The following is a 230,686-nucleotide window of genomic DNA, read 5'->3' as shown; positions in this document are numbered from 1 at the left end:
GACCGCGGGGATGACCGGCGGGGTCGCTGTGTTCTTCGATCCCGCCGATCCCGGCGGGCAGCTCGGCGCCAACGGGTTGAGCCCGGTCGTCTACTGGATCGTCGCCGCCCTCATGCTCACGATCCTCGTCACGGCGGGATTCTGGGCGTGGGGGCTGATCCGGCGCATGAGCCGGCAGGCCGCGCACGACCCGCACCGGCAGGAGGGCACCGCCACCCGCCACGAGGTCGCCCGCGCCGCCTCCGCGAAAGCGCTGCTGCATCGCGCGGGCACGCTGCGTCCGACACTGGAAGATCCCCGGCCCGGTGATGTCGGCTACCGGCTCGGCACCGCGCACCGGCACGAGGTCTGGGCCTCGGTCGAGGACTCCATCCTGCTCGTGGGAGCCCCGCGAAGCGGCAAGGGCCTGTTCCTCGTGATCCCGGCAATCCTCGACGCCCCTGGCGCGGTGGTCACCACCTCGACGCGCCCCGACAACGTGACCGCGTGCCTGCGCGCACGCAGGCGGATCGGGCCGGTCGCGGTGTTCGACCCGCAGCATCTGGCCGAAGGCCTGCCGGCCGGGATGCGATGGTCGCCGATCCGGGGATGCGAGTCGCCGCAGACCGCGATGATCCGCGCCGCCGGCCTCGCCTCGGCCACCGGCCTGTCCGCGGGCGGGGTCGAGGGCGGCGACTTCTGGGAAGGCAAGACCAAAGCCGCCCTGCAAGCCCTCCTGCACGCCGCCGCCCTCGATGGGCGGAGTCCGGCCGAGCTGTTCCGGTGGACGCTCGATCCCACGAGCGCGGCCGATGCGGTCGCGATCCTCACCAACCATCCCGGCGCGGCGACCGGGTGGGCGGACTCGCTCGCCTCGATGATCGACGCCGACCCTCGCACCAGAGACTCGATCTGGCAAGGCGTCAGCCTCTCGCTCGCAGCGCTGGCCGACCCTCGGGTGCTCGATGCGGTCTCCCCAGGCGAGGGTGAGGAGTTCGACCCCGAGCAATTCATCCAACGGCGCGGCACTCTGTTCCTCCTCGCGACCGGGGCCGGGGCGGGCAACAGCGCCGCGCTCGTCGCCGCACTGGTCGAGGACCTGGTTGAGACGGCCCGCCGGCTCGCCGCCCGATCGACGGGAGCGCGGTTGGACCCACCGATGCTGCTCGCCCTCGATGAGATCGGCAATCTCTCGCCCCTGCCGAGCCTGCCGACATTGATGTCCGAAGGCGGGGGCACGGGCATCACGACCTTCGCGGTCTTGCAATCCCTCGCGCAGGCCCGCGACCGGTGGAACGAGCACCAGGCCGGAGCGATCTGGGATTCCTCGATCGTGAAGATCCTCCTCGGCGGCGCCTCCAACAGCCGCGACCTGCAAGACCTCTCCACGCTGATCGGGGAACGCGACGAGCTGACCGACTCGACCACCGTCGGCGACTACGGCTCCCGCTCCAACCAGCGCTCCGTGCGCCGGGTCGCGATCCTCCCGCCGGACCGGATCAGGACGCTCCCGTTCGGCACCGCCGTCACCCTCCTGCGCTCAGCGCCACCGATCATCACCGATCTGCGCTCCTGGCCCGACCGACCCGACGGGGCACGACTCAAGGCCGACCGGGTCGAGGTCGAGCGCCTCCTGCACAACGCCCAGCAACAGCAGTAGCCGGCCGGGTAGAGCGCTGGGCAGCAGACGCGCACCTGCCTGCCGCAGCGGACCCACCGCCGCCTGAGCAGAGTCAGAGGAGTACGCCATGAGCGAGCAGCAGCACAGCAACCCGGACCCGGAGATCGGCGAGGCCTTCTACGGATTCATCGCCTCCGACCCGAAGCCCACCACGCATGACGGCACGAAGCGCCTGTACTTCCGGGCCGGGCAGGAGCACTACGACTTCGCAGCCGACGGATCGCGCATCAAGCTGCCCACGACCTTCCACGATGTCGTGGCGTTCCGGGGCGCGGCCGAGAGCGGAGAGCGGAAGCTCGAAAAGGGCGACTGGTTCCTCGCGGCAGGACGCACCCAGTCGAGCACCAATCCCAACACCGGAGCCGAGCGCACAGAGTTCATCGCGAGCCGGTTCGGGCACGACCTCGCCCGCATGAACACCGAGGTCGGCACCCCACGACGCCGCGCGCAGATGCAGTCCGCGAACCGTGAGCAGCCCGAGCGCTCCGTCACCTTCGAGCCCGTCGAGCAGGACCAGCCCGAGCACGAGCAGCCCGCACGGGCCATGTGAGCGAAGAGGGCCGAGACATGATGAACGGGAACACCACGCCCCCGCCCGACGACACGGACACCAACGGCAAGGAGTGGGAGGACGACGGCTTCGGGCGGCTCGACCCGGACGACGACGTGCCCGGCCCGCCCAGGCCGGTGAACTGGAACCTGCTGCTCTCCCACGACCTGGAGCAGGAGTGGGTGGCGCTGAACCGATGGGTCGAATGGCTCCGCCGCACCTACGCACTCCCCGCATCGGTGATCCCTCCCTACTGGCACCGACACCCCGAGCTGCACTGGGAACTCAGTGCGCTGCATCTGCACTGGCTCGGTGCCTACGACCCCGAGCAGAACGCCTCAGCCGCGATCGGGTGGCACCGCGACTTCGCCGCCGCCCGGCAGCGACTGCGCGACTGGGTCGCCGCATCCGGCACGAGGCTGGATCGCGACCGCCCATCCCGGCAGACCTCCTGGCCCGGCGAACCACCCGCCCCGCCGGTCGAGGACGTCCCGATCACCGACCGACGCTCGGACTTCATCGCGTTCGTGATCGAGCAAGTCGCCCGCCGCAAGGCCGCCGAGGACGCCGTCTTCGCCCGCCTCGACGACCTCGATGCCGACGCCGAGGACGGGTGAGCGGTGATGGTGCGTAACTATGAGCGCAAGACCACCCGGCCGCCGGCGGATCGGAACCTGCGGGTCACGTTCACGAGGCGGGAGCAGATCGACGTGGAGAAGGTCGCCGAAGTCCTCATCCGCGTCGCCCTGCGCGAGGCCGGCACCGCCAGCGCGGTCGGTCACGCCGGAGACCGGCTCCGGGCGCTGCTGGGCAGCCAGCGGTAGAATCCCTGTAGTACGTCCATCAGGGCGCTACCGGCTTACCAAGTTGTTGCCCGAACCCGTCGCGGTTCGGCAGGCCCTTCCTATCTGTGTCGTGACAGTCTGACGGCGCCCGCACCCATCCCCATTGCTGGGGGTGGGTGAGAGCCCCGAAAGGCAGTCACGACCATGACGCTCATCGACCTCCCCCAAGGCCTCGACCTCGCCGCTCTACGCAACCTCGCGAGCGGTCCGAAGCTCTCCTGCGAGCAGATCCTTCCCGATGGGAAGGTCCCCGCGATCTCCTACCTGCGGGTCTCCACCAAGGACCAGGCCACCCGCAACGGACTCGAAGAGGGCCTGTCCATCCCTGCGCAGCGTGAGGCCGCGCAGCGCAAGGCCGACCAGCTCGGCGCGGTGATCGTCGCGGAGTTCATCGAGCCCGGCGAGTCCGGCAAGACCGCCCGCCGCAAAGCCCTCCAAGAGATGCTGGACTACCTCGCCGAGCACCCCGTCAGGTACTGCATCATCAACAAGGTCGACCGGATCGCGAGGAACCGGCTCGATGACGCGATCATCCACGCCACCCTCCGCCAGGCCGGGGTCACGCTCGTGTCCGTCATGGAAAACATCGACGAGACCCCGTCGGGGATGCTCATGCACGGCATCATGGCCTCCATCGCCGAGTTCTACTCCCTGAACCTCGCGCAGGAGGTCACCAAGGGGCTCGTGCAGAAAGCCTCCATCGGCGGCACCCCACACAAGGCGCCCATCGGCTACCTCAACGTCCGCACCACCGACCCGAAGGGCCACGAGGTCCGCGACGTGCAGCTCGACCCCGACCGGGCCGAGCTCGTCCGGTTCGCGTTCATCGCCTACGCCACCGGGGACTGGTCGCTGTCCAAGCTCACCCGCGAGTTAGAGACCCGCGGGCTCACCACGAGGCCCACGCCGACGTTCCCCGCGAAGCCGGTCACGACGACCGGGCTGCACAAGATCCTGACGAACCCCTACTACCAGGGCATCGTCACCTTCCGCGATGTCACCTACCCCGGCACCCACGACCCCCTCGTGACCCCGGAGACGTTCGATCAGGTACAGACGATCCTCGGGCAGAACCACGTCGTCGGCGACAAACCGCAGAAGTACGACCACTACCTCAAAGGCTCGATCTACTGCGGGTGCGGGAAGCGGCTCATGTTCGAGCGACCCCGCAACCACCAGGGCGTCACCTACGACTACTTCACCTGCACCGGCCGACGGTTCAAGCGCAACAACTGCCAGCGCACCGCCGTCCTCACCCACCGCGTCGAGCAGTCCATCGAGACCCGCTACCAACACGTCTCGATCACCGCTGACGAGGCGACGCAGATCAAGGGCGTTCTCGGGCAGGTGTTCGACACCCTCGCCGAGTCCACCAGCGACGAACAGAAAGTGCTCGCCGGGCAGAAGGCCAAGCTCGAAGCCGAACAGGTCAAGCTCCTCCAAGCCCACTACGCCGACGCGATCCCGATCGACCTGCTCAAGACCGAGCAAGATCGCATCCGCGCGAGCCTCCAAGCGATCACGGGCCGGCTCGACACCTTGGAGACGACCTACGACAAAGCCAAGGTCGGGCTCGACGCGATCCTCGGTCTCCTCACCGACATCGACGACGTCTACGCGAAGGCGGAACCAGCCGAGCGGCGGATGCTCAATCGGGCACTGTTCGACCGCATCAGCATCGATGACGAGGACCAGGCCACCCTCGAACCTGTCGAGGCGATCGCCACAATCCTCGCCTCCGATCCCAGGTCACACAACGAAAGAACCTTGCCCCGCGATCACGCGGGGCAAGGTTCGAACATTCAACTTTACGTGGAGGTAACGGGACTCGAACCCGTGACCTTCTGCATGCCATGCAGACGCGCTACCAGCTGCGCCATACCCCCGTATGTTTTTCTCTCCGCCGCCGTGGCGACTCCTATACTTTACTCATCCGCCCAGTGCCGATGCAAATCGGGATGACGTGGCGCTCGCCACATCGCCATCGGCTCCTGACCTGGGGCGATCACTCGCCCGCTGCGGCTGGTCCGGCCTCTGGCAGGTGCAGATCCACCCGGTCCACATCCGCGTAGAGACGATCCAGCCCGTACAGGACGCGCTCCTCTTCGTGCTGCACATGGACCACGAGATGCCCATAGTCGAGAAGCACCCACGTGCCGGACCCCCGTCCCTCCCGGCGCAGCGGCGCGGAGTCGTGCTGCTCACGCAGCTGACGCTCGATCTCATCCACGATCGACCCGATCTGACGCTCTGACGGCGCCGAGCAGAGGAGGAAGGCGTCGGTGATGCCCAGCCTCTCCCCCACGTCGAGGCCCACGATGTCTGTGGCAAGCTTGTCCGCAGCCGCGGCGGCGGCTGTGCGCAGTTCGGTCAGGACCGCATCAGAGATGGTCACGTCGAGTCGAAGCTCCTCAGTTGTCGGCAGATCCCCGCCGAAGTGTGGTGTGGTCGTGTCAGAGAACGGTGAACAGGACAACGCCGACGGCGATCAGCAGCAATGCTGCCAGGATGATCACCAGCCAGAGAAGCAGGGCCTGCCGGGAGGCCTGCCGGGTGGTCTGTTCCACCATGTCGTCAAGTTCGAGGCCGTGGGCGCCACTGGCCTCGATCGGGTCGATCTCCCCGGTGGGGACGTCCACGTACTCCTGGTCGTCCGAGGTGGCGTAGGCGCGGAGCGCCTTGCGGGTGATGACCTCAGACTCAGGCCGCTCCCGACGACGACGTCGGCGGTCACGCTCCTCCTCCTCGATCTCCCGACGACGGCGCTCCTGGTTGGCCTGCATGGCCTTGGCAGCGAGTGCCTGCTGCTTCTTCAGCAGCTCAGGATCCACCCGATGCGGGTCCTGGGCCGACTGCGTCGCGATCGCTGCCGTCAGCTGGTCGATCTCCTGCAGCTTGTCATCGGTCAGCGCCTGGAGGCTGCCGGTCTCTCTCAGCAGGCGCCGTGCCTTGCGTGACGCGGGCACGGGTGCCGTCTCCTCCGGCGAATCCTCGGAGTCCTCCCCGCCGTCCGCCTCGTCGTCGTCCGCGTCATCTGCGTCGTCGTCCACGTCTTCGGCATCATCTGCCTCGTCCTCAGGCAGACCCGCGTCGGCCGTCTCACCGCCGGGGTCGCCGGCTCCGAGGCCGACGTCGTCGGCGTCCTCGAGATCGTCGCCGTCGAAGTCATCGCCGTCGTCATCCCCGTCGTCGTCATCGCCGTCGTCATCGTCGAGATCGTCGGCGTCCGATGCCTCAGCCTGGTCGCCGTCCTCGGAAGGGGGGACGGGGACCACCTCAAGAGTTCCGGTCTCCGCGGCATCCACATCCACCAGGCCCTCGCTGTCCACCAGGTCCTCGCTGTCGGCCAGGTCCTGGGCTGCGTCTTCCTCCCGAACCGCCGGCAACGTCACGTCGGTGACCTCTGCCGCAACGTCCTCGACGCCCTGACTGTCGTCAGCCGCGCCGTCCTCACCGGCGGCATCCTCGCTGCCGGCAACCGCTTCGTCATCGTCAGCATCGAGCACCGCGGCGTCTGCCTGGTCGTGGGGACTCACCACGGGCGTGCTCGCCGTCTGGGTCTGTTCGTCGAGCACGACGGCGGCAGAGACCGGCCCAGCCGGGGGCGTCGGCTGAGAATCTTCGTCAGAAGGCGTGTCGACGGAGCCGCCGTCCTGGGTCCCCGAGGGACGCCCGTCGGCCTGCTGGGCGGCCAGCTCAGCCTCACGACGACGGCGCAGCTCCTTCCGGGACACGGGCAGATAGCGGGCGCGGAGATCGCCGCCGTCGCCCTGCTCGGGGTTCTCTGCACTCATGTCGTAGCCTCCTGCGGACTGTGTGTCGTCCGGGGTTGCGGGATTTCGTCCATGCTATGCCGGGAGTCGTCCTCGCCCGTGGCCGCCTCGCCGGACGTGACAGACGACTCGTCTGCACTGGAGAGATCCTGGTACAGCCTGTGCTTCGCGATGTACTGCACCACCCCGTCCGGCACCAGATACCAGACCGGTTTGCCGTCCCGGACCCGTTCTCGGCAGTCGGTGGAGGAGATCGCCATCGCCGGGATCTCCATGAGCGAGATGTGATCGGTACGCCCGAAGTCCTCGGAGACGTAGCCAGGCCGAGTGACGGACACGAAGTGTGCCAGCTCCCACAGCTCGTCGACGTCCTTCCAGGACATGATCTGTGCCATCGCATCCGCCCCGGTGATGAAGAACAGATCCGCCTCGGGATAGAGGTGGCGGAAATCCCGGAGCGTGTCGATCGTGAAGGTCGGTCCTCCGCGATCGATGTCCACCCGCGACACGGTGAACCGGGGGTTGGCCGCCGTGGCGATCACAGTGAGCAGGTACCGGTGCTCCGGTGCGGTGACATCACGTTCCGCCTTCTGCCAAGGCTGGCCGGTCGGGACGAAGATGACCTCGTCGAGCTCGAACTCGCTGGCGACCTCGCTGGCAGCCACCAGGTGACCGTGGTGGATGGGGTCGAAGGTCCCACCCATGAGCCCGAGCCGCATCCTGCGGCGTCCGGGGTCGGAGGTGGCGGCGGACTGTGGAGGCACTGCGTTCAGTGGTCCTCGTGCTCCCGGGCGGCGGGGCTCTTGCTCTTGCTGGAGAATCCGACGGTGATCAGCAGGAGCAGCATCAGCACGATGAACATGATGATGCCGAACCACTCGGCGGGCATGAAGAGGGCGATCTCCTCTTCAGCCTCGGCGGCCAGCATCTCGGCGGCGAACGGCAGGTTGAGCATGCCTCTCCCTCTACGGACGATTCAGAACACCGCAAGTCTACGCGAAGACGGGGCCGACTCGCCTGTCGGCGCACCGGAGCGATCCGATGCGCCGACAGGTCGAACCGACCCCTTGTCAGGCTCGCGTCAGCGGCAGCCTCATGGAGCCTGCGGCGGCGCGGACGGTGGAGTCCCCGGAGGCGACTGCGGCGGCGTCCTCGGGGGCGACTGCGGCGGCGTCGCAGGGCGTCCGGTCGACCCTGTTCCGCCCGTCGACCCTGTTCCGCCGCCGGCCTGGGCTGCGCCGCCCGTCCGTCGGGTGGCGTCGGCACTCGCGGCTGCCGGCGTCGACGTGCTCGCCCTGTTGTCCTCGAGCCTCTTCAGGGTGCGGGCCGCCGTGTCCCGGCCTCCCAGGCCGAAGGCCAGGGCCGCGGCCAGAGCCCCTCCGACGACGACGGCGCCGAAGGCCAGATTGATGATCGAGTCCGCGATCCCCATGTACTGCAGACCCATCGCCACGAACAGCGCGAGCGTGCCGTAGCGGATGATCGTGCTCGCGGTCCCGCCTCCCACGGTGCGGGCCAGGAGGTTGGCGATGAAGAAGCCGACTCCGATGATGATCGCGCCGAAGAGGACCCGGCCGCCGAGCGCCAGGACTTCGTTGAGGATCAGCGTGATCTCCGGGAAGTTCAGAGCCCTGGCCGCCATGATGGCGAAGAAGAGAACGATCGCGACCTGCCCGATCTTCGCGAGGATCGACGAGACACTGGACTGCTGCGGCTCGACGCCCAAGGTGGCGGCGAACCGGTCGGTGCCGATGCTGCCCAAGGTCGACTCGAGCAGGCCTCCGATGAACTTCGCGATCAGGACGCCGACGCCGAGGATCAGCGCTGCGGCGATGATCGCCGGGATGGCGTTGAGGATCATGTCGAGCATCGCGGTGGCAGGCTCCGAGATCGCCGAGATGCCCAGTACCTGCAGAGCGGCGATGCCGACCACGATGACGATGATCGCGAACACGATGTTGGCGATCGTCGAGGTGATCCTGCGATTGACGTCGACGGCCTCGGCTGAGGCGCCACCCGGCGCCTGGCCAGGCGGTGGACCGCTCTGCCCCGCGGGTGCCGCCGTACCCGGAGCCCCTGCCGCCTCACTGGTGCGGTCAGCGGCAGACCTGGCCCGGTTCGCCAGCCCGTGGAAGTTCACCCTGCCGACCGTCGCCTCGATGAGCTGCTTGACGAGGCGGGCGATCACCACACCGATGAAGAAGATCACACCGGCGGCGATGATGTTGGGCAGGAAGCCCAGAGAGACCTGCAGCAGCTCCTGCACCGGGGTGAGGACCTGTTCCAGGGCGAACACCTGCAGGACCGCCACCAGGCCGAACAGCCAGATCAGCAATGAGGCGATCTGGCCGAGCCCCTCGCCCAAGGACTGGCCGCCATCACCTCCACGCTGCAGGAGAGGAACGCTTCTGACCAGTTTCGCCACAGCCCATCGGACTACCTTGGCCACGATCCATGTGACCAGAAGGATGACCAGAGCTATGACGACCTTCTCGACCAGCCCCAGCCAGTCGTAGTCGCCCAGGTTCATGATGACTCCTTCGTCGTCTGCGGTGGTCAGCCGCTCGCGAAGGAGTGGCCGACATCACATACGCTACCGAAGGCCCTGGCAGGCGTCTACCGTCAGCGCGTCAGTCCCCCGGGCAGGATCCCGGGAACGCGGAGCTCTCGGCACGGGCCCCACGCACCTGCCCTTCACCGCGAACGATCCATTTGGTGGTGGTCAGCTCGCCCATGCCCATGGGGCCGCGGGCATGCATCTTCTGCGTCGAGATCCCCACCTCGGCCCCCAGGCCGAACTCTCCGCCGTCGGTGAACCGGGTCGACGCGTTGACCACGACCGCCGCCGCGTCGATCTCCGCCACGAACCGGTCCGCATGGGCCACCGAATCCGTGATGATCGCCTCGGTGTGTCCGGTGCTCCACCGGCCGATGTGTTCGATCGCCTCCTCCAGGGAGTCGACGACGCCCACGGCCATCTGCAGATCCAGGTACTCCGTGGCGAAGTCCTCGTCCGTCAGCTCCAGGACCTGGCCTTCGACGCCGCTGCGCGCCGGATCTTCCGGCTCCTGGACCGGCAGCCACTCCTGGGCTCGGGGGTCCAGATGCAGATCCACGCCGGCACGGAGCAGACCGCGCAGCACCTCACGGCCGGCGGCCTCCGCATCCCGATGCAGCAGCAGGGTCTCCGCGGCATTGCACACGCTGGGCCGATGCGCCTTGGCGTTGACCACGATGTCTCGAGCCATCGACGGGTCGGCGCTGGCATCGACGAACACGTGGACGTTGCCCTCACCGGTCTCGATGACCGGCACACGGGAGGTGCGCACCACATGCTGGATCAGTTCCCGGCCTCCGCGCGGAATCAGCACGTCCACCGAGCCGACCTGCGTCATCAGCTCGGTCGCGCCGTCTCGTCCGTGCGCATCGATGCTCAGCACAGCGTCCACCGGCGCCGCCGTGGCCCGCAGGGCGTCCCGGATCACGGCCAGCAGCGTCTCATTGGTGCTCTGCGCCGCCGAGCCGCCGCGCAGGAGCGCCGCATTACCGGACTTCAGCGCCAATGCGGCGATGTCGACCGTCACATTGGGGCGGGCCTCGTAGATGACCCCGATGACGCCCAGCGGAACCGTCACCTGACTCAGTCGCAGGCCGTTGGGCAACGTGCGACCCTGCACGACGCGACCCACAGGGTCGTCGAGGGCGATGATCTCCTCCACGGCGGCGGCCAGCTGTTCGATGCGTGCCTCGTCGAGGGCCAGCCGGTCCAGCAGGGCACGGCTCAGCCCCGACTCCCGACCGCGATCCAGGTCCTTCTGGTTCGCCTCGATGAGGGCGGCCCGCGACTCACGCAGCCCCTGGGCCACAGCAGCCAGCGTCCGGTCCTTCCGCTCCCGATCCAGCTGAGCGAGGCGTCTCGACGCCGCACGGGCACGCGCGGACAGCTCCCGGATCGCTCCTGGCAGGTCCTGGTCCTCGGTCCGGGTCGTCTCGCCCTCGAACTCCCGGCCCGCGTCCTGCTCGGTGGTCAGCTTCTCGGTGGTCTGCTGCTCCGTGCTCTGCTGCTCCGTGCTCTGCTTCTCGCTCATGCTCTCCAGCCTAGTCCTCGTCGTCCCGGGGACCACCCCCGGGCGTCACATGCGGCGGTCGGTCCTGCCGTCGCCGTCGGGGATCGTCCTCTCAGCAGTGTCATCCACCCAGCACCGGCACGCGCACCATGTCATCGGTGTGGACCACCGGTCGCTCGTAGTCGGTTCCCATGTCCCGGCCCAGGTCCGCCGTGGAGCGTCCCAGCATGCCGGGCAGCTCCGTGGAGGCATATCCCACCAGTCCGCGGGCACGCACCACGCCTCGCGGGTCGGCGATCTCCACTGGGTCTGAGGCTTCGAACTCGCCGCTGACCCGCAGGATCCCCGCCGGCAGCAGTGAGCGTCGCCCGTCCACGACGGCGGCGACAGCACCGTCGTCGATGGTCAGGCGTCCCTTGACGTGGGCCAGATGCGCCAGCCAGGCCGAACGCGCACCGCGGCGGCGGCCCTGGGCCACGAAATAGGTGCCCACATCCTCGCCGGCGAAGAGCCGCGGAGCCTGCGCCGCAGAGGTCAGCATCGCCGGGATGCCGTTGCCGGCTGTGATCTGCGCAGCCTCGACCTTGGTGACCATGCCTCCGGTGCCGACGCCGGCCTTGCCGCGTCGGCCCAGCGTCACCCCCTCCAGATCCTCGGGGCCCCGCACGGTGGGCACAGGGCGTCCGCCCTGCTCCGGAGGCCCGTCGTAGAGGGCGTCGACGTCGGAGAGGAGCACAAGGCCGTCGGCGCGGATCAGGTTCGCCGTCAGCGCCGCGAGGCGATCGTTGTCTCCGAAACGGATCTCATGGGTGGCCACCGCGTCGTTCTCATTGACGATCGGCACCGATCCGAGGCTCAGCAGCTTCTCGATCGCCCGCAGGGCATTGGTGTAGTGGGTGCGCCTGATCAGGTCCTCCACCGTCAGCAGCACCTGCGAGACCGTGGTCCGGTATGTGGCGAACGCCCGGTTGTAGTGGGCCAGCAGCAGCCCCTGTCCCACGGCGGCCGCGGCCTGCTGGGTGGCCAGGTCATGGGGCCGACGCTCCAGTCCCAACGGGGCCAGTCCGGCCGCGATCGCGCCGGAGGAGACCAGCACGATCTGCGTCCCTCGGGAACGCAGCAGCTGCAGCGCGTCCACCAGGCGGTTCAGCGCGTCCACGGAGATCCCGCCGTCGAGGGTCGTCAGCGAGGAGGAACCCACCTTGACCACGAGCCGTCGGGCGCGGGTGATCTCGGAACGCTCGGTGATGACCGACTGGGTCAGGCGAGGAGTGCTCATCGACGGCCATCCCCCGTCTCCTCCGCCTCCTCCGCAGAGCGTCCACCGTGCTCGATGCGCAGGTCCTCCTCAGGATCGCCGTGGGTGTAGACGACCTCCACCTCGTCCTCGTCCCCACCGGCGCCTTCGTCCTCCTCAGCATCCCAGTGGGCGTACTGGGCCTCCATCTCGGCCCGCACCGCGGCCTTGGCGTCACGGCGGGCCTGCTGCTCGGCACGCTTCTGCTCCCGGGTGGGACGGTTCGTATCCTCGAAGCGGAGGTCACTCCCCCGGGGTCCAGCCAGATGCTCGGCTCCACCGACCATCGTCGGCTCCCAGTCGAAGACCACGCCGTCCTCTCCCCCGACGACCACGGCGTCTCCGGGAGTCGCTCCCTGGCGGAAGAGCTCGTCCTCGATGCCGAGCTTCGCCAGGCGGTCGGCCAGGTAGCCCACCGCCTCGTCATTGTTGAAGTCGGTCTGCTGGATCCAGCGCTCGGGCTTGGCCCCACGCACCCGGAAGAGCGGCTCTCCGCCCTTCTCCTCGCGGGTGATGGTGAACGGCTTCGAGTCCACCGCCTTCGGTCGGACCGTGACCTGCACGGGAGCGGAGGGCGCCTCCCGCTGGCGGCGGGCCTCCTCCACGATCTCGGCCATGGCGAAGCCCATCGCCCGCAGCCCGGATCGGTTCAGCGCGGAGACGTCGAAGACCCGGAGACCGCGGGATTCCAGCTCCTCGCGGACCATGTCCGCCATCGCCTCCCCATCCGGCAGGTCGGTCTTGTTCAGCGCCACCAGACGCGGACGCTCATTCAGCGGGATCGCGGCCTCGCCCGTGTGCCCGGAGGCATCGACGACGGCGTCGGGCGCGTAGGCCGCGAGCTCCGCCTCGATCGCCTCGAAGTCGCTCAGCGGGTCACGGTCGGTCTCCAGGGAGGCGCAGTCCAACACGTGCACCAGTGCCGCGCAGCGCTCGACGTGCCGCAGGAACTCGTGTCCCAGACCCCGGCCCTGCGCCGCGCCGGGGATGAGGCCGGGCACGTCGGCGACGGTGAACCTCGTCTCACCCGCCTGCACCACACCGAGGTTCGGCACCAGGGTCGTGAAGGGGTAGTCCGCGATCTTCGGGCGGGCCGCGCTCATCGCAGCGATCAGACTCGACTTGCCCGCCGAGGGGAACCCGACCAGGGCGACATCGGCGACGGTCTTCAGCTCGAGGACGACCTCGCGCTCCTCGCCGGGGGTTCCGAGCAGCGCGAAGCCGGGGGCCTTGCGCTTCTTGGAGGCCAGCGCGGCGTTCCCGAGGCCCCCCTGTCCGCCGTCGGCGATCGTGTGCCGAGCCCCGGCGCCGACGAGGTCCGCCAGCACAGTGCCGTCGCGATCCTTCACCACTGTGCCGTCGGGCACCGGCAGCTCCAGAGTCGCTCCGCGGCGCCCGTGACGCAGTCCGCCCTGGCCGACGCCGCCGTTCTCCGCCCGACGATGCGGCCGGTGGTGGTAGTCCAGGAGCGTCGTGGTCTGCGGGTCGACGACGAGCACGACGTCGCCGCCGTCGCCGCCGTCGGCCCCGTCCGGGCCGCCCAACGGCTTGAACTTCTCCCGGTGGACGGACACGCAGCCGTGCCCGCCGTCACCGCCTGCGGCGTGCAGCACGACGCGATCGACGAAGTGTGCCATGGTGATGCTCCTTCTCAGGGGCCGATGGGCCGGTCTCATCTCCGGCTGTTAAGACAGATCGAGGACGGACCGTGATGGCCCGTCCTCGATCTGCTGTCAGTCAGTCGTCCGGGCCCGCAGGGCGCAAGGCGCCCAGCTCAGCCCGGCGCCGCACTCACTGTGCGGCTGGGACGATGTTGACGACCTTGCGGCCGCGGCGGCTGCCGAACTCCACGGCGCCGTCGGCCAGGGCGAACAGGGTGTCGTCCCCGCCGCGCCCGACGTTGGTGCCGGGGTGGAACTTGGTGCCGCGCTGGCGCACCAGGATCTCACCGGCGTTGACGGTCTGGCCGCCGAAACGCTTCACGCCGAGGCGCTGTGCGTTCGAGTCACGGCCGTTGCGAGTCGAGCTCGCACCCTTCTTGTGTGCCATAGGTCTGCCTGCCTCTCAGCTGGATGGTTGTGTGGAACGGGATGAGCGTGCGTCGTCTCGCCGCTCAGGCGATGGAGGTGACCTTCACGCGGGTCAGCTCAGAACGGTGACCCTGGCGCTTGTGATAGCCGGTCTTGTTCTTGAACTTGTGAATGACCACCTTCTTGCCGCGGACGTTCTCCAGAACCTCGGCAGTGACCGTGACCTTGGCGAGGTCGTCGGCTGCGGTGGTGACCTTGTCCCCGTCCACCAGCATCACTGCCGGCAGCTCAATGGTGCTGCCTGCCTCGGCGGGGACGCGGTCAAGGGTCACGAGGTCTCCGACGGAAACCTTCTCCTGGCGGCCGCCAGCGCGGACAATCGCGTACACCACTTGGGACTCACTTCTCTCGATGACAAATATGGACAAATTCCTGATCTGGTCGGACACGAGGACTCGACCACGGTCAGGCGGGATTCGCATCACGCCTGAGCATCTCAGGAATGCGGATCGTCTGACTGGCGGTCTACTCGTTCATCTCCGAGCACAGAAGACGTGCTGGTGCCGATGACACCAGGGATCTACTTTACGGGAAGAACCGCCCAGCAGCAACTGAGCGGCCCCTCCGACACGCCGATCATGTCGAGGGCGCGTCACCGTTCTCGGTCTCCGACTCCGAGCCGCCGTCGGAGGAGGTCTGGCTGATCTCCTCCGCGCTGACACCCACGCCGAGCATCACCGGCTCACCGGCTCCTGAACCGGCCGGCCCGCCCCGGGATCCCGAGCCGGCCTGCGCATCCGCGGAGTCAGCGGACCCCGCTTCGGTGCTGCTGAACGTCCGACTCGGCCCGGTGACCTCGGCCGAGACCTCCTGCACCTCACCGGCGGCACCCTGAGCGGAGCCTGCGGCTCGGCGACGCCGGCGCCCCCGAGGGCGGCCGGAGGCCTCTGAGTCGGCAGTGCGCCGCGAGGGACCCTCGTCTGCCGAGGACGCCTCGGACCGGGAGGCCAGGGCCTCGTCCAGCGAATCCAGCGAGACCGTGGCGGCACGCTCGTCGGACGACGGGGCCGCGATCTCCTCGCCCCCTCGAGGCACCGGGACCGGCTCGCCGCCGATCGTCAGCACCGGGGTTTCTCCGCCGCCGGCGACCTCCTGCGGCTTCTGGTCGTCCTGCCCGCCGTGGCCGTGTGCGGCCTGATCCTGCCCGGCGGCCGCGAGGCTGCCGCCGCCGGTGGCGCGGCGGGGCTTGCGCCCGCGACGTCGCCGGCCCGAGCCCTGCTGCTCGCCGGAGTCCTCCCGCGTCTGCCCGGACGTGTCCTGGCCCCCGCCGGAACCGGAGCCGCCGGACGTCTCGTCCGAGGAGTCCTCGGTATGTCCTGTCGTCGCCGCGGCGACCTGGGCCAGCGCCTGACGAGCCTTCTCCTGCTTCTCGCGCTCCTGGGCGCTCGGCTCGCCGGAGGTCTGCTGGTCGGCCCCGGAGGAGGCCTTCCCGCCCTTCTTGCGACGCTTCTTCGGGCCCTTGCCGGAGCGTGCCTCCCCCTGGGAGGTGTAGGAGGGCACATGGCCGACCGGCTCCCCATGGGTGATCAGCCCGCGACCCGCGCAGTGCTCACAGGGCTCCGAGAAGACCTCCAGCAGGCCGGTCCCCATGCGCTTGCGCGTCATCTGGACCAGACCCAGGGACGTCACCTCGGCCACCTGGTGCTTCGTCCGGTCCCGCCCCAGACACTCCACCAGCCGCCGCAGCACCAGGTCCCGATTGGACTCCAGGACCATGTCGATGAAGTCGACGACGATGATGCCCCCGATGTCCCGAAGACGCAGCTGCCGCACCAGCTCCTCGGCGGCCTCCAGATTGTTCCGGGTGACCGTCTCTTCGAGGTTCCCGCCGGAGCCGGTGAACTTGCCGGTGTTGACGTCGACCACAGTCATCGCCTCGGTCCGGTCGAAGACCAGGGAGCCGCCGGAGGGAAGGTTGACCTTGCGGTCCAGCGCCTTGGCCAGCTGCTCGTCGATGCGGTGGTGGGCGAAGATGTCGTCGGCCTTCTGCTCCTCAGGGTCCCAGCGGTGCAGCCGGTCCAGCAGGTGGGGCGCCACGTATGTCACGTAGGCCTCGACGCTGTCCCAGGTCTCCTCACCCTGGATCTCCATGGAGGAGAAGTCCTCGTTGAAGACGTCGCGGACGACCTTGATGGTCAGGTCCGGCTCGCTGTAGAGCAGCTCCGGGGCGAGGACCTTCCGGTCCGCCTTCTGAGCCTGGATGGTCTCCCACAGGGCACGGAGCCGGTTGATGTCATGGGTGAGCTCCTCCTCGGAGGCGCCCTCGGCGGCGGTCCGCACGATGACGCCGGCGTTGTCCGGCATCTGCTCCTTGAGGATCTTCTTCAGACGGGACCGCTCGGTGTCCGGCAGCTTGCGTGAGATGCCCGTCATCGAGCCGCCCGGCACGAACACCAGGTACCGTCCGGGCAGCGAGACCTGGCTGGTCAGCCGTGCCCCCTTGTGGCCGACGGGATCCTTGGTCACCTGGACCAGGACCGAGTCGCCCGACTTCAGCGCGTTCTCGATCTTCCGGGGGGCGCCGTCCAAGTTGGCGGCGTCCCAGTCGACCTCACCGGCGTACAGCACCGCATTGCGGCCCCTGCCGATGTCCACGAAGGCCGCCTCCATGGAGGGCAGCACGTTCTGGACCTTGCCCAGGTACACGTTCCCGATGAGGGAGTCCTGCTGGGTGTTCGACACGTAGTGTTCGGCGAGCACTCCGTCCTCGAGGACGCCGATCTGGATCCGGTCGCCCTTCTGCCGGACGATCATCTTCCGGTCCACCGACTCGCGGCGAGCCAGGAACTCCGCTTCGGTGATGACCTGACGCCGACGTCCGGTCTCCCGGGAAGCACGACGACGCTGACGCTTGGCCTCCAGGCGCGTCGAGCCCTTGAGGCTGGCGACCTTCGTCGGGGCTGAGGACTCCGAGACCTCGCGGGGCGCGCGGACGCGCGTCACCGTGTGCTCCGGGTCGTCACCCTCGCCGCCGGCGACCTCCATGTCCACCGAACCACGGCGACGGCGCCGACGCTTGCGGACCACCTCGCCCTCGGCGTCGCGGGGCTCCTCACCGTTCTCACCATCTCCGGCCCCGCTCTGAGCGGAGGATCCGGAGTCACCGGACGGCGACGCCTCGGAGCTGGCCGATGATTCGGGCGTCTCGGAGTTCTCCGAGGACTGTCGGCTGCGACCCCGACCACCGCGGCGGCGCTTGCGCCGTGACCGCCGCTGTCCGCCGGAGCCGTCGTCATCGGCGCCAGATCCGCCCGAGGACTCGCCGACTGAGTCATCGCGGGAGTCTGCCCCGTCGTCCCCTCGGTCGTCCTGGTCCTCCCAAGCGTCCCGGTCCCGAGCGTCGTCATCGGACTCCGCGTCGGCGGCTGCCGCGTCCTCCCGAGAAGGACGGGAACGCCGCGCCTTCTCCACCACGGAGAGGTCGGGGGCCTGGAACAGGACCATGACGGGGTCGGCCGCCGGGGCCTCCTCGGCAGCCTGCGCGTCCTGGTCCGACCCCTCGTCCTCCTCGGTCGCGGCATCGGACGCCAGGCCGGCGGCCTCCTGAGCGGGAGCGTCCTCGGCACTCCCGCGGGCCGGCGTGTCGCCGCCGGTGCCGGAGTCCGTGCCGCTGTCCGTGGCGGGCTCGGGCGTGTCGGTGTCCGGCTGGGCTGCGCTCGTGGCCTCTGCCGACGCGTCCGCCGGAGGGGGGCTGAACGGGTTGAAGATGTCCGCGCCGACGGTGTCCTGTGTCGACGCCGCGTCGTTCGGCGTGTCTGTGTGCGACATTGTTCTGTTGCTCCATGCCGACGCCGAGGCTGCCACACCCACCCTCGCGCCGGCTGCTTGTACGGTCATTCCTCCGGTCACGCCCTCCCGCTCTCTCACAGCGGGTGCGACCGGGGCACATCCTTGATGTCTGCAAAAACCTGTCTCGCAGCCTCGCGGACCATGCCGGGCGCTGACAGCGTCCTTCGCTGTGCGCTCTTCACGGCCTGTCCGCGAACACTCACTCCGTGCTGCTTCCGCCCGCGTGCAGTATTGGGGCCCGCGAGGGCTCCTGGGGCGTCGGCGGCGGCATCTTGCGCTGTGTCGTCCATCGTCTCGTCGGATCCGTGCAGACTCGGGGGCGTCCCTCGTCCACGACGGGTGCCGGCGTCGCCTGGCCCATGCATGTGGTGCGGATATGCAGCTGTCGGAGCAGTCAAGCTCGTCCGACCCCCGGGTGTGGTCCGGGCGTCGGTGATTCTCAGTATCGCACACCCGCACTCGGTCCCCCGGCAGGCTGATGCCCTGGGCCGGAGGACTCACGGTTCAGCCTCGGCCCGTACAATGCTGGACATGGCAGTGGAGAAGACCGCGACCGTGGAGGCCCCCGACGGCGGCCGCACCCTTCAGGCGCGCGGCCCGTTCAGCCGTCCTGCGGTGGGCCTGTGGCTGGTGATCACCGGACTCGTCGGGGCGGTGGCGAGCTTCCTGCTCCTCTACGAGCGGATCCAGCTGTGGCAGGACGCCGAGCACTCCACCGCCTGCGACATCAATCCATGGGTCTCCTGCGGGGAGGTCATGAACTCCTGGCAGGCCGCGACCTTCGGCTTCCCGAACATCTTCATCGGCGTGGTGGGCTTCCCCGTGGTGATCGCGATCGGCATCACGCTGTGGGCCGGGCTCCGGCCCCCGCACTGGTACTGGTCCGGTCTCCAGGCCGGTGTCCTCTTCGCCTTCGGCTTCTGCGTCTGGCTGTGGTCGCAGGCCGTCTACGCCATCGGTGCGCTGTGCCCGTACTGCATGATCGTCTGGGTGGCGGTGATCCCTCTGACGGTGGCGGTGACCGCCCGCAACATCCTCGCCGGCGTCATCCCGGCCTCTGAGGCCCTGCGCCGCCTGACCGCCGACTGGTGGTGGGTGGTCATGGTGCTGCTCTATCTGCTGGTGGCCGTGAGCATCGTGCTCGAGCTGCCCCAGGCGCTCAGCCTCTGAGGCCGGACTCCCGCGCTCACCGGACTCCCCGGGCTCACCGGACTCCCCGGGCGAGTGCGCCGCGGACTCAGCCGAGGTCCGGCGTCGTCTTCTCCTCCTCGAGGAGCGTCCAATGTCTCCGATAGGCGTCCAGCACCGCCTCTTCCACGGCGTCCACCGTCAGGCCGGGCAGGAGTTCGTCTGCGGATCCCGCCGTCAGAGGATCCCAGGGGATGCCCAGATGCGCGTAGACCTCCCCCAGCACGCGGCGGACCTCCGCACCTCCTTCGACCACGATCACTGAGGAGAACAGCCAGCCGGTGGCGATGACGCGCTGGGCGGTGCCGATGACCTTGACGCGCCGATCCGCCGCCCACGGACCGGAGTCTCCCCGGCCCACCGCGTGCACGGACTCCCGTCCGGCGCAGTACTCCCCCGGGATCTCCCCCAGGCGCGCCTCCAGCCCGCAGGCGGTCAGCGCGGCGGTGAGGAGCTCGCCGAAGGCGGCGAAGCGGTCCTGGGACTCCACGATCGGATCGTCGTCGGGTTCGATGTGGTCCACCACGAGGCAGCCCGGATGATAGGCGGCGGCCCGCCCGCCGGCCCGCCGCACGAGAGGCTCGAATCCGAGTCGCCGACACGCCTCGGAGGCGGCGTCGAAGCCCGGCAGCCGCTGGTCCCGCTGGCCGAAGGCCACCGTCGGGCGAGGGCGATAGATCCGCAGCATCGGGGCGGTGCCGCCGGATCGCGTGCGCTGGAGCAGCGAGATCGCCCCGGCCAGGTCGGCCCCAGCACCCTGGGACTCCGCCAGTCGATGCAGCTGCAGCTCTTGGGACGGACGCGTCCGGCGTCGGGAGCTCCTCACAGCGGTCGGACGGTGAGGATCTGTTCGGCACGGCCGAACGGGCCCGCAACGTCGTGCAGCACCGACGAGGTCAGGCCGACACCGTCGGCACCGAAGGTCTGCCGGGTCTGCACGCCCAGCCACTGTCCCACCGGAGTCCGATGCAGGTGGATCTGCAGGTCGACGTTGGGGAACATCCAGGACTCGGGCCCCGGAGGCACCCGCGGCGCCACGCCGTTGGCGGTGTCCACCATCCCGAGCAGGCGCACCAGCGACGACGTCTCCGCGCCGGAGACCATCTCATAGGGGTTGCGCAGCCAGGTGAGGCCGCGACCGGGGCGATGTTCCTCCCCCACACGGATCTCGAGGGAGCGGATGTAGCCGCCGGGCCAGACCTGCATGCCCTCCCAGGGCTCCATCAGATCGGGCCCCGGCACGGCCTCGTCTTCGCTCGCCGCGACCTCGGCGGTGTCCGAGGTCTTCAGTCGCCAGCCTCGCGCCACCACCGCGGTGCGCCCCTGAGCGATCATCTCCGCCTCGACGAGCTCGATGGTGCGCCCCGGACGGATCATCCGGGTGACCACCTCGATCTCGCCCGCGTGGATGATGCCGTGGATGTCCAGGCTCAGGCGCGCCAGCCGCAGATCGTCACGGGGATGGAAGCTCTCCAGCGCATGCGTGAGGAGCCCCGTGGCGGGAGCCATGTGCTGCTCATGCGGGTTCCACGCCCCCTGGGCATGGATCGTGGAGCGGAACCGGCCCTCGCCGAGAGACTCATAGAAGAAGTCTCCGTCAGCGAGCTCTATCGTCTCATCCTTCGTCTGCTGCGAGCCCCCGGACTGCACGGTCACGTCAGAAGTCCCAGTCCTCGTCCTCGGTCTCCACGGCCTTGCCGATGACGTAGGAGGAACCGGAGCCGGAGAAGAAGTCGTGATTCTCATCGGCGTTGGGGCTCAGCGCGGAGAGGATCGCCGGGTTCACGTCGGTGACGTCCTTGGGGAACATCGCCTCGTAGCCGAGGTTCATCAGCGCCTTGTTGGCGTTGTAGTGCAGGAACTTCTTCACGTCCTCGCTCAGCCCGACGCCGTCGTAGAGATCGTGGGTGTACTGCACCTCGTTCTCGTAGAGCTCGAACAGCAGATCGAAGGTGTAGTCCTTCAGCTCCTGACGCCGCTCCGGAGTCTCGGCCTCCAGCGCGCGCTGGTACTTGTAGCCGATGTAATAGCCGTGCACCGCCTCATCACGGATGATCAGACGGATGACATCGGCGGTGTTGGTCAGCTTCGCGTGGGCGGACCAGTGCATGGGCAGGTAGAAGCCGGAGTAGAAGAGGAAGGACTCCAGGATCGTGGAGGCCACCCGCTTCTTCAGCCCGTCGTTCCCGTGGTAGTAGTCCATGACGATCTGAGCCTTGCGCTGCAGGTTCGGGTTCTCCCGGGACCAGCGGAAGGCGTCGTCGATCTCCTTGGTGGAGCACAGGGTGGAGAAGATCGAGGAGTAGGACTTCGCGTGCACCGACTCCATGAAGGCGATGTTCGTGTACACCGCCTCCTCATGCTGGGTCAGCGCATGCGGGATGAGCGCGACCGCGCCCACCGTGCCCTGGATGGTGTCCAGCAGGGTCAGGCCGGTGAAGACCCGCATGGTCAGGGTCTGCTCCTCCGGGGTGAGCGTCGCCCAGGACTGGACGTCGTTGGACAGGGGCACCTTCTCCGGCAGCCAGAAGTTGTTGACCAGACGGTTCCAGACCTCGCCGTCCTTCTCGTCCGGCATGCGGTTCCAGTTGATGGCCTCGACGTGGTCGAGCAGCGTCGAGGAGGTCGTCGCAGATGCTGATGTGGTCATCTCGGGTGAGGTCTCTCTTCTCGTCCGGGCGGGTCCGTTCGGCCCAGCCCTCGTCTCTCCGTCAGTGTCGATCGGCGCGGTGTCGGGCGTCCGGGGCGGGCTCCGCGGTGGGCCCGCCGCCGAACCTCACAGCATGCAGGACACGCAGCCCTCGACCTCGGTGCCCTCGAGCGCGAGCTGACGCAGACGGATGTAGTACAGCGTCTTGATGCCCTTCTTCCACGCGTAGATCTGGGCCTTGTTGATGTCGCGGGTGGTGGCGGTGTCCTTGAAGAACAGCGTCAGCGACAGGCCCTGGTCCACGTGCTGCGTGGCGGCCGCATACGTGTCGATGATCTTCTCATATCCGATCTCGTAGGCGTCCTGGTAGTACTCCAGATTGTCGTTGGTCAGGAAGGGCGCCGGGTAGTAGACGCGCCCGATCTTGCCCTCCTTGCGGATCTCGATCTTCGAGGCCACCGGGTGGATCGATGAGGTCGAGTTGTTGATGTAGGAGATCGAGCCCGTCGGCGGCACGGCCTGCAGGTTCTGGTTGTAGATGCCGTGCTCCATCACGGAGGCCTTCAGCTCGCGCCAGTCGGCCTGCGTGGGGATGTGCACGTGGCTGAACAGCTCGCGGACCTTCTCGGTCTGCGGCTCCCAGACCTGCTCGGTGTACTTGTCGAAGAACTCGCCGGAGGCGTACGTCGAGTCCTCGAAGCCGTCGAACACCTCACCCTTCTCCATGGCCAGCCGGTTGGAGGCACGCAGTGCGTGGAACAGCACCGTGTAGAAGTAGATGTTCGTGAAGTCGAGGCCCTCGTCGGATCCGTAGAAGACCCGCTCCCGGGCGAGATAGCCGTGCAGGTTCATCTGGCCCAGGCCGATGGCGTGCGAGCGGCGGTTGCCGTCCGCGATCGAGGGGACCGAGTCGATGTAGGACATGTCCGAGACCGCGGTCAGCGAACGGATCGCCGTCTCGATGGTCTGCCCGAAGTCCGGGGAGTCCATCGTCTTGGCGATGTTCAGCGAGCCGAGGTTGCAGGAGATGTCCTTGCCCACCGTGGCGTAGCCGAGGTCCGGGTTGTACTCGCTGGGCTCGGAGACCTGCAGGATCTCGGAGCACAGGTTGGACATGGTGATCCGGCCCTTGATCGGGTTGGCCCGGTTCACCGTGTCCTCGAACATGACGTACGGGTACCCGGACTCGAACTGGATCTCCGCCAGGGTGGTGAAGAACTCCCGAGCGTTGATCTTCGTCTTGCGGATCCGCGCGTCGTCGACCATCTCGTAGTACTTCTCGGTCACCGAGATCTCACTGAAGGGCTTGCCGTAGACCCGCTCGACGTCGTACGGGGAGAACAGGTACATGTCCTCGTTGCGCTTGGCGAGCTCGAAGGTGATGTCCGGGACGACGACGCCGAGCGAAAGAGTCTTGATGCGGATCTTCTCGTCCGCATTCTCCCGCTTGGTGTCCAGGAATCGGTGGATGTCAGGATGGTGCGCGTTGAGGTACACGGCACCGGCTCCCTGGCGGGCGCCCAGCTGATTCGCGTAGGAGAAGGAGTCTTCGAGCAGCTTCATCACCGGGATGACGCCGGAGGACTGGTTCTCGATCTGCTTGATCGGAGCGCCGTGCTCGCGGATGTTGGTCAGCGACAGGGCGACCCCGCCGCCGCGCTTGGACAGCTGCAGCGCCGAATTGATGCCGCGGGCGATCGACTCCATGTTGTCCTCGATGCGCAGCAGGAAGCAGGAGACGAGCTCGCCGCGCTGCTTCTTGCCCGCGTTGAGGAAGGTCGGCGTCGCCGGCTGGAAACGCCCGGAGACGATCTCCTCCATGATGTCCATCGCCAGCTGCTCGTCGCCGCGTGCCAGATGCAGGGCCACCATGCAGACCCGGTCCTCGAAGCGCTCGAGGTACCGCTTGCCGTCGAAGGTCTTCAGGGCATAGGAGGTGTAGAACTTGAAGGCGCCCAGGAACGTCGGGAAGCGGAACTTTCGGGCATAGGCGGTCTCCCAGAGCCGGTTGATGAACTCCCGGCTGTACTGTTCGAGGGTCTCGACCTCGTAGTAGTCCTTCTCGACGAGGTACTTCAGCTTCTCGTCCAGGTCGTGGAAGAACACGGTGTTGGTGTTCACGTGGTCGAGGAAGTACTGCCGCGCGGCGAACTGATCGGCCTCGAACTGGATCTTCCCGTCCGAGCCGTAGAGGTTGAGCATGGCATTGAGCTCGTGGTAGCTCAGCCCCTGCCACTGCGGCGGCAGCTCCTTGGCGAGCTGCTCTCCGGCGGCACCGGCGTGCGATTCACGGTCCTTCAGCGGCGTGACTGCTGTTTCCAAAACTCTTCCAATCCCTGGTGGACGGTGGACACGTCGTCCTCAGTGCCCATCAGTTCGAACCTGTACAGATGAGGGACACCGCATTTGGCGGCGACGATGTCCCCGGCGATGCAGTAGCTCTCGTGGAAATTCGTGTTGCCTGCGCCGATGACTCCACGCAGGAGTCTCCGGTTGGACTCCACGTTGAGGAACTTGATGACCTGCTTGGGCACCGAGCCCCGTCCGCCGTCCGCCCCATAGGTGGGGAGGACCAGGACGAAGGGCTCCGTGGCCTGCAGAGTCTCCTCTCGGGTGTGGAGCGGGAGTCTGGCGACCTGCTCGGCCGGCAGACCCAGCTTCTCCACGAAACGATGGGTGTTGTTCGAGACCGAGGAGAAATAGATCAGGGATGCCGCCGTCGTCCTGCCGGGGCCGCCGTCCGCAGGGGCGCCCGCGGCGCCGGCGGGGCCGGCGGGGCCGGCCGCCTCCACGGCTGCTGCGGTCATGGCTGCTGCTCCTCGATGGTTCTCAGGTGCTGCTCCGCACTGATTCCTGCCGGGTGTCCATGCGCGGGGAGACTCTCTCCACCCCGCTCGCGGTGTCAGAGATCAGGCGACCGAGGTGGCCTCGGCGCGCGCGGCGAGACCGGAGATCTTGTCCGGCCGGAAGCCCGACCAGTGGTCGTCCTCGGTGATGACGACAGGGGCCTGCATGTAGCCCATGGCGCGGACGCGCTCCAGCGCCTCCGGGTCCTGCGAGATGTCGACGGAGGTGTAGGCGACACCGTTCTTGTCCAGGGCGCGGTAGGTGGCGTTGCACTGGACGCATGCGGGCTTGGTGTAGACGGTGACGGACATGGTCCTCCCCTTCTCTCCCGCCCTCTGCGAGGGGCGGGCGTCGTCGTCGGGTGTTCCTGTGGAAGCAATGCCTCAATACTACATCTTGGGTCGGGGCACGGTAGTCACCACTAGATGCTGTACTCACACCAGTGTAGTTCGTCCACCGGCGAGTGCACAGCCCCTGTGGACCGACGGATCCGCGGATTCATGCGGATCCCTGCGTGACGCACCCCGGTGGTCCACAGCTGTGGAGATCGGCCCCTCCACGGGAAGGATGATTTTTCTCACCGCGTGTCGCGGCGTGTCGACCCGCTGGGACGGAAGATATGCCCCGCAGACGCAGAACCGGCCGCAACATCTTGTGCTGCGGCCGGTCCGAGGCAGGGTCGGGCGGGCGGAATCAGTGGCACATGCCTCCGCTCAGCACCACCGGGCGGTGATCACCTTCCCAGACGCCTGGGCGTCCCCGGCGGCGGCGAACAGCACCGCCGGATCCCCTGGGTCGAGCTCATGGGTGATGACCGACTCGATCTCCGGGCGTCTGGCCAGCATCTCCACGGCGGCGTCGATCTCCTCATGGAACCGAAAGGTGCCCACGTAGCGGACCTCCTTGGCGATGAACGGCGCCAGATCCACCGGTCGCGGTTCAGCCGGCACCATTCCCACCTGCACCACGACGCCCGCAGGACGCACTGCTTTCAGCACCGCCGAGATCGACGCCGCGGCACCGGAGCACTCCAGCACCAGGTCGTACGCGCTGGCAGGGAGTTCCTCCCGCGAGACGTCCACCGCGCCGTCGGCGCCCTGGCCGCGCGCCCTTTCCAACGGCTCCGCCAGAACATCGGCCACCGTGACCTCAGCGGCCCCGGCGTCGCGGAGCGCTGCGACCGCCAGCAGACCAATGGGCCCGGCGCCGGCGACCAGCACCCGTGCCCCCTGCACCGCGGCACCCACCGTCCGCGCCTGGGCGAGGGCATGCAGGGCCACTCCGAGCGGCTCCGCGAGCACGGCCCGGCGCACCGGGAGCTCCCGCGGGAGCGGTCGCACCATCTCCCGGTCCACCAGGAGCAGCTCGGTGAGCGCCCCCTGAGTATGAGGCCAGGTCGACGCGCTGCCCAGATACGATCCGTCCGGCCACAGATGGGGCGCCTCGGCGATCCGGGGGTCCCGCGTCCCGAACCGCGCAGGATGCACCGTCACCGGCGTTCCTGGCGCCCAGCCCCCGGACGGGTCGTGCTCCACCTCTCCGGAGAGCTCATGCCCCGGGATCAACGGTTCCCGCAGCTCGAAGGCGCCGTTGGCCCCCTGCTGGAAGTAGTGCAGGTCGGATCCGCAGACCCCCACGTGGTGGACGGCGATGCGCACCTGGCCCGGGGACGGCGGCGGCACCACGGTCCGACGCACCTGCGCCTGCTCGGCGCCGTCGATGAACAGCGCACGCACCTCACGCGACCCCGCCTCCCCCGTCGTCCAGGGATCCCGTTCGCTGGGCCTGTCCATCAGACCACCGCCGTCATGCCGCCGTCGACGAACAGGTTCTGCCCGGACACGAAGCTCGAGGCCTCAGAGGTCAGGAAGAGCAGCGCACCGGAGAGCTCCTCGAAGGAGCCCCAGCGTCGGGCCGGCGTGCGGGCCACCAGCCAGGAGCTGAACGCCTCGTCCTCCACCAGCGCCCGATTCATCTCCGTGGCGAAGTAGCCCGGCGAGATCGCATTCACCTGGATCCCATGGCGCGCCAGGTCGGCGGCCATGCCCTTGGACAGCTGTGCCACGGCTCCTTTGGTGGCGGAGTACGGAGCGATCGTCTCCCGCGCCAGCATCGACTGGACCGAGGCGATGTTGACGATCTTGCCCGACCCGCGGGCGACCATCCCGGGCACCACGTGCCGCGAGACGTAGAAGACGCTGTCCAGATTCGAGGCGACCAGCGCGTCCCAGTCCTCCGGATCGAAGGTCTCGAACGGCGCGCGGCGCTGCAGGCCGGCGTTGTTGACCAGGATGTCGGGGACGCCGTGGACCGCGATGAGCTCCTCCAGCCCGGCCCGCACGGCCGCGACGTCGGTCACGTCGAAGCGGACCGACACCGCCTCGCGACCGGATCGACTCGAGGCCTCAGCCCGCACGGCTTCGAGGGCCTCAGCGTCCCGGCCGTGCACCACCACGCGGGCCCCGGCGTCGGCGAGAGTCAGCGCCAAGGCCCGACCCAGCCCTCGGGAGGACCCGGTCACCAGCGCCAGCCGGTCCGCGACGTCGAATAGGGCCGAAGGGCCGGTGGGCACGGTCGACCCCGGGTCATCGCCTGCGGACTCCGCAGGTCGCTGCATGTGCTGATCAGTCATGATCCCCCTTCTCAGACGGCACTGGCGGCCAGGTAGACGATGCCCACGAGCAGGAAGCCGAGGACGGACTGCAGCGCCTGCTGCACGGTCCAGGTCTTCAGGGTGGTCTTCACGTCCATGCCCATCAGGCGACCGACCAGCCAGAAGCCCGAGTCGTTGACGTGTCCTGCGAAGACGGAGCCTGCAGCCGTGGCGAGCACGATGCAGGCGACCTGAAGCGCATTGAAGTCGCCGGTGAGCACGGCCGGGGCAGCGAGGCCGGCCGCCGTCACCAGGGCGACGGTGGCCGATCCCTGGGCGAGACGCAGCGCCACCGCGATGAGGTAGGCGGCGACGATGACGGGCAGCCCGATGCCGCTGAGCGAGTCCGCCAGAGCATCCCCGATGCCCGAGGCTCGGAGCACCCCGCCGAACATGCCGCCGGCACCGGTGATCAGGATGACGGAGCAGACCGGGCCGAGGGCCGAGTCCAGCAGCTTCTCCAGTGCCGAGCCCTGTTCACCGCGGCGATGGCCCAGCACGACGGTGGCGACGATCACGGTGATCAGCAGGGCCATGGCCGAGGTGCCGAGGAACGTCAGCGTCTGGACCCACAGGTCCTCGTCGCTGACCACGCCGACCGAGGCCAGGCTGCTCAGGCCGGTGTTGAGGAAGATCAGGAACATCGGCAGCAGCAGCAGGCCGATGACGGTCGCGACCCGCGGCGGGTTGTGCGGCTGGTCGTCGTCGACGTCGCCGAAGAGGCTCGGCACGGGCACCATGATGCGCTCCCCCACCAGACGGCCCCACACGGCTCCTGCCAGGTACCACAGCGGATACGCGATGATGAGCCCCACCAGCAGGACGAGTCCGAGGTTGGCCTCATAGAACTCGGTGGCCGAGACGGGGCCGGGATGCGGCGGCAGGAAGACGTGCATCACGGAGAAAGCGGCGGCGGTGGGGATGCCGAAGAGCAGGACCGACCTGTTGCCGGAGACCCGTCGGGCGACGGCGAAGACGATCGGCAGCATCATCACCAGGCCGGCGTCGAAGAACATCGGGAATCCCAGGATCAGGGAGGCGATTCCCAGCGCGAGCGGCGCCCTGCTCTCCCCGAATGTGGTCACCATCCGATCCGCCAGGGCCTTCGCCCCTCCGGAGTGCTCCACCAGCCGACCCAGCATGGCTCCCAGCGCCACGAGGATCGCCACCGACGCGAGGGTCGAGCCGAAGCCGTCCATGAGCGTCTCCGAGATGGCGGCCATCGGCACGCCGGCGACGATCGCGGTCAGCGCCGAGACGACCACCAGGGTGATGAAGGCGTGGACCTTGAAGCGGATGATGAGCAGCAGGATGAGCGCGACGGCGCCGACGGCGATGGCCAGCAGCGGACCGGTGCCCAGGGTCTGCGTCCAGTTGTCCATGTGTATCTCCATTGATCTGCGGGACGACGCGGCGGGGAGGACCGTGTCCTGCCTCACACGCCGTGAACAGAGCCGAGACTGCCATATAGATCACACTTTTCGCAACCACTAGTCATACCTATGCGTGTCAGCCGTCACGGCCCCATCGTGGTGTCCTAGTGTGGTGGTGATCCGCCCCTCCTACCAGCATCCCCCACCAGCATCCGCAGCAGGACCTCACCCCCAGAAGGCAGGCCCCGTGGCATCACACGACTCCGTCCTCGACCACCTCGGACGCCGCATCGCCGGCGGCGAGCTCGCCCCGGGCACCGTGCTGACTCTCGCAGGGCTCGAGTCCGAGTACGGGGTGTCGCGGACGGTGATCCGCGAGGCGGTCCGGGTGCTGGAGGCCAAGGGCATGGTGGCCTCCAAACGCCGCATCGGGGTCACCGTCGCGCCGATGAGCAGCTGGAGCGTCCTGGACCCCGATCTCATCCGCTGGAGGCTGCGCAGCGCGGCGCGGGCGCAGCAGATCGTCGCGCTGACCGAGCTGCGCCTGGCCGTGGAGCCGGCCGCGGCACGGTTGGCCGCCCTGCGCGCCACGGAGGACCAGCGCGCCGAGATCGGCAGGCTCGCCGCCGAGCTCGACCGGCTCGGAGCCGCCGGCCGGGGCGACAGCCCCGAATACCTCGCCGCCGACATCGCCTTCCACGACTGCCTGCTGGACGCCTGCGGCAATCTCATGCTCACCGCCATCAAGGAGCCCATCGCCGAGGTCCTGACCGGCCGTCAGGACGCCGGCCTGACCCCTGCCCATCCCGTCCACGAGGCGCTGCACAACCACGTCGAGGCCGCCGGAGCCATCGTGCGCGGCGATCCGGACGCTGCGGAACATCACGTGCGCGCCTACGTCGAGACCATCCTCGCCGAGGTGCGGGTCCTGCCCTGAGCCTCTGCCGCCGGTCGGTCACCTGTGAGACCTGCCGCTCAGACCACGCGGTGGCGGCAGTCCCGGCCCTGCAGGACGTCCAGCAGATTGCCCACGGCGGCCTGCGCCATCCGGTGCACGGCCTCAGCAGTGTGGGCCCCGGTGTGCGGAGTGGCCACGACCCGGGGATGACCGATCAGCGGAGAGCTCCGCGGCGGCTCGGTCTCATAGGCATCGACTGCCACCCCATGGAGCCGCCCCTCCTCCAGCGCCGCATGCGCGGCCTGCTCGTCCAGGAGTCCTCCGCGGGCCGTGTTGACCACGATGGCGCCGTCCGGCAGCAGGTCCAGGCGGCGTGCGTCGACCAGATGGCGGGTCCTCGGTGTCAGTGGCACATGCAGGCTGAGCACATCGGCCCGCCGGCACACCTCGTCGACGGAGCCGGGGACGATCCCAAGCTCACGGATGCGGTCATCGTCCAGGGCGGGGTCGCAGCCATGGACCTCCATGCCCAGTCCGGCGCCGGCACGAGCCACCTGCCGCCCGATCTCACCGAGTCCGATGACGCCCAGCCGACGCCCGCCGAGCTCCACACCGTCGGCCCGGGGCCAGTCCCCCGCGGCGACGGCGGCGTCGAGACGCGGGATGCGGCGTGCCACCGCGAACATCAGGCCGACCGTCAGCTCGGCCACCGACTGGGAGTTGGCCCCTGGGGCGTTCGTCACGACGACGCCGGCCGCCCGCGCCGCCTCCAGGTCCACCCGGTCGGTGCCCACGCCGTAGCGGGAGATCACCGTCAGACGGGGGGCCGCTGCGATGACACGAGCTGTGTAGTCGTCCAGCCCGGCCACGACCCCATCGACATCGGCGATCAGGGCGATGAGCTCAGCTTCGCTCAGCGGCCGCCCGTGGGGGTTGAGCACGACGTCGGCCCCTGCCTCTCGGATCCGGCGCAGCGCCGGGTCCTCCGGCGTGCGGCTCAAGGACGTCGGGGTGACCAGGACCTTCATGCGGCACCTCCCGAGACGTCTTCAGCCGGGCTGGTGCGGGCGTAGCCCTCCAGGTACCTGGCGAACTCAGCGGCGTATCGACGCGTCCGGGCCAGATCAGGGGTGATCGTGCTCCTGCGGGCCTCTGTGAGTGCAGGCTGCGCGCTCTCCACGCCGGCCGCGCGCAGTCCCATCTTCACCGCGCCCACCGTGGAGCTGTGCTGCAGCGCCGAGATCTCCATCTCCACGCCGAAGACATCGGCGGTCAGCTGGGTCCAGAACGGCGAGGAGAGCACGCCGCCGGAGAGGATGATCCGCTCCGGCTCGCCGTTGAGCGCCGTCAGCTCCCGGTAGCAGTGGAGCAGAGAGAACGTCACGCCGTGCAGGACGGACTGATACATGTCTGCGCGACTGTGCCGGGGATGCAGCTCGAGGAAGCCCCCGCGCCGTTGGTCCTGCCAGCCGGGGCAGCGTTCACCGAACAGGAACGGCATGAACAGCGGCAGATCCCTCTCCCGGGCGCTGAGCATCGGCTCCAGCTGGTCGAAGGTCATCGCGCCGCCGAAGAGCTGGCCTTTGGCCCAGTCCACGCAGTTGGTGCATCCGGAGGCGGCTGCGCCGGAGAGCCAGCCGGTGGGCGAGCGATAGGCCCAGGTGCTCATCCGCGGTGACAGCGAGGGGCCGCCGACGGCGAACCGCAGGGCTCCCGAGGTCCCCATGGAGAAGGTCATCCGCCCAGGCTCGGTGGCATCCTCCCCCACCTGGTTGAGGCCCCCGTCCGGGGCAGGCACGACCACCGGGGTCCCGGCCGCCACACCGAGCATGCTCGCCGCCTGAGCGGTCAGCGGCGCGGTGTCGACACCGTCATGGAGCTCCGGAAGTTCGATGCCGTCGAGGCCGAGTCGACGGATCACCTCGTGGTCCCAGTCATCGGAGGAGGTGCTCAGCAGTCCCGTGCCGGAGGCCTGGGAGTAGGAGGTCCAGCGGCGACCGGTCAGTCGGGCGAAGGTGTAGCTGTTCTGGTCCATGACCACACCGCCGGTCAGGTCCATGCCCTGGCGGGCCAGGAGCATGAGCTTGAAGGCCGGGTAGATCGCATTGACCATGCAGCCGGTCCGCTCATAGAACCATCGCGTGAACTCCTGGTCCGCACGGAGGTCGGCACAGAGATCCTGGGCTCCCGTGTAGGGCCATTCCTGCACGCCGGTGATGGGGCTCAGGTCCGGCTCGCGGACGGTCAGGCCGTGCCAGGTTCCGGACAGCGCCACCATGTCCACCGAGCGCCCGGCGGCCGCTTCGGCACCGAGCTGGATCAGCTGGACGAAGATCCCTTCCGCCTCCCGGACGGCCGCATCCTCTCCCCCGATGACGAATCGGCGAGTCCGGACCGTCACCTCCTGGGTCTCGGTGTCGAAGAGCATGGTCTTCGCCGAGGTCGTGCTCGCTTCGAGGGCAAGGATGAGCATCCCGTCTCGCCTCCTGGGTCGACGCTGAAGGTGGAGGCGAGCCGCCCGAGGCGGCACCGCCTGCCGCCAATGATATGATCATTTCACTCGAAAAGTGAACCGGGCCACTCTGACGCCCGATGGAAAGGTCGACGATGACCGACGCGCTCGCCACCATCGCCCACCACGGCGTGGTCCCCGTGGTCACGCTCCACGACGCCGACCACGCGCCATCTCTGGGCCGCGCGCTGATCGCCGGCGGGCTTCCCGTCGCCGAGGTGACCTTTCGCTCGGCGGCCGCTGAGTCCTCGGTGGCCGCGCTCACCCGAACGCCTGATCTGCTGGTCGGAGCCGGCACGATCGTCACTGCGGAGCAGGTGGACCGGGCCGCGACGGTCGGAGCGCAGTTCATCGTCTCCCCGGGACTGTCCCGTGCCGTGGTGGACCGCGCCGCCGCCCACGGACTGCCCGTCATCCCCGGAGCCGTCACCGCCACGGAGGTGCAGTCTGCCCTCGAGATGGGCCTGACCACGGTCAAGTTCTTCCCCGCCGCCACCTCCGGCGGCCCTGAGGCCATCAGCGCACTCAGCGCCCCGTTCCCGCAGGTGCGATTCATGCCCACCGGAGGGGTGACGACCCGGAGCCTCCCTGACTACCTGGGACTGCCGTCCGTCCTCGCCGTCGGCGGCTCCTGGATGGTTCCGAGCGACCTGCTGACCCGGCAGGACGAGGCAGCTCTGACCGGGACGATCCGGCACAGCGTGGAGCACGTCGCGCACGTACGTCGGGACACACGACGGCGGGGCTGACCTCCTCGAAGAGATCAGCCCCGCCGTCGTGATGGTCAGGCCGCGCCCGGGTGCGCCTCAGGCCGTGTCCTCATCCACCCAGTCGAAGGACCGCTCGACGGCCTTCTTCCACAGCCTCAGGGACCGCTCGCGCTCGGCGGCGTCCATGGTCGGGCTCCAGCGCTTGTCCTCCGCCCAGTTCGCGGTGACCTCCTCGGTGCCCTTCCAGAAGCCGACCGCGAGCCCCGCCGCATAGGCGGCGCCGAGCGCCGTGGTCTCGATGACCTGCGGGCGCACCACGTCCACGCCGAGGATGTCTGCCTGGAACTGCATCAGCGTCTCGTTGACGACCATGCCGCCGTCGACCTTCAGCTCGGTGAGAGGGCGACCGGCGTCCTCGTCCATGGACTCCACCACCTCCGCGCTCTGGTAGGCGACCGACTCCAGGGCGGCCCGGCACAGGTGGTTCTGGTTGACGTACCGCGTCAGACCCACGATCACTCCGCGGGCATCCGACTTCCAGTAGGGGGCGAACAGCCCGGAGAAGGCCGGGACGATATAGGCCCCGCCGTTGTCCTCGACCTTCTTGGCCTTCTCCTCCGACTCCGGAGCGCTGCGGATGATGCCCAGGTTGTCGCGCAGCCACTGGACCAGGGATCCGGTCACGGCCACGGCGCCCTCGAGGGCATAGATGGTGTTCTGCTCTCCGATCTTGTACGCCACCGTGGTCAGCAGGCCGTTCTCGGAGCGGACGACCTCCTCCCCGGTGTTCATCAGCATGAAGTTTCCGGTGCCGTAGGTGTTCTTGCCCATGCCCGGCTCGAAGCATGCCTGACCGAAAGTGGCAGCCTGCTGGTCACCCAGGATGCCGGAGATCGGGGTGTCGATGAGCAGACCCTGCTTGTGGCCATGGCCGTAGACCTCGGAGGAGGAGCGGATCTCCGGAAGCATGGAGGTCGGAACCCCCATGTCCGCGCAGATCTCCTCGTTCCAGTCCAAGGTGTCGATGTTCATCAGCATCGTGCGCGAGGCGTTGGTGACGTCAGTGATGTGCACTCCGCCGTTGGGGCCGCCGGTCATGTTCCACACCAGCCAGGAGTCCATGGTGCCGAACATCAGGTCGCCGGCCTCGGCACGCTCCCGAGCCCCCTCGACATTGTCGAGGATCCAGCGGATCTTGGGGCCGGCGAAGTAGGTGGCCAGCGGAAGGCCCACTCGCTCCTTGTAGCGCTCTGGACCGACGTCGCCTGCGAGCTCGTCGCAGATCGCCTGGGTGCGGGTGTCCTGCCAGACGATGGCATTGTGGACCGGCTCGCCGGTGTGGCGGTCCCAGACGGCGGTGGTCTCCCGCTGATTCGTGATGCCGACGGCGGCGAGGCTGTGCCGGTTGATGTTGGCGTCGGCCAGAGCCAGGCCGACGACCTCGCGGGTGTTGCGCCAGATCTCCTGCGGGTCGTGCTCGACCCAGCCGGCGCGGGGCAGGATCTGCTCGTGCTCCTTCTGCCCGCTGCCGACGATCTGTCCGCCGTGGTCGAAGACGACGGCTCGCGTGGAGGTGGTGCCTTGGTCGATCGAGAGGACGTAGTCGTTCATGGGTCTGGTTCCTTCCCAGGGGAATGTGCCGCGCTGTGCGGCTGCTGGTCGGACTGCTGGTCGTGATGTCTTCAGTCTGCCTGGAGACTGGGCGGCGCGTCAGCCCCCTCGTGCGGAGCTCAGCTGAGCAGCGGCAGGACCTGGACGGTGGTTCCGGCGAGGATCGCGCCCAGGATCGGGCCGACGATGGGCACCCAGGAGTAGGCCCAGTCGCTCGACCCCTTGTTGCCGATGGGCAGCAGTGCGTGGGCGATGCGGGGACCGAGGTCACGGGCGGGGTTGATCGCATAGCCGGTGGGACCACCGATCGAGGCACCGATGCCGACGACGACCAGCGCCACGGCCAGCGGGCCGAGCTCCGAGGGGGTCTCGCCGAACATCAGCACCAGCAGGACCAGCACATAGGTCCCGATGGCCTCGGTGACCACGTTCCAGCCGTAGGCCCGCTTCTCCGGTCCGGTCGAGAAGACGCCGAGGATTTTGCCTGCGTCGGTCTCGGCGTCGAAGTGCTTCTTGTAGGCCAGCCAGGCCAGGACCGCGCCGATGAAGGCACCGATCAGCTGGGCCGCGAAGTAGGCGAACATGTGCGGCACGGTGGCCGCGATGCCCGGGGCGAACTCCTCAGCCCCGGAGGTCATCAGGCCGACGGTCACCGCCGGATTGATGTGGGCTCCGGACCCGTAGGCCACATAGACACCGGCGAAGACGCCGAGGCCCCAGCCGAAGTTGATGAGCAGCCAGCCGCCGCCCAGCCCCTTGGTCCCGGCCAGGATCGCGTTGGCGACCACGCCGGCACCCATGAGGATGAGCATCGCGGTGCCCATGATCTCAAACAGGAAGATCGTTTCCATTGGTCCCTCTCCTATTGCCATTCATCATTGAACGAGGTGCGGATGATGATACCTGTGAGCGGACGAACATTTCGCCGTTTGGCTGTGCTGCATCTCACAGTTCATTCAGGGTGGACCTCTGCCCGTCCGATCAGGGACAGGCGAGACACCCGGACGTCGCCGCCGACTCCTGCCGGGCGGCGACGTCAGATCAGGGTCACCGAGCGAGGTAGTCCGGCGTGGCCTCCGCCACCAGCGCGGCCGCCTCGGCGTCGCTGGCGGTGCGTTCAGCGGCCCGGTGCGCCTCGACCACCCGTGTGAAGGCCTGCTTCTCACGCGCGACAGCGGCCTCGTCCCAGCCCAGGGCCGGTGCGACGATCTCGATCACGGCGTCCATGGCGCCCAGCCCGCGGTCCGGGACCTCGTGGAAGACCCGGGTGCGCCGCTCGAGGAGGTCCTCCAGGTGGAGGGCGCCCTCGGCACGGGCGGCATAGAGGAACTCCACCCGGAGATGCCCCCCGGTGCCGGGCGCCTCCTCGCCGAGAGCAGGGTCTTCCTCGACCAGGGCCAGCAGCTCCGGTAGCAGCGAGCCGTATCGGTTGAGCAGCCGATCCACTGTCTCGTCCGACCAGCCGTGGGCCTGACCGATCTCCGGCGCCCGGGCCTCCCACTCGCTGTATCCCTGCCCGCCGAGCAGCGGCATGGCATGGGTCAGACTCTCGCGGTGGACCTGCCGATCCCCGAGGGCGAAGGTGATGACGTCCTCCGCCATGACCCGGTAGGTCGTCAGCTTGCCTCCCGCCACGGCGGAGAGCCCGGGGGCCAGACGCATGACGGTGTGCTCGCGGGAGACCTTGGAGCTCTTCGACTCGTCGGTCTCCACCGGCTGCAGCAGCGGACGCAGGCCGGCCCACGTGCCGATGACGTCGTCACGGCTGAGGTCGGACTCCAGCACTGCATTGGCGTGCTCGAGCACGTAGTCGATGTCCTCCGCGGTGGGCGCAGGGGTGTCGATGTCTTCATGCCACGCGGTGTCGGTGGTGCCGATGGACCAGTAGCGCCCCATGGGGATGATGAACAGGACGGACTTCTCGGTCTGGGTGATGACGCCGACATGGTCGTCGGCGGAGATCCGGTCCTTCGGCACAGTGATGTGGATGCCCTTGGAGGCCAGCACCTTCAGCCCCGACGGGACCTCGGCGGCCTCCTGCTGCCGACCCGTCCAGACGCCGGCGGCCAGCACCGTCTCCCGCGCATGGATCTCGAGGCGCTCACCGGTCTCGCGGTCTCGCACGGCCACTCCCTGGACGGGAGCATCCTCGGCGGCGGCGGCCTCGGCGTCTGCGGTGTCGGCCGCACCCGCACGCAGGTACTCGGTGACCTCCGTACGGGTCGCCACCAGGGCGCCGAGACTGTGGGCGCTGCGAGCCAGCGTCATGACCAGTCGCGCGTCGTCGACCTGGGCGTCGTAGTACTCCAGGGCGCCGATGAACTTGTCATGGTCCAGGCCCGGGAAGCGCTGCCGCAGCCGCGCGCGGGAGAGATGCCGATGGAACGGCACCGGGCGCTTCTCCCCGGGACGCATGGACATCGCGTCATAGAGGGAGACCCCGGAGCCGATGAACGCTCGGTCCAGCACGCGCTTCTCGAACGGGAAGACGAACGGCAGGGCCCGCACCAGATGCGGCGCGGTGTGCTTCAGCAGCAGGTCGCGCTCCCGGAGAGCCTCAGAGACCAGCTTGAAGTCGAGCATCTGCAGATAGCGCAGCCCGCCATGGACGAGCTTCGAGGAGCGGGACGAGGTGCCCTGGGCGAGGTCCTGCGACTCCACCAGGCCGACGCGGAGTCCGCGCGTGGCGGCGTCGAAGGCTGCGGCGGCGCCGACGACTCCACCGCCGACGACGAGGACGTCCAAGGGGTCCTCGGGACTGGTCCCCGCCATCGCCTCGAGGGCCTCGCGGCGGGTCTCTGTGCTGAGCGGCTCTGCTCTCACCGGCGATCTCCTTGTCACGTGGACGGTGATGTGTGGTCCATCTCATCGGGTCCAGCGCATCTTCTCAAGCCTTCTGCACAAACGTGCACCATTGGGGCATACTGCACACCATGAAGGCCTCATACCGCGAGAAGGCGGAGTACCACGCTGCACGGATGTACTACGGCGAGCATCGGACCATGCAGTCCGTCGCGGCGGAGCTCGGCGTCTCCCGCTCCACCGTGTCCCGGCTCCTGCAGCAGGCGCGTCGTCAGGGCATCGTCAGGATCTCGCTGCATCCCCCGGTGGACCGCACCAGCGCCCTGGAGCATCGGATCGGTGAGCTCTACGGGGTGCGCGCCCATGTGGCCGTCTCCGAACGCGGGGACGACCCCGCACGCCGCAGCGACAGCGTCTCGGTGCTGGCCGCCGGGCTCATCGACCGGCTCGTCACCCCGGGGGCTGTGGTGGGCGTGGCCTGGGGCCAGACGATGACCTCGGTGGTGGCGCGGCTGAACCGGCGCGAGGTCCCTGACCTGCATGTGGTGCAGCTCAACGGCGCGGTGAACTCGGAGCCGGAAGGCATCGGTGCTCCGCTCGGGACCGGAATCGGCGTGGTGGAGCGGTTCGCCGCGGCCTACGGCGCCCGGGCCCACGTGTTCGCCGTGCCGGCGTTCTTCGACTACGAGGAGACGAAGAAGGCGCTGTGGCGGGAACGCTCGACCCGCCGCATCCTGGACATGCACCGCCGCGCCTCCCTCGCGGTCTTCGGAGTCGGGACCTTCGCGGAGGGGCAGGCCTCCCAGGTCTACTCCGGCGGATACCTCAGCCGCGACGACCTGAACGCGCTCAGCGCCGAGCAGGTGGTGGGTGACGTGTGCACCGTGTTCCTCCGGGCCGACGGCAGCTGGGAGGACATCGCACTGAACAGCAGGGGCTCCGGACCGGTGCCCACGGAGCTCGTGGAGGTGCCGCGGCGCGTGTGCGTGGTCAACGGTCCCCACAAGGTGCCCGCGCTGCGCGGGGCCCTGGCCGCGGGTCTGGTCACCGATCTGGTGCTGGACCAGATCTCCGCGGACCGCCTGGCGTACGGCCAGCACCGGGACCAGGCGGTGGCAGAGGGCTGAGGCGTCCCGCGACGTAGGCCGGCGGCCTGAGCATCGGCATGAGCAGCACCACGCGCGGTCCGCGGAGAACAGCTCCCAGGTCTCGATTCGGCCACATGCGTCGAGGAACTTCACAGGTTCCGCTCCTAGGGTCGACAATCGAAGGGGTCGAGCTGCACCGACTCGACACCCCGGCTCGTATCGACGCGCCGGGACGGAATACGAAGGAGTGACCATGTCCACTGGCCAGTCCACTGAGGCCGACAGCCGTCTCCTGTCTGCCGATGGGCCCAGCCCTTCCCCCCGTGAGCAGCACTCTCCCTCCGCCGGCCGCTCTCGCCCGGACGGCCCGACGCGCGCCGACGACGCGGAGGACCAGCCCCCGCGCCAGGCAGGCCGCACCCGTGGCGCCGCGATCGCCCGCACCGACGCCGTCGCCGACGACGACACCTACCAGCAGCTGCTGCGGCAGCTGCACACCAACGCCGGCAAGAACGGCACCACCGGGGCAGTGCCACGCATGGTCGACATCCGCCGCCAGCTCACCGAGTTCCAGCTGCACTACAAGTTCGGCATGGACGAGGTGCTGACCAAGATCAACGTGCTGCGCGAGGAGTTCGAGCACACCCGGGACTATTCCCCCATCGAGCACGTCAACTTCCGGCTGAAGTCACTGGACCGGATCCTGGACAAGGTCCAGCGCTACGGCTGTGAGCCCACCCTGGAGGGCATCCGCGGCTCCATCCGCGACATCGCCGGGATCCGGATCACCACCTCCTTCGTCTCCGACGCCTATTGGGTCGCCGAGATGCTGTGCAGCCAGCCGGACCTGCGCGTGGTGGAGGTCAAGGACTACATCCGCAGCCCCAAGCCGAACGGGTATCAGAGCCTGCACGTGATCGTGCAGGTTCCGGTGTTCCTCTCCAACCGGACCGAGTTCGTCTACGTGGAGGTGCAGATCCGCACGGTGGCGATGGACTTCTGGGCCTCCCTGGAGCACAAGATCTACTACACCTACTCCGGTGAGGTCCCTGACGACATCCACGACCAGCTGCGCGACGCTGCCGAGAAGGCCGCCGCGCTGGACCGCCAGATGGCGGACATCCGGGATCGCGTCACCGCCCTGAAGGAACAGGCGCCGAGCTCCGGGCAGGGCGCGACCGGTCCGACGCCGGCCGCCGCCGACCGCCCTCGCACCGGACCGTGGTTCCCCGACGAGGACGTGCCCGAGAGCGAGTTCCCCGGAGAACAGGCCTCCAGCGCCGCGTGGAAGTGGGAGGACATCGCACAGCAGGCCTCCTCGCAGCAGAACTGAGCCGCGCACAGAGCGGCAACCGGCCGGCGTCCAGGCACCCAGGGGGTCCGTCGTCTGCGAGCCGGTCCGGCGTCCGGATCAGCCCTGCGTCCCCCACAGCTGGGCGAAGTGCTGGATGGGCCCGTGCCCGTGCCCGACGTTGAGGCGCTGCGTGTCGCGCAGCGCCTCAGTCATCCACACCTTAACCTGGGGCACGGCCTCATCCCAGCTGAGACCTCGCGCCCGCAGCGCCGCCAGTGCGGAGGACACCGAGCAGCCGGTGCCGTGGGTGCTGGTGGTGCGCACCCGTTCGGAGACGTGCCGGCCCTCGTCCGGGCGAGCGCCGTCGTCGTCGGCCGGATGCACCAGGATGTCCTCGACCTCGTCGTCGTCGAAGTGTCCACCCTTGGCCAGGACCACCACGCCGTGGGCGTCGGCGACGCTCCGCGCCTGCCGGACCAGCGTCGCTGCATCGGCGGCCGGCTCCTGCCCGGCCAGCAGAGCCAGCTCGGGGATGTTCGGGGTGATGAGGTCCGCACGGTGCAGGAACTCGATGAGCGCCTGCTCGGCATCCGCCTGGAGGAGCCGATCCCCCGAGGTGGCGACCATCACCGGGTCCACCACCAGCCACGGCCGGTCCGGCAGGCCGTCCCACCACTGGGCGACGGTCTCGATGACCTCCACGGTGCCGAGCATGCCGACCTTGACCGCATCGAGAGCGACATCGTCACTGACAGCGTCCAGCTGCGCACGAAGGAACGTCACCGGCGGCAGGTGGATGTCACGGACACCTTCGGTGTTCTGCGCCACCAGTGCGGTGACCACCGCCATGCCGTAGGCTCCGTGGGCGGCGAAGCTCTTCAGGTCCGCCTGGATGCCGGCCCCGCCGGTGGGGTCCGTCCCGGCGATGGACAGCACGTTGGGGATCTCCCGGACGCCTGACGGGGAGCGGCGCGGTGCAGAGGCAGGTGAGGTCATCGGGCATCCCTTCGCGAGCATGATCAGGTGCAGGTTCAACGGGTGTGGTCTCAGCCAGGTCCCCTGCGGGGACGCGGCACCCCGTGCCGATGATCGAGTCTAGTCCAGCGCGGTGGGCGCCCTCACACCCACGTTCCCGGCTGATCGCCTCTCGACGGCGCGTGGGCCCGTCACAGCACAAGCCACCCCAGCACGCCGGCGACGAGGACGACCGCCCACGCCGGCACCCTCCAGCTGTTCAGCGCGATGAATGCCCCGACGACCAGCCCGAGGGCCCCCGGACCGACGTCGAGGACTCCGGCGGTGAAGACCGGGTCATACAGGGCGGCCGCGAGGATTCCGACCACCCCGGCGTTGACACCGGTCAGTGCGCGTCGGGCCAGCGGGGCGCCGCGCAGCGCTTCCCAGAAGGGCAGGGCGCCCACCACCAGCAGTGCCGCGGGAAGGAAGATGGCCGCCACCGCGATCAGCGCCCCCACCACGCCGCTGGGACCGGAGGTGGTGGAGGCCCCCAGGTATCCGGCGAAGGTGAACAGGGGCCCCGGCACCGCCTGGGCCGCGCCGTAGCCGGCGAGGAAGACCTCAGGGTCCACGAGGCCCGAACCGACCGTCTCGGCTTCCAGCAGCGGCAGGACCACGTGTCCACCGCCGAACACGAGGGCGCCGGCCCGGTAGAACAGGTCCACCAGCTGGGCCGCTGCGTGCCAGGCCGCTGACCCGGCCGCGGCCACCAGCAGCGGCAGGCCCACCAGCAGGATCCCGAAGAGCACCAGCGCGGCGGCGGCGACACGGCGGGAGACGGCCACGGTGAAGGCATCCTCCTCCCGCGCCTGCGGGGTCTCGGGCCGCAGCCACACCAGACCGATCACTCCTGACGCGGCGATCGCAGCGACCTGGATGAACGGGTGCGGGACCAGCACCACGGTGATCATCGCCAGCGCCGCGATGGTGGCGCGGGCCGCGTCCGGGGTCAGCGTCCGGGCCATCCCCAGCACCGCGTGGGCCACGACCGCCACAGCCGCGGCCTTCAGCCCATGGATCCACCCGGCGTCGGAGAGGTCACCGACGGCGGAGACCCCGTAGGCGACGACGACCAGCAGGACGACCGACGGCATCGTGAAGGCGAACCAGGCCGCGGCCATGCCGCCCCAGCCGGCCCGCTGGAGCCCCAGCGCCATGCCCACCTGGCTGGAGGCCGGGCCGGGCAGGAACTGGCACAGGGCGACGAGGTCCGCATACGCCTTCTCGCTGAGCCATCGACGGCGTTCCACGAAGGCCTCGCGGAAGTAGGCGAGGTGAGCCACCGGGCCGCCGAAGGACGTCAGCCCGAGACGGAGGAAGACGAGGAAGACCTCGAGGACACTGCCGTCATGAGCGCGGGCGGGGCCGTGGGACGGTGAAGAAGGGGTCACAGGACTCCAGACTGACGTGAGCAGGTGAACGGCGGGGAAACGCAGCAGGTAAGGGCTCAGGCACGGGCTCGGGCACGGGCACGGAGATCAGGCACGGGATCAGGTTCAGCCCCGGGGCTCGGGAGGCCCCAGTCCCGCCCGATGGGCGAGGATGGCCAGCTCGGTGCGGTCTCGGGCATGGAGCTTGTGCAGGATCCGACTCACGTAGGTGCGCGCCGTGGCCGGGCTCAGATGCAGGGTGGCACCGATCTCGGCATTGGTCAGGCCCTGCGCCACCGCGCGCAGCACCTCATGCTCGCGGTCGGTCAGCTCGCTGAGATCGAGTCCGGCGCCGTCGTCGGGGCCGCTCGCAGGGCTCGGCAGCGCTGCCACGTGCTCCATGAGTCGGCGTGCGATCTGCGGAGAGAGCAGGTTCCCGCCCTCGGCAGCGGTCCTCACCGCGCCCCTCAGCTGCTCGGCGGGCGTGTCCTTGAGCAGGTATCCGGCCGCTCCGGCGCGGACGGCGTCGAGGACGTCGGCGTCGTCGTCGAAGGTGGTCAGGATGAGCACGCGCACACCGTCCAGCTGCGGGTCGGCGCGGATCGCTCGCGTGGCGGCGACTCCGTCGGTGCCGGGCATGCGCAGGTCCATCAGGACCACATCAGGGCGGGTCCGGCGGACCACGCGCAGCGCGTCGTCGCCGTCGACGGCCTCCCCTACGACCTCCAGGGGCTCGTCGCCCAGAGTCCCGGAGGCGCCGCCCTCCTGCGCTCCGCGGGCCAGCAGCGCCCGGATCCCCGCCCGGACGAGGTCCTGATCATCGGCGAGCACGACATGGATGGTCACGGTGTCCTCCCTGGGGCAGCAGGCGGGCGGCGACGCTCCTCGGGGTCCGAAGGCAGCGGCAGCAGGGCCCGCACCAAGAAGCCGTCGGCCTGTGGCCTCGCTTCGAGCGATCCGCCGCAGGCCTCCGCGCGCTCCCGCATGCCTTGCAGCCCATGACCGGCCGCCGGGCGGCTTCCGTGGTGCGCGGCGGCAGGTTCCCGCCGCGGCCCGGGATCCTCGACTTCGACCCCCAGGCCGCCGTCCGTCAGCCCGATCCACAGCCGAGCCTCCTCGGCCCGGGAATGCCGGACGATGTTGGTCAGGGCCTCCTGGGCGATCCGATGGGCCGCCGCCTCCCGGGCCGGCGGCAGCGCCACCGGGACCTCGATGTGACAGCTGATGCGCAGCGGGAGCGCCGGGATGACGGATCGCCGAAGGCCGTGGAGCGTAGGCGGCACTCTGGACGGGGCGCTCACGGCGTCAGCGGCGTGGTCAGGGTCCTCCGCATCGTCCCCATCGGCCTCCTTCCGGAGCTGGCGGACCGTGCTGCGCAGCTCATCGAGCATGGTGCGGCCGGTGCGAGCCACGACGTCCATGGCCTCCTGTGCGGCGCCGGGATCGTCCTCGGCGGCCTCTCGGGCCAGATCGGCATGCAGGGTGATCACGGAGATCTGATGTCCGAGCGAATCATGCAGCTCCCGAGCCAGCGCCGTGCGGTCGTCACTGCGCTGACGGGCGGCTCGGCTGCGTTCCAGGCGCACGCTGGTCTCCACCAGCTCGTCGGTGCGGCGCTGGAGACGGCGGCGTGTCCTCAGGGCATCGCCCAGAGCGATCGCTGCGGCCATCAGCGCCACATGTCCCGCCGCCTCGTAGCCGAGGATCTGGACCGGATCCTGGCCCTGCAGGAGCCGCGCCGTGTAGCTGACCAGCAGCAGCACGACGGCGGCGAGCGCCGGCCAGCGGGGACCACGCTGCTCGGCGGCGGAGAACAGGGCCGCAGCGGTGGGCACGCTGAGTCCCACCACCGGATAGCCGATGCTGTAGTAGGCGAACAGGCCGAGCACGGTGAGCCAGAGCACCAGCAGCGGGTGGCTGCGGCGCACGAGCATCAGCGCACCGAGCCCGGCGGCCCAGAGGTAGGCGAGAACGTCCGGGGCACGGTCCCCCGCCTGGTCCGCTGAGATCATGATCGACAGGGTGGCGGTGACCGCGAGCGCCATCGCGATGTCCAGGCCCTGCGGCCTGGTCATGCCGACGCCCCGTCGCTCGTCCTCGGGGTCCGCCTGTGCCATGGGCCCAGTGTAGGCCGGGCCTGGGCCAGAGGTGATCGCCCCAGGAGGTCTGGGGTGTCGCCTGGAGGCGACCGGGTCCCTCGCCTGGAGACGGATTTGGCCGCCCTCTCCCCGAGGCGATGCTGGAGGGCATGGACATCCCTGCGCATCAGCCTCAGCGCGGCCGGCCCCAGCACAGCCGGACCGAGACGCCCGTCGCCCGGGGCACCCACGCGGCCACATCGACGACCCGACCAGTCCGCCCTCCCCGACCTGTCCGCCCTCGCCGACCGCCGCAGGTTCTTCCCGATGGAGCGGCGCTCGGCCGTTCCCTGCCCTGGTACGGCGCCGTCGCCCTGGCCCTCCTGGCCGTGCCCCGTGTGGTGCTGCATGACCTGCACCTGATCGCGCCGGGCTCGGTCCTCAATGCTGTTCTGGCCGTGGTTCCGCCGCTGGTGTGGGTGGTGGTCGCCGTCGTGATGCGTCTGCGCCGTCCGTTCCTGGCTCTGCTCGCGGTGGGCGCGGTGTACGGCGTGCTGCTCGCCGTCCTGCACCTGGTCCTCTGGGACCTCAACGTGGCGGGTGCCGATGTGCGGCTGGGCGGGAACTTCGAGGATCTGACGCCGGCGGCGCATGTCCTCATCACCCGCGGGGCCGCCACGGTGTCCAGCCTGTTCACCGGTGTGGCAGTCGGCGCGGTGACCGGACTGGCCGCCGGCTGCCTGCGGTCGCTGCTGACGCGCTCTGACCGTGAGCCGGTGCGAGGCCGCTCCCGCTGATCCGTCCGTCGAGCGGAGCCGGACCCGTCCACGCCGCAGGGCTCAGTAGACTGTCGATCCATGACCGACGTGTCCTGTGATTCTGCGCTGACGTGTCCGATCGAAGCCCTTCACGTCCACGGCGCGGTGGAGCTCGCGCCGGGTCTCCGCGGAGTGGTCCCGCACCGGCTTCCGGCGCCGGCCCGGCGGCAGATCCATGACCCGGGCACAGCGGCTGTGGCCGCCGCGCCGGCAGGAGTGCGGCTGCGGCTGCGCACGGCGGCCCGGCGGCTGATGGTCACCGTGCTGCCCACCGACATGGGGGCCCGGGATGATCCCACTCGCCCGGCTCCGCTGCATGACGTACTGGTCGACGGCTCCCTGCTGAGCTGTCCTGTCGCTCAGCCGCTCGAGCAGCGTGGGTCGGAGCCAGTCCGGACGGCAGAGGATCCCGGGCTGTGGCAGGTGGATGTCTCCGGATCGGCCCCGGACGGACTGCTCCCCGCGGGCGACAAGCTGGTGGAGATCTGGCTGCCGTATGAGGAGCCGGCGGAGCTGGTGGACATCCATGCGGATGCTCCAGTGGCGCCGGCCCCGTCCGACGGTCCGCGGTGGGTGCACCACGGCAGCTCCATCAGTCACGGATCCGACGCCGAGGGACCGTCACGGGCTTGGCCGGCGGTGGCGGCGCAGGCCGCAGGCCTCGACCTGGTGAACCTGGGGCTGGCCGGCAACGCGATGCTCGACCAGTTCACCGCGCGGACCATCCGGGACCTGCCGGCGGATGTGATCACGCTGAAGCTGGGCATCAACGTGGTCAACGGCGATGTGTTCCGGCTGCGCAGCTTCTCCCCTGCGGTCCATGGCTTCCTGGACACGATCCGTGACGGCCATCCGACCACCCCGCTGCATGTGGTGACCCCGTTGTGGTGCGGCATCCAGGAGCACACTCCCGGGCCCGTGGTCGCCACTGATCACGCGGGGCATGACGGCGTCGTGCGCCGCGTCTTCCACGCCGCCGGAGACCCTGCCGAGGTCGAGCAGGGTCGCCTGACGTTGACGGTCGTCCGTGCGGAGCTGGCCCGGATCGTGGGCGAACGCGCCCAGGACGATCCCCATCTGCATCTGGTCGACGGGCTGTCCCTCTATGGGCCCCGAGACGCGGAACGGCTTCCCCTGCCGGACGCTCTCCACCCGGACACTGCCACACACGCGCTCATCGGCGAACGGTTCGCGCGGATCCTGCGGAGCTCGTGGCCCGCATGCCGGCGATAGGCTTCCCCCATGGAGCAGCAGGTCATCCTCGGGGCGCTGGCCATCGGCGTCGGCTTCGCCGCCGCGGTCGCGCTGTTCGTGCCGTTCGTCGTAGTCAGCTATCGGGTGCGGGGGCGGCTGAGCGCGACGCGTCTGTTCGTCTGGTTCGCCGCACTGGTCTATTTCTGGGCCATCTGGTCCTATACGTTGCTGCCCCTGCCCTCGCCCGAGACGATCACCTGCGCAGGGACCAATCTGGATCCGCTGCGCTTCGTCGATGACGTCCGAGGCGCGCTGGGCCCGCCGCGCGCCACGCTCACCGACCCCGCCGTGCTTCAGCTGGCGCTGAACGTGCTGCTGTTCGTGCCGCTGGGCTTCTTCATCCGGCTCCTGGGGAACCGGGGGATCCCCACGGCGGCAGTGGTGGGTCTGTGTGTGTCCGCAGTCATCGAGACCACTCAGCTGACCGGCGTCTGGGGCCTCTACCCATGTGCCTACCGGGTCTTCGACGTCGATGATCTGCTGATGAACACTCTGGGCGCCGTCTGCGGATCCGTCATCGCGGTGCTCATCCCCCGCGAACGCCGCGGCATCCGGACCCACGTGGAGGCCGTGATGCCCCGCGAGGTCACACGGGGCCGGCGCCTGCTGGCGATGCTCTGCGACGGCCTCGGACTCCTCCTCTTCGCGGCCGCCGTGACGATTGCTCTGCGGGCTGGCCTCCTGTACGTCCTGGACGACCGCGAGGCGGCCCTCGGCGAGACCCCGACGACGCTTGGCATGCTGTCCGCCTGCGCCGTCTGGCTGCTGCTCATCCTGGGCACCGGCAGGTCGGTGGGCGACGTCGCCGTGCAGCTGCGCTACACCGGCTCCGTCTTCCCCACACCGGTGACCAGGACCCTGCGGGCCGTGACCGGCGTCGTGGGCTTCGGCGTGCTGATGCTCGCACCCGGCCCCGGGACCGCCGCGGCCTGGGCGTTCGTCCTGCTGAGCGTCATCGCCACCCTCACCACCGATCGCGGACGAGGCCTTCCCGGAGTCCTCTCGCGACAGCGCGTCACCGATGCCCGCCGCGAAGCGTGGCGCGGCGCGGCTCCGTCGTCGGACCTCCGACGGTGAGCGGGGCGATCACCCGCGACCCGCCGTGGGTCGGCTCAGGGCCTGCGCTCGGCTGGCTCGATGCGGTCCAGCAGCTCCGCAAGGAAGTCGGCCGCCTTCGCCACGCGTCCGACGGTCAGTTCGGCCCGGGAGTGGGTCAGCAGGCCGTCGCCCTCGACGCGGACCGGGCACCGGTCGGCCCGCTCCTCCTGGAGGAGCCACGTGCGCACATCCCGGGTCAGGATCTCCTGAGCCTGGTCGGCCAGGACGCCGCCGACGACGAACCTCTCGTCGAACTCCGGGTCCCCGATGGCCTCCGGGCCGACCCCGACCGCCTGGGCGGCCTTGCCGAACAGGCCGCGACGTTCGAGGAAGAACGGCGGCATCGGCTGGTGCAGCCCCAGCACCACGATCTGGTGCTTCTCGGTGACCTGGACGCGCTCCCGTCGGCGTGATCCCGAGGACGTGCGCCGAGCAGTCCCCGACGGCCTCTCGGTGCGGTACCGATACTCGAAGGCCAGCAGAGGCCGGCCCCGATGCTCGCCCTCCAGCACGTGCACCGCGGTGGTCCGGTGATCCACGCGAGCCTGACCGGACAACGGCGTCCTGCCGCGTCGTCCGTACCGGAACGGCCTGCCCTCGAAGCGGCGCGTCAGGGATCGATCGGAGGGACGATACGACCATCCTCGCGCCTCCGCCGCGCTGCGGATCCTGTCCCGCTCCTGCTTCTTCGTCCACCACGCCCAGGCCAGGATCCCGATGAGCACCACTGCTCCGAGGATCGGCCACACATCGCCCAGAAGCTCCTGCATGCGTCCCACCTCCGTGGGGACATCCTATCTGTGAGCTGTCTCACATGACCGGCGGGTCGTGGTCACACTGTCAGGAACCCGGCCACCAGCGGGATGGTCACGATGGAGGCGAGCGTGCCAGCGACCAGGATCGCCGCGGCAAGCCGACCGTCGCCGTCGTACTCCTCGGAGACGATGAACACCTGGTGCGCTCGATCGCCGAGTTCATGGGCCCTTCACCCGAGTTTCCGGCTCACAACCGACATTAGCGTGTTCCTGCCTGTACCTCTGTAGGGACACGTGTGACTCCGTAAGTCGGTCGTAAATCGGTCGCGGAAGAAACGCGCGTTCCCAGGAGTTCCGTTGCGTGCCGATCCGGACACTGCTTGGCGGGTTCTATCGGTGGTTGCACCGGCTTGATCTTCAGGAGCCGCTTTGGAACCCGCTGAACCCAACTTCCGTGTCGTTCGCTATGGGGATGATGTCTTCGAAGCTGTGATCAGCATGGTCAGTGAGGGGATGAGTATTCGGAAGGCTGCTGCGGCCTGCGGGGTTTCGCCCTCGACGGTGGATCGCTGGGTGGCTCAGTCTCGGGCTGGGAAAGGGTCTGCTGAAGGTTCGGTTGACTTCAAGACTGCTAAGAAAGCAGGAAGGATGGAAGTCATGCCGAAAGTCGTCTACACCGAGGAGTTCCGCCGCACCGCTGTGGAGCTGGTTGCTGGAGGGATGAGTCAGAAGCAGGTCTGCGCGGATATGGGCTGCTCGAAGTCCGCGCTGCAGTCCTGGATCCGGGCTGCGAAGCTCGAGGCTCGAGGAGCATGGGAGCGCGCCGGCCAAGGACGCTGAGGAGTCCCGGGAGCAGGCGAAGATGCTGCGCCGGATCCGTGAGCTTGAGCAGGAGAACAAGGTCCTGCGCGAAGCAGCGGCGTATCCCTCCCAGGCGAACCTGAAGCTCGGTGGGGCCTCCCCAAAATGATGTTCCCGCTGGTCCGTGACCTTGCCGCTGCCGGGGTGCCGGTGGCGGTGACCTGCCGGGTTCTGGGCTTTTCTAAGCAGGCCTTCTATAAATGGGCAACAGCGCCGATCTCTCAGCGGGATTGGGATGAGGCCCACCTGCTCAACGCCGCGATAGATGTTCATGCTGATGATCCTGAGTTCGGACACCGGTTCATCGCCGATAAGCTCACCGCCGCCGGGTATCAGGCCTCTGAACGGCGGGTGTGGCGTCTGTGTTCACAACAGCAGCTCTTCTCAGCCACTCAGCGCAAGGGCAGGAAGAAGTATAAAAAGCCGAGCCCGCCCGTCTGTGATGACCTCATCGACCGGGACTTCACCGCCACCGGAGCTAACCAGAAGTGGCTGGTGGACATCACCGAACACCGCACCGGTGAGGGCAAGCTCTACCTGTGCGCGATCAAGGATGTCTTCAGCAATCGGATCGTGGGCTATGCCATCGATTCCAGGATGAAATCCCGCCTGGCAGTGACGGCTCTGCACGATGCTGTGGCTCATCGCGGAGGCCCCTCAGAAGTAGCCGGGTGCATCGTTCACAGCGACCGTGGGTCGCAATTTCGTTCACGGAGATTCCAGCGGGCCCTGAAGGGGCACAAGCTGGCCGGGTCCATGGGCCGGGTGGGAGCTGCTGGGGACAATGCTGCGATGGAGAGCTTCTTCTCCACGTTGCAGAAGAACGTGCTCAATAGGAGCTCCTGGGCCACTCGCGCCCAGCTGCGGGCCCGGATCATCCATTGGATCGAAGCGACCTATCACCGCCGCCGCAGACAGCGGAGGCTGGGTAAGCTGACCCCGGTCGAATACGAGACCGTTCACAAAGAAGCCGTCGCCCTGGCGGCATAAACCCCACGGTCAACCAGACCTTCAGCAGACCCGTTGCTTGCCGCGGAGGTCCTCAGTGCTGGGCAGAAGGACCAGCTGGCCCAGTACCGGGCGTCATTGAACGTGGTGACTATGGCAGCTCAGATCGACACGGTCCAGCAGCGTCTGATCGGCCTGGCCGCGGCCCCGACTCGCCGGCTGCAGTGCGAGATCGAAGAAGCCAGGGCTGCAGCGATGCCCGAGGCCGAATGGATCAAGCTCGACCAGAAGCGCCAGGCCAGTTGAACGCTACGCGGGGATATCTGTATGAGGCACGAGGGACCATTTCCCGGGGACTTGACAATGAGGCACCATGGTGGTTCTTCACCACGTAGCGGTCGTCGTTGATCGATCGAAGGCGCGGATGCCCGGTCCGCCGGGACTTCTTCTCCAGGTGTTCGAACCAACTGTCGAACACCTGGGCGAGCGTCACCCCTTCACCGCCGAGACGACCGTTGAAGATGTCCCGCGACTTGCGATGCCATTTCGCTTTCAGCGCCGTGTTCGCCTTCCCCTTGGTGGACTCACGCACCGTGAGCTCGCGTCGGAGGCCGCGGCTGTCTCGGTAGTAGCACCGGGCCCTCCACGATCCGTCGTCGAGTTGGAAGTAGGTGATCTTGCCACGCTCGCCGATCCGCAGTCCTGGTCGTCCCATGACACTCCATTCCGATTCTCCGGTACGTACCAAAAAGTGTCCGGAAATGCTCGTAAACGGTGAGGGGGCAGGAACGAGTCGCGCCGCAGGGCCTTCTGAAAGTCGGTCGTAGATCGGTCACGGGGTGTTATGCCCCGACCAACCGCCCCGTCCAGCAGTGCCCTCTCAACCTCGACTCCCCGGGTCTTCGACCCGCCTATATCCGCATGAACTCGGCGATCAGTGGCAATGTCACTACGCTGAGAACAGTCGTAGCCACCAGCACTGAGGCCGCGAGCCGACCGTCGCCGTCGTACTCCTCGGAGAAGATGAACACCGTGGTGGAGGACGGCATGGCCGCCATGAGGATCAGGGTCATGGCCCACACCGGTCCGAGGTGATCCAGGAACGGCAGCACCGCCAGCCATGTCAGCAGGGGCAGGGCCAGGATCTTCACCACGGTGCCCAGCAGGATGGAGCGCTTCGGCACCCCGCCGCTGCGGATGCCCTCCACCGCCGGATGCATCGCCAGCCCCACGGCGAACAGGGCCAGCGGCACCGCCGTCTGCCCCACCATGTCCACGCTCTCGGTGACCACGCCGGGGAGCCCCAACGGAGTGAGCACCAGCAGCAGCGCCGCCGCCATGGACAGCGCCACCGGGTTGATCAGCACAGCCCGCTTCACGATCGGCCACAGCCGGCGCCGCCACACGGACGGGAAGTCCCGGGACGCACCGCCGGCCCCAGCGTCCGCCGCCGTGCCGACGACGGTGCGCACCACCGGATAGCCGGTCATGTAGACCATGTTGTGCACCAGGTGGATGATGCCGGCGGCCAGTGCGGCCTCCGGACCCACGGCGCTCAAGGTGATCGGAATTCCGAAGTAGCCCACATTGCCGAAGGTCGCCGCCAGGGACGTCGGGGCCGCCCCCTCGCGGGCCCGCGGCCCCAGCAACAGCGCAATCCCGTAGGTCGCGGCAGACAGCGCCAGCGTCACCACGGCGGCGATGATCACCGCTCCGACCGGGAACCCGTGCCCCAGCGGGGCGTCCACCACGGCAGAGAAGACGAACGCCGGCAGACCGAAGTAGAACACGAAGGCGTTCAGGGCGCCCTGGGCCTGCCGGAAGCGGGCGGCGAATCCGGCCAGGAAGCCGACGACGAGCACGACGAACATCGGGGCGATCGTCATCAGCATGGAGAGCACCCTCAGATCCTAGGTCATCAGGACCTCGACGACGGCCATGCCCGCACCTCAGCTCGGCGGCTGGGTCAGAACATCGTGCCGACCGGCCGGATGAGCTCCGGGGAGTCATGGCGGACGTTGCCGACCGCCCGATCCACCTCGTGGATCCTCCAGCCGCGGGCCACCTGGACCGCATCAGTGCGCAGCGCCCCGACGGCAACCTCCATCTCCTGCTTCGACCGCTCGCCGGGGGTGATCCACTCGGCGGCGGACTGCGGGGACATCGCCAGCGGGAGGCGGTCATGGAGTCCCGCCAGCTCGGTGAGCACCGCCTCACCCTGGGCCGCCCCCTCGTCGTCAGCGGCGACCGCCGCGCCGTCGTCCTCTACGGCGCCCGTCGCGCCGTCATCGTCTGCCTCCGCCGGCTGCGGCGACGGGCCGGTGAGGATCGTCACCGAGAGCACCCAAGCGTCCTGTCCCTCGGCCTCCCGCTGCGGATCCTTCCACCATTCGTAGAGGCCGGCGAAGAGAATCAGCGGCGCCTGGGCGTCCTGGATGAAGAAGGGCGTGCGCACCGGCTTCGAGGCGCCCTCATCCTGGGTCACCTGCCATTCGTAGTACCCCTGGACAGGCACCGCGCAGCGTCTCCTGCGCACCGCAGAGCGGAAGCTGGGTTTGGAGACCACCGTCTCCGAGCGGGCGTTGAAGGTCTTCGAGCTGAACGCCGCACTCTCGGCCCAGCGGGGCAGCAGCCCCCATCGGGCGGCGTGGACCTCACGGCGCCGACCTTCGCCCTCCTCGTAGCGCTCCACCAGGATCGGCACCGTCGAGGTCGGGGCGACGTTCCAGGACAGCCGCCACGGCTGCGCGTCGTCGCCGGGAAGTTCCCCACCCAGCGACACCTCGTCCATGCCGCAGCTCTCCAGCGCGTCGACGAGCTCTCCGGCCCGCAACGCCATCACATACCGTCCACACATAGGTCCCCCTCAGCGTCGGCCTGTCGGCAGGAGCCTACGCGTTCCACCGCAGCGACAGAACCCCACCGGAGCTGCGCGCCCCGAGGTCACCAGCGCACGCGCAGCGCCGTCCGGAGACCCAGCCCGGGCAGGGCGACGACGTCGGGACGATCGGCGAGCACCCCGGCCAACGGGTCATAGGCCGTGCCGGGAGAGGCGGGTGTGCTGGTCGCGTCAGAGCGCACCACGTCGAGCTCGGGATGAAGAATCTCGCGGACCACCTGCACCATCAGGTAGATGGCCGCGGCCATATGCAGCACGATCCCCAGGCCATAGGCGCCCTCGATGAGGTGATGTCCCGCGCCGATCTCCCCACCCGAAGTGATCTTCGCGCTCATCAGCCAGACGGCGGCCCAATGGAAGACCTCGGCGGCCTGCCAGACCACGAACGCACGCACCCGCGGTCGGGCCAGCACCACCAGCGGGATCAGCCACATCACGAACTGCGGGGAGTAGACCTTGCCGAGCAGGATGAAGCTGGCCACGATCAGGAAGCACAGCTGCGCCATCCGAGGGCGCGTCGGCGCCGCCCAGGCCAGGTAGGCCACTCCGAGGCAGCACAGCAGGAACAATCCGTTGGAGAGCAGCGAGAAACCTTCTCCGTCGAGACCGAGCCAGCCGAAGGCCAGCCACATCGAGGAGAAGCTGACCTCCCGCTCGGAGGAGAACCGGTAGAACGTGGCCCACTGGTCGAAGGAGGTCACCATGAACGGGAGGTTCACCGCTGCCCAGGTCACCACGGCCGCCACCAGGGTGGCCGCCGCCGAGCGCAGCCGGCCCGCCCGCAGGCACAGCACCAGGACGGCGCCGAAGAAGAACAGCGGGTACAGCTTCATGGCCGCTCCCAGCCCGATCAGCACCCCTGCCCAGACGGGGCGGCCGCGGCCCCACAGCAGCAGCGCCAGCGCCCCCAGGAACACCGCCCACATGTCCCAGTTGACCGACAGTGTGAGGATGATCCCCGGTGCCAGGGCCACCAGCAGCGCATCGGACCGGCGGCGCCCCGCGGAGAACGCCGTGGCCAGGACCGTGCCCAGCCAGTAGAGCACCACCAGGGCATGGTTGAGGTCGTAGAAGGCCAGCACCCGTTCGTGGCCCTCTCCGGTGCCGGGCACGAGCATCGAGACCAGCCCGGCCACCACACCGATGAGCACCGGATACTCCATCACCTGGTCGGTCGGCACATCGTCCACGAAGGGGAAGCGCCCCTCGGCCAGGCCTCGTTCGGTGAACAGCAGGGAGAAGTCCGAATAGCACATGTGCACGTGCTGCCCCGGGTCGATCCACCCGTTGACCCGACACCACTGCACCGCCAGCACCGAGAGGGCCGCGCCCAGGACGGTGGCACCGAGCAGCAGCCACAGGATCCGGGAGGAGCGTGGCGTGGAACGGGTCTCGGCAGCAGGGGTCACCGTGGTCCTTCGTGTCGGTCGGGAGTCTGGGGGTCGGCGGGCCCCTGCACAGCATCGGCCGCGGGGGCCAGGGCCGCAGATCGGCTCAATTCTTGCAGGCCCACCCATCCGGCGGCGGCATTCCAGGCCTGTGAGGGGCGCCGCATGTCGAACAGTTCAGCGGTGTTCGGGTCGAAGACCAGCAGGTAGATCAGATACACGACGGCAACGCCGGCGGCGATCCCCTGGACCACCGCGGTGTCGATCCACTGGGCGACCGAGAGCTGCCCGACCAGAGAGAGCAGCACCATCACGGTCAGCAGCAGGCTCACCAGCACCAGGGACCGCCCGCGATGGACGTGCACCACGGCGAACAGCGGCAGGATCCACAGCACGTACCACGGCTGGATGACAGTGGAGCTGAGCACCACCACGGTCAGCCCGACGCCGGCCCACAGCACCGGATTGCCCACCCGCGGCCGCAGCAGCATCCACGCCAGCAGCGCCGCGGAGATCAGCCGCGCCCCGGCGAAGATCCACGTCGCCGTCTGGTCCGCGTCCTGGCCCCAGACGACGGCGGCCGCCAGACCGAGCCCGGTGCCGAGCAGCCCCACCGGCGCCACCGGAGCGATCGCGGACCCGGCTCCCAGGGCTGCGGTGATCCAGCCCAGCCCCACGCCGAGCATGAGCCCCGCTCCGACGAGCAGCCCGGCGGCGAGGACTCCCGCGAAGACCCATTCGCGGACTCGGGCGCCGTACTGTCCGCTGATCCGAGTGGGGCCACGTAGGCTCAGCAGGACCGCGAAGGGCAGCACCGTCATGGCGATGGGCTTCACGGCCACCGCCGCGGTGAGCAGCAGCACGGCATAGAGGCGCCGGCGGCGCAGCGCGCAGCACATGCCCAGCAGCATCAGACCGATCATCAGCGCATCGTTGTGTGCGGCGGGGAGGAACACCACCAGGCTCAATGGGTTCAGCACGCACAGCCACAGCGCCCAGGCAGGCTGCGAACCGAAGGCGCGGGCCAGCCGCGGGATCGCCACCAGCATCAGCACGATGCCCAGCACGCTGAGCAGGCGGAACAGCGCCACCGAGATCTCTGGGATGCCGCCGGAGAGGAACCAGATGAACTGGGCCAGCAGCAGGAAGAGCGGCCCATAGGGCGAGGGCGACTGGGCCCACAGGCCGTCAGCGCCCTCCATGAACCACCCCGGCAGCTCAGAGACCCCCGACTCGTACGGATTCAGTCCGGCGTGCAGCACCCGACCCTGGGCCAGATAGGAATAGACGTCCCGGGAGAAGATGGGCACGGTGAACAGCAGCGGCGCCCCCCAGAGCAGCACCGCCCGGCGGATGGTCGGCGTCGCGCCGTCATGCCAGCCGCCCACGCGCTGGGACAGACGCAGCCAGGACCGCACCAGCAGCATGGCCCCCAGACTCAGCAGCACCGCACAGATGATGACACCGGCGGTGGTGGTGCGCAGCGGCAGCAGCACAGGATGGACCGCCAGGACCGACGACGGAGTCATGGCCAGCCAGCCCACGCCCCAGGAGCCCACCATGATCATCAGCGAGGCGAGCAGCCCCTGACGCAGCGTGTGCGAGGCGGCGGCCTCCTCGCCGCCGATCAGCCAGGCTGTGCCGGGGAACTCGCCGAGCACCTCACGGGCGCGCCAGGCGGCCCGCGAGATCAGGGTGTCACGCACGATCCGCCCTCCGGCCGGTCCCCCACCGTGGACGCTGGAGTCTCAGCGGCGGCAGGTTCCAGCCTTCGTAGACCACCCAGCGCGTCCCCCGGTCGAGGATCCCCATCCACAGCATGCACGCCCAGGACACGGCCAGGGACAGGGCCACCATCTGCTGGTCCATCTCCAGGAACTGCCAGATGGACAGCTGGTCCGAGGCACCGAACGCCAGGAAGAACGCGACCGTGAACACGACCCATTTGAACTGCCAGTCCTTGCGGATGCCGGTGACCGCGAACAGCGGAAGCAGCCAGAGAAGGTACCAGGGCTGGATGATGGGCGAGAGCACCACCAGCGCGGTGAAGGCCCAGGTCATCCGCTGGACGACGTGTCGCGGGTCGCCTCGGAACATGAGGAGAAGCACGATCACCACGGACAGCAGCCGCCCGATGAGCTTCAAGGTGTCCAGTGTCCAGTAGGTGGGGATGCCCAGCGATCCCAGCACGGTGGAGAGCATCCCGTCAGCGATCCCCAGCGGCGACCAGAAGACGCTGCCTGTTCCGGTGCCGGCCATCACGGCGAGCCAGCCGAAGCCGTATCCCTGGACGACGCCCACGGCGAGCAGCACTGTGGCCGCGATGCCGGCGGTCCAGGCCCAGTACAGGAATCGCCGTCCCCACCCGGCGGCGGGCCCGGCCCAGAGCAGCCCGATGAACGGCAGCAGCACCATGGAGATGGGCTTCATGCCGATGGAGACGACCACCAGCACCGTGGCCAGCACCCCCTGTCCACGCGCGGCGGCGTAGACCCCGGCCAGTGCGAAGCCGACCATGAGCGCGTCGTTGTGGGCCGAGGAGACGAAGCTGATGATCAGCAGCGGGTTGGCCACGGTGATCCACTGGGCGCGGGCCCCGTCGACCCCGTGCAGCGCCGCCAGCTTCGGCACGTAGACCATGATCAGCACGACGCCGGCCACACAGGCCAGCCGGAACAGCAGGATCGCGAGGTCCGGACTCTCGCCGGCCACCCGCATGACCGCCGCCTCGATCCAGAGGAACAGGGGCCCGTACGGCGTCTCGGACTCGGCCCAGAGGATGTCTGTGCCCAGGTGGAACCAGTTGTCCAGGGAGGAGACCCCGGTCGTATAGGGATCCTCGCCTGCCAGGACCAGGCGCCCTTGGCCCAGATACGCGAAGACGTCCCGGGAGAAGATCGGCAGGGTGATGATCTGCGGCAGCGTCCACAGCAGGACCGCCAGGTTGACGGTGCGCAGGCTGGAGGGTCCGAAGTCTCCCAGTGCCCGTCCCAGGCGCAGCCAGGCGCGGAACATCACCCAGCATCCCAGGGTCAGGGCAAGGGTGCAGACGATGACCCCGGCGGGCTCGGTGCGCAGCGGAATGATCCAGGGATGACGGGCGATCGGCGAGATGCTGACCAGCCAGCCGACGCCGAGGGAGCCGGCGAGGACCAGCAGCGAGCCGAGGAACCCTTCGATGAGCGGTCCGCGAGGGCCTGCCGGGCGGTGGCCGGTGCGTCCCATCTCCGCGAGACGGCGTCCGACGCGGACTGCGGTGTCGCCGAGGGCTCCACCAGGTCTGCGCTGGGCAGAGGCGGAGTCGTCGGCGTCGGCCACGTCGGTCATCCTCACGAAGATATCACCGCCGCTGCGGCCGCTGAGGCGCCGTCCGACGGGGGCGGCGGGGATAGGGTTGAGCTGTGACTGACAACAGGACTGACACCAGGACCGAGACTGCTGCTGAGAAGAAGGCCTCGCCCGCGGGCGGGAGCGCTGCCGGAGACTGGTCCGGACGCATGGTGTGGATCGACTGCGAGATGACGGGCCTTGACCCCGACACGCATGTGTTGGTGGAGGTGGCCGCGCTGGTCACCGACAGCGAGCTGAACATCCTCGGCGACGGCGTCGACGTCGTCATCCGTCCCCCGGAGGGCTCGCTGGATCACATGGCCCCGGTGGTGCGTCGCATGCACACCGATTCCGGCCTCCTGGAGGAGCTGGAGGGCGGGGTCAGCCTCGCTGAGGCGGAACGACGTGTGCTCGACTACGTCACGGCCTGGGTCCCCGAGGCCGGAGCCGCCCCCCTGGCCGGCAACTCCGTCCACGCGGACAAGGCTTTCCTGCGCCTGGGGATGCCGAAGCTCACCGAGCACCTGCACTACCGGATCATCGACGTCTCCACGATCAAGGAGCTGGCCGCCCGCTGGTATCCGGAAGCTCGCGCCGGGGCCCCGGCGAAGACCGGCAACCACCGGGCCCTGGGTGACATCCGGGACTCCATCGAGGAGCTGAAGCACTACCGGCGCACCGTCTTCCGGGCGCTCTGAGAGTCCTCGCAGCCGATGAGGCGAACATCACACCGGCCTGCGACCGGGGTCGATGTCTCATTCACTCCGAAATGTGTGTAGACTGGTTCGCGCTGCTCGAGCGCTCCGGAGGCCCGGATCGGTCGAGCAGAGATCCGAGAAGGGCCGCCAGGCCGGGACCGGAACATGGTGGGCGTAGCTCAGCTGGTAGAGCATCGCGTTGTGGTCGCGAGGGTCGCGGGTTCAAGCCCCGTCGCTCACCCCATGTCACACGAGGTGTGAACTGCGAAGGAAGAACGCATTCCTCCGCAGTTCACACCTCGTCGTCGTTTCGGGACCTTCTCTCCTGAAGGACCGCCCGCGTTCACCGGACTCCAGTCGCCGGTCGCCGGTCGCCGGTCGCCGGTCGCTCCAGGGCATCCTCACCGGACATCCTGTAGATTTCATCGTTGTACATGTCGCGCCTGCGCCGTGCCGACTCCCACGCCACACGTGGACCATGGACCCGGGCCCCGTGGGGTCTGCCTCGCCTGTCGAGGCAGTGCGGGACCACGCCGCCGACGGCAGGACGACCACGCCAGAGAGTACAGCGGGAGGGCACAGCACATGAGCGCAGGGCAAGAGGCCGCAGCGGGCCACGACCAGGACGGTCCCAGCACTTCACAGAAAGCATCGGCGGAGCACAACTGGGCCGGAAACCTGACGTACCAAGCCTCTGAGGTGGCGCATCCGCGATCTGTCGACGAGCTCCATGAGGCGATGACCCGGCCTGGACGCAAGCGCCTGCTGGGCTCGCGCCACAGCTTCAACACCATCGCCGACACCACTGGGACCCTCATCTGCCTCGACCAGATGCCCGCCATGCTCGAGGTCCACGAGGACTCCGTCACCGTCGCCGGTGGGATGCGCTACGGGGACCTCGCCCCCGCCCTCCATCAGCAGGGCTTCGGGCTGAATAACCTGGCATCTCTGCCACACATCTCCGTGGCCGGTGCCGTGGCCACCGGCACCCACGGGTCCGGCGACCGGGTGGGCACTCTGTCCTCCGCCGTGCGATCCCTGGAGATCATGGCCCCGGACGGGTCCGTGCATACACTGCGGCGCGGCGAGCCGGACTTCGACGGCGCCGTGGTGAATCTGGGCGCACTCGGTGCGGTCATCACCGTGGAGCTGGATGTCGAGCCGACCTACGAGGTGGCCCAGACCGTATTCGAAGCACCCCGGTGGGACGCAGTGATGGAGAACCTGGACGCCGTCACCGGCCTCGGGCGCAGCGTGAGCATCTTCACCACGTGGAGCCGCACCGACGTCGCGGACCAGATGTGGGTCAAGGCTCCCGTCCCTGCCCAGGTGGACCAGGCAGAGACCGATGCGCTCGTCGAGCTGCTCGACGCCCGCGTCGCCGACGGGAAGCGCCATCCGCTGCCGGGAGTCTCGGCGGCGTCCTGCTCGGAACAGGGCGGACTGCCCGGGCCGTGGTACGACCGCCTCCCCCACTTCCAGCTGGAGTTCACACCGTCAGCAGGTGCCGAGCTGCAGAGCGAGTACCTGGTGCCCCGCCAGGACGCCGTCGAGGCATTCGAGGCGGTCCGCGGACTCGCCGACCGTATCCGACCGCTTCTGCAGGCCAATGAGATACGCACGATGCGCGGCGACGACCTGTGGTTGAGCCCCGCTTTCGCCGGGGACACCGTGGGGTTCCATTTCACCTGGCACCCCGACCAGGAAGGTGTGACAGCTCTGCTGCCAGCCCTGGAGGAAGCGTTGCCGGCCTCTGCCCGGCCGCACTGGGGCAAGCTGTTCGCTCTGGACGCCACCGCCCTGCGAGCCCGTTTCCCCCGGTGGGAGGACTTCGCGCGGCTACGCCGACACTTCGACCCGGACGGGCGGCTCAGAAACGACTTTCTCGCTTCGGTAGGCCTCTGACCTGGGCCGATGAATGCCTGGCTGCACCGGAGGACAGCCGCCGACACCACTCACATGTTTTTCACAGCAAGTCAGATCACGAGACGATAACGAGCCCGGATCCGTGTCATGGCGCGGATCGTCCTCGTTTCACTGCGTGTCGGCCGGGTTGACGCAATCGTTCTGAGACCTTTTACTGGGTGGCGGACATCTTCCGTGATGTTGACGTGATCTGGACGTACCGGATCGGCGACGTCGGCGTCACGGAAGCGCAGGGGCCGACAGACTCCCCGTCACCGTCCGTTCAGTCGGCCCTGTGTACGTGATCGCGATTCGACGTGAAAGAAGCTGGACGGTGACATGACGACGGCCCGGGAGGGTCCGAGTGTCGGGGACTTCGGAGCTACTGCCTTATGCAGACCACCAAGACTTTCAAGAAGATCGTGGGCGGCGGCCTGGCTGCTGCCACCCTCGCCGGCGTCGGCGTCGCTACGGCGGCCCCCGCCGCCAACGCCTCGGGCGTCTGGGACCAGCTGGCCCAGTGCGAGTCCGGCGGCAACTGGTCCATCAACACCGGTAACGGCTACTACGGCGGCCTGCAGTTCTCCCTGCAGTCCTGGCAGGCAGTGGGCGGCTCCGGCTACCCGCACCAGGCCTCCAAGCAGGAGCAGATCCACCGGGCCGAGAAGCTCCAGGCCATCCAGGGCTGGGGCGCGTGGCCCGCCTGCACCGCCAGCCTCGGCATCTCCGGCAACCCGGGCACCTCCACCTCCTCCGACGCGGGCAGCGACGAGGCCCCGGCCGAGGAGACCCAGCAGGAGGCCCCGCAGCAGGAGGAGGCCCCGGCTGAGGAGACTCAGCAGGAGGCCCCGCAGCAGGAGGAGGCTCCGGCTCAGGAGACTCAGCAGGAGGCCCCGCAGCAGGAAGAGGCTCCGGCTCAGGAGACCCAGCAGGAGGCCCCGCAGCAGGAAGAGGCTCCGGCTCAGGAGGAGGCTCCGGTGCAGGAGGAGGCTCCGGCCCCGTCCTCCCCGTCTGCCCAGCCGAACACCGAGGTTGAGGTCTCCGACGAGACCTACACGATCGAGGCGGGCGACTCGCTGTCCTCCATCGCCGACGCCCTGGGCATCGACGACTGGCAGGACCTGTGGGGCGCCAACGTCGACGGCATCGACGACCCGAACCTGATCTTCGTCGGCCAGGAGCTCAAGCTCCCGGTCTTCTGATCAGCTCTCTGATCCCCCAGGACAGCGGTTCATCCCGCTGATCCGCCGCTGCCGCAGCTGAAGGCGGCTCCCCGTAGGCTCCTGGCCTGTGGGGAGCCGCCTTCAGTGTGTGTCGGGGACGAATGGCTCAGTCGAGGGCGGTCAGGGCAGCACAGCTCAGGGCAGGGCTCCATGGCTCGGTACGAGCATCACCAGCGCGCCGCCAACGCGTCAGCATGCAGGGCTCCCCCACGCAGGGTCAGCACCACACCGCCGTGCAGATCCGTCCGATACACGGCGGCACCCTCAGTCCGGAGAGCCTGCAGGATCGACGGAGCCGGATGCCCGTAGGTGTTGTCCTGTCCCACGCCGATCAGGGCGACACGGGGACTGGTGTGCTCGATGGTCTCGGTGCCGCCGTTGGCGGCTCCATGATGCGCAACCTTGATGACGTCCACATGCTCCGGCATCGCTCCGGTGAGCACCGCCAGCCGTGCGGCGTCCTCCTCGAGGTCCCCGGTCGCCAGCAGGCGCAGCGGATCCTGCGAGCCGCCCGGCGCCTGAGGCTCCGCGTGGGGGTCCTGCAGCTCGAACAGCACGACGAGCGAGTTGTCGTTCGGCTCCGGATGGTGCTGATGGGCCAACCACACCTGCCACTGCACCTCTGCGACATCGTCCGCTCCCCCGCTGTGTCCGACGACGCCCTGCTCGGCCCGCCGCACGGGCACCTCACCGAGCGCCTCGGCAAGCTCAGACTCGTGATGAGGGGCCCAGTCGGCCGTGCCTCCGTGGAGTACCTCGCCGACGTCCCGTCCTCGCACCACTCCGGGGACCCCTCCGTAGTGATCTCGATGCTCATGGGTGACGAACAGCATGTCCACGGTGCCCACACCGAGACTCCTCAGGCATCTGTCGGCGGCCTCCGGGTCCTCCCCCGCATCCACGACGGCGGCGGCAGTCGGCCCGGTGCGCACCACGAGCATGTCGCCCTGCCCGACATCGCACATCGCCGCCGTCCAGTCCTCAGGAGGGGCGGTGAGGCCTTCCAGGGGCGCCGGGAGCACCATGGCGGCCAAGGACCCCAGCAGGGCGCCAGACAGCCACACAAGGGCTCCTGTGTGTCGCAATGCTGCCACCCCTCCCCGGGAGGCATCTCTGACGCGCCCTCCGTCCTGCGCACTGCCGGCACCACCGGCACCACCGGCACCACCGGCACCACCGGCACCGCCCGCCTCGCGCCCTCCTGCCATGAGCCGCCGGGCCAGCAGGAGCACCGTCACCACGTACAGACACACCAGGACCGTCCCGGTGAGTCCCTCCGGCCACGTAGCCAGGGCACGCGGCAGGCCCGCCGCCGTCCGGCCGATCCACCCGATGGCGGCCGCCGGAAGGGCGCACAGGCCCAGCAGGCCGCCGGCGACCGGCGGCAGCGCCGGGGCCAGCAGCGCGCCCAGCAGCCCGGGCACGGTCGCCAGCGGCAGCAGCGGGGCCGCGAGCACGTTGGCGAGGACTGTATAGGTGGTCACCCCGCCGGCCAGCGGCAGCAGCAGCGGCGTGACGAACAGCTGAGCGGACACAGCCAGCGCCAGCGGACCGGCGACCACCCCGGGCAACACCCGGGCGAAGGCCTCCTGGATGCGAGCCCCGGTCAGCACGATCCCGGCGGTCGCCGCCGCTGACAGCTGCATGGCAGCATCCACTGCGTACCAGGGATCCCAGATGAGCATGCCCAGCACGCAGACGCAGAGCAGCGAGAACGAGACCCTCCGACGTCCCGCGAACAGGGACAGTGCCCCGAGCGCGCCCATCACGGCGGCCCGCACCACGCTCGGAGCCTGATCGACCAGGCCGACGTAGAGCATCAGACCCGCCAGGGCGAGCACGAGCCCGGGACCCCGCGGCACCCGCAACAGACGCAGCAGCGCCAGCAGTGCCCCCATGACCAGTGCGCAGTGGGTCCCGCTCACGACTGTCAGATGCGTCATCCCTGCCACCTGCATGGCTTCCGACAGTTCGCGAGACTGAACACTCCTGTCACCGAGGATGAGTCCGGGCAGCAGCTCAGGACCGTCGCCCACCGTCTGCGAGGACAGCTCGATGGTCCCGCGGCGAACGTCGCTCCGCCATCCCTCCCAGGTCTCGGCCGCCCGGGCCGCGATCCCTCCGACCTGTGCTGGCGCATCCGCAACCGGCACCAGAGCACCCTCCCCGAATGGGGTCAGCAATGCTGTGCTCCTGTCTCCCGAGTCCGCAGGGGTCGACCGCACCATTCCTTCGAACCGGACGGCACGATCGGCATGATCCCGGTTGAGCCCAGCGGCCTCCGCTTCAGTGAGCAGCACGACGGCCGCGGCGTCCACCTGGCGCCACGTCGGCTCCTCGTCGCCCGAGCGAGCCGCGCCAGAGCCTGATGGAGAGGATGAGTCGGGTGGGGAGGCTGAGCTCGGACCACGGGGCCGCTGCGCGTAGGCCCGCACGGTCACCGGCACGATGACTCGAACCGTGCCGTCAGGACCGGGGCGGACCGTCTCCCGCGCGGGCCCTGTCGGCTCGAGCTGCACCTGGACAGGAATGTCCTCGCTGACGGTCGTGGGCCATCCGCTCAGGTCGATCTGCCGCTGAGCGCCGGAACAGCTCAGTGCGACGGCGGCTCCTGCGACGCAGCACACCGCCACCTGCACCGCCGGGGCTGATGACCGTCGTCCCCGTGGCATGAGGTGGCGCAGCAGCACCAGGACCCCGAGCAGCGCCAGACCGGAGATCCCCAGCAGAGCTCCCAGGGCTGCCGAGATCGCAGTGCTGCTGTGCACTGCGGCCCAGGCCACCGCCCAGGCCGTCGCGGCAGCGGGCAGCAGCCGAAGGTCCACCGGGCGCACAGGGCCGGCGGCGTTCCCCGGAGGGTCGGTCGCCCGGCCCGCGGGGTCGTCGTCCCCTCGATGAGCCGCGATCACCAGGTCACCTGATCGGCCACATCCTCCAGGATCGCCGGTCCGATCCCGCGGACCGCGGCCAGCTCCTCGAGCGAGCCGAAGGGACCGTGCCGGGCCCGGTGCTCCAAAATCCTTTCGGCAAGCGCCGGTCCGATCCCCGGCAACTGTTCGAGATCTGCGGCCTCGGCCGTGTTGAGGTCCACCACCGGTGTCCCGGGCTCACCACCATCGTGGTGACCGGAGTCGTGCGGCCCCAGGGACTCAGACTCTTTCCCCTCGTCGCCGCCGTGGCCGTCCTGGACCCACGACGCCCCCGGCTCGGCGGCGTCGACGTCAGCGTGGGTCGGGACATGGATCAGCGAGCCGTCCACGAGGGGCGCGGCCAGGTTCACGACCTCCAGCGCCGCGTCCTCCTCGGCCCCGCCGGCCTGCTCCACCGCGTCATGGACCCGCGCCCCCGGGTCAAGCTCGACGACGCCCGGCTCCTGGACTGCGCCGACGACGTGGACCACCAGCTGCCCCCCGTCGTGGTCAGCCCCGTCGTGGTCAGCACCGTCGTGGTCAGCACCGTCGTGGTCAGCTCCGTCGTCACCCGTCTCATCCGAGCGCTGCTCGGGCACCTCATCCGGCCGCGTGCCCTGACCAGGGGCGGGGCCGCCCTCCGCACCGGGCGGCGTCTCCCGCGGACGCGCCTCCCCCCGCCCCGCCTCCTGGGCACCCTCCTGGGCACCCTCCTGGGCACCCTCCTGTGCGCTGTCGAGCGCCGGCGCCTCCGGCAGCGGCTCAGACGAGGACGGGCTGCTGATCAGCCACGAGACGAGCAGCCAGGCGAGCAGCGCCACCACCAGCGCGACCGCCGCTGTGATCCGCAACCGGGTGCGTGCAGGACGTCGCAGAGCGGCCTCTCGTTCCTGCCTGAGGCGCTCCCGGCGAGAGAGCACCGGCGCCTCGTCCCAGAGCCCATGATCCTCCATGCCGTCAGGCTAGGACCACGGCGATGCACCGTTCAGCCGCGCCCCGAAGGATGTGGAGACGTCGGCGTGTCAGTCCCGCAGAGAACCCCGCTGTGGAGGACACCACAGGGCAGGACACCACAGGGAAGGACACTGTGACTCAGGCGCCTTCCGCCGACGCCGGCCTCCTCAGGACCGGGCCGCGCTCGGCCCCTCACCGCGGCGACGGCGTCAGACACACCGCCAGCGCCCCCAGGCCGAGATGCGCTGCGAGCGAGGGAGGCAGGTCGACCACCGGCACCGGCCGGGCCGAGAGCCCCGAGACCCGGTCCGCCAGCTCGAGCGCCTCCGGAAGATTGCCGAAGCCGTGGACCACCAGGCGTGGGTCGTCCATCGCGGAGGCCGCCTCCTCCACGCGGGCCATGAGCCGCTCCATCGCTCGCGGCATCGTGCGGGGCCGCTCCACCAGCTGCACCTCGCCGTCTTCAAGCCCCAGAAGAGGCTTCACCCAGAGCAGGCCGCCCACCAGGGAAGCCAGGGCATTGATCCGGCCGCCTCGCCGCAGCTGCTCCAGATTCGGCACCACGAAGAAAGCGCTCGCCCCACGCGCGCACCGCTCGGCCGCGTCAGCGACGGCGTCGATCGACCCACCGCGACCAGCCACAGCGGCGGCGTCCAGCACGGCGTCCCCCAGTGCGGCGCCGGTGAGCTGCGAGTCGACGACACGCACCGGGACGCCCGCGGCCTCGGCAGCCAGACGCGCGGCGTCCACGGTGCCGGAGAGCTTGGAGGACAGGTGCACCGCCACGATGCCCTCACAGCCGGCCGCCTCGGCAGCGCGGAACGCCTGAAGGAGGCGGCCCGGAGAGGGACGGGAGGTGCGCACCGGTGCACCCTGGGCGACCGCAAGGGCCAGATCGCGCTCCAGTTCGGCACCTTCGCCGCCGCCTGCCGACGCCCCGGTCTCCCCCGCGTAGAACTGATCACCGATCATCACGGGGATCGGCACCGAGGTCACCGGGGGCCGGGCGGCGTTCAGCAGGGCCGGGGGCAGCGAGCAGGAGGAATCCGTCACCACTGCGACGCCGCCCTGCCGTCGCCGCGGCCCCCAGAGCCCGGATCGACGGGGTCCGCCAACCGTGAGGGCGTCTTCACAAGACCGGATCCAGGCTGCCAGGCCCTGGTCCCTGCGCTCCCGCGAGACCTGGTCCATCGGGTCAGCCCGTGACGACGTTGACGAGCTTCGGAGCCCGGACGATCACCTTGCGAACCCCGCCGTCGGCCTCGATGTACTTCTGGATCTTCGGCAGCGCCAGTGCTCGGGCCTCGAGATCGTCCGCCGTGATGTCCGTGGACACCTCCAGCTTGTCCCGCAGCTTGCCCTTGACCTGCACCACGGCGGTGACCGTGTCCTCGACCAGCAGAGCCTCATCGACGGTGGGCCAGGTCGAGTTCGCCACGGAGGCCTCATGCCCGAGCATCGCCCACATGTCCTCAGCGGTGTAGGGGGCCACGAGGCTCAGGATCTGTGCGGTGACCTCCGCCCCTTCCCGCACCGCGGCGTCGGCGGCGCCGGCCCCGGAGTCGATCTCCTTGCGGATGGCGTTGACCAGCTCCATGAGCCGCGCCACGACCACGTTGAACTTCTGGTCCTCGAGCAGCTGCTCCACCTCGTGGACGGTGCGGTGGGTGACCGCACGCAGTGCTGCGGTCCCGCTGGTCGGATCCGTGCCGGGGGCGCTGGCCACATCCTGGGCCACACGCCACGCGCGGGCCAGGAACTTCGCCGACCCGGCCGGCGAGACGTCGGCCCAGTCGACATCGTCCTCGGGCGGTGAGGCGAAGACCATGGTCAGCCGGACGGCGTCGACGCCGTAGGCGTCCAGCTGCTCACCGAGGTCGACACCGTTGCCCAGCGACTTCGACATCGCCTTGCCGCCGTTGAGCACCTGGCCCTGGTTCATCAGCGCCTTGAAGGGCTCGTCGAAGCGGATCAGGCCCATGTCATGGATGACCTTGGTGAAGAAGCGAGCATAGAGCAGATGGAGGATGGCGTGCTCCACGCCGCCCACATACTGGTCCACCGGCATCCATCGGTCGGCCTCGGACGAATCGAAGATGCGCTCGTCGTTCTGCGGGTCCAGGAATCGCAGGAAGTACCAGGAGGAGTCCACGAAGGTGTCCATGGTGTCAGTGTCCCGGGTGGCAGGCTCACCGCACGAGGGGCAGTCCGCCGTGACCCAGTCGCTCGCCGCGGCCAACGGGGACTGGCCCTTCGGAGCCAGCTGCTCGCCTCGCAGGTCGGCCGGCAGCCGCACCGGCAGCTCGTCCTCGGGCACCGGCACCTCGCCGCAGCTGGGGCAGTGCACGATCGGGATCGGGGCGCCCCAGAAACGCTGACGGGACAGCAGCCAGTCGCGCAGCCGGTAGTTCACCGTGGCCTGTCCGAGCTGGCGCTCCGCCAGGACGTCCACCGCGCGAGCGATGGCCTCCTGCTTGCCCAGCCCCTCCCAGGCGGGCGAGTTCACCAACGTCCCTTCGCCGGCCGTGGCCGTGCCGGACACCGCGGGATCCTCTTCTCCGGTGTCCACCACGACGCGGACATCCAGCCCCATCGTCCGGGCGAACTCGAGATCCCGCTGATCATGGGCCGGCACAGCCATGACCGCGCCGGTGCCGTAGTCGGCGAGCACATAGTCCGAGGCCCAGATGGGCAGGCGCTCTCCCGTCAGCGGGTGGGCCGCGTACCGGCCCAGGAACACGCCGGTGCGCTCCCGGTCGGCCGACTGACGCTCGATGTCGGAGACCGAGCCCAGCGCCGCGCGGTAGCGCGCCAGCTCCTCCCGGTGCTCCTCGGTGACCAGCTGCTCGGCCAGCGCCGCATCGGCGGCGACCACCATGAACGTCACCCCGTACAGGGTGTCGGGGCGGGTGGTGAAGACCTCGATCGGCTCGACGTCGGCGCCGTCCTCGGCAGGCTCGACCTCGTACCGGACCGTCGCACCGGTGGAGCGGCCGATCCAGTTGCGCTGCATGCTCAGCACGCGCTCCGGCCATCGTCCGGCCAGCTGCTCCATGTCGTCGAGGAGCCGGTCCGCGTACTCGGTGATCTTGAAGTACCACTGGTTCAGGGCCTTCTTGGTGACCTGAGTGCCGCAGCGCTCACAGGCGCCGTCGACGACCTGCTCATTGGCCAGCACCGTCTGGTCCTTCGGGCACCAGTTCACCGGGGAGTCCTTGCGGTAGGCCAGGCCCCGGCGGTGGAACTGCAGGAACAGCCACTGGGTCCACCGGTAGTAGGACTCGTCCGAGGTGTGCAGGCGCCGCGACCAGTCCGCACTGATGGCATAGCGTTTGAAGGACGCCGCCTGGGTGTCGATGTTGGTGTAGGTCCAGTCCGCCGGGTGCGCGTCGTTCTTGATCGCCGCGTTCTCCGCCGGAAGTCCGAAGGAGTCCCAGCCGATGGGGTGCAGCACGTTGTATCCACGCAGCCGCGCATAGCGGGCCGGGATGTCGCCGATGGCGAAGGCCTCGGCATGCCCCATGTGCAGGTCGCCCGACGGGTACGGGAACATGTCCAGCACATAGCGCCGCTCGCGAGTGTCGTCGGGGTCCACCTCGAACGTGCCGTCCTCCTCCCAGAAGGGCAGCCAGCGCGCCTCGATCTCGGCGACGTCATACTGCTGGGGCTTCTCGGAGGCCTGCGCGGCCTGGGCCGCGGCGGAACCGCTCGCGTTGCTCACCTGGGGGCACCTCGTGGTCGTTCGATGGGATCGGGCAAAGGGCATCTCGGGACGTCATGGACGGGGCTCGCCGCGGTCGGCTCACCCAGCACGGTCGCAGGCAGGACCTCGTCCCGCCCCACGATCCCGTCGGGTTCGACCGCCGGCCTCAGAGACGACGTCCGGCCCACCCAGTCTAAGTGACGATGCCGACCTGAGTGACGACGCCGCCGATGCCGCCGACGCCGCCGACGCCCGCACCGCTACCCTGGTGAGGTGCCGCCGTCGACGCCTTCCTCCTCTGACCTGCCCGCCGCTCCCTGGGTGCCGCATCCACGTCGCGAAGGGGAACGCCGCACCGTCCCCGTGCGGGTCCGCCTGTCCGACGGGCGCGCGGCGACCGCTGACATCACCCTGTGGCACTACCGTGCCCGGCATCAGGTCCCCGGGCCGGCGCGCCGGCTGCTGGTCATCCATGGCTTCCGAGGCGACCACCACGGGATGCAGCTGATCGTCGACGCCCTGCCCGACCAGGAGCTGCTGGTCCCCGACCTGCCGGGCTTCGGCGCCACCGCCCCGCTGTCCCACGGCGTCCACGACGCCGAGACCTACGCGCGCGTCGTGGAGGCCCTGGCCCAGGCCCTGGCACTCGACGACCAGGACGTCCTGGTCGGCCACTCCTTCGGATCCATCGTCGCCGCGGCGCACACCGCCTGGCAGCAGGGCATCCCGGAGGGCCGACGCTGGGCGGGGCTGGGACTGCTCAACCCGATCAGCGACGACGTCTTCACCGGGTCGCTGCTGCCCGGCGCCGTCGCCGTGGAAGCCTACTATCGGGTCTGCGGCCGACTGCCTGAGCCCTGGGCGCTCTCCCTGCTGCGCTCACCCCTGATCCTGGCCGTGACGAATCTCACCATGATCGTGTCGCGGGACCGGGACGTAGTCGAGCATGTGCGCCGTGAACACCGGGAGCACTTCGGCGGCTTCGCCGACCGGGACACCGTCCTGCAGGCCTACCGGTCCTCCAGCCGCACCACCGTGACCCAGTTCGCCCGCGAGCTGGACCTGCCGACCCTGCTGGTGGTCGGGGCGCAGGATCAGCTCTCCACCCTGCGCGGACGACAGCGCCTCGCCCGACTGCTCCCCCAGGCCCGACTGGAGGTCCTCCGCGGGGTGGGCCATCTGCTGCACTATGAGAAGCCTGCCCCGACCGCCCGGGCCATCCGCCGCTTCCTCAGCGAGCTCTGAAGGTCTCAAGCGTCCGAGTGTCAGCGTCCCGCCAGACACCCCCAGTCCTCGAGCCCTGAGGAGTGGCTCAGACCTGCAGGGCCGACACGTCGTCCACGGCGATCCGCACGGCCCGATCCCCACGCTGGGCGCTCTGGGTGCGACGCAGCCGCCGCATCTCCTCGACGACCTCGGCGGCCTGCGCGTAGCCGAAGAACAGCAAGTACCGGTGACGACCGTCCTCGAGAGGGCTCGGCCCGATCCAGCTGACGCCCTCGGGCAGGTTCGCCGCCCGGATGAAGGCCTCGGCCTCCTCCGGTTCCGCCGTCAGGCTCAGCATGCGCTTCGCCGGGGGAAGACCGAGCTCCAGCCGACGGTAGAGCTCCCGACGGGCATAGGTGACCGGGTCCCAGCGCACCAGCGCCGCGGTGAGCTCCTCGGCCTCCGCGGTGACCACCACCGCCCCCGAGCGTGCCGGGTCAGCTCCGTGCGGCCGGACCAGAGACGCCGCACGGAACCAGCGAGCCAGGACCCTGCGCGGCACGTCCAGTCCCTCACGGCTGAGCTGGGCGTCCCCGTCGAGGAGCAGTGCGGCGGCATATCCTTCAGCGGCCACGGGCTCCACCCCGGGAGTGCTCACCACCACGGCCGGAGCCGCCGAGACCTCACGCACCGGGTGGTCCCCGGTGGAGGAGATCACCGTAGTGTTCGGGAAGGCCCGGCCAAGCTCATGCGCGGTGCGGTCCGCTCCCCTGACACCTGCCCGGAAGCGATCGTGCCCGCACTCCGCGCAGCGGTGGCCCCGGTGATGCAGCCCGCACCAGCGACACCTCAGGGTCCGGGACTGCTCATGGTGGGGCGGCAGGCTCAGCGGCCCATGACAGCTGGGACACTGCTGCCGGACGCGGCAGCGCTCGCACAGCACCGCCGGGACGAAGCCGGCCCGTGCCACCTGCACCAGCACCGGCCCGTGCTGCAGAGCCTGCTGGGCCGTGCGGTACGCCGCGGCCGGAAGCCGCGCCCCGCGTGCCATCGGGTCCCGTTCCGTGTGGTGAGAATCGGCGGTGGCCATCATCAGCGGGGAGGCCTCCCTGCGAGACTCGCGGGACGGGGCGACGTCCTGGAGCCATCCGCGCTCCACGAGGCGCTGCACCTCCAGGCTGCGGGAGGTGGACAGGAACAGCAGGCCGCATCCGGTCAGCACCGTGCGCAGCAGCGCCACCTCACGCACGTGATGGTAGGGCGCGCGCGGCTCGGCATGCGAAGGGTCGTCGTCGTCGACCACGATCAGCTGCCGCAGGCGCGGCACCGGGGCGAAGACGGCAGACCGGGTCCCCACCGCGATGCGAGCCTGCCCGTGGCGCAGGCGCAGGAACGCCCGGTATCGGGGTGTGGGGCCGACGTCGGCGGTCAGCCGGGCCACCTGCTCCGCGCCCCACACGTGCTCGAGCGCCTCCGCCACCTGCCCGACGTCGCGCGCATCGGGCAGGACCACCACGGCATCGCCGTCCTGCTCCAGGCAGCGACGCACCGTGTCCAGGATCTGGGCGACCCAGCTCTGCTCCCCATAGCCGGTCAGCGCCAGGGCCGCCTGGCGGGGTCTCGGGGTCTCGGGGTCGCACACCGGATCCGGGGCGGTCAGCCCGGCGAACTCCTTCTCCACCCGGGCCACGCGCGGGGGGATCGCCGCCCGCAGCACATCCGACGTGACCCCGGCACCGCGCTCAGCCACCTGCCGGGCCAGCTGGAGCACCTCCGGGGACAGCACCGGGACCGCCGAGACCACCTTGTGGATCAGAGAGAGCCGGGACGCCGTCTCCGCCGCCTCACAGCGCTCGACGACGAAGCCCAGCATCTCGCGACCGGAGAAACGGACCTTCACCCTCCCCCCGGGCACGACGGCGGCGTCGTGGTCCCGCGGCACCACATAGTCGAAGGTTCGGTCCAGATGCGGGACTCCGGAGTCCAGCAGCACCCGCGCCACCGGCAGCTCCGGGGCCGCCCCCGCCGGCAGACGCGCAGGCGGCGGCGGAGCCAGGGCGTCGAGGAGCGCCGGCTGGCTGTCCTCCCGCTCCGTCATCGCCTGTCTCCCTCCACGGCACTGGGACCTGTTCACCGGATGATGCTACGCGCCCGGGCTGACAGGCACGAAGTCCCCGGTGGCCGTCTGGTGCCGGTGCAGGCACGGCAGAGGCCGCACTGGACACAGAGGCCGCACCGGACACAGAGGCGGGGAGGACAGCACGCGGCCCCCGCCCTGGGGTGGGCGGGGGCCGCGTGCTGCAGGGTCGCCGGGCCTCAGGCGCCGAAGTACGACTTCAGAGCCTCGACACGGTCGAGACGCTCCCAGGGGAAGTTCTCGCCCTCACGGCCGAAGTGGCCGTTGCGGGCGGTCTCGCGATAGATGGGCCTCTTGAGGTCCAGATCCTCGATGATCCCCAGCGGGCGGAGGTCGAAGATCTCATCGATGGCCGCGGAGATGCGCGCCGGATCCACCGTCTCCGTGCCGAAGGTCTCCACATAGATGCCCACCGGACGCGCCCGGCCGATGGCGTAGGCGATCTGGATCTCGGCGCGCTCGGCCAGCCCGGCGGCGACCACGTTCTTCGCCACCCAGCGCATCGCGTAGGCGGCCGAGCGGTCCACCTTGGAGGGGTCCTTGCCGGAGAACGCGCCGCCTCCGTGCCGAGCGAAGCCGCCGTAGGTGTCGACGATGATCTTGCGGCCGGTGAGTCCGGCATCGCCCACCGGACCACCGACCACGAAGGGCCCAGAGGGGTTGATGATCTCGGAGACCGCGGAGATGTCCAGCCCGGAGGCCTCGATCACCGGCGCCACCACGTGCTCCGACATGTCAGCGTGCAGCTGCTCCTGGACGGTCTCCTGCGTGTGCTGGGTGGAGACCACCACAGTGTCCAGGCTCACGGGTCGCGCTCCGTCGTAGCCGACCGTCACCTGGGTCTTGCCGTCGGGGCGCAGATAGTCCAGCTCACCCGTCTGCCGGACCTCTGTGAGCCGGGCCGAGAGACGGTGGGCCAGCGCGATGGGCGTCGGCATATAGGTGTCGGTCTCGTTGGTGGCGTAGCCGAACATGATGCCCTGGTCGCCGGCTCCCTGGGCGTCCCGGCGATCTTCGGCTCCGCCGCGGGCCTCCATCGAGTTGAACACGCCGGCGAAGATCTCCGGGGACTGCTGGCCGATGCTGACGGAGACGCCGCAGCGGGCGCCGTCGAAGCCGTTGGCCGAGGAGTCGTAGCCGATGTCCAGCAACGTGGAGCGCACGATCTGCGGGATCTCCACATACCCCGAGGTGGTGACCTCCCCGGCGACATGCACCAGGCCGGTGGTGGTGAGGGTCTCCACCGCGACCCGAGAGTCGGGGTCTACGGCGAGCATCGCATCGAGCACCGCATCGGAGATCTGGTCGCAGATCTTGTCCGGATGACCGATGGTCACGGACTCGGAGCTGAACAGCCGCAGTCCCTGCGGCAGGGGCATGTCAGAAGAGGCAGCGCTGGTGTTGGTCACCGGCTCATCCTACGCGAGCGGCCAGCGTCGAGGCTGGCCGGTCAGCCAGCGGCTTCACAGAGCGTAAGGCGAGCGGACCTGGCGGGAGAGCAGCTGGGCGGCACGGTCCACGACGGCGCCGGCGGCCTCCTGCTTGGTGCCCACCACGTGGACGGGTTCAGACTCTCCGAGCAGCCCCTGGACGCCGAAGGACGCCAGGATATGGATCTCTGTGTCGTCCTGACCGAACACCAGGTTCCGGCCCACGCGATTCAGCACGAGCAGCTCGCATCCCTTGCGCAGCAGTTTGGCCTGTGCGAGGTCCAGCGGATCGTTCTCCGCGTCGCCGGTCTCGGCGGCGAAGCCGACGATGACGGTGGGACCGGTCCCTCGCTCGGCGCGCCTCCGCACCGTCGTGGCCAGGATGTCCGGATTGCGCTGCAGGTGGATGACCGGGTCCGTGCCGTCGTCGGTCTTCTTGATCTTGGCCTCGGCATAGTTGGCCGGACGGAAGTCGGCGACTGCCGCCGCCATGAGCAGCATGTCTGCTGCGGCGGCCGCGGACTCGACGGCGGCATGCAGCTCCTCGGCCGTCTCGACGGTCTCCACCGTCAGCCTGTCCTGAGCCGCCGGTGCCGGGACGTCCATCACCCCGGCGATGAGGTGCACCTGCGCACCCGCGGCCAGCGCGGCCTCGGCCAGTGCCAGTCCCTGTTTCCCGGAGGAGCGGTTGCCCAGGTATCGCACAGGGTCCAGCGGCTCGCGGGTGCCCCCCGCGGTGACGACGACGCGCCGCCCGGACAGCGGGCCCTCCGACGGGGTCACGGCGCCCGACGGCGGCCCCGGGTCTGCGTCACCAGGGCCCTCGGCGAGGACCCTGCGGAGGTGCGCGTGGATGTCGTGGGGCTCGGGCATCCGGCCCGGACCCGAGTCGGCGCCTGTCAGCCGCCCGACAGCGGGCTCCATGACGTCGACCCCGCGCCGACGCAAGATCTCGACGTTGTCGGCGGTGGCGGCGTTGCGCCACATCTCGGTGTGCATGGCCGGCACGAGCACCACCGGCGCCTCGGTGGCCAACAGCGTGGACGTGAGAAGATCATCGGCCATGCCGGCCCGCACCCGGGCCATCAGGTCGGCGGTGGCCGGTGCCACCACGACCAGGTCCGCCTCCTGGCCGAGGCGGACATGCCGCACCTCGTCCACATGAGAGAAGACGGAGGTGCTCACCTTCCGCCCGCTGATGGCCTCCCACGTGGGACGGCCCACGAACTCTTCCGCGGCGGCGGTCGGAACGACGTCGACCTGATGGCCGTCCTCACGGAGCAGTCGCACCAGGTGCACGGCCTTGTAGGCCGCGATGCCTCCGCTGACTCCCAGGACGATGCGCATCAGGTCGATCGGTGCTCTCCGGACCGTAGGGTCAGGATGCCGGGTTCTCGGCGGGGTGGTTGACCAGCAGGTCCTGGTCGATCTCCCGCAGAGCGATGGACAGAGGCTTCTCGTTGAGCTTCGTGTCCACCAGCGGGCCGACGTACTCGAAGAGCCCCTCGTGGAGCTGCGCGTAGTAGGCGTTGATCTGGCGGGCGCGCTTGGCGGCGAAGAGCACCAGGGCGTACTTCGAGTCGCTCTTGCCCATCAGGGAGTCGATCGGCGGGTCGATGATGCCTTCGAGCTGCTCAGTCACGGAAGAAAGGTCCTTGTCGGTCGCGTGTGGTGGGCCGTCGATCAGACGGCGTCCTTCTGGAAGCCCATGAGGGCGACGAGTTCGGCGGCGGCGCGGTCGAGGTCGTCGTTGATCACGGTGACGTCGAACTCCGATTCTGCCGCAAGCTCCATCTTAGCGGTTTCCAGGCGCCTCTGCTGTTCCTCGGGCCCCTCCGTACCCCGCCCTGTGAGGCGAGACACCATCTCGTCCCACGACGGCGGCGAGAGGAACACGAACTGCGCCTCGGGCATGGTCCGCCGCACCTGCCGGGCCCCCTGGAGGTCGATCTCCAGCAGGACGCTGCGTCCCTGGCCCAGGGCCTCCTCCACGGTGGATCGCAGGGTCCCGTAGCGGTGCCGCCCATGGACGGTGGCCCATTCGAGGAAGGCGCCCTCCTCCACCAGGCGGTCGAACTGCTCGGGCGCGACGAAATGATAGTCGACGCCGTCAGCCTCCCCCGGTCGCGGATCGCGGGTCGTCGCAGAGACCGAGAAGCAGACCTGCGGATAGTTCTCTCGGATGTAGCGGCTCATCGTCGACTTCCCCACAGACGTGGGGCCTGCGAGCACGGTGACCTTGGGCTCGTTCACTGCGGTGGACTCCTCGGCGCGGTCCGAGCCGCTCGACGGCGGCCGCGGAACCTCGGTGTGGTCGGTGGGCCGAGGCGGAACAGTCCCGGCCGGAGCAGGACCGACGCACCTCAAGCCTGGGCATCAGGATGTCGTCCATCCTAACGTCCGGACGAGGCCCCGCCGACCGAGACGCGGGGCAGCACGCGGGCCGCTTCAGGCCAGCTGAGCCAGATGTCGGGCCAGAGCGGTCCGCTGCTTGACGCCGAGTCCACCGATGCGCCGGTTCTCGGAGATCCCGAGATCCTCCAGCGTCCGGGCGGCCGTGACCTTCCCCACGCCGGGCAGCGCCTCCAGCAGCTCCACAGTCTTCAGCCGGGCCACCGCCTCGGAGGTCTCGGCCTTGGCCAGCACGTCGTCGAAGCTGATCTTCCCCGCTCCGAAGGCCTCCTTCAGCTCGGCCCGCTCGATCCGGGCCGCGAGGGCCTTCTGCCGGGCGATGTCGCGCTCTTCCTTGCTCAGTTCTCGCAGGGCCACGGTGTTCTCCTCTGCTGCGCCGCCTATGACATGTGGCAGAATCTAGCCTCATTTGTGCCCAGGGGCAATAGCCAGTTCCCCCAGATCAGGCGGCGACAGCCCCGGGCGCGGCGCGGTCGAGCGTCCAGACGGACCTGGACGGTCAGTCGCCCAGATCGGCCACGGTGCGGTCGATCGCAGCGGTCAGCGAGGCGACGTCGGGTCCGTGCGCGAGGATCCCCCGGGAGGAGTTGACGACCACCTGCCGGTGAGCCGGGCCGAAGCCTCGCCGCAGGTCCTGCGCCGTCGCCCCCTGCGCCCCGTATCCCGGAGCGAGCAGCGGCATCGCCCCTGCGGTCAGGTCGACACCTGCTTCTTCCGCCAGGCCCGCCGTCGTCGCGCCGACCACCAGGCCGATGTCTCCCAGGGCGCCGTCGTCGACCACGTCGTTCTCCGCGGCGGCCCGAGCGGCGATGCCTGCGGCCACCGTCCCGTGGGCGTCCCGTGCCAGCTGGACCTCCCGCCCTTCGGGGTTCGAGGTCAGCGCCAGCACGAACAGCCCGGCGCCATGGCGGCAGGCCGCCTCGACGGCGGGGCTCAGCGAACCGAAGCCCAGGTACGGGGAGACGGTGAGCGCATCGGCGGCGAGGGCGGCGTCGGGGTCCAGCCACGCCTCGGCGTAGCCGGCCATCGTCGAACCGATGTCGCCCCGTTTCGCATCGGCGATCACCAGCAGCCCCTCCCGGCGGGCGGCCTGCTGCAGCTCGGCCAGCACGCTCAGGCCCGCAGGCCCGAACCGCTCGAAGAAGGCGACCTGCGGCTTGATGATGCCGACCCGACCCACCGCGGCATCCAGCACGCGGCGGCCGAACTCCCGGAGCCCGGCGACGTCGTCGGCCAGGCCCCACTGAGTCAGCAAAGCGGCGTGCGGATCGACGCCGACGCACAGCCGACCGTGGCGACGGATCGCCTCGGCCAGCCGTGCGCCGAACTGCGGAGGGCGCTCGCTCATGAGGAGAGCTCCGCGAGCCGTGCCGCGTGGTCCTGCAGGGAGGTGACCGACCAGCTGAACTGGCGCAGCGCCTCGATCGCCAGGACCGCGGCGCCGAACTCCGCCACCGTGGTGATCACCGGAGTGCCCACCGACGTCGCCGCCGCACGGATCTCGTAGCCGTCGCTGCGGGCGTCCCCACCCGAGGGCGTGTTCACGATCAGGTCGATCTGCCCGGACTCCACGAGGTCGAGGATGGTCTCCCCCTCCCCCGGGGCGTCGGCGATCTTGCGCACCACCGAGGGGTTCAGGCCGTTGCGCCGCAGCACGTCCGCGGTGCCCCCGGTGGAGACGACCTCGAAGCCGAGGTCCACCAGGCGCTTGACGGTCATGATGACGGCGCGCTTGTCCCGGTTGGCCACCGAGACGAAGACCTTGCCGGAGGTCGGCAGCGGGTTGCTCGCCGCCTGCTGAGACTTCGCGAAGGCCGTGTCGAAGTGCTTGTCGATGCCCATGACCTCACCGGTGGAGCGCATCTCCGGACCCAGCAGCGAGTCCACCACACGCCCCTCAGGGGTGCGGAACCGGTTGAACGGCAGTACGGCCTCCTTGACGGACACCGGGGCGCCCGGGGGCAGCAGGGATCCGTCACCGAAGGTCGGCAGCAGCCCGCCTGCCGGGTGGCCGGAGCCCGCCCGCAGCTCGCTGATCGAGACGCCCGTGCCGATCAGCGCGGCGGCCTTGGCCAGCTGCACGCCGGTGGCCTTGGAGACGAACGGCACCGTGCGTGAGGCCCGCGGATTGGCTTCGATGACGTAGAGGACGTCGGAGGCGACGGCGAACTGGATGTTGATCAGGCCACGGACCCCGACGCCGGCGGCGATCGCGGCGGTCGCCTCCCGGACCCGCTCCAGCACGTCCGGTCCCAGGGTGATCGGAGGCAGGGCGCAGGCCGAGTCGCCCGAGTGGATCCCGGCCTCTTCGATGTGCTCCATGACACCGCCCAGGTAGAGGTCCCGGCCGTCGAAGAGGGCGTCGACGTCGACCTCGATCGCGTCCTCCAGGAACCGGTCCACCAGCACCGGATGCTCGGGAGTGACCTCGGTCGCATTGGCGATGTACCGGGCGAGTCCAGGCTCGTCGTAGACGATCTCCATGCCGCGTCCGCCCAACACATAGGAGGGCCGCACCAGCACGGGATAGCCGATGCCGTCGGCCACCCGCTTGGCGTCCTCGAAGCTCACGGCCGTGCCGTTCTTCGGCGCGATGAGCCCGGCCTGCCGCAGCACCTGGTCGAACTCGCCACGGTCCTCCGCCAGATCGATGGCCTCCGGCGACGTGCCCAGGATCGGCACCCCGGCGTCGGCCAGCTGCTGGGCGAGCTTCAGCGGCGTCTGACCGCCGAGCTGGACGAACACCCCGTGGACGCCGCCGGTCCGCTCCTCGGCGGCGATGACCTCCAGGACGTCCTCCAGGGTCAGCGGCTCGAAGTAGAGCCGTGTGGAGACGTCGTAGTCGGTGGAGACGGTCTCCGGGTTGCAGTTGACCATGACGGTCTCGTAGCCCGCATCCCGCAGCGCCATGGTGGCATGCACGCAGGAGTAGTCGAACTCGATGCCCTGGCCGATCCGGTTCGGCCCCGAGCCCAGAATGATGACCGAGGGCTTCTCGTGGTCGCTGATCTCATCCTCACGGTCGTAGGACGAATAGTGGTACGGCGTGTAGGCCTCGAACTCGGCCGCACAGGTGTCCACCGTCTTGAAGACCGGCCGGATGCCCAGTGCGTGGCGCACACCCCGCACCACGGCGGGGTCCATGTGGCGCAGGGCGCCGATCTGCTCGTCCGAGAAGCCGTGCCGCTTGGCGGTGCGCAGCACCTCCGGGCTGAGCTCACGTGCCTCAGCGATCGTCTGGGCGGTCTCGTTGATCAGCTCCAGCTGGTCCAGGAACCACGGGTCGATGGCGGTGATCTCGTGCACCTGCTCCAGGCTGGCCCCGGAGAGCAGCGCACGCTGCACCTGGTGGATACGCTCGGTGGTCGGCGTGGCCATCTTCTCCAGCAGCTCGGCGAGCTCCTCCTGGCCGGCGGGGGTGAAGTCGAACTCCGAGCCCCGCTGCTCCAGGGACCGCTGGGCCTTCTGCAGCGCCTCGCTGAAGTTCCGCCCGATGGCCATCGCCTCACCGACAGACTTCATGGTGGTCGTCAGCGTGGTGTCGGCGGCCGGGAACTTCTCGAAGGCGAAACGTGGGACCTTCACCACCACGTAGTCCAGCGTGGGCTCGAAGCTCGCCGGGGTCTTGCGGGTGATGTCGTTGGGGATCTCGTCGAGGGTGTAGCCCACCGCGAGCTTCGTGGCGATCTTGGCGATGGCGAACCCGGTCGCCTTCGAGGCCAGCGCTGAGGAGCGCGAGACCCGGGGGTTCATCTCGATGACGACCACCCGCCCGGTCGCCGGGTCCACTGCGAACTGGATGTTGCAGCCGCCCGTGTCGACGCCGACCTCGCGGATCACGTTGATCGCGATGTCGCGCAGCTTCTGGTATTCCCGGTCGGTCAGCGTCAGCGCCGGGGCCACGGTGATGGAGTCGCCGGTGTGCACACCCACCGGGTCGAGGTTCTCGATCGAGCAGACGACCACGACGTTGTCGTTGGCGTCGCGCATCATCTCGAGCTCGTACTCCTTCCACCCGAGGATCGACTCCTCCAGGAGCACCTCCGTGGTCGGGCTGTACTGCAGTCCCGTCCCGGCGATGCGCCGCAGGTCCTCGGCGTCGTAGGCGAGCCCGGACCCCAGCCCTCCCATGGTGAACGACGGCCGCACCACCATCGGGTAGCCGAGGTCCTCGGCCGCCTCGAACGCCTCCTCCATGGAATGGACGATCCGCGAACGGGCGGACTCGCCGCCCGAGCGCTCCACGACGCCCTTGAACTTCTCGCGGTCCTCACCGAGCTCGATAGCGGCGATGTTCGCCCCGATCAGCTCCACGCCGTACTTCTCCAGGACGCCGTCCTTGTCCAGCGCGATGGCGGTGTTCAGCGCCGTCTGCCCGCCCAGAGTGGGCAGGATCGCGTCGGGACGCTCCTTCTCGATGATCTTGGCGACGACGTCGGGGCTGATCGGCTCCACATACGTGGCGTCGGCGAACTCCGGATCGGTCATGATGGTTGCCGGGTTGGAGTTGACCAGGATGACGCGGATGCCCTCTTCCTTGAGCACGCGCAGGGCCTGGGTCCCCGAGTAGTCGAACTCTGCCGCCTGGCCGATGACGATCGGGCCGGAGCCGATGACCAGCACGGAGTTGAGGTCTTGACGCTTAGGCATTGTCCTTCACTTTCATCAGCTCGACGAAGCGGTCGAAGAGGTAGGCGGAGTCGTGAGGTCCGGCGGCGGCCTCCGGGTGGTACTGCACCGAGAAGGCCGGGATGTCCAGGCAGCGCAGCCCCTCCACGACGCCGTCGTTGAGGCTGGAGTGGCTGACCTGCACGCGGCCGTATCGCGACTCCGGGGCGGTGGTGGTCTCCCCGACGGGTGCGTCCACCGCGAAGCCATGGTTCTGCGAGGTGATCTCCACCTTGCCGGTCAGATGGTCCATGACCGGCTGGTTGATCCCGCGATGCCCGAAGGGCAGCTTGTAGGTGCCGAAGCCCAGCGCGCGGCCGAGGATCTGGTTGCCGAAGCAGATCCCGAAGAACGGCACTCCGGCGTCGAGGACCTCCCGCAGCAGGCCCACCTGGGTGGCTGCCGTGGCAGGGTCCCCGGGGCCGTTGGAGAGGAACACGCCGTCGGGCGAGACGGCCTCGATGTCCGCGAAGGACGCCGTCGCCGGCAGGACGTGGACGCGCAGTCCGCGCTCCGCCATGCGGACCGGCGTCATCGTCTTGATGCCGAGGTCGAGCGCGGCCACGACGGCGAGGGGCTCCCCCTGCCAGCCGTGGCCGGACGGCTCCACGACGTAGGCCTGCTCCGTGGTGACCTCCTCGGCCAGGCGTGCGCCCTTCATCGACGGCTGGGACCGGACCTCGTCGACGAGCTCCGCCACGGGACGCGAAGCGGCCTCCCCGGAGAAGATGCCGGCCTTCATGGCGCCGGCGGTGCGCAGATGACGGGTCACCGCACGGGTGTCCACTCCCTGAATCCCGACGACGTCCTGCGCGACGAGCTCCTCGTCCAGGCTGCGTCGGCTGCGCCAGTTCGAGGGACGCCGCGCGGCGTCACGGACCACATAGCCGGCCACCCAGATCCGGCGGGACTCCGGGTCCTCGTCGTTGACTCCGGTGTTTCCGATGTGCGGGGCCGTCTGCACGACGATCTGACGTGCGTACGACGGGTCGGTGAGGGTCTCCTGGTAGCCGGTCATGCCGGTGGCGAAGACCGCCTCCCCCAGACGGGAGCCTCGGGCCCCGTAGGCGGTCCCCTCGTGGACGGTGCCGTCCTCGAGGACGAGGAGGGCAGGATCGATGGTGCTCATAGGTGGGTTCACTCCTCGGTCAGTCTCTTCAAGTGGCTCAGCAGCTGCTCATGGGCCTCGGCGTGCCGCGCACGGAAGGCCGTCTCCACGGACTCCTCCCCCAGCTTCCAGCCGATGATGAGGGCGCCGTCGCGCTCGACGAACTTACCCACCACCCCGCGGTCGGTGCGCGTATGGGTCAGCTGGTCTCGGGTGATGAGATAGTTCCGCGCTCCGGCACGGAACACGGCCACACCCTGGTCATGGACCTCGATCCGACCGTCGGTGCGGATCCCCAGGCCGTGCACGGCCACGCGGTCCAGGTAGTCCGAGGCCTTCACCGTGCCGATGACCATGCCCTCGCCGGCGGCCAGCGGCTCGGCGTCGATGATCTCCGGCACGATCGTGGCCGGCTCCGGCAGCCCGGCCTGTCGTCTCTTGCGTCCTCGCCAGCCCCACCAGAGCATCAGGGCCGCGACCACGATGATCGCGAAGGACACATAGAAGTAGTTCAGATAGACCTGCGTCATGCGGGGTCAGTCCGCCTCTCTGCCGGTGAGCGAGGTCTGCAGCGCACCGTCGGCGACGACGCGGTGTCCCGCCAGGAAGGTGGAGTGGACCCGGCCCGGCAGCTCCATGCCGGAGAACGGGGAGTTCCGGCCCTTGGTGGCATGCTCCTCAGGACGCACGGTGCGGCGCGCCTGCGGGTCCACCAGGATCAGATTCGCAGGCTCGCCGACGGCCAGCGGGCGGCCCTGGTGCCCGTGGCGTGCGATCTCCGCCGGACGCACCGAGGTGACCTCCGCGAAGCGCCGCCAGTCCATCATGCCGGTCTCGACCATCGTGTGCTGCACCACCGAGAGCGCCGTCTCCAGCCCGGTCATCCCCATCGCGGCCTGGTGCCACTCGCACTCCTTGAGCTGCGTGGGGTGCGGGGCGTGGTCGGTGCCGACGACGTCGATCGTGCCGTCGGCCAGCGCCTCGCGCAGCGCCTGGACGTCCTCAGCCGTGCGCAGCGGCGGATTGACCTTGTACACCGGGTTGAAGCTGCGGACCATCTCCTCGGTGAGGATCAGGTGGTGCGGAGTGACCTCGGCGGTCACGTCGATTCCCCGCTCCTTGGCCCAGCGGATGATCTCCACCGACCCCTTCGTGGACACGTGGCAGACATGGAGACGCGACTCCACGTGCTGAGCCAGCAGCACGTCACGGGCGATGATCGCCTCTTCGGCCACTGCCGGCCAGCCGGGAAGCCCCAGCACCGAGGACACACAGCCCTCATTCATCTGAGCACCCTCGGTGAGCAGCGGCTCCTGGGCGTGCTGGGCCACGAATCCGTCGAAGGACTTCACGTACTCCAGTGCCCGACGCATCAGCATCGGGTTGTGCACGCAGATGCCGTCGTCGGAGAACATCCGGACCTGGGCGGAGGACTCGGCCATCGCGCCCAGCTCAGCCAGGTTCTCACCGGCCAGCCCGACCGTGACGGCCCCCACGGGATGCACCTCGGTCCAACCGGACTCCAGCCCCAGACGGTGGACCTGTTCGACGACGCCGGCGGTGTCCGCCACCGGTGAGGAGTTCGCCATGGCGTGCACGGCGGTGAAGCCGCCCAGGGCAGCCGCGCGGCTGCCGGTCTCCACGGTCTCGGCGTCCTCGCGCCCGGGCTCGCGAAGGTGCGTGTGCAGGTCCACCATGCCGGGGAGCGCGATGAGGCCGGTGGCGTCGATGGTCTCCAGCGGCACGCCCTCCCGCGGCGCGGCCGTGTCGGCCCCGAGAGTGGCGATCTTCCCGTCCCGCAGCACCAGGTCGGCAGTCGTCTCCCCGAGGATCTTGGCACCGAGGATCAGGTGGTCGGTCATGCGGAACTCCCGTCGTCGTGACTCTGTGAAAGCAGCAGGTGCAGCACCGCCATGCGCACCGAGACTCCGTGCGAGACCTGGTCGAGCACACGGTTCAGCGGAGAGTCGGCGGCGGCTGCGGAGATCTCCACGCCTCGGTTCATCGGCCCAGGGTGCAGGATCATGGCTCCGTCCCCTCCGGGGCCGTCGAGACGTTCCACCCGTGCGAGGCGCTCGTCGGTCAGGCCCCACCGGCGCGTGTACTCCGCCGGTGTGGGGAAGAAGGCTCCGCCCATGCGTTCGGCCTGCACGCGCAGCATCATCACGGCGTGCGGTCCCGAGGTCAGCGCCTCGTCGAAGCTGTAGTGCACGCTGACGGGCCACTGCTCCACACCCACAGGCAGCAGGGTCGGCGGGGCGACGAGGCCGACCTCGGCGCCGAGAGTGTTCAGCAGCCACACGCCGGAGCGGGCGACCCGAGAGTGCAGGATGTCCCCGACGATCAGCACCCGCATACCGGTCAGGTCCGTGCCACGAGGCCCGTGGCCCCGCCCAGCGGCCCAGCCTCGGCGCAGCGTGAGCGCATCCAGCAGCGCCTGTGTGGGATGCTCATGGGTGCCGTCTCCGGCGTTGACCACCGCGCAGTCCGTCCAACCCGAGGCCGCCAGCTGTGCCGCGGCGCCGGAGGCCCAATGGCGCATCACGATCGCGTCCGCTCCGATGGCCTCCAGGGTCTGGACGGTGTCCTTCAGCGACTCGCCCTTGGAGACGGAGGAGCCCTTCGCCGAGAAGTTCATGACGTCCGCGGAGAGTCGTTTCGCGGCGGCTTCGAAGGAGATCCGCGTCCGCGTGGAGTCCTCGAAGAAGAGGTTCACCACGGTGCGACCCCGCAGCGTGGGGAGCTTCTTCACCTCGCGGGTGGCCACCGCGCTCATCTCCTCGGCGGTGTCGAGGATGCTCAGCGCGTCGCTGTGGGACAGGTCCGCGGTGGAGAGCAGGTGCCTCATGGGCGTGGCCCCCTCTCGATGAGCACGGCCTCGTCCTCGGCGGCGACGCCGTCGACGTCGGCCAGGCGCACCGAGACCCGTTCGTCCCGGGAGGTCGGCAGGTTCTTGCCCACGTGATCGGCACGGATCGGGAGCTCGCGGTGGCCGCGGTCCACCAGGACGGCCAGGCGCACCGCACGGGGGCGCCCGAGGGCGGAGAGGGCGTCCAGCGCGGCGCGGACGGTGCGGCCGGAGTAGAGCACGTCGTCGACCAGGACGACGGTGGCGTCGTCGACGCCGGCCTCGGGCACCCGGGTGGGCTCCGGGGTGCGTGCGCTGCCGGTGCGCAGATCATCCCGATACATGGTGATGTCGAGGGAGCCGACCCCACGCACGGGGTCGAAGGCCCCGTCGATGCGGGCGAGCCGTTCACCCAGGCGACGGGCCAACGGGACACCCCTGCGGGGGATGCCGAGCAGCAGGAGACCGTCGACGCCGCGATGGGCCTCGACGATCTCGTGCGCGATGCGCGTCAGTGCCCGCTCCACATCAGGGGCGGACATGACCTGTGAGGTCTCTGGTGTGGTCACCAGGCGACTCCTTCCTCGCCTCACGGGACGATCATTAAAGGAGACAGCAGGATATTCAGCTGTTCGGACCCACTCTACCGGATCCCGGGAACCTCTCCCCGGTGACGCTCCGCGGAGCCGGGAGCAGAGTCAGTCCAGAAGGGTCGGCTTGAGCTTCTGCAGGCGCCCCAAGACTCCGTTGACGAAGGGCGGGGACTCATCCGTGGAGAGTTCCCGCACCATGGCCACGGCCTCGGCGACGGCGACGCCGTCGGGGATGTCGTCGTTGTAGAGCAGCTCCCAGGCGCCGATGCGCAGCGCCATCAGGTCCACGCGCGGCATGCGCTCCAGGCTCCAGCCCCGGGAGTAGGTGGTCAGCAGCTCGTCGATCCGCTCGCGGTGGGAGACGACGCCGTCGAGGACGGTGACGACGTAGTCATCGACCACGAGATCGGCCTTCTCCCGGCGGACCCGGAGGACTTCGAGCGGCTCGGCTCCACGCTGCTCCGCCTCGAAGAGGACCTCCAACGCACGGCGGCGCGCCTTGCTTCGACGGGCCACGGGTCAGTCCGTCACACGGCCGAGGTACTCGGAGGACCGTGTGTCCACCTTGACCTTCGTGCCCTGGTCGACGAAGAGCGGCACCTGGATCTCGTGGCCGGTCTCCAGGGTGGCGGACTTGGTCCCGGCCGAGGAGCGGTCGCCCTGCAGGCCCGGCTCCGTGTAGGTGATCTCCAGGACCACCGACGGCGGCATCTCCAGGTACAGCGGCGTGCCTTCGTGCAGCGCGATGCTGACCTCCTGGGACTCCAGCAGGAAGTTCGCGGCATCCCCGACGACGGAGCCCGGAACGGTGATCTGGTCGTAGTCCCGCAGGTCCATGAACACGTAGTCGTCGCCGTCGGCGTAGAGGTACTGGTAGTTGGTGCGGTCCACCGTGGCGAACTCCACCTTGGCGCCGGCGTTGAAGGTCTTGTCCACGACCTTGCCGGAGGTGATGTTCTTCAGCTTGGTCCGGATGAACGCTCCGCCCTTGCCAGGCTTGACGTGCTGGAACTCCAGGGTGTTCCAGAGCTGGCCCTCGAGCTTGAGGACGGAACCGTTCTTGATGTCGTTGGAGGTGGCCACTGATTGCCCTTCTTCACATCGGATGCGGGTGTCCGCGCGCCGGTCGGCACACGGCACGGCTGTGCGCGGTTGTCGATTCTACAGGGAGACCGTGGTGCCCTCGTCCGACTCCGCGATCTCCTGGTACGTGGCGAAGAGGATCGAGGCGTCAGGGATCTCCACGGTGGCGGGCTGACCCTGCCCTGCCAGGAGCACGAACCGCAGCTGATCGCCGCGGTTCTTCTTGTCCCGGCGAATGCCTTCGAGCAGCTGGTTCCAGCGGTCGTCCCGGTAGGTCACCGGCAGGCCCAGAGACGTCAGCACCGACCGGTGGCGGTCGGCCGTGGCGTCGTCCAGGCGCCCCAGGCTGCGAGCCAGCTCCGCGGCGAAGACCATGCCCACCGAGACCGCCGCCCCGTGGCGCCACTGGTAGCGCTCGGCCAGCTCGATGGCGTGGGCCAGGGTGTGCCCGTAGTTCAGCGACTCGCGCAGCCCGGACTCCTTCGGGTCCTGGCCGACCACCGAAGCCTTGACCCGGATGGCCCGCTCGATGAGCTCACGCAGCTGATGCGAATGCGGATTCTGTGCCTGTTCGGGCGACGATTCGATGATCTCCAGGATCTTCTCGTCAGCGATGAAGCCGCATTTGACCACCTCGGCGAGACCGGCGACGAGCTCGTTGCGCGGCAGCGTGAGCAGGGTGTCCAGGTCAGCCAGCACTGCGGCGGGCTGGTGGAACGCGCCCACCAGGTTCTTGCCTTCGGACGTGTTGATGCCGGTCTTGCCCCCGACGGCGGCATCGACCATGGCCAGCAGCGTGGTGGGCATGTGGACCACTCGCACCCCGCGCAGCCAGGTGGCGGCCACGAAGCCCGCGACATCGGTCACCGCTCCCCCACCGACGGCGACCACGGCGTCGGAGCGCGTGAAGTCGTTCTGGCCCAGGACCTGCCAGCAGAAGGCGGCCACCTGGATGTGCTTGCCCTCCTCCGCGTCCGGGATCTCTGCGACCACCGCCTTGTAGCCGGCGTTCTCCAGGTCCTCGCGGACGACGTCGCCGGTGGCGCGCAGCGCGCGGGGGTGGATGACGAGCACACGCTCGGCCTGGGATCCGATCATCTGCGGCAGGCGCCCGAGCAGGCCGTTGCCGATGACGACGTCGTAGCCGAGCTCCTGGCCACCTGTGCCGCGGCCCTCGCCGACGGTGATGACCGTGGGCTCAGCGCCCGTCGCGGGGCCGCCGTCGGGCGTGGTGCTCTCGAGGGAGGCACCCTCAGAGGAGGCGCTCTCGGGGGCGGGGTTCTCGGGCGCAGTGTTCTCGGGTGCAGTGTTCTCGGGCGCTGGGTCTGCCTGCGGACTCATGGAGTGAGGTCTTCTCCTCGGGGTGTGTCAGTGGACGGCACGGAGTGCCGAGACGATGGTATCGACTCGTTCGTCGATCGTCCCCTCGGCAGGCGGAACGACGACGTCCGCGCATTCACGATACAGGGCCTCACGCTCTGCGTAGATCCGACGCCAGGAGGACACCGGGTCGTCCCCGAGGACCGGGCGTGTGGAGCCGTCGCCGAGACGCTGCCGCGCCTGCTGCTCGGTGAGGTCCAGCATCACGACCAGCTGACTGCTCAGCGTCTCACGGGTCCGCGGGCTGAGGATCGAGCCGCCGCCGAGGCTGATGACGGACGGGCGTGGCGAGTCCAGCAGTTCGGCGACCACCTTCTCCTCCTCCGCGCGGAAGGCCTCCTCGCCGTGCGTGGTGAAGTACTCGGCGATGCTGCCATGACGTGCGACGAAGAAGTGGTCAGTGTCGACGTGCGGCCGGCCCAGCCGACGGGCCAGCGCCGATCCCACCGTGGACTTGCCGGAGCCCATCGGCCCGATGAGCACGATGTTGCGCGCCAGATCCTGGGTGCGTCCAGTTCCCACCATCAGTCTCGCTCCGCTGTCAGTCCTGCATCGCGGCAGGCGCCTGCAGCGGATCGCCGTCGGTGCCGGCACGCTGCGGGTCGGAGCCGAGCTCCGGGAGCCCGGAGAGGTAGGACTCCAGGTTCCGCCGCACCTCTGGGAGGCTGTCGCCGCCGAACTTCTCCAGCACGGCCTGGGCGATCACCAGGGAGACCATCGCCTCGGCCACGACGCCGGCGGCCGGGACGGCGCAGACGTCCGAGCGCTGGTGGTGGGCGGTGGTCGGCTCGCCGGTCGCCGTGTCCACGGTGCGCAGGGCCCGCGGCACCGTGGCGATGGGCTTCATGGCGGCCCGCACCCGCAGCGGGGTGCCGATGCTCATACCCCCTTCGATGCCTCCCGCCCGGTTGGTGGCGCGGCGCACCGCGGAGCCGGCGGGCTCGATCTCGTCATGCGCCTGGGAGCCGCGCCGCCGCGCCGTGCGGAAGCCATCACCGACCTCCACCCCCTTGATCGCTTGGATGCCCATCAGCGCACCGGCGAGCCGGGCGTCGAGGCGCCGGTCCCAGTGGACGTAGGACCCGAGCCCGGGAGGCAGGCCGTCGACGACGACCTCGACCACGCCGCCGAGGGTCTCGCCCGCCTTGTGAGCGTCGTCCACCTCCGCGACCATCCGCTCACTGGTGGCCGGATCGGTGCAGCGCAGCGGATCGGCGTCGAGACGCTCGACGTCGCTCGCCGACGGGGTCTCCACCTGCTCAGGGACCTCCACGGACCCGATCGCGGTGGTGTGGGAGACCGTGGTGATACCCAGGTCCTGGAGGAACGACTGCGCGACGGAGCCCAGCGCCACCCGCGTGGCGGTCTCGCGCGCCGAAGCACGCTCCAGGACCGGGCGGGCCTCCTCGAATCCGTACTTCTGCATGCCCGTGTAGTCGGCGTGGCCGGGACGCGGCCGTGTCAGCGGGGCGTTGCGGGCGAGTCCCTCGAGCTCGGCGGGGTCGACCGGGTCCGCCGACATGACCTTCTCCCACTTCGGCCACTCCGTGTTCCCCACCTCGATGGTCACCGGAGCGCCGATGGTCAGACCGTGCCGGACTCCGGCCAGCAGCCTGACCTGGTCCTTCTCGAACTTCATGCGGGCTCCGCGCCCGTAGCCGAGACGACGACGCGCCAGGGCGTCCTGGACCGCCTCGGTGCTCAGCCGCACCCCGGCGGGAAGGCCCTCGATGATGCCGACGAGGGAACGGCCGTGTGATTCTCCGGAGGTCAACCAGCGCAACATGGCCTCCATGATGCCACGTCCCGGGGGCGCACGACGGCGTCATCGGACGTGATTCCGCCTGGTGGACGCCTCGTGGACGCCTGGGGGGCGACCCGGCGCGCCGGCTCAGAAGGGCAGCGTCGCCCGCATGCGGGAGACCATCCGCTCGTGCTCCACTGCGGGCAGATCCGCGGCCGGATGCGGGGTGCCCGCGCTGAACCGGTGCACCTGCTCGACCGCCTGGTGGAGCAGCATGGCCAGCCCGGAGACCACCTGTCCGCCGGCACGCTCCCAGGACTCCGCCAGCGCAGAGGGCCAGGGGTCATAGGCCACATCCAGCAGCGGCAGGCGGCGCCCCAGACGAGGCAGGTGCGCGGAGAGGTCGTCCGCGGCACGAGGCGGAAGCGTCGAGACCACCGCGCCGAGCTCCTGGCCGGCGACGTCTCGCGGCAGAGCCTCGAGGGGCTCCCGCCGAAGGCGGAGTCCCAAGGCCTCGGCCACCGGCTCGAGCGAGGCCGCCCGCGCCGCCGAGCGGGCATAGGAGGAGACCTCGGTGAAGCCCAGCTCAGCCGCCGCCGCCAAGGCGGCCGCCGCCGTCGAGCCCGCACCGATCACGCCGAACCGGCCCGAGGCCGCCAGGAGGCCGGCCTCCTGGAGCGCGACGACGATCCCGTCCACGTCAGTGTTGTCGCCGACGAGCCCGTCAGGCCCGTGGACCACAGTGTTCAGCACCCCCAGAGTCTCGACCCGGGGCGAGACGACGTCCATATGCGGGACCATGGCGGACTTCAGCGGCATGGTCACGGACCAGCCGACCCAGCCGGGCTGCGCCCCCTCCCCCGTCAGGAAGTCCGGCAGACCCGCGACGTCGACGTCGCGGCGCGAGTAGGCGATGTCCACCCCCAGCACCGCGTAGGCGGCCCCGTGCAGGGCCGGCGACAGGGAGTGACCGATGGGGTGCCCCAGCACCGCGGCTCGGGAGGGGGTCACTCGCCCTCCTCCACCTCAGCCTCGGCGGCCTCCTCCTCGGCCGGGCTGCAGACGCCGGGGTTGTCGTCGCAGTATTGGTTGAACACCGCGACGTCGTCCAGATGCTCCGCGTAGGTCTCGTTGAAGCGGGTCTCGCCGGTCTCGACGTTCACGGTCACCCAGTAGTAGTAGTCCGTGTCGGCGGGGTCGACGGCGGCCTCCAGCGTGCCGGGCGTCGGCGCGGCGATGGGGCCGGGCGGCAGGCCCTGATGCTCATAGGTGTTGTACTCGTTGTCCGGGTCCCTCCGCTCCTCCTCGGTGAAGTGCAGGTCTCCGGAACGTCCCAGGCCATAGTTGACCGAGGCGTCGATCTGCAGCAGGCCTCCGGTCTCCGTGTTGTCCGGGTCCAGGCGGTTCTCGATCGCACTGGCGATCACCCGGTAGTCCTCCGGCTCGGAGTGGTTGGCCTCTCCGGTGATGAGCGACGCGATGATGACTGCTCGCCACTGCTCGTCCTCGTCGGTGATGCCGACGTCCTCCAGCGTGTCGAACGTCCTGTCCACCATCGACTGCAGGACCTCGGCAGGCTCCGGGTCCTCCTCCAGGCTGAAGCGGTACTCGCCGGCCGCCAGATAGCCCTCCAGGGTCTCCGCCTCCTCGGGCAGACCGAAGTCGGCGGGATCCTCGGCGGCCTCACGGAAGTCGGCCTCAGGGATCCCGGTGGCCTCGGCGACCGCAGAGAAGACGTCGTCGATCCGCCAACCGGCGTTGATCCAGACGACCCCTTGGGCCTCACGATCCGGCGTCAACGCGCTGACCGCATCGGCGGCCGGCATCTCCTCCCGGACCTCGAACTCCCCGGCCTGGAGGACTCCGAGATCGTCCGCATTGCGCAGCGCGTCGCGCAGCGCCTCCTGGCTGGCGATGATCCCCTCCTCAGCGAGCCGTCGGCCGACGACCTCCCAGCCCTCGCCCGGGTTCACCTCGAACGTGACCGTGTCACCGGCTTGGGTCTCGTAGTCCTCGGGGCCGGAGAGCAGCCCGCCGAACACCGCGTTGAAGACCACGGCGAAGATGACCACCAGTGCGGCGAAGCCTCCGAACACGAGTCCGAGCGTGAGGTTGCGGCGACGCCGACGTTCGCGACGCCGCGTGAGGATCTCTCGGCTGGTGCCCGTGTCGAGCGGCGTCACCGTCTGATATCCCCGCCCGTAGCTGGAGGACGTGATCAGCAGCGGTGCGCCGTCCGCATCGTGCTCCACGTGCTCCTCCAGCACGTGCTCCTCCGGGCCGAGGATGTCCTCGGCCGGAGACACTGGGGCGACGGGCGCGTCCTGGACAGACTCGGCCTCCCCGGAGGTCGCCGCGCGAGGTGCCTCCGATACGCCCTCCCCCGCGGTGGCGCCGGCCGCTCCGATGGCCTGCTCGAAGGGAACCCGCCCCGAAGGCGTCGCCTCCGCGGCCTGCCTCTCCTCCTCAGCCCTGGCACGCTCCCGGGCCTCGCGGATCTCACGGCGGCGCCGGCGGGAGCCCGCCTGATGCGGCATGTCATCGCTCACGCGGGGGTCCTCACTGGTGTCGGCGGCACATGTCGATGCGATTGTAATCTATTCGTGATCCGAGTTCCGGGAGGCCGGCGGACCGGAGGATCAGGCCGATTCCTCGATCATCCGACGCCAGCTGCGGCGGGCCTCCAGAGCCTCCTCCGCCTCGGCGATGGTCCGGGCGTCGCCGTGGGCACGCGCCCGCTCGAGCTCCTGCTCCAGGCCGGCGATGGTCTCGTCGAGCTGGTGCAGCATCGAGTTCTGGCGCGCCACCGTCTCGGGATCCGTGCGCCGCCAATGGGCCTCCTCGGCCTCCCGGAAGGCGTCCTGGACCCGCTTCAGAGCCCCTTCCATCCGCTTGACGTCGCCCCGGGGCACTCGCCCAGCCGCATCCCAGCGCTCGAGCAGCGCGTGGTAGCGGTCGCGGATCGTCTCGGGGGCGGTGAACGGCATCAGCGCCTCCAGCTCCTTCAGGAGCTGCTCCTTGACCTCCAGGTTCGCCTGGTACTCAGCGTCGATCTCGGCGTTGGCCGCGTCCCGCGCAGCGAAGAAGACGTCCTGCGCCTTCCGGAAACGCGCCCACTGGGCGTCGTCGCTGCGGCGTGCACCTCGGCCTGCCGCTTTCCACTCGTCCATGAGGCGGTGGTAGGCCTTCGTGGTGGGTCCGAAGTCCGTGCTGTGCTGGAGCTCCTCGGCGCGGACGATCAGCTCCTCCTTGATGCGCTTGACCTCAGAGTGCTCCTTGTCCCGGCGGCTGAAGAACGCCCGACGCTCCTTGTCGAATGCGCTCCGGGCGGCCCGGAACCGCTTCCAATAGGGGTCCTCCTGAGCCTTGGTCAGGCGCGGCGGCTTCTTCTGCTCCGCCTTCCACGCCTCGAAGAGCTCGCTCATGCGTTGCTGGGCCGATTTCCAATGCTGGGCGGCGGGATCGGTGGCGGCGATCGCCTCCGCCTCCGCCACGATCCCCTCCCGGACCTGAAGGTGCTCGGCCACAGCCTGCTCGGCCTGTTCCTTCTCCCGTGTCGCCAGGGCCTCGATGCCGTGGGCCAGCTCGTCCAGCATGCCGCGCAGAGCGGCCACGTCGCCCACCCAGGCTCCGCCGTCGAGCTCCTCGAGGAGCGCCTCCCGGCTCTCTCGGAGGGCCTTGGCCCCGTCGGCGGACGCCTCGACCCGGGCCTTGAGCAGCAGCGCGCGGTCAAAGAGGTCGTCGAACTTCCGGGTGAAGTACTGCAGAGCCTCCTCCGGCGTCGCGCCGGGGTACTGGCCGACGTAGACCTCATCGGCGGCCGGCTGCGCGGTGCTCCGGATCTCCTCCGGCTGCTCCGACTGCTCCCGGGGGGCGACTGCCCCTGCCTGATCTGCCGGCCCTGCCTGCTCAGTGGCAGGAACCTGCTCGGCCTCAGGCGTCGGCGCGGGCGTCTGGGCCGAGGACGCATCCTGCGCGGCGGAAGGTTCGGGCGCGCCCGACGCCGTCGGCGCCTTCGCGTAGACGTGGCCGTCGTCGTCGACGCGGGCCATCTGCCGCGCCTCGTCGAGAGTGGTCTCGTGGTGTCCGGGTCTGACTGCGGGACTCATGGCCACCACCCTACCGGCACCGCACACGACCTGCGACGCGGCCGCTATGATGGACCGGTCTGTCGACCCCGTCACCTCCAGTGAGGAGCGCCCACCCCGCATGGCACGCACAACGTCCCTCTCCGGCTTCACCGAGTGGCTCCCCGACGAGCGTCTGGTGGAGCTCCATGTGCTCGACACCCTGCGGGAGGTCTTCGAGCGGCACGGGTTCGTCTCCATCGAGTCCCGAGCCGTGGAGACGGTGGACACCTTGCTGCAGAAGGGAGAGATCGACAAGGAGATCTACGGCGTCTCGCGGCTGCAGGCCGACGAGGACGCCGAGGCTCGCCTCGCACTGCACTTCGACCTCACGGTGCCCTTCGCCCGGTATGTGGTGGAGAATGCCGGCCATCTCTCCTTTCCCTTCCGTCGCTACCAGATCCAGAAGGTCTGGCGCGGAGAACGCCCTCAGGAGGGCCGGTCCCGCGAGTTCACCCAGGCAGACATCGACATCGTCGGTGACGGCTCGCTGCCCTTCCGCTGCGACGTCGAGCTGGCTGTGGTGATGGCGCGCGCGCTGGAGTCGCTGCCGATCGGCGACTTCCGGATGCGGATCAACAACCGCAAGCTCTCCGAGGGGTTCTACCTCGCGATCGGCCTGGAGGACACGGCCGCGGTGCTGCGGGCCATCGACAAGCTCGAGAAGATCGGCCCGGAGAAGGTCGCCGCCGAGCTGGCTGAGACGGCCGGCGCGACGGAGGAGCAGGCGCAGAAGGCGCTGGCGCTGGCACAGATCCGGACCGAGGACCTCAGCTTCGTGGACCAGGTCCGGGCTCTCGGCGGGGAGCACGAGCTGCTTGAGGCCGGCCTGACCGAGCTCGCCGAGGTCATGGGCGAGCTTCAGCGCCGCGTCCCCGGGCGGGCCGTGGCCGACCTGTCCATCGCCCGCGGGCTGGACTACTACACAGGGACTGTCTACGAGACCGTCCTGGTCGGTCATGAGTCTCTCGGGTCGGTCTGCTCCGGCGGACGCTACGAGTCCCTGGCCTCCAAGGGGAAGCGCACCTTCCCGGGGGTCGGGCTGTCCATCGGCGTGACCCGCCTGCTTTCTCGCCTGCTGGCTCAGGGACACCTGACCGCCAGTCGCTCGGTCCCCAGCGTGGTCTACATCGCCTTGCGCACAGACGAGGACTGGGGATCCGCCCAAGACGTCGCCGACACGCTCCGGGGACGCGGGATCAACGTGGAGGTGGCGCTGCGGGCCGAGAAGTTCGGCAAGCAGATCCGTCACGCGGATCGACGCGGCATCCCCTTCGTCTGGTTCACCGACGAGGACGGTCGCCACGAGGTCAAGGACATCCGGTCCGGGGACCAGGTCTCGGCCGATCCGCAGACCTGGACGCCGCCGCAGGAGGATCTGTCCCCGCGGGTGGTTCCCGCGGGCTGACCCCGGTCGCCGACGCTCCGTGTCGGCGCAGCAGAGCACACGACGACATCAGCACACATCCAGACAGCTACAGACATCGGCCCATCAGGCCCCAGGACAGAGGCAGCACCGAGGTCGGCCGGCAGAACCCGGACCGACAGCGGGCCCTCCAGGGAGGACATCGTGCTTCGCACACACCACAACGGCGCACTCCGCGCCGAGCACATCGGACAGACTGTCACGCTGACGGGCTGGGTCGCCCGCCGTCGCGACCACGGGGGCGTGGCGTTCCTCGACCTGCGGGACGCCTCCGGCGTCGCCCAGGTCGTCGTGCGGGACGAGGAGGACTTCGCCCCGCTGCGCAATGAATTCGTCCTGCAGATCCGCGGGACGGTCGAGCGCCGCCCGGAGGGCAACGAGAACCCGAACCTGGCTTCCGGCGAGGTGGAGGTCATCGCGGACGAGGTCACGGTGCTGAACACCGCCGACCCGCTGCCGTTCCAGGTGGACGAGCACGTGGAGGTCGGTGAGGAGGCGCGCCTGCGGCATCGCTATCTCGATCTGCGCCGCGAGGCACCGCAGCGTGCCCTGCGGCTGCGCTCGGAGGCCAACCGTGTGGCCCGGGAGTTCCTGCACACGCAGGACTTCACCGAGATCGAGACGCCGACGCTGACCCGGTCGACGCCGGAGGGTGCGCGCGACTTCCTGGTCCCCGCCCGCCTGGCCCCCGGCTCCTGGTACGCACTGCCGCAGTCCCCGCAGCTGTTCAAGCAGCTGCTGCAGGTCGGCGGTTTCGAGAAGTACTACCAGATCGCCCGCTGCTACCGGGACGAGGACTTCCGCGCCGACCGTCAGCCGGAGTTCACCCAGCTGGACATCGAGGCCAGTTTCGTGGACCAGGAGGACATCATCGCGCTGACGGAGGACCTGATGCGGCGGCTGTGGCGCCTCATCGACGTCGAGCTTCAGGTTCCCCTGCCGCGGATCACCTATCGGGAGGCGATGGCGCGCTACGGCACCGACAAGCCGGACCTGCGCTTCGGCCTGGAGCTCGTGGAGCTGACCGACTACTTCGCAGAGACGCCGTTCCGGGTGTTCCGTGCCCCCTATGTGGGCGCGGTCGTGATGCCCGGCGGTGCCGACCAGCCGCGCCGCACCCTCGATGCCTGGCAGGAATGGGCCAAGCAGCGAGGGGCCAAGGGTCTGGCCTACGTGCTCGTCTCGGAGGACGGAGAACTGGGTGGCCCGGTGGCGAAGAACCTCTCCGACCAGGAGCGCGCCGGCCTCGTCGAGGCGGTGGGCGCGAAGCCCGGCGACTGCATCTTCTTCGCCGCCGGAGAGGTCAAGACCTCCCGCGCCCTGTTGGGAGCGGCTCGCGTAGAGATCGCCGAGCGCACCGGCCTGATCGACCACGACGCCTGGTCTTTCGTGTGGGTCGTCGACGCCCCCATGTTCGAACCCGCCGCCGAGGCCACCGCGGCAGGCGACGTGGCCGTCGGCTCCGGCGCCTGGACCGCAGTCCACCACGCCTTCACCGCCCCGAAGCCGGAGTTCGCCGAGACCTTCGACCAGGACCCCGGTGAGGCGCTGGCCTACGCCTACGACCTGGTCTGCAACGGCAACGAGATCGGCGGCGGCTCCATCCGTGTGCACCGTCGCGAGATGCAGGAGCGGATCTTCGCCGTGATGGGCATCGCCGAGGAGGAGGCCCGGGAGAAGTTCGGATTCCTGCTGGACGCCTTCAAGTTCGGTGCGCCTCCGCACGGGGGGATCGCCTTCGGCTGGGACCGCGTCGTTGCCCTGCTGACCGGTGAGGACTCGATCCGCGAGGTCATCGCCTTCCCGAAGTCCGGTGGCGGCTTCGACCCGCTGACCGCCGCACCGGCGCCGATCACTGCCCAGCAGCGCAAGGAGGCCGGAGTCGACGCCCGTCCCGAGCCGAAGGACGGGGCATCGGACGGCACCCCGAAGCAGACGGTGGAGGCGGCGTCCTGACCCAGGACATGACCCTTCCTGCGTCCGCCTGTCCTCTGGCGACAGCATGACATCAGGCCCGGCCGGAGTCTTCTCCGGCCGGGCCTGATGCTGTGCAGGTCCCCGTGTGAAGGATCCGTGTGCAGGTCCCCGTGTGAAGGATCCGCGCGAGTGCGCGGGCTGAACTGCGGTCAGCTGCGTCGGGGTCGCTCCAGCTCCTCGGTGTCGAGCAGCAGTGTGACGGGGCCGTCGTTGACGAGTTCCAGCTCCATGTGGGCTCCGAAGATCCCGGTGTGCACGACGGCGCCCAGAGCCCGCAGATGGTGGACATAGCGCTCATAGAGGGGCTCGCCCACCGCCGCCGGGGCGGCGCTGCTCCATGAGGGCCGTCGCCCCTTCCTGGCGTCCCCGTAGAGGGTGAACTGACTGACCGCAAGCACGGGGGCCTGTGCCTGTTCGGCGGAGAGCTCCTGGTCCAGGACGCGCAGCCGCCAGGTCTTCTCCGCGAGCAGGCGAGCCTGGTGATCGGTGTCGTCATGGGTGACGCCGAGGAGGACCACCAGACCCTCTCCGTCGAACCCGTCGACATGCTCACCGCCCTCGGCATCTCGGGCGCGGACCTGGGCACGGGAGACTCGCTGGATCACGGCACGCATGGACACCATTCTGGCACCTGCGCCGAGGTTGTACGGGGTATATCAGGGCGCATCGGGGCGGGCGCGCCGCGGCAGTGCCTGCCCGGGCCGTCACGACGGTAGAGTGGATCCGACCGATTCGAACATGTCTACGAGGAGCTCCGGTGACCGACCCTCTGACCGGCGATCTGTTCTCGGCCGCATCCCACCAGGAGGAGGGCGGTCGACGACGGCACGTGCCGTTGGCCGTCCGCATGCGTCCACGCCACCTCGACGAGATCGTCGGGCAGCAGCACCTGCTGGAGCAGGGCTCCCCGCTCCGCGTGCTCGCGGAGGGCTCGCGGGGTCCCGCCGGTGCCTCGTCGGTGATCCTCTACGGCCCGCCGGGCACCGGCAAGACGACGCTGGCCCATGTGATCGCCCGTGGCGAGTCCCGCACCTTCGTGGAGCTCTCGGCCATCCGGGCCGGAGTCAAGGACGTCCGCCGCGTCATGGACCAGGCCCTCGAGGACCGAGACCTGCGGGGCAGGACGACCGTGCTGTTCCTGGACGAGATCCACCGCTTCAACAAGGCCCAGCAGGACGCCCTGCTTCCCGGAGTCGAGAACGGCTGGGTGATCCTGGTCGCCGCCACCACCGAGAATCCGTCCTTCTCCGTGGTCTCCCCCCTGCTCTCGCGGTCCCTGCTGCTGACCCTGCGTCCGCTGACCGACGAGGACCTCTCGGGACTGATCGACCGGGCATTGGCCGAGGAGCGCGGCCTCGACGGCGCCTTCACGCTGGATCCTGAGGCGCGCGGGCACATCCTGCGCATGGCCGGCGGCGACGCGCGCCGCGTGCTGACCACTCTGGAGGCCGCCGCCGCGGTGGCTGCCGGGCGGGCGGAGCAGCATGCACCCGCCCGGACCGACGACGCAGGTTCGGACGAGGACTCCCCCGAGGCGGACCCAGGCGACTCCGACTCCCCCGAGGCGGACTCGCCCGAGGAAGACTCCCCCAAAGCGGGCGGGGCCACGCCAGGACATCTCGGGACCATCACGATCACCTCCGAGGACGCCGAGCAGGCGATGGACCATGCCGTGCAGCGGTACGACCGCGACGGGGACCAGCACTATGACATCGTCTCCGCGTTCATCAAGTCCCTGCGCGGCTCGGACCCCGACGCCGCACTGCACTACCTGGCCCGTATGGTCGTCGCCGGAGAGGATCCCCGGTTCATCGCCCGTCGTCTGGTGATCGCGGCCGGTGAGGAGGTCGGCATGGCCGACCCCAGCGCGCTGCAGACGGCCGTGGCGGCGGCCCAGGCCGTCCAGCTGATCGGGATGCCCGAGGCGCGCATCCTCCTCGCGGAGGCGACGGTGCACATCGCCACCGCCCCGAAGTCCAACGCCTCCTACCGTGCCCTCGACGCCGCCATCGCCGACGTCCGCGCCGGCAAGGGCGGGCCGGTCCCGCTCCATCTGCGGGACGCGCACTACGCCGGGGCTCACCGTCTAGGGCACGGACGCAGCTACGTCTACGCCCACGACGAGCCCCATCATGTGGCGGCCCAGCAGTATCCCCCCGATGACCTCGTCGGAGTGGACTACTACCGACCCACCGGGAACGGGCAGGAACGCGCCGTCGCCGAACGACTCGACCGCCTGCGCGCCATCACCCGCCGCAGCTGAGGCGCCCCAGCATACGACGGCGGGGCCGCACCTCCCCAAGGAAGTGCGGCCCCGCCGTCGTCAGCTCCGGCACAAGGCGCTGAGCGCCGTGGGTCCTCTCGGACCCACGTGCGACTCAGTGGCTGGCCTCGATGGACCGACGATCCGTCGCCTCAAGACCGCCCTCGTGGCCGTCGCCGTGGTGGTCGTGCTCCAGTGCCTCGAGGTACTCCTCGCGGCTGACCGGCTCTACACGGTCCTGGAAGAACCAGTGGTTGAGCTTGGCGCGGAGCTTCTCCGTCCGCGTGATCCGCCCCTTCGCGTTCGGCTGCGGACCGGACGGCGCCGGGGACTCGAAGGCCACCAGCGTGTACAGCTCGTAGTCGGACGGGCGGGTGTGCTTCTCACGGAACTCACCGTGCGGGAGCATCTCGATGACGCCGGCCTCGTGTCCGTGCAGCGCGGTCTCCCGGTCCTTGCGCTGCAGGGACAGGCAGATGCGCTTGGTGAGGATGAAGGCGATGATCGGGCCGACGAAGATCAGCACACGCGACCAGTAGGTGATGTCATTCAGCGACAGGTGGAAGTGCGTGGCGATGAGGTCGTTGGAGCCCATGCCCCACATGATGCAGTAGAAGGTCACGCTCGCCGCGCCGATCCCCGTCCGGGTGGGAGCGTTGCGCGGACGGTCTAGGATGTGGTGCTCCTTCCTGTCCCCGGTGATCCACGCCTCCAGCCAGGGCCAGATGAACATGACCAGGAACATCACGGCCACCGGGAGGAGCGGGATGAGGACAGGCGTCGCCACCGAGTTCCCGCCCCACGGGGTCGGGATGACGAACTCCAGCGGAATGTTTCCGATCCACCCGGGCATCAGGCGCAGGACGCCTTCGAACGGACCGATGTACCAGTCGGGCTGGGCTCCAGCCTGGACGGGCGACGGGTCATAGGGCCCGTAGTTCCACAGCGCGTTGATCTGGAAGGTCCCGGCGATCACCGCAAGGATGCCGAAGACGATGAAGAAGAAGCCGCCCGCTTTGGCCGCGTAGACCGGGCCGATCGGGTAGCCGACGACATTGCGCTCCGTGCGCCCCGGGCCGGGGTACTGCGTGTGCTTATGGGTGACCACCATGAACAGGTGCACGGCGATCAGCACGAGGATCAGCGCCGGGATCACCATGATGTGCAGCACGTACAGCCGCGGGATCACCTCTCCGCCTGGGAACTCTCCACCGAAGAGGAAGAAGGAGATGTAGGTTCCGACGACCGGCAGCGCCTTCAGGATGCCGTCGATGATGCGCAGACCGTTGCCGGAGAGCACCTCATCGGGCAGCGAGTAGCCGGTGAAGCCGGCGCCGAGGCCCAGGATCAGCAGCGCGCAGCCGACGACCCAGTTGAGCTCACGCGGCTTGCGGAAGGCCCCCGTGAAGAAGACGCGCAGCATGTGGATGGACATGGCCATCACGAACAGCAGCGCCGCCCAGTGGTGCAGCTGGCGCATGAACAGTCCGCCGCGGACGTCGAAGGAGAGCTCCAGCGCGGTGGCATAGGCGGTGGACATCTCCAGACCCTGCAGCGGCGCATACGAGCCGTCGTATCGCGTGCTGGCCATGGAGGGATCGAACCAGAACGTCAGGAACGTCCCGGAGAGGATCAGGATGACGAAGCTGTAGAGCGCCACCTCGCCGAACATGAACGTCCAGTGATCCGGGAAGATCTTCCGACCGAACTCGCGGACCATGCCGGTGCCGCCGACCCGCTGGTCGACGTAATTGGCGATGCGTCCGGTGCGCGTCTCAGGCTCGTACTGCTCTGCCTCGAGGTACTGGGCCTCGGTGTACTTCTCTGTGCTGGCGCTCATGCGTTGTAATCACCCTCGGGGTCGGTGGAGCCACGCTCCCAGTAGGTCGGGCCGACAGGCTCGGTGAAGTCGCTGCGGGCGATGAGGTAGCCCTCCTCGTCCACGGTGATGGGCAGCTGAGGCAGGGGGCGGCCCGCCGGGCCGAAGACCACCTTGAACTCCTGAGCCGCGTCGAAGGTCGACTGGTGGCAGGGGCACAGCAGGTGGTGCGTGTGCCGCTCGTAGAGAGCCACCGGGCAGCCGACGTGCGTGCAGACCTTCGAGCAGGCGATGATGCCGTCATAGGTCCAGTCCTCACGGCCCGGAGTCACCTGCTGGATGTCGTCGGGGTTCATCCGGACGACGAGCACCACGGACTTGGCCTTCTCGGACAGACGGTCCGCGTGGCCGGAGACCTCACGCAGGGTCTCGGGGATCACGTGCATCGCCGAGCCGATGGTGATGTCAGCCGCACGGATCGGGGTGCCGGTGGGGTCGCGGACCAGTCGGACGCCCTCTTCCCAGAGCGAGTGGCGCATGCGTTCCACGCCGAAGTCCTCGGAGCGGTCCAAGTCCCGGAACGTGAGGATGAACGGCAGCGGCGCCAAGACCGCCGCGCCGATGAGGGTGTTGCGGATCAGGGGACGGCGCTTGATGCCGGACTCTTCGAGCACGTCCGTGATGATCTGCTCGGCCTCCTGACGGTCCGCCTCCTTCCGCAGCGGCTTGCGGTCCTCGACCAGCTCGTGGTCGGGCATCAGCGTCTTGGCCCAGTGGACCACACCCAGACCGATGCCGAGCATCGCGAAGCCGACACCGACGCCCAACAGGGTGTTCTGCAGGCGCAGGGCGTGGAGGTCCTCGCTGAGCTCCACGGCGAAGTACCCGATGAAGAAGATCACGGTGCCGATGATCGAGATGAGGAACAGCGTGGCCACCTGGCGCTCGGAGCGCTTCTCGGCCTTGGGGTCCTCATCTGCCACCCGCGGGCGGTGCGGCGGCAGACCGGGGTTGTCGATGGCGTACCTGCCCGACTCCCCGTCACCGGCTGTGATGACGGCGCCCGACTCCTTCGGGTCGCCGTGACCGTGCTCGCCCATATGGTTCTCGTCCTTTGCTTGAGTGATTGCGTAGTGGGTGCGTGTGCGGCGTCTGCGGCTCACCGCGGCCGGCAGCTCAGGAGGAGCGCGAGGTCAGCCAGACCATGGACGCGATCAGGATCGCCAGTCCCCCCGTCCAGATGAAGAGACCTTCGGACACCGGACCGAGGAAGCCGAGCGCGAAGCCGCCCGGAGTTCCCTGGGAGTCATAGGTCTTCAGGAAGGCGATGATGTCGCGCTTGTCCTCCGGGGGGATGTTCGCGTCGTTGAAGACCGGCATGTTCTGCGGACCGGTCTGCATGGCCTCATAGATGTGCCGCTCGTCCACCCCGTGCAACGACGGGGCGTACTTGCCTTCGGTCAGTGCGCCGCCGGCGGCCGCCGCGTTGTGGCACATGGCGCAGTTGATGCGGAAGAGCTCACCGCCGCGCGACGCGTCGCCCTCGTCGGCATCGGTGTACTCCTCGGCGGGCACCGCCGGACCTGCGCCGAGGGAGGCGACATAGGCGGCCAGCTGCATGGTCTGCTCGTCGTTGAACTGCTGAGGCTTGACCTGGGCCTGGGGGCCCTGCATCTGCATCGGCATGCGTCCGGTGCCGACCTGGAAGTCGACGGATGCGGCGCCGACGCCGATCAGCGACGGCCCGGCATCGGTCCCCTCGGCGTTGATGCCGTGGCAGGTGGCGCAGTTCGCCACGAAGAGGCGCTCGCCCTCATCGACGTCCGCGGCGGAGTACCCGTCCGCCTCCTGGCTGGCCTGAGCCTGGTTGATGGTCGTGGCCGCGGCATACAGGCCTCCTGTGATCAGGAGGCCCAGGAGGAGCAGTGCCACGCCTGCGAAGGGGTGGCGGCGCTTCTGTGAGAGTGCCTTCACGTGCCGGTTCCTAACTTCTCGGTGCGGGCCCGCCTGCGGTGGCTGCGGGCGAAGGTGCGGATGATGGATGGTCGTCGTCCGTCGAGCGTGGAGCGGCACGCCTGTCAGACGAACATCGGCAGGATGTAGACGATGCCGAACAGGGCGATCCAGACGACGTCGACGAAGTGCCAGTAGTAGGAGATGACGACGGCCGCGCTGGCCTCCTTGTGGGTGAACTTCACGCTGAAGTACGCCCGGGCGATCACGTACAGGAAGGCGATGAGCCCGCCGATCACGTGGAGGCCGTGGAAGCCGGTGGTGATGTAGAAGGCGGAGCCGAAGGAGTTGGTCTGGACGGCCACGCCGTGGCTGACCAGCTCGGCGAACTCGAAGCTCTGACCAGCGATGAAGATCGCGCCCATGATGAACGAGAGGATGTACCACTCGACCATGCCCCAGTTCTTGATGTTCATCAGGGAACCGGTGCGGCGGGGCTGGTGACGCTCGGCGGCGAACACTCCGAACTGCGCCGTCACGGAGCTCGCCACCAGGATCACCGTGATGATCGTGGCCAGGGTGATGTCGAGTCGCGAGCTGTACTCCGCCCACATCTCGGGCTGCGTCGAGCGCAGAGTGAAGAACATCGCGAACAGGCCGGCGAAGAACATGAGCTCGCTGGTCAGCCAGACCATGGTGCCCACGGACACCATGTTCGGGCGGTTCGGCAGCGTGCGCGCCGGAGCATTGGGGGCTTGGGTTGCAGACGTCACGAAGACATTATTGCCTGAATCGTCGCCCGTTCGCCATCGACGAAGCGGGTGTGGCGCCTCCCCCAGTTCCTTGTCAGACCGGCGATCCCCGTCATTCCCAGGAAGTACCAAGGTCAAGGCCCGCGAGAATGTGTCAGAAATTTCTACGAAATGTAGAGAAACGGCGTGTCGGGGCCCGGGATATCCTGGTCCGGTGACTGAGACCTCCCCCGCCTCACAGCCCACCTGGCCGCATCTGCTGGACGCCCTGCTCCGCGGCGAGGATCTCACCGCGGAGACCTCCGGCTGGGCCATGGAGCGCCTCATGGGAGGCGATCTGACCGATGCGGAGATCGCCGGGTTCCTGATCGCACTGCGGGCCAAGGGAGAGACGGCCGAGGAGCTCGTCGGGCTCTCGTCCACGATGATGGCCAAGGCTGTGGAGATCTCCATCCCCGGTCCCACCCTCGACATCGTGGGAACCGGCGGCGACCGTCTGGGCACGGTCAACATCTCGACGATGTCCTCCCTGGTGGCCGTCGGGGCCGGCGCCCGGGTGGTGAAGCACGGCAACCGCGGCGCCTCGACGACCGCCGGCGCGGCCGACGTCATCGAGGCGCTCGGCGTGGACCTCGCCATGAGCCCCGAGCGTGTGGCCCAGGCGGCCACCGAGGTCGGCATCACGTTCCTCTTCGCCCAGAGCTTCCACCCCTCGATGCGTTTCGTGGCCCCGACGCGTCGACAGCTCGGCGTCCGCACGATCTTCAACTTCCTGGGCCCGCTGTCGAACCCCGCTCACGTGGACGCCCAGGCGCTGGGCTGTGCCCACCGCGGCCTGGCCCCGAAGATGGCCCAGGTGCTGGCCGCGCGGGGGACCCGGGGTCTGGTGTTCCGTGGCCAGGACGGCCGGGACAAGATCACGACGTCGTCCCCGACCGACATCTGGGAGGTGCGGGAGGGCATCGTGGAGCACCATGAGATCCGCCCTGCCGACTTCGGAGTCGCCCAGGTGGAGGTGGACGCGCTCCGCGGAGGCGACGGAGACGACAACGCCGAGATCGTCCGGCGGGTGCTCCGTGGGGATCGGGGGCCTGTGCGGGACGCCGTGCTGATCAATGCCGCAGCCGGGCTCACTGCCGCCGACGAGAGCGCCGAAGGCCCCGTGCTGGACCGTCTGCGCGCGAACAGGGACCGCGCCGCCGAAGCCCTGGACTCAGGAGCCGCCCACAGCGTGCTCGAGAGCTGGGTGGAGTTCAGCCGCGGCTGAGCCGGGCTGCCGGCTCCCACGTCTGCTCCCGACGGCTGCTCGCGGCAGCTGGTCTCGCTGACTGACCGTCGGTCAGTCCTCGTCCTCATGCTCACCGTGGCCGAACGGGTCCGGATCGACGCCGGGCATCCAGGTGTTCCCCTCCTGGGTCCACCCCTCCTTCTTCATCGCCTTCTTCCAGCGGCGTGCCCACTTCTGATCGAGACGATTCACGTAGAGATACCCGTCCAGGTGGTCGTACTCATGCTGCATGATGCGGGCGAACCAGCCGGTGGCCTCGAGCCGTCTGAGCTGACCGTCCTCATCGAGCCCGGAGATCTCCACGTGGTCGCTGCGTTTGAGCGGGAAGCCGTATCCGGGCACCGAGAGGCAACCCTCGGTCTCCTCATCGGGGTCGGGCGCGGTCTTCGAGACCTTGCCGATGAGCCGCAGCGTGGGGTTGATGAACGCTCCCCGTGAGGGTGCGTCGCCGGAGTCGGCGTAGGCATAGGTGAAGATCCGCAGCCCGACGCCGATCTGCGGGGCGGCCAGGCCCACCCCGTGGGCGGCATCCATGGTCTCGTACATGTCCTGGACCAGTTGACGCACCGTGTCGTCGATGGCCTCGACCTCTGCGGCTCGGCGATGCAGCACCGGCTCGCCGTGGATGGTGATGGGACGGATGGTCATGGAGAGATCCTAACGGTGGAGGCACGCACGCCGACGCCCGCCGGGCCTTGAAGGCGCCGACGGGCGTCGCGCGGCATGCGGGGCGACATTCGCCCTGGAGGGGCGCTCAGCCCCGCCTGATCGGGTCAGTGGGCGTAACGCTTCCGGTTGTATTCCAGCACCCAGCCGGTCACGAAGAAGATGGCCGGGATGGCGCCGATGAACACCACCCACCAGTCGAAGGCCATGCCGAAGAACACGAAGGCGCAGGAGAAGCCCAGGCCGAGAGGCCACCAGCTCCACGGCGCGAAGTCCCCGTAGTTGCCGGCCTGCTGATGGATCTCACCCTCGGCGTTGTCGGCGTCCATGACCTCCGAGTGCTTCGCCGTCAGGCTCAGGTAGAACCAGAGCATGAAGCCCAGTCCCGCGGTGAGGAGCAGCAGGGGGAAGCCCGCGAGCTCCTCGAAGCCCGTGATGAATCCGTAGATGAAGGCCACCACCAGGACGAACACACCCAGGAGGCCGAAGAGTCCAGCGTTCGTCTTCATCAGATACCTGCCTTGTCCTTCTGATCAGCGGGACCGAACACCTTGCCAGCCGGCGTGTGCAGGCTGTGGCGGTCGGAGAGCTCCGGGTGGTGCAGGTCCAGCGCCGGACGCTCGGACCGGATCCGCGGCAGCGAGTAGAAGTTGTGCCGCGGAGGCGGGCAGGAGGTCGCCCACTCCAGGGAGCCTCCGAAGCCCCACGGGTCGTCCACGTGGACCTTGCGGCCCTTGCGGTGCGTGATCCAGACGTTCCAGAAGAACGGAATCAGGGAGGCGCCCAGGATCATCGAGAAGACCGTGGAGAACTGGTTCATGGCGGTGAAGCCGTCCTCGACCATGTAGTCGGCGTACCGGCGAGGCATGCCCATGACGCCGAGCCAGTGCTGGATCATGAACGTCCCGTGGAAGCCGATGAAGAGCATCCAGAAGTTGATCTTGCCCAGACGCTCGTTGAGCATCTTCCCGGTCCACTTCGGCCACCAGAAGTAGAATCCGGCGAACATCGCGAAGACCACGGTGCCGAAGACCACGTAGTGGAAGTGCGCCACCACGAAGTACGTGTCGGAGAGGTGGAAGTCCAGGGGCGGCGAGGCCAGGATGATGCCGGTCAGACCACCGAACAGGAAGGTCACCAGGAATCCGAGGCTCCACAGCATGGGCGTCTCGAAGGTGATCGATCCGCGCCACATGGTGCCGATCCAGTTGAAGAACTTCACCCCGGTGGGGACCGCGATGAGCATGGTCATCAGCGCGAAGAACGGCAGCATGACCGCACCGGTGACGTACATGTGGTGCGCCCAGACGGTCACCGACAGCGCCGCGATGGCGATCGTGGCGTAGACCAGACCCTTGTAGCCGAAGATCGGCTTGCGGCTGAACACCGGCAGGATCTCCGAGATGATCCCGAAGAACGGCAGGGCGATGATGTAGACCTCAGGGTGCCCGAAGAACCAGAACAGGTGCTGCCACAGGATGGCGCCGCCCGACTCCGGGTCGAAGATGTGCCCGCCGAAACGTCGGTCCAGCCCCAGGCCGAACAGCGCTGCGGCCAGCGGCGGGAAGGCCATGAGGATCAGGATCGCGGTGATCAGGGTGTTCCAGGTGAAGATCGGCATGCGCCACATGGTCATGCCGGGAGCACGCATGCAGATGATCGTAGTGATGAAGTTGACACCACCCATGATGGTGCCGAACCCGGACAGCGCCAGGCCGAAGACCCAGAGATCCCCACCCACACCGGGCGAGTAGGTGGTGTCCGACAGCGGCGCGTAAGCGAACCAGCCGAAGGACGCCGCCCCCTGCGGGGTCAGGAAGCCGGAGACGGCGATCAGCGACCCGAAGAGGAAGAACCAGAACGCCAGGGCGTTGAGCCGGGGGAACGCGACGTCGGGAGCGCCGATCTGCAGCGGCATGATGACGTTGGCGAAACCGGCGAACAGCGGCGTGGCGAACATCAGCAGCATCACCGTGCCATGCATGGTGAACAGCTGGTTGTACTGCTCCTTGGTCTGCAGCAGCTGCATGCCGGGCTCGAAGAGCTCGGCGCGGATGATCAGCGCCATCACGCCGCCGATGCAGAAGAACAGGAAGGAGGCGATCAGGTACATGTACCCGATCGTCTTGTGGTCGGTCGTCGTCAGCCAGTTGACGACGATGCGCCCCTTCGACCGGGGTACGACGCGCGACTCGACCGCGCGTTCGTCAGCGGTGTATTCATAGGTCGCCACGATCAGTCCCCTTCGGTCGCGGTCACGTCGTCGTGAAGGTTGATGTTGCGGTCGTACTCGTCACCCAGGTGGCCCTCGGGCAGAGTCTGCAGGTAGTCGCGGAACTCCTGCTCGGAGACGACCTCCACGTTGAACAGCATCTCGGAGTGGTACTCACCGCAGAGCTCGGCGCACTTGCCGTCGAAGCTGCCCTCCTCCTGAGGAGTCAGGTGGATCTCGGTGGTGCGTCCGGGGACCATGTCGCGCTTCTGCAGGAAGGCGGGGATCCAGAACGAGTGGATGACATCGCGGGAGTTCAGCTCGAACGTGACCGACTGGTCGACCGGGAGGTACAGGGTCGGCAGCGTGTCGCGCACGCCATCCTCACCGGTCAGGTGAGCCTGGGTGCCGGCGAAGTAGCGCTCGTCGCCGTCGTAGCTGTAGTTGAAGTCCCAGGCCCACTGCTTGCCCCGGACGTCGACGACGAGGTCCGGGTCCTCGTTCGGCTCATCCACGGAGCGCTGCACCTGGTCGGTGTAGAAGAACAGGACGCCCACCATGACCAGCGGCACGATGGTGTACATGATCTCGAGCGGGATGTTGTACGCCAGCTGGCGCGGGTAGCCCGTCTCACCCTTACGACGCCGGTAGGCCACCATGCACCACAGCATGAGGCCCCACGTCAGCAGACCGACAGCCAGCGCTGCGATCCAGGAGTTGACCCACAGGTCGGTCAATTCAGCAGTGTTGCTGGTGGTCTCACGGCTGCCGGGGAGCCAGCCACGCTGGACCTGCTCCGAACAGCCGGTCAGCACCAGTGCCGCCGCGGTGGCCAGCACCATCCCTTTGACGGCGCGCTGGCCTCGGCTGCCGGTTCGTTTCTGCGAACTCACAGACGGCCCTTCCTCTTCCTCGGTGTGCGAATGCGATCGGCACGTTATGGGGCCGTCCTGTGGACTGCTGGTCGCACGGGGACGAGCTGCGCTGGACGGCCTTGGACGCTTCGACGACAAGATTACTACCAACTGTAGTAGTTCGCCCCCCACCCGCCTCGGCTATGACACGGCGGAGACCGCTGTGACCGCCGCCAGCATCCTCCGGAGACCTCCGTGGTGACCAGGGCAGATGCACGAGAACTCCGCTTCTACGCCGCGTAGAAACGCGGGAGAGGCGGAGTTCTCGGGAGCTCGGAGACGACGGCCGGCTCAGCCGTCCCCTGCGTCGGCCCGTGTCACAAATATGACGCCGACGTCGGCGTCGACCACCAGCATGCTGATCGGTCAGCCGAGTCGACGTGGCTCAGGCGCGTCGCTCAGTGGAAGGAGTCGCCGCAGGCGCAGGAGCCCGTTCGGCCGACGCCCGCACCGCGCTGGCGCGCGGCCCGGGTCCCTGCGGCCTCTCTTACACGGAGTCTCCTGCGCAGTCTCAGTGGAAGGAGTCGCCGCAGGCGCAGGAGCCTCCGGCGTTCGGGTTGTCGATCGTGAAGCCCTGCTTGGAGATGGAGTCCTCGAAGTCGATCGTGGCGCCCTCCAGGTACGGCACGCTCATCTTGTCGACCACGACCTGTACGCCGCCGAACTCACGCAGCGCGTCACCGTCGAGGAGGCGCTCGTCGAAGTACAGCTGGTAGATCAGGCCCGAGCAGCCGCCGGGCTGCACGGCCACACGCAGGCGCAGGTCCTGACGGCCCTCCTGCTCGAGCAGCGAAGCGACCTTCTGGGCGGCCGTCTCGGTCAGCTCGACCTGGTGAGGCTTGTGCCCCTCCACGGTTCCTGCGATCTCCTGGGCCTCCGGAGCGGCCTCCGCGGTGGTGTCCTGGGTGGGAGTGGTCATCCGTGCACCTCTTCCGATCTCGACGGGTGTCGGTCTGGGTCGGTCTCTGGGTCTCACCGTATCAACGCCGGAGGAGTCCGCGATCATTCCCGGTAGACTGGCACGGTGCTAGGACGAAAGAAGAAGCAGCAGGAAGAGGCCGAGGCCGCCCACCGCGACGCCGAACAGGCCGAGCAGGAGGCGCACAAGCGCCTCCCCCAGCCCAAGGGGCAGCCCACGCCCCGGCGGAAGGACCAGGTGGCCGCAAGGAAGCGCCCACTGGTGCCGGACGACCGACGCGCCGCCAAGCAGGCCCAGCGCGAGCACATGCGCCAGCTGCGGGAGAAGCAGCGCGTGGCCATGGAGACTGGCGACGAGCGCTACTTGCCTGTGCGGGACCGGGGCCCCCAGCGCCGATTCGTGCGGGACTGGATCGACGCCCGCACCGGGGTCGGCGAGTGGATGCTGATCGTGGTGCTGCTGTTCCTCTTCGTCTCCCTCGCCGTGCCTGAGCAGATGCGCATCATCATGAGCCAGTTCCTGTGGCTGCTGGTGCTCGTGGTGCTCATCGAGTGCTGGTGGGTGGCCCGCAGCGTGCGCCGGAAGATCGAAGAGCGCTTCGGGGAGAAGGAGAAGGGGGTCCGCTTCTACGCCATCATGCGCGCACTGCAGATCCGCCGTCTGCGCCTCCCCAAGCCGCTGGTCAGCCGCGGCGAGTTTCCCGCCTGAGGCGTTCCGGCGCCATCGCGGCCAGTCCACGGTTGATGCGCCGGACCCACAGCGGTCCCTGATAGATGAAGGCGCTGTAGCCCTGCACCAGGTCCGCGCCGTGCCGGAGCCGCTGGGCGACGTCCTCGGCGCCGACCACTCCACCGACGGAGATCACCGTGGTCTCCTCCGGCAGACGCTCACGCAGCCGACGCAGCACCTCGACGGAGCGTGCGGCGAGCACCGGCCCGCTCAGTCCGCCCGCCCCGGCCTTCTCGACCGCCTGGCGCGACGAGCGGAGCCCTTCCCGGGAGATCGTCGTGTTGGTGGCGATGACGCCGTCGAGCCCCAGATCCGCCACGAGGTCGGCGACGGCGTCGACGTCCTCGTCAGCCAGGTCCGGCGCGATCTTCACCAGCAGCGGCACGTGACGCCGGGCTACGGAGTCAGCTTCCCGTCCGACGGCCTCAAGGAGCGGGCGCAGCGCTTCGATGTCCTGCAGCTGGCGCAGACCCGGGGTGTTCGGCGAGGACACATTGACCACCAGATAGTCGGCCACCGGCGCCAGCCGGCGAGCAGACAGCAGGTAGTCCTCCACTGCATCCTCGAGTGGGACGACTTTCGTCTTGCCGATGTTCACCCCCACCACGGGAGCGTGCCTCCCAGCGGACTTCAGGTTCTCGATCCGATGACGCACATCGTCGAGTCTCCCCCGGACCACCTCGGCGCCGTCGTTGTTGAAGCCCATGCGATTGATCAGGGCACGGTCCTGCAGGAGCCGGAACAGCCGGGGCCGAGCGTTCCCTGACTGCGCCTGGGCCGTCACGGTGCCGATCTCCACATGTCCGAAGCCCAGGGCCGCCAGCGGCAGCACCGCCACGGCTCCCTTGTCGAAGCCTGCGGCCAGGCCGAAGGGCGACGGCCAGCGGCGTCCCAGGACGTGGCGCTCCAGCTCGGGCGCTGGCCGAGTGGCCTTCTCCAGCAGGCGGGTGGCCCCCAGCGACTCCGCGAGGCGCAGCCCACGGACCACCAGGTGATGCGCATCTTCGGGGTCCATGCGGGAGAACACCCGGCGGAACAGGAACGAGTACAGCGGATCCGGGGCCTCGGCCGCGGTGGCCGCGCGTCGCGCGGCCCGAGTGGGTTCCGAGGGCGTGGCGGCGGAGGGGGCGGATGCTGCGGGATTCTCAGCGGCGATGTTCTCTCCAGGCATGGTCCTATCCTATGTCGGCCACCGCGCAGGACGGGCCGCCCCTCAAGCCCGGCGGCGCATGTCAGCGGCGGCTCCCTAAGATGGTGGAATGGCGCACACGCACGACACAGCACCACACGACTCAGCACCGCACGACTCTTCGCCCGACCCCTCCCTCGGGTCCGAGGGCCTGATGGAGGACGCTCCGGCCGGAGACTGGGTTCCCGACATCCTGCCGGGATGTGTCAGGCGTACCCTGCCGCTGGGCGAGGACGAGGAGGGACCGCTCAGCGCCACGCTGGTCCGTTACGACGGAGCCCCCAAGCACGGCACCGCCCATGACACCGCCCACGACGGCGGTCCGCTCGCGCCGGTGCTGCACCTGCACGGCTGGTCCGACTACTTCTACAACACTCCGCTGGCCCGCTGCTTCGCCGCCGCGGGTCGGCCCTTCTACGCACTGGACCTCCGACGCTACGGACGCAGCCTGCGCAGCTGGCAGACTCCGGGGTACATCGATGACCTCGTCGAATACGACGCCGACCTCGAATCCGCCCTGGAGGTCATCCGGTCCGAGCATCCTCAGGCCCCGGCACCCCTGATCCACGGCCACTCGACCGGCGGACTCGTCGCCGCACTGTGGGCGCACCGGCACCCCGGCCGCGCCTCGGGCCTGATCCTCAACAGTCCGTGGCTGGAGCTGCCCGGCGATGCGGCCGCACGGGCCGCCGTCGAAGGTCTGCTCGCGCCGCTGAGCCATCTGAATCCCCGGCGCCCGCTGCGGCTGCCGCGGGTGGACAACTACTGGCAGTCCCTCTCGGACCAGGCCCACGGAGAGTGGAGCCTGCACCCGCTCTGGCGGCCCCGTCAGTCCTTTCCCATGCCGGCCGGATGGCTGCGTGCAGTCCTGGCGGGGCACCGTCAGGTCCACGACGGGCTCGACGTCCAGGAGCCGGTGCTGGTGCTGCTGTCGACTCAGACGGTGTACAGCCGCCAATGGAAGGATCAGCTGCGCGAGTCCGATATCGTCCTGGATGTGGAGCTGCTGGCGCGCCGTGCCGTCCGGCTGGGCGGCCGCGTCACCGTGGTGCGACTCGCCCGGGCGATGCACGACGTCTTCGCCTCTCCCGAACCGGTCCGGCTGCAGGCCTTCGACGAGGTGCGCCGGTGGCTGCGGGCCTACGCCCCGGAAGCCGAGTCGGCCGACCCCGCCGATCCTGCCGAGGGGGCCACCCGGTCCACGGCCGCACCGTAGCGGCGATCCCGTTGAGCATAGAGCTCGATGGCATGCCACAGCGTGGTGCGGTCCACATCGGGCCACAGCACATCGAGGAAGACCATCTCGGCATAGGCGGACTGCCACAGCAGGAAGTTCGAGATGCGCTGCTCCCCCGAGCTCCGCAGGAAGAGGTCCACGTCCGGCAGATCGGGCTCGTCCAGGTGCGCCGCGATGGTGGATTCGCGGATGCGGGCCGGATTCAGCTCCCCGGCCGCGACCTTCTCGGCGATGCGCCGTACACCGTCGGTGATCTCGGCCCGGCCTCCGTAGTTCACGCACATCGTCAGAGTGCACCGGTCGTTGCCCCGGGTCTGCTCCTCGGCGGCCTCCAGCTCCTTGATCACCGAGCGCCACAGCCGCGGGCGCCTCCCGTTCCACCGGATGCGCACGCCCCAGTCGTGCAGGACGTCCCTCTGGCGACGCAGCGCGTCCCGCGAGTAGTTCATGAGGAAGCGCACCTCCTCTGGCGAGCGGCGCCAGTTCTCCGTGGAGAAGCCATAGACGGAGACATGCTCGACGCCGATCTCCACCGCTCCCGCCATGACCTCCATCAGCGAGGCCTCGCCGGCCCGGTGGCCGTCGGTGCGCGGCAGTCCGCGCTGGTTCGCCCACCGTCCGTTGCCGTCCATGACGACGGCCACGTGGCGGGGGATCAGTTCCTTCGGCAGCGTCGGGGGTCGTGCGCCGTCGCGATGGGGCCAGGGGTCCGAGTACGGGCGCCGGGCGGCGCTGCGCTGTGAAGCCATGGACTCCATTATCACCCGAGCGAGCTGAGTCTCCGCTCCAGATGATGCTGGACGTAGCTGGTCACCACGGAGGAGGCCTCATGACGTGCCTCCGGAGCGGCCTCCGATGCGCTCTGCCACGATCCGTGCTGCAGCGCGTGGAGCAGATCCGTGGTCGCCGGAGCCAGAGTCCGCGTCCCGGGCGGACGACAGTCCGGGCAGACCGGCCCCCCGAGGCCCGCATGGAACCCCGGCTGGGGGCCGGGCCGGCCGCAGGCCACACAGGCGGTCCAGGTCACAGCCCATCCGGCGGTGCTCAGAGCCCTCAGAAGATAGGAGTTCAGCACCAGGTCCGGAGCGTGCACCCCACGGGCCAGGGCAGAGAGCGCCCCGTGCAGCAGCCGGAACTGCGGCCGACTGTCCTCGGGATCAGACTCGGTCAACCGTTCGGCCGCCTCCGCCATGATGTGCGCGCTGGTGTACTTCTCATAGTCAGCGACGATCATCGCCCCATACGCGCCCTTCGACACGGCCTGCGTGACGATGTCCAGGCTGCGCCCATGGACGAGCTGCACGTCGGCCACCATGAACGGCTCCAGGGTGGCGCCGAACTTCGACGACGTCCGGCGCACACCCTTGGCCACGCCGCGCACCAGACCGTGCTCGGCGGTGAGCATCGTGATGATGCGGTCCGCCTCCCCCAGGTTGCGGGTGCGCAGGATCAGGGCGTTGTCGCGATAGCTGCGCGAGGCGAAGGTCGATCCGGCCACGGATCGAGTCTACGACTCCGTGTCGCGGATCGCTCGGTTCACCGCCGAGACCACCGCCTGCAGGGAGGCCGCCGTGGTGTTGTGGTCGATGCCCACGCCCCACAGGACGCGATCCCCGATGGCGCATTCCACGAAGGCCGCCGCCTGGGCGTCGCCTCCCTGACTCATCGCGTGCTCGGTGTAGTCGAGCACCCGGACGTCGACGCCGTCGCGGCCCAGGATCTCCACCAGCGCCGCGACAGGGCCGTTGGCTTCGGCGTGATGCTCGACCACCGACCCGTTGGTCTGCAGCTGCAGGTCCATGGAGAAGGCGCCCTCCGCCGTCGAGGAGGTGCGGACCTCCCCGATGCGGTAGTGGCCCCAACGGCGGGCCGCGCTGTCCACCGGCAGATACTCGTCCCGGAAGACCTGCCAGATCTCCTCCCCGGAGACCTCGCCGCCGTCGGCATCTGCACGGTGCTGGATGACCTGGGAGAACTCAACCTGGGCACGGCGCGGCAGATCGATCCCGTGCTCCGACTTCAGCAGGTAGGCCACCCCACCCTTGCCGGACTGCGAGTTCACCCGGATGACCGCCTCATAGCTGCGGCCGATGTCCTTCGGGTCGATGGGCAGGTACGGCACAGCCCAGGTGACGTCGGCGACGTCCTGTCCCTGCTCCTCGGCCCTCCGTTCGATGTGTTCGAAGCCCTTCTTGATGGCGTCCTGGTGAGAGCCGGAGAAGGCGGTGAACACCAGATCGCCGCCGTACGGGGAGCGTTCCGGCACCGGCATCTGGTTGCAGTGCTCGACGGTGCGGCGGATGTGGTCCATGTCCCGGAAGTCGATCTGAGGGTCCACACCCTGGCTGAAGAGATTCATGCCCAGCGTGATCAGGTCCACGTTGCCGGTGCGCTCACCGTTGCCGAACAGGCATCCCTCGATGCGGTCCGCCCCGGCCATGTAGCCCAGCTCGGCGGCGGCCACGCCGGTGCCCCGGTCGTTGTGCGGGTGCAGGGAGAGGATGATCGAGTCGCGGTTGCGCAGATTGCGGTGCATCCACTCGATGGAGTCCGCGTACACGTTGGGCGTGGCCATCTCCACCGTGGCCGGCAGGTTCACGATGACCTTCTTCTCCGGGGAGGCGCCGAAGACGTCGACGACCTCGTCCGAGATGTGCGCGGCGAACTCCAGCTCGGTGCCCGTGAAGGACTCCGGCGAGTACTGGTAGACGACCTCGGTGCCCGAACGCATCTGCTCTTCGTACTTGAGGCAGAGGCGGGCACCCTGGGTGGCGATGTCCACGATGCCGTCCTTGTCCTGGCGGAAGACGACCTCGCGCTGCAGCACCGAGGTGGAGTTGTAGAGGTGGACGATGGCTCGTGGGGCGCCGTCGATCGCCTCGAAGGTCCGCTCGATGAGGTGCTCCCGGGCCTGGGTGAGGACCTGGATGTAGACGTCGTCGGGGATGCGGTCCTGCTCGACGAGCTGCCGCACGAAGTCGAAGTCCGTCTGCGAGGCCGCCGGGAATCCGACCTCGATCTCCTTGTAACCCATCGCGACCAGCAGGTCGAACATCCGGTGCTTCCGCTCCGGAGACATGGGATCGATCAGCGCCTGGTTGCCGTCACGGAGATCGACGGCGCACCACCGCGGAGCGGAGGTGATGACCTTGTCCGGCCAGGTCCGATCCGGCAGGGAGACGGTGATCTGGTCCTGGAAGGGCACGTACCGGTGATATGGCATCGGCGAGGTCTGCTGCAGAGTGCGCATGGTTCATCCTTGGGTCGAGAGAGTGCGGTCGAGAAGCCGAGGCGCCGGTCAGCAGGACCGGGGTATGAGACTCCGCAACGGGGTTCGGCTCGTCAGGATGCTGCGCCGTGGATGATGTGCTGCACGCGCGACAGCTGGTCCCCGCTGCGGCGGAGAAGCTGTAGTAGTCGCGGTGCGGTCGTGAAAGTCAGCACGTCTCTCACGCTAGCACGTCATCTGCGCGCTGCCCATGACCTGACGCCGGACGTTCCAGAGTGTGGACCGGCAGGACGCCTGGTGCCCCGGGCCTTCAGAATCCCAGACGGCCCAGCTTCTTGGCGTCCCGCTGCCAGTCCTTGCTGACCTTGACGTGGAGATCCAGATAGACGGGCGTCCCGAGCAGCTTCTTGATGCCCTCGCGGGCCTGTGTGCCGATCTGCTTCAGCCGCGCGCCCCGGCGGCCGATGATGATCGCCTTCTGCGAGTCACGCTCCACGTGGATGCTGACCCGGACGTCGAGCAGCGGGCGGTCCTCCGGGCGGCCCTCGCGGGGGACCATCTCCTCCACGACGACGGCGATCGAATGCGGCAGCTCGTCCCGGACGTCCTCGAGAGCGGCCTCCCGGACGAGCTCCGCGACCATCACCGCCTCGGGCTCGTCCGTGAGGTCCCCCTGCGGGTACAGGGGCGGGGAGAGCGGCATCATGGCCGCCAGCTCATCGGCGACGACGTCGACCTGGTCCCCCGCGACCGCCGAGACGGGGATGATGGCGGAGAAGCCGTCAGCCTGGCGGCCCTCGCCGGCGAGGTGCTCACGGCCCAGCTGGTCCACGGCCATCAGCTGCTCGGCCAGGGCATCCCGCGGCACGGTGTCGGTCTTGGTCACCAGGGCGACCACCGGCTTATGCGGGACCTTGGTCAGCTGCCCGGCGATGAACCGGTCCCCCGGGCCGATCTTCTGGTCCGCCGGCAGGCAGAAGCCGACCACGTCGACCTCGGAGAGCGTGTCGATGACCAGATCGTTGAGCCGCTGGCCCAGCAGCGTCCGGGGCCGGTGCAGACCCGGGGTGTCCACCAGGACCAGCTGGGCATCCTCCCGATGGACGATCCCGCGGATGGTGTGGCGCGTGGTCTGGGGCTTCGAGGAGGTGATCGCCACCTTCGAGCCGACCAACGCGTTGGTCAGCGTCGACTTCCCGGCGTTGGGGCGCCCCACGAAGCTGGCGAATCCCGCGCGGTGGTTCTCATCATGCTCTGCGAAGGTGATCTCTGCGTCGGTGCTCACCGCTGCTCCTGCCGGTCGGTCCTGTGGTCCTGGTCGTGTGGGTCGTGCCGGTCCTGCGCGTCCTGCTCTCCGGCGTCGTGCTGGTCGGCGTCGTGCTGGTCGGCGTCGTGCTGAGCGGCCGATCCTGTGGCGGTGGTCGGTCCGGGGGTGCGTGCCTCCGCGTCGGCCTCCCGACGATCCTGGGCCTCATGGGCGAAGACCTCGGGGGCGTCCTCGGTGCCGAGCCCGGCCCGGGCCCCGCGGCGACCTTCGACCTCCCAGGCGAGCACATGGCTCACCCGGTTGCGTCGACCCTCGAGACGGTCGGCCCGCAGCACGACCCCGTCGATCTCGACCTCGGAGCCCGCGATCGGCACTCGTCCGAGAGTCTTGGCGAGCAGCCCGCCGAGCGTGTCGACCTCGTCCTCGTCGTCGAGGTCGAGGTCGAAGAGGTCCGCGAAGTCGTCCACCGCCATGCGGGCCGCGAGGCGACGGCGTCCGTCCTCGAGCTCCTCCACCTCGGCGGACTCGACGTCGTATTCGTCGACGATCTCCCCCACGATCTCCTCGATCAGGTCCTCCAAGGTCACGAGACCGGCGGTGCCGCCGTACTCATCGACCACGACGGCCACATGCGTGGACTCCCGCTGCAGCTCGGAGAGGAACTCGGAGACCATCTTGGACTCGGGCACGTACCGCACGTCACGTTGGACCTCGTCCACCGTAATCGTGTCCGCGGTCCGGCCGCGGAACTCATCGGAGACCTCGCCGGCGCGCAGCTGGTGCTCCAGGAATGCCACGTCCTTGAGGTACACCATCCCCGTGATGTCGTCGGCGGATCCGCGCACCACCGGCACACGCGAGTATCCGGACCTCAGGAACAACGTCATCACCTCCGGCAGCGTGGCTCCGGTGTCCACGGTGACCATGTCCGTGCGCGGCACCATGACCGCCCGGACCCGAGTCGCGGAGAGGTCGAAGACGGACTGGATGAGCTCTGCCTCGGCGTCCTCGAGGATGTCCGTCTCGGAGGCACGGGCCACGAACTCTCGGAACTCCTCGTCATCGAAGAACCCCTGGTATGCGTCATCCGTGCCGGGTGCGATGCGGGCGCCGACGCGGGCCAGCACGACCGGGACGGGGCCGAGCGCCAGCCGCAGCCCCCGTACCAGTCGGGCGGTGGCGGCAGAGACCACCAGGTGATGTGCCCGCCCGAGTCGGCGTGGAGAGAGCGTGGCCAGCACGACGCCGCCGGCCAGCAGCACCAGCGCGGCGACGAGGGCTGCCAGGGCGACGTCATCGAGGAGGAACAGCACCGCCACCGTGACCAGCACGACCGCCGCGCTGGCGAAGATCCACCGCCACAGCTGCAGCGCCACGGTGTGCGGCACCGGCTCCAGCAGGATCTTCTGGACGGCTCGCGAGCCCTGCCTCTCTGCGATGTCCTCCGCCTCGCGCCGGGAGAGACGCATGAAGGCGGCCTCGGCGGTGGAGAGCACCGCGGCGACGGCGGCGCACAGCAGACCCGCCAGGGCGAGCAGAACGCTGCTCATGGTCCGTCGACGGTCGGGGTCGGGGCCCGTCGCCCGAGGAACTCTTCCAGGAGCCGTGCCTGGAGCGCGAACATCACCTGACGTTCGTCCTGCTCGACATGGTCGTGTCCGAGCAGGTGCAGGACCCCGTGGACCGTGAGCAGGGCGAGCTCGTCACCGGTCCCGTGTCCGGCCGCCTCCGCCTGCCGCCGCGCCACCTCAGGGCAGATCACGATGTCACCGAGCATGCCCTCGGCCACGGGCTCCTCGGCGGTGCCCGGGCGCAGCTCGTCCATGGGCAGGCTCATCACGTCGGTGGGACCGGGCAGGTCCATCCAGTCGAGGTGCAGCTGCGCCATCCGGGCCTCGTCGACGAGGGTCACGGTCAGCTCGACCTCCCGAGAGAGATGCAGCCGGGCATAGAGCATCCCGGTGAGGCGCCCGAGCATCTCCTGCACGTCCTCCGCCAGCGCGGAGGAGCCGGACTCATCGCTGATCGCCACACCCGCCGGCCGCGTGCAGGCAGATTCCGAGGACGGCATCAGCGCTCGTCCTCGGCCATGGCGGTCCTCTCGCTGCGGGGCCGCCGTCGGTCCTGCGGGCTCCGACGAGCGCCCTGGGGCCCACCGCCTGTCCCCGTGGAACGTCGGCTGTCCTGCCGCTGCTGGAAGGACTCATAGGCGTCGACGATCCGGCCCACGAGCTGATGCCGGACGACGTCCTGGGAGCCCAGGCGGGAGATCGTGATGCCCTCGACGCCGTCGAGGATGTCCAGCACGGTCCGCAGGCCCGAGTCGGTGCCATGAGGCAGGTCCACCTGGGTGATGTCTCCGGTGACCACGATCTTGGAGTTGAAGCCCAACCGGGTCAGGAACATCTTCATCTGTTCGGCGGTGGTGTTCTGGGCCTCGTCGAGGATGATGAAGGAGTCGTTGAGCGTCCGGCCACGCATGTAGGCCAGCGGAGCCACCTCGATGATCCCGGACTCCATGAGCCGCGGGATCGACTCCGGGTCGATCATGTCGTGCAGCGCGTCGTAGAGAGGGCGCAGATAGGGGTCGATCTTCTCGTTGAGGCTGCCCGGCAGGAACCCGAGCCTCTCCCCCGCCTCGACGGCGGGCCGCGTGAGGATGATGCGGTTGATCTCCTTGGCCTGCAGGGCCTGTACGGCCTTGGCCATGGCCAAGTAGGTCTTGCCGGTGCCGGCGGGTCCGATCCCGAAGACCACGGTGGCCTCGTCGATCTGATCCACATAGGTCTGCTGGTTCGCCGTCTTGGGCCGGATGGTCTTGCCCCGGTGGGACAGGATATTGGTGGTGATCATCCGGGCGGAGGCTCCGGCCTGGTTCGCCCGCACCATGGTCGCGACCTGCTCGACGATCTCCTCGCCCACCGTGGTGCCGGAGGCCGCCAGGCTCTTGAGCTGCGAGAGGATCTCCACGATCTGCCGGACGTCCTGCTCGGGGCCCGCGACCGTGATCAGCTGGTCCCGCAGGCCGATGGACGCCGCCGGGCAGATGCCCTGGAGGATGCGGATCGCCAGATCCTGCGGGCCGAGGGCACGGAACATCGTGTCGGAGTCGGCGAAGTGCACCGTGCGTTCGATGCTGCCCACCGGAGAGGCCGCGGCGCCGGCGGCCACACCGGAGGTGGAGTCGGCGGGGGTGAAGGGAGTATCAGTCATCGGTGCTCAGTCTACTGGTGATGTCGTCGGGAGCTTCCTCGCGCTCCCACCTGCCCAGCAGCACCTGTACGCCGGCCAGGGCGGCCGGCCCTGCCGTCGACGAACGCAGCACAGTGCGCCCCAGGCGCGCCACCCGAGCACCTGCGGCGACCAGCCGCTCGATCTCGCCCCGCGAGATCCCTCCCTCCGGGCCCACCAGCAGATGCAGCTCCTCGACGTTGGAAGCATCGACGTCCTGCAGCGCGCCGGCCAGAGTGTGCTCGTCAGACTCATGGAGCACCACGACGGCCCGCCGCGGATCCGCGGCAGCTGCCGCCGCATACTGCGCGGTGGTGTGCAGCTGCTCCACCTCGGGGACGGCGGTGCGGCGCGTCTGCTTGGCCGCGGCCCGGACCGTCGAGACCCACTCCGCGTGCTTCTTCGCCTCCCGACCCGCCTTCCAGCGGGCCACGGAGCGCTCGGCCTGCCACGGCACGATCCGGTCCACGCCGAGCTCCGTGGCGGACTCGATCGCCTGCAGGTCCCGACGGTCCTTCGCCAGCGCCTGGACCAGCACAAGACGGGGACGCTCGTCAGGCTCCTCCTCGACGGCGGAGACCTCCACCGTCAGCACACCGGCCCCCGTCTCGACCACCGATCCGGTGACCCGCAGCCGGCGCGTGTCGGAGAGGTGGACCTCCTCCCCGACCTCGAGGCGCATCACCGTGGCCGCGTGGTGGCCCTCCGCGCCGTCGAGCCGGACGTGGTCGCCGCAGGAGACGCCGTCGAGCCGTCCCGGCGCCAGGTGGAACAGCGGAGCTGTCACAGGCTGTCCCAGGCCTCGCGGAGTTTGGCGAACATCCCCCGGTGCTCCGTGGTGGACTCCCCCAGCTCCTCGTCACGCTCGGCGGCCAGCTCACGGAGCAGCTCGCGCTGGCGATCAGTCAGCTTGGTGGGGGTCTCGACCTTCAGATGCACCTTCAGCGCACCGCGGCCGCCGCCGCGCAGGTGCGCGACACCGCGGTCCCGCAGCGTCAGCACCTCGCCCGACTGCGTGCCCGGCTTGACCTCGATCTCCTCGGTCCCGTCGAAGGTCTCCAGACTGACCGTGGTGCCGAGGGCGGCGGCCGTCATGGGGATGGACACGGTGGCGTGCAGGTCGTTCCCGCGTCGGGTGAAGACGTCGTGGGGCCGGACGTCCACCTCGATGAACAGGTCGCCGTGCGGCCCGCCGGCCAGTCCGGCCTCCCCTTCCCCGGCGAGGTGGATGCGGTTGCCTTTGTCCACGCCGGCGGGGATCTTGACCTTCAGCGTGCGGCGTTCGCGCACCCTGCCCTGTCCGTCGCACTCCTGACACGGGTCCTCGATGATGCTGCCGAAGCCGGAGCACCGAGCGCAGGCTTCGGTCTGCAGGACGGTGCCCAGGATGGAGCGCATGGGCCGCTGGACCTGGCCCTGACCGTGGCAGTCGGGGCAGGTCGTCGGGCTGGTCCCCTCCCGCGTGCACGAGCCATGGCAGACAGAGCACGTGACCGCCGTCTCGATCTCCACCTCCTTGGTGGTGCCGAACACGGCGTCCTTGAGATCGATGCGCACGCGGATGAGGGAGTCTTGGCCGCGCCGGGTGCGGGAGGCCGGACCCGAGGCTCCGGCGCCGAAGAACGTCTCGAAGATGTCGCTGAAGCCGCCGAAGCCCTGGCCCCCTCCCCCGAATCCGCCGCCGAAGGGCGACCGGCCGTTCTCGTCACCGGTGGCGTCATAGTTGCGGCGCTTCTCCGGGTCGGAGAGCACCTCATAGGCGCGTCCGATGAGCTTGAACTGATCGGCGGCGTCCTCCGAGGGGTTCACATCCGGATGCAGCCTGCGCGCCTTCTTCCGGTACGCCTTCTTGATCTCATCGGTCGACGCCTCTCGGCTCACGCCGAGCGCCTCGTAGTAGTCAGTCACTTCTCACCCTTCAGAGAGAATCCGGGACAGGTACCGTGCCATGGCTCGCACCGCCGACATGGTGGAGCCGTAGTCCATGCGTGTGGGCCCGACGACGCCGAGCTTCGCGGCGTCGCCGCCGTCGCCGACCGCGTACTCCGCAGCGACCACCGAGGTCTCGGACAGCGAGTCATGGCTCGTCTCATGACCGATCCGCACGGAGAGGCCACGGCGGTCCTGCTCCATCTCGGTGAGCAGGCGCAGCAGGACCACCTGCTCCTCGAGGGCCTCCAGGACGGGACCGAGCGAGGGGCCCAGGTCGCGGTCAGACCTGGCGAGGTTAGCAGTGCCGGCCATGATGATGCGATCCACCCGTCCGGACTCCAGCACCGCCTCCACCGTGTGGGCGACGATCGCGAGGCTGGAGCGCAGCGACGGCTCGACCGAGCCGAGCAGGCGGTCCACCGGCAGCGGCAGCGCCGAGGCGGACCGGTTGTGGAGCTCCCCGGCGAGCCGCTGACCGAGCACCTGCAGCGAATCGTCGTCCACAGGCTCCGGCAGTGTGGCCATCCGCTGCTCCACCTTCCCGGAGGAGAGGATCACAACCACCAGCACCTTGAGCGGCCCCATGGACAGGACCTCGATGTGCCGGATGCGCGCCGTGGACTGCTGGGGGTGCTGCAGGACGGCGACCTGGTTGGTGAGCATGGCCAGCAGACGCACGGTCTGCTCCAGCATGGCGTCATGGTCGTCTGCGGCCTCCACCAGGGTGTCCATCGCGCGACGCTCGGCCCGCGACAGCGGACGGACCTCGGTGATGCGGTCCACGAAGAGCCGATACCCCTGGTCGGTGGGGATCCGGCCCGCGGAGGTATGTGGGGCCGCGATGAGGCCTTCGGCCTCCAGGAAGGCCATGTCATTGCGGATGGTGGCCGGAGAGACCTCGAGGTTGTGGCGATCCACCAGCGCCTTGGACCCGACAGGCTCCTGGGTCTGGACGTAGTCCTCCACGATCGCACGCAGCACCTGCAGGCGACGGGTGTCAGACATCGCTGGTCTCCTCTCCCGGCGGCGATTGGCACTCTCCTGCGACAAGTGCCAATTCTAGCGCGTGTCGTCGGGATCCGCCGAAGTCGCCGCCGCCGCTGCTAGGCTCCCGGGCTGTGACATCTCCTCACTTCCCCACCGACTGGTCCGCCTGGGGCCCCGCGGACATGGCCGAACGGCGTCGCGCCCAGTACCGTGAGGTCCCGCCGCTCCCCGCCGACCACGGCACCGTGGTGGAGGAGACCGAGTCGGGGTGGGTCGGTGCCGTGGTGGGTGTGGAGGCGGCCGGCGGCATCCGCGTGGTCCGCCTGGAGGACCGCCACGGCCGCAGCCGGGCCTTCCCACTGGGGCACGGGTTCCTGCACGACGGCGCCCCGGTGGAGCTGGTCCCGCCGAAGCCTCGCACCGCCCCGCAGGGCCCCCGCCGCACCGCATCGGGCTCGCTGGCTGTGGAGGGCGCCCGGGCACGAGTCGCCCGGGCCTCCCGGATCTGGGTGGAGGGAACCCATGACGCCGAACTGGTCGAGAAGGTCTGGGGCGAGGACCTGCGGCTCGAGGGAGTCGTCGTCGAACCTCTGCACGGCGCAGACGACCTCGTCGGGGCCCTGCGGGAGTTCGGACCGAGCCGGGACCGTCGAGTGGGTGTGCTGCTGGACCACCTCGTCCCGGGCTCCAAGGAGAGCCGCATTGCGGCCGAGGCCATGTCCATGCCGGGGGCGGCCGGCAACGTGACAGTACTGGGCCACCCCTATGTGGACGTCTGGCAGGCGGTGAAGCCCCAGCTCGTGGGACTTCAGGCCTGGCCCGACATCCCTCGGCACATCGACATCAAAGTGGGCACCCTCCAGGCACTCGGCTGGCCGCATTCCGGGCAGCGGGACATCGCCGCCGGCTGGAAGCGGATCCTGGGGACGGTCTCCAGCTACACCGACCTGGAACCGGCCCTCCTGGGACGGGTCGAGGAGCTCATCGACTTCGTCACCGGCTGACGCCTGCGCCCGGCGGCTCCGCGGGGGTGTCGCCGGCAGCCCACGTCCAGGAGGGGGCGGTAGAATCTGCCTCATCCGTGCAGGCCCCCCGGGTCCGCACGACCGCCATCCCACGAGCATCAGAGAGGGGCGCCGTGCCACAGTCCGAGCCGCCACATCCGCAGCAGCCGAACTCGGGCGACCGTCACCGGCCTGCGGACCGACGCCGCCAGCACGCCGGGGACTCCGAGCGCGTCGAGGGCTCCGCCGACGCGGCGCTGCCGCTGACCCCTTCGGAGGACCGTCGCTGGGCGACGCTGTCCCACTTCGGCGGGCTCATGGGCTGCGTGCCGTCGCTGATCATCTACCTCGTGTTCCGGGACCGAGGTCCGTTCACCGCACAGGAGTCCAAGGAGGCCCTGAACTTCACCCTGCCGCTGACCGTGGTGATGCTCGTCTGCTACGTGCTGGCGCTGATCCCCGCCATCGGGTGGATCTTCGGACTGGTCGCCGTCTTCCTGTGGGTCGTGATGACGATCTCAGGTCTCGTGGCGGGCATCGAGTGCAACAAGGGTCGCCCCTACCGGTACCGGATGAACCTGCGCCTCATCCACTGAGGCGACGGGTCACCGCATCGGCCAGCAGGCGGCCCTGCAGCGTGAGCACCACCCGTCCGCGCGGGCTCCGCTCATCCGGGTTCAACGGTCCCTCCTGCGCCAGCCCCTCGTGGACCAGGGCCCGCAAGACTCCGTCGTCGAGGCGTCGAGCCCCAGGCAGCGCCTCATGCTCGGCCACGTCGAGGCCCTCGGCGATCCGCAGGCGCAGCATCAGGTGCTCCAGCGCCTGTGCGTCGTCGTCGAGAAGCTCCCTGCCGTGGCCCGGGGTGATGCCCTGGTGGAGCCGCTGGGCGTAGGCGGCGGGGTGCTTGACGTTCCACCAGCGCAGTCCGCCCAGGTGGGAGTGGGCGCCCGGCCCCGCACCCCACCAGTCGGAGTCCCGCCAGTAGTTCAGGTTGTGCTGCGACCGGGTCGACTCATCCCGCGAGAAGTTCGAGACCTCGTACCACTGGTGTCCGGCCGCGCTCAGCAGCTCGTCGGTGAGCAGGTACTTGTCCGCATGGTCATCCGGATCCACATCGGGCAGCTCGCCGCGGCGGACCTTCGCCGCCATCGCGGTGCCCTCCTCCACGATCAGCGAGTACGCCGAGACATGGTCCGGATCCATCGCGACCGCAGTCTCCAGGCTGGTGCGCCAGTCCTCCAAGGTCTCTCCCGGCGTGCCATAGATCAGGTCCAGGCTGACCTGAAGGCCCTGGCTCCGGACGGCGTCGACCGCACGGGTGACATTGGCAGGATCATGGGTGCGGTCCAGTGTGCGCAGCACCTTCGGCACCGCCGACTGCATGCCCAGACTCACCCGGGTGAATCCGGCCTCGGCCAATGCGGCGGCGGTAGCTTCGTCCACGGTGTCGGGGTTCGCCTCCGTGGTGACCTCCGCCCCCGGGGCCACCCCGAACAGGGACCGGGCGCGCTCCAGGATGCGGGCCAGGGACTCGGCCGGGAGCAGCGTGGGGGTGCCGCCGCCGAAGAAGATCGTGCTCAAGGGGCGCTCGGGCGCCCCGGCGCGTGCCAGCAGATCCGCGGCGAACTCCAACTCCCGGATCAGCGTCTCCGGGTAGGACTCCCGGGACGCACCCGGACCGAGGTCCTCAGCCGTGTAGGTGTTGAAGTCGCAATAGCCGCAGCGCACCGAGCAGAAGGGGATGTGCACGTACAGCCCCAGCGGCGCTGAGGCGCGCCCGCCCAGCCCGGCGAGCACCCGCGCGGGCAGCGCGCCGTCGGCCGGGACCGGATCGCCCACCGGAAGCGTGGCAGGCACTGCCTACTTCTTGCCCTTCTCGCCGCCACCCTCGTCGGAGGACAGAGCAGCGATGAAGGCCTCCTGAGGCACCTCCACGGTGCCCACCATCTTCATGCGCTTCTTGCCCTCCTTCTGCTTCTCCAGCAGCTTGCGCTTGCGGCTGATGTCTCCGCCGTAGCACTTCGAGAGCACGTCCTTGCGGATGGCGCGGATGTTCTCACGCGCGATGATGCGCGAGCCGATGGCCGCCTGGATCGGAACCTCGAACTGCTGGCGCGGGATGAGCTCCTTCAGACGGGAGGCCATCCTCACTCCGTAGGCATAGGCATGGTCGCGGTGGGTGATCGCGGAGAAGGCGTCCACCTTGTCCCCCTGCAGCAGGATGTCGACCTTCACCAGGTCGGCCGCCTGATCACCCTCGCCCTGCCAGTTCAGCGAGGCGTAGCCCTTGGTGCGGGACTTCAGCTGATCGAAGAAGTCGAAGACGATCTCCGCCAGGGGAAGCCTGTACCGCAGCTCCACACGTTCCTCGGAGAGGTAGTCCATGCCCTCCATGGTGCCGCGACGAGCCTGGCAGAGCTCCATGACAGCTCCGACGAACTCACTGGGGACGATCACCGTCGCGGCGACCACCGGCTCACGGATCTCCGAGACCTTGCCGTCGGGGAACTCGCTGGGGTTGGTCACCACGTGGACCTCGCCGTCCTCCGCCGTGACTTCATAGATGACGTTCGGCGCGGTGGAGATCAGGTCGAGGTTGTACTCGCTCTCCAGACGCTGGCGGGTGATCTCCAGATGCAGCAGGCCGAGGAACCCGACGCGGAACCCGAACCCGAGAGCCGCCGAGGTCTCCGGCTCGAAGCTGAGGGCGGCGTCGTTGAGCTGCAGCTTCTCCAGCGCCTCGCGCAGCACCGGGAAGTCCGAGCCGTCGATGGGGAACAGCCCCGAGAACACCATCGGGCGGGGCTCGTCATAGCCACCGATGATCGCGTCGGCAGGCTTCGCCTGCGAGGTGACGGTGTCACCGACCTTGGACTGACGCACGTCCTTGACGCCGGTGATCAGATAGCCGACCTCTCCGACGCCGAGCCCCTTGGTCGGCTCCGGCTCCGGGGAGGAGACGCCGATCTCGAGCAGCTCATGGGTGGCTCCGGTGGACATCATCTTGATGCGCTCGCGATGCCCAAGACTGCCGTCGACGACGCGGACGAAGGTCACCACGCCGCGGTAGGTGTCGTAGACCGAGTCGAAGATCATCGCGCGTGCCGGTGCCTGCGCGTCGCCCTCCGGGGCGGGGATCTCCTCGACGATGCGGTCCAGGAGCTCCTCCACGCCTTCACCGGTCTTGCCCGAGACGCGCAGCACATCGGCGGGGTCGCCGCCGATCAGGTGGGCGATCTCCTCGGCGTACTTCTCGGGCTGGGCCGCCGGCAGGTCGATCTTGTTCAGCACCGGGATGATCGTCAGGTCATGTTCCATGGCCAGGTACAGGTTCGCCAGCGTCTGGGCCTCGATGCCCTGGGCGGCGTCCACCAGCAGCAGCGCCCCTTCGCAGGCGGCCAGCGAGCGGGAGACCTCATAGGAGAAGTCCACGTGGCCGGGCGTGTCGATCATGTGGAAGGCGTAGGTCTCGCCGTCGTGCTCCCAGGGCATGCGCACCGCCTGGGACTTGATGGTGATGCCCCGTTCACGCTCGATGTCCATGCGGTCCAGGTACTGGGCCTTCATCTCGCGGGGCTGGACGACTCCCGTCAGCTGCAACATGCGGTCCGCGAGTGTGGACTTGCCGTGGTCGATGTGCGCGATGATGCAGAAGTTCCGGATCACGCCAGGATCGGTCGCGGCGGGCACCAGAGGAGTGCGGGCCTTCGGAGACACGTGCGAGTGGTCCTTCCCTCGGGGACGGGATGTCGGGCTGACGCTCCATTCTTCCATGAAACGGGCGCAGCACCGTGCGGAGGACGGACTCGGCGCCCGGAAGACGCGACCCGGACGCCGCGGGCCCCGCCGCACCATGTGCGACGGGGCCCGCGGCACCCGACTCCGCGGCTGCGGAGACGAGCGTGATCCGGGATGGATCAGAGCGCGTTGACCTTGGCGGCCAGACCGGACTTGCGGTTGGCGGCCTGGTTCTTGTGGATGACGCCCTTGGAGACGGCCTTGTCCAGCTTGCGCGCGGCCTCGCGGTGCGCCGCCAGCGCGGCGTCCTTGTCCTCGGCCGCGACGGCCTTGCGGACCTTCTTCACCGCGGTCTTCAGCTCGGACTTGACGGCCTGGTTGCGCAGGCGAGCCTTCTCGTTGGTGAGGATGCGCTTCTTCTGAGACTTGATGTTTGCCACGTGTTGTCTTTCTGTCTGGGTTCACTGTGTGGTGAGGGCTGCATCCCTGCTTGGGCGGCAGAAGACAGACTGAGTGGCGTGGGGTTGCCATGGCGAATGCGCGACGTCATCAGGCAGAGGGGCCTGACGCCGCGCAGAGAGCTCTCTGCCGCAGGGAGTGCCGACCGCGAGGGCCGTAGACACTGCCTATAGATCGTAGCAGAGAACACGGGGCTCGTCTCACCTGGGGCGGTGCCGACGCTGGACTCACCGCCCGACGGACCCGGCGATGATCCCGATGGCGCGCTCCACGGCGTACTCGGGCGTCCGGGAAGCTCCCTTGGCCTCCGCGTCGGCGCGTGCCACCGCTTCCACGGCGGCCGCCGCCCGGTGGGACTGCCAGCGTCGGGCCGTCTCGGCGGCCTGACGCAGCTGCCAGGGAGGCACGCCGAGGTCCGAGGCCAACCGGTCGGCGCTGCCCCGATGGTCCACCAGGGCGGCGATCTGGCGCCCCTTGCGGGCCAGCGCGGCAGTCACGGCGATCGGCGAGACTCCGGTGGCCATCGCGTGGCGGTACAGCCGGGTGGCGGCGTCACGCCGCCCGTCGAATGCCGCGTCGGCGACCTTGAAGGCCGTCGCCTCCACCCGGCCGCCGTGGTACCGGTCAACGTCCTCCTCCGTGATCGCTCCCGGCACGTCCCGGATCAGCTGCTGGCAGGCTCCGCCGAGGTCCGACAGGGAGGATCCGGCGGCTGCCACGAGTGCTCGGGCGGCGTCGGGCTGGATCTCCCGACCCGCGGCACGGAACTCGCGCCGGAGGAAGTCCATCTTGTCCGTGTCGGACTTCGCCGCCGCGCAGTCGACGACGACGGCTCGCCCGGACATCGCATCCAGGAGCTTCTTGCCCCGGTTGCCGCCCGAATGACGCATCACCACGGTGACTTCGGCGTCAGGGGCCTCCCCGAGATAGGAGAGGGCGTCCTCCAGGAAGGCGTCGTTCATCTGCGCGAGATCCTCCGCCAGGATCAGGCGCGCCTCGCCGAAGAGCGACGGTGAGGCCACGGTGGCCAGCTCGCCGCGGGCTGCCGCACTGACGTCGAGCCGGGTGTACTCCAGGTCAGGGTGAGCACTGCGCAGCGTGGCTTTGATACGGTCCATCGCGCGGGACGCCAGATAGTCCTCAGGTCCACGCAGCAGCATCAGCGGCGCAGGTTCGACGAGACGGAAGTCCTCACCGGCGCGTGGTGACGCACCCTTGCGCCCGGCGGAGCCTCCGCCCTGGGTGCGCTGCCCCGCCCCCCGTCGCCCTGCTCCTCGCTGTCCTGCCCCGCGCTGTGCCGCTGCCATGTCTCCATCCTAGGCGGTGTCCAGGACTCGGACGAGGTGACCGTGCTCGCGACGCGGCGGCCGCCCCACGCAGGGTCGACAGCGGCCGGGCCCCGTCGATGTCTCGACGGGGCCCGGCCGGTGTCTGCGTACCTGCGGGTTGCGGATCAGGCAGGACTGGCGAGCTCTCCGGTGAAGTGTCGGCGCCCCTTGCGCGGATCCCATCCGGTGAAGGTCTCCACAACCTGACCTGCGGAGGCATCGACGCCTCGGCGCTCGGCGTGGAAGGCGACGGTGCAGGGCAGGCGCATCGGTGCCTCGAAGGTGATGCGCCACCGGTGCCCCGCGTCGTCGGGCTCACGCCCCTCCAGCATCCGGCCGGCGGCGTACATGCCATGCACGATCGCCCGGGGCATGCCAAGCATGCGGGCGCTGACGGAGCTGATGTGGATCGGGTTCCAGTCTCCGGAGACGGCGGCATAGCGGCGGCCCATGTCGGCGCCCAGACGCCACTGTCCGGTCTTGGCGGGCGGAATGAACTCCTCACGCTCCGACGACTCCGGCTGCCTCTCAGGCTCACCGTCGCCCGGGCGACCGGCCAGGTGCGCGCCCCGGCTCAGATAGGTCGACACCCCCCGCCACAGCACCTCCGACTCCGCGGGGCGCCCGACGTCCGCGGCGTCCGCGAGCACCTCCACGACGGCGTCGAACTGTGTGCCGCGCCGGTGCGGGCGCAGACCTTCGGTCCAGGCCTTGATCTGCACCGGCTCGTCCACCGTCACCCGGCGACGATGCTCCACCGTATTGCTCAGGTGGACCATGCCCATCAGCGGCAGCGGAAACGCCTCCTCGGCGAGCAGACCCATCTGGACCGGGAAGGCCAGGATGTGGGCCAGCACCGAGGGCAGGCCCCGACGGTGCACGCCGTCGAAGGGCTCCCCGCCGAAGAGCAGGCGGTACTGCTCCAGCTGCTGGGCCGAGGCACCGGGATGCCGCGCGACCACGGCGTGCCCCGGCAGCTCGTCCGCGGCCCCCGAGGATCGTGGGGCCACGGCCGAACGGGCGGACTCCCAGCCGGCGTGGACGTAGATGTCCTTCAGCGCGGGCAGCTCGATCCGACGGACGTCGACAGGACCTGTGCTCTGCTCCTCGATCCGATCAGTCATACCGGCTCAGGCCCCCACCAGGTTCTGACCACAGACACGCAGCGTCAGTCCGCTGGTGCCGCCGGCCGCAGGGGACGCCAGGTACGCGATGGTCTCCGCGACGTCGTCGGGACGGCCTCCCTGGTTGAGGGAGTTCAGGCGTCGGGCCACCTCACGCGTGGCGAACGGGATCTTCGCCGTCATCTCCGTCTCGATGAACCCGGGCGCCACGGCGTTGATGGTCCCGTGACGAGCCTCCAGCTGAGCTGAGCTCGCCGCCACCATGCCCATCACCCCAGCCTTCGAGGCCGCGTAGTTGGTCTGCCCCCGGTTGCCCGCGATGCCCGAGGTCGAAGCCAGGGAGACGATGCGCGGCCCGGACGTGCCCTCCGGCCGGTTGAACAGGTCATCGGCCAGCAGCGCGCGGTTCATCCGCAGCTGGGCCTCGATGTTGACCGCGATGACCGAGTCCCACCGCGCCGGGTCCATGTTGGCCAGCAGCTTGTCGCGGGTGATGCCGGCATTGTGCACCACGATGTCCAGCCGGCCATAGTGCTGCCGCGCGTGGGCCAGGATGCGTTCCCCGGCGTCGTCGGCCGTGATGTCCAGCTGCAGGGCCGTGCCGGAGACACGGTTCGCCGTGGCGGCGAGCTGCTCGCCCGCCGCGGGGACGTCCACGACGATGAGCTGGGCACCGTCGCGATGCAGCACCTCCGCGATGGAGGCGCCGATCCCTCGGGCCGCGCCCGTGACCACCGCGACCTGACCCTCCAGGGGGCGATCCCAGTCCCCAGGGAGCACACCGTTGACGGAGTCCACGGTGAGGAACTGCCCAGAGACGAAGGCCGACCGCCCGGAGAGCAGGAAGCGCAGCCCTCCTGCCACGGAGGGTGCGCCGGCGTCGAGGTCCTCAGCGAGGACCAGTCCGTTGGTCGTCGCGCCGGCCCGCATCTCATGGGCCAACGACCGGGTGAGGCCCTCCACGCCCTTGCGTGCGGCCCGCAGCGCCGGGTCCGAGGCGGCATCAGGGCTGCGGAAGACCGTGACGACCCGCCCGGACGGTGCGACCTGCTTCAGCATCCGACCGAGGCCGAGTGCGGTCTCGCTCAGGTCCGCCGGAGTGGAGATCGCGTCGAAGCAGGCGATCACGGCCGAGACCCGCTCGCGGGGCTCCACATGCCGGCGGACGTCCACGTCCCACGTCAGCAGCAGTGAGGCGATCTCATCCGAGACCGTCCCTGTTCCCACGACGACGACGGGCCCCGGCACCACGGGCGCGCCGGGTCGATGCCGTCGCAGCCTGGCCGGCTGCGGCAGGCCCAGGGCGGAGGTCAGCCGGCGCCCCAGCGGCGTATTGGCGAACTCGGTGTAGGTGTCGCGTGCCATGGACTGCTCACCGCCCTTCCAGAATCGCGGTGATGCCCTGCCCGCCTGCGGCGCAGACCGAGATGAAGCCGAGCTTGCCCGGCTTGCCGTGCAGCATCTTGGCCAGGGTGGCCACGATCCGTCCGCCCGTGGCGGCGAAGGGGTGGCCCGCGGCCAGGGATGAGCCGTGGATGTTGAGCCGGCTGCGGTCGATGCGCCCCAGAGGCGCATCGAGGCCGAGCTTCCCGCGGCAGAACTCCTCGTCCTCCCAGGCGGCGATCTGCGCCAGCACGGTCGAGGCGAAGGCCTCATGGATCTCGAAGTACTCGAAGTCCTCGAAGGTGAGGCCGTTGCGCTCCAGCATCCGGGCGGCGGCATAGGCGGGAGCCATCAGCAGCCCCTCGGCACCGTCCACGAAGTCCACGGCGGCCTGCTCATAGTCGACGAAGGTCGCCAGCTGCGGCAGGTCGTGGGCCTCGGCGTAGTCCGTCGAACCGAGCAGCACGGCGGAGGCGCCGTCGGTCAGCGCGGTGGAGTTGGCCGCCGTCATGGTGGCCTCCTCCCCCAGATCGCGTCCGAAGGCGGGGGCGAGCTTCCCGAGCTTCTCCAGCGTGGAGTCAGCACGGAGGTTGGTGTCCCGCTGCACACCCTTGAAGGGGGTGACCAGGTCGTCGAAGAAGCCGTCGTCATAGGCGGCGGCCAGGTTCTGATGGGAGGCCAGGGCGAGCTCATCCTGCTCCTGACGCCCGATGCCCCAGGCGTGGGCGGTCACCGCCATGTGCTCCCCCATGGACATCCCGGTCCGGGGCTCGTTGACGCCGGGAGCCTGCGGGGCCAGGTGCCCGGGACGGATCTTCGCCAACGCCTTGAGCCGCTGTCCCGGCGTCTTGGCCCGGTTGGCCTCCATGAGGATCCGGCGCAGGGCGTCGGTCACCACGATCGGGGCGTCCGAGATGGAGTCCACCCCGGCCCCGATGCCGGACTCGATGCGGCCCAGCCGAATCTTGTCCGCCAGCGAGCCGATGGCCTCCATGCCGGTGGCACAGGCCATCTGGACGTCGGTGGCCGGCGTGGCCGGATCCAGCGGAGTGCCCAGCACGGACTCCCGCACCAGGTTGAAGTTCTTCGAATGCTTCATCACCGCGCCGCCGGCGACCGACCCGATCCGCTGTCCCTGCAGCCCGAACCTCGCCACGAGGCCGTTGAGGGCCGAGGCCAGCATGTCCTGGTTCGATGCGGTGGCATAGGCGCCGTGAGCGCGGGCGAAGGGGATGCGGTTGCCGCCGATGACGACGACGTCGCGCGTCTGGACGGTGCGTGTCTGGGCGCTCGTCCGGTCAGTGGTGGTCACGAGGGGTTCTCCTCCAGTCGGTGGACCAGGACTTGTCTTTATTACTGCTCAGTATCTTAGACTATCTGTGTTGATCATCACTGTCACACTCCCCACGCGGGCGTAAGGAGTCGGACCATGAGTCAGACCACGAGTCACACCACCACTGACACTACTGAACACGAGGTGTCCTCACCATCCCTGGACACCGGTCTCCTCGAGGAGGTTCTGCTCGGACGGTGGGCGGACACCCGCCGAGTCTCTCGCGCCCTCGCCGCCGAGGACCGGTTCCATAAGATCGAGGGCCTGACCAAGGAGCAGCACCGCGAGCGCGTGCTCGGTCAGCTCCACGAGCTCGTCGCCGCCGATGCGGTCCACCGCGCCTTCCCGAAGGAGTTCGGGGGCCAGGACGCGCCGGGCGGGAACATCGCCGCCTTCGAGGAGCTCGTCACCGCCGACCCCTCGCTCCAGATCAAGGCGGGCGTCCAGTGGGGACTGTTCGGCTCCGCCGTGCTGCATCTCGGCACCGAGGAGCATCACCGACGCTTCCTGCCGGGCATCATGGACCTCAGCGTGCCGGGCGCCTTCGCGATGACGGAGATCGGCCACGGCTCGGACGTGGCCTCCATCGGCACCACGGCGACCTACGACCCGGCCGCCGATGAGTTCGTGCTCCACACGCCGTTCACGGCAGCCACCAAGCGGTTCCTCGGCAACGCCGCCGTGGACGGCAAGGACGCGGTCGTCTTCGCCCAGCTCATCACAGGGGGCGTGAACCACGGGGTGCACTGCTTCTACTGCCACCTGCGGGACGACGACGGCCAGCCGCTGCCGGGCATCACCATCTGGGACGACGGCCAGAAGGGCGGCCTCAATGGGATCGACAACGGTCGGATCGCCTTCGACTCGATCCGGATCCCGCGCACCTACCTGCTCAACCGTTATGGGGACGTCGCCGCCGACGGCACCTACACCTCCTCCATCGAGAGCCCCGGCCGCCGGTTCTTCACCATGATCGGCACCCTGGTCCAGGGGCGCGTCTCGCTGTCCGGCGCCTCAGTGGCGGCCTCCAAGCTGGCCCTGATCGGCGCCGTCACCTACGGCAACCAGCGGCGCCAGTTCAACGCCTCCTCCCCCGTGGAGGAGGAGGTCATCATGGACTACCAGCTGCACCAGCGCCGGCTGATCCCTCGCCTGGCCACCACCGTCGCACTGACCTTCGCCCAGGAGAAGCTCCTGGCGAAGTTCGAGGACGTGTTCTCCGGCGCCGACGACTCCGACGAGAACCGCCAGGAGCTCGAGACGCTGGCCGCGGCCATCAAGCCGATCGCCACCTGGCACGCCCTGGACACGCTGCAGGAGGCCCGTGAGGCGTGCGGTGGAGCAGGGTTCATCGCGGAGAACCGTTTCGCGACGCTCCGCGCGGACCTCGACATCTACGTCACGTTCGAGGGTGACAACAACGTGCTGCTGCAGCTGGTGGCCAAGCGGCTGCTCAGCGACTTCGCCGCCGAGTTCAAGGACGCCGACGTCGGGGCGCTGTCCCGGTACGTGGCCTCGCAGGCCCAGTCGACGGTGCTGCACCGCTTCGGCCTGCGGCGGGCGATCCAGTCCGTGCAGGACACCGGCGACGAGCGTCGCAGCGCGAACTGGTTCAAGCAGACCGAGGTGCAGCGGGATCTGCTCACCGACCGGGTCCGGCAGATGGTCACCGATGTGGCCGGGGAGCTGCGGAGCGTGGCCCGCAAGCCCGCCGCCGAGCAGGCCGCCACCTTCAACGAGCACCAGCACGAGATCATCCAGGCGGCGACGGCCCACGCCGAGCTCCTCATCTGGGAGTCCTTCACCGAGGCGCTGGACGGAGTGGAGCACGCGGGGACCCGTCAGGTGCTGACCTGGCTGCGCGACGTCTACACGCTGACCAGGATCGAGGAGAACCTGGACTGGTATCTGCTCAACGGCCGGATCTCCTCCCAGAGGGCCCGCACGCTGAGCCCCTACATCAACCGGCTGCTGGCCCGCCTGCGCCCGCTGGCGCAGGACATCGTGGACTCGTTCGGCTACACCGCCGATCATGTGCGCATGGAGGTCGCATCCGGTGCCGAGCAGCTGCGTCAGGAGGAAGCGATGGAGCACTACCGCGTGCTCCGCGCCTCTTCGGACGCACCCGTGGACGAGAAGATCCTGCTCAAGCGGCGCCAGCAGGAGCGTCGGGGGCGACGTACGGAACGCTGAGGCTCGGAGACGGGGCGGGCAGGGCCGCACAGGGCCGGACTGGGCTGCACAGGGCCGGACCGGGGTCGCGACCCGGCTTTGCCCGCCCCGTCGGATGCGGCTTGAATGGGGTCATGACGATCACTGACACTGACGCATCCCCCGGAGCGGAGACCCCGTTCCCCCGGGCTGCGGAGGAGAACCTGACCAGGGACGAGGCCGCGTCCCGCTCTGCGCACCTGACGGTGGACGCCTATGAGGTCGACGTGGACCTCTCGGGCGCCGCCGCCGAGGGCGCCTCGACCTATCCCGTCTCCACCCGGATCCTGTTCCGCAGCGCCTCGCCCGGGGCAGAGACGTTCCTCGACTATCTGGGCGCCGCGGTGGAGGAGGTCATCCTCAACGGCGCTCGCCTGGACCCGGCGGACCATGTGGGCTCCGCACGGATCCGACTCCCCGAGCTGGCGGCCGAGAACGTGGTGGAGATCCGGTCCTCCTCCCGCTACTCCCGCTCCGGGGAGGGCCTGCACCGCTTCGTGGACCCCTCCGACGGGCAGGTCTACCTGTACACGCAGTACGAGCCCGCCGACTCCCGGCGCGTGTTCCCCGTGTTCGAGCAGCCGGACCTGAAGGCCACGTTCCGCTTCTCCCTGATCGGCCCCCAGAGCTGGGAGCTGCGGTCCAACGGCGCGGAGGTCTCCCGGGACTCGGTCTCCGGCACCGCCGCAGGGCTCGACGGTGAAGGCCTGGTCCGCGTCAGGTTCGCCGAGACGCGACGGATGTCCAGCTACATCACCGCGCTGCTCGCCGGACCGTACCACCGCGTGGACGGCTCCTGGGCGGGCGGGGTGGAGGGAGAGTCCCCGATCGAGGTCCCGCTGGCGGTGCTCTGTCGAGCCTCCCTGGCCGAACACCTCGACTCCGAGGAGCTCCTCGAACTGACCCGCTCAGGCTTGGACTTCTTCCACGCCGAGTTCGCCTTCACCTACCCGTGGGGCAAATACGACCAGGTCTTCGTCCCCGAGTACAACCTCGGCGCCATGGAGAACCCGGGCCTGGTCACATTCACCGAGAAGTACGTCTTCGACACCGACGCCACCGACGCCCAGCGCGAGACCCGAGCCAACACGCTGATGCACGAAATGGCTCACATGTGGTTCGGCGACCTCGTCACCATGCGCTGGTGGGACGACCTGTGGCTCAAGGAGTCCTTCGCCGACTACATGGGGTCACTGGCGGTGGACGAGGCCACCGACTGGACCACCTCCTGGATCTCCTTCGCCAACGGCCGGAAGGCCTGGGCGTATGTGCAGGACCAGCTGCCCACCACGCATCCGATCGTCGCAGACATCACCGACCTGGAGGCGGCCGACCAGAACTTCGACGGCATCACCTACGCCAAGGGCGCTTCGGTGCTCAAGCAGCTCGCGGCCTTCGTCGGCCGCGAGGCCTTCCGCGAGGCTGCCCGTCGGTACTTCGTCCGGCATGCCTTCGGCAACGCGAGCCTGGACGACTTCCTGTCGGTGCTCGGCGAGGTCTCCGGCCGCGACATGACCAGCTGGGCCGCGGCCTGGCTGCAGACCGCCGGCGTGCCGGAGCTCGCCGCATCGGTGGACGACGCCGGCCGCGTCGTGGTCGAGGAGCGCGGCACTGATCCCGCCACGGGTGGACCGATCAGCCGTCCGCACGTCGTGGAGGTCGGCGTCCACGTGCTCGACGAGACCACCGGGGCCCTGCGGCGCACCGGATCAGAACGCATCGCCCTCGAGGGCCCCCGCGTGCTCCAGGAGCTGACCCTCCCCGCCACGGGTGCTCCGCGGCTGCTGCTGCCCAACGAGGAGGACCTCACCTACGCCAAGCTCAGCCTGGATCCGGAATCCGTGGCGGCAGTACTGACCCACCCCGTCGAGGACCCGCTCGCGCGTGCCACCGTGTGGGCCGCCCTGTGGTCCATGGTCCGCGACGGCGAGCTGCCCGCGGCCCGGTTCCTGGAAGCGGTGATGACTCTGGGCCTGCAGATCGAAGAGGTCGTCGTCGTCCAGGCGCTGCTGCGGCAGAGCGACCGTGCCCTGGAGGCCTTCACGCCGGCGGGGGAGCGGGAGCGGCTGCAGGAGCAGTTCGCCGCCCGCCTGGCCGAGTTCATCGCCGAGTGCCACGGCGGTGACCGCCAGCGCGCAGCGGCCCGCACCCTGGCCACGATCTCGCGTCGCACGCCCGCACAGCTGGACCTGCTGGCGGCGCTGCTCGACGGCGAGGCCGCCTCCCTGGGGATCACCGGCCTGGCGCTGGACGAGGAGCTGCGTTGGGCGTTCCTGCAGGCGCTCACCACCCACGGACGGGTGGAGCGCGACGCCCTCGACGCCGAACTGGCCGGCCGCACCACGGCGCGCGGGCGGATCGCCCACCGGCTCGCGCTGGCAGCCCGCCCTCGCCCCGCGGTGAAGAAGGAGGCCTTCGCCCAGGCGATCTCCGGCCGGGACGACGACGGCGAGGAACTGTCCAACGATCACCTCACCGCCACGGTGGAGGGCTTCCGCTGCGGTCCGGCCGAGCTCGTGGACGCCTATGAGGAGGACTACTTCGCCGCCGTCGTCGACGTGTGGGAGCGGATGAGCCAGGGTCAGGCCACGCGTGTGGTCGCCGGGCTGTTCCCCGGCGCTCAGGACCTGACGGCCGGAGAGAAGCCTCAGGAGCACCCGACGGCCCGCCGCACGGCCGACTGGCTCGCCGCCCATCAGGACGCTCCGGCGGCGCTGCGGCGGTTGCTCATCGAGGAACAGGACCATCTGCTGCGCAGTCTGCGCGCCCAGCAGTCGGCACGGCGGTAGACCGGGCTCAGCAGAACTGGGCTGGGCTGGGCGGGACTGGGCAGTACCGGGCTGGGCGGACCTGGGCTGACCAGTCCTCGGCTGATCAGTCCTCGCCCCTGCGGCCCGCAGAAGATCGTCTCTCCGTGAGAGATCGCCCCCTGATTCGGCGACGATCTCTCACGGAGAGACGATCCGCACCCCGCTCAGGTGCGGGTGATGAGATCCTCGGTGGCGGCCTCGCGAGCGGCCACCCGCTTCTCCCGGCGCTTGTCATTGAGCAGACACAGCACGATCGCGACCCCGAAGAGGACCACGAGCGGACCGGCGATGAAGAACATGGTGATCGCATCGCCGCCGGGGGCCGCCATGGCCGAGATCAGCGCGATGAACATCAGGGTCCCCCGCCAGCTCTTGAGGACCCGACGCCCGGTGATCAGCCCCATCATGTTCACTCCCACCAGGATCACCGGGATGACCATCGCGACCCCGAAGGCCAGGAAGAGGTGCAGCACGAAGGTGAAATAGACGTCCGGAGCGATGATGTTCGACGTGCCCTCGGGGTTCAGGGTGAAGAAGAATCGGATGGCCTGCGGCAGGACCACGTAGGCCAGGCCGATGCCGATCACGAACAGCGGCACCGAGGCGGCGATGAACCCCAGGGCGTAGCGCTTCTCCTTCTTCTGCAGCCCGGGCATGATGAAGGCCCACAGCTGGTAGAGCCACACCGGCGAGGAGATCACGATCCCGACGAACAGCGAGATGCGGATCATCAGGTCCAGCGGCTGGCCGACCGTGTTGAAGGCGATCTCGGTGCTGCGGTCCACATCGTCGAAACCGATGACCGGCGCGCTCAGCAGCGCGAAGATCGTGTCATAGAGGAAGAACCCCGCGACGGCACCGACCACGATCCCCAGGCAGGCCTTGATGAGCCGATTGCGGAGTTCGCGCAGATGCTCCTTCAGGGGCATCTTCCCCTCAGGGTCTCTGCGGCGTCTCGACTTCCTGCGACGTCGTGGCGATGAGGTGCGGGGAGCGTCGTCGTGCGTCCCTGCCATCGGTCCTCAGGCGTGGTCGCGGCGGTGCTGTGAGCTGCCGCGCGGGGTGTCGGTGGGGTCCACCACACGGCCCTCCACCGCGGGACGCTCGGCGTCGCCGGTCTCGGGGTCCTTGGAGTCAGACTCGTCCTGCATCGTGCGGACCTCGGATTTGAAGATCCTCATCGACTGACCCACGGACTTGGCCAGCTGTGGAAGCTTCGGCGCACCGAACAGCAGGATGATGAGCAGGGCGATGATGGCGATCTGCCAACCGGTGATGTTCATGGAGTGCGTCCTTTCGTCTGGCCCCCAGGATACTCCACCGAGCTGGACGCACCGTCGCCCAGGGCCGCCAGCCCCCGTTCGGCTCGACGCACGACCTCCCCGGCAAGCTCCTCCGGCTGCAGCACGGTGACGTCGCCCCCGGAGCGCAGCGCCAGATCGACGGCGATGGACCCGCTGCGCAGGGCGACCTCCACCGTCCGCGCGCCGTCCTCTCCCCAGACCTCCCGCACGGGCGCCCAGGCATCAGCGTCGGCCGCCGCCGAGGGGGCGAAGCGCAGGATCACGAGCTCGTCATCGCGACGACGAGGGACCTCCGGGCGGCGCGCAGGCTCGGTCGCGAGCGCGCGGGCCTGATCGCTCAGCGGCGTGTCCGGCATCGGCGTCAGGTCCAGCACCCGGCCGAGCAGGAAGTTCCGCTCCCCCTCCACCGACCGGCACCAGGCCCGCAGGTAGGTGCGGGCGCCGTCGTGCAGCAGCGTCACGGGGTCCACGACGCGACGGGTCCGGCGGTTCTGGACATCTTCGTAGAGGAGTTCGACGGCGTGCTCGCCGTCGAGGGCCTTGCGCAGAACGGCCTCGTGGCCGAACTCGTCGGCGCTCTGCCAGGCCACACTCAGCTCGGCGGCAGTGGCGTCGAGCTCAGCCGGAACGATCGCACGGATCCTGTCGCGCAGGCGCGCGGCGGCCTGCCGGACCGGCTCGGTGTCCGGATCCTGGGAGGCGATGAGACCCTCCAGGGCGATCAGCACCGAGAGCGCCTGCGGTGCGGTCAGCCGCAGCGGACGCCCCAGCGTGTCCTGAAGCCGCGGGCCCGGCAGGGCGATGCGGATGACCGGGTCCTCTGCCAGCAGCTGCTTCTCGAACACGCGACGCGTCAGCGGAAGCTCTGGGTCGATGTCGATGTAGTGCCCGAACTGCGCGGAATCGAAGGCGGCCGACTGCTGCAGGGAGAGAAGATCCCGGTGCAGCTGACGAGGCGTGATGCTGTAGCGCTCCAGCAGATCGCTGGCCCGTGCACCGCCGGTGGCGTGCAGGTAGGCGGCCATCGACATGACCCGGGCGATCTTCGCTCCGGCGTCGTTGGTCGTCGAGGTCCGCGGCGCCCTCAGCTCCTCCGCCGGAACCGGGCTGTCCCGATGCGCCCGGCGCACAGCTTCCAGGTGACGCCGGACCAGCGCCGTGAGTCGCTCCCCGGAGAGCACCCGGACCCGCGGCAGCGCGACGGCGATCTTCCCCAGGAAGCTGTCGTGGAGCGTGGTCTCGACCGTGAGTCGGACAGCTTCGTCGTGGAACGCCTCAGAAGACACAGGATCGTGACGCGCATGCGGCAGGAAGGTGGCCGCGACGTCGGCGTCGGCCTCCAGCTCCACCGTCTCCGTCCCGTGGGCCGGGCCGAGGGTCTCGAGCTGCTCGCGGGTCACCTGCGGGGGGTCGATGCGGCCGTCGGCGATCTGCTCCAGGACGGTCCTGACGGAATCGTCCGGCGCCGTGAGCCGGGTGATGTCGCCACGGATGCGGTCCAATCGGTAGACACGGACGGCGTCGCGGTCAAGATCGTGGCCCACCAGATACCAGCCGCCGCGGGAGCCTACGCCCAACGGCACCGTGCGGCGCTGTTGGGCGCGATGCCGGCCTCGCGGACTGTAGGTGAACGCCACTGCCGCAGTCGTCAGGGAGTCGGCGAGGGTCCCGAGGTGGTCGAGCACGTGGTCGTCGGCCAGACCCAGTCTCACCGATGCCGGAGGCGGCAGAGCGCCGGGCACCTGGGCGGCCTCCGGATCGGCAGTCGAAGCGGCCGCGGCACGGTCGCCCGCCGGCTCCGAGGCCTGCAGGGCCGTCAGCGCGCCGGCGGCCTGCCGTATGGCCGCCTGTGCTCGGGTCCCGCTCCACAGCAGCTCGGCGTGCCGCAGGGCGATGACCTCGTCCGCCGGAATCCGCAACGGGGGCAGCCCGTGGGCCTCCGGATCGATGACGTAGCGGAAGTCGTGGTCACCGCCGTGGCCGTCCCGCCCCTCGTCCTCGGAACCCAGGGACGTGATGTCGATGCCGAGCCGCCGCAGCGTCCGCTTGTCCCGGTTGAACTGCTGCTCGAAGGCCTCCCGGGAGGTCTCGCCCTCGGGACGGTAGTGCTCGACCCGCTCCCGGATCTCTGCCTTGGAGAGGCCCACGGGGGCGGCGTCGATCAGCGTCGCCGCCAGCGAGAGCGCGCGGCTGACGCCGGTGTCGGCGAAGGCGTCCTGTCGCTCCGCCTCAGGAGCATGCGGCGTCGTCCCGTAGACGAAGCCCCCCTGCCCCTCGGCGCCGATCCGGTCCGGCCCGCCTCGGCTGCGGTGGCGATACCCGACCACGGCGGATCAGCCGGCTCGACGGACGCGGACCAGGTCGACCACGAAGATCAGGGTCTCGTTCGGCCCGATGGCCGCACCGGCGCCACGCTCGCCGTATGCCAGGTGCGGCGGGATCTCCAGACGCCGCCGAGCGCCCTCCTTCATCCCGATCAGCCCCTGGTCCCAGCCTGCGATGACCTGTCCGACGCCGGCCGTGAAGTCCAACGGCTGGCCACGGTTCCAGGAGGCGTCGAACTCCTCGCCGGTGGACCAGGACACCCCCACGTAGTGGCACGACACCTGGTCGCCCGGCTCGACGGCGCGGCCGCCGCCGGGGATGAGCTCCTCGACGACGAGCTCCTCAGGCGGAGTGTCTCCGGGGAAGTCGATCTCCGGGCGTGTGCGGTCGTAGGTGCGCTGACCGAAAGACATAGGTGCTGTTTCCTCTCCGACAGGGATCTTCTGCATCCAGCCTATCGGAGACCGCACAGCAGAGACGGCACACGCCCCGGGGCCGGACCATCAGGTCGGGCCCCGGGGCGTGGGATCGTCAGGGTCGGGTCCTCACGGAGCGCCCGTCACGCACCGGCGGCCGCGGGGCCCCTCTCACTCGTCGTCGTCGCCGGCATCGTCCTCAGCGTCGTCCTCAGCCTCATCCTCAGCGTCGCCCTCAGCATCGGCGTCGTCGGCTCCGCTCTCCGCGGCGCCCTGCTCCTCGAGCATCTCCTGGAGCTCCTCAAGCTCCTCCTCGCTGAGCTCCGGCTGCTCGGGCATCTCCTGCTGCGTCTGCTCCGGCATGGGTGCGGCCTCGATGACGTCGACGACGAAGATCAGGGTCTCGTCCTGGAGCTCGTGGCCCTCGGACTCCCCGTAGCCCTCCTCCGGCGGGATGACCAGCAGCACGCGGTCACCGACATGCTTGCCTTCCAGACCCTCGGCCCATCCGGCGACCAGGTTGTCCAGCGGGAAGCTCGCGGGCGGTGCCGGCGGGGTCTCCTCCCCCTCGGCCTCGTCCTCGGAGTCGTCGGCGTCATCGGCCTCATCGTCCTCATCGGCCTCATCGTCCTCCGCGGCCCCGGCGGTCACACCGGGCCAGGCCGAGTCGAAGACCTCGCCGTCGGACCACTTCCACCCGGTGTAGCGGACCACGACCTGGTCGGTGGCGCCGATCTCTTCGCCGTCGCCGGCGATCAGCACCTCGCTCGCGGTCTCCTCGGGGGCGTCCTCGTCGTCGCCGGGCGCCTCGGCGAGCTCGGGAGCCTCGCCCTCCACAGACGTGATCTCCGGGAGGTCGCCGCTCTGCTCCTGCTCCTCACCGGTGGCATAGGCGGGAACCTGATCATCGATGCGCAGGATGATCAACGAGTCGACGCCGCCCGTCTCCGGCGTTCCCGGCTCGTAGAGGGCCAGATCGGAGCCGACGGTCGCGCCCGTCTCCATGAGCGAATCGTAGATGAACTCGCTCTGCTGCTCGATCATCGGCAGGAACAGCAAGGAGGGCAGATCCTCGCTGAAGTTCTCCTGCTGGACGGCACCGCTCGAGGGGTCCACCGTCGCCGAGGAGACGTGCAGGATCTGTTCCGGATCCAGTTCCTCGCCATCGCCCTGGGAGAGGATCACCGAGGACTCCTCGTCCGCCTCGACCGGGTTGCTGATCAGCACCTCCGGGACGCCTTCATCCGTGAAATGCAGGTCGATCCCCGACAGCGCTGAGGTGTCGCCGAGGCCGTCGCCGGAGCAGGCGGCCAGCAGCAGCACGGCAGGGGCGGCCAGGGCGGCGTGATGCTTCTTTCGCACGAAGGGTGTCCTCCAGTGTTGATCGGGGCAGACGGTGGTCCCGCCAGTGTTCTCGCCAGGGTGAACTGTACAGGGTCCCGCTGGACGGCCGCGTGCCGTTCCTCCGTGTCGAGCCCGTGCGCCGATCACACCAGCGGGGGCTCGGGCGGTGCCGCGGGCTGTGTCCGCACGTAGCGCTCGCTGAGCGCCAGCGGCACCGACTGAGCCTCCCGCTCGGCGGGGTTCAGCTCGAGCAGCTCGCCGCCGAGGCGAGCCAGCAGCGTCTCGATCCGAGGGTCCTCGGTCACGAAGGGATCCTTGACCATGACCGCCTCCAAGGGGCGGTCCACCAGCTTGTGGTGGACCCAGTCCACGGTGTGGCCGACGCCGTGGGCACGAGCCGCTGAGAGGAAGCGCCCCCGGACGACGGCACGCGTCGTCGCGGGCGGGTCGGTGATCGCCCGGCGCAGGCGGGCGTCGTCGAGCAGCCTCTCGGCGCGGCCCCGTCGGACCAGCAGGTGGAACAGGCCCCGTTCCGGGTGGATGTCATGGTAGGCGAAGTCGATCTGATCCAGCCGGGGCGCCCCGAGGTCGAGCCCTGAGCGGGCGGCGACCTCGTCGATCAGCCGCTTCTTGATGGCCCAGTCGATCTCCCGGTCGATGAGTGAGTGATCGCCGGTGGCGACCGCCTCCACGGCTCTGCCCCAGAGGTCGAGGACCTGCTCGACCCTGTCGTGGTGGGCCCCGTGCCGGGCGACGAAGCGGCGCGCCTTCTCGAGCAGAGCGGCCTGCACGTCCACAGCCGTCACGCGCTTGCCGTCGCGGGTGCGCACCGTCGCGCGCCCGGAGAGGTCGTGGCTGATGTGGCGGATCGCGCTGATCGGGTTCTCCAGCTCGTGGTCTCCCAGCGGCTGGCCGGCCTCGATCATGCGCAGGACGAGGTCTGTCGCACCGAAGCGCACCAGCTGGGTGGTCTCCGACATGTTCGAGTCGCCCACGATCACATGCAGCCGCCGATGCACCGACGCATCGGCATGCGGCTCGTCCCGGGTGTTGATGATCGGACGGGACCGGGTGGTGGCCGAGGAGATGCCCTCCCACATGTGGTCGGCACGCTGCGAGAAGGCGTAGTGCGCCGGTGCGTCCTCCGTCGCGGGGACGATGCGCCCGGCACCGGCGATGATCTGGCGGGTCACCAGGAAGGGCAGCAGCACGGTGGACAGTCGCCGGAAATGCGTGGTCCGAGGGATCAGGTAGTTCTCGTGCGAGCCGTAGGAATTGCCCTGCGAGTCGATGTTGTTCTTCAGCAGGTAGACCGATCCGGGAAGCCCGTCGGCGCCCATCGCCGCCTCGGCCCGCTGGCCGAGGTCATGCATGATCAGCTCCCCCGCCCGGTCCGAGGCGATGAGGTCGAGCAGGTCATCACATTCGGCGGTGGCGTACTCCGGATGGGATCCGACGTCGAGGTAGAGCCGGGACCCGTTCGGAATGAAGACGTTCGAGCTGCGCCCCCAGTCGATCACCGGACGGAACAGGTACCGGGCGGCCTCGTCCGGCGCCAGTCCGCGACGTCCCTGGCCGTGGTGTGCCAGTCCGAACTCGGTCTCCACGCCGAAGACGCGACGCTCCATGCTGCTACTGACCGCCCTTCTGGACGAATCCCTTCACGAACTCCTCGGCGTTGCTCTCCAGCACCGAGTCGATCTCGTCGAGCAGGCTGTCGAGCTCTTCCGCCCGTGCCTGAGACTGGGCGTTTCCGCCGGCAGGGGCCGGCGCTCCACCGTCCCCGGGGGCTCCCGGGGTGTCCTGCTCGGTCTGGCCGGGACGGCGCTGCGGCTGAGTGGCCATGATGTCTCCCTTCCTCGTCCCGGACCCGGCGCCGAGCACCAGGGGTCCGGGACCTTCTCCGCACGGCGGGGCGCCGTGCGACGGACTGACTTCCGAGTCTACGACTGCCGGCGGCTTCTGCGTGTCCCGCCGGGCCTGACGGGGCGTTCAGGACTCCAACAGACGGCGCAGCCCGGCAACCAGGTCCTCAGGGGCTTCGGCGGCATACAGGACAGGCTCCGCGTCGGCACGGGAGCCGCGGGTCGGCTCCGCCATCGTCAGACGCGTGACGCGTCCCAGCGGATCGGGACGCAGCAGGATCTGGTCCCAGCTGGCGCCGACCACGTGGTCGGCATGCTGGGACACGAGCTGGCCGCGCAGCCAGGCCCGGGTCTCCTCGGGCGGGTGCGCCGCCGCCCAGGCGACCTGATCGTCGGTGAACAGCCGCCGCATCCGCCCGGCCCGGGCCAGCTTGTGGTAGAGCCCGCGCTCCGGCCGGAGGTCGGCGTACTGCAGGTCGATGAGCTTCAGCTGCGGGGCATCCCAGTCCAGCCGGTCCCGCCGACGGTAGGACTCCATGAGGGTCAGCTTGGCCACCCAGTCCACGCGGTCCGCGGCCAGGGTGAGGTCGTTCTCGAGGTCCTCCAGCAGAGTCTCCCAGGCCTCGAGCACCTCCGCGGTCTCGGTGTCCGGGGCGGTGTGGGCCGACTTCGGTCCGGACTTCTCGGCCGCCCGGGAGGCCGCGGCCCGCAGGTAGAGCCGCTGGATCTGCAGGGCGGTCATCTCGCCCCGATTGGTGCGCACCGTGGTGGTGAGGCTCGGGTCATGCGAAACGGCCTTCAGCGCATCGACCGGGTCGTGCAGGCGCAGCTGGGGAGCCCGACCGGACTCGATCAGGTCCAGGACCAGCGCCGTGGTGCCCACGCGGAGCCAGGCCGAGTACTCACTCATGTTCGCGTCGCCGATGATCACGTGCAGGCGCCGATGCCGGTCGGCGTCGGCGTGCGGCTCATCCCGGGTGTTGATGATGGGGCGCCGCACCGTGGTCTCCAGACCCACCTGCTCTTCGAAGAAGTCGGCCCGCTGAGAGATCTGGAAGCCGCTGCGAGAGGCTCGCTGACCGATGCCCACGCGACCGGCTCCACAGATGATCTGCCGGGTCACGAAGAACGGGATCAGCCCGGCGACCAGCTGATCGAAAGGCACCTCCCGGGGAACCAGGTAGTTCTCGTGGGCGCCGTAGGACACGGATTTGCCGTCGGTGTTGTTCTTGTAGAGCAGCAGCTCCGGGCTGCCTTCCTCGCGAGCGAGCCGCTCCACGGCCCGCCGGACGATCACGTCCCCGGCGACGTCATAGAGCACCGCGCGCTTGGCGCCGATCGTCTCCGGCGCGGAGTACTCGGGGTGGGCGTGGTCCACGTACAACCGCGCCCCGTTGGTCAGCACCAGGTTCATCAGCAGCTGCGGCTGCCCCTCCCGGAGCTCGAAGAAGTCGCCGCGCCAGTGCGCCGATCCCGGCGCATGGAACTCCGAGTCCCCACTGTCCTCCTGTCCTTCCGAGAGGTCTGCGGGACTCGCCGTCGAGGCGGTCCTCGGCGTGGCCCGCACCGGGACGTCGGCCGGGGAGGGGTCTCCCCCGCTGACCCCCTCGAGGGCCTCGCCGGTGTCGGTCAGCTGGCTCGGATGCGCCGCCGAACGGGGCAGCACCCAGCCGCGGGCGTCCACCAGGGGGGACTCCGAACGGTAGTCCCACTCCGTGCCGGCCACCGCGCCGCCGTCCTCCGTGACCGCCGCCGCATAGGCGTTGACCAGCTCGATGGACAAGGCCACGTGGCTCGCCCGGGGGTTGTTCGGGGCATGGATCCCGTACTCGGTCTCCATGCCGATCAGACGCCGTACGCTCATCGGGCTCCTCCGGCCAGTCGTTCGACCCGCACCACCGGGGACGGGGCGGCGCCGAGCACCCGCGCCCATTCCTGGGGGTCCGCGGTGTTCACCAGGTCCTCCTGGTCACGCAGCTCGGCCTCGGCCGCTGCCAACAGCTGCTCCTCCGAGAGCCCCTTGGCCTCCACACTGCGGTCAGCGGCGAGGAACTGCTTGATGGCGGACTTCTTGGCCCGGTCGACGATGTTGCTCAGCACCGCTCCCGAGATGAAGTCCGCGGCGGTGAAGTCCGTGGTGGCGCCGTCCGCGTGCACCAGGCGGAGACGCGCCGCCGAGTCCTGCGGATAGAGCCGGTCGACGACGGCGTCGACCATCGCCTCCACGGCCTCGGCATGCCCGCCCTTCTGCGCGACATAGTCGGCCCGCAGCGGCAGCCGACCGCCCAGATGGATCCCCAGGATCTCCCGGGCGCCGGCGGCGCCGGGACGGCGGACTCGGATCTTCACGTCCAGGCGCCCGGGGCGCAGGATCGCCGGATCGATCATGTCCTCCCTGTTGGAGGCGCCGATGACGATGACGTTGTCCAGGGACTCGACGCCGTCGATCTCCGCCAGCAGCTGCGGGACGATCGTGGTCTCCACGTCCGAGGAGACGCCGGTGCCGCGCGTGCGGAACAGCGCCTCCATCTCATCGAAGAACACCACCACCGGGTGTCCCGCCGAAGCCCGCTCCCGCGCCCGAGAGAAGATCACCCGGATATGACGTTCCGTCTCGCCGACGTACTTGTTCAGCAGCTCGGGCCCCTTGATGTTGAGGAAGAAGCTGCGGGCCGACGTCGTCCCGGGGGCCCCCGCGCCGTCTGGCGCTTCGACGCCCTGCAGCGAGGAGGCCACGGCCTTGGCGATCATGGTCTTTCCGCAGCCCGGAGGGCCATAGAGCAGGATTCCCTTAGGCGCGCTGAGCCCGTGCTCGCGGTAGAGGTCCGCGTGCAGGAACGGCAGCTCGACGGCGTCGCGGATCTGCTCGATCTGCTCGGAGAGACCACCGATGTCCGCATAGGAGACGTCCGGCGTCTCCTCCAGCACGACGTCTTCGACCTCGGAGAGCGGCACCACCTCGGTCGCGGTGCCGGTGCGCAGGTCCACCGTGACGGCGTCGCCGACCCGCACCGGAGTCTCGTGGTCACCGGCGAGGCGCACCAGACGCTCATCCTCGCCCCGGATGAAGACCACCAGACGACCGTCCGGCAGCACCTCCTTGACCCGAGCGAGCTCCCCGGTGTCCTCGGCCGGCAGCACCGCCACCACGGTGAGGTGCTCGTTGAGCAGCACCTCAAGCCCGGGCCGCAGCTGCTCGGGGTCGAGCAGCGGGGACACGCTGACCCGCATCTTCCGGCCGCCGTGCAGGATGTCCGCCCCGGGTCCGGTGGCCGCGTCGATCTCCCGTCCCTCGACCAGCTCATGGGCCGGCCGGTAGCCGATCACGGTGCCGAAGGTGAAGGGTGCCTGGCCGTCGGCGTGCAGCGCGGTGCGCAGCTCGTCCATCTGGTTCCGCGTGGTCTCCAGCAGTCGAGCCATCCGCTGGTTCGTGCTCCCGGCGGTCTGCAGCTGCTGCTCCAGCTGGCGGCTGCGCTGGCGCAGCGAGTCGAGCTGCCGGTGGGCGCGCTCCAGGCGCTCCTGCAGCTGCTCGGCCGTGGCCTCTGCCGGCGAGGACTCTCCAGTGGGCGGTCCCTGTGCGGCGTCTGGGCTCATGTCTCCTCCTGCTCCACGGCCCCGCCCCGGGGCCCGCGGCCGGTCTCGGCTGTGTCCGCTGTGTCCTGGGCGGCGTCCTGCACAGTGTCCTGCACAGTGTCCTGCACAGTGTCCTGCACAGTGTCCTGTGACGGCTCCTGGGACGGTGCTGGGTCGTCGGCGCCGCGCGCGGCCTCTGCGAGCTTCTGTGAGTGGGCGGCGGCCTTGCGGGCCTTGCGCCCAGTGACGGTGCGCCGTTTGAGCGTCTCCTCGTCCCAAACGGCGTCCTCCGGGAGCCAGGCCTGCATGTCCTCCGTGGTGACCTCGGACTGCTTCTCCCGCTTCTTCAGCTGCAGCGGCGTCTGGTCGTCGGCCAGTCTGCGGGCCGAGAGCAGGAATCCGGTGTGAGCCACCATGCGATGGTCCGGGCGCACCGCCAGACCGTCGAGATGCCAGGTGCGCAACATCGTCTCGTGGGCCTCCGGCTCGGTGAAGGCCCCGGAGGCGCGGATCGCCTCAGCGAGCCGAGACAGCTGGGTGACGGTGGCGACGTAGCTGACCCACACGCCGCCCGGAGCGAGCACATGCCGCACCGCGTCGAGGCACTCCCACGGGGCCAGCATGTCCAGGACCACCCGATCCGCCGCTCCGGCGCTCTCCTGGTGGGGCACCTGCTCCTGCATGTCGCCCACCAGGACCTTCCAGCCGGGATGCGGCTGGCCGAAGAACGCCTCCACGTTGCCGCGGGCGATCTCGGCGAAGTCCTCACGACGCTCATAGGAGTGCACCGTGCCGTGATCTCCGACGGCGCGCAGCAGGGAGAGGGAGAGCGCACCCGAGCCCACCCCGGCCTCGATGACGTGCGCTCCGGGGAAGACGTCAGCCACCTGGACGATCTGGGCCGAGTCCTTGGGGTAGACGACGGTGGCGCCGCGCGGCATCGACAGCACGAAGTCGTTCAGCAGCGGGCGGAGCACCTGGTACTCGTGGCCGGCGTCGTTGGCCACCACGATGCCCTCGGGCTGACCGATCATCGTGTCATGGCGCAGCACCCCCTGGTGGGTGTGCCACTCACCTCCGCGCTGCAGGGTGATGGTGCTGGGCTTCCCCTTCCGGTCGGTGAGCTGCACGCGCTGGCCCGGCCGCAGCGGGCCTTTGCGCATGTGCACGCCGATCGGAGCGCCCTGCTCGTCCGCGGGGCCTGTCGGTGCCGACTCGGGGTTGGTGCTCACGGATCTCACTCTCGTCGTGGGGGTCTGGTGGCGCGACGACGGACCGGTGCCGGCGCCGACGCATTCGTCATCTCGAGCCTATCGCTCCCCGGGGCCCTGAGGCCCGCCGGCCCCGCCTCCGCCGTCGTCGTGCCGCTGACGCGTCAGCCGAGCTCGGGCCGTCCGGACCGCATCCCCAGCACCCTGCCAGAGGAAGAAGCACACCATCGTCGCCACGACGACCAGCACGAGGCTGATCCGCGGCGAACCCGTGGCGGCCAGGACCAGGACCGTCGCGGCGAGGGCGACGACGACGGCGCGGCCCGCCCAGCCGGCCGCCAGCATCCCGCGGTCCTGACTCCCCGTGGCCCGCCAGACTGCGGACTCCACGAGGCGCCCGCCGTCGAGGGGATGCCCCGGCAGCAGGTTGAACAGCCCCACCAGGAAGTTGACGAGCACGGTGACCGAGGCGAGCATGCCGAGCACCCCGACCGGCTCCAGGGCTTCGATCAGCGCCCAGCCCACGGCGGCGATCAGCAGATTCGCCGCCGGCCCGGCGAGAGAGACGGCCAACGACTTCCCGGGAGTCGCCTCCCGGGTGAGGAACTGGGTGTGACCGCCCCAGAGGTTCAGCTCGATCTCGGTGGACGGCCAGCCGAAGGCACGGGCGGTGAGCGCATGGGCCAGCTCATGGGCGAGCACCGAGAGCAGCAGCAGCACCGCATAGGCGGCCGCGACCAGGTGGGCCCACACCCCCAGCTCGGGGAAGATGCGGGCCACCTGGGGTCCGAACAGGATCACGATGACCCCGCCGATGAGGAACCAGGAGTACTGCAGCCGCACGGGTGTGCCGGCCACGCGGGCGACCGTGATCCCGCCCCGTCCCGTTCGAGGTCTCATGGTCGGGCCAGCGAGCCGATGGCCGAGCCGGGAGCCACCGAGATCAGCTGGTCCAACCCATCGGCGTCGAGGCCGCGGAGAGTGGGCAGAGTGTGCCAACGTCCCGACTCGGGCAGCGGACTCATATGCGGCACCGCCAGGGTCACGATCCCGGAGTCCGCGGCGGCGGCCGTGCCGGGCACCGAGTCCTCCACCGCCAGGCAGCGTCCGCGCTCCAGAGGCTCCGGATGGTCGGCCGCCATCCGCTCGAACGCCACATGGTAGGCCTCCGGGTCAGGCTTGCCACGGCTGACCATGTCTCCCGAGACGATGAACTCGAGCCTCCCCTCCGGCAGGGCGGCGACGACCTCACGGGCGAGCGGCCCTTCGCTCATGGTCACCAGGGCGCAGCGCACTCCCGCGGAATGGAGGTCCTCCAACAGCTCGCGGGCGCCGGGACGCCACGGCATCTGCTCTCGGACCCTCTCCACCACCTGTCCGATGAGATGGTCGATGATCTGACGGACCGACAGGTCCACTCCGGCACGCTGCAGCACGGCGGCACTGTGCGTCAGAGCCTGGCCCACCAGCGAGTGGGCCTGTTCGTCGCTCCAGGAGCCGCCGTGGGCCGCGACGAGCTCATACTCGGAGGCGATCCAGTAGGGCTCCGTGTCGACGAGGGTGCCGTCCATGTCCCAGAACACGGCCTGGAGCCGTCGGGACGCGCCGGGAGAGGTCTCAGAATGCATGCTTCCATCGTAGGCGTGATGACGCGCGGCACGCCGTCGCGGACGTCACACGCCCACGTCAGCACTTCCCTCCCCCCAGGGCCGGAGCTAGTGTGAGAGCTGTGGATCAGCAGAACCAGCCCGAGGACGCACCCGAGCAGACCGAGGCCCGCGCCGCCCGGTTCGCCCGGCATCTCCGCGAGTCCACCGACGTGGCAGACGAGCGGCCCACCGTGATGGTGCTGGCCTTCGAGGGTTGGAACGACGCCGGCGGGGCCGCCTCCTCGGCCGTGCGCTCCATCACCACGGCCGCCGACGGAGAGCTGGTCGAGCGCATCGACGACGAGGACTACTACGACTACCAGTTCACCCGCCCGCGGGTCCGTCGGACCGGGTCGCACCGGGAGATCGTCTGGCCCGCGACGAAGATCTACCGGGCCCGCCCGCAGACCTGTGAACTGGACCTGCTGCTGGTCAACGGCGTGGAGCCGAGCTTCCGCTGGCAGGCCTTCACCGCCGACATCCTGACCAAGGCCGCCGAGCACGACGTCGCCGCGATCGTGCTGGTGGGCGCGCTGCTGGCGGACGTGCCGCACACCCGGCCCATCCCTGCCGCACTGTCCAGTGAGGACCCCGCTCTGCAGGACGCCCTGGATGTGGACGAGCCGACCTATGAGGGGCCCACCGGGATCGTCGGAGTCCTGGCACACACGGCGAACCAGGCCGGCATCCCCGCGGTCTCGCTGTGGGCGGCCGTGCCGCACTATGTGGGTCAGGCGCCCTCCCCGAAGGCCCAGCTGGCCCTGATGCGGCAGCTCGAAGACCTGCTCGGGCTGACCCTGGACGTCGAGGAGGTCTCCGAGGACGCCGAGGCGTGGGAGCGCGGCGTGGACGAGCTGGCTCAGGAGGACACCGACATCGCCGAGTATGTGCAGCGGCTGGAGGAGGCCACCGACACCCCCAATCTGCCGGAGGCCAGCGGCGAGGCGATCGCGCGCGAGTTCGAACGGTATCTGCGCCGTCGCCGGCCGCCCGAGCCCGGCGACTCCTGACGCCGGCCCGTCGGGCCGGCTCCCGCGTCAGCCGAGTCGGATGCCCAGCATCGACTCGACGACGGCGCGCACCCGGTCCTGCCCGGTGCCGCCGGCGATGTGCCCGGCAGCCCACTGGTCGACCTGGTCGAGCGCGGCAGGGCCGTTGAGGTTCAGCGACAGTGCCGCATGCAGGGCATACTGCAGGTCTTCTGCGGTGTCCGCCGGACCCTCATGCACGGCGGGAGCACGGCGCAGCGCCTCCTCCCAGCGGGTGAGCCGGGCACGGGCCTGCTCGAGGTGCTCCTCGGTCCAGCTCCAATCATGGCGCCAGTGCTGGCCCAGCAGCGCGATGCGGATCAGCCGCGGATCCACCCCCTGCTCCCGGAGCTTCGAGACGAGCACCAGGTTCCCGCGCGACTTGGACATCTTCTCGCCGTCCAGGCCCACCATGCCGGTGTGCACATAGGTCTCGGCCAGGGGGACGCCGTCGGCCGCCGTGGCATGGGCCGCGGAGAACTCGTGGTGCGGGAAGCGCAGGTCCGACCCTCCTCCCTGGACCGTGAACGGGGCCGGGAGATGACGCCGCGCGATCACCGAGCACTCGATGTGCCAGCCGGGACGACCGTCGCCGAGCGAACCACCCTCCCACCACGGCTCGTCCCGCCGGCGGGCACGCCACAGCAGCGGATCCAGAGGATCGCGCTTCCCGGCCCGCTGCGGATCCCCGCCGCGCGTCGGGAAGAGCTGCTCCATGGTGGCGCGGTCATAGGCGCCGATGCTGCCGAGGCGCCAGTCGGTGCGAGCCTCCGCCGCGGCGATGTCGAAGTAGACGTCCTCGCCATGGTCCACTCCGGCAGGCAGCTCCTCGGCCGGGACGACGACGGCGTACCCCACGCCGAGGGCCACCAGCGACTCCACGTCGGCGACGACGTCGGGAATGGACTCCACGGCGCCCAGGTAGACGTCCGGGGCGACGACGTCGAGGGCCTCCATGTCGGTGCGGAAGAGCTCGGTCTGCTCCTCGGCCAGCGCCTGCCAGTCCACGCCGGTGTCCCGGGCTCGCTCCAGCAGCGGGTCGTCGATGTCGGTGACGTTCTGCACGTACCGCACGTCCAGTCCGCAGGCCCGCCAATAGCGGACCAGCAGGTCGAACTGGACGTAGGTGTTCGCATGTCCCAGATGTGTGGCGTCGTACGGGGTGATCCCGCAGACGTAGAGCGACCCGATCCCGTCCCGCGCGACGACGTCGACGGCGGCGCCACCGGCGGTGTCGTGCAGCTGCAGGGCCTCCGGCAGCGGTGGGAGGGGCGGCACGGCCGGGGAGGTCCAGGGTTTCACGCGGCGGGGTCCTTTCTGCACGGGCAGTCCGGTCAGTGGACAACGTCGGCTCTGGCCAGGGTATTTCCGCCCTGGGCATGCCGACGATCACGGGTCAGGCGTGGATGATGCCCAGGCCCAGCAGCACGAAGACGATCAGCCCCACGATGATGCGGTAGTTAACGAACAGCGTGTACGAGTTCGTGGACACGTAGCGCAGGAACCACCCGATGATCACATAGGCCACGAAGAACCCGACCACGGTGGAGACCATCGTCTGCGCCATCGAGTACGGGCCCTGCTGCTCGCCGAGGGACCCGACGAGCTTGTACAGCCCCGAGCCGAAGACCGCGGGCACGGCCAGCAGGAAGGAGTAGCGGGCGGCGGCCTCACGGGTGTAGCCCATGAGCAGCCCGGCGGTGATCGTACCGCCGGAGCGGGACACGCCCGGGATCAGTGCCAGCGCCTGCGCGAAGCCGAAGAGCACACCGTCGCGGATGGAGAGCTCAGCCAGCGGTTTGCGCTGTCGGCCGTAGGCGTCCGCCACGGCCAGCAGCACGCCGAAGACGATCAGCATGGTGGCGACCAGCCACAGCGTGCGGAAGGTGGTGTCGATCAGCTCTTCGAAGAGCAGCCCGAGCACCACGATCGGGATGGTGCCCACGATGATGAGCCACCCCATCCGGACGTCGGGGTCGCGGTGGGAGAGCCGTCCGGCCAGCGCGGCGAACCACGCCCGCAGGATGCGCACGATGTCGCGCCAGAAGTACACGAGCACCGCGGTCTCGGTGCCGAGCTGAGTGATCGCGGTGAAAGCCGCCCCGGGATCGGCCGCGCCGGGGAGGAACTCCCCCACGATGCGCAGATGTGCCGACGAGGACACCGGGAGGAACTCGGTGAGGCCCTGGACCAGCCCCAGGATGATCGCTTCTATCCACTGCACAGGCTGAGCTTAGATCATCCTGGGCGTCCTGCCTGACCACGACGTCGGGTGAGATCCCCCACGGCCCCGCGCGAACCGCCTCGGGACGTGCCCCCGGTCGGGCTACTGCCGAGGCTCGTCGTCGGGTCCGCCCTCGTCGTCGAAGTCGTCGTCCTCATCGTCGTCATCGTCGTCGAGCGACTCCTCGAGGTCATCGTCCTCGTCGTCCTCGTCCAGAACGTCGTCGGAGTCATCGTCCTCGTCATAGAGGTCCAGGGGCGTGACCTCCCCGGTGGCCGCGAAGAGGGCGTCCTCATAGGCCTCGAAGGCGTCGGCCACCCCGTAGAAGGCCGACTCCACCGCCGGGTCCTCCTCGCCGCGGCGGTTGAGTGAAGCAGAGAGATGCTCTTCGAGAGCGTTCGTCAGCGTGCTCAGTGCGACGCGGGGATCCATGTTCATAGCCCACACGGTACCAACGCCCGAGGGTTTCGGTAAGACCTCTCGGAGAGATTCGGGACATGATCGGCACACCCTTGACGACACGGATGTGACCAGGTGCTAAGGTGCACTCAATCGCAGAGGCGATGCCGCGCTGACATCGCCTTCAGTCGCACATCAGAGAGCGAGCGTGATCGGCCGGAATGTCTCAGCAGTTCTCCGCGATCCCGTCCCCCGCAGCCGCCCGCTACACCACCGACAACGCCTCTGGCCCGAACTGGGAGTACCTGGTGATCACCTGCCAGCCCCGGGAGTCTCTGAAGGAGGTCCGGCGGCGCCTGGCGGACCACGCCGAGTACGGCAAGTGGGAGCTGCGGCGCAGCCGCATCTACACCGGCGGCGTCCGGAAGTACTGGCTGCGGCGCCGCATCATGAAGGTCCGGGCCACACTCTGAGGCCGCGGCGCGGACACCGGCGGGTCAGCCGTCGAGGGGCCCCAGCAACGACGTCGCCAGCGTCCGATGCGCGGACTCGTCGTCTGACGGATGGTGCACCCCCGCCAGCACGTCACGATACAGCCGACTCAGCTCGCTCCCCCGGCGATACTGGCCTCCGCCGCTGACGTGGAGCGCGGCGTCCACCGCCGCTCGAGCCGTACGGGTCGCCGTGGTGCGCAGAGCCACCAGCCGCGGGAACCACAGGTCACCATGCTCGACCCTGTCCTCGATCTCGCGGGAGAGCTGACGCAGCTGAGCGTCCAACCCCAGCTGCTGCAGCTGGGCCTCGGCCAGCCGGTATCGGATGTCCGGGTCCTGGCTCAGCGACTCCCCCGTAATGCGGCTCCTCCGGTCCTCCGCCAGTCGGGCGGCCAGCTGCAGAGCACGGTCCCCCAGCCCTGTGTACACCGCCGAGAGCAGCCCCAGGAAGGACGAGAAGATCGCGAACACCAGCGGATCCCGGTTCGGCCCCTCGGGAAGACGCCGCACGATCCTGTGTGCGGGCACCCGGGCACCTTCCAGGACCGTGGTCTGGGACTGCGTGGCCCGCATGCCGAGGGTGTCCCAGTCGTCCAGGCTCCGCCAGCCCGGCGCCTCCCGCTCGAGGAAGCCGAAGATCAACGGCGCATCACCGCCCTCGACGTCTCTGCCGAACAGCCCCAGGCGAGTCCACACGGGCGCCAGCGTGGTGAAGATCTTCGTGCCGGTGAAGCTCACTGCGCCGTCCTGGTCCACCCGGGCCTCGGTCGCTGAGTCGAAGAGCACCGCGTCGTTGCCCGGTTCCGAGATCCCGAAGGCGAAGATCTCCCCTGCTGCCGACTCCCGGAGCACCGGGTGGAACTCCCCATGGCCGCTCGCGGTCATCTGCCGGGCCACGGCGACCCAGACATGATGCATGTTGACCGCGAGCGCTGTGGCCGGCGCATGCGCGGCCAGCAGCCGTTGAGCGGCGACCAGCGTGGGCAGGTCCCAGCCGAGGCCCCCGTCGGCTTCGGGCACCAGAGCGCGGAGGTATCCGACGTCCATGAGCTCCGCGAGGTCTTCGTGGCAGAACTCGTTGCGCTCGTCGTAGCCGGCGGCGCGCTCGTGGATCCGTGCCAGCAGCTCGGGGGTCAGGACGGCCGCGACGCGGTCACGCACGGCGGCGTCGGGGTGGGTGGCCATCGTCATGTCCTGTGCCCTCACTGCGCGGCGAGGAACCGGTGCAGGACCCGGACGCCGAAGATCAGCGAGTCCACCGGCACCCGTTCATCGACTCCGTGGAACATGCCGGTGAAGTCGAGCTCGGCCGGCAGCTGCAGCGGCGCGAAGCCGTAGCCGGCGATGCCCAGTGCCGAGAGATGCTTGTTGTCGGTGCCGCCGCCCAGCATGTAGGGCAGCACGACGCCGTCGGGGTCCTCGGCGCGCAGGGAGGCGACCATGTCCTCCACCAGCACCCCGGAGAACGGGACCTCCAGGGAGGGCCCGCCCTTCTGCAGCTCGAACCGCACCTTCTCTCCGGCCAGCTCCTGCAGCGTCGCCGCGACCTTCTCGTCCTGCTCGGGCAGGGTCCTGGCGTCCACGAGGGCCTCGGCCGTCCCAGGCACGACGTTGTGCTTGTAGCCGGCGTCGAGGGCTGTGGGGTTGGAGGTGTTCTGGAGCGTGGCGGCGATGAACTTGGCCGTGCTGCCGGTGGCCTCCAGCAGCGCCGAGGGGTCCTCCTCGTCGAAGGGGATGCCGGTGAGCTCGGAGAGCTGCTCCATCAGCGCCCGGGTCGTCTTGGTGTACTCGATCGGCCATTCGTGGGCGCCGATGCGGGCCACCGCCTCCCCCAGGGTGACCACGGGGTTGTCGTGCTGGACGGCCGAACCGTGTCCGGCGGTGCCGGAGGCGATCATCTTCGTCCAGTGGAGACCCTTCTCTCCGGTCTGGATGAGGTAGGCCCGGGTGCCGGCGATCTCGGTGGAGAACCCGCCGACCTCGCTGATCGCCTCGGTGGCGCCGGCGAAGATCTCCGGGTGGTTCTCCACCAGCCATCCGGCTCCGTAGGTGCCGTTGTCCTCTTCGTCGGCGAAGAAGGCGAAGATGATGTCCCGCACGGGCCGGTGGCCCTCGCGGTGCATGCGGAGCATGGCGGCCAGGATCATGGCGTCCATGTCCTTCATGTCGACCGCGCCGCGGCCCCAGATCATGCCGTCGACGACCTCGGCGGCGAAGGGGTCCACCTGCCAGTCCTCCGCCTGGGCGGGGACGACGTCGAGGTGGCCGTGGACGACGAGGGCCCCGGCCTCAGGGTCGGTCCCGGCCAGTCGCGCCACCACGGAGGCCCGACCCGGCGCCGACTCGAAGATCTGCGGCTCGAGTCCTGCACGCCGCATGATCTCGGCGCAGTACTCGGCGGCCGCCCGCTCCCCGTAGGAGCGGCCGTTGCCCCAGTTGGTCGTGTCGAGGCGGATCAGGTCCCGGCAGAAGTCGACGACGTCCTGCTCAGCGAGGGCTGCGGGGTCGAGTGCGTCAGTCATGGCACCACCCTATCGCCCGCGTCGTCGTGCGTCCGGCAGAAGGTATGGTGCTGTCATCCCGATGGTCGGCTCGTGAGGTGGAGATCTCCGGTGGTGGTGTTCGACGTCCTGGGGCCCGTGCAGGTGCGTCGGCCCGACGGCCCCTCCTGGACGCCGACCGGCCTGCAGGGGCTGCTCCTGGGGCTGCTGCTCGTCCACGCCGGCCGGCCGGTGTCCGTGGACGAGATCATCGATGCGCTGTGGGGCGGACTCACCGACTCCCGAACCACCCACCGCATGCAGACCCATGTGCACCGCCTGCGGCGCGCGCTGGGCCCAGGCGTCGCCATCACGGCGGAAGGCGGAAGCTATTGCCTTGCGGCGCAGGGCTGCGACCTGGACTCGGACCGTTTCCGTCGGCTCATGCGGGAGGCCCACCAGGTGATGGCCTCAGATCCGGCCCGTGCCGTGGACCTGCTGCGCACCTCCCTGGACCTGTGGACGGGACGCCCCTACCAGGGGCTGGACCATCCGCTGCTGACCGGGGAGGCGGAGCGCCTGGAGGAGCTGCGGCTCTGCGCTCTGGAGGATCTGCACCACACGGAGATCGTGCGCGGGCGCACCGACGCGGTGACGGCGGAGCTCCCGGCGCTGCTGCGGGAGCATCCGCTGCGGGAACGCCTCTATGAGATCCAGATGCTCGGGCAGGCGCTGACGGGCCGCCGCGCCGATGCGCTGGCCACCTACCGGAACGCCCGGCGCACCCTGGCCGAGGAGCTCGGCGTGGAGCCCGGCGTCCGCCTGCGCCGCCTGGAACAGGATGTGCTCGACGGCCGGGACCTCAGCGGCGTCGCCCCTGCGCCGCATCAGGCCGGAGAGGCTGTTTCCGGAGCCGCCGACGGCGTCGCCGACCCGCCCGAGGCGCACGTGCAGATCCAGCAGGTCAGCAGGCCTTCGGAGCTGCCGGGTCCCCCGGCCCGGCTCTGCGGCAGGACGGACGAGTTGGCTCTGGTGGATCACGCCGTCCGTTCACGGGCAGGGGTCATCGCCTTCACCGGCGGCGGCGGAGTCGGGAAGACGACCCTGGCCCTGCACTGGGCGCACACAGCAGTGAACACCTTCCCTGACGGTCAGCTCTACGCCGCACTGGGCGGCTTCGGCCCGGACGCTCCGCTGCCCCCGGAACGCGTGCTCGGCGGGTTTCTCCGTGCGTTGGGCCTGGACTCCAGGGAGCTGCCCGAGTCGACGGCAGAACGGGCCGCCATGTTCAGGTCCAGGGTCGCGGGACGTCGGATGCTGATCCTGCTCGACGACGCGGCGACGGCAGATCAGGTCCGTCCCCTGCTCCCCGGCACGGACCACTGTCAGGTGGTGATCACCAGCAGAGATGCGTTGTCCGGACTCGCCGTCACCGACGGCGCTCTCCGCGTGCCCGTGAGGCCCCTGCCGACGGCCGAGTCGCGGCATCTCCTCACCGAGGAGCTCGGCGGCGACGCGGCCGCCCTCTCACCGGACACCTTGACGGAGGTCGCCGAGGCGTGCGGCGGCATCCCACTGGCCGTGCGGCTCGCCGCTGACCTCGTCCGTGATCAGGCAGCAGACCGGCTGCAGGACCTCCTCGCGGAACTGCGCGCGCCCGACGGCCGCCTGGGCGCACTCTCCCGCCGTTCCGGCAGCGGGTCATTGCGGGAGGTCCTCGCCCGGTCGGTCCACCGGCTCGACGACGATGCGCACCTGGTGCTGCGCCGTCTGGGCGATCTGCCGGGGCACAGCCATGACCTGCGGAGCGTCCGCGTCGTCACGGGGTTGGAACGGCGAGCCGCCGCCCGTGCGGTGGACTCGCTGGTGCGCGCACATCTGGTCGACAGGCTGCCACCGCGGCGGCTGATGCTCCACGACCTGGTCCGCGACTATGCCCGCGAACTCGCAGCAGTCCAGGACGGGGGCCGACCCCTCGGCGAGGCGTTCGCCGCGTACTGCGAGCAGCAGCTCAGGACCGCCCGGTCAGCGCAGGCGATGGTCACTCCGGTCGATCATCAGGATCCCCGCACGGTGGCTCCGCTCTTCAACGATCGCGCCTCGGCTGCGCGCTGGCTGGACTGCACCCTCGAGACGCTGCTGGCCACCGCCGAACGTGCGGCCGCGCACGGCCCCCTGGACTTCGCGCCGCAGCTCTCCGCCCTGCTGCGTCGTCACCTGGACGAGCATCATCGTCACGATGAGATGGAACGCCTGCACCGGGCCGCGCTGCGCGCCGCCCAGGCCCAGGGGAGCCCCTCCGGGGAGGATACGGCCCAGCACAACCTGGGCATCCTGGCGCTGCGCCGCGGGCGGCCATCCGTGGCGCGGGAGCACCTGCGGGCCTCCCTGGAGATCGCCGAGCGGATCGAGGACGACGAGAGGTCCGCAGCCTCCCGAAACTTCCTCGCCGGCGCCTATGCCGCAGAGCGCGACCTGGGGAAGGCGGTGCATCATCTCCAGGAGTCCATCGGCATCTACCGCCGGCTGAAGCTCCCGACGGTGATCCACCCGCTGACGAACCTGGCCACCATGCGCCGGTGGACCGGGAGATCCCATCTGGCGATGCCCCTCCTCCAGGAGGCATTGGCCCTCGCCGAGCAGGCCGAGCCCGCCGACCGACCCCGGTACCGTCTGGGCCCCCAGAACGAGATGACCGCGGTGCAGGTGGCACGGCGCGATCCCCAGGGCGCACTGCACGCCGCCGAGGAGGCGCTGGAGCTGTCCCAGCGGCTCGGCAGGTGGCCCAAGGCCTCTGCCACGTTGGCCTGGCGCGGGACCGCCCTGTGGCAGCAGGGCCGGACCGAGGAAGCGGTGCGGCAGATCCGCGACGCACTCGATCTCGCCGAGGCCCACCAGGTGTCTCTGGGCCTCGCCACCGCTCACAACGGTCTGGCGGAGGTATTCCGTGACCTGGGCCGACTCACCGCGTCCGAGGAGCACCACCGGGCCGCCCTGGAACACGCCGGCGTCGCCTGGGAGGAGGAGCTGCGGGCCCACCGCGGGCTGTCCGAGACGTGCCGTCTCACCGGCCGGGTCACCGAGGCCGAGGCGCACCTCGCAGCGGGACTACGGATCTGCGAGGCAGTGGACCACCAGGACACCGCGGACCTGCGCCGGATGCTCTCCGCCGGCTGAGCGGGGGTCGGGGGACGCGCCGCGCGAGGTCGAGGCATGCGTCCAGGGATTCCCACGACGGCCGGGACGTGACGCCGGTCGACCTGCTGATCGCTGGTGCCGCGGCGTCTGACCACCTCCCTGTGAGCCACCGGTCACGCCGAGGACGGGCCGCTGGCCTGGATGACGAAAGACCCCGGTCTGGTCAGGATCTCGCCTGATCAGACCGGGGTCTCGAGTCGTGCGCGGAGCGGGACTTGAACCCGCACCCTCATTAATAGAGGACTAGCACCTCAAGCTAGCGCGTCTACCTATTCCGCCACCCGCGCAGGGGGTGAATGCCTTGCGGCAACGACATGAGACTCTAGCACGGCCTCCAGGCGCTCCACCAATCGAGTGACCTGCCTCTCACTGGGAGCCGCGGTGTGCGGGCCGAGCCGATCAGGGCACTCGCGCCGTCCATGCCTCGGTGCTGAACTTCTCGTCCACGAGCTGATGCGCGCGAGCCAGTTCGTGCTCACGGATCTCCGCGGTGCGCGCGCCGTAGCGGCGGCCGAAGACCTCCATGAACGTCTCGAAGATCTCCAGGCGGCTGCGTCCTGTCTGGCTGCGCAGCGGGTCCACCCGCTTGACCGCCGAGGCGATGCCCTTGTCGGAGATCTTCTCCCGGCCGATGCGCAGGACCTGGAGCATCTTCGCCGCGTCGATGTCATAGCTCATGGTGACGTGGTGCAGCATCCCACCGTTGGCGAGACGCTTCTGAGCGGCCCCGCCGATCTTCCGCCCCTGTCCCTCGCCCTCGGCGGCGGACACGATGTCGTTGAGCGGCTTGTAGGCTGCCTCCACGCCGATCTCTCGCAGCGCCTCCATGACCCAGGAGTCCAGGAACGGATAGGAGTCCGCGAAGCTCATGCCGTCGACCAGGGACTGCGGGAAGCACAGGGAATAGGTCACGCAGTTGCCGGGCTCCATGAACATCGCGCCGCCTCCGGAGATGCGACGCACCACGGTGGTCTCCGTGGCGCGGGCCGCTTCGGCGTCGACCTCATTGGCCAGCGACTGGAAGGAGCCGATGACCACGGCACGTTCGTTCCAGTCCCACAGCCGCAGCAGCGGCGGGCGGGCACCGCGTCCGACCTCCTCGGTGAGGACCTGATCCAGAGCCACGTTGACCGCGATCGGCAGCGCCACCGACGGCAGGATCTCCCACTCGTGGTCGGTCCAGGTGGTGGCGTGCCCGAGCGCCCGCCGGACCGCGACGCCGACCGCGTCGGCGTCGAATCCGACCATCTGCGCATCCACGGGCAGCCCGGCCTCCACGGCGCGGGCGATGGTCTCACGGGTCGAGCCGACGTCGAGCCCGACCAGCGAGCGGTTCAGGTCCTCGAGCGCCTCGTCGGGCTCCAGGAAGAAGTCACCGTTGACCGAGGCCGCGGCGATGCGCCCGGCCTCCTCGTCGACCGTCAGATCGACCACCACCAGCTTGCCGCCGACGACCTTGTACTCTCCGTGCCGGGTGGTGGACGCGGTGGGATCCACCGGGCCTGCCGCCGGCGCAGGGACACTGGACGCCGGACCTCCAGACGCCTGACCTGCGGATGCCTGACCTGCGCTGCTCTGCTGTTCGCTCGTCACGGCCTCCATCCTACTGACGCTGGGCACAGCCGGTGCACGAGACAGCACTCCTGAGGGGCCTGCGACGGTGCACGGGCCGGTCGTGCGCCCGCAGACACGACGAGGGCCGCGGCAGATGCCGCGGCCCTCGTCCGTGCTGCCCCCGACGGATCGTCAGGGGCGGCGGCGCCATGTCACTTGCTGCCGCCGAAGCCCTTGAAGCGCTTGTTGAACTTGTCCACGCGACCGGCGGAGTCCATGATCCGCTGCTTGCCGGTGTAGAACGGGTGCGAGGCCGCGGAGATCTCGACGTCGATGACCGGGTAGGTGTTGCCGTCCTCCCACTCCATGGTCTTCTCGGAGGTGGCCGTCGAGCGGGTCAGGACCTTCTCGCCGGAGGAGAGGTCGTGGAAGATGACCGGCCCGTAGGTGGGGTGGATGTCAGACTTCATGGTTCGGATGTCCTTCGTGTCTGCCGCTGGGTTTTGCCAGAAGCTCGTGGATCAGGGGGCCCTCTGCGGACCAGCACACCATGCTATCCCAGACCGGTCCGCCGACCCAACTCCCCTGGCCCGATTCCTCCGGGCACCCTCAGGCCCCCGTCTCCTGCTCTGCGGCGGCCCCGCCGCCCGCGCCCGCCCACGTCTCGCAGATCGGGATCGGGCGGCCCAGCACGTTCTCGGCCGCGCGGTGACCGGAGCACAGGGCCGCGGTGACGGTCGCTGGATCATCGCTCCAGGTCGCCTCGCCGGCGAGGTGCAGCACACCGCCGACCGGAGTCGCGAGGGTGTCATGGTCCTCCGGTCGGGACCCGACCGGCAGATAGGCGTAGGACCCTTGGGCGAACGGATCCTCGCTCCATTGGGTGACGTGCACCTCGGTGGGAGCGGGGACGTCCGGATGCAGCCGTCGCAGCTGATTCAGCACGGACTCGGCGACCTCCTCCTCGCTCCAGGAGCGGATGGCCTGCGCGGCCGGTCCGGCGGCGAAGGTCAGCAGGGTGGGCACGCCGTCCAGCCGGGTGAGGTCATACCAGGAGTGCCACCAGTGCCCTGCGGGTCCCAGCTGTCGCAGGGCATAGGCCTCCTCGTCCCAGAACCGGTGCGGGAAGCGCAGGATGATCTTCTCGAAGGCGTTCATCTCCAGGCGCCCGAGGGCTGTGGAGACCGGCTCGGGCAGCGGGGGCTCCACCCGGAGCAGGTCGGACCTCAGCACACCGACAGGAACGGTCAGGACCGCGGCGTCCGCGGCGAACCTGCCCCGGTCGGTCTCGGCGACGACGCCGTCGCCGCCCCAGACGAGCCGCGAGACCGGATGCTTCAGGCGGACGTCGAGTCCGGAGGCGAGATGCGCCGGCAGCGCGGCATAGCCGCCGGGGAAGATCACCTCGTCGCCGATGATCTCATCGTCGTCGAGTCCGTGCGCGGCGAGCTCCTCGATCCCGACGCCGTACTGCTCCTCGCTGCGGTGCGCGAGATGCTCGCGGACCCTCTGGGCGCGATCAGGGGGCCACGCCTGGGCAGCGAGGGCGGCCTCGGTGACGTCGTGGTACGAGTCGGCCGGGCCGGAGGATTCGATCAACGGCAGGAGCTCCCGGTCGATCGCATGCACGTCCGCCGCGAAGGCCCGCACCTCCTCGACCGGCAGACGCGCGCCGTCGGGCCCGAAGTACGCGATCGGGCGGCCGTCCACCTGGTACCCGCCCACCGTGAACTCAATCATCGGCATGCCGAGTGCCGCCGCGGCCGCGGCCACCGGGTTGTCGTCCACCCCGTGGATCCAGCTGGCCCCGAGGTCGAGCCCGTGGGCGGTGTGCACCCGCCCACCGATGCGGTCCCGGGCCTCCAGCACGATGACGGACCGCCCGGCCCGGGCGAGCAGCCGGGCTGCGGTGAGACCGGCGACGCCGGCCCCGACGACGATCGTGTCGCCACGGGTCATGGGCGCCAGGTGTGCCGTGGCTCGAAGCCGAGCAGACGGCGTGCCTTGGCGATGGAGAGCATCGTGTCGTGCTCACCGAGGTCGCCGCGGATCGGCACGTCGGGGAACACGTCGGCCACGAGGTCGGCGTTGCTGCGCGTGGTGACGGTGTCCGCGGCGGCGATGATGAAACGGTCGAAGCCGGCAGGTGCGGACTGCAACGCCCTCTCGACGGCCTGCGCGCCGTCACGGGCGTCGATGTAGCTCCACAGGTTCCACTTGCGCTGCCGCGGATCCTCATCGAAGGGGAACGCGGCGTAGTCCTCGGGCCACATCACGTTGGAGAAGCGCAGGGCCGTGATGGACACCTGCGGATTCCACCGGACGAGCTCGATCGCCATCTGCTCCTCGAGGTGCTTCACCAGCGAGTAGACCGACTCGGGGCGCGCCGGGTACTCCTCGTCCACCGGGATGTAGGGCGGGGGCACGTCGAACGGCAGGCCCAGCACGGTCTCACTGGACGCATGCACGATGCGCGTGATCCCCAGCTTCGTCGCCGCCCAGAACACGTTGAACGTGGCGAGCATGTTGTTGTGGAAGGTGGCGACGTCGGGCGCGAGCCCCGGAGCGGGGATGGCGCCGAGGTGCACCAGCGCGTCCACTCCGTCGTGTGTGTCGTTGACGGAGGTCAGGGCGTCGACGACCTCGCCGTAGTTCATCAGGTCGATCTGGACGAAGTCAGGATCGCGCTCCCCGACGCGATCGAGCCCGACCACCCGGTGGCCTGCGGCACGGAGCTCGCGGGCCACCACAGATCCGAGCTTGCCTGAGGACCCTGTCAGTGCGATGCGCATGCGCACCAGTGTGGCACAGGTCATGGACCCATGAGCCTGTGAGCCGGAGCGCGGACGTCCAGCACTCCCCCGCCGCCGTGCCCTCTGGCAGGATCAGATCACGGAGCCATCCCTTGAGAGACCCTGGAGGACCTGATGAAGCTGCTGCTGACCTCCGGAGGCATCACCAACGCGACCATCCGGTCCGCGCTCACCGACGTGCTGGGCCGACCGACCGACGAGAGCCGGGCGCTGTACATCCCCACTGCGATGCATGGCCATCCGTCGTGCACGCCGCAGATGACCTGGCAGGGCATCGCCGGACAGGGTCCGGCGGGCCGAGGTCTCATCGACGCACGGTGGGGCTCCGTCGGCGTCCTGGAGCTGACGGCGCTGCCCAGCATCGCCCGTGAGCGCTGGCTGGGCTGGGTCCAGGAGGCCGATGTCCTGCTGGCCGCCGGCGGTGACACGATGTACCTGTGCCACTGGATGAGGACCTCCGGGCTCGCCGAGGTCCTGCCCGAGCTGTCAGAGACCGTCTGGGTGGGGATGAGTGCGGGCAGCATGGTGATGACGCCGCGGATCGGCGAGCGCTTCGTGACCTGGCCCGAGCCGCGCGGCGACGATCAGACGCTCGGGTTCGTGGACTTCTCCCTCTTCCCCCATCTGGACTACCCGGGATGGGACCATCAGACGGCAGAGAAGGCCGCGGAATGGGCCGAGACTCTCACGGGAGGGGCCTACGCGATCGATGACGACACCGCGATCCGCGTGGTGGACGGCGACGTCGACGTCGTCTCCGAGGGACGGTGGCTGCGCCTCGGCGCAGTCTGACCGCAGTCTCACCACAGTCCGACCACAGTCTGACCACGACGCCTCCGCGCCGCGCACGTCACCGGGTCGAACAGCGGATCACCGGGTCGAACAGCGGGTCACCGGGTCGAATAGAACGCCACGGCGGAGGCGGCGGCCACGTTGAGGGAGTCCACGCCGCGCATCATGGGGATCGTCACCCGCGCGTCCAGACGCCGCTCGGTCTCCTCCCGCAGCCCGTCTCCCTCATTGCCCAGCACCAGGGCGAGCCGACTGTGGTCCTGAGCCACCAGGTCGTCCAGCGGCACCGAGCCCTCCCCCAGCGAGAGTCCGGCCACCACGAAGCCGGCGGCCTGCAGGGACGCCAGGCCGTCCGGCCACGGGTGGACCCGGGTCCACGGCATCTGGAACACCGCCCCCATCGAGACCCGGATCGCCCGCCGGTACAGCGGGTCGGCACACGCCGGGGAGAGCAGCACCGCATCCACGCCCAGCGCCGCCGCCGAGCGGAACACGGCCCCGACGTTCGTGTGGTCGGTCAGATCCTCCAGGATCCCGACTCGCAGGCGCGCGTCCTTCTGATCCGCATCGATGCCGTCCAGCACCTCGTCCAGACGCAGCTCGGCCGGCCGATGCATCGCTGCGAGCGCGCCACGGTGCAGATGGAATCCGGTGATGTCCTGCAGGACCTGCTGCTCCCCCAGGTACACGGGCGCCTGCGGCCAGCGGGCGACGACGTCGGCGAGACCGGCCAAGTGACGGTGCTCCATGAAGAAGGACCGTGGCCGGTGCCCGGCGTCGACCGCCCGGCGCACCACCTGGCTGGACTCCGCCATGTACATTCCGTGGGCGATGTCCTGGCGGCGCCGCAGCGCCGCGTCGGTCAGGGACCGGTAGTCCGTGGCCCGCGGATCATCGGCGGAGTCCAGCACCACGATCGGATTGGGGACCGACGCCACAGCGTCGCGCTCGGGCCCGGAGACGCCGCCGCTCATGCGCCCAGCAGGTTGCGGATCATGACGACCAGGGCCACCACGCCCAGGGTGACGATCACCAGGCGCAGCACCAGCGGCTTCATCCGCCGCCCGACCCAGGCTCCGGCGAAGCCGCCGATGGTGGAGCCCACGGCGATGATCGCGACCACGATCCACTCGATCCGGTCGATGGCCAGGAACAGGTAGCTCACCGCGGCGGTGAGGTTCACGGTGAGGACCAGGGCGTTCTTGACCGCGTTGGCCTGCTGCAGGGTCGCGGCCAGGAAGACCCCCAGGATGCCGACCAGCAGCACGCCCTGGGCCGCGACGAAGTACCCGCCGTAGACGCCGGCGAAGAACACCAGGGCGATCAGCAGCGGGCCCACCTCGGGCCGCTCAGGCGGCGGAGCCTCCCCGTTCTGCACGGCGATCTCGGTGCGGCGCTCCTGTTCGGCGGCCTTGCGGGCCCGGACCCAGCGCTGCAGCCGCGGCTGGAAGATCACGAAGAACAGCGCGACCACGATGAGCGCCGGGGCGACGGTCTCGAAGACCTCCTCGGGCAGGGTCAGCAGCAGCAGGGCACCGACCACGCCACCGAGCAGCGAGACCGGCACCAGACGCAGCAGCGTCCCACCGACCTGAGCGATCTCCCGTCGATAGCCCCAGGTGCCGGTGATGTTCCCGGCGATGAGCCCCATGGCGTTGGAGATCGTCGCCGTCACCGGGGGAAAGCCCATGGCCACCAGCACGGGGAAGGTCACCAGGGTCCCGGAGCCGACGACGGTGTTGATCGCCCCGGCCCAGACGGCGGCCAGCGCGATGATCAGGACCTGGTCCAGGCCCAGCCCGAAGATGTCCACGCCCACGTCAACGGGAGGCGGCGAACGCCGAGAAGCGCCCGTTGCGGGTGTGGAGCTCCAGCGGCATGTCGAAGGTGGTCGACAGGTTCTCCGAGGTCAGCACCTCGTCGATCGGCCCCTGGGCGACCGACCGGCCGTCGCGGAGCAGCAGCACGTGGGTGAAGCCCGGAGGGATCTCCTCCAGGTGATGGGTGACCAGCACCGTGGTGGGAGCATCCTCGGAGGCCACGAGCTCGGCGGTGCGGTGCACCAGCGACTCCCGCCCGGCGAGGTCCAGCCCTGCTCCCGGCTCGTCGAGCAGCAGCAGCTCCGGGTCGGTCATCAATGCCCGGGCGATCTGCACCCTCTTGCGCTCCCCCTCGCTCAGGGTGGCGAAGGGGCGGTCGAAGACGGTGCCCACTCCCCAGGTGTTGAGCAGCTCGAAGGCGCGGCGCTCGTCCAGGCGCTCGTACTCCTCGCGCCAGCGGCCCGTCACCCCGTAGGCGGCGGTGACGACCATGTCCAGGGCCTTCTCCCGGGTCGGCATCGTGGAGGCCAGGGCGTTGGAGCACAGGCCGATGCGCGGCCGCAGCTCGAAGACGTCGACCGCACCGAGACGCTCGTCCAGGATGCCCACCTGCCCCTGGGTGGGGTGGAGACGCGCCGCGGCGATCTGCAGCAGAGTGGTCTTGCCCGCACCGTTGGGGCCGAGCACCACCCAACGCTCGTCCTCTCCCACGGTCCACGTGACGTCGTCGAGCAGATGCTTCCGGCCGCGGCGCACACTGACGCCCTGGATGTCGAGGACAAGACTCATGAGCCCCAGACTATCGAAGCCCGATACCCTGGTCGCACTATGACTGCTTCCTCCGGCCGCGTGTCTCCCAGCCCCTCGTCAGCACCTTCCACCGAGGCTCCCGCCTCTCCGGATCTGCCGCCCGGCACCGTCGCGATGATCGCCGCCCGGCGCCTCGACGTGCCGCTGCTGCGCTCGCTCACTGCGGAGCTGGAGCGCCGCGGGGCCGTGCACAGCGTCGAGTCCCGCACGGTGGCCGTGCGGGACGCCGCCGGTGACGGCGAGGTCGAGGTGGCCCGCTGGTCGGTGACGTTGGATGACGCCGACGACTCGTACGGCACGCAGCTGCTGATCGCCCTGCTGCAGGACGTCGCGGACCGCATCGGTGACCTGCTGGAGGCCGAGGGCCTCGGCGAGGAGGGCCTCGACGGCGCGGCCGCGGTGACCACCACCGTCCTTCCGGCGGCCATGCGCCCGCCGGGTCCGCGGATGCTGCTCATGGACGTGGACTCCACCCTCATCGACCAGGAGGTCATCGAGCTGCTCGCCCGGCATGCCGGCCGTGAGCAGGAGGTCGCCCAGGTCACGGAGCGGGCGATGCGCGGAGAGCTGGACTTCGCGGCCTCGCTCCACGAGCGGGTCGCCGCGCTCCAGGACCTGCCGCTGTCGGTCATCGACTCCACTGTCGACGCGGTCTCCCCCACCTGCGGCGCCGAACGGCTCATCTCCGGATTCCAGCGTCGCGGCTGGACGGCCTGCGCGGTCTCCGGAGGATTCGTCCAGGTCCTGGACCCCCTGGCGCATCGGCTGGGCCTGGACCGCGCCGACGCCAACACCTTGGAGATCGAGGCCGGCCGCCTGACCGGTCGTGTGGCCGGCGCCGTGGTGGATCGTGCGGCGAAGCGGGACCGTCTGCTCCGCTGGGCCGCCGAGGACGGCGTCGACGCCTCCTCCGTGGTGGCCGTGGGCGACGGCGCCAACGACCTGGACATGGTCGCCGCCGCCGGCGTCGGCGTCGCCTTCTGCGCCAAGCCTGCCCTGGCGGAGCAGTCCGACCTGGTGATCCGACACCGCTCCCTGGAGCTGGTGTCCCTCGCGCTCGGTCTCGACTGACCCTTCTGCACGCTCATGTGCGCCGCTCATCTGAGCATGTTCCCTCCGATGACGCCCCCTGGCGAAGAAATCGGAAACCGCATTCCCATTGCCCTCACCCCCATGGAGATTCCCGAGAATCCGCGGAAGTCCTCGTCTCGCCTGGCCAGACGCGCGATCGGAGCACCCACCCACCCCTTCTCACCTCACCCATGCGCTCGCGTGAGCAAACGGCAATCCCCACATGATGCGAGACACATATGCTCGACCCCGGTAGTCTGGACACGCGCGGCACGACGATGTGCAGCCTCGTTGTCATCCGTCAAAACCTTGGAGGAACCTCAGTGACCGAAACAGCCGTGAACGACTCCGCCGTCTTCAGCGATCTCGACGAGCGGGCCGTCGACACCCTGCGCGTGCTGGCCGCCGACGCCGTCGAGAAGGTCGGCTCCGGCCACCCCGGTACGGCCATGTCGCTGGCTCCCGCCGCCTATCTGCTCTTCCAGAAGGTCATGAGGCATGACCCGAAGGATCCCACCTGGATCGGTCGTGACCGGTTCATCCTCTCTCCGGGGCACACGTCGCTGACTCTCTACCTCCAGCTGTTCTTCTCCGGCTACGGCCTGGAGCTGGACGACATCAAGGCCCTGCGCACCTGGGACTCGCTGACCCCGGGGCACCCCGAGTACGGCCACACCGACGGTGTGGAGATCACCACCGGCCCGCTGGGCCAGGGGCTCGCCTCCGCCGTCGGCTTCGCCTACGGCCAGCGCCGCATGCGGGGTCTGCTGGACCCCGACGCCGCTCCGGGCGGGAGCCCCTTCGACCACACCGTGTGGGTCATCGCCTCCGACGGCGACCTGCAGGAGGGCGTCACCTCCGAGGCCTCCTCGCTCGCAGGCCACCAGCAGCTGGGCAACCTCGTCGTCATCTACGACGACAACAAGATCTCCATCGAGGACGACACGGACATCGCCTTCACCGAGGACGTCTCGGCCCGCTACGAGGCCTACGGCTGGCACGTCCAGCGGGTCGACTGGCTGAAGACCGGCGACTACGTCGAGGACGTGGCCGAGCTCGAGCGTGCCATCGCCGAGGCGAAGGCGACCACCGACAAGCCCTCGCTGATCAGCCTGCGCACCATCATCGGCTGGCCGGCCCCCACCAAGCAGAACACCGGCGGCATCCACGGCGCCAAGCTCGGCGGCGACGAGCTGGCCGCGCTGAAGACGGTCCTCGGCGTCGACCCCGAGGCACACTTCGCCGTCGACGACGAGGTCCTCGCCCACGCCCGCCAGGTGGTGGACCGCGGGGCCGCCGCCCACGCCGAGTGGGACCAGTCCTACCAGGCCTGGCGTCAGGCCAACCCCGAGGCCGCCGCGCTGCTGGACCGCCTGACCGCCGGCGAGCTGCCCGAGGGCTGGGAGGAGAGCCTCCCCGAGTTCCCGGCCGGCGAGGCCGTGGCCACCCGCGCCGCCTCCGGCAAGGTCCTCAACGCCGTCGGCGACGTGCTGCCCGAGCTCTGGGGCGGCTCCGCAGACCTGGCTGGGTCCAACAACACGCTGATCGCGGCCTCCCCCTCCTTCGTTCCGGAGGAGCGATCCACCTCGAAGTTCTCCGGCAACCCCTACGGCCGGAACCTGCACTTCGGCGTCCGGGAGCACGCCGCAGCGGCCATCACCAACGGCATCCAGCTCTCGACGCCGCTGCGCACCTACAACGGCACCTTCCTCATCTTCTCCGACTATCAGCGTCCGGCGATCCGCCTGGCGGCGCTGATGGGGATCGGCTCCATCTTCGTGTGGACCCACGACTCCATCGGCCTCGGTGAGGACGGCCCGACCCACCAGCCGGTGGAGCAGCTCGCCTCCCTGCGGGCGATCCCGGGACTCGACGTGGTCCGTCCCGGTGACCCGAACGAGGTCGTCGTCGCCTGGCGCGAGGTGCTGCGCCGCGGGGACCGTCCGGCCGGCCTGGCGCTGACGCGTCAGGGCATCCCCACCTACGAGCGCGGGGAGGGTGCGGCGACCGCGGAGTCCTTCGGCTCGGTCGAGGGGGCCGCCCGGGGTGCCTACGTGCTCGCCGAGGCCGTCAGGGATGGCCAGGCCGTCACCCCCGATGTGATCCTGATCGGCACGGGGTCCGAGGTGCCGCTGGCCGTGGAGGCTCGCGAGCAGCTGGCCGCCAAGGGCGTCGCCGCCCGTGTGGTCTCCGCTCCCTGCCTGGAGTGGTTCGCAGAGCAGGACGGCGCGTACCGGGAGCAGGTCCTGCCCTCCTCGGTGAAGGCCCGTGTGGCGGTGGAGGCGGCGCACCCGATGAGCTGGCACCGGCTCGTCGGCGACGCCGGCCGCGTGGTCGGCCTCGACCACTTCGGCGCCTCCGCCGACTATCAGACCCTGTACCGCGAGTTCGGCATCACCTCCGAGGCCGTCGCCGCGGCCGCCGAGGAGTCCGTCGCGGCCGCGCGCTGACCGCCGCCCCGCAGTTCCGACCCCCAGGGCGACGCCGTCGCCCGCTGACATGTCATCAGGAGACATACCCATGACGAACCCGAACACCCAGGCGCTCTCCGACCAGGGCGTCTCCATCTGGCTGGACGACCTCTCCCGCGAGCGTCTCGACTCCGGCTCGCTGGCCGAGCTCATCGAGAGCCACCACGTGGTCGGTGTGACCACCAACCCGACGATCTTCGAGAACGCTCTGGCCAAGGGCGAGGCCTACGAGAAGCAGCTCAGCGAGCTCGCCGCCGCCGGCGCCGATGCGGAGAAGGCCGTCTTCGAGATCACCACCGCCGATGTGCGCCAGGCCTGCGACGTCTTCGCCGGCGTCTACGAGCGCACCGACGGCGTGGACGGCCGGGTCTCGATCGAGGTCGACCCCCGTCTCGCCCGCGACACCGAGGGCACCATCGCGCAGGCCAAGGAGCTCGCGGAGGCGGTCGGGCGTGAGAACGTGCTGATCAAGATCCCCGCCACGGTGGAGGGCATCGAGGCGATCGCCGCAGTGCTCGCCGAGGGCATCAGCGTCAACGTCACGCTGATCTTCTCCCTGGAGCGGTACCGCGCGGTCATCAACGCGTTCATGCTCGGACTGGAGAAGGCCCACGCCGAGGGCAAGGACATCTCGACGATCCACTCCGTGGCCTCCTTCTTCGTCTCGCGCGTCGACTCCGAGGTGGACAAGCGTCTGGAGCTGGCTGCGGAGGAGGGCAAGCCGGGCACTGAGAAGCTGCGCAGCGCCGCGGCACTCGCCAATGCCCGGCTGGCCCACCAGATCGCCGGCGAGTCGTTCAGCTCCGAGCGCTGGCAGCTGCTGGCGGATCGCGGCGCGCGCCCCCAGCGCCTGCTGCTGGCCTCCACCGGCACCAAGGACCCCAACCTCTCGGACACGCTGTACGTGACCGAGCTGGTGGCCGCCGGCGTGGTCAACACCATGCCGGAGAAGACCCTCATGGCGCTGGCCGACCACGGCGTGGTCGAGGGCGACACGATGACCGACACCTACGTGGAGTCCAACCGGGTCCTCGACGGCATCGCCGCGGCCGGCATCAGCTACCGCGACGTCGTGGACACCCTCGAGACCGAGGGGCTCGACAAGTTCGTGCAGTCCTGGGAAGGCCTGCTGGGCACCATCGACGCGGGTCTGCGTCGCGTGGTGGCCTGACCCTCCCACGGACTCGACCGTCCCCGGACGCCCGGGAGACGCCGCAGACCGCGGCGTCTCCCGGGCCACGGGGCCGGTCCCCCGGCCCGCCCCACGGCGTCCGCTCGCCGCGGACCAGCCTCTGCTCCACGAGACCCGGCGCCGCAGCCACAGCGCCTCCTCCTGCTCCACCCCTGATTCCCCGCTCCATCTCTGACCCTCGCTGACGCGGAGTCGGCCGTTCCGGGGCTCCCGTCAGCGGCCCGCGCCGGCGAGGGCACTCCCCGAACCCGTCCGGCAGCTTCCGCTTCGAAAGGATGCACACCATGAGTTCGCTCTCCCTCACCCTGCGCGGGGCCGCCCGCGACGCCGTGGACGCCCAGGTCCCTGGACTGATCGACCACGAGTTCGCCAGCCGTCTGGCCGCCCAGGACCACACCCTCTGGGGTGCGGCCGCCGAGGACGAGGCCTCGAAGCGTCTCGGCTGGGTGTCCCTGTTCGCCGACTCCCGGGAGCTGCTCCCCCGCATCGCCGAGCTGCGTGACCAGCTCGCCGCCGAAGGAGTCGACCGTGTGGTGCTGGCCGGCATGGGCGGATCGTCGCTGGCCCCCGAAGTCATCTGCGCCACCGAGGGGGTGGAGCTGACCGTACTGGACTCCACCGACCCGCAGCACGTGGCCGCCGTCGTCGGCACGGCTGTGGAGCGCACCGTGCTGGTGGTCTCCTCCAAGTCCGGCTCCACCGTGGAGACCGACTCGCAGCGCCGGATCGTCTCCGCGGCGTTCGCCGCGGCCGGCATCGACGCCGCCTCCCGCACCGTGGTCGTGACTGACCCCGGCTCCCCGTTGGCCGAGTCCGCGGCGGCCGACGGGGTGCGGGCGGTCTTCGAGGCCGATCCCACCGTCGGGGGTCGCTACTCCGCCCTCACCGCCTTCGGCCTCGTCCCCTCCGGGTTGGCCGGCGCCGACATCGAGGCCCTCCTCGACGACGCCGAGGAGGCCTTCACGGTCCTGGCAGGCGACGACGACGCCAACCCGGGGCTGCAGCTCGGCTCCGCGATCGGCGGCACCCAGCCGCTGCGCAACAAGCTGGTCATCACCGACGCCGGCTCCCCGCTGGTGGGCCTGGGCGCATGGATCGAGCAGCTCATCGCCGAGTCCACCGGCAAGGAGGGCACCGGCGTGCTGCCGGTGATCGTCTCCGACGGCGAGCCGGAGCTCACCCGCGAGCTGGACGACGTGCTCGTGGTGCAGATCGTCGACGCCGACGCCGAGGAGGGTTCCTCGGTGGACGGCGACACCGCGGACACCGTCGTCACCCCGCATGTCGTGCGCACCGGCGGGAGCCTGGGGGCGCAGTTCGTGCTCTGGGAGGTCGCCACCGCCGTCGCCGGGGCACTGCTGGGCATCAATCCCTTCGACCAGCCTGACGTGGAGTCCGCCAAGACCGCGGCCCGCGGTCTGCTGGACTCCCCCGCGCCTGAAGCCGGCGACGCCGTGACCGACGGTGCCGTGGAGATCCGTACCGCCGGAGGAGCACCGGTCGGCGAGGACCTGGGCTCCGCCCTGCGCGGCCTGCTCGCGCAGGTGCCCGGGGACGGCTATGTGGCCGTCATGGCGTACCTGGACCGCACCTCCGAGGCGCGTCTGGAAGATGTGCGCGCGCAGTTCGCCGCCCACACCGGACGACCCGTGACCTTCGGCTGGGGGCCGCGCTTCCTGCACTCCACGGGCCAGTTCCACAAGGGCGGCCCCCACGTGGGCGTCTTCCTGCAGATCACTGCGGACGCCGCCGAGGACCTCGAGGTCCCCGGCCGGCCGTTCACCCTGCAGAAGCTCATCGGCGCCCAGGCGGCCGGTGACGCCCAGGTGCTGGCCGGTCACGGGATGCCGGTGCTCCAGCTGCATCTGACCGACCGCGCCGCCGGGCTCCAGCAGGTGCTCGACGCCGTCGACGCCCTGTCCTGACCCACGGTCCAGATCCTGCCCTGACCAGGAGAGACACAGAGAGAGCTCGCATGAATCCGACCCTTCGGAGCACCCCGCGCAGCAGCCGCACCTCCCGCGGAGGCAATCCGCTGCGCGATGTCCGCGACAGGCGGCTGAACCGTATCGCCGGGCCCAGCGCCATGGTGATGTTCGGCGTCACCGGTGACCTGGCCCGGAAGAAGCTGCTGCCGGCGATCTACGACCTCGCCAACCGAGGACTGCTGCCGCCGAGCTTCTCCCTGGTGGGCTTCGGCCGCCGAGACTGGACCCACGAGCAGTTCGCCGCCGAGGTCCTCGACCATGTGAAGGCCTCGGCGCGCACCAGCTTCGACCAGCGGGTGTGGGACCAGCTCTCCGCGGGGCTGCGGTTCGTCCCGGCCGCAGGATTCGACGACGACGACGCCTACGCCCGCCTGGGCGAGACGCTGCGGGAGGTCCAGGAGTCCCGCGGGACCCGAGGCAACCACGCCTTCTACCTGTCGATCCCGCCGAACTCCTTCGACGTGGTCTGTGAGAAGCTCTCCGCCCATGGCCTCGCCTCCCGCCAGGAGGAGACGGCCGCCCGCAACGGGCGTTCCACGCCGTGGAGCCGAGTGGTCATCGAGAAGCCGTTCGGCCACGACCTGGCCTCCGCCCGGGAGCTGAACCGCGTGGTGGAGAAGGTCTTCCCCTCAGACTCGGTGTTCCGCATCGACCACTACCTGGGCAAGGAGACGGTCCAGAACCTGCTGGCCCTGCGCTTCGCCAACCAGCTGTTCGAACCCCTCTGGAACGCCCAGCACGTGGACCACGTGCAGATCACCATGGCCGAGGACATCGGCATCGGCGGACGTGCCAGCTACTACGACGGCGTCGGCGCGGCCCGCGACGTCATCCAGAACCACCTGCTGCAGCTGCTGGCGCTCACGGCCATGGAGGAGCCGATCTCCTTCGACGCCCGCGACCTGCGCGCGGAGAAGGAGAAGGTGCTGGCCGCCGTCACTCTCCCCGAGGACCTCGGCGCCGCCTCGGCCCGCGGGCAGTACGCCTCCGGCTGGCAGGGCGGCGAGAAGGTCGTCGGGTTCCTGGACGAGGAAGGCTTCAACCCGGAGTCCAGGACCGAGACGTTCGCGGCGCTGAAGCTGGACATCAACACCCGCCGCTGGGCCGGGGTGCCCTTCTATCTGCGTGCCGGCAAACGACTGGGGCGCCGGGTCACCGAGATCGCGGTGATCTTCAAGAGGGCACCCAATCTGCTGTTCCTGGACCACGACGACCACGAGTTCGGCCAGAACGCGGTGGTCATCCGCGTCCAGCCCGATGAGGGCGCGACGATCCGCTTCGCCTCCAAGGTGCCGGGGACCCAGATGGAGGTCCGCGACGTGACCATGGACTTCGGCTACGGCCACGCCTTCACGGAGGACAGTCCAGAGGCCTACGAGCGGCTCATCCTGGATGTGCTGCTCGGCGAGCCTCCGCTGTTCCCCCGCCATGAGGAGGTCGAGCTGTCCTGGAAGATCCTCGACCCGTTCGAGGAGCACTGGGCCTCCCTCGACGAGCAGCCGGAGCCCTACGCTCCGGGCAGCTGGGGGCCCGCGTCGGCCCACGAGCTGCTGGCCCGCGACGGACGCACCTGGCGCCGGCCGTAGGCGCGCGAGACGAGGAGATGACCTGTGATCGTTGACATCCCGGACACCACCACCTCCAAGGTGTCCAAGCAGCTGAACCAGATGCGAGAGGCCGGCGGCGTCGTCGCGCTGACGCGGGTGCTGACGCTGGTGATCCTGGCCTCCGAGGAGAACGCGGAGCCGGCCATCGCGGCGGCCAACCTGGCCTCCCGGGAGCATCCGTGCCGCATCATCGTGCTCGCCACCGGCGACGCCGCGGGCGACACCCGGCTGGACGCCCAGATCCGCGTGGGCGGAGACGCCGGAGCCTCCGAGGTCATCGTGCTGCGCGCCTCCGGTGAGCTGGCCGAGCAGAACGAGTCGATGGTGGCCGCGCTGCTGCTGCCCGATGCGCCGATCGTGGCGTGGTGGGCCGATGAGATCCCGGAGGACGTGAGCCGCACACCCATCGGACGGATCGCGCACCGTCGGATCACCGACACCGCGCGGGCCTCCCGTCCGCTGGAGGCGCTGCACACGGTGGCCCGCAGCTATCACGACGGCGATTCGGACCTCGCCTGGACGCGGATCACCGGCTGGCGCATCCAGCTGGCCAGCATCCTGGACACGATGGACCCCGAGCACGTCACCGGCGCGACCGTGGAGGCGGCCCCGGAGCTGCCGTCCTCGGCGCTGCTGGCCGCCTGGCTGCAGCTGGCCCTCGGTGTGCCGGTGACGCTCACCCGCCACACGGTGGACCGGGGACTGAGCGCCGTGCGGCTGCACACCCCCGACGGCGACGTCGTACTCTCCCGGCCCGTGGGGGACATCGCGTCCCTGCACCTCCAGGATGCCCCGGTGCAGCGGGTGCCGCTGCCGCACCGTACGCTGGAGGACTGCCTGTCCGAGGAGATGCGTCGGCTCGACGCCGACGAGGTCTTCGGCGAGGTCCTCACCCGGGGCCTGCCCGAGACCGACCTGCGCGCCTGTGTGGAGCAGTCCGCGATCTGATGCCCCGTCACCCCAGCAGAGAGGCCGCCTCCATGACCGTGCCCCTGAACACCGCCGCCGCAGCGCCCCGCACCGAGCTCTTCGAGGACAAGGACTCGCTGTGCCGAGCCGTGGCGGAGCGTCTGATCGATCTGCTGCGCCGCACCGTGGCCGAGGACGGCGCGGCCCATGTGGCGCTCACGGGCGGCGGTGCAGGCATCGGCACCCTCGTCGAGGCCGCCCGGCTCTTCCGCTCGGGAGCCGCCGAAGGACTTGACCTCTCCGCGGTGCACCTCTGGTGGGGCGACGAGCGGCTGCTCCCAGCCGGCGACGCGGAGCGCAACGCGCAGCAGGCCGACGAGGCCCTGCTGGACCTGCTGGTGGCCGAGCACGGCCTGCCGGCGGCCAACATCCACCGGATGCCGTCCTCGGAGGACGCCGCCTCCCCGCGGGCGGGGGCTGAGCTCTATGCGGAACAGCTTGCCCTCCACGCCCCTGAGGGAGGCCGTGCGGGGCTGCACCTCCCGCGGTTCGCCGTCATCCTGCTCGGCGTGGGGCCCGACGGGCACATCGCCAGCCTCTTCCCGGGCAAGGCCGCTCTGCAGGTGACGGGCCGGACCACTGTGGGAGAGGACGACTCCCCCAAGCCACCGCCGCCCCGGGTGTCTCTGACGTTCGACGCGATCCACAGCGCCGAGCGGGTGTGGTTGGTCGTCGCCGGCCAGGACAAGGCCGAGGCCGTCCGCCGCGCAGCAGACGAGACCACGGAGGTCACCGAGATCCCGGCGAAGAACGCCCGTGGTGCCCGTGAGACCGTCTGGCACGTGGACCGCGCAGCCGCGGGGCACGCTCAGACCTGAGGCTCGACGGTCCGGTCCGCCCCCACGGTGCGCACCGTCGCCGACCAGCATCGGGACGACATCGACACGACGACGTACTGCCGTTGGCGAGCCCACGACGGAGCCGCCAGGAGGCCCGCCCCGGCGACTTCTCCCATGAGCGCGTGGCGCCCGTGCCCGGCGAGCACCACCCGGGTGTCGGTGCCCTCCAAGGCCTCGGTGAACGCCGAGGCGTCGGCCACCACCGCCCTCAGTGCGTCCGCCACGCCGTTCCTGGGGAACGGGAACGGCGGCGGGGAGGCCAGAGACGTCGCCACCGGTGGATGGTGCAGGCACACGACGCTTCCCCAGGGCGCGTCCGTGGCGAGTCGACGTCGCATCCAGCGCAGCTGAGCCTCCCCCAGGCGTCCCCGGCCGCTGTCCAGCAGCACGAGCCGCAGCGGGCCCAGACGGTGCACCGTCCAGGACCCAGCACGCAACGACGGGATCGCCTTGGCTGCGATGGCGTCGTCATGGTCACCCAGAGCACACAGCACGGGAGCCGCCAGTCGCGTCTCGACGCACCGCAGCGCCGCCGCAAGCATCGGATAGGACTCGGCTGTCCCCTGGTGCACCAGGTCCCCAGTGATGATGACCGCATCGGGCGGTCGGCCGATGGCGGCAGGTTGCGTCAGCTCCTCGACCAGCAGTTCCAAGGACCCCAGAGCGTCCGTGCCGGGAGCGCCCACCTGCAGGTCGCTGAGGTGGACCAAGAGGCGTTCCTCCCGCCGCGGGGGCGCTGAGCCATCACCAGCCCGTCGCGGGGAGGTGAGCAGGTCTCGTGGCATCCCCCTATGGTGTCCACCGGTGGTGACGGCAGGATGAACGCGTCCCGTCAGCGTGATGACGAATCGTCCGGACACGCGATGAGGCCCGTGACCCGACCGGACGGTCGGGTCACGGGCCCCATCCCGCGCGGTCCCGGAGGACGGCTCAGCGGAGGATCAGATGTCCACGTTGACCTGGATGAGCAGACCCAGGGCCACGACGATCAGGCCCCAGGAGACACCGAGGGCGATGGTCAGGCGGTTGAGGTTCCGCTCCGCCACGCCGGACGAGCCCAGCGAGGAGGTCACACCGCCGCCGAACATGTCAGACATTCCGCCGCCGCGCCCCTTGTGGAGCAGGATCAGCAGGATCAGCAGCAGGCTGATGACGGCCAGGAGGACCTGGAGAGCGATGGTCAGTGCAGACACAGCGGCCTTTCGTGGACGGTGGAGGTTTCAGCAGCTACCAGGATAACGCGGGAACTCAGCCCGCGTGGCCCGTGTCGATGTGCTTCTCGAACGAGACGATGTTGGCGAACTCCTCAGCCTCGAGGCTGGCACCGCCGACCAGCGCACCGTCGACGTCGGTCCCGGCGAGGATCGAGGCGACGTTCTTCGCCTTCACCGAGCCGCCGTAGAGGATCCGCACGCCGTCGGCGAACTCTGCGGAATACCGTTCGGCCAGGTGCGCACGGACCGCGGCCGCCATCTCCTGCGCGTCCTCCGGTCCCGCGACCTCACCGGTGCCGATGGCCCAGACCGGCTCATAGGCGACCACGAGCTCGCCGAGCTCATCGGCCGTGAGCCCCTCCAGGGCGCCGTCGAGCTGCGCCAGTGTGTGGGAGACGTGGTCCCCCGCCTGCCGGACCTCAAGCCCTTCGCCGACGCACAGCACCGGCGCCAGATCGTGGCGCAGCGCGGCGCGGATCTTGCGGTTGAGCAGCGCGTCGTCCTCACCATGGACCTCCCGGCGCTCCGAGTGCCCGATCAGCACCTGGGAGCAGCCCAGGCGGCTCAGGAACTGACCGGAGATGTCTCCGGTGTAGGCTCCCGAGTCGTGCTCCGAGAGATCCTGGGCGCCGTAGTCCAGGGAGAGCTTGTCTCCCGTGACCAAGGTCTGCACACCGCGGAGATCGGTGAACGGCGGGAACACGGAGACCTGGACACGCTCGTAGTCGTGTCCTGCGTCATCCAGCGTCCACGCCAGCTTCTGGACCAGGGCGATGCCCTGCATATGGTCCATGTTCATCTTCCAGTTGCCTGCGATCAGCGGGCGACGGACGAACTGCCCGTCCTTCTGAGCGGTCATGAGTCAGGTGATCCTTCCAGCGGTGGAGTCCAGCGACGGATATGTGGTGGGGTCGGTGAGGCTGGGCGCTCAGCGCTGCAGAGCCTCGATGCCCGGCAGGGACTTGCCCTCCAAGTACTCGAGGCTCGCGCCGCCGCCGGTGGAGATGTGGCCGAAGGCGGCCTCCTCGAAGCCCAGGCTGCGTACGGCGGCCGCGGAGTCTCCCCCGCCGACCACGGTGAAGCCCTCGGTCTCGGTCAGCGCGCGGGCCACTGCGGCGGTGCCGGCGGCGAAGGCCTCCATCTCGAACACGCCCATGGGGCCGTTCCAGAACACGGTGTTGGAGTCGGCGATCTCGCGGGAGAACGCCTCAGCGGTCTCCGGCCCGATGTCCAGGCCCAGCGCGGCCGCCCCGTGGGCCCCTGACTCGAGCGTCTCGACGGGAAGCACCTCGTGCTCGGCGTCGGCCGAGAACGCGGAGGCCATGACGATGTCGGTCGGCAGCACGATCCGGCAGCCGTGGCGTTCGGCCGCGGCCAGGAAGCCGCGGACCGTGTCCAGCTTGTCGTCCTCCACCAGAGAGTTCCCGATGCCGTATCCCTGGGCCTTCAGGAAGGTGAACACCATGCCGCCGCCGACCAGCAGCGTGTCCGCCCGGGACATGAGGTTCTCGATGACGGCCAGCTTGTCCGAGACCTTCGACCCGCCGAGAACCACGGTGTAGGGCCGCTGGGGGGACTCGGTCAGCCGCTCCAGCACGACCAGCTCGTCCCGGACCAGGTCTCCCTGGTAAGCGGGCAGCTGCTCGGTGATGTCGGCCACCGAGGCGTGACGCCGATGCACCGCGCCGAAGGCGTCATTGACGTAGACGCCGTCCTCCCCCGTCAGGGCGGCCAGCTCCGTGGCCAGCGCGGACCGCTCGGCGTCGTCCTTGGAGGTCTCGCGGGGGTCGAACCGCACGTTCTCCAGCAGGAGGATCTCGCCGTCGGGAAGCTCGGCGGCGTTCTCCTGCGCGGACGGGCCGACCAGATCCTCGGCACGGCGCACAGGAACTCGGCTCAGCTCGGCCATGCGGGCGGCGACCGGCGCCAGCGAGAACTGCGGGTCGACCTGGCCCTTCGGGCGGCCGAGATGGGCGGTGACCAGCACCTTGGCACCGGCCTGGGCGAGCTTCTCGAGCACCGGCAGGGAGGCACGGATCCGGCCGTCGTCGGTGACGGTCGCGCCGTCGAGGGGCACGTTGAGGTCCGATCGGACCAGGACGCGGCGGCCGGAGACGCCGTCGGCCAGCAGGGTGTCCAGTGTGGAGGCAGTCATGGGGTTCAGAGTACCAATCGGTCGGAGGGGCGGAACGGCCGAGGCCCCGCCGACCACGTCCGCGCAGGCGGTCGGGCAGGCGGGGCCTCGGTCACTGAGTCGTCAGCTGCGGCAGCGGGCGTGTCAGAGCTTCGAGCCGACATGCACGGTCAGCTGGGCCAGGCGCGAGCTGTAGCCGTACTCGTTGTCGTACCAGGAGAACACCTTCACCGTGTGGCCGATGACCTTGGTGAGCGGGGCGTCGAAGATCGAGGAGTGCGAGTCTCCGACGATGTCCGAGGAGACGATCGGGTCCTCGTTGTAGGCCAGGATGCCGGCCAGCTCGCCCTCGGCGGCCTTCTTGAAGGCCGCGTTGACGTCCTCGGGGGTCACGCCGTCCTTCTCGACGGTGACGGTGAGGTCGGTGCCGGATCCGGTGATCACCGGGACACGCACGGCGTAGCCGTCGAGCTTGCCGTCGACCTCGGGGATGACCGCGCCGATGGCGGCGGCGGCGCCCGTCGAGGTGGGAACCATGTTGACGCCGGCCGCCCGGGCCCGGCGCGGGTCGCTGTGCGGGGCGTCGTGCAGGCGCTGGTCACCGGTGTAGGCGTGGACCGTGGTCATCAGGCCCTCGACGATGCCGAACTCGTCGTTGAGGACCTTCACCAGCGGGGCCAGGCAGTTGGTGGTGCAGGAGGCGTTCGAGACCACGGTGTGGTTCGCGGCGTCGAAGGTGTCCTCGTTGATGCCCACGACCAGGGTCGCGTCGACGCCCTTGGCCGGGGCGGAGACGATGACCTTCTTGGCGCCGGCCTCGATGTGCTTGCCGGCGGTCTCCTTGGTGGTGAAGAACCCGGTGCACTCCAGGACGACGTCGACGCCCAGCTCGCCCCACGGCAGGTTGGCCGGGTCGCGGTCCGAGAGAAGACGGATCCGACGGTCACCGACGACGAGGTGATCGCCGTCGAGAGAGACGTCCTGGGGGAAACGGCCGAGGACGGAGTCATACTTGGTCAGATTGACCAGCTGGCCGGGCTCGGTGAGGTCATTGATCGCCACGAGCTCCAGGTCATGGCCCTGGTCCTCGATCACACGCAGCACGTTGCGGCCGATTCGTCCAAAACCGTTGATCGCGATCTTCGTCGCCATGGGTTCCCTTCCTTGACTTCTCCGTCCGCCGGGTCGGCGGACCGATGAGGTGCGGATCCTGCGTGCTGTCGTCCCGCGCGGCCGAGGGCGGCGGAACGGCCCCGAGAAACACGTTGGGGATCAGCGGCCCGGGTCTTCACCCAGTGCCACTGACCCCCAACAACATCGTTGTTCTCAGGTTGTCCGTAGAACGCAGTCTTGAATTATCAGCTCATATTCTGTCACATGTCAGCGCATCGTGTGTGAGCCGATCGGCATGAGTCCGACATGTGGACCTCAGGACAGGGGCGCCGGGCGAGCATCCCGGCACTGAGTCACGGAGTGATCAACGAAGCCGCGCCGGAGCGTGCGGCCTCGAGACGGCGCGCCACGTCCTCCCAGTTGATAATGTTCCAGAACGCCTTGACGTAGTCCGGCTTCACATTCTGGTAGTCGAGGTAGAAGGCGTGCTCCCACATGTCCAGCATCAGCAGCGGGACGGTCGCCACGGGGACGCCGTTCTGCTGGTCGTAGAACTGCTCGATCACCAGGTTGCCGCCGATCGGCTCGAAGGCCAGGATCGCCCAGCCGGAGCCCTGGATGGTGAGCGCGGCCTGCGTGAACTGCTCCTGGAACTTCTCGAAGGAGCCGAAGTACTCGTCGATCGCGGCGGCCAGCTCACCCTCCGGACGCTCCTGCCCCTCCGGAGAGAGGTTCTTCCAGAAGATCGAGTGGTTGGTGTGCCCGCCGAGGTTGAACTGCAGGTCCTTCAGCAGCTTCGGCGTCGTGCCGTAGTCGCCGTTCTCCCGGGCCTCAGCGAGCTTCTCCAGCGCGGTGTTGGCGCCCTTGACGTAGGTCGCGTGGTGCTTGGAGTGGTGCAGCTCCATGATGCGCGCGGAGATGTGCGGCTCCAGCGCGGCGTAGTCGTAGTCGAGTTCAGGAAGCGTGTACTCAGCCATGCGGTGCTCCTTGCAGCAGGGATTCATCGGGCCGGGGCGTCGAGCCCCGCTCGCCCTCAATCCTATGACTCCGACCCAGAACGCATAAGGGGTTACCGACTATGACAGCCGATGTTCACCACGGGAGGAAACTTCCTCACGAGAGAAAGATTTAGGCATTCCTAATTATCGCGGGGCCACGCCCCTCAGGTCTCCAGCATGTCAGGAGTGACGTTGGCCTCGGTGCCTGGCACATCCAGCTCCTGCGCCCGCTTGTCGGCCATCGCCAGCAGACGACGGATGCGTCCGGCGATGGCGTCCTTGGTCATGGGCGGCTCCGCGAGCCGACCCAGCTCATCCAGGGAGGCCTGCTTGTGCTGCAGGCGCAGCTCACCGGCATATTTCAGGTGCTCGGGAGCCTCGTCGCCGAGGATCTCCAGCGCCCGCTGCACCCGGGCTCCCGCGGCGACGGCGGCCTGCGCCGACCGCCGGAGGTTGGCGTCGTCGAAGTTCGCCAGCCGGTTCGCCGTGGCCCGCACCTCCTTGCGCATGCGTCGCTCCTCCCACACCAGCAGGGCCTGATGGGCGCCCATGCGGGTCAGCAGCTGGGCGATCGAGTCGCCGTCCCGGATCACCACGCGATCCACGGAACGCACCTCGCGGGCCTTCGCCGTGAGTCCCAGGCGACGCGCGGCGCCCACGAGCGCCAGCGCGGCCTCCGGTCCGGGGCAGGTGACCTCGAGCGAGGATGAACGCCCCGGCTCGGTGAGCGATCCGTGAGCCAGGAACGCGCCCCTCCAGACCGCGACCGCATCAGCCACCGACCCGTTGACGATGACTGAAGGAAGCCCTCGGACCGGGCGACCCCGGGCGTCGAGCAGGCCTGTCTGTCGCGCCAGGGCCTCGCCTTCGCGGACCACCCGGACCACGTAGCGGCTGCCCTTCTTCAGGCCCGACCCGGAGACCACGATGATCTCACTGGAGTGTCCGTAGACCTCGGCGATCGCGGCACGCAGGCGGCGCGCGGTCGCCGCATGGTCCAGTTCCGCCTCGATGACGATGCGCCCCGAGATGATGTGCAGTCCGCCGGCGAACCGCAGCATGGCCGAGACCTCGGCCTTGCGCTCAGAGGATGTGGAGACCTCCTGGCGAGAGAGCTCTTCCTTGACCGATTCGGTCAGCGCCATATGAACGTTCCTCCGGTGGTTTCTGTCGCGGTGAGCACGGCATCGGGCTCCGACATGCTACTGGATGGTTCTGGGCACGGCGTCGAGGGTGTGATCCGCGCGACTCCCCCGACCCCCAAGGCGACCCGCGCCCTCGCCCGTCAGGAGCCGAAGACCTCGTCGAAGGCGATCGCCAGCCGGAGCGGGTCATGGACCTCAGGATCATCCTCCTTGCGCACCCGGTGATAGCCCACGCGCGCCCCGAGCCGCGCCGCCGCCTGCTCGAAGGCGGCACGGTCGTCCGTGCGCACGGAGTCCGGGTCGGCGATGATCCGGTCCACGTGGAGCTCAGGGGCATGGTCGATCAGCACCTCGAGGTGATCCGCCGGCGTCATCCCGACGGTCTCATCGGTGTCAGCTGTGAGGTTCATCACGATACACCGCTTCGCCTCGGTCTCGCACAGGGCCGCTCGCAGATCCTCGAGCAGCAGATGCGGCAGCACCGAGGTGTACCAGGACCCCGGGCCGAACACGACCCAGTCCGAGAGTTCGATCGCCGTGACCGCCTCGCTGCACGCCTGCGCCTCCTCGGGATGGATCCGCACATCGGTGAGCCGGCCCAGCTGACCCGCCCGGGCCAACTCCACCTGGGAGGAGACGCGCATCGGCGCTGACGGCTCCTGCCCGTCAGCGGCGGGGCGATGCACCAGGCCGGACATCGTCAGTGGCTCACGCGACATCGGCAGCACCTGCCCCCGCGCGCCCAGCAGCGCCCCGGCCCAGCGCAGACCGTCGACGGGATCACCGATGAGCTCCCAGAGCGCGACGATCAGCAGATTGCCCATGGCGTGGTCATCGAGGCTGCCGGTGACACCGTCCCGGGAGCGGAAGCGATGCTGCATGACCTGCGCCCATGTGCGCCCCCACTCGGTGTCATCGCACAGCGCCGCAAGCGCCATGCGCAGATCTCCCGGGGGCAGCACGTCCATGTCCTGTCGGATGCGCCCCGAAGAGCCGCCGTCGTCGGCGACCGTGACGACGGCCGTCAGGTGCTCGGCCGCGATGATCCGCAGCGCGGCCAGTGTGGCGGAGAGACCGTGCCCGCCGCCCAGCGCCGAGACACGGAACGACCGGCGGCCCGAGGGATGGGTGCCCCGGGACTCGGCCGTGGAGGGGACGATCGGCACCGGCCCGGTCGACTGGGGGGCCGGAAAGGAGGAGGCCATGCTCATTCACGCCCCAGGTCACGGTGCACGGTGTTCACCGTGACATTGGGGACCTGGGCCAGCCGACGGGCCAGCTCCTCGGAGATGGCCACCGAGCGGTGCTTGCCCCCGGTGCAGCCCACGGCGAGCGTCGCATAGTGCTTGTTCTCCCGCCGGTACCCCTCCAGCACGGGTTTGAGCGCCTCCACGTACCGGTCGACGAATTCGCCGGCACCTTCGTCGACGAGCACGTACTCGCGGACCGGCTCGTCGAGTCCGGTGAGCGGCCGCAGCTCCGGCACCCAGTGCGGGTTGGGTACGAACCTGACGTCTGCGATGAAGTTCGCATCGGCCGGCACACCATATTTGAAGCCGAAGCTCATCACGTTCAGCCGCAGCTGGATCGGGCCGTCGTCGGTGAAGATCTCGGTGATCTCCCGGGCCAGCCCGTGGACGTTGAGCTCCGTGGTGTCGACCACGACCTCGGCTCCGGCCTTGACCTCCTTGAGCATGTCCCGCTCGGCGACGATGCCGTCGAGGATCCGTCCGGACCCCTGGAGCGGATGCGGGCGGCGCGCCTGTTCGAAGCGCCGGACCAGGAGCTCGTCCGAGGCGTCGAGGAACAGCATCCGGTAGGTCAGACCCGCCGCACGGACCTGCCCGAGGGCGTCCATCATGTCGCTGAACGGGCCGCGGGACCGGACGTCGATGACCACCGCGAGCTTCTCCACGGATCCGGGGTTCCTCGCGATGAGATCCATCATCGTCCCGATGAGCTCCGCGGGGAGCCCCTCCACCACGTACCAGCCGAGGTCCTCGAGCGCATGGGCCGCGGTGGTGCGGCCGGCGCCCGACATGCCGGTCACGATCAGCAGCTCGTTCTCGGGAGGCTTCACCGGGATCAGTCCATCGCTCATAGGAGGAAGCCTACGTCCCCGGCGGCACCCTCAACAATCGCTTCAGGCCCCGGCCTGACCTGGAGCGCCAGATCCGTGCTGATCCTCGTCGGCCAGGTGCTCCAGGATGCGTCGGGCGGTGGCCTCCCCGATGCCGGGCACCTCCGCGATCTGCTCCACGCCGGCCTGTCGGATCCGTGCCACCGAGCCGAAATGCTCCACGACCGCCCTCCGGCGCGCAGGCCCCAGCCCAGGCACCTCATCCAGCGCGGATGCGGTCATCTCTCGGGACCGCTTGCTGCGGTGGTAGGAGATGGCGAAGCGGTGGGCCTCATCACGGATGCGTTGGAGCATGTACAGCGCCTGCGAGGAGCGCGGCAGCACCAGAGGGAAGTCGTCGTCGGGCAGCCACACCTCCTCGAGCCGCTTGGCCAGACCGATGACCGGAAGCTCGGTGATCCCCAGGGCATCGAGGGCCTCACGGGCCGCGGCGACCTGAGGCTGGCCGCCGTCGACGACCACGAGGCTCGGCGGATAGGCGAAGCGGCTCCCCTCACGATCCACCGTCGTGTCCTCCACCGGCCCGGATCCCGCAGAAGCGTCGGGCACGTCCGACGCGTCAGGAGTCGCCGTGCCGTCGTCCGCGACGACGGCGGGCTCCCCGCCCGGTGCGTCGAGCCGCATCTGGTCGTCCAGGTAGCGCGAGAACCGCCGGGTGATGACGTCCCGCATCGCGCTGGTGTCGTCCCGGGCGGCGTCCCCCCGGACGGAGAACCGGCGATAGTCCTTCTTCTTCGGCAGGCCGTCCTCCATCACCACCATCGACGCCACCACATTGGTCCCCGACGTGTGCGAGATGTCGAAGCACTCGATGCGCAGCAGCGCGTCAGGGGCGTCCAGAGCCTCCTGCAGCTCGCGCAGCGCCTGGGACCGTGTGGTCAGGTCCGAGGAGCGCCGGGCCTTGTGCAGCATCAGAGCCTGCTGCGCGTTCTCTCGGACCGTGCCGAGCAGAGCGGCCTTGTCACCACGCCGCGGCACGCGCAGGTCGACGGCGGCTCCGCGACGCAGCCGCAGCCAGGCGCCGAGCTGCTCCGCATCCTCGGGCAGCTCCGGGACGAGCACCTCCCGCGGGATCCGCTCGGCGTCCTCCATGGACCCGTAGACCTGCAGCAGGAGCTGCTCCACCAGGCCGGCGGCGTCAGTCTCCTCGACCTTCTCCACGACCCACCCGCGCTGCCCGCGGATCCGTCCCTGCCGCACATGGAAGACCTGCACGGCCGCCTCAAGCTCGTCCTCCGCGAAGGCGAAGATGTCCGCCTCGGTCTCCTCTGACAGCACGACCGCATTGCGTTCGAAGACCCGTCGCAGAGCCTCGAGATCGTCCCGATGCCGGGCGGCGTCCTCGTAGCGGAGCTCCGCGACGGCTTCCTTCATCTCGGTCTCGATGCGGCGCATGTGCGGGCCGGGACGCCCGGCCATGACCTCGCAGAACTCCTCGGCGAGCCGGCGGTGGTCCTCCGGACTGATCCGTCCCACGCAAGGAGCGGAGCATTTGTCGATGTAGCCCAGCAGGCAGGGGCGGCCCGACGCCTCGGCACGACGGAAGACCCCGGCGGAGCAGCTGCGCACCGGAAAGACGCGCAGCATGGTGTCCACGGTCTCGCGGATCGCCTTGGCCGGGTGGAAGGGCCCGAAGTACTTGACGCCGGGGCGCCGGTCGCCCCGCATGACCTGCACGCGGGGGAACTTCTCGTTCATGGTGACGGCGAGGTACGGGTAGGACTTGTCGTCCCGATACATGATGTTGAAGCGCGGCGTGTGCTGCTTGATCCAGGTGTACTCCAGCTGGATCGCCTCCAGCTCGGAACCGACCACCGTCCACTCGACCTGGGAGGCGGTGTGCACCATGGCGTAGGTCTTGGGGTGAAGCCCCTCAGGGCGGGCGAAGTAGGAGTTGAGGCGGGCCCGCAGGTTCTTGGCCTTGCCGACGTAGATCACCCGACCGTGCGGGTCGATGAAGCGGTAGACGCCCGGCGAGGTCGGGATCTCTCCCGGCCGGGGTCGGTAGGAGGCGGGATCAGCCATCGGCGTCGGCGTCGTCCCTGTCCGCCGGCGGGCTGTTGTACGTGTCGACGCGCTCCTGCCCGGTCAGCGCGGCGATGGCATCCATGACGCGTGCCGTCGCCTCCCGACGCACCGGCAGCGGATGGCGCTGGCCGATGTGCTCGAAGTGCAGCGGGTCGCCCACATGCATCTCGAACGCCGCCGAGCGCACGCGGTTGGAGTCCGGCGCCTGGAGGTTCTCGGTCCCCTTCAGTCCCACCGGCACCACCGGCAGTCCGGTGGCCAGCGCGAGCCAGCCCACTCCGTTCTTGCCGCGGTAGAGTCGCCCGTCCCGGCTGCGGGTGCCCTCCGGGTAGATCCCGACGCCGTGGCCCGAGGCGGCGATGTCTCCCAGCTGGTGCAGCGCCTCCACGCTCGCCGACTTCTTCTGCCGCTCCACCGGCACGGACCCGACCGACTCGAAGAAGATCTTCATGGCCCGTCCCTTGATCCCGGGCTGCGTGAAGTACTCAGCCTTGGCGAAGAAGCTCACGGGCCGCGGGAAGATCGCCTGGATCAGCACCGAGTCCAGGAACGACAGGTGATTGCTGGCGACGACGAAGCCCCCCTCGGCAGGGACCTTCTCCAGCCCGGTGATCGTGGGGCGACAGGTGAGCTTCACGTAGGCGGAGAACGCCTTGCGGATCGCATCGTGGGTGACCACGCGCTTCGGGGCGGGCGCGGTGGGGTCTGTGCTCACGTGCTGATCCTTCGAGTCGCCGGGCGCAGGGCGCCGTCTGTGCTGGGCCGCGGTTCAGTGTACCCGGTGCGAGGCCCGTCACGGCCACCGCCTCGGCCCTGCGCGCAGGTCACCGGGCGGGAGCGGCTGCTGTGCCGCCGCCACCCTCCGCCCGGGCGTCGCCCGGGCGCCGTCCGCCCGCAGGACGGGGTCGATCAGAGCAGATGCCCCAGGAAGCGACCCGTGTGCGAACCGGTGTGGTCCGCCTGCGCGGCGACGGCCTCGGGAGTCCCCTCCGCGACGATCCTTCCGCCGCCTGTGCCCCCTTCTGGCCCGAGGTCGATGATCCAGTCGGCAGACTTGATGACGTCCAGGTTGTGCTCGATGGTCACCACGGTGTTGCCCTTGTCCACCAGGCTCTGCAGGACGCCGAGCAGCTTGCGGATGTCCTCGAAGTGCAGGCCAGTGGTGGGCTCGTCCAGGACGTAGATGCTGCGGCCCTTGGACCTCTTCTGGAGCTCCGAGGCGAGCTTCACTCGCTGGGCCTCACCGCCGGAGAGCGTGGTCGCGGCCTGACCCAGGCGCACGTACCCGAGGCCCACGTCCACCAGCGTGGTGAGGTGCCGGGCGATGGGCGCGAACGCGGAGAAGAACTCTGCGGCCTCCTCGATCGGCATGTCGAGGACCTCGGCGATGTTCTTCCCCTTGTAGTGCACCTCGAGCGTCTCGCGGTTGTACCGCGCCCCTTGGCAGACCTCACACGGCACGTAGACGTCCGGCAGGAAGTTCATCTCGATCTTCAGGGTGCCGTCGCCGGAGCAGGCCTCGCAGCGGCCCCCCTTGATGTTGAAGGAGAACCGTCCCGGCTGGTATCCGCGGGTCTTGGACTCCTGCGTCTCAGCGAACAGCTTCCGGATGTGGTCGAAGACGCCGGTGTAGGTGGCCGGGTTGGACCGCGGGGTGCGGCCGATGGGGCTCTGGTCGACGTGGATGACCTTGTCGAGATGGTCCACTCCGTCGATGCGACGGTGCCGCCCCGGCACCTGCCGGGCGTTGTTGAGCCTGTTGGCCAGCGACTTGTAGAGGATCTCGTTGATCAGGGTGGACTTCCCGGAGCCCGAGACTCCGGTGACGGCCAGGAAGACGCCCAGCGGGATGTCCACGCTGACGTCGGCGAGGTTGTTCTCATGGGCGTCGACGATGCGCAGGCTGCGCTGGGGGTCCACGGGGCGCCGCGACGGCGGCACGGCGATCGCGCGCCGACCGGCCAGATAGTCGCCGGTGATGGACTCCTCATTGGCCTTGAGGCCCTCCACGGATCCGGAGTGCACGATCCGTCCGCCGCGCTCTCCGGCTCCCGGACCGATGTCGACGACCCAGTCGGCCTCGCCGATGGTGTCCTCGTCATGCTCCACGACGATCAGGGTGTTGCCCAGGTCCCTGAGACGCGTGAGCGTCTGGATGAGTCGGGTGTTGTCGCGCTGGTGCAGACCGATCGAGGGCTCGTCGAGCACATAGAGCACACCCACCAGCCCGGAGCCGATCTGCGTGGCCAGCCGGATGCGCTGCGCCTCGCCGCCGGAGAGCGTGCCGGCCGCCCGCTCCAGGTTCAGGTATCCCAGGCCCACGTCCAGCAGGAAGTTCAGCCGCGCCAGGATCTCCTTGAGCACCTGCTCGGCGATGGTCGCATCCCTGGCGGAGAGGCTCAGACCCGAGAAGAACGCCACGATCTCGTCCAGCGGGCTGCGGGAGACCTCGGCGATGGACCGACCCTCGATCAGGACGGACAGTGAGGCGGGATTCAGGCGCTGCCCGTCGCAGTCCGGACACGGCACCTGACGCATGTACTGCTCGTAATGGTCCCGGGCGTTGTCCGACTCCGTCTCCTCATACTTGCGATGGATGTAGGAGAGCACGCCTTCGAAACCAGTGGAGTACTTCCGCTCCCGGCCGAAGCGATTCCGATACTGGACGACCACCTTGTGGTTCCGCCCGTGCAACAGCGCCTTCCGGGCCTTCTTGGGAAGCTCTCGCCAGGGGACGTCCAGGGAGAAGTCGAGGTCTTCGGCCAGCGCGCGGATGAGCCGCAGCCAGTACTCACTGGAGGCCTTCCCCCGGTTCCAGGGGGCGATCGCTCCGTCGGCCAGGGAGAGCGTGTCGTCCGGAATGACCAGCTCCTCGTCCACCTCGAGCCGAGAGCCGATGCCCGAGCAGGTCTGGCAGGCGCCGAAGGGCGAGTTGAAGGAGAAGGAACGCGGCTCGATCTCATCGATCGACAGCGGATGCTCATTGGGACAGGCCAGGTTCTCGGAGAAGCTGCGCAGCTTGGGGCCTTCGAGGCCGTCCGGCACCTTCTCGGGGTTCTCCGGCGAGCCGTCCTCCGCCAGGTCGACCAGGTCGATCACCGCTCGTCCTTCTGCCAGACGCAGAGCCGTCTCGATCGAATCGGTGAGCCGCTGGCGCATGCCCTCCCGGATGACCAGGCGGTCGATGACCACGTCGATGTGGTGCTTGATCTGCTTCTCGAGCACCGGTGGGTCGTTGAGCTGGATCTGCTCGCCGTCCACCACGGCCCGGGCGAAGCCCTGTCCGGCCAGGTCTCGGAAGAGGTCCTTGAACTCGCCCTTGCGCCCGCGCACGACCGGCGCCAGGACCTGGAAGCGGGCTCCCACCGGCAGGTCCAGGATCTGGTCCACGATCTGCTGAGGGGTCTGCCGCTCGATCCGCTCTCCACACACGGGGCAGTGCGGAACGCCGATGCGGGCCCAGAGCAGACGCAGATAGTCATGGATCTCGGTGACGGTTCCGACCGTCGACCGCGGGTTCCGCGAGGTCGACTTCTGATCGATGGAGACCGCCGGCGACAGCCCCTCGATGAAGTCGACGTCGGGCTTGTCCACCCGCCCGAGGAACATGCGCGCGTACGCCGAGAGCGACTCGACGTACCGCCGCTGCCCCTCGGCGAAGATGGTGTCGAACGCCAAGGAGGACTTCCCCGAGCCGGAGAGGCCGGTGAAGACGATGAAGGCGTTGCGCGGAAGCTCCACGGCCACGTCGTGCAGGTTGTGCTCCCGGGCCCCCTGGACGACGATGCGGTCCGCCTCGGCACGACCCACGGTGCCGTTGGCGCCGGACTTCCGGCGCGCACCCCGGCTGTAGTAGTCGTCGACGGATTCGATCACGGCGCCGTCGATCGCGGCAACTGGCTCAGACACGCGCACCAGTGTATGCCCGCACCTTCGATCGAACAAATATTCGATCACCCGGGCCGTTCGCCGGCCGCACGGACCCGGATGGCAGGATGGAGGCGTGACGACCCGCCCCACCTCCCCCGCCCTGCAGGACGACGAGCCCTCCGCAGACGACGGCGCTCCCCTCGTCCTCTTCGACCTTGACGGCACCCTCGTGGACCCCGCCGGTTCGATCACCGGCGGCATCGCCGCGGCCCTGGCCGCGCACGGGATCAACGTGCCCGACCAGCCCACGCTGGAGGGCATGGTCGGCCCGCCGCTCGCCGCCAGCCTGCTGTCCCTGCCGGGCGTGACCACCGAGATGCTGCCGGGCCTCGTGGCGCACTATCGAGCCGGCTACCTCGCCCACGGCATGGCGGCCTCCAAGGTCTACCCCGGACTCCGGCAGCTCCTGGCCGACCTGCGGAAGGCAGGCGTCGCCCTGGCGGTGGCCACCTCGAAGCCGCAGCCGCTGGCGGAGCGACTGCTCGAGGTCCAGGGCCTGGCGGGCGCCGTCGACGTCGTCGCAGGCTCGGATCCGGACGAGACCGTGCCCCATGCCGGCAAGGCGCCGATCCTCGCGGCCGCACTGAGGGACGTGGCCCGCGCCTCGGACCGCGATCCGAGCGGCGGCCCCTCTCGGCCCCGAGCGGCGATGGTCGGGGATCGGATCTTCGACGTCGAGGGCGCCCAGGTCCATGGGATCCCCTGTGTCGGCGTGCGGTGGGGCAGCGCCCCGGCCGGGGAGCTCGAACAGGCCGGCGCCGACGTCGTGGTCGACGACTCGCAGGGGCTCCGAGATGCACTCGAGCACCTTCTCGATGTGCCGCTCGGGGACAGCGCAGCCGAGGATCCGGCCGAGGGCTCGGCATCGCCATGGCGTCTGATCGACAGCAGACCATAGACTGTCACCCATGGCCACCGACAGCTCTCTGATCCATGACCTTCCGGCGATCACCGTCCGCCGCGTCGCGGTCTCCGAGATGAGCAACAACGTCTACCTGCTCACCGCGAAGAAGTCCGGGGTCCAGGTGCTCATCGACGCCGCCGACGACGTCCCGGCGATCCGCGCGATGCTGGCCGAAGCCGCCGTCGACACCCCCTGCGCGCCGCAGCTGCGCGCCGTGCTCACCACGCATCGTCACTGGGACCACATCCGCGCGCTGCCCGAGCTCGCCGCCGACGTGGACACGGTCGCGGGACAGGACGACGCCGGTGCGATCGAGGAGGCCGAAGGCGTGCGGATCGACCGTCGGGTCGACCACGGCGACCTGGTGCAGTATGACGGCATCGCGCTGGACGTCATCCAGCTGCGCGGCCACACCCCTGGTTCGGTGGCCTTCGTGTACCCCGTCGAAGACGGCCCCACCCACATCTTCACCGGAGACTCGCTGTTCCCCGGCGGCGTCGGAAAGACCTGGAGCGCAGAGGACTTCCGCACGCTGATCGACGACGTCGAGGCGCGGCTCTTCGCGGCCTTCCCGGACGACACCGTCATCCACCCCGGACATGGCGACCCCACGACGCTGGGCGCGGAACGGCCCGAGCTCGCCGCGTGGCGGGAGCGCGGCTGGTAGTGGCGGCCCTGCGACTCGACTCCCTGCGTCCTGTCCCCGCTGCGGACGGCGTCCCCGACCCCGAGAGCCTCGTCGAGGCCTTCACCGGATGGACCGCCCAGCGTGGGATCACCCTCTACCCCGCCCAGGAGGACGCTGTCCTGGAGCTCGCGGACCGGCGGCACGTCATCATGGCCACCCCGACCGGCTCCGGGAAGTCCCTGGTGGCCACGGCCGCCCACTTCTTCGCCCTGTGCCGCGGCGAACGCAGCGTCTACACCGCTCCGATCAAGGCGCTCGTCTCCGAGAAGTTCTTCGCGCTCGTGGAGATCTTCGGCGCGGAGAACGTCGGGATGGTGACCGGAGACTCGGCGGTCAACGCCCACGCCCCGATCATCTGCTGCACGGCGGAGATCCTGGCCAACGAAGCTCTGCGCGACGGCACGGAGGCCGACGTCGGGCCCGTCATCATGGACGAGTTCCACTTCTATGCGGACCCCCAGCGCGGATGGGCCTGGCAGGTGCCCCTGCTGGAGCTTCCCCAGGCTCAGTTCCTGCTGATGTCCGCCACCCTCGGCGACACCAGCCGCTTCGAGCGCCGCATCGCCGAGCGGACCGGCCGAGACGTCGTCACCGTCTCCTCGGTCCAGCGTCCGGTGCCGCTGCACTTCGAGTACTCCACCACGCCGCTGCAGCACAAGCTCGAGGACCTCGTCGCCGACGGACAGGCGCCGGTCTACGTGGTGCACTTCTCCCAGCGCGAGGCCGCGGAACGTGCCGCCGGGCTCGCCTCTCTGAACGTGGCCGGCAAGGAGGACCGGGAGCGCATCCGGCAGCGCCTGGAGACCTTCCGCTTCGCCAAGGGGTACGGCAAGGTGCTCAATCGGCTGCTGCGGTCCGGCATCGGCGTCCACCATGCCGGGATGCTCCCCAAGTACCGGCGCCTCGTGGAGCAGCTCGCCCAGGACGGGCTGCTGAAGGTCATCTGCGGCACCGACACCCTCGGCGTCGGCATCAACGTGCCCATCCGCACCGTAGTGCTCACCGCCCTGAGCAAGTACGACGGCGAGCGGACGCGCCAGCTCAACGCCCGTGAGTTCCACCAGATCGCCGGACGGGCGGGGCGCGCCGGCTTCGACACCGAGGGCCGGGTGGTCGTGCAGGCCCCCGAGCATGTCATCGAGAACGAGCAGGCGCTGCGCAAGGCGCGGGCCAAGCACGGGGACGACGAGAAGAAGGTCGCCCAGGCGGTCCGCTCCACGGGGAAGAAGAAGCCGCCCGACGGCTTCGTCTCCTGGTCGGAGAAGTCCTTCGACCGACTCGTGGAGGCGACGCCGGAGCCGATGGTCTCACGCATGCAGATCAGCTATGCGATGGTGCTGCAGCTCCTGCAACGCCCTGAGGACCCGATCCTGGCCATGCGTCGGCTCATCCGCGGCTCCGACGAGACCCCGGCCCGGCAGGCGATCCTCCAGCGGCGGGCGCTGCAGATCCTGCGGGAGCTGCTCACCGCTGGCGTGCTGGAGCGACTGGAGGCTCCCGACGAGGACGGGCGCACAGTGGACCTGACGCTCGACCTGCAGGACGACTTCGCGCTGAACCAGCCGCTGGCCCCCTTCGCCGTCGCCGCGCTGGAGCTCCTGGACCCGGAGTCGGAGACCTACGCCCTGGACGTCATCTCCGTGATCGAGGCGATCCTGGAGACTCCGTATCAGGTGACCGGCGCCCAGGTGAAGAAGCTCAAGTCCGAGAAGATCGGTGAGCTGAAGGCCGAGGGTGTGGACTATGTGGAACGGATGCGCATCCTCGATGAGATGACCCATCCCCAGCCGCTGGGCGAGCTGCTGACCCAGCAGTTCGAGGTGTATCGGACCTCGGCGCCCTGGGTGGGCGACCATGAGCTGGCGCCCAAGGCGGTCGTGCGGGACATGGTCGAGCGGGCTTTCGGCTTCGTCGACATGGTCAACCACTATCAGCTCACCCGCTCGGAGGGGGTGCTGCTGCGGTATCTCACCGACGCCTACAAGGCGCTGCGCCAGACCGTGCCGCAGCAGAAGGTGACCGAGACGCTGGAGGATCTGGTCGAGTGGCTCGGCGAGATGATCCGCCAGACCGACAACTCGCTGCTCGAGGAGTGGGAGCGGCTGGCCTCCGGGGCCGAGGACTCCACGGCGGAGGATCTCGAGCTCAGTACCGAGGCGCCGGCAGAACCGGAGGGCGTGACCCACAATGTGCGGGCCTTCCGCGTGATGGTGCGCAACGCGATGTTCCTGCGGGCCGAGCTCTTCGCCCAGGAGAAGGAGCAGCAGCTCGAGCAGCTCGACGGGGACTCCGGGTGGGACGCCGAACGGTGGGGGAAGGCCATGGACACGTTCTTCGACGTCTACGACGATGTGTTCACCGATGCTTCCTCCCGCGGCCCGGCGCTCATCCGCATCGATGAGTCGCCGGAGGGCCGCCCGGGCTTCTGGCGGGCGGTGCAGGTCCTCGACGACGCCGACGGCAATCACGACTGGGCGATCCACGCCTGGATCGATCTGGCCTCCTCCGACGAGGTCGGCGCCCCGGTGGTGCTGGTCGATCACGTCGGCGAGGTCCACCACGAGCCGGCAGCCTGACCGTCGTCGCAGCCCACCAGTCCGGCGGGATGACCTCCGGATGTGCCGTGTGCCACACTTGATCCGCGGTGGGAGCTGACCACCTCGCCCGAGTCAGCTCCCATCGTCCCACCTCAGCGGCAGAGCACCGCTGAGGAGCCCCACGACGACGCACGCCCGGCCAGCCGACAGAGCGGGACCGGCCAGCAGAGAGAGACAGCATGACCTCGACGTCTTCCCCTGTCCGCACCCTCCTCGACGGCACCCGCCTGACGGAGCACCGGCTGCGGGTCCCCCTGGACCACGCGGCCCCCGACGGTGAAGGCCTCGACCTGTTCGCCCGTGAGTTCGTCACGCCGGAGGCCGCCGCCCGCGGTGAGGACCACGTGGCCCGGATGCCCTGGCTGCTGTTTCTGCAGGGCGGGCCCGGCGGCAAGGGCACCCGTCCGGCGCGGACCCCGGCGTGGATGCAGGAGGCCGGCAGCCGCTTCCGCATCCTGATGCTGGATCAGCGAGGCACCGGCCTGTCCACCCCGCTGACCCGCCATTCGGTGCTCCGCAGGGGCCGCGCAGCGGAGCAGGCCGCCTATCTGCGACGCTTCCGGGCTGACGCCATCGTCCACGACGCCGAGGCCTTCCGTCGGCACCTGGGCCTGCAGAGCTGGAGCGTGCTGGGGCAGAGCTTCGGCGGGTTCTGCACCCTGACCTATCTGTCCCTCTTCCCCGACTCACTGGACAGGGCGCTCATCACGGGCGGCCTTCCTCCTCTGACGGGCCACGCCGACCGGGTGTACCAAGCCACCTACGCGAAGATGGCGGCCCGGAACCGGGAGCACTTCGCCCGGTTCCCCGAGGACCGCGACAGGCTGGACGAGATCGTCGATCACCTCCGCCGCCACGAGGTGCTCCTGCCGGACGGCTCCCCGCTGACGGTCCCCCGTCTGCAGTCGGTGGGCATGCTGCTGGGTGGGAACACGCGGGCCGACTCTCTGCACTACCTGCTCGAGGAGGCCTTCGTCGCGCCGGGGACGGACGCGCTGTCCGACACGTTCCTGCACGCAGTCCACCAGCAGATCTCCTTCGCAGCGGCCCCCATGTATGCGGTGATGCACGAATCGATCTACGGTCAGCCCGCCGAGATGACGGACGGCCGCGGCGACACCGGCTGGGCGGCTGAGCGCGTGCTCGAAGACCACCCCGAGTTCTGCCCGACCCGGACCTCCCCGATGCTCACCGGAGAGATGATCCTGCGCCACCACCTGGCGCTGGACCCCGCGCTGGCACCCCTGGCGGAGGCCGCAGACCGACTGGCCGACGTCGACGACTGGGAGCCTCTCTACGACCTGGATCAGCTGGCACGGAACGAGGTCCCCACGGCGGCCGCCGTCTACACCGACGACGTCTATGTGGCCCGCGAGCTCTCCCTGGAGACCGCCTCCCGGGTCCGCGGGCTCAGCGTGTGGGAGACCGATGAGTTCCACCACGACGGTCTGCACGACGATGGAGCGAGGATCCTGCGGGAGCTGCTGCACCGCACTGACGCCTCAGCAGGCGCCCGGGACGGCCGGGCTGACGCCTCCGAGGAGGCTCAGGCGCCGTCAACGCGGTACTCCACATGAGACGCTCGTCGGGCAGCTCCGCTCAGGAGACGCCTCCCTCATGAGCTCTGCGCGGCGTGCTCCTCGTCCTCGCGCCGCGCGCGGGCTGCCGAGGTGAGCAGCGAGCTGATCACGGTGACGGCCAGCACCGCGACGATCACGATGAGCGAGAGCCCCGTGGAGATCTCCGGCACGGGAACGTTCTCGCCGCCGTTGATGAACGGCAGGTTGTTCTCATGCAGGGCGTGGAGCACCAGCTTGACCCCGATGAAGCCGAGGATCACTGCCAGACCGTAGGACAGGTGGACCAGCCGGTCCAGCAACCCGTCGATCAGGAAGTACAGCTGCCGCAGCCCCATCAGCGAGAACGCCGTGGCCGCGAACACGATGTACGGCTCCTGGGTCAGCCCGTAGATCGCCGGGATCGAGTCCACGGCGAAGAGGATGTCGGTGCCGCCGATGGCCACCATGACCAGCAGCATCGGCGTGAGCATCCGTTTCCCGTCCACCCGCGTGACGAGCCGGTCGCCGTCGTAGTGGTCGGTGGTGTGCAGGAAACGCCGGGCCAGACGAATGATGATGTTGTCCGCCTCCTCGGCCGCGTCCTCTCCCGCGGCGCCCTTCTTCAGCAGCTGGACGGCGGTGACCAGCAGGATGAGGCCGAAGAGGTAGAACACGTCGGAGAAGGCATGGATGAGGCCGGCCCCGACCAGGATGAAGGCGGTGCGGGCGATCAGGGCGAAGACGATGCCGAACAGCAGGACCTTCTGCTGGTCCTCCCGGGGGACGTTGAAGCTGGCGATGATCACCAGGAAGACGAACAGGTTGTCCACCGAGAGCGCCTTCTCGGTGACATAGCCTGCGTAGTACTCGGTGGCCAGGGCAGGGTCGCCCATGGCGAGGAACACGAGTCCGAAGGCCAGGGCAGCGCCGATGTAGAGGGCCGACCAGACCGCGGCCTCCCGGATGCTCGGGATGTGCGCCTGGCGCACGTGGAAGACGAAGTCGAAGGCCAGCAGGCCGACGATGAGCAGGATGGTGAGTCCCCAGACCAGGGGTGTGATCTCCACAGGAGAGGGTCCTTTCGACAGTCACGAGGATGTGGGTGGTCCTCGCGAGTCTCTCCCCCGGACGCCTGCGCGATCCTGATGGATCTGCCGGCTCCCGACCGCTGTGCCCGGCAGGTCGACGACGACCCGCGTGCTGACGTGCACACCGCTGACGGATACTCCCTCACGCAGAGATCAGCATACACCCGCAGGCGCGGGCGGGCCCTGAAGGAGCCAGGAACCGGATCCCTGGCCGTGCTCAGTCGTGTCCGGCCTGCTGCATCTGGCGCAGCTCCTTCTTCAGGTCCCCGATCTCGTCCCGGAGCCGGGCGGCCAGCTCGAAGTTCAGCTCTTCGGCGGCGTGGTGCATCTGCCCGGTCATCTGCTCGATGAGGTCCGCCAGGTCGGCCGCCGGCGTCGTCGACGCGATGCTTCCCGCCGAAGCCGCCTCCGGGGACCCGGCATCCTGTGCGGCCGCACCCGAGGCGGAGCCCTCGAACCCGGTGTAGCCGCGATGGCCCTTGCCGTACTCGAAGCCGGTGGCCAGCCCGCCCATGCCCTGCAGCAGGTCCGCCGTGTCGGCGTCCTCGCGGGCCAGCTGGTCGGTGATGTCGGCGATCTTCTTCTGCAGCGGCTTGGGGTCGATGCCGTGCTCATCGTTGTAGGCCTTCTGGATCTGCCGACGCCGTTCGGTCTCGTCGATGGCCTGACGCATGGAGTCGGTGATCCGGTCGGCGTACATGTGCACCTGTCCGGAGACGTTGCGGGCGGCGCGGCCGATCGTCTGGATCAGCGAACGGGTGGAGCGCAGGAAGCCTTCCTTGTCCGCGTCCAGGATCGACACCAGGGAGACCTCCGGCAGGTCCAGACCCTCCCGCAGCAGGTTGATTCCCACGACGACGTCGTGGACGCCCCTGCGCAGGTCGCGGAGGATCTCCACACGCTTGAGGGTGTCCACGTCGGAATGGAGGTATTCGACCTTGATCCCGTGGTCCAGCAGATACTCCGTCAGGTCCTCGGCCATGCGTTTGGTCAGCGTGGTGACCAGCACCCGTTCGTCGCGCGCCGTCCTCTGGCGGATCTCGCCGAGCAGGTCGTCGATCTGGCCCTTCGTCGGCTTCACCACCACCTCGGGATCGATGAGTCCCGTGGGGCGGATGATCTGTTCGACCACGCCGTCGGAGATGCCGAGCTCGTAGGGGCCCGGAGTCGCCGAGAGGTAGACGGTCTGCCCGATCCGCTCCAAAAACTCGTCCCATGTCAGCGGCCGGTTGTCCATCGCCGACGGCAGACGGAACCCGTGCTCCACGAGTGTGCGCTTCCGGGACATGTCCCCTTCGTACATGCCGCCGATCTGCGGGATCGTGACATGGGATTCGTCGACGATCAGCAGGAAGTCGTCCGGGAAGTAGTCCAGCAGACAGTGCGGAGCGGATCCCGGAGGCCGGCCGTCGATGTGCCGCGAGTAGTTCTCGATGCCGTTGCAGAAACCCATCTGCTGCATCATCTCGAGGTCGTAGGTCGTGCGCATGCGCAGCCGCTGGGCCTCCAGCAGCCTGTCCTGGGACTCCAGCTCGGCCAGCCGCTCGCGCAGCTCGTCCTCGATGGCGGTGATGGCCTTCGCCATGCGGTCGTCGCCGGCCACGTAATGGCTGGCGGGGAAGATGTACATCTCCTCCTCCTCACGCACCACGGTGCCCGTGAGCGGATGGAGGGTGTGGATCGCCTCGATCTCGTCGCCGAAGAACTCGATGCGCACCGCGAGCTCCTCGTACATGGGGATGATCTCCACCGTGTCCCCGCGCACCCGGAAGGTCCCTCGGTGGAAGTCGGTGTCGTTGCGCACGTACTGCATCCCCACGAATCGGCGCAGCAGATCATCGCGGTCCAGCGTGTCCCCACGCCGCACCGGCACCATCTGGGCGATGTACTCCTCCGGAGTGCCCAGACCATAGATGCACGAGACCGTAGCCACGACGACGACGTCCCGGCGGGTCAGCAGCGCATTGGTGGCGGAGTGCCGGAGCCGCTCGACCTCCTCATTGATGGATGAGTCCTTCTCGATGAAGGTGTCCGTCTGCGGAACGTAGGCCTCGGGCTGGTAGTAGTCGTAGTAGGAGACGAAGTACTCGACGGCGTTGTGCGGCAACAGTTCGCGGAACTCGTTGGCCAGCTGAGCGGCGAGCGTCTTGTTCTGCACCATGATGAGCGTCGGGCGCTGCACCCGCTCCACGAGCCACGCGGCGGTCGCCGACTTGCCGGTGCCCGTGGCGCCCATGAGCACGACGTCCTTCTCGCCGCCTTCGATGCGTTCGGCCAGCTCCTCGATCGCCTTCGGCTGGTCGCCGGAGGGCTGATAGGGGCTGACCACTTCGAAGGGAGCCACTGTGCGGCTGATCTTCGGCGCCAGAGACATCGTCCACTCGCCTCCCGTCCATGGGTCTCGCGGGCCAGGTTCCGGCCCCCAGGACAGCCTACCGCCTCACGCTCGAAGATGTCTTCGATCCGGGACCGTCGATCCCGCACAGCTGATCCGGACCGCTCATCCCGGACTGTCCGGGCGCCCTGCCCCGCGACGCCCGTTCAGGCTCGGCCGATGAGACCTCCGCGGTCGGACCGGGACAGCCGGTCCATCAGCTCGTCCACCCGAGCCTCCAGATCCTCCAGACTCCCGGAGTTGTCCAGCACGACGTCGGCGACCTCCGCGCGCTGCGCATCGGTGGCCTGCGCCTCGATCCGCGCTCGGGCGTCCGCCTCGGTGCCGTCCCGATCCTCGACGATGCGGCGGACCCTCTCCTCCTCCGGGGCCTGGACCACCACGACGAGGTCGAAGCGGTCGGCCTGCCCGGTCTCGACGAGCAGGGGGATGTCCTCCACCACCACGCTGCCGGGCGGAGCCTGCTCGCGCAGCGCCCGAGCCTGCTGACGCACCCGGGGATGGACGATGCTGTTGAGCCGCCGACGCGCCTCGGGGTCGGAGAAGACGATCGCGCCCAGCGCGGCCCGATCCAGCGCTCCCTCGGCGGTCAGCACGGACTCTCCGAAGGCCTCGACGACCTCCGCCAGGCCCTCACCCCCGGGCTGCAGCGCGTAGCGGGAGAGGACGTCGGCGTCGATCACGACGGCGCCCCGGGCGGCCATCCTCTGAGCGACCGCCGACTTCCCGGAGGCGATCCCTCCGGTCAGGCCCACCAGCACGGTGCCACCGGGCCCGGGGGCCGGAGTCGAGGGCGCAGGTGACTCCACATCCGGGTCGCCGCCGGGGCCGGGCCGGCGGGCGGAGGAAGGTCGGGTCATGGGACGAGTCTATGCAAGAATCCGCCCATGACGCTTCCACCCGGTCCTCGCCTGCCGGCCACGGCCCAGACCCTGATGACCTACGGCGGAAGGATGCGTGCCTTCCCTCGGCTGCGTGCCCGCTATGGCTCCACCTTCACGCTCCGGCTGCTGCCGGGTCCGCAGACCGTCGTGCTGTTCTCGGACCCTGAGGACATCCGTCAGATCTTCGCCGGCGACTCCTGGGAGTTCAGCGGAGCCGGGGGCAATGAGGTGCTGCGTGCCGCCATGGGTGATCAGTCGGTCATGCTCACCGACGGCCAGGATCACCGGGCCCTGCGCCGAGCGCTGATGCCCGCGTTCTCACCCCGTGCGGTCCAGGGTCACCGAGAGACGGTCCGACGCCTGGTCGCCGCGGAGGTCTCCGGCTGGCGGCCCGGAGACCGGATCGACGCCCTGGACCGGATGAGCGCGGTGACCTTGGACATCATGCTCCACGTCGTGTTCGGCGTGACCTCGGCCGACCGTCTCGAACGTCTTCGGCCGCGGGTGCTGCGGCTCGTGGAGGTGGGGCCGGTGGTCGCCTTGGGCTGGCTGTATCCCCGACTGCGCGGGATTCCTCCGTGGCGCGCCGAGCGCAGGAACCTGCGGCAGCTCGACGAGATCATCGCGGAGGAGCTGGCCGCCCGCCGGACCGCGGCTCCCTCGGGAGCCCGACCCGAGGACGGATCCCGACCCGACGCCGGATCGGGAGTCGGCGGTTCGGGAGCCGGCAGTTCGGGGGATGACGTGCTGTCGATGCTGATCGACGCCGGGCTGGACGACGCCCAGCTGCGCGACCAGCTGATCACCCTGGTGCTGGCCGGGTACGAGACCACGGCCTCGGCGCTGGCTTGGACCCTGCATGAGCTCGGCCGCCATGACGAGGTGCGGCGCAGGGCGGGGCATGCCGCCGACGTCGGAGACGACGACTACCTGGAGGCCTGCCTGAAGGAAGCGATCCGGCGGCACCCCATCATCGACTTCGTGGCACGCACCCTGCGCACCGAGCAGCACATCGGCGGCTGGAGGATCCCTGCCGGGGTCACCGTGGCCCCGGCCATCATGCTCACCCAGATGGATCCGCAGCTCGTGCCGGACCCGGAGGACTTCGCCCCGGAGCGGTTCCTCGACGGAACTCACGACCCGGGGGCTTGGATCCCGTTCGGAGGCGGCGTCCGCCGATGCCTCGGGGCGGCCTTCGCCCAGATGGAGGGCGTGGAGGTCCTCAGAGAGGTGCTCCGCCGTGTGGATCCGGTGGCGGACCGGCCGGCCGGGACGCGGCTGCGCAACATCACCAACGTCCCCCGGGACGGGGCTCCGCTGCGCCTCCGGCACCGGTGAGGGGAACAGGCGGCGAGGTCCAGGGGCACGGCGGGTCGGACCGCGGTCCGACCCGCCGTGCCCCTGCCCGTTTCAGCGCCGGACGCCGTCGGGGTCCGTCGGGTCGACCAAGGGGGTCTCTCCCGTGCGGATCCGATACTCCTCGACGATCTCCGGCTGCTCGACGTGCTCCACCTCCGGGGCGCCTTCCGGCTGGGTGCCCTCCTGGAAGTCGGGGGCCACCACTGCCTCGACCAGGGAGTCGTCGGCCTCCTCCATGCGGCGCTCGTACTCCTCGGGCGGCAGGGTCTTCAGCCAGCGACGGGTCCGCAGGTAGCCGACCTCTCCGGCATCCTCCCGCATAGCTCGAGAGAGGTTGAACATCATCAGATAGCCCAGCAGGAAGAAGGGCAGGCCCAGCACGATGGCCACGTTCTGCAGGGCCTCGAGGCCGCCGTCGCCGGTGGCGGTGAGCAGGATCGCCGCGATCAGGCCGATGGACACCGCCCAGAAGCCCTTCTGATGGGCCGGCACCTTGCCCTCGAAGCCTGAGGACATGTCGTTGAGCACCAGAGCGCAGGAGTCCATGGAGGTGATGAAGAAGATCGAGACGAGCATGATCGCGACCGCCGAGGTCAACGTCACCAGCGGGAAGTCGCCGAGGAAGGCGAACAGCGCCCCGGGGATGTCTCCTTCGCCGACCACGCGTTCCACCAGGCCCCCGTCGCCGTGCATCTCGATGTCGAAGACTCCGGTGCCCCAGACGCCGAACCAGATGATGGTGAACGCCGTGGGCAGCCCCAGGACTCCGGCCACGAACTGCCGGACGGTGCGTCCCCGTGAGATGCGGGCGATGAAGATCCCCACGAAGGGCGACCAGGTGATGGTCCAGGCCCAGTAGAAGATGGTCCAGCCGTTCTGCCAGCCGGTGTCCGCCATCGTGTCGTTCCAGAACGCCAGCTCGGGCAGCATCGCCGCATAGACGCCCGTCCACTCGATCATGCCGCGCAACAGGTAGACGGTCGGCCCCGTGATCAGGATGAAGACCAGCAGCGCGATGGCCACCCAGATGTTGAAGTTGGAGAGCCGCTTGATGCCTCGGTTCACCCCGAGGAGCGTAGAGATCAGGGCCACGATCGTCACCGCGGTGATGATCATGATCTGAGACAGCGCCCCTTCGTCGATGCCGAAGAGCTCCGCGAGACCCGAGTTGATCTGCATGGTACCCAGACCGATCGACACCGCCACGCCGAAGACGGTGCCCACAATCGCCAGGATGTCGATGGCCTTCCCGGCCGGTCCGTGGATCTTCTCCCCCAGCAGCGGCTGGAAGATGGAGGACACTCGCGGGGGAAGGTTGCGTTTGTAGATGAAGTAGGCGAACGCCAGGCCGGGAAGCGTGAAGATCGTCCAGGTGTGCAGTCCGAAGTGGTACAGCGTGAAGCCCATCGCTTCGGACGCCGCCTCCGCGGTGCCGCCGACCACGGTGGTGGGGTCGACGCTGCCTCCGCCGTCGACGATCTCCGCGGCCTCGTCCGCGGAGATGCCCCGCGGCGGGTTCGCGAAGTGGTTCACCGGCTCGGCCACGGCCCAGAACATCAGGATCGTTCCGATCCCAGCGGCGAAGAGCATCCCGAACCAGGAGACGTCCGAGTGCTCAGGGGTCTCGTCGTCCTGACCGAGGCGCATCCGTCCGAAGCGTCCGAGGGCGATGTAGATGAGGAAGAGCAGGAAGATCGTCACGCCGGAGACGTAGAACCAGCCGAGGTTGTCATAGATCCACCCCGATCCGGTGCCGAAGAACTCCCCCATGCCGGTCGGGTTGAGCAGGGTGAGCACGACGAATCCCAGGATGATCGCCGCCGAGGCGAAGAACACCACAGGGCTTGTCCGCAGTCTGAACAGGTCGTGGAACCTTTCGAGCATCAGGATGCCTTTCGTCGGTCTGCCTGGTGTCCGGGGCGCCGATCTCAAGGTGCGGTCTCGGTGTTCCGGAACGTGTCACTCACCGTAGGAGAATATGGGATTGTTTTCACGTTTTCACCGATGACGGCGTGTAGCCCCAGGTGGATGCGTACACTCTACGGGCCGTCGCCTCCCGCGACCAGGCCCTCGGCACCCCTCCGCATGTCATCTTCGCCGCGGATCATCCCCTCACGAGAACGGCATTCATGATGGTCCGCAATGACTCCTGAACATCGGCTGATCATCACCTGAATGCCAGCAGGTTCGGCGAGCTCCTCTAGACTGGTGGCCCATGAGCCCCTCCCTCGCCGGCCGCCTGAGCACCCTCCTCACCGAGGACGCCGAGGTCGTCGTCGAGCTGGAGCGCAGGAAGTCACGGTTCCTCACCGTGCTCCGACGCACCCCGACGCTCGAAGACGCCCAAGCGCTGGTCGACCGGCTGCGCCGCGAACACCACACCGCTCGGCACCATTGCAGCGCCTGGGTGATCGGACCGTCCCAGGAGCTCCGGCGCGGCAACGACGACGGGGAGCCCTCCGGCACCGCCGGGGCACCGATGCTGGAGGCCCTCACACACGCCACCACCATGGACGGACGACAGGACCTCACGGATGTCACCGCGGTGGTGGTGCGCTGGTTCGGCGGCACTCTGCTGGGCGCCGGCGGACTTGTGAGCGCCTACTCCGACTCCGTGGTCGCCGCGGTCGAGCAGGCGCGCGCCCACGGCCTGCTGCGCCGACGCCGTCGCCTGCGCCAGGTGAGTCTGCCGGCGCCGGTCGCGGTCGTCGGGCGCTGGGAGAACGAGCTCCGGGCCGCAGGGGTGACCGTGATGAGCACCGAGTACAGCACCGACGCGACCGCCCGGCTCAGCCTGGCCGTCGACGACACGGCCCAGGACCGCGAGGACCTCGAGGCACGGCTCGCCCAGCTGAGCTCGGGGCGCCCCTGCCTGCAGGAGGACGGCCACATCTGGGTGGAGCAGAGGCCATGAGCCCTTCTGACGTCCCCGCGTCCCCTGTGCCGGAGGGCCGGACGCCGGCGGTCCGGCCCTCGGCCCTGACGTCCCTCGCGCTCCTCGACGACCTCGATCAGCACCCTCCCGAAGGGCCCGGCGCCGATGCCGCCGACCGGCTGCTGCTGGATACGGCGGCCGCCTGGTGGACGGCCGGACATCCCCGCGACGCCGTCGCCGTGGCCGACGACCGCTGGGGCGCACTGACGCTGAGCCTGCTGGCCGCGCCGCCGGAGCTGCGCCCACTGACGCTGCGCACGGGTCAGGACGCCCGCAGCGGGGAGCTCGCCGCACAGGCCAACGCCGTCCGGCACGGTCTCACCGACAGCCTCCAGGCGCTCCCCCGGACCTGCGGCGTCACCGAGGAGCTGGTCGCCGGGGCCCGGACCGTGCTGATGCCGCTTCCCCGTGCTCTGGAGACCCTTCAGGACTGGACCTGGCTGGTGGCCGAGCACGCCGCCGACGACGTCGTCCTGCTCGCCGGCGGACGGGACAAGCACATGACCCGCTCCATGAACGAGGTGCTGGCCGCCTGCTTCACCGACGTGGTGCCCGGGCGCGGCCGCGGCAAGGCCCGTGTGCTGACCGCCCGAGGACCGCGCCGGGGACGCATCGCCCCGTTCCCCCGACGTCAGGACCACTCGGGGGTCTCCGACCTGGGCCTCCCGCCGCCGCTGACGCTGCACGCACAGGGGGCCGTCTATGGCGGGACCAGCCTGGACCCGGGCACGCGCCTGATGCTCAGCACTCTGGCCGACGGGTCCGCCGAGGCGCTGCCCTCCGCCGACGGCACACTGCTGGACCTGGGCTGCGGGAACGGCACCATCGCCGTGTGGGCGGCCCTCCGTGACCCCGACCTTCAGGTGACCGCCGTGGACCAGTCCGCCTCCGCCGTGGCCTCCACGCGGCTCAGCGCCGAGGCGGCCGGCGTCGCCGACCGGGTCCGCACCGTCCGAGACGACGGGCTGTCCCGCTGGCCGGACGGCTCCGTCTCCACCATCCTGCTGAACCCCCCGTTCCACCGGGGCAACGCGGTGGACCCCACGGTCGCCCACCGGCTCATCGCCGAGGCCGGTCGGGTGCTGGCTCCGGGCGGCCACCTGGTGTGCGTCTGGAACTCCCACCTGCGACACCGGCCGGTCCTCGAACGCCGGGTGGGCCCCACCCGGCAGCTCGCACGGAACCCGACCTTCACCGTCACCGAGTCGACCAGACGACGCTGACCCGGCGTCGCCCGGCCCGCCGCCGCCCACGACGAAGGCCCCGCCCCACCAGAGGTGGGACGGGGCCTTCAGCGACTCAGCAGATCCGTGCGGATCAGGCGTTGCCGGTCAGCTTCTCCCGCAGAGCGGCCAGCGCCTCGTCAGAGGCCAGGGTGCCCGCGTCCTCGGTCGGCTGAGCCGAGGAGTAGTTGGACGGAGCCGGCTCCGACGACTTGGAGCTGCTGCTGCTGCCGCCCACAGATGCCTGGGCAACGGCCTCGGCGTCGGCGGTGATGGCGGCGGCCACCTGCTTCTTGTGGGCCTCCCAGCGCTCCTGAGCGGCGGCGTACTGAGCCTCCCAGGCAGCGCGCTGCTCCTCGAAGCCCTCCATCCACTCGTTGGTCTCCGGGTCGAAGCCCTCGGGGTACTTGTAGTTGCCCTCGTCGTCGTACTCGGCGTCCATGCCGTACAGCGCCGGGTCGAACTCGGTGCCCTCGGGGTCCACGCCCTCGTTGGCCTGCTTCAGCGACAGGCTGATGCGGCGGCGCTCCAGGTCGATGTCGATGACCTTGACGAAGAGCTCCTCGCCGACGGACACGACCTGCTCCGCCAGGTCCACGTGGCGCACGGCGAGCTCGGAGATGTGCACCAGGCCCTCGATGCCGTCCTCGACGCGCACGAACGCGCCGAAGGGCACCAGCTTGGTGACCTTGCCGGGCACGATCTGGCCGAGGGCGTGGGTGCGGGCGAAGGTCTGCCACGGGTCTTCCTGGGTGGCCTTCAGGGACAGCGAGACACGCTCGCGGTCCATGTCCACCTCGAGGACCTCGACGGTGACCTCCTGGCCGACCTCGACGACCTCGTTCGGGTGGTCGATGTGCTTCCAGGAGAGCTCGGAGACGTGCACCAGACCGTCGACGCCGCCCAGGTCCACGAAGGCACCGAAGTTGACGATCGAGGAGACGGTGCCGGTGCGGACCTGGCCGCGCTCCAGCTTGTTGAGGAAGGAGGAGCGGACCTCGGACTGGGTCTGCTCCAGCCACGCCCGGCGGGACAGAACCACGTTGTTGCGGTTCTTGTCCAGCTCGATGATCTTGGCCTCGATCTCCTGACCGATGTACGGGGCCAGGTCGCGGACGCGACGCATCTCGACCAGGGAGGCCGGCAGGAAGCCGCGCAGCCCGATGTCGAGGATGAGGCCGCCCTTGACGACCTCGATGACGGTGCCGGAGACGACGCCGTCCTCGTCCTTGATGCGCTCGATGTCGCCCCAGGCGCGCTCGTACTGCGCACGCTTCTTGGAGAGGATCAGACGCCCTTCCTTGTCCTCCTTGGTGAGGACCAGAGCCTCCACCTGGTCGCCGACGGCGACGACCTCGTCCGGGTCGACATCGTGCTTGATGGACAGCTCGCGGGACGGGATGACGCCCTCGGTCTTGTACCCGATGTCGAGAAGGACCTCGTCACGGTCGACCTTGACGATGGTGCCTTCCACGAGGTCGCCGTCGTTGAAGTACTTCATGGTCTCGTCGACGGCGGCGAGGAACTCCTCAGCAGTGCCGATGTCGTTGATGGCGACCTGCGGGGCGGTTGCGGTGGTGGTCATGTAGTAGGGGCTCCGATATGGATTGTGTGCTGGACTGGTCAGTGCACGGTTCTCCATGCACTGAGCGACGGACGAATGACAGACTGCCGGCCCAGGCGCCACAGGGCGTCAGGGCCGAGCAGGATCAGTGTCAGAGGTCTGATTCGACTCTGTGCGCAGAACGCGCCCGCCCAGTCTATACTGCGCGGCCAATCGGGTTCAACCGGGCGGCGGCCGGGTCCTGATCCGCCGTGCGACGGCACCCAGAGACGGTCGGATCGCCCCGACGGCGGCCGCAGCCGACCGATCAGAAGTGCGTCGCGCAGTGCGGCGCCGTGGGCAGGTCCCAGCTGGCCGACAGACGGGCCAGCAGCTCCTGCTCCTCGGTCGCTCCCCCGTCCACGGCGAGGCGACCCACGGCGTGCAGGGCGCGCACTGAGACGTCGCCGAGCAGCAGCGAGCCCAGCGTCTCGGCATCGAGGGTCACCACCGGCAGCCGGTGCCCCACATCCGACGGTGACGGCTCCCCCACGAGGGCCTCCACCCGGGCCGACCCCTCGTGGACCTCCACGCGGTAGGCGCCGTCGACGATGCCCAGCCGATCCTCGACCTGCAGCAGCATCTGCTCGTCCGCGCCCCAGTCCCGAGCCTGCAGGCACTGCGCGACGTCGAGGACACGGACCCACAGCACATCGGTCTCCCCGACGACCTCACGGGCGCGGGGGTTCACCAGCGCATGGGACAGCGGATCCTCGAGCGGAGCGCGGGAGAAGGTCACCCGACGCACCAGGTCCATCTCCGCCAGGTGGCGCCACAGCTCAAGACGACTCGTCGCGTCCCGGGAGACCATGTCCATGAGCTCCATCGTCGGCGGCTCGCTGTCCCAGCCGGAGAAGCGGAAGACGGCGCAGCCACCGATCTCTCCGTCCTCGCGCACGTGGACGATGCCCCGCACGGCCCGATCCCAGGAGGCGGCATCGTCGCGGCTCCACCGGGCTGTGGCGTAGTTCCGGTAGGCGGCGTGGCGCCCCACCGAGCCGCGCTCACGGGCATGCTGGACGGCGAAGACCTCCGCGAGGACATCGCCCAGCCGCGTCGGGTCCACCGGCAGGACCGTGCCGGTGGGTGCGGAGCGCAGCGCGAAGCCGTCACCGGCGGGCGTCGTGTTGAGCCGGATCCGCTGCTCCCGGGTGGCGGCGCCGAACCCGAAGCGGCCGTAGATGCCGCCCTCGGAGACGGTCAGCGCGGCCACCGGCAGGCCCTCGTCCACTGCGGCGGCCAGCCGCGCGGTCATCATGTGGCTGAGGATCCCCCGACGCCGGAAGCCCGGGTTGACGGTCACTCCGGAGATCAGGCGGGCCGGAAGGAGCCCCGCCCCGAGGTTGAGGGTCTTGTCCCACTCGACAAACGTCCCCACCGGATGCTCCGGCCCGTGCCCGAGGCGCTCCAGGGCCCCGCCCCAGGGCTCGAGGGCGGCGTGGCCGGGGTCCACGTAGACGCCGGTGAGCACCTGGCCGTCCTCTACGAAGGACTCCTGCCAACGCTCGACGTTGGCGGAGGAGAGCCACCCCTCATAGAACCCCTGGGCCACGCTCCGGGTGAAGGCGGTCGCCCGTCCGCCGCCTGAGGCGTCGGACTCGATCGGGAACGTCTCGACGCGCAGACCGTCGGCGAGCGGGGCGACGGCCGGCGGGCGAGGCACAGCCGGTGTGTCAGATGCTGAGGAGCGGGGAGTCATGGTGGTCACAGGCCCAGCCTAGCGGCATGCCCCGGGAACGTCGTGGCCAGGCATCAGTGCGCCGCCTCGTGCCACGAGGAGCCGACCCCGACGTTGACGTCCAATGGCACGGAGAGCTCCGCGGCGGCTCCCATGCGCTCCACCACCAGCCGCTCGACAGCCTCCCGCTCCCCCGGGGCGATCTCGAGGACGAGTTCGTCATGGACCTGCAGCAGCATCCGGGAGGCAAGACCTTCCGCGCGCAGGGCGGCGTCCACATCGAGCATGGCGCGCTTGATGATGTCCGCGGCGGATCCCTGGATGGGGGCGTTGAGCGCCGCACGCTCGGCCATCTGGCGCAGCTGCCGATTGTCGCTGGTCAGGTCAGGCAGGTACCGGCGGCGTCCGTAGAGCGTCGAGGTGTAGCCGTCCGCGCGGGCCTGCTCGACCACTTCACGCAGATAGTCGCGCACCGCCCCGAAGCGCTGGAAGTACTCGTTCATCAGATCCCGCGCCTCATCCACTCCGATGCCGAGCTGCTTCGACAGGCCGAAGCTGGAGAGGCCGTAGACCAGGCCGTAGCTCATCGCCTTCACCTTGGAGCGCATCTCCGCGGTGACCTCCTCGGTGCCGACGCCGAAGACCCGCGCGCCCACGAAGCTGTGCAGGTCCTCGCCGGCGCGGAAGGCGTCGATGAGCGCCTGATCCCCGGAGAGGTGAGCCATGATGCGCATCTCGATCTGCGAGTAGTCGGCCGTCATCAGGGCCTCGTACCCCTCGCCCACGACGAAGGCGTCCCGGATGCGCCGACCGGCGGCGGTGCGCACCGGGATATTCTGCAGATTCGGATGCAGGGAGGACAGCCGCCCGGTGGCCGCGACCGTCTGAGCGTAGGTGGTGCGGATGCGCCCGTCGTCGTCGATGGAGCCCTGCAGCCCGGTGACCGTCTGCCGCAGCTTGGTGGCGTCCCGGTGGGCCATCAGGTGGACGAGGAACTCGTTCTCAGTCTTGACCAGCAGGTCCTGCAGGGACTCGACATCGGTGGAGTAGCCGGTCTTGGTCTTGCGCGTGGTCGGCAGGCCCAGCTCCTCGAACAGCACAGTCTGCAGCTGCTTGGGCGAGCCCAGATTCACCTCATGCCCCACCACGGCGTAGGCGGCCTCCGCGGAGGCGCCGATGGAGGCGGCGAAGTCGGTGTCGAGCGTCTCGAGGCGGTCCCGGCTCACAGCGATGCCGGTGAGCTCCATCTGCAGCAGCACCTCCGCCAGCGGGATCTCCAGGTCCTGCAGCAGCGTGGTCGCCTCCCGTCCGGCGACCTGCTCCCGCAGCACCGCGCTGAGTCGGTGCAGGAGCATCCCGTGCAGGGCGGCCGTGTCGAAGTCGCTGCGGTTCACGCCGGGCACGACGTCCTGCGCGGAGAACAGGTCGGGAGCTGCGCCGTCGTCCTCAGCGCCGCCGATGAAGTCCTTCGGCTCGGTGGAGGTGCCGAGGTACTGGGTCACGAGATCCGCGAAGGCGAAGCTCCGACGGTCCGGCTGGATCAGGTACCCGGAGATGAGCGTGTCCTCCACGGCCCCCGCCAGCCGCAGACCCCTGCGGGCCAGCCGACGGCCGGCGTCCTTGAGGTCATGCATCAGCTTGGGCCGCTCGGCATCGGCGAGCCAGTCCGCCAGCGCACCCTCCAGTGCGGCGTCCGCCTCGGCCAGAGAGACCGCGAGCGCCTCCTCGGCCCCCTCGGGGACGAGGACGACGGCGAGAGCCTCCGCCACGCGGGCAGCCTCGTCCCGCTTGGCCTTGGTGGACAGGCTCTCGCCGCTGCGGTCCAGGCACAGGGCGACCGCGATCGGGCCCTGGGATGCCTCCAGGGCACCGGTCAGCTCCTCGGCGTCGGTGATCAGGCGCAGTGCGGGCAGCGCCTCCGTCGGTTCGGCGGCGACCTCCGCGTCCGGGAACCGCTGGGCGAAGGTCTCGAAGAGCCTCTCGCGGATCTGGTTGAACTGCAGGGCGTCGAACAGGGGCTCGATCGCCTCACGGTCGGGAAGCGTCAGCGCGGTGTCCTCGAGGGCCACGGGCAGGTCCAGGTCGCAGACGAGCCGGTTCAGCTCGAGGTTGCGTTCGACGTCGGCGACGGCGGCGCGGAGGTTCTCGCCGACCTTGCCGCCGATCTGGTCGGCCTGGGTGATGATCTCGCGGGTCGAGCCGTACTGGGCCAGCCACTTGGCGGCGGTCTTGGGGCCGACCTTCGGCACGCCCGGGAGGTTGTCGGCCGTCTCGCCCACCAGCGCCGCGAGGTCGGGATACTTCTCCGGAGGGACCAGGTACTTGGCCTCCACACCGGCGGGGTCGAGCAGCGTGACCTTGGACAGGCCGGAGGTGGGGTACATCAGGGTGGTGCGGTCGGTGACGAGCTGCAGGGCGTCGCGGTCGCCGGAGACGATGAGCGTCTCCCAGCCGGCCGCCTCCGCCAGGGTCGTGTAGGTGGCGACGATGTCATCGGCCTCGTAGCCCTCCACGGTGACCGCGGGGATGTTCATCGCGGCGGCGACCTGCTTGATGAGCGCGATCTGGCCACGGAACTCTTCCGGGGTCTTGTCCCGCCCGCCCTTGTATTCGTCATAGGACTCGTGCCGGAACGTCGGGGTGTCCAGGTCGAAGGCCAGGGCGACATGCGTGGGCTGCTCCTCGCGGATGAGCTTGAGCAGCATGTTGGTGAAGCCGTGGACGGCGTTGGTGTACTGCCCGGAGTCGGTGATGAAGCTCTCCGGCGGCAGGGCGTAGAAGGCCCGGAAGGCCATGGAATGACCGTCGATGACGAGGAGCTTCTCACCCCCGGCGTCGGCGGCGGCGGCTGAGGACGGCTGGGGGCTGGCTTCACTCTTCGGGCTCACAGTGCAACTCTAGTGGGCATGAGTGGAGATTTCACCGCCGGCGCCGCGCCTGCCGGCAGCGCCGAGACACACATGGCCCCCGTGCCCAGCCGCCTGCCCGATGAGGCCGAGCGGACCGCCCTCCTGCAGGCCGCCGGAGTCCCGGAGCACCTGCACGGTCTGATGGGACCCCACGGGGTCGCCCCGCTGGGTCGGAAGATGGGGCTGCACTTCGAGGAGATGACCCCGGAGAGGGTGGTCGCCACGCTGCCGGTGGCCGGCAACGAGCAGAACATGGGGCTCTTCCACGGTGGGGCTCACATGGTCCTCGCCGAGACGCTGGGGTCTCTGGCGGCGATCCTGCATGTGCGGCTCACCCTGGGCCTGCCGAACGCGGTGGTGGGCACCGAGCTGGGCGCCACCCACCACCGGGCGGTCACCGACGGCGTGGTGACCGGGACGTGCACTCCGATCACCCTGGGGCGCACGCTGACCTCGCATGAGATCGTCATGCGGGATGAGCAGGGTCGGCGGCTGTCCACGGCCCGGATGACGAACATCATCCTCACGCCGCGGGACTGATCGGCGCCGCGGCTCCGCCCGCGCGGCGCTGTTCGGTGAGACAGGTCACCGGGTGCGATACTCGCCCCTATGATCGAGACCGCGAACACCACAGTCCAGCTCGTGGCGGTGATCCTGTACTTCGCGTGCATGGTCGCCATCGGGTACTACGCGTACCGCCGCACCACGGACCTCACCGACTACATGCTCGCCGGGCGGAACCTCCGGCCCTCCACGGCCGCCCTGTCCGCCGGTGCCTCCGACATGTCCGGCTGGCTCATGATGGGGCTTCCCGGCGCCATCTATGCCCGCGGGCTCGTCGAGGCGTGGATCGCCATCGGGCTCACCATCGGTGCCTGGCTGAACTGGAAGTTCGTGGCACCGCGCCTGCGCGCCTACACGGAGGTCGCCAGCAACTCCATCACGATCCCCAGCTTCCTGGAGGCCCGCTTCCGCACCGGCAACCACGCGCTGCGGATCATCGCCGGGCTCATCATCCTGGCGTTCTTCATCTTCTATGTGTCCTCCGGTCTGGTCGCCGGCGGACAGTTCTTCACCGTGGCCTTCGGGCTGGACTACCTGCAGGGCATGCTCATCGTCGCCGGCGTCACGGTCGTCTACACGCTGGTGGGCGGCTTCCTCGGCGCCTCACTGACGGACGTGGTCCAGGGGACGATGATGTTCCTGGGCCTGCTGCTGGTGCCGCTGTTCGCCGTGGTGGTCCTCGGCGGCGTCGGCGATGTGGGCTCCGGGGTGTCGGCGGCGGACGCCGTGCAGGCCACCGCGGCCGGCGCCGAGGTGGACCGGATGAGCTTCCTGGCGGGCGCCTCCGCCCTGGGCATCATCTCCGCGGCCGCCTGGGGTCTGGGGTACTTCGGCCAGCCGCACATCATCGTCCGCTTCATGGCCATGCGCTCGGCCGCCGACGCTCCGGCGGCCCGCCGCATCGGCATCGGCTGGATGGCCCTGGCCGGCGCGGGGGCCATCTTCACCGGACTGGTGGGCATCGCCTACTTCCACGGTGAAGGCGTGGACCTGACCCAGGACGGCCGGGAGGAGCAGGTCTTCCTGCTGCTCTCGCAGGCGCTGTTCCATCCGTTCGTCGCCGCGCTGCTGCTCGCCGCGGTGCTGGCGGCCGTGATGTCCACGATCTCATCCCAGCTGGTGGTCTGCTCCTCCGCCCTGGTGGAGGACATCTACCTGTCGTTCGGCCGCACCACCAGCAGAGGCCAGCAGCTGATGCTGGGCCGCGGCGCGGTCCTGGCGGTCGCGATCATCGCCACGCTGCTGGCCCTGGACACCGACTCCACTATCCTGGATCTGGTCGGCTTCGCCTGGGCGGGCTTCGGCGCCGCCTTCGGGCCGGTCATCCTGCTGAGCCTGTACTGGCGCCGCCTGACCATGGCCGGTGCGCTGGCCGCGATGATCACCGGGGCGGTCACCGTGGGCATCTGGGGCAACGTCGACGCGCTGTCCGGGTTCCTCTACGAGATCGTCCCCGGCTTCGTGCTGGCCACGCTGGCCGCCTGGGTCGTCTCCCGGCTCACCTGGCGTGAGGACGACGCCGCCGCTGAGGTCGCAGCCGAGTTCGACGCGATGCTGGAGGCCTCTGGGGCCCGCACGGCGGCACGCTGATCCCGCCTGCCGGGGCCGCTCAGCGGCTGCCGGCCTTCCTGGGCGCCCGGCGGGCGTCCAGGAAGGCCAGGATCGCCGCCTCCATCGCCTCCGCGTGTCGCTCCGCGGTGTACCGGTCCCGGATGATCTCGAGTCCTCGGGCACCCATGCGCCGCAGACCGGCTGGGTCATCGACGAGCTCCTGCAGGACCTGCCGCAGCGACTCCGGATCTCCGCTGCGGTAGAGCCGTCCGGTCTCGCCGTCGATGACCGCTTCGATCTCCGGAGACGAGTCCGGGTTGCCGTCCTCCGCCACTACGGGCACGCCCAGGCTGAGCGCCTGGGTGACGTTGAGGCCCGCGCCGCCGATGGACACCGCGGCGTCGGCGCGTGCGTAGAGCTGACGCAACGTGGGCAGGTCGTAGACCGCACCCAGGAACTCCGCGTCGACGCCGGCCTCGACGAATCGTCGCTCCAGGCGGGGACGCTCGACGCCGTCTCCGACCACCAGGACACGAGGACGCGCCGCGGCGGGCATGAGCTCCAGGGCCTCGGCCAGCGTGTCCAGACGGTGCCGGGTGGTGAGTCGGGAGCTGTAGATCAGAGTGGGTCGGCGCGGCGCCTCGGGCGCGCCGACGGCGTCCTGCGGGTCGGCGTCCTGCTGGTCGGCGGCGTGCGGGTCGGCGTCAGCAGGTGCAGCGGCGATCTGGTCCTCCGCGTAGATGCTGTTGTAGACCACGGCGATCTTCTCCGCGGGGACCCCGTAGGAGACGCCCAGCTCGCGGGCCCGGTCGCCGTAGACCAGCAGACCGTCGCACAGCGCGTAGAAGGCCAGACGCAGCCGACGTTTCAGCCCGGCTTCGGGACGCTTCCAGCCGTGCCCCCACAGCAGCACCGTCCGCCCGGTGAGCTTGCCGGCGAGCATCGCGGCCCACGCCGAGAGCGTATAGATCCGTCCCGCCAGGACGTAGACGTCGTGGCGGCCGGAGAGCACGTCCCGCACCTGGCCGCGTTCCCACCACAGCTCGCCCCAGGAGAGGAAGCGCAGCGGGGTGACCTGAGCCAGCAGCTCCTCCGAGGCGGACTGGATACGGTCGGCCGCCGTGCCCTCGGAGTTGCGGTACCGTCCCACGAGGTCGACATCGAGGCGGGTGCTGGAAAGCAGACGGCGCAGCAGCGGTTCCCGGTAGTGCGAGACGGTCGGCTGGACGACGAGGAAGACCTTCGGCGGCGAATCCTGCTCCCGCGACGTTCGACGACCGGGGACTCGCATGCACGCTCCTCGTTGGAGACCGAGAGGGGAACTCGAGGGAACCTCAGAGCAGAGTTGGAGGGGATGACGGGAATCGAACCCGCGTCGTCGGTTTGGAAGACCGTGAGGACTTCCCCGCCATTCCGCCGATCCAGGCTATCTGTGTGTCCATTATGTGACAAGTCGGGCGCGCATCCATTGCTCGAGTCGAGACTCTGGGTAACGCACCACCCTGTGACTGTACTTCACGAATGGCGGACCATCGGCGCGGTGCTCCTCAAGCCAGCGGACGCTCACGCCCAGCCGCTCCGCAACCTCCTGGCGGGTGAGCATGGCGTCACTCATCGCCGCCCCTCCATCTCCTCGCGCGCCTGCGCCAGGCGCTCGTGGGCAACCCTGCCGAGCATCAGCGGCCACGCCAGGAAGCCGCCGCACACGAGGCGATAGCCCAGCGCGCGATCCTTTCGGGCCTGCTCGCTGTCCCAGTCGTCAAAGAGGTAGATGAGTCCGATGCCAAGGGCGGTCATGGCACCCCCCACATAGACCATGATGCTGAGGCCCACCAGTATTCCCATCATGCGAGCACCCACTGGTAGATATCGCGCGTCAACATGGTCGCCGCCATCCCGGCAAGCATGCCGGAGGCGATGGCGACAGTGATGACTCGACCGTCACTGTCGGCGTCGAGCCCGTCCTCAGTGAGGGCGGCGGCAAAGATGGCCAGGAGGGACCAAACGGCCGCGACCACCAGCCAAATGCAGATGACAACGAAGACCATCACGCCTCCTTCTTCTGGGCCAGGCCCACGCGCTGGTGGAACACGGAGCGCGAGTGCTCGAGCTTCATGGCCGCATCGGCCTTCTCGTCGGTGGAGGCGTGTTCGCCTCGCATGCCCACGCTCGTGTAGTGCATGGCTGCCGCGACCCACTCGGTCGCCTTCACCTTGATCTGCGTGGCGTCATGGTCGGTGAGCCAGGAGTCCTGCTCCTTGAGCTCGAGAAGGTCCAGGACCTTCGGGGCAATCTCATCGGGCTTGCCCGGCCCAGGTGCTGCATTGCGGGCAATCTCCACGATTGCCTCATGCAGCTCATTTCGCAGTGACATCGTCATCTCCTTGTCTAAGACATTGTCATGTCAGAAGTCTCCATAGTCGACCTGGAGGCAGGTCAGGCCAAGCTGCCGCCACATGCGGACCACGCGGTCCCGGTCGTCCAGCACGGCCATCACTCGGTAGTTGTCGCGCACGTGCTCGTTGAACAGGCGCAGCTTCACCTTGTCGTCGCGGACGCCCTGCTCGTACTCCTCGTTGGAGCGCATGTGCAAGGCGCTGTAGCCCACGCCGTGGCGGGCGAGCCACTCTTGGGTGTCGACCCGGCAGGACTCCGGGCGACCGCTCATGAGAATGACCTCACTGCCAGCGACGGCAAGGTCCTCCACCAGGTCGATCACGTTCCAGTTCGGCAGGTCCTCGAGCACCCGGCTGTAGTCGTAGGGACTGCGGCCGTTCATCTTGGCGAGCGTCCCGTCGATGTCCACGATGACCGCCCAGGGCTTCCCGGACGGCATCTCATATGGCTCCCCCTGCACGGCGTCGCTGGTGCGCAGCGGCTCCCACTCAATCGGGACCGCCTGGCCCTTCACGAAGCGCTCGTGCATGTTGCCGATAACCCTCGAGGGCACCGGCCTCTCCCGCCCGGCGTTCCGGGCCAGGCACACCTCCAGGCTCGCATCCGTGAAGTCATAGACATCCCAGGTGGCGCCATGATTCTCGGCGAATCCCAACCAGGTGCGCACTCGGCGCTGCGGCAGGTTGGTGTCGTCCAGGATGACCGCGCGCCCGTCCTTCAGTAGGCGAGAGACGGCAGCCTCCTGAATCTCAGTGATCGCCTGCTCGTAGAGCTGCCCGTGCTCGTCCTGCTCGTAGCCCCACGGCTTGAGCATGGCCCGGATCGAGTCACGCGAGACGACGGCCACTTCATCGTGCAGCAGGGCCTGAAATCCCGCGTGCCGCGACTTCCCGGAGCCCGGCAGGCCCCGCATTACCGTAAGGTGTCCCTTCGGACGCTCGCTCATTCTTCCTCCCCCGTCAGGCCCCATCGGCCTCCAGTTGGTTTGTTCTTGCGCCACACCGCACCCAGCGCTCGCGGCGTGAAGTTGCCGTCGTTGAGCCACAGCTCCAGCGAGGCATTCCACGGCAGGTCAGAGTCGCCGAAGTGCTCCTTCAGGTGCACCACGGCCTGCTTGCGCGTGAGGTCCTCGCCGAGCAGGAGCAGCTCGCCGTGCCGTACGCTCACCGTGATGAGGTCCTTGGCTGCGCAGCGCGCGATCTCATCGGCCGTGCGCTCCATCCAGTCGTGGAACTCATCCGGCACCACCTTTGCGCGGACGACGGTGACCTCGTGGGGGTAGGCGGCACCCGCCCCGTCCGGCCAGTCACGGCTGTCCACGCGCACCCAGAACTCGCCGTCGAACCACGCCGCAACTGGCCCGTCCAGCACGTCGCCCTGGAAGTGCGTCACGATGCCCACGTCACCCGTCTTCGGCCTCCACGGCTCCGGCTCAGGGTCCGGGACTGGCGCGTCGGCCAGCAGGACGATGCGCCGGGCCATGCCCACCGTCAGCGCCATTGCGCCGCTATCAGTGACCAGGGCACTGCCCTTCGACCTCAGGGCTCTCCAGGAGCCAGCGGCATCCTTGACCGCCACGGTCTGCCCGTCTCGAAGTTCGTCCGGGGTGATCACTCGCGGAACCGTGGTGTCCGGGGCCTGTGCGGCCAGCGCCCGCTCCAGATCAGCGCGCAGCTCATCACGATGAGGGGCGGCATCCTCCATCGCCTCGCGGAGGATGCGACTTCCCTCCCGCAGCTCCTCCGCTTCGGCGCGGGCTTCGTCGATCTCCATCCGCAGCTCTCGGTTCTCATCCAGCAGCTCACCGATGCGCGCCACGCGCGGCCTCAGCCATGCCTTCAGGTTGTGCTCAACGAAGTTGTCAAGCTCCTGCTCGACCGCCTCGACCCCCTCGCCCGACTCTCGCCGCTGCGCCAGGGTCTTCTCGTTCTTGCTCATGCGGCCACCACCTTCAGTCCGGTGGAGCCGAACCCGCCGTCGCCCCGCTCGGTATCCATGTCCAGCTCGGCGACGCGCACCGCAGTCACGTCGGCCAGCGGGAGGATCAGCAGCTGCGCGATGCGGTCGCCGTGGTCCAGCTCAGCCCCGTAGTCATTGCGGTTGTGCAGCAGCACGCCCACCTCGCCCCGATAGTTGGCGTCGATGATGCCCGGCGAGTTGGCCACTACCAGCCCTTCACGCGCCATGGATGACCGGCTGACGACCATGCCCACATGGCCTGCGGGGATGGAGACGCTGACCCCAGTGCCCACCAGAGCCGTCTCGTGGGGCTCGATGCTCACTCCCCCGACGTTGTTCACCGCCAGGTCGAACCCGGCGTCGCCGTCGCGCTTCTGCAGTGGGTGAGTGTTGCTCGTGTAGTCCATGTTCACGTTTTCCCCTAGTTGTTCAGTGCGGACTGCAGTCAGTCCATCTCGATGATTCCTCGCGCCGACATGAAGTAGACGTCGGCCTGTCCGATGCGGACGCGCATGGCGCCCTTGTCTCCTACTGCGCGCATCTCCCACACCTCGACGTCAGACGGCGGCTTGCCGGTCTTGATCTTGGTGAGCTTCTGCGCCATGTCCTTCGTGAGTCGGACGCCACGAACCTCGCGGTCCTCGCGCCCGAGCCACTCATCCGCCAGCTCGTAGAGCCCGACGTGCTCGGCAGTCGACCCCAGGTTCTCGGCGGAGGGGGACTCTCCCAGGTCCACCAGCGTTTGGTCGCCGTGCGTCACGGTGAAGCGACTCCCCAGCTCCACCTGCACGGCGGTGTCCTTGCGCCCGAATCCATCCACCTTGCGCAGCGCCTTGGCGAAGTCGGCCACCTCGTAGCGGTCCACCATGAGCCCGTCGCCAGGCTCCATGCCCTCCACCTCGCGCGACTCTCGAAGCAGTGCGTAGAGATGGAAGCCGTAGGCCGTCAGCGCACCGTCCTCCGGTCGCAGGTAGATCGTGTCGTTGAAGTCACTCGGCCCCTTGTAGGTCGAGAACTCCACGGCGTTGTCGATCAACTCGGCCAGCAGCTTCGGGTGAACGTTGGCCGCGCTCACTTCTTGCCCCCGATCCTCAGCTTTCCGCCGTGGAAGGGGGACGGCTGGCGCTCCGGCTTGTCCTCCGTGCGCTGGTATGGGTTGGACGGGTCCGCCAGGCTGTCACTGGCTAGCCAGTCGGAGGTCAGAAAGGTGCCATGCGGGTCCTCGACGCCGCCCTCCACCCATGTCTCCCATGCGTCAGCGGTCGGGAGCACGGAATAGCTGGCGATGTCTTCGGCGTTCATGCCGCCCATGAGCTGGGCTTCACCCAGCTCCAAGTCGATGTCCAGGAAGCTCAGGAAGCCCTCAGACAGGCTCAAGTTGTCGCAGAACACGATGCGCTGCGCGCCGTCCTTGCCGACGATCAGCACACCCCATGTGTGGTCAGGAAGCTCACTCATGCGGCCACCCCCTCGTCGCTCACCAGCAGGTCGCGCAGCGTCTCCCGCAGCAGTCCGGGCAGTTCATCCCGGATGACCTCGCGGATCGCGCCCTCCACCTGGTGCTCAGTGCGGACCAAGTGATCCAGCACCATGGAGCGCACGATGTCTACCGAGTCGTTCAGGGCCAGCGGGAACTCATCGCCCGCAACGGTGAGAATTGATCGCGTGGAGTCCCGCTCGATCCCCTCAAGAATTCCCGTGACGACGGACTCCTCATTGGTCAGGTCGTCATAGGTGTCAATGGTCACGGTCTGACCGATGTTTCCAGCGTGCAGCTGGCCTACATTGATTCGCATATGCGGTTATCCCCTAGTTGCTTGCGTCTTATGCCGCAAGTGCGGCGTCATGCTTGCGGATTCTCTGGCCGAGCCGCGCTCCGCTGACAGGCTCAGTGTCTACGTACTGCACGAGCTCTGCGGCTAGCGCGGCTGCCTCGTCTAGCTCTTCCGGCGTCCAGCCGAAAGCATCGCGCGGGGCCTCCATCGGGAGTCCAAGCTGAGCCTCCAGCTCTCCCGCCAGGCGCTCAGCGCGGCCGTCTCCTTCGTCCTCATCCAGCCAGTGGTCGGACTCCAGCGTCGGAGCATATGCCTCGCGGCGCTCGATGGACTCGGCGTGAAGCTCCAGCGCCGCGCTTGTCGTCCACCCTCCGGGCGGCACCGGCATGCGGCGGACTTCCATCTCGTGCGCTGCCTCGGCGTGGGTCATGTGCTCCCATTCGACAAGGTAGGTCACCTCGCCCGCCAGCCACTCTCGCACTTCGTCGTAGGGCCTGCCCCGGCGCACGTGGTACATCTTCTCGATCTGCCGCTCGGTCGTCGTGGCGCCCATGCGCCCGGCTGACCCCTTGCTGCCCACGCTCAGGCCACCTCAATCCGTGAGACCTGCGCGGCGCCACGGTCCAGCACCTCTTCAACCTCAGTCAGCCACGCCTTCGGCATGGGTGCATAGCTCCCCTTGCGGCGCATGTGGTTGGCGGTGGTGAACGTCTTGAGACGCCCATAGTCAACGCCGGTCTCTTCGGTCCCGGCGTACTCCTCGACGGTGATAATTGCGTCGCTCATGGCAGACCTGTATCCTTTCGAGTGCATTAGCACTATCCCCTAGTTGTTCAATGCGCTGCCCCGGCATGGAGTGCTAGCCCCATGCCGGGGCATTCTTCTGTTCGGGCTCAGTGAACCCGGAGCACCGTCTCTCCAGTGCGGGCGGTGTCGTTCACGTAGACGTCCACGAGAATGACCTCCTTGCCGTCCGTGTCGATGGTCGTTGAGACATCCACGGTCGTGCCGCTGGCAAGACGTGTGTATGACCAGTTGGTCATGGTTTCCCTCCTCAAGTGATGCGATGCATCAAGACGTTAACATTAAGGTCAACGGCGTGTCGTACTTGCGCTAGACCCTGTTAGCCATGTAGCCGAATCGTTATTGATTGTATGACATCGTCATGACATGCGTCAAGCTGACGATGCCAGGACCTCCCGCTCCACAGCCTCGACCAACTCTTGCAGCTGCCCGGCCAGCCACTCCGACGACTCAATGTTGGGATAGGGGTCGGCGTCGTACTCTTTCAGTAGCTCACGCGCGCCACGCATGGCCTCGCTCAGGCTTGCCGTCATCCCTCAACCTCCTGCCAGAACTCCAGCACCTCACGGGAGATGGAGTCCACGCGCGGCAGGTCGGCGTCCCGCAGCGCCCGGTTCAGCTCGGACGCGATGAACTCCAACTCATCCGCGCCGTCCCACTCGGGACGACCTCCCAGCGCCGCCGCCAGGTCGATCACCAGTTCGGCCAGCTTCTCCCCTACTCGGCTGTTCAGCTGCTCGATTGCTTCGTCTCGCCTATCCATCACAATTCCTCTCCCTTGCATTCCGTCTTGATCTTGTGGTGCTCATCCAGTGCTGGAATGAGCATGTCGATTCGGTAATCCTCTAGCCGCGTCAGCTCAGCGTCAGCGGTGCGCAGGTCTCCACGGACCTCGGCGCGGATCACCTCATGGGCGATACCCATAGACTCGGCATAGTGGCCGACCACCCGGTCCGCAGCGTCCACAGCCTCACGGCAACTGTCGCTATCGGTGGCGCTCACGACGCCTAGGCTCATGGCGGCGACGGCGATAGTCGCCACGGCTCCCGCGCGCCTCATGGAGTCGCCTCATTGAGCGCGGCGACGATGCGTTCAGCGTCGCGCCGCGTCATCGTCTTGACGTAGCCGCATGCGAACCCCTGTGCGGAAATGTCGCCGGTCGACGTCTTGAGTGCAGTGTCCATGACTTATCCCCTAGTCATTTCGTGTTGATTATTGCTGCCCTAAGCGGACACTCCCGGCCAGGGACCTATGGCCCCTGGCCAGTGATGCGCGCTCAGTACGTGCGGAACCAGGTCGTTCCGTGCTCGACGACCTCCCCCGCCGTCTCGGCATCCTCGGCCATCTGCTCCGCGATGATGTGCGAGTACCGGACCGCCAGGGATGACGGCTGCTCAGTCTCCTCAATCAACTCGGCGTAGTACTCCACAATGTCGTCGCCCATGTACTTGTCATGCGCGTCGTCAATAGCTTCCGTGAGGTCGTCGTCCGTGAACTCCCCTCGGAGGTGGTAGGCGTGGTCCTCGGCGATGAACTCGGCCAGGTCCTCCAGGTTCTCGCCGTAGTAGTCCACCTCCCCCGCGTCGCCGCGCACCGTGAGCCGGTCCAGAATGGCACCCTTCACGTCGGTGCCCGCGTCGCCGAGGTCGATCTTCCAGTCGCTCATGACTATCCCCTAGTCTTTCGTTCCATTGGCAAGCCATTCACCTGCCATTGTCATGTCACCATTTGATATAGGTAGACACTCCCACCCAGGGACACAAGGTCCCTGGGCAGTGATGCCCAACTAGATCACCTGTGCGGGCCGATCACCAATTGATCTGCTCCCAGGTCGCGGTCCCATAACCCCGCTCATTGTCCTGCACCCCTCGGAAGCTCCCCAGTGCGGCTGACATGAACTCGATACCCTCCCGTTCGGTGCGGCGAGAGAACTCGCCCAGCAGGGGGAGCTGCACCCGCTCCAGGCCGTGAAGCACGTCCTTAATGTCGCCCCGAGTGTCAGCACCCACGCTCATGAGGTCAATTTCGTTCAGCTCGGCCATGAGGGTGACAATCGCTGACATCTGCCAGAACAGTTCGTCGTAGGCGAGCCCGTCCAGGTGCTCCGACTCGGAGCGCATGACCTGGTCAGCCGGGTCAAACTCTGAGACGAAGCTCATGGCCTTGCCGATAAGCGCGTCAGTTTCGGTGATAATTGCGTTGTTCATTTCTATCCCCTATTTCGTCAATGCTGGACTGTTCCCAGCGGGAAGCACCTTAATTCGTGGACCAAGGTGCAACCCTCCGATAACAGTAGTAGTTGAGTTGCATTGGGTCTGACTATGATGACGAATTGAACTCTATTCCTATCACTCTCCCCTAGTTGAATTGCATTTCATTTGAACCCTTATGGATTCAGCCAAGGTCTCAGTTCAAGTCTACAACCTGTGAGCTGAGACCAAGGCAGAATCAATAGTGATTCTGTGGCGACGTGCCGCCGAGTATAACCTAGCGCCTTTAAGCTTTCTTTCCAGCAATGTGCGAGCACAGTTTGCGCGGTGTCTACGGGGGCCAACACGGGACAGGTCAACCGCCATCCCCCCGAACCAACTCGGTTCGTCGCTATTCAGTTTCCAAGTAACGTCCGCCGCTTTCGCGACTCGCCGTCTCTCACCCGGCTTGTGACTTCCACTCTAGCAGAGTGTCATGTCATTGTCAAACTCTGAAATTCTGTGGACCGAAGCAGTTCGATCCGTGACCGGTGTGATCCGATCTGTCATCAACTCTAACCGTTTGGCTAGCCGTTGTCAACCTGGCCTGTGAGCCATGGACGGTGGACCGTTCTCGTGAGTCGCCTCATTGGAGGTCAAGCCCCTTACCGTGTCCCGTTGTCCGTGGTGACCACTCTAGCGGAGTGTCATGCCATTGTCAACCCGGCTGCTGTTTGGTTGTGAAGTTGCCGTCGCCCTGTGGCGATGACTCCACACTAAGCCCATCGGCATGCCAATGTCAAGCCGGAATGACGACCGCGTCATGACAAGTTCACCGCGACGCGCGTATGCGTCGCGTGGACCGGGCGACGGCAGGAGTGCCGCTGTGCGGCGCTGTGCGCCCGCCTCACGGCCTCGCAGGGGTCCGGTGGGGTGTGTGGTGGGTAGCGCCTCTGCTAGGCCCGCAGAACGGCGCACAGCGCTCCGGCGCTGCGCTGCGCTCCCCCCGGCTGCGCTGCTGCGCTCACGACGTCGCTGCTGCAACATTGCGCAAATCGCTTTCGCGAACCCTCGCGTGCGGACCCCCGCGTACGCGCGTGACGTGCCCGCGTCATGCATGCGCCCGCGTGATACACCACCCAAAGGGGCGGGGGCAACCCCCCTCGGGGAACCTCCTTCACCGCTGCGTCTCAGCACGCGGCTATGCGTACGGGTTACAGAGCCCGTCTGAGAGCCCCTGAGAAGCGACGGAGACCCTGTGTGGGTGATTGCTCGAGAGGCAAAACGAGAGCCCCGGAGGCAGGCTCACGGGGCTGCTGAGGGGTGCCTGTGGGGCGAGTCGGGGCGAGGGCCTGGACATGAGCAAGGGCTCGAGCCACCTGGGCCTGGCCCAGGGCAGCATGAGGGCCTGCAAAGCAACCGACATCCAGAGTACCTATGAGGGGGTAAGGGGGTTAAGAGGCTAAGGGGCTCTAGGGATTAAGAGCCTCTAGGACTCTTGTTCCTCTTGGGTTCTCTGTAGCCCTTAGAGGCTTCTAGTTCCTCTTGAGTCTTCTAGGGCTCTTAGGAGCCTCTACTTCCTCTTAGTCCCTCTTGGACTCTTAGAGCCCTTGGAGTTCTCTGGGTCCTTAAAGGCTCTGTGGGTCTTCTAAGGGCTCCGACACCCCCTGTACCTATGGAGGGCCTAGGGGCTCTTCTTGGGTCTGGTCAGGTCCGGGCAGAGGGGCGGCGCCAGCCGCCCCGTGTGGGCCTCTTGAGCCCACCGACATCCAGAGTACCTATGAGAGAACAATTCAGAATCTTCTAGGGGTTGTAGGCCCCTTCACAACCTTCCTTGGTCAAGGCTTTCTCACGGGCCTCGGCCAAGGGTAGACAGAAGCCCCAGGCGCAAGCGGCGGTTCTGACCGCGCACTGACTAGCGGGTCAGCGGCTTGCGTCTGGGGCTTCGTAGGTAAGTCATGGCCTAGAGGGTGCGGCTCGGTCTTCTGCCCAGGAGCCTCCCCCTCTCCCCTGCTCCCCTGTGGGGCCTGGAGCCCCCTCTGGGTCATGGCTCACATGAAGGAGTCGAAGGCCCTCTTGGCCTTGTCAGCCTCCTCGAGCCTTCGGGTTATCTCCCTGGCGAGGTCCACGAGTGGCACGACGCGCAGGTTGACGCCGTAGTCGACCTTGTCGCTGAGGGCCTCGATTGCCTGGAGGGCTCGCTCGTAGTTCCGCGTACTCAAGGACTCCGGCTCAATCTCCCAGCGGATCAGCGTACGAGAGCTGATTCCCAGCGTCTGGGCCACTTCCTCGCGGGTCAGGCTGTGCTTCTCTCGCTCGGCGCGCAGGTGCAGCTGGTTGCCCGTGAGCTCTTCGGCATGCTTGGTTTCGTAGCGCTTGTCCATGTTGTCATGATATCAGTCACGCCAATGGATAGCCAATAGCAAGCTATTCCCTTTCCAATCCCCAGTAGCTCAGTGGCAGAGC

The 230,686-nt window shown here is 69.2% G+C and carries 199 protein-coding genes, 4 tRNA genes, 4 pseudogenes and 1 riboswitch (2 of these 208 cut by a window edge); of the genes and pseudogenes, 52 read left to right on the top strand and 155 right to left on the bottom strand.

Annotation, left to right across the window (positions count from 1 at the left end; genetic code table 11):
• The 5 genes and pseudogenes from Q7C18_RS03855 to Q7C18_RS16760 form a co-directional block, all read left to right on the top strand.
• Positions 1-1,639 carry the 3' portion of a TraM recognition domain-containing protein gene (locus Q7C18_RS03855; protein WP_311024264.1) on the top strand. 116 nt of this gene lie to the left of the window's left edge, so only the last 1,639 of its 1,755 coding nucleotides appear in the window; its start codon lies beyond the left edge, outside the window; it ends in the stop codon at positions 1,637-1,639.
• Between the two features lie 88 nt (positions 1,640-1,727).
• Entirely contained in the window at positions 1,728-2,210 is a 483-nt protein-coding gene (locus Q7C18_RS03850) for a hypothetical protein (protein ID WP_311024263.1), read from the top strand.
• Positions 2,211-2,230: 20 nt separating this feature from the next.
• Positions 2,231-2,827 carry a hypothetical protein gene (locus tag Q7C18_RS03845; protein ID WP_311024446.1) on the top strand — a complete coding sequence of 199 codons (597 nt, stop codon included), beginning with the start codon at positions 2,231-2,233 and terminating at the stop codon, positions 2,825-2,827.
• 6 nt (positions 2,828-2,833) lie between these two features.
• Positions 2,834-3,034, top strand: a complete 201-nt coding sequence (locus tag Q7C18_RS03840; RefSeq protein ID WP_311024262.1) for a hypothetical protein — start codon at positions 2,834-2,836, stop codon at positions 3,032-3,034.
• Positions 3,035-3,199: 165 nt separating this feature from the next.
• Positions 3,200-4,066 (top strand): annotated as a pseudogene (locus Q7C18_RS16760) (recombinase family protein); the annotation flags it as partial.
• An 802-nt stretch (positions 4,067-4,868) separates the two neighbouring features.
• Here the strand turns inward: Q7C18_RS16760 and Q7C18_RS03825 are convergent.
• The 12 genes from Q7C18_RS03825 to Q7C18_RS03770 form a co-directional block, all read right to left on the bottom strand.
• Positions 4,869-4,941, bottom strand: a tRNA-Ala gene (locus Q7C18_RS03825).
• A 119-nt stretch (positions 4,942-5,060) separates the two neighbouring features.
• On the bottom strand, positions 5,061-5,450 hold the full coding sequence (gene rsfS, locus Q7C18_RS03820; protein ID WP_070161598.1) for a ribosome silencing factor: 390 nt from the start codon (positions 5,448-5,450) through the stop codon (positions 5,061-5,063).
• Between the two features lie 58 nt (positions 5,451-5,508).
• Positions 5,509-6,849: a hypothetical protein gene (locus Q7C18_RS03815; RefSeq protein WP_311024259.1), complete on the bottom strand. Its 1,341-nt coding sequence runs from the start codon at positions 6,847-6,849 to the stop codon at positions 5,509-5,511.
• Positions 6,846-7,532, bottom strand: a complete 687-nt coding sequence (nadD, locus tag Q7C18_RS03810) for a nicotinate-nucleotide adenylyltransferase (RefSeq protein ID WP_070161606.1) — start codon at positions 7,530-7,532, stop codon at positions 6,846-6,848. Before nadD ends, Q7C18_RS03815 begins: the two co-directional genes overlap by 4 nt.
• 65 nt (positions 7,533-7,597) lie before the next feature.
• A complete protein-coding gene (locus Q7C18_RS03805) occupies positions 7,598-7,783 on the bottom strand; it encodes a hypothetical protein (RefSeq protein ID WP_070161602.1) in 186 nt (61 codons plus the stop codon).
• Positions 7,784-7,921: 138 nt separating this feature from the next.
• Positions 7,922-9,358, bottom strand: a complete 1,437-nt coding sequence (locus Q7C18_RS03800; RefSeq protein WP_311024258.1) for a mechanosensitive ion channel — start codon at positions 9,356-9,358, stop codon at positions 7,922-7,924.
• A gap of 100 nt (positions 9,359-9,458) precedes the next feature.
• On the bottom strand, positions 9,459-10,916 hold the full coding sequence (locus Q7C18_RS03795) for a glutamate-5-semialdehyde dehydrogenase (RefSeq protein ID WP_311024257.1): 1,458 nt from the start codon (positions 10,914-10,916) through the stop codon (positions 9,459-9,461).
• Positions 10,917-11,016: 100 nt separating this feature from the next.
• Positions 11,017-12,174 (bottom strand): glutamate 5-kinase, encoded by a 1,158-nt coding sequence (proB, locus tag Q7C18_RS03790; RefSeq protein WP_311024256.1) that lies wholly within the window; start codon positions 12,172-12,174, stop codon positions 11,017-11,019.
• Positions 12,171-13,829 (bottom strand): GTPase ObgE, encoded by a 1,659-nt coding sequence (gene obgE, locus Q7C18_RS03785; RefSeq protein WP_311024255.1) that lies wholly within the window; start codon positions 13,827-13,829, stop codon positions 12,171-12,173. The genes proB and obgE overlap by 4 nt, the downstream gene beginning before the upstream one ends.
• Before the next feature lie 154 nt (positions 13,830-13,983).
• Positions 13,984-14,241 (bottom strand): 50S ribosomal protein L27, encoded by a 258-nt coding sequence (rpmA, locus tag Q7C18_RS03780; RefSeq protein WP_070158810.1) that lies wholly within the window; start codon positions 14,239-14,241, stop codon positions 13,984-13,986.
• Between the two features lie 64 nt (positions 14,242-14,305).
• Positions 14,306-14,614 carry a 50S ribosomal protein L21 gene (rplU, locus tag Q7C18_RS03775; RefSeq protein WP_070158809.1) on the bottom strand — a complete coding sequence of 103 codons (309 nt, stop codon included), beginning with the start codon at positions 14,612-14,614 and terminating at the stop codon, positions 14,306-14,308.
• Positions 14,615-14,858: 244 nt separating this feature from the next.
• Positions 14,859-18,050 carry an Rne/Rng family ribonuclease gene (locus tag Q7C18_RS03770; RefSeq protein WP_311024254.1) on the bottom strand — a complete coding sequence of 1,064 codons (3,192 nt, stop codon included), beginning with the start codon at positions 18,048-18,050 and terminating at the stop codon, positions 14,859-14,861.
• 552 nt (positions 18,051-18,602) lie between these two features.
• Between Q7C18_RS03770 and Q7C18_RS03765 the strand changes: the two genes are divergently transcribed.
• Positions 18,603-19,241, top strand: coding sequence for a vitamin K epoxide reductase family protein (locus Q7C18_RS03765; protein ID WP_311024253.1), 639 nt, complete (start codon positions 18,603-18,605; stop codon positions 19,239-19,241).
• Positions 19,242-19,308: 67 nt separating this feature from the next.
• On the opposite strand, the gene Q7C18_RS03760 is transcribed toward Q7C18_RS03765, so the two are convergent.
• The 9 genes from Q7C18_RS03760 to Q7C18_RS03720 all read right to left on the bottom strand — a co-directional run bounded on the left by Q7C18_RS03760 (position 19,309) and on the right by Q7C18_RS03720 (position 28,791).
• Positions 19,309-20,085: a biotin/lipoate A/B protein ligase family protein gene (locus Q7C18_RS03760; protein ID WP_396954326.1), complete on the bottom strand. Its 777-nt coding sequence runs from the start codon at positions 20,083-20,085 to the stop codon at positions 19,309-19,311.
• The gene (locus Q7C18_RS03755) at positions 20,082-20,915 is read right to left on the bottom strand and encodes a thioesterase family protein (RefSeq protein ID WP_311024252.1); all 834 of its coding nucleotides are present in this window, start codon (positions 20,913-20,915) and stop codon (positions 20,082-20,084) included. The genes Q7C18_RS03760 and Q7C18_RS03755 overlap by 4 nt, the downstream gene beginning before the upstream one ends.
• A 1-nt stretch (position 20,916) precedes the next feature.
• Positions 20,917-21,909: a class 1b ribonucleoside-diphosphate reductase subunit beta gene (gene nrdF / locus Q7C18_RS03750; protein ID WP_311024251.1), complete on the bottom strand. Its 993-nt coding sequence runs from the start codon at positions 21,907-21,909 to the stop codon at positions 20,917-20,919.
• 126 nt (positions 21,910-22,035) lie between these two features.
• The gene (gene nrdE, locus Q7C18_RS03745) at positions 22,036-24,156 is read right to left on the bottom strand and encodes a class 1b ribonucleoside-diphosphate reductase subunit alpha (RefSeq protein ID WP_396954338.1); all 2,121 of its coding nucleotides are present in this window, start codon (positions 24,154-24,156) and stop codon (positions 22,036-22,038) included.
• A gap of 50 nt (positions 24,157-24,206) precedes the next feature.
• Entirely contained in the window at positions 24,207-24,716 is a 510-nt protein-coding gene (gene nrdI / locus Q7C18_RS03740; protein WP_311024250.1) for a class Ib ribonucleoside-diphosphate reductase assembly flavoprotein NrdI, read from the bottom strand.
• Between the two features lie 102 nt (positions 24,717-24,818).
• Positions 24,819-25,067: a glutaredoxin-like protein NrdH gene (nrdH, locus tag Q7C18_RS03735; RefSeq protein ID WP_070162619.1), complete on the bottom strand. Its 249-nt coding sequence runs from the start codon at positions 25,065-25,067 to the stop codon at positions 24,819-24,821.
• Between the two features lie 402 nt (positions 25,068-25,469).
• Entirely contained in the window at positions 25,470-26,549 is a 1,080-nt protein-coding gene (locus tag Q7C18_RS03730; RefSeq protein WP_311024249.1) for a zinc-binding dehydrogenase, read from the bottom strand.
• The gene (locus Q7C18_RS03725; RefSeq protein WP_311024443.1) at positions 26,549-27,373 is read right to left on the bottom strand and encodes a glucose 1-dehydrogenase; all 825 of its coding nucleotides are present in this window, start codon (positions 27,371-27,373) and stop codon (positions 26,549-26,551) included. Before Q7C18_RS03725 ends, Q7C18_RS03730 begins: the two co-directional genes overlap by 1 nt.
• A 26-nt stretch (positions 27,374-27,399) precedes the next feature.
• A complete protein-coding gene (locus Q7C18_RS03720; RefSeq protein WP_311024248.1) occupies positions 27,400-28,791 on the bottom strand; it encodes a GntP family permease in 1,392 nt (463 codons plus the stop codon).
• 238 nt (positions 28,792-29,029) lie between these two features.
• On the opposite strand from Q7C18_RS03720, the gene Q7C18_RS03715 reads away from it, so the two are divergent.
• Complete coding sequence (locus tag Q7C18_RS03715) at positions 29,030-29,719, top strand: FCD domain-containing protein (RefSeq protein WP_311024247.1); 690 nt, start codon at positions 29,030-29,032, stop codon at positions 29,717-29,719.
• Between the two features lie 38 nt (positions 29,720-29,757).
• On the opposite strand, the gene Q7C18_RS03710 is transcribed toward Q7C18_RS03715, so the two are convergent.
• Together Q7C18_RS03710 and Q7C18_RS03705 are read right to left on the bottom strand one after the other, a co-directional pair.
• Positions 29,758-30,708 (bottom strand): phosphoglycerate dehydrogenase, encoded by a 951-nt coding sequence (locus Q7C18_RS03710; protein ID WP_311024246.1) that lies wholly within the window; start codon positions 30,706-30,708, stop codon positions 29,758-29,760.
• Entirely contained in the window at positions 30,705-32,153 is a 1,449-nt protein-coding gene (locus Q7C18_RS03705) for an FGGY-family carbohydrate kinase (RefSeq protein ID WP_311024245.1), read from the bottom strand. Before Q7C18_RS03705 ends, Q7C18_RS03710 begins: the two co-directional genes overlap by 4 nt.
• A 134-nt stretch (positions 32,154-32,287) precedes the next feature.
• Between Q7C18_RS03705 and eda the strand changes: the two genes are divergently transcribed.
• On the top strand, positions 32,288-32,941 hold the full coding sequence (eda, locus tag Q7C18_RS03700) for a bifunctional 4-hydroxy-2-oxoglutarate aldolase/2-dehydro-3-deoxy-phosphogluconate aldolase (protein ID WP_070160946.1): 654 nt from the start codon (positions 32,288-32,290) through the stop codon (positions 32,939-32,941).
• Between the two features lie 57 nt (positions 32,942-32,998).
• Here eda and glpK read toward each other — a convergent pair whose 3' ends face one another.
• From glpK to Q7C18_RS03685, 3 genes are all read right to left on the bottom strand, one after another.
• Positions 32,999-34,513: a glycerol kinase GlpK gene (glpK, locus tag Q7C18_RS03695; protein WP_311024244.1), complete on the bottom strand. Its 1,515-nt coding sequence runs from the start codon at positions 34,511-34,513 to the stop codon at positions 32,999-33,001.
• A 119-nt stretch (positions 34,514-34,632) separates the two neighbouring features.
• Complete coding sequence (locus Q7C18_RS03690; protein WP_070160942.1) at positions 34,633-35,364, bottom strand: MIP/aquaporin family protein; 732 nt, start codon at positions 35,362-35,364, stop codon at positions 34,633-34,635.
• Positions 35,365-35,560: 196 nt separating this feature from the next.
• Complete coding sequence (locus Q7C18_RS03685; protein ID WP_396954337.1) at positions 35,561-37,285, bottom strand: glycerol-3-phosphate dehydrogenase/oxidase; 1,725 nt, start codon at positions 37,283-37,285, stop codon at positions 35,561-35,563.
• A 161-nt stretch (positions 37,286-37,446) separates the two neighbouring features.
• Between Q7C18_RS03685 and Q7C18_RS03680 the strand changes: the two genes are divergently transcribed.
• Both Q7C18_RS03680 and Q7C18_RS03675 read left to right on the top strand, forming a co-directional pair.
• Positions 37,447-38,442, top strand: a complete 996-nt coding sequence (locus tag Q7C18_RS03680) for a sugar-binding transcriptional regulator (RefSeq protein ID WP_085437277.1) — start codon at positions 37,447-37,449, stop codon at positions 38,440-38,442.
• 214 nt (positions 38,443-38,656) lie between these two features.
• Positions 38,657-39,736, top strand: a complete 1,080-nt coding sequence (locus Q7C18_RS03675) for a GTP pyrophosphokinase family protein (protein ID WP_311024242.1) — start codon at positions 38,657-38,659, stop codon at positions 39,734-39,736.
• A 78-nt stretch (positions 39,737-39,814) separates the two neighbouring features.
• Here Q7C18_RS03675 and thiD read toward each other — a convergent pair whose 3' ends face one another.
• The 4 genes from thiD to Q7C18_RS03655 all read right to left on the bottom strand — a co-directional run bounded on the left by thiD (position 39,815) and on the right by Q7C18_RS03655 (position 44,201).
• A complete protein-coding gene (gene thiD, locus Q7C18_RS03670; RefSeq protein WP_311024241.1) occupies positions 39,815-40,693 on the bottom strand; it encodes a bifunctional hydroxymethylpyrimidine kinase/phosphomethylpyrimidine kinase in 879 nt (292 codons plus the stop codon).
• Positions 40,683-40,787, bottom strand: a riboswitch (TPP riboswitch). (Overlaps the previous gene by 11 nt.)
• Before the next feature lie 76 nt (positions 40,788-40,863).
• Positions 40,864-42,105: a chromate efflux transporter gene (gene chrA / locus Q7C18_RS03665; protein ID WP_085437279.1), complete on the bottom strand. Its 1,242-nt coding sequence runs from the start codon at positions 42,103-42,105 to the stop codon at positions 40,864-40,866.
• A gap of 105 nt (positions 42,106-42,210) precedes the next feature.
• Positions 42,211-42,930 carry a response regulator gene (locus Q7C18_RS03660; protein WP_070160932.1) on the bottom strand — a complete coding sequence of 240 codons (720 nt, stop codon included), beginning with the start codon at positions 42,928-42,930 and terminating at the stop codon, positions 42,211-42,213.
• Complete coding sequence (locus Q7C18_RS03655) at positions 42,927-44,201, bottom strand: histidine kinase (protein WP_311024240.1); 1,275 nt, start codon at positions 44,199-44,201, stop codon at positions 42,927-42,929. The genes Q7C18_RS03660 and Q7C18_RS03655 overlap by 4 nt, the downstream gene beginning before the upstream one ends.
• Positions 44,202-44,332: 131 nt before the next feature.
• Here Q7C18_RS03655 and Q7C18_RS03650 point away from each other — a divergent pair, with 131 nt between their 5' ends.
• Genes Q7C18_RS03650 through Q7C18_RS03640 form a run of 3 tightly spaced genes read left to right on the top strand, consistent with a single transcriptional unit; the run spans position 44,333 to position 47,311 of the window.
• The gene (locus Q7C18_RS03650; protein ID WP_311024239.1) at positions 44,333-44,959 is read left to right on the top strand and encodes a hypothetical protein; all 627 of its coding nucleotides are present in this window, start codon (positions 44,333-44,335) and stop codon (positions 44,957-44,959) included.
• Positions 44,960-45,019: 60 nt separating this feature from the next.
• On the top strand, positions 45,020-46,213 hold the full coding sequence (locus Q7C18_RS03645; RefSeq protein WP_085437281.1) for a GDSL-type esterase/lipase family protein: 1,194 nt from the start codon (positions 45,020-45,022) through the stop codon (positions 46,211-46,213).
• A gap of 9 nt (positions 46,214-46,222) precedes the next feature.
• The gene (locus Q7C18_RS03640) at positions 46,223-47,311 is read left to right on the top strand and encodes a VanZ family protein (protein ID WP_311024238.1); all 1,089 of its coding nucleotides are present in this window, start codon (positions 46,223-46,225) and stop codon (positions 47,309-47,311) included.
• Positions 47,312-47,346: 35 nt separating this feature from the next.
• Here Q7C18_RS03640 and Q7C18_RS03635 read toward each other — a convergent pair whose 3' ends face one another.
• The gene (locus Q7C18_RS03635; protein WP_311024237.1) at positions 47,347-48,102 is read right to left on the bottom strand and encodes a hypothetical protein; all 756 of its coding nucleotides are present in this window, start codon (positions 48,100-48,102) and stop codon (positions 47,347-47,349) included.
• 483 nt (positions 48,103-48,585) lie between these two features.
• Here Q7C18_RS03635 and Q7C18_RS16755 point away from each other — a divergent pair.
• The 3 genes and pseudogenes from Q7C18_RS16755 to Q7C18_RS03625 form a co-directional block, all read left to right on the top strand.
• A pseudogene (locus Q7C18_RS16755) lies at positions 48,586-48,672 on the top strand (helix-turn-helix domain-containing protein); the annotation flags it as partial.
• A 72-nt stretch (positions 48,673-48,744) separates the two neighbouring features.
• Positions 48,745-49,938, top strand: a pseudogene (locus tag Q7C18_RS03630) (IS3 family transposase).
• A 111-nt stretch (positions 49,939-50,049) separates the two neighbouring features.
• Positions 50,050-50,202 (top strand): hypothetical protein, encoded by a 153-nt coding sequence (locus Q7C18_RS03625; protein ID WP_311024236.1) that lies wholly within the window; start codon positions 50,050-50,052, stop codon positions 50,200-50,202.
• Here the strand turns inward: Q7C18_RS03625 and Q7C18_RS03620 are convergent.
• From Q7C18_RS03620 to mptB (Q7C18_RS03595), 6 genes are all read right to left on the bottom strand, one after another.
• On the bottom strand, positions 50,171-50,611 hold the full coding sequence (locus tag Q7C18_RS03620; RefSeq protein ID WP_311024235.1) for a hypothetical protein: 441 nt from the start codon (positions 50,609-50,611) through the stop codon (positions 50,171-50,173). The two genes, Q7C18_RS03625 and Q7C18_RS03620, sit on opposite strands and share 32 nt — an antisense overlap.
• A 196-nt stretch (positions 50,612-50,807) precedes the next feature.
• On the bottom strand, positions 50,808-51,788 hold the full coding sequence (locus Q7C18_RS03615; protein WP_311024442.1) for an AEC family transporter: 981 nt from the start codon (positions 51,786-51,788) through the stop codon (positions 50,808-50,810).
• A gap of 74 nt (positions 51,789-51,862) precedes the next feature.
• Positions 51,863-52,753, bottom strand: a complete 891-nt coding sequence (locus tag Q7C18_RS03610) for an SOS response-associated peptidase (RefSeq protein ID WP_070160859.1) — start codon at positions 52,751-52,753, stop codon at positions 51,863-51,865.
• Positions 52,754-52,839: 86 nt separating this feature from the next.
• The gene (locus tag Q7C18_RS03605; protein WP_311024234.1) at positions 52,840-54,204 is read right to left on the bottom strand and encodes a glycosyltransferase 87 family protein; all 1,365 of its coding nucleotides are present in this window, start codon (positions 54,202-54,204) and stop codon (positions 52,840-52,842) included.
• Entirely contained in the window at positions 54,201-55,889 is a 1,689-nt protein-coding gene (mptB, locus tag Q7C18_RS03600) for a polyprenol phosphomannose-dependent alpha 1,6 mannosyltransferase MptB (RefSeq protein WP_311024233.1), read from the bottom strand. Before mptB (Q7C18_RS03600) ends, Q7C18_RS03605 begins: the two co-directional genes overlap by 4 nt.
• Entirely contained in the window at positions 55,882-57,510 is a 1,629-nt protein-coding gene (mptB, locus tag Q7C18_RS03595) for a polyprenol phosphomannose-dependent alpha 1,6 mannosyltransferase MptB (RefSeq protein ID WP_311024232.1), read from the bottom strand. The genes mptB (Q7C18_RS03600) and mptB (Q7C18_RS03595) overlap by 8 nt, the downstream gene beginning before the upstream one ends.
• Before the next feature lie 170 nt (positions 57,511-57,680).
• Between mptB (Q7C18_RS03595) and orn the strand changes: the two genes are divergently transcribed.
• The 4 genes from orn (at position 57,681) to Q7C18_RS03575 (ending at position 61,318) form a co-directional block, all read left to right on the top strand.
• Complete coding sequence (orn, locus tag Q7C18_RS03590) at positions 57,681-58,211, top strand: oligoribonuclease (protein ID WP_311024441.1); 531 nt, start codon at positions 57,681-57,683, stop codon at positions 58,209-58,211.
• A 168-nt stretch (positions 58,212-58,379) separates the two neighbouring features.
• Positions 58,380-58,455 (top strand) — tRNA-His (locus Q7C18_RS03585).
• Positions 58,456-58,796: 341 nt separating this feature from the next.
• Entirely contained in the window at positions 58,797-60,116 is a 1,320-nt protein-coding gene (locus tag Q7C18_RS03580) for an FAD-binding protein (protein ID WP_311024231.1), read from the top strand.
• Positions 60,117-60,508: 392 nt separating this feature from the next.
• The gene (locus tag Q7C18_RS03575; protein WP_311024230.1) at positions 60,509-61,318 is read left to right on the top strand and encodes a transglycosylase family protein; all 810 of its coding nucleotides are present in this window, start codon (positions 60,509-60,511) and stop codon (positions 61,316-61,318) included.
• Between the two features lie 188 nt (positions 61,319-61,506).
• Here Q7C18_RS03575 and Q7C18_RS03570 read toward each other — a convergent pair whose 3' ends face one another.
• The 4 genes from Q7C18_RS03570 to leuS form a co-directional block, all read right to left on the bottom strand.
• Positions 61,507-64,248: a ComEC/Rec2 family competence protein gene (locus Q7C18_RS03570; protein ID WP_311024229.1), complete on the bottom strand. Its 2,742-nt coding sequence runs from the start codon at positions 64,246-64,248 to the stop codon at positions 61,507-61,509.
• Complete coding sequence (locus Q7C18_RS03565) at positions 64,245-65,201, bottom strand: ComEA family DNA-binding protein (RefSeq protein ID WP_311024228.1); 957 nt, start codon at positions 65,199-65,201, stop codon at positions 64,245-64,247. The genes Q7C18_RS03570 and Q7C18_RS03565 overlap by 4 nt, the downstream gene beginning before the upstream one ends.
• Before the next feature lie 193 nt (positions 65,202-65,394).
• Positions 65,395-66,255, bottom strand: a complete 861-nt coding sequence (locus tag Q7C18_RS03560; protein WP_311024227.1) for a DegV family protein — start codon at positions 66,253-66,255, stop codon at positions 65,395-65,397.
• Between the two features lie 142 nt (positions 66,256-66,397).
• Entirely contained in the window at positions 66,398-68,923 is a 2,526-nt protein-coding gene (gene leuS / locus Q7C18_RS03555) for a leucine--tRNA ligase (protein WP_311024226.1), read from the bottom strand.
• A 255-nt stretch (positions 68,924-69,178) separates the two neighbouring features.
• On the opposite strand from leuS, the gene Q7C18_RS03550 reads away from it, so the two are divergent.
• Positions 69,179-70,150, top strand: a complete 972-nt coding sequence (locus tag Q7C18_RS03550) for an alpha/beta hydrolase (protein ID WP_311024225.1) — start codon at positions 69,179-69,181, stop codon at positions 70,148-70,150.
• A gap of 67 nt (positions 70,151-70,217) precedes the next feature.
• Here Q7C18_RS03550 and Q7C18_RS03545 read toward each other — a convergent pair whose 3' ends face one another.
• The 21 genes from Q7C18_RS03545 to Q7C18_RS03445 form a co-directional block, all read right to left on the bottom strand.
• Positions 70,218-72,209, bottom strand: a complete 1,992-nt coding sequence (locus Q7C18_RS03545) for a primosomal protein N' (protein WP_311024224.1) — start codon at positions 72,207-72,209, stop codon at positions 70,218-70,220.
• 218 nt (positions 72,210-72,427) lie between these two features.
• Complete coding sequence (metK, locus tag Q7C18_RS03540; RefSeq protein ID WP_311024440.1) at positions 72,428-73,627, bottom strand: methionine adenosyltransferase; 1,200 nt, start codon at positions 73,625-73,627, stop codon at positions 72,428-72,430.
• Between the two features lie 84 nt (positions 73,628-73,711).
• On the bottom strand, positions 73,712-75,025 hold the full coding sequence (gene coaBC / locus Q7C18_RS03535) for a bifunctional phosphopantothenoylcysteine decarboxylase/phosphopantothenate--cysteine ligase CoaBC (protein ID WP_311024223.1): 1,314 nt from the start codon (positions 75,023-75,025) through the stop codon (positions 73,712-73,714).
• Positions 75,026-75,056: 31 nt separating this feature from the next.
• Positions 75,057-75,320: a DNA-directed RNA polymerase subunit omega gene (gene rpoZ, locus Q7C18_RS03530; protein ID WP_070160277.1), complete on the bottom strand. Its 264-nt coding sequence runs from the start codon at positions 75,318-75,320 to the stop codon at positions 75,057-75,059.
• A 41-nt stretch (positions 75,321-75,361) separates the two neighbouring features.
• On the bottom strand, positions 75,362-75,931 hold the full coding sequence (gmk, locus tag Q7C18_RS03525; protein WP_083277509.1) for a guanylate kinase: 570 nt from the start codon (positions 75,929-75,931) through the stop codon (positions 75,362-75,364).
• A gap of 195 nt (positions 75,932-76,126) precedes the next feature.
• Positions 76,127-76,447 (bottom strand): integration host factor, actinobacterial type, encoded by a 321-nt coding sequence (gene mihF / locus Q7C18_RS03520; RefSeq protein WP_070160275.1) that lies wholly within the window; start codon positions 76,445-76,447, stop codon positions 76,127-76,129.
• Between the two features lie 142 nt (positions 76,448-76,589).
• On the bottom strand, positions 76,590-77,438 hold the full coding sequence (gene pyrF, locus Q7C18_RS03515; RefSeq protein ID WP_311024222.1) for an orotidine-5'-phosphate decarboxylase: 849 nt from the start codon (positions 77,436-77,438) through the stop codon (positions 76,590-76,592).
• Complete coding sequence (gene carB, locus Q7C18_RS03510; RefSeq protein WP_070160271.1) at positions 77,435-80,740, bottom strand: carbamoyl-phosphate synthase large subunit; 3,306 nt, start codon at positions 80,738-80,740, stop codon at positions 77,435-77,437. The genes pyrF and carB overlap by 4 nt, the downstream gene beginning before the upstream one ends.
• Positions 80,733-81,887 (bottom strand): glutamine-hydrolyzing carbamoyl-phosphate synthase small subunit, encoded by a 1,155-nt coding sequence (gene carA, locus Q7C18_RS03505; protein WP_311024221.1) that lies wholly within the window; start codon positions 81,885-81,887, stop codon positions 80,733-80,735. Before carA ends, carB begins: the two co-directional genes overlap by 8 nt.
• An 8-nt stretch (positions 81,888-81,895) precedes the next feature.
• Positions 81,896-82,396 carry a hypothetical protein gene (locus Q7C18_RS03500; protein WP_070160268.1) on the bottom strand — a complete coding sequence of 167 codons (501 nt, stop codon included), beginning with the start codon at positions 82,394-82,396 and terminating at the stop codon, positions 81,896-81,898.
• A 6-nt stretch (positions 82,397-82,402) separates the two neighbouring features.
• Positions 82,403-83,728, bottom strand: a complete 1,326-nt coding sequence (locus Q7C18_RS03495; RefSeq protein ID WP_311024220.1) for a dihydroorotase — start codon at positions 83,726-83,728, stop codon at positions 82,403-82,405.
• Positions 83,725-84,714 (bottom strand): aspartate carbamoyltransferase catalytic subunit, encoded by a 990-nt coding sequence (locus tag Q7C18_RS03490; RefSeq protein ID WP_311024219.1) that lies wholly within the window; start codon positions 84,712-84,714, stop codon positions 83,725-83,727. The genes Q7C18_RS03495 and Q7C18_RS03490 overlap by 4 nt, the downstream gene beginning before the upstream one ends.
• Positions 84,711-85,286, bottom strand: a complete 576-nt coding sequence (gene pyrR / locus Q7C18_RS03485) for a bifunctional pyr operon transcriptional regulator/uracil phosphoribosyltransferase PyrR (protein WP_311024439.1) — start codon at positions 85,284-85,286, stop codon at positions 84,711-84,713. The genes Q7C18_RS03490 and pyrR overlap by 4 nt, the downstream gene beginning before the upstream one ends.
• Positions 85,287-85,412: 126 nt before the next feature.
• The gene (gene nusB / locus Q7C18_RS03480; RefSeq protein ID WP_311024218.1) at positions 85,413-85,823 is read right to left on the bottom strand and encodes a transcription antitermination factor NusB; all 411 of its coding nucleotides are present in this window, start codon (positions 85,821-85,823) and stop codon (positions 85,413-85,415) included.
• A gap of 3 nt (positions 85,824-85,826) precedes the next feature.
• Entirely contained in the window at positions 85,827-86,390 is a 564-nt protein-coding gene (gene efp, locus Q7C18_RS03475; protein WP_311024217.1) for an elongation factor P, read from the bottom strand.
• 78 nt (positions 86,391-86,468) lie between these two features.
• Positions 86,469-87,731: a 3-dehydroquinate synthase gene (gene aroB, locus Q7C18_RS03470; protein WP_311024216.1), complete on the bottom strand. Its 1,263-nt coding sequence runs from the start codon at positions 87,729-87,731 to the stop codon at positions 86,469-86,471.
• Positions 87,732-87,758: 27 nt separating this feature from the next.
• A complete protein-coding gene (locus Q7C18_RS03465; protein WP_311024215.1) occupies positions 87,759-88,295 on the bottom strand; it encodes a shikimate kinase in 537 nt (178 codons plus the stop codon).
• 16 nt (positions 88,296-88,311) lie between these two features.
• Positions 88,312-89,556, bottom strand: coding sequence for a chorismate synthase (gene aroC, locus Q7C18_RS03460; protein ID WP_311024214.1), 1,245 nt, complete (start codon positions 89,554-89,556; stop codon positions 88,312-88,314).
• Positions 89,557-89,661: 105 nt separating this feature from the next.
• Positions 89,662-90,525: a shikimate dehydrogenase gene (locus Q7C18_RS03455; protein ID WP_311024213.1), complete on the bottom strand. Its 864-nt coding sequence runs from the start codon at positions 90,523-90,525 to the stop codon at positions 89,662-89,664.
• Entirely contained in the window at positions 90,522-92,063 is a 1,542-nt protein-coding gene (gene mltG / locus Q7C18_RS03450) for an endolytic transglycosylase MltG (RefSeq protein ID WP_311024212.1), read from the bottom strand. Before mltG ends, Q7C18_RS03455 begins: the two co-directional genes overlap by 4 nt.
• 90 nt (positions 92,064-92,153) lie before the next feature.
• On the bottom strand, positions 92,154-93,623 hold the full coding sequence (locus Q7C18_RS03445) for a DUF349 domain-containing protein (protein WP_311024211.1): 1,470 nt from the start codon (positions 93,621-93,623) through the stop codon (positions 92,154-92,156).
• Between the two features lie 100 nt (positions 93,624-93,723).
• Here Q7C18_RS03445 and hisS point away from each other — a divergent pair, with 100 nt between their 5' ends.
• Complete coding sequence (gene hisS / locus Q7C18_RS03440; RefSeq protein WP_311024210.1) at positions 93,724-95,049, top strand: histidine--tRNA ligase; 1,326 nt, start codon at positions 93,724-93,726, stop codon at positions 95,047-95,049.
• Between the two features lie 162 nt (positions 95,050-95,211).
• A complete protein-coding gene (aspS, locus tag Q7C18_RS03435) occupies positions 95,212-97,023 on the top strand; it encodes an aspartate--tRNA ligase (protein WP_311024209.1) in 1,812 nt (603 codons plus the stop codon).
• A 170-nt stretch (positions 97,024-97,193) separates the two neighbouring features.
• Here the strand turns inward: aspS and dtd are convergent, their stop codons facing one another.
• Entirely contained in the window at positions 97,194-97,658 is a 465-nt protein-coding gene (dtd, locus tag Q7C18_RS03430; RefSeq protein WP_311024208.1) for a D-aminoacyl-tRNA deacylase, read from the bottom strand.
• A 233-nt stretch (positions 97,659-97,891) separates the two neighbouring features.
• Here dtd and Q7C18_RS03425 point away from each other — a divergent pair, with 233 nt between their 5' ends.
• Complete coding sequence (locus Q7C18_RS03425) at positions 97,892-99,307, top strand: replication-associated recombination protein A (RefSeq protein ID WP_396954336.1); 1,416 nt, start codon at positions 97,892-97,894, stop codon at positions 99,305-99,307.
• 115 nt (positions 99,308-99,422) lie between these two features.
• Here the strand turns inward: Q7C18_RS03425 and Q7C18_RS03420 are convergent, their stop codons facing one another.
• The 4 genes from Q7C18_RS03420 to Q7C18_RS03405 all read right to left on the bottom strand — a co-directional run bounded on the left by Q7C18_RS03420 (position 99,423) and on the right by Q7C18_RS03405 (position 103,852).
• Entirely contained in the window at positions 99,423-101,147 is a 1,725-nt protein-coding gene (locus Q7C18_RS03420) for a ubiquinol-cytochrome c reductase cytochrome b subunit (protein WP_311024207.1), read from the bottom strand.
• Complete coding sequence (locus Q7C18_RS03415; protein ID WP_311024206.1) at positions 101,144-102,226, bottom strand: Rieske 2Fe-2S domain-containing protein; 1,083 nt, start codon at positions 102,224-102,226, stop codon at positions 101,144-101,146. Before Q7C18_RS03415 ends, Q7C18_RS03420 begins: the two co-directional genes overlap by 4 nt.
• Positions 102,227-102,302: 76 nt before the next feature.
• Positions 102,303-103,100, bottom strand: a complete 798-nt coding sequence (locus tag Q7C18_RS03410) for a cytochrome c (protein WP_311024205.1) — start codon at positions 103,098-103,100, stop codon at positions 102,303-102,305.
• A gap of 104 nt (positions 103,101-103,204) precedes the next feature.
• Entirely contained in the window at positions 103,205-103,852 is a 648-nt protein-coding gene (locus Q7C18_RS03405; protein WP_311024204.1) for a heme-copper oxidase subunit III, read from the bottom strand.
• Between the two features lie 193 nt (positions 103,853-104,045).
• Between Q7C18_RS03405 and trpD the strand changes: the two genes are divergently transcribed.
• Positions 104,046-105,098 carry an anthranilate phosphoribosyltransferase gene (gene trpD, locus Q7C18_RS03400; RefSeq protein ID WP_311024203.1) on the top strand — a complete coding sequence of 351 codons (1,053 nt, stop codon included), beginning with the start codon at positions 104,046-104,048 and terminating at the stop codon, positions 105,096-105,098.
• 72 nt (positions 105,099-105,170) lie between these two features.
• Here trpD and def read toward each other — a convergent pair whose 3' ends face one another.
• The 5 genes from def to Q7C18_RS03375 all read right to left on the bottom strand — a co-directional run bounded on the left by def (position 105,171) and on the right by Q7C18_RS03375 (position 109,830).
• Positions 105,171-105,767 carry a peptide deformylase gene (def, locus tag Q7C18_RS03395; RefSeq protein ID WP_311024202.1) on the bottom strand — a complete coding sequence of 199 codons (597 nt, stop codon included), beginning with the start codon at positions 105,765-105,767 and terminating at the stop codon, positions 105,171-105,173.
• Between the two features lie 125 nt (positions 105,768-105,892).
• Entirely contained in the window at positions 105,893-106,294 is a 402-nt protein-coding gene (locus Q7C18_RS03390; RefSeq protein WP_311024201.1) for a cytochrome c oxidase subunit 4, read from the bottom strand.
• Positions 106,294-108,018, bottom strand: a complete 1,725-nt coding sequence (gene ctaD / locus Q7C18_RS03385; RefSeq protein WP_311024200.1) for a cytochrome c oxidase subunit I — start codon at positions 108,016-108,018, stop codon at positions 106,294-106,296. The genes Q7C18_RS03390 and ctaD overlap by 1 nt, the downstream gene beginning before the upstream one ends.
• Before the next feature lie 2 nt (positions 108,019-108,020).
• Positions 108,021-108,890, bottom strand: a complete 870-nt coding sequence (gene coxB / locus Q7C18_RS03380) for a cytochrome c oxidase subunit II (RefSeq protein ID WP_311024199.1) — start codon at positions 108,888-108,890, stop codon at positions 108,021-108,023.
• Between the two features lie 532 nt (positions 108,891-109,422).
• Positions 109,423-109,830 carry an iron-sulfur cluster assembly accessory protein gene (locus Q7C18_RS03375; RefSeq protein ID WP_070158576.1) on the bottom strand — a complete coding sequence of 136 codons (408 nt, stop codon included), beginning with the start codon at positions 109,828-109,830 and terminating at the stop codon, positions 109,423-109,425.
• A gap of 105 nt (positions 109,831-109,935) precedes the next feature.
• Here Q7C18_RS03375 and Q7C18_RS03370 point away from each other — a divergent pair, with 105 nt between their 5' ends.
• Entirely contained in the window at positions 109,936-110,538 is a 603-nt protein-coding gene (locus Q7C18_RS03370) for a DUF3043 domain-containing protein (protein WP_311024198.1), read from the top strand.
• Here Q7C18_RS03370 and Q7C18_RS03365 read toward each other — a convergent pair.
• On the bottom strand, positions 110,513-111,730 hold the full coding sequence (locus tag Q7C18_RS03365) for a quinone-dependent dihydroorotate dehydrogenase (protein ID WP_311024196.1): 1,218 nt from the start codon (positions 111,728-111,730) through the stop codon (positions 110,513-110,515). The genes Q7C18_RS03370 and Q7C18_RS03365 overlap by 26 nt on opposite strands.
• Positions 111,731-111,818: 88 nt before the next feature.
• On the opposite strand from Q7C18_RS03365, the gene Q7C18_RS03360 reads away from it, so the two are divergent.
• Positions 111,819-112,964, top strand: coding sequence for an alpha/beta hydrolase (locus Q7C18_RS03360; RefSeq protein WP_311024195.1), 1,146 nt, complete (start codon positions 111,819-111,821; stop codon positions 112,962-112,964).
• On the opposite strand, the gene Q7C18_RS03355 is transcribed toward Q7C18_RS03360, so the two are convergent.
• From Q7C18_RS03355 to hrcA, 10 genes are all read right to left on the bottom strand, one after another.
• A complete protein-coding gene (locus Q7C18_RS03355; RefSeq protein WP_311024193.1) occupies positions 112,889-113,743 on the bottom strand; it encodes an isoprenyl transferase in 855 nt (284 codons plus the stop codon). The genes Q7C18_RS03360 and Q7C18_RS03355 overlap by 76 nt on opposite strands.
• Before the next feature lie 2 nt (positions 113,744-113,745).
• Entirely contained in the window at positions 113,746-114,483 is a 738-nt protein-coding gene (gene recO / locus Q7C18_RS03350; protein WP_311024191.1) for a DNA repair protein RecO, read from the bottom strand.
• A gap of 9 nt (positions 114,484-114,492) precedes the next feature.
• The gene (gene leuA / locus Q7C18_RS03345) at positions 114,493-116,235 is read right to left on the bottom strand and encodes a 2-isopropylmalate synthase (protein WP_311024189.1); all 1,743 of its coding nucleotides are present in this window, start codon (positions 116,233-116,235) and stop codon (positions 114,493-114,495) included.
• Between the two features lie 289 nt (positions 116,236-116,524).
• Positions 116,525-117,499: a GTPase Era gene (era, locus tag Q7C18_RS03340; protein ID WP_070158582.1), complete on the bottom strand. Its 975-nt coding sequence runs from the start codon at positions 117,497-117,499 to the stop codon at positions 116,525-116,527.
• The gene (locus Q7C18_RS03335) at positions 117,496-119,031 is read right to left on the bottom strand and encodes a hemolysin family protein (protein WP_311024187.1); all 1,536 of its coding nucleotides are present in this window, start codon (positions 119,029-119,031) and stop codon (positions 117,496-117,498) included. Before Q7C18_RS03335 ends, era begins: the two co-directional genes overlap by 4 nt.
• Entirely contained in the window at positions 119,028-119,552 is a 525-nt protein-coding gene (gene ybeY / locus Q7C18_RS03330; protein ID WP_085437052.1) for an rRNA maturation RNase YbeY, read from the bottom strand. Before ybeY ends, Q7C18_RS03335 begins: the two co-directional genes overlap by 4 nt.
• Complete coding sequence (locus Q7C18_RS03325; protein ID WP_311024185.1) at positions 119,552-120,694, bottom strand: PhoH family protein; 1,143 nt, start codon at positions 120,692-120,694, stop codon at positions 119,552-119,554. Before Q7C18_RS03325 ends, ybeY begins: the two co-directional genes overlap by 1 nt.
• Positions 120,687-121,499, bottom strand: coding sequence for a 16S rRNA (uracil(1498)-N(3))-methyltransferase (locus Q7C18_RS03320; protein ID WP_311024183.1), 813 nt, complete (start codon positions 121,497-121,499; stop codon positions 120,687-120,689). Before Q7C18_RS03320 ends, Q7C18_RS03325 begins: the two co-directional genes overlap by 8 nt.
• The gene (dnaJ, locus tag Q7C18_RS03315; protein WP_311024181.1) at positions 121,496-122,620 is read right to left on the bottom strand and encodes a molecular chaperone DnaJ; all 1,125 of its coding nucleotides are present in this window, start codon (positions 122,618-122,620) and stop codon (positions 121,496-121,498) included. The genes Q7C18_RS03320 and dnaJ overlap by 4 nt, the downstream gene beginning before the upstream one ends.
• A 3-nt stretch (positions 122,621-122,623) precedes the next feature.
• Entirely contained in the window at positions 122,624-123,649 is a 1,026-nt protein-coding gene (gene hrcA, locus Q7C18_RS03310; RefSeq protein WP_311024179.1) for a heat-inducible transcriptional repressor HrcA, read from the bottom strand.
• A 164-nt stretch (positions 123,650-123,813) separates the two neighbouring features.
• Between hrcA and Q7C18_RS03305 the strand changes: the two genes are divergently transcribed.
• Together Q7C18_RS03305 and Q7C18_RS03300 are read left to right on the top strand one after the other, a co-directional pair.
• A complete protein-coding gene (locus Q7C18_RS03305; protein ID WP_070158587.1) occupies positions 123,814-124,635 on the top strand; it encodes a DUF3097 family protein in 822 nt (273 codons plus the stop codon).
• 134 nt (positions 124,636-124,769) lie between these two features.
• Complete coding sequence (locus Q7C18_RS03300) at positions 124,770-125,231, top strand: DUF4870 domain-containing protein (protein WP_311024177.1); 462 nt, start codon at positions 124,770-124,772, stop codon at positions 125,229-125,231.
• On the opposite strand, the gene hemW is transcribed toward Q7C18_RS03300, so the two are convergent.
• The 7 genes from hemW to Q7C18_RS03265 all read right to left on the bottom strand — a co-directional run bounded on the left by hemW (position 125,221) and on the right by Q7C18_RS03265 (position 133,979).
• Positions 125,221-126,492: a radical SAM family heme chaperone HemW gene (gene hemW, locus Q7C18_RS03295; RefSeq protein WP_311024175.1), complete on the bottom strand. Its 1,272-nt coding sequence runs from the start codon at positions 126,490-126,492 to the stop codon at positions 125,221-125,223. The genes Q7C18_RS03300 and hemW overlap by 11 nt on opposite strands.
• Positions 126,493-126,495: 3 nt before the next feature.
• Positions 126,496-128,352 (bottom strand): translation elongation factor 4, encoded by a 1,857-nt coding sequence (lepA, locus tag Q7C18_RS03290; protein ID WP_311024174.1) that lies wholly within the window; start codon positions 128,350-128,352, stop codon positions 126,496-126,498.
• Positions 128,353-128,552: 200 nt separating this feature from the next.
• Complete coding sequence (gene rpsT / locus Q7C18_RS03285) at positions 128,553-128,813, bottom strand: 30S ribosomal protein S20 (protein ID WP_070158590.1); 261 nt, start codon at positions 128,811-128,813, stop codon at positions 128,553-128,555.
• Positions 128,814-129,059: 246 nt separating this feature from the next.
• Positions 129,060-130,139 (bottom strand): DNA polymerase III subunit delta, encoded by a 1,080-nt coding sequence (holA, locus tag Q7C18_RS03280; protein WP_139827546.1) that lies wholly within the window; start codon positions 130,137-130,139, stop codon positions 129,060-129,062.
• Positions 130,140-130,285: 146 nt separating this feature from the next.
• Complete coding sequence (locus Q7C18_RS03275) at positions 130,286-131,284, bottom strand: MaoC/PaaZ C-terminal domain-containing protein (protein WP_311024170.1); 999 nt, start codon at positions 131,282-131,284, stop codon at positions 130,286-130,288.
• Between the two features lie 6 nt (positions 131,285-131,290).
• Complete coding sequence (locus tag Q7C18_RS03270) at positions 131,291-132,649, bottom strand: 3-oxoacyl-ACP reductase (protein ID WP_311024168.1); 1,359 nt, start codon at positions 132,647-132,649, stop codon at positions 131,291-131,293.
• Between the two features lie 7 nt (positions 132,650-132,656).
• Positions 132,657-133,979, bottom strand: a complete 1,323-nt coding sequence (locus tag Q7C18_RS03265) for an acetyl-CoA C-acetyltransferase (protein WP_311024166.1) — start codon at positions 133,977-133,979, stop codon at positions 132,657-132,659.
• A 117-nt stretch (positions 133,980-134,096) separates the two neighbouring features.
• Here Q7C18_RS03265 and Q7C18_RS03260 point away from each other — a divergent pair, with 117 nt between their 5' ends.
• Positions 134,097-136,193: an acyl-CoA dehydrogenase gene (locus tag Q7C18_RS03260; protein ID WP_311024164.1), complete on the top strand. Its 2,097-nt coding sequence runs from the start codon at positions 134,097-134,099 to the stop codon at positions 136,191-136,193.
• Positions 136,194-136,306: 113 nt separating this feature from the next.
• The gene (gene pepN / locus Q7C18_RS03255) at positions 136,307-139,000 is read left to right on the top strand and encodes an aminopeptidase N (RefSeq protein WP_311024162.1); all 2,694 of its coding nucleotides are present in this window, start codon (positions 136,307-136,309) and stop codon (positions 138,998-139,000) included.
• A gap of 185 nt (positions 139,001-139,185) precedes the next feature.
• On the opposite strand, the gene tatC is transcribed toward pepN, so the two are convergent.
• The 12 genes from tatC to Q7C18_RS03195 all read right to left on the bottom strand — a co-directional run bounded on the left by tatC (position 139,186) and on the right by Q7C18_RS03195 (position 152,687).
• Positions 139,186-139,950 (bottom strand): twin-arginine translocase subunit TatC, encoded by a 765-nt coding sequence (gene tatC, locus Q7C18_RS03250; RefSeq protein WP_237089886.1) that lies wholly within the window; start codon positions 139,948-139,950, stop codon positions 139,186-139,188.
• Positions 139,951-140,043: 93 nt separating this feature from the next.
• On the bottom strand, positions 140,044-140,304 hold the full coding sequence (tatA, locus tag Q7C18_RS03245; RefSeq protein ID WP_085437056.1) for a Sec-independent protein translocase subunit TatA: 261 nt from the start codon (positions 140,302-140,304) through the stop codon (positions 140,044-140,046).
• Positions 140,301-142,652: a WYL domain-containing protein gene (locus tag Q7C18_RS03240; RefSeq protein WP_311024160.1), complete on the bottom strand. Its 2,352-nt coding sequence runs from the start codon at positions 142,650-142,652 to the stop codon at positions 140,301-140,303. The genes tatA and Q7C18_RS03240 overlap by 4 nt, the downstream gene beginning before the upstream one ends.
• Positions 142,653-142,658: 6 nt before the next feature.
• A complete protein-coding gene (locus Q7C18_RS03235; protein ID WP_070158792.1) occupies positions 142,659-143,063 on the bottom strand; it encodes an FKBP-type peptidyl-prolyl cis-trans isomerase in 405 nt (134 codons plus the stop codon).
• A gap of 174 nt (positions 143,064-143,237) precedes the next feature.
• Positions 143,238-144,428 carry an FKBP-type peptidyl-prolyl cis-trans isomerase gene (locus Q7C18_RS03230; protein ID WP_311024159.1) on the bottom strand — a complete coding sequence of 397 codons (1,191 nt, stop codon included), beginning with the start codon at positions 144,426-144,428 and terminating at the stop codon, positions 143,238-143,240.
• 125 nt (positions 144,429-144,553) lie between these two features.
• Positions 144,554-146,038, bottom strand: coding sequence for a Pup--protein ligase (gene pafA, locus Q7C18_RS03225; protein ID WP_311024158.1), 1,485 nt, complete (start codon positions 146,036-146,038; stop codon positions 144,554-144,556).
• A 4-nt stretch (positions 146,039-146,042) separates the two neighbouring features.
• Positions 146,043-146,255: a ubiquitin-like protein Pup gene (locus tag Q7C18_RS03220; RefSeq protein ID WP_311024156.1), complete on the bottom strand. Its 213-nt coding sequence runs from the start codon at positions 146,253-146,255 to the stop codon at positions 146,043-146,045.
• Positions 146,256-146,402: 147 nt separating this feature from the next.
• Entirely contained in the window at positions 146,403-148,139 is a 1,737-nt protein-coding gene (gene dop / locus Q7C18_RS03215) for a depupylase/deamidase Dop (protein ID WP_311024155.1), read from the bottom strand.
• Positions 148,136-149,869 (bottom strand): proteasome ATPase, encoded by a 1,734-nt coding sequence (arc, locus tag Q7C18_RS03210; RefSeq protein WP_311024154.1) that lies wholly within the window; start codon positions 149,867-149,869, stop codon positions 148,136-148,138. The genes dop and arc overlap by 4 nt, the downstream gene beginning before the upstream one ends.
• On the bottom strand, positions 149,866-151,011 hold the full coding sequence (locus Q7C18_RS03205; RefSeq protein WP_311024437.1) for a tRNA (adenine-N1)-methyltransferase: 1,146 nt from the start codon (positions 151,009-151,011) through the stop codon (positions 149,866-149,868). Before Q7C18_RS03205 ends, arc begins: the two co-directional genes overlap by 4 nt.
• A 147-nt stretch (positions 151,012-151,158) precedes the next feature.
• Complete coding sequence (locus Q7C18_RS03200; protein WP_311024152.1) at positions 151,159-151,917, bottom strand: site-2 protease family protein; 759 nt, start codon at positions 151,915-151,917, stop codon at positions 151,159-151,161.
• Positions 151,918-151,955: 38 nt separating this feature from the next.
• Complete coding sequence (locus tag Q7C18_RS03195) at positions 151,956-152,687, bottom strand: HAD family phosphatase (protein ID WP_311024151.1); 732 nt, start codon at positions 152,685-152,687, stop codon at positions 151,956-151,958.
• Positions 152,688-152,788: 101 nt separating this feature from the next.
• Here Q7C18_RS03195 and Q7C18_RS03190 point away from each other — a divergent pair, with 101 nt between their 5' ends.
• Positions 152,789-153,718 (top strand): proteasome assembly chaperone family protein, encoded by a 930-nt coding sequence (locus tag Q7C18_RS03190; protein WP_070158785.1) that lies wholly within the window; start codon positions 152,789-152,791, stop codon positions 153,716-153,718.
• A 27-nt stretch (positions 153,719-153,745) separates the two neighbouring features.
• On the opposite strand, the gene mshC is transcribed toward Q7C18_RS03190, so the two are convergent.
• The 3 genes from mshC to Q7C18_RS03175 all read right to left on the bottom strand — a co-directional run bounded on the left by mshC (position 153,746) and on the right by Q7C18_RS03175 (position 156,398).
• Entirely contained in the window at positions 153,746-155,038 is a 1,293-nt protein-coding gene (mshC, locus tag Q7C18_RS03185) for a cysteine--1-D-myo-inosityl 2-amino-2-deoxy-alpha-D-glucopyranoside ligase (protein WP_311024149.1), read from the bottom strand.
• A 94-nt stretch (positions 155,039-155,132) separates the two neighbouring features.
• Positions 155,133-155,960 (bottom strand): undecaprenyl-diphosphate phosphatase, encoded by an 828-nt coding sequence (locus tag Q7C18_RS03180; protein ID WP_070158783.1) that lies wholly within the window; start codon positions 155,958-155,960, stop codon positions 155,133-155,135.
• 102 nt (positions 155,961-156,062) lie between these two features.
• Positions 156,063-156,398, bottom strand: coding sequence for a primosomal protein (locus Q7C18_RS03175; protein ID WP_070158782.1), 336 nt, complete (start codon positions 156,396-156,398; stop codon positions 156,063-156,065).
• Positions 156,399-156,580: 182 nt separating this feature from the next.
• Between Q7C18_RS03175 and Q7C18_RS03170 the strand changes: the two genes are divergently transcribed.
• A complete protein-coding gene (locus Q7C18_RS03170; protein ID WP_237089889.1) occupies positions 156,581-156,832 on the top strand; it encodes a DUF5703 family protein in 252 nt (83 codons plus the stop codon).
• 24 nt (positions 156,833-156,856) lie between these two features.
• Here Q7C18_RS03170 and Q7C18_RS03165 read toward each other — a convergent pair whose 3' ends face one another.
• Both Q7C18_RS03165 and Q7C18_RS03160 read right to left on the bottom strand, forming a co-directional pair.
• The gene (locus Q7C18_RS03165) at positions 156,857-158,038 is read right to left on the bottom strand and encodes an acyl-CoA dehydrogenase family protein (RefSeq protein ID WP_311024147.1); all 1,182 of its coding nucleotides are present in this window, start codon (positions 158,036-158,038) and stop codon (positions 156,857-156,859) included.
• A 17-nt stretch (positions 158,039-158,055) separates the two neighbouring features.
• Entirely contained in the window at positions 158,056-159,375 is a 1,320-nt protein-coding gene (locus tag Q7C18_RS03160; protein ID WP_311024145.1) for a M20/M25/M40 family metallo-hydrolase, read from the bottom strand.
• A gap of 72 nt (positions 159,376-159,447) precedes the next feature.
• On the opposite strand from Q7C18_RS03160, the gene Q7C18_RS03155 reads away from it, so the two are divergent.
• On the top strand, positions 159,448-162,510 hold the full coding sequence (locus Q7C18_RS03155; protein ID WP_311024143.1) for a BTAD domain-containing putative transcriptional regulator: 3,063 nt from the start codon (positions 159,448-159,450) through the stop codon (positions 162,508-162,510).
• Positions 162,511-162,731: 221 nt separating this feature from the next.
• On the opposite strand, the gene Q7C18_RS03150 is transcribed toward Q7C18_RS03155, so the two are convergent.
• From Q7C18_RS03150 to Q7C18_RS03130, 5 genes are all read right to left on the bottom strand, one after another.
• Positions 162,732-162,818 (bottom strand) — tRNA-Leu (locus tag Q7C18_RS03150).
• 112 nt (positions 162,819-162,930) lie between these two features.
• The gene (locus Q7C18_RS03145; protein ID WP_311024141.1) at positions 162,931-164,028 is read right to left on the bottom strand and encodes a biotin/lipoate A/B protein ligase family protein; all 1,098 of its coding nucleotides are present in this window, start codon (positions 164,026-164,028) and stop codon (positions 162,931-162,933) included.
• Between the two features lie 269 nt (positions 164,029-164,297).
• Positions 164,298-164,555, bottom strand: a complete 258-nt coding sequence (locus tag Q7C18_RS03140; protein WP_070158779.1) for a type B 50S ribosomal protein L31 — start codon at positions 164,553-164,555, stop codon at positions 164,298-164,300.
• Positions 164,556-164,694: 139 nt separating this feature from the next.
• The gene (locus Q7C18_RS03135) at positions 164,695-166,044 is read right to left on the bottom strand and encodes an FAD-dependent oxidoreductase (protein ID WP_311024140.1); all 1,350 of its coding nucleotides are present in this window, start codon (positions 166,042-166,044) and stop codon (positions 164,695-164,697) included.
• Complete coding sequence (locus tag Q7C18_RS03130) at positions 166,041-166,877, bottom strand: NAD(P)-dependent oxidoreductase (RefSeq protein WP_070158796.1); 837 nt, start codon at positions 166,875-166,877, stop codon at positions 166,041-166,043. Before Q7C18_RS03130 ends, Q7C18_RS03135 begins: the two co-directional genes overlap by 4 nt.
• Before the next feature lie 135 nt (positions 166,878-167,012).
• Here Q7C18_RS03130 and Q7C18_RS03125 point away from each other — a divergent pair, with 135 nt between their 5' ends.
• Positions 167,013-167,690 carry a Type 1 glutamine amidotransferase-like domain-containing protein gene (locus Q7C18_RS03125; RefSeq protein ID WP_070158777.1) on the top strand — a complete coding sequence of 226 codons (678 nt, stop codon included), beginning with the start codon at positions 167,013-167,015 and terminating at the stop codon, positions 167,688-167,690.
• Between the two features lie 98 nt (positions 167,691-167,788).
• Here Q7C18_RS03125 and Q7C18_RS03120 read toward each other — a convergent pair whose 3' ends face one another.
• The 3 genes from Q7C18_RS03120 to Q7C18_RS03110 are packed head-to-tail and all read right to left on the bottom strand — an operon-like array spanning position 167,789 to position 170,299.
• The gene (locus tag Q7C18_RS03120; protein ID WP_311024138.1) at positions 167,789-168,664 is read right to left on the bottom strand and encodes an RNA methyltransferase; all 876 of its coding nucleotides are present in this window, start codon (positions 168,662-168,664) and stop codon (positions 167,789-167,791) included.
• Positions 168,661-169,503, bottom strand: a complete 843-nt coding sequence (locus tag Q7C18_RS03115; protein ID WP_311024436.1) for a sulfite exporter TauE/SafE family protein — start codon at positions 169,501-169,503, stop codon at positions 168,661-168,663. Before Q7C18_RS03115 ends, Q7C18_RS03120 begins: the two co-directional genes overlap by 4 nt.
• Positions 169,504-169,510: 7 nt before the next feature.
• A complete protein-coding gene (locus Q7C18_RS03110) occupies positions 169,511-170,299 on the bottom strand; it encodes an ABC transporter ATP-binding protein (protein WP_311024136.1) in 789 nt (262 codons plus the stop codon).
• A 39-nt stretch (positions 170,300-170,338) separates the two neighbouring features.
• On the opposite strand from Q7C18_RS03110, the gene serB reads away from it, so the two are divergent.
• The 7 genes from serB to pgl all read left to right on the top strand — a co-directional run bounded on the left by serB (position 170,339) and on the right by pgl (position 180,436).
• Positions 170,339-171,391, top strand: coding sequence for a phosphoserine phosphatase SerB (serB, locus tag Q7C18_RS03105; protein ID WP_237089891.1), 1,053 nt, complete (start codon positions 170,339-170,341; stop codon positions 171,389-171,391).
• Between the two features lie 323 nt (positions 171,392-171,714).
• Positions 171,715-173,841 carry a transketolase gene (tkt, locus tag Q7C18_RS03100; protein WP_311024134.1) on the top strand — a complete coding sequence of 709 codons (2,127 nt, stop codon included), beginning with the start codon at positions 171,715-171,717 and terminating at the stop codon, positions 173,839-173,841.
• A 70-nt stretch (positions 173,842-173,911) separates the two neighbouring features.
• A complete protein-coding gene (gene tal, locus Q7C18_RS03095) occupies positions 173,912-175,033 on the top strand; it encodes a transaldolase (protein ID WP_311024132.1) in 1,122 nt (373 codons plus the stop codon).
• Between the two features lie 305 nt (positions 175,034-175,338).
• On the top strand, positions 175,339-176,979 hold the full coding sequence (locus tag Q7C18_RS03090; RefSeq protein ID WP_311024131.1) for a glucose-6-phosphate isomerase: 1,641 nt from the start codon (positions 175,339-175,341) through the stop codon (positions 176,977-176,979).
• A gap of 50 nt (positions 176,980-177,029) precedes the next feature.
• Positions 177,030-178,628, top strand: coding sequence for a glucose-6-phosphate dehydrogenase (gene zwf, locus Q7C18_RS03085; RefSeq protein ID WP_070158775.1), 1,599 nt, complete (start codon positions 177,030-177,032; stop codon positions 178,626-178,628).
• Between the two features lie 24 nt (positions 178,629-178,652).
• Positions 178,653-179,597: a glucose-6-phosphate dehydrogenase assembly protein OpcA gene (locus Q7C18_RS03080; protein WP_070158774.1), complete on the top strand. Its 945-nt coding sequence runs from the start codon at positions 178,653-178,655 to the stop codon at positions 179,595-179,597.
• Positions 179,598-179,629: 32 nt separating this feature from the next.
• Positions 179,630-180,436: a 6-phosphogluconolactonase gene (gene pgl / locus Q7C18_RS03075; RefSeq protein WP_311024128.1), complete on the top strand. Its 807-nt coding sequence runs from the start codon at positions 179,630-179,632 to the stop codon at positions 180,434-180,436.
• Here pgl and Q7C18_RS03070 read toward each other — a convergent pair.
• The 12 genes from Q7C18_RS03070 to uvrA form a co-directional block, all read right to left on the bottom strand.
• Positions 180,427-181,167 (bottom strand): metallophosphoesterase, encoded by a 741-nt coding sequence (locus Q7C18_RS03070; RefSeq protein WP_311024126.1) that lies wholly within the window; start codon positions 181,165-181,167, stop codon positions 180,427-180,429. The two genes, pgl and Q7C18_RS03070, sit on opposite strands and share 10 nt — an antisense overlap.
• Before the next feature lie 231 nt (positions 181,168-181,398).
• The gene (gene secG, locus Q7C18_RS03065; protein ID WP_070158772.1) at positions 181,399-181,650 is read right to left on the bottom strand and encodes a preprotein translocase subunit SecG; all 252 of its coding nucleotides are present in this window, start codon (positions 181,648-181,650) and stop codon (positions 181,399-181,401) included.
• A 55-nt stretch (positions 181,651-181,705) separates the two neighbouring features.
• Positions 181,706-182,530, bottom strand: a complete 825-nt coding sequence (gene tpiA, locus Q7C18_RS03060; protein ID WP_311024124.1) for a triose-phosphate isomerase — start codon at positions 182,528-182,530, stop codon at positions 181,706-181,708.
• A 69-nt stretch (positions 182,531-182,599) separates the two neighbouring features.
• Positions 182,600-183,826, bottom strand: coding sequence for a phosphoglycerate kinase (locus Q7C18_RS03055; RefSeq protein ID WP_311024122.1), 1,227 nt, complete (start codon positions 183,824-183,826; stop codon positions 182,600-182,602).
• Between the two features lie 123 nt (positions 183,827-183,949).
• Positions 183,950-184,957: a type I glyceraldehyde-3-phosphate dehydrogenase gene (gap, locus tag Q7C18_RS03050; protein ID WP_070158770.1), complete on the bottom strand. Its 1,008-nt coding sequence runs from the start codon at positions 184,955-184,957 to the stop codon at positions 183,950-183,952.
• A 314-nt stretch (positions 184,958-185,271) separates the two neighbouring features.
• Complete coding sequence (locus tag Q7C18_RS03045; RefSeq protein WP_311024121.1) at positions 185,272-185,895, bottom strand: superoxide dismutase; 624 nt, start codon at positions 185,893-185,895, stop codon at positions 185,272-185,274.
• 185 nt (positions 185,896-186,080) lie between these two features.
• Positions 186,081-187,061 (bottom strand): DNA-binding protein WhiA, encoded by a 981-nt coding sequence (whiA, locus tag Q7C18_RS03040; RefSeq protein WP_311024119.1) that lies wholly within the window; start codon positions 187,059-187,061, stop codon positions 186,081-186,083.
• 140 nt (positions 187,062-187,201) lie between these two features.
• Entirely contained in the window at positions 187,202-188,266 is a 1,065-nt protein-coding gene (locus Q7C18_RS03035; RefSeq protein WP_311024117.1) for a YvcK family protein, read from the bottom strand.
• 2 nt (positions 188,267-188,268) lie between these two features.
• Positions 188,269-189,162 (bottom strand): RNase adapter RapZ, encoded by an 894-nt coding sequence (gene rapZ, locus Q7C18_RS03030; RefSeq protein WP_070158767.1) that lies wholly within the window; start codon positions 189,160-189,162, stop codon positions 188,269-188,271.
• Positions 189,163-189,204: 42 nt separating this feature from the next.
• Positions 189,205-191,226, bottom strand: a complete 2,022-nt coding sequence (gene uvrC, locus Q7C18_RS03025) for an excinuclease ABC subunit UvrC (RefSeq protein ID WP_311024116.1) — start codon at positions 191,224-191,226, stop codon at positions 189,205-189,207.
• Entirely contained in the window at positions 191,219-191,908 is a 690-nt protein-coding gene (locus tag Q7C18_RS03020; protein WP_311024435.1) for a lysophospholipid acyltransferase family protein, read from the bottom strand. The genes uvrC and Q7C18_RS03020 overlap by 8 nt, the downstream gene beginning before the upstream one ends.
• A gap of 230 nt (positions 191,909-192,138) precedes the next feature.
• A complete protein-coding gene (gene uvrA, locus Q7C18_RS03015; RefSeq protein WP_311024434.1) occupies positions 192,139-195,039 on the bottom strand; it encodes an excinuclease ABC subunit UvrA in 2,901 nt (966 codons plus the stop codon).
• 193 nt (positions 195,040-195,232) lie between these two features.
• Here uvrA and Q7C18_RS03010 point away from each other — a divergent pair, with 193 nt between their 5' ends.
• The 4 genes from Q7C18_RS03010 (at position 195,233) to Q7C18_RS02995 (ending at position 200,925) form a co-directional block, all read left to right on the top strand.
• Positions 195,233-196,057 carry an HAD hydrolase-like protein gene (locus tag Q7C18_RS03010; RefSeq protein WP_311024114.1) on the top strand — a complete coding sequence of 275 codons (825 nt, stop codon included), beginning with the start codon at positions 195,233-195,235 and terminating at the stop codon, positions 196,055-196,057.
• Positions 196,058-196,067: 10 nt separating this feature from the next.
• Positions 196,068-196,730 carry an MBL fold metallo-hydrolase gene (locus Q7C18_RS03005; protein WP_311024112.1) on the top strand — a complete coding sequence of 221 codons (663 nt, stop codon included), beginning with the start codon at positions 196,068-196,070 and terminating at the stop codon, positions 196,728-196,730.
• A gap of 8 nt (positions 196,731-196,738) precedes the next feature.
• Complete coding sequence (locus tag Q7C18_RS03000; RefSeq protein WP_311024433.1) at positions 196,739-199,327, top strand: DUF3516 domain-containing protein; 2,589 nt, start codon at positions 196,739-196,741, stop codon at positions 199,325-199,327.
• Positions 199,328-199,527: 200 nt separating this feature from the next.
• Positions 199,528-200,925 carry an alpha/beta fold hydrolase gene (locus Q7C18_RS02995; protein ID WP_311024111.1) on the top strand — a complete coding sequence of 466 codons (1,398 nt, stop codon included), beginning with the start codon at positions 199,528-199,530 and terminating at the stop codon, positions 200,923-200,925.
• Between the two features lie 74 nt (positions 200,926-200,999).
• Here the strand turns inward: Q7C18_RS02995 and Q7C18_RS02990 are convergent.
• The 3 genes and pseudogenes from Q7C18_RS02990 to coaE form a co-directional block, all read right to left on the bottom strand.
• Positions 201,000-201,974 (bottom strand): annotated as a pseudogene (locus Q7C18_RS02990) (TerC/Alx family metal homeostasis membrane protein); the annotation flags it as partial.
• A gap of 238 nt (positions 201,975-202,212) precedes the next feature.
• Positions 202,213-204,369, bottom strand: coding sequence for an excinuclease ABC subunit UvrB (uvrB, locus tag Q7C18_RS02985; protein ID WP_070160143.1), 2,157 nt, complete (start codon positions 204,367-204,369; stop codon positions 202,213-202,215).
• 167 nt (positions 204,370-204,536) lie between these two features.
• On the bottom strand, positions 204,537-205,094 hold the full coding sequence (gene coaE, locus Q7C18_RS02980) for a dephospho-CoA kinase (protein WP_396954335.1): 558 nt from the start codon (positions 205,092-205,094) through the stop codon (positions 204,537-204,539).
• 183 nt (positions 205,095-205,277) lie between these two features.
• On the opposite strand from coaE, the gene Q7C18_RS02975 reads away from it, so the two are divergent.
• Positions 205,278-206,612: a cytochrome P450 gene (locus Q7C18_RS02975; RefSeq protein ID WP_311024107.1), complete on the top strand. Its 1,335-nt coding sequence runs from the start codon at positions 205,278-205,280 to the stop codon at positions 206,610-206,612.
• A gap of 72 nt (positions 206,613-206,684) precedes the next feature.
• Here the strand turns inward: Q7C18_RS02975 and Q7C18_RS02970 are convergent, their stop codons facing one another.
• Positions 206,685-208,517, bottom strand: a complete 1,833-nt coding sequence (locus Q7C18_RS02970; RefSeq protein ID WP_070160147.1) for a BCCT family transporter — start codon at positions 208,515-208,517, stop codon at positions 206,685-206,687.
• 331 nt (positions 208,518-208,848) lie between these two features.
• Between Q7C18_RS02970 and Q7C18_RS02965 the strand changes: the two genes are divergently transcribed.
• Together Q7C18_RS02965 and Q7C18_RS02960 are read left to right on the top strand one after the other, a co-directional pair.
• Positions 208,849-209,547: a YigZ family protein gene (locus Q7C18_RS02965; protein ID WP_311024106.1), complete on the top strand. Its 699-nt coding sequence runs from the start codon at positions 208,849-208,851 to the stop codon at positions 209,545-209,547.
• Entirely contained in the window at positions 209,544-210,791 is a 1,248-nt protein-coding gene (locus tag Q7C18_RS02960) for a class I SAM-dependent methyltransferase (RefSeq protein WP_311024104.1), read from the top strand. The genes Q7C18_RS02965 and Q7C18_RS02960 overlap by 4 nt, the downstream gene beginning before the upstream one ends.
• Before the next feature lie 94 nt (positions 210,792-210,885).
• Here the strand turns inward: Q7C18_RS02960 and rpsA are convergent, their stop codons facing one another.
• The 3 genes from rpsA to polA all read right to left on the bottom strand — a co-directional run bounded on the left by rpsA (position 210,886) and on the right by polA (position 216,960).
• Positions 210,886-212,376, bottom strand: coding sequence for a 30S ribosomal protein S1 (gene rpsA, locus Q7C18_RS02955; protein WP_070160151.1), 1,491 nt, complete (start codon positions 212,374-212,376; stop codon positions 210,886-210,888).
• A gap of 286 nt (positions 212,377-212,662) precedes the next feature.
• Positions 212,663-214,093 carry a GNAT family N-acetyltransferase gene (locus tag Q7C18_RS02950; protein ID WP_311024432.1) on the bottom strand — a complete coding sequence of 477 codons (1,431 nt, stop codon included), beginning with the start codon at positions 214,091-214,093 and terminating at the stop codon, positions 212,663-212,665.
• Between the two features lie 53 nt (positions 214,094-214,146).
• Positions 214,147-216,960 (bottom strand): DNA polymerase I, encoded by a 2,814-nt coding sequence (gene polA, locus Q7C18_RS02945; RefSeq protein WP_396954324.1) that lies wholly within the window; start codon positions 216,958-216,960, stop codon positions 214,147-214,149.
• An 18-nt stretch (positions 216,961-216,978) separates the two neighbouring features.
• Between polA and Q7C18_RS02940 the strand changes: the two genes are divergently transcribed.
• Both Q7C18_RS02940 and putP read left to right on the top strand, forming a co-directional pair.
• Positions 216,979-217,521, top strand: a complete 543-nt coding sequence (locus tag Q7C18_RS02940; protein WP_396954323.1) for a hotdog fold thioesterase — start codon at positions 216,979-216,981, stop codon at positions 217,519-217,521.
• A 69-nt stretch (positions 217,522-217,590) separates the two neighbouring features.
• On the top strand, positions 217,591-219,135 hold the full coding sequence (gene putP / locus Q7C18_RS02935) for a sodium/proline symporter PutP (protein WP_311024102.1): 1,545 nt from the start codon (positions 217,591-217,593) through the stop codon (positions 219,133-219,135).
• Positions 219,136-219,154: 19 nt separating this feature from the next.
• Here the strand turns inward: putP and Q7C18_RS02930 are convergent, their stop codons facing one another.
• The 21 genes from Q7C18_RS02930 to Q7C18_RS02835 form a co-directional block, all read right to left on the bottom strand.
• On the bottom strand, positions 219,155-220,387 hold the full coding sequence (locus tag Q7C18_RS02930) for a glycosyltransferase family 4 protein (protein WP_311024100.1): 1,233 nt from the start codon (positions 220,385-220,387) through the stop codon (positions 219,155-219,157).
• Positions 220,388-220,537: 150 nt separating this feature from the next.
• Positions 220,538-220,699 carry a helix-turn-helix transcriptional regulator gene (locus Q7C18_RS16750; protein WP_396954334.1) on the bottom strand — a complete coding sequence of 54 codons (162 nt, stop codon included), beginning with the start codon at positions 220,697-220,699 and terminating at the stop codon, positions 220,538-220,540.
• Positions 220,700-220,707: 8 nt separating this feature from the next.
• Positions 220,708-220,944 (bottom strand): hypothetical protein, encoded by a 237-nt coding sequence (locus Q7C18_RS02925; protein WP_311024098.1) that lies wholly within the window; start codon positions 220,942-220,944, stop codon positions 220,708-220,710.
• The gene (locus Q7C18_RS02920) at positions 220,941-221,147 is read right to left on the bottom strand and encodes a hypothetical protein (protein ID WP_311024097.1); all 207 of its coding nucleotides are present in this window, start codon (positions 221,145-221,147) and stop codon (positions 220,941-220,943) included. The genes Q7C18_RS02925 and Q7C18_RS02920 overlap by 4 nt, the downstream gene beginning before the upstream one ends.
• Entirely contained in the window at positions 221,144-221,470 is a 327-nt protein-coding gene (locus Q7C18_RS02915) for a hypothetical protein (protein ID WP_311024096.1), read from the bottom strand. Before Q7C18_RS02915 ends, Q7C18_RS02920 begins: the two co-directional genes overlap by 4 nt.
• 30 nt (positions 221,471-221,500) lie before the next feature.
• Positions 221,501-222,439, bottom strand: a complete 939-nt coding sequence (locus tag Q7C18_RS02910) for an AAA family ATPase (RefSeq protein WP_311024095.1) — start codon at positions 222,437-222,439, stop codon at positions 221,501-221,503.
• Positions 222,436-223,431 carry a cell division protein ZapB gene (locus tag Q7C18_RS02905; protein ID WP_311024093.1) on the bottom strand — a complete coding sequence of 332 codons (996 nt, stop codon included), beginning with the start codon at positions 223,429-223,431 and terminating at the stop codon, positions 222,436-222,438. Before Q7C18_RS02905 ends, Q7C18_RS02910 begins: the two co-directional genes overlap by 4 nt.
• Positions 223,428-223,859 carry a dUTP diphosphatase gene (gene dut, locus Q7C18_RS02900; RefSeq protein WP_311024092.1) on the bottom strand — a complete coding sequence of 144 codons (432 nt, stop codon included), beginning with the start codon at positions 223,857-223,859 and terminating at the stop codon, positions 223,428-223,430. The genes Q7C18_RS02905 and dut overlap by 4 nt, the downstream gene beginning before the upstream one ends.
• 38 nt (positions 223,860-223,897) lie before the next feature.
• Complete coding sequence (locus Q7C18_RS02895; protein ID WP_311024090.1) at positions 223,898-224,527, bottom strand: hypothetical protein; 630 nt, start codon at positions 224,525-224,527, stop codon at positions 223,898-223,900.
• Positions 224,524-224,910 carry a hypothetical protein gene (locus Q7C18_RS02890; RefSeq protein ID WP_311024088.1) on the bottom strand — a complete coding sequence of 129 codons (387 nt, stop codon included), beginning with the start codon at positions 224,908-224,910 and terminating at the stop codon, positions 224,524-224,526. Before Q7C18_RS02890 ends, Q7C18_RS02895 begins: the two co-directional genes overlap by 4 nt.
• Positions 224,907-225,248, bottom strand: a complete 342-nt coding sequence (locus Q7C18_RS02885; protein WP_311024086.1) for a hypothetical protein — start codon at positions 225,246-225,248, stop codon at positions 224,907-224,909. Before Q7C18_RS02885 ends, Q7C18_RS02890 begins: the two co-directional genes overlap by 4 nt.
• Positions 225,249-225,276: 28 nt before the next feature.
• Positions 225,277-225,780 carry a hypothetical protein gene (locus Q7C18_RS02880; RefSeq protein WP_311024084.1) on the bottom strand — a complete coding sequence of 168 codons (504 nt, stop codon included), beginning with the start codon at positions 225,778-225,780 and terminating at the stop codon, positions 225,277-225,279.
• 29 nt (positions 225,781-225,809) lie between these two features.
• Complete coding sequence (locus tag Q7C18_RS02875) at positions 225,810-226,013, bottom strand: hypothetical protein (RefSeq protein ID WP_311024083.1); 204 nt, start codon at positions 226,011-226,013, stop codon at positions 225,810-225,812.
• A gap of 107 nt (positions 226,014-226,120) precedes the next feature.
• Positions 226,121-226,270 carry a hypothetical protein gene (locus Q7C18_RS02870; protein WP_311024081.1) on the bottom strand — a complete coding sequence of 50 codons (150 nt, stop codon included), beginning with the start codon at positions 226,268-226,270 and terminating at the stop codon, positions 226,121-226,123.
• A gap of 132 nt (positions 226,271-226,402) precedes the next feature.
• The gene (locus Q7C18_RS02865; protein ID WP_311024079.1) at positions 226,403-226,564 is read right to left on the bottom strand and encodes a hypothetical protein; all 162 of its coding nucleotides are present in this window, start codon (positions 226,562-226,564) and stop codon (positions 226,403-226,405) included.
• A complete protein-coding gene (locus tag Q7C18_RS02860) occupies positions 226,561-226,794 on the bottom strand; it encodes a hypothetical protein (RefSeq protein ID WP_311024078.1) in 234 nt (77 codons plus the stop codon). Before Q7C18_RS02860 ends, Q7C18_RS02865 begins: the two co-directional genes overlap by 4 nt.
• Positions 226,794-227,072, bottom strand: a complete 279-nt coding sequence (locus Q7C18_RS02855; protein ID WP_311024076.1) for a hypothetical protein — start codon at positions 227,070-227,072, stop codon at positions 226,794-226,796. Before Q7C18_RS02855 ends, Q7C18_RS02860 begins: the two co-directional genes overlap by 1 nt.
• A gap of 14 nt (positions 227,073-227,086) precedes the next feature.
• Positions 227,087-227,215 carry a hypothetical protein gene (locus Q7C18_RS02850; protein ID WP_311024075.1) on the bottom strand — a complete coding sequence of 43 codons (129 nt, stop codon included), beginning with the start codon at positions 227,213-227,215 and terminating at the stop codon, positions 227,087-227,089.
• 92 nt (positions 227,216-227,307) lie between these two features.
• Entirely contained in the window at positions 227,308-227,697 is a 390-nt protein-coding gene (locus Q7C18_RS02845; RefSeq protein WP_311024074.1) for a hypothetical protein, read from the bottom strand.
• A gap of 142 nt (positions 227,698-227,839) precedes the next feature.
• Positions 227,840-228,238, bottom strand: coding sequence for a hypothetical protein (locus Q7C18_RS02840; RefSeq protein WP_311024073.1), 399 nt, complete (start codon positions 228,236-228,238; stop codon positions 227,840-227,842).
• A gap of 2,033 nt (positions 228,239-230,271) precedes the next feature.
• Complete coding sequence (locus Q7C18_RS02835; RefSeq protein WP_311024072.1) at positions 230,272-230,604, bottom strand: helix-turn-helix domain-containing protein; 333 nt, start codon at positions 230,602-230,604, stop codon at positions 230,272-230,274.
• Positions 230,605-230,662: 58 nt separating this feature from the next.
• Here Q7C18_RS02835 and Q7C18_RS02830 point away from each other — a divergent pair.
• Positions 230,663-230,686, top strand: a tRNA-Asn gene (locus tag Q7C18_RS02830); it runs 48 nt beyond the window's last position.

It is taken from the genome of Nesterenkonia sp. CL21, assembly GCF_031705515.1.
GTDB classification, from domain to species: Bacteria; Actinomycetota; Actinomycetes; order Actinomycetales; family Micrococcaceae; genus Nesterenkonia; species Nesterenkonia aethiopica.
The sequence above is the reverse complement of the archived record's forward strand: the minus strand, read 5'-3'. Positions and strand labels throughout refer to the sequence as shown.

Bases quoted from the DNA above. Each gene is read 5' to 3' on its own strand.
- Q7C18_RS03850 (WP_311024263.1), top strand. From the start codon at position 1,728: ATGAGCGAGCAGCAGCACAGCAACCCGGACCCGGAGATCGGCGAGGCC.
- Q7C18_RS03845 (WP_311024446.1), top strand. From the start codon at position 2,231: ATGAACGGGAACACCACGCCCCCGCCCGACGACACGGACACCAACGGC.
- Q7C18_RS03840 (WP_311024262.1), top strand. From the start codon at position 2,834: ATGGTGCGTAACTATGAGCGCAAGACCACCCGGCCGCCGGCGGATCGG.
- Q7C18_RS03815 (WP_311024259.1), bottom strand. From the start codon at position 6,849: ATGAGTGCAGAGAACCCCGAGCAGGGCGACGGCGGCGATCTCCGCGCC.
- nadD (WP_070161606.1), bottom strand. From the start codon at position 7,532: ATGGGTGGGACCTTCGACCCCATCCACCACGGTCACCTGGTGGCTGCC.
- Q7C18_RS03805 (WP_070161602.1), bottom strand. From the start codon at position 7,783: ATGCTCAACCTGCCGTTCGCCGCCGAGATGCTGGCCGCCGAGGCTGAA.
- Q7C18_RS03800 (WP_311024258.1), bottom strand. From the start codon at position 9,358: ATGAACCTGGGCGACTACGACTGGCTGGGGCTGGTCGAGAAGGTCGTC.
- Q7C18_RS03795 (WP_311024257.1), bottom strand. From the start codon at position 10,916: ATGAGCGAGAAGCAGAGCACGGAGCAGCAGAGCACGGAGCAGCAGACC.
- proB (WP_311024256.1), bottom strand. From the start codon at position 12,174: ATGAGCACTCCTCGCCTGACCCAGTCGGTCATCACCGAGCGTTCCGAG.
- obgE (WP_311024255.1), bottom strand. From the start codon at position 13,829: ATGGCACACTTCGTCGATCGCGTCGTGCTGCACGCCGCAGGCGGTGAC.
- rpmA (WP_070158810.1), bottom strand. From the start codon at position 14,241: ATGGCACACAAGAAGGGTGCGAGCTCGACTCGCAACGGCCGTGACTCG.
- Q7C18_RS03770 (WP_311024254.1), bottom strand. From the start codon at position 18,050: ATGTCGCACACAGACACGCCGAACGACGCGGCGTCGACACAGGACACC.
- Q7C18_RS03765 (WP_311024253.1), top strand. From the start codon at position 18,603: ATGGCAGTGGAGAAGACCGCGACCGTGGAGGCCCCCGACGGCGGCCGC.
- nrdF (WP_311024251.1), bottom strand. From the start codon at position 21,909: ATGACCACATCAGCATCTGCGACGACCTCCTCGACGCTGCTCGACCAC.
- nrdI (WP_311024250.1), bottom strand. From the start codon at position 24,716: ATGACCGCAGCAGCCGTGGAGGCGGCCGGCCCCGCCGGCCCCGCCGGC.
- nrdH (WP_070162619.1), bottom strand. From the start codon at position 25,067: ATGTCCGTCACCGTCTACACCAAGCCCGCATGCGTCCAGTGCAACGCC.
- Q7C18_RS03730 (WP_311024249.1), bottom strand. From the start codon at position 26,549: ATGGACAGGCCCAGCGAACGGGATCCCTGGACGACGGGGGAGGCGGGG.
- Q7C18_RS03725 (WP_311024443.1), bottom strand. From the start codon at position 27,373: ATGCAGCGACCTGCGGAGTCCGCAGGCGATGACCCGGGGTCGACCGTG.
- Q7C18_RS03720 (WP_311024248.1), bottom strand. From the start codon at position 28,791: ATGGACAACTGGACGCAGACCCTGGGCACCGGTCCGCTGCTGGCCATC.
- Q7C18_RS03710 (WP_311024246.1), bottom strand. From the start codon at position 30,708: ATGAAGGTCCTGGTCACCCCGACGTCCTTGAGCCGCACGCCGGAGGAC.
- Q7C18_RS03705 (WP_311024245.1), bottom strand. From the start codon at position 32,153: ATGCTCATCCTTGCCCTCGAAGCGAGCACGACCTCGGCGAAGACCATG.
- eda (WP_070160946.1), top strand. From the start codon at position 32,288: ATGACCGACGCGCTCGCCACCATCGCCCACCACGGCGTGGTCCCCGTG.
- glpK (WP_311024244.1), bottom strand. From the start codon at position 34,513: ATGAACGACTACGTCCTCTCGATCGACCAAGGCACCACCTCCACGCGA.
- Q7C18_RS03690 (WP_070160942.1), bottom strand. From the start codon at position 35,364: ATGGAAACGATCTTCCTGTTTGAGATCATGGGCACCGCGATGCTCATC.
- Q7C18_RS03685 (WP_396954337.1), bottom strand. From the start codon at position 37,285: ATGGCGGGGACCAGTCCCGAGGACCCCTTGGACGTCCTCGTCGTCGGC.
- Q7C18_RS03680 (WP_085437277.1), top strand. From the start codon at position 37,447: ATGAAGGCCTCATACCGCGAGAAGGCGGAGTACCACGCTGCACGGATG.
- Q7C18_RS03675 (WP_311024242.1), top strand. From the start codon at position 38,657: ATGTCCACTGGCCAGTCCACTGAGGCCGACAGCCGTCTCCTGTCTGCC.
- thiD (WP_311024241.1), bottom strand. From the start codon at position 40,693: ATGACCTCACCTGCCTCTGCACCGCGCCGCTCCCCGTCAGGCGTCCGG.
- Q7C18_RS03655 (WP_311024240.1), bottom strand. From the start codon at position 44,201: ATGGCACAGGCGGACCCCGAGGACGAGCGACGGGGCGTCGGCATGACC.
- Q7C18_RS03650 (WP_311024239.1), top strand. From the start codon at position 44,333: ATGGACATCCCTGCGCATCAGCCTCAGCGCGGCCGGCCCCAGCACAGC.
- Q7C18_RS03645 (WP_085437281.1), top strand. From the start codon at position 45,020: ATGACCGACGTGTCCTGTGATTCTGCGCTGACGTGTCCGATCGAAGCC.
- Q7C18_RS03640 (WP_311024238.1), top strand. From the start codon at position 46,223: ATGGAGCAGCAGGTCATCCTCGGGGCGCTGGCCATCGGCGTCGGCTTC.
- Q7C18_RS03635 (WP_311024237.1), bottom strand. From the start codon at position 48,102: ATGCAGGAGCTTCTGGGCGATGTGTGGCCGATCCTCGGAGCAGTGGTG.
- Q7C18_RS03625 (WP_311024236.1), top strand. From the start codon at position 50,050: ATGGCAGCTCAGATCGACACGGTCCAGCAGCGTCTGATCGGCCTGGCC.
- Q7C18_RS03620 (WP_311024235.1), bottom strand. From the start codon at position 50,611: ATGGGACGACCAGGACTGCGGATCGGCGAGCGTGGCAAGATCACCTAC.
- Q7C18_RS03615 (WP_311024442.1), bottom strand. From the start codon at position 51,788: ATGCTGATGACGATCGCCCCGATGTTCGTCGTGCTCGTCGTCGGCTTC.
- Q7C18_RS03610 (WP_070160859.1), bottom strand. From the start codon at position 52,753: ATGTGTGGACGGTATGTGATGGCGTTGCGGGCCGGAGAGCTCGTCGAC.
- mptB (WP_311024232.1), bottom strand. From the start codon at position 57,510: ATGACCGACGTGGCCGACGCCGACGACTCCGCCTCTGCCCAGCGCAGA.
- orn (WP_311024441.1), top strand. From the start codon at position 57,681: ATGGTGTGGATCGACTGCGAGATGACGGGCCTTGACCCCGACACGCAT.
- Q7C18_RS03580 (WP_311024231.1), top strand. From the start codon at position 58,797: ATGAGCGCAGGGCAAGAGGCCGCAGCGGGCCACGACCAGGACGGTCCC.
- Q7C18_RS03575 (WP_311024230.1), top strand. From the start codon at position 60,509: ATGCAGACCACCAAGACTTTCAAGAAGATCGTGGGCGGCGGCCTGGCT.
- Q7C18_RS03565 (WP_311024228.1), bottom strand. From the start codon at position 65,201: ATGGAGGATCATGGGCTCTGGGACGAGGCGCCGGTGCTCTCTCGCCGG.
- Q7C18_RS03545 (WP_311024224.1), bottom strand. From the start codon at position 72,209: ATGACGGAGCGGGAGGACAGCCAGCCGGCGCTCCTCGACGCCCTGGCT.
- metK (WP_311024440.1), bottom strand. From the start codon at position 73,627: ATGCCCCTGCCGCAGGGACTGCGGCTGTTCAGCTCCGAGTCCGTGACC.
- coaBC (WP_311024223.1), bottom strand. From the start codon at position 75,025: ATGCGCATCGTCCTGGGAGTCAGCGGAGGCATCGCGGCCTACAAGGCC.
- pyrF (WP_311024222.1), bottom strand. From the start codon at position 77,438: ATGAGCGAGCGCCCTCCGCAGTTCGGCGCACGGCTGGCCGAGGCGATC.
- carB (WP_070160271.1), bottom strand. From the start codon at position 80,740: ATGCCTAAGCGTCAAGACCTCAACTCCGTGCTGGTCATCGGCTCCGGC.
- carA (WP_311024221.1), bottom strand. From the start codon at position 81,887: ATGAGCACCATCGATCCTGCCCTCCTCGTCCTCGAGGACGGCACCGTC.
- Q7C18_RS03500 (WP_070160268.1), bottom strand. From the start codon at position 82,396: ATGACGCAGGTCTATCTGAACTACTTCTATGTGTCCTTCGCGATCATC.
- Q7C18_RS03495 (WP_311024220.1), bottom strand. From the start codon at position 83,728: ATGACCGACCACCTGATCCTCGGTGCCAAGATCCTCGGGGAGACGACT.
- Q7C18_RS03490 (WP_311024219.1), bottom strand. From the start codon at position 84,714: ATGAGGCACCTGCTCTCCACCGCGGACCTGTCCCACAGCGACGCGCTG.
- aroB (WP_311024216.1), bottom strand. From the start codon at position 87,731: ATGAGTCCGCAGGCAGACCCAGCGCCCGAGAACACTGCACCCGAGAAC.
- Q7C18_RS03465 (WP_311024215.1), bottom strand. From the start codon at position 88,295: ATGGTGGGAACTGGACGCACCCAGGATCTGGCGCGCAACATCGTGCTC.
- aroC (WP_311024214.1), bottom strand. From the start codon at position 89,556: ATGTTGCGCTGGTTGACCTCCGGAGAATCACACGGCCGTTCCCTCGTC.
- Q7C18_RS03445 (WP_311024211.1), bottom strand. From the start codon at position 93,623: ATGAGTCCCGCAGTCAGACCCGGACACCACGAGACCACTCTCGACGAG.
- hisS (WP_311024210.1), top strand. From the start codon at position 93,724: ATGGCACGCACAACGTCCCTCTCCGGCTTCACCGAGTGGCTCCCCGAC.
- dtd (WP_311024208.1), bottom strand. From the start codon at position 97,658: ATGCGTGCCGTGATCCAGCGAGTCTCCCGTGCCCAGGTCCGCGCCCGA.
- Q7C18_RS03425 (WP_396954336.1), top strand. From the start codon at position 97,892: ATGCGTCCACGCCACCTCGACGAGATCGTCGGGCAGCAGCACCTGCTG.
- Q7C18_RS03420 (WP_311024207.1), bottom strand. From the start codon at position 101,147: ATGAGCGCCAGCACAGAGAAGTACACCGAGGCCCAGTACCTCGAGGCA.
- Q7C18_RS03415 (WP_311024206.1), bottom strand. From the start codon at position 102,226: ATGGGCGAGCACGGTCACGGCGACCCGAAGGAGTCGGGCGCCGTCATC.
- def (WP_311024202.1), bottom strand. From the start codon at position 105,767: ATGACCATCCGTCCCATCACCATCCACGGCGAGCCGGTGCTGCATCGC.
- Q7C18_RS03390 (WP_311024201.1), bottom strand. From the start codon at position 106,294: ATGAAGACGAACGCTGGACTCTTCGGCCTCCTGGGTGTGTTCGTCCTG.
- Q7C18_RS03375 (WP_070158576.1), bottom strand. From the start codon at position 109,830: ATGACCACTCCCACCCAGGACACCACCGCGGAGGCCGCTCCGGAGGCC.
- Q7C18_RS03365 (WP_311024196.1), bottom strand. From the start codon at position 111,730: ATGCCTGGAGAGAACATCGCCGCTGAGAATCCCGCAGCATCCGCCCCC.
- Q7C18_RS03360 (WP_311024195.1), top strand. From the start codon at position 111,819: ATGGCGCACACGCACGACACAGCACCACACGACTCAGCACCGCACGAC.
- Q7C18_RS03355 (WP_311024193.1), bottom strand. From the start codon at position 113,743: ATGGAGTCCATGGCTTCACAGCGCAGCGCCGCCCGGCGCCCGTACTCG.
- leuA (WP_311024189.1), bottom strand. From the start codon at position 116,235: ATGCGCACTCTGCAGCAGACCTCGCCGATGCCATATCACCGGTACGTG.
- Q7C18_RS03335 (WP_311024187.1), bottom strand. From the start codon at position 119,031: ATGAGCAGCGTTCTGCTCGCCCTGGCGGGTCTGCTGTGCGCCGCCGTC.
- ybeY (WP_085437052.1), bottom strand. From the start codon at position 119,552: ATGCCGTCCTCGGAATCTGCCTGCACGCGGCCGGCGGGTGTGGCGATC.
- Q7C18_RS03325 (WP_311024185.1), bottom strand. From the start codon at position 120,694: ATGACTGATACTCCCTTCACCCCCGCCGACTCCACCTCCGGTGTGGCC.
- hrcA (WP_311024179.1), bottom strand. From the start codon at position 123,649: ATGTCTGACACCCGTCGCCTGCAGGTGCTGCGTGCGATCGTGGAGGAC.
- Q7C18_RS03305 (WP_070158587.1), top strand. From the start codon at position 123,814: ATGGCCGAACGGCGTCGCGCCCAGTACCGTGAGGTCCCGCCGCTCCCC.
- holA (WP_139827546.1), bottom strand. From the start codon at position 130,139: ATGGCAGCGGCACAGCGCGGGGCAGGACAGCGAGGAGCAGGGCGACGG.
- Q7C18_RS03275 (WP_311024170.1), bottom strand. From the start codon at position 131,284: ATGACTGATCGGATCGAGGAGCAGAGCACAGGTCCTGTCGACGTCCGT.
- Q7C18_RS03270 (WP_311024168.1), bottom strand. From the start codon at position 132,649: ATGGCACGCGACACCTACACCGAGTTCGCCAATACGCCGCTGGGGCGC.
- Q7C18_RS03260 (WP_311024164.1), top strand. From the start codon at position 134,097: ATGAGTCAGACCACGAGTCACACCACCACTGACACTACTGAACACGAG.
- pepN (WP_311024162.1), top strand. From the start codon at position 136,307: ATGACGATCACTGACACTGACGCATCCCCCGGAGCGGAGACCCCGTTC.
- tatC (WP_237089886.1), bottom strand. From the start codon at position 139,950: ATGCCCCTGAAGGAGCATCTGCGCGAACTCCGCAATCGGCTCATCAAG.
- tatA (WP_085437056.1), bottom strand. From the start codon at position 140,304: ATGAACATCACCGGTTGGCAGATCGCCATCATCGCCCTGCTCATCATC.
- Q7C18_RS03235 (WP_070158792.1), bottom strand. From the start codon at position 143,063: ATGTCTTTCGGTCAGCGCACCTACGACCGCACACGCCCGGAGATCGAC.
- pafA (WP_311024158.1), bottom strand. From the start codon at position 146,038: ATGGAGCGTCGCGTCTTCGGCGTGGAGACCGAGTTCGGACTGGCACAC.
- Q7C18_RS03220 (WP_311024156.1), bottom strand. From the start codon at position 146,255: ATGGCCACTCAGCCGCAGCGCCGTCCCGGCCAGACCGAGCAGGACACC.
- dop (WP_311024155.1), bottom strand. From the start codon at position 148,139: ATGAGCGTACGGCGTCTGATCGGCATGGAGACCGAGTACGGGATCCAT.
- arc (WP_311024154.1), bottom strand. From the start codon at position 149,869: ATGAGCCCAGACGCCGCACAGGGACCGCCCACTGGAGAGTCCTCGCCG.
- Q7C18_RS03205 (WP_311024437.1), bottom strand. From the start codon at position 151,011: ATGCGCAAAGGCCCGCTGCGGCCGGGCCAGCGCGTGCAGCTCACCGAC.
- Q7C18_RS03195 (WP_311024151.1), bottom strand. From the start codon at position 152,687: ATGCATTCTGAGACCTCTCCCGGCGCGTCCCGACGGCTCCAGGCCGTG.
- Q7C18_RS03175 (WP_070158782.1), bottom strand. From the start codon at position 156,398: ATGAACATGGATCCCCGCGTCGCACTGAGCACGCTGACGAACGCTCTC.
- Q7C18_RS03170 (WP_237089889.1), top strand. From the start codon at position 156,581: ATGTCTCAGCAGTTCTCCGCGATCCCGTCCCCCGCAGCCGCCCGCTAC.
- Q7C18_RS03165 (WP_311024147.1), bottom strand. From the start codon at position 158,038: ATGGCCACCCACCCCGACGCCGCCGTGCGTGACCGCGTCGCGGCCGTC.
- Q7C18_RS03160 (WP_311024145.1), bottom strand. From the start codon at position 159,375: ATGACTGACGCACTCGACCCCGCAGCCCTCGCTGAGCAGGACGTCGTC.
- Q7C18_RS03140 (WP_070158779.1), bottom strand. From the start codon at position 164,555: ATGAAGTCTGACATCCACCCCACCTACGGGCCGGTCATCTTCCACGAC.
- Q7C18_RS03135 (WP_311024140.1), bottom strand. From the start codon at position 166,044: ATGACCCGTGGCGACACGATCGTCGTCGGGGCCGGCGTCGCCGGTCTC.
- Q7C18_RS03130 (WP_070158796.1), bottom strand. From the start codon at position 166,877: ATGCGCATCGCACTGACAGGGTCCTCAGGCAAGCTCGGATCTGTGGTG.
- Q7C18_RS03125 (WP_070158777.1), top strand. From the start codon at position 167,013: ATGAAGCTGCTGCTGACCTCCGGAGGCATCACCAACGCGACCATCCGG.
- Q7C18_RS03120 (WP_311024138.1), bottom strand. From the start codon at position 168,664: ATGAGCGGCGGCGTCTCCGGGCCCGAGCGCGACGCTGTGGCGTCGGTC.
- Q7C18_RS03110 (WP_311024136.1), bottom strand. From the start codon at position 170,299: ATGAGTCTTGTCCTCGACATCCAGGGCGTCAGTGTGCGCCGCGGCCGG.
- serB (WP_237089891.1), top strand. From the start codon at position 170,339: ATGACTGCTTCCTCCGGCCGCGTGTCTCCCAGCCCCTCGTCAGCACCT.
- tal (WP_311024132.1), top strand. From the start codon at position 173,912: ATGACGAACCCGAACACCCAGGCGCTCTCCGACCAGGGCGTCTCCATC.
- Q7C18_RS03090 (WP_311024131.1), top strand. From the start codon at position 175,339: ATGAGTTCGCTCTCCCTCACCCTGCGCGGGGCCGCCCGCGACGCCGTG.
- zwf (WP_070158775.1), top strand. From the start codon at position 177,030: ATGAATCCGACCCTTCGGAGCACCCCGCGCAGCAGCCGCACCTCCCGC.
- pgl (WP_311024128.1), top strand. From the start codon at position 179,630: ATGACCGTGCCCCTGAACACCGCCGCCGCAGCGCCCCGCACCGAGCTC.
- tpiA (WP_311024124.1), bottom strand. From the start codon at position 182,530: ATGACCGCTCAGAAGGACGGGCAGTTCGTCCGTCGCCCGCTGATCGCA.
- Q7C18_RS03055 (WP_311024122.1), bottom strand. From the start codon at position 183,826: ATGACTGCCTCCACACTGGACACCCTGCTGGCCGACGGCGTCTCCGGC.
- gap (WP_070158770.1), bottom strand. From the start codon at position 184,957: ATGGCGACGAAGATCGCGATCAACGGTTTTGGACGAATCGGCCGCAAC.
- Q7C18_RS03045 (WP_311024121.1), bottom strand. From the start codon at position 185,895: ATGGCTGAGTACACGCTTCCTGAACTCGACTACGACTACGCCGCGCTG.
- whiA (WP_311024119.1), bottom strand. From the start codon at position 187,061: ATGGCGCTGACCGAATCGGTCAAGGAAGAGCTCTCTCGCCAGGAGGTC.
- Q7C18_RS03035 (WP_311024117.1), bottom strand. From the start codon at position 188,266: ATGGCCTCCTCCTTTCCGGCCCCCCAGTCGACCGGGCCGGTGCCGATC.
- rapZ (WP_070158767.1), bottom strand. From the start codon at position 189,162: ATGAGCGATGGACTGATCCCGGTGAAGCCTCCCGAGAACGAGCTGCTG.
- uvrC (WP_311024116.1), bottom strand. From the start codon at position 191,226: ATGGCTGATCCCGCCTCCTACCGACCCCGGCCGGGAGAGATCCCGACC.
- Q7C18_RS03005 (WP_311024112.1), top strand. From the start codon at position 196,068: ATGGCCACCGACAGCTCTCTGATCCATGACCTTCCGGCGATCACCGTC.
- Q7C18_RS02995 (WP_311024111.1), top strand. From the start codon at position 199,528: ATGACCTCGACGTCTTCCCCTGTCCGCACCCTCCTCGACGGCACCCGC.
- uvrB (WP_070160143.1), bottom strand. From the start codon at position 204,369: ATGTCTCTGGCGCCGAAGATCAGCCGCACAGTGGCTCCCTTCGAAGTG.
- coaE (WP_396954335.1), bottom strand. From the start codon at position 205,094: ATGGCCGCCCGGGGCGCCGTCGTGATCGACGCCGACGTCCTCTCCCGC.
- Q7C18_RS02975 (WP_311024107.1), top strand. From the start codon at position 205,278: ATGACGCTTCCACCCGGTCCTCGCCTGCCGGCCACGGCCCAGACCCTG.
- Q7C18_RS02970 (WP_070160147.1), bottom strand. From the start codon at position 208,517: ATGCTCGAAAGGTTCCACGACCTGTTCAGACTGCGGACAAGCCCTGTG.
- Q7C18_RS02965 (WP_311024106.1), top strand. From the start codon at position 208,849: ATGAGCCCCTCCCTCGCCGGCCGCCTGAGCACCCTCCTCACCGAGGAC.
- Q7C18_RS02960 (WP_311024104.1), top strand. From the start codon at position 209,544: ATGAGCCCTTCTGACGTCCCCGCGTCCCCTGTGCCGGAGGGCCGGACG.
- rpsA (WP_070160151.1), bottom strand. From the start codon at position 212,376: ATGACCACCACCGCAACCGCCCCGCAGGTCGCCATCAACGACATCGGC.
- Q7C18_RS02950 (WP_311024432.1), bottom strand. From the start codon at position 214,093: ATGACTCCCCGCTCCTCAGCATCTGACACACCGGCTGTGCCTCGCCCG.
- Q7C18_RS02940 (WP_396954323.1), top strand. From the start codon at position 216,979: ATGAGTGGAGATTTCACCGCCGGCGCCGCGCCTGCCGGCAGCGCCGAG.
- putP (WP_311024102.1), top strand. From the start codon at position 217,591: ATGATCGAGACCGCGAACACCACAGTCCAGCTCGTGGCGGTGATCCTG.
- Q7C18_RS02930 (WP_311024100.1), bottom strand. From the start codon at position 220,387: ATGCGAGTCCCCGGTCGTCGAACGTCGCGGGAGCAGGATTCGCCGCCG.
- Q7C18_RS16750 (WP_396954334.1), bottom strand. From the start codon at position 220,699: ATGCTCACCCGCCAGGAGGTTGCGGAGCGGCTGGGCGTGAGCGTCCGC.
- Q7C18_RS02925 (WP_311024098.1), bottom strand. From the start codon at position 220,944: ATGATGGGAATACTGGTGGGCCTCAGCATCATGGTCTATGTGGGGGGT.
- Q7C18_RS02915 (WP_311024096.1), bottom strand. From the start codon at position 221,470: ATGTCACTGCGAAATGAGCTGCATGAGGCAATCGTGGAGATTGCCCGC.
- Q7C18_RS02910 (WP_311024095.1), bottom strand. From the start codon at position 222,439: ATGAGCGAGCGTCCGAAGGGACACCTTACGGTAATGCGGGGCCTGCCG.
- Q7C18_RS02905 (WP_311024093.1), bottom strand. From the start codon at position 223,431: ATGAGCAAGAACGAGAAGACCCTGGCGCAGCGGCGAGAGTCGGGCGAG.
- dut (WP_311024092.1), bottom strand. From the start codon at position 223,859: ATGGACTACACGAGCAACACTCACCCACTGCAGAAGCGCGACGGCGAC.
- Q7C18_RS02890 (WP_311024088.1), bottom strand. From the start codon at position 224,910: ATGAGTGAGCTTCCTGACCACACATGGGGTGTGCTGATCGTCGGCAAG.
- Q7C18_RS02885 (WP_311024086.1), bottom strand. From the start codon at position 225,248: ATGCGAATCAATGTAGGCCAGCTGCACGCTGGAAACATCGGTCAGACC.
- Q7C18_RS02880 (WP_311024084.1), bottom strand. From the start codon at position 225,780: ATGGGCGCCACGACGACCGAGCGGCAGATCGAGAAGATGTACCACGTG.
- Q7C18_RS02875 (WP_311024083.1), bottom strand. From the start codon at position 226,013: ATGAGCGACGCAATTATCACCGTCGAGGAGTACGCCGGGACCGAAGAG.
- Q7C18_RS02870 (WP_311024081.1), bottom strand. From the start codon at position 226,270: ATGACCAACTGGTCATACACACGTCTTGCCAGCGGCACGACCGTGGAT.
- Q7C18_RS02865 (WP_311024079.1), bottom strand. From the start codon at position 226,564: ATGACGGCAAGCCTGAGCGAGGCCATGCGTGGCGCGCGTGAGCTACTG.
- Q7C18_RS02860 (WP_311024078.1), bottom strand. From the start codon at position 226,794: ATGGATAGGCGAGACGAAGCAATCGAGCAGCTGAACAGCCGAGTAGGG.
- Q7C18_RS02850 (WP_311024075.1), bottom strand. From the start codon at position 227,215: ATGGACACTGCACTCAAGACGTCGACCGGCGACATTTCCGCACAGGGG.
- Q7C18_RS02845 (WP_311024074.1), bottom strand. From the start codon at position 227,697: ATGAGCGACTGGAAGATCGACCTCGGCGACGCGGGCACCGACGTGAAG.
- Q7C18_RS02840 (WP_311024073.1), bottom strand. From the start codon at position 228,238: ATGAACAACGCAATTATCACCGAAACTGACGCGCTTATCGGCAAGGCC.
- Q7C18_RS02835 (WP_311024072.1), bottom strand. From the start codon at position 230,604: ATGGACAAGCGCTACGAAACCAAGCATGCCGAAGAGCTCACGGGCAAC.